Source organism: Schaalia meyeri, assembly GCF_900105015.1.
Taxonomy (GTDB): Bacteria; Actinomycetota; Actinomycetes; order Actinomycetales; family Actinomycetaceae; genus Pauljensenia; species Pauljensenia meyeri.
The window spans coordinates 230,686-459,460 of the sequence record NZ_FNLK01000005.1 but is presented as its reverse complement, the minus strand read 5'-3'; the positions used below and the strand labels follow the sequence as shown (position 1 = coordinate 459,460).

Below are 228,775 nucleotides of genomic sequence, written 5' to 3'. Positions count from 1 at the left end.
TGCGGAACGTGAATCTGACGTGTTCATCGTGGTCCTATCTAACTTAAGTTTTCTTCCTACTCGATGATAGGCGTAGTCCCCGCGCCACTTGGTCGCGGGGACGAGCTCTGCGCTGAGGGTGAAACTCAGCCCGGGCTGCTGGAGGAATCCAGGCTGACCGAGACGATGGTTCGTTCTCCCCCGACGACTGGATGGTTCCGCCGGCGCTCTGCGACGGATGCGCATGAGGACGGTCGCCAGGTAGTCCACTGTCGCTGATCCCTCCACGCTCGTGCTGAGGAGCTGAGCGCCGCCGTATTCCCGGCGAGGCTCATGGTCGCCCCCGCGACTGTCCTCTGGTAGGTGAGGGTGTACTTGAAGTTGGCGGCCACCAGTGCCGATCCATCCTGCAAGACCAGGCCCGAGATCGGGTAGTCCGACGCTGTCGCGGCAGCCGTCACGGTGCCGGCCGCGCTGACGGACGAATTAATGTCCGCCACGTTCGACAGGTACAACTTCGTGAACTCATCCGCGACGAATTGAGTGGTGTCTTGGCTGCCGGAGTTCAGCATCGTAATGTACTGCGCCAGAGCCGTGTCGGGGCTCACGGTGAAGCCGTCGGAGGTGCCGGTGACGTACGCCGATCCGGTGCCGACGGGCGGCAGCGTCAGCTGGGTGCCGCCCAGGAGGCGAGCGTAGTTGGTCAGCTGATAGTCGGAACGAGCCGAGTCCTGCACGTACACCTGCAGGACCGGCAGGGCTGTAGAGGACGATCCAGAGATGTTGAAGATCGCACGGGGCCACGATTCAGAGTTCGTGATCGCCAGCGAGGTGGGGGTGAAGTCGAGGGTCTGCGGAGTCTGCCCCGTCGCACTCGCGAGCGCGTACTGCGCGGTCCGGGTCGCCAGGGCGCCCTGCGAAACACGCCCAGACAGGTCGGAGGCGTTCAGTGAGCCGTCCGCCTTCGTCATAGCCGTACCGGCCTCACCAAGCACGGAAGAGATGCGCTCCAGGTCAAGGTTCGCCGCGCTCTGGGCGTCAGCCTCCGACTGGGCGACAATCTCGCCGAGCACGCGCTGATCCCGAGGGTAGAGGCCAAGAGCAGGGTGGCGGTTGCCGTCGCCAGTGTCCGTCGTTTCATCGCCTATCCTCTTCGCCCTCTGTGAGCCAGCCGGACATGATCGACGTCCAGCCTCCGGTCGCCGAAGCGTCATCGTCGGGGGCCGAGGTCGGTGCGGGTGTCTGCTCGGAGTTTTGGGGACGGGTCACGGGGATCAATCCAGTGTTGAATTCCTGGCCGTCCACCACGACAATGTGCTCGCCGTTATTGCGGGCTTCGCGCAGTGCGCGACGCGACGGCAGGGTGCGCCCACCCCGAATACCAGACAGATCGATGACGCCGGTGTCCGTCGTGGCGCGCTCGGGCGGATCCTGATCGATCGGCCCCTGCTCCAGGCCGTGACGACCGCGACGCTTCAGGGTGTCCGTTAACGGATCGGGGACGTAATCGTCTTGGCCGCGCTCGGCGACGTCCGGATCGATCGCGCGCTCCGGGTCGTGATGGCCGCGACGCTTCACGGTGTCCCTCAATGGATCGGGAACGTAGGCGTCCTGACCGACGGCCTCGGTGCCCGGATCGGGGGTCGCTAACCGCTCGGCCGCTTCCCTCCTGTCCTGATACGAGGCCGGGGGAACGTCGCGAATTGCCGTGTCTTCTATGGAAGGCTCCAGGGGTACCACATCCTCGGGGACGCCGCTAAGCCAGCGGCTGCCCACTCATCACTTTGTTCGGTCTTGTGCTGCGCGCCCGACGGGCCGCTCATATTTTCTCGCTCCGCTGCCCCGTCGGTATCGGGGGCGGGAGATGATCCACGGTCGGCGGCGACGCGCTCGGCGACTGCCGCGGAGTTGATCGAGGCGGTTTCAAGGGAATCGGCCTTACGGCGTTCCTCGATGCGCGCGGCACGAATCCTGCGCAAGCGCAGCAGCTGCCAACGCGTCAGGAACAGCGCGAGCGCGATCAGGGCAAACACGCAGGCGGCAAGGAAGGCGATGATCGCCAGCGGTTCGTCTGCTCAACCTTCCACGTGAGCGTGAGCGTCAGGTCGCCCGCGCCGGCCGCGGACACCGCCAGGGCGGACTTTCCGGCCGACACGTTCTCCAGGTCCAAGCTCACGGTTCCTCGCCGCTGGCCTTCTTGAACCACATGTCGGAGGAGGCCAGCTGCGACACCAGATCCGCGGACGTGGGTTCCTTCAGGGCTGGGCGCCCGACTGCACGCCGGACTGCGACGGCCCGGTCGGTGTCGTATTTCCCGACGAAACGGCCTCGTGTGACTCGGCTTTCAGCTTCTTGCGATCCGACTCCACGCCGATGACCTCGGTGTAGGCCGCGTCGCCGATCCACCCTTGACGTCCTGCGTCGTACCGATGCCCAGCGTCACGGCTGCACCCGACTTCGACGTCGCAGTGACTGTCACGTCATCCTTCACGATCGACAGCACGTTGCCGCGCGTCATGATCAGATCCGTCGCCGATTCGACCGACGAGACCTGTTGCGTCGGGGGTCGGAGTACGGTCACGCCGAGCAGCCCGACGAGGACGCATACGAGAGAGACAACGCCCATCGACGCTGCCACCACGTATCGCTTAAGAAATTCCACGGTTGCTCCTCATCTCCATGCCCACGCTGAGGGCATTATTCAGTCCCCACTCTACGTGCTAACCACAGCAACGACCGTGTTCGCACGCGAGGCAGTGATACATCACATCCATAGCTACACCGGTCGAAGCCCGCGCCGCCAGCATTCGGAGTGCCAGTGGCGGCGCCCATTCACCCCTGAGGCAGCCCGAAGGGGGTCTCCTCCGGCCATGCCACCACGTGAGCGGTACCCTTCAGGATCGGGCGCAGGCAGGCCGGACACGTGTACTCCTTGGAGGCACTGGGCAAATGGCGCACTTGGTAGTCCCCGCCGTCGGGACCGCGTTCCGTGCGCGCCGCAGAGGCGAGGCGGTCCATCTGCAGGGGGCGCGCCTCACCCCACGGTCGCTTCTTGCTGCGTTTACCTCTCACGCGACTACAGTGCCACGGCGCCACACGCGGTGCACGTTCAGCTGCGCGTCAACCTCGACGACGTCCGCCTTCTTACCGGCGGCGAGCGAACCGATCGTGTCGTCGCCCAGTATGGTGGCACCCTGGGCGGACGCCATGTAGACGGCATCCACCAGAGGGATGCCGCCGCGGGTGACGGCGACGCGCACGCAGTCCAGCAGGTGCGCAGTGCCTCCAGCGATCGCGTTGCCCTGGGCGAGGCGCGCAACGCCGTCCCTGACGACGACGTCCTGAGGCCCCAGCGTGTACTCGCCGTCGGGCATGCCCGCGGCGGCCATCGCGTCGGTAACGAACACGACGTGCTCGCGCCCCACCATCTCGTACACGTCACGCACCAGCGTCGGGTCGACGTGGATCGAATCGCAGATCAGCTCGACGACCGCGCCGCCGCGCGCCGCGTCCGACAAAAACTCGGCGACCGGACCCGTGTCACGGTGGTGCAGGGGCCGCATGCCATTGAACAGGTGCGTGATCGTTGCCCGAGGGCCACGCTTTGTCTTCACCTCCGCGAATCGCTCGCGGGAGTATTCCAGCGCCTGGCGCGCCATGACCGAATTGGAGTCCGTGTGGCCCCACGAGGGCAGCGCTCCCCCATCGATGAGCGCTTCGGCCACAGAACCCGGGCCGTACGCTCCGGGTTTTTCCGGGGCGAGCGTCATCGACAGCGCGTGTCCCTGGCAGTCCTTGAGCAGTGTCAGCGTTAGGGAAGGATCGGGGTCGATGATGTAGGTCGGATCCTGTGCTCCGCAGCGCTCGTGGGAGACGAAGGGGCCCTCAAAGTGGATGCCCGCAATCTCGGAATCGTTCGCCAGCTGGGCCAGCGTCGCGGCACGTCTGCGCAGCACGTCCGCCGAAGCGGTCACGCAGGAGGCAACCAGGGAAGTCGTCCCGTGGCGGCGATGCTCCATGACGGCCACGAGGGCGGCCTCGGCAGTCTCGGCGTTCGGGAAGGATTCACCGCCTCCGCCGTGGCAGTGAACGTCCACCAGGCCGGGCAGGAAGGTCGAATCCGATGCCTCGGGCAGCGCAGCGTCGTAGTTTGACACGGGGCAGATGCGGGTAATGGTAGAGCCGTCGATCTCAATAATTCCGTCGTCGACAACGGAATCTTCCAGCACCAGGCGGCCACGCAGCACACAATCAGTCATGTCCTCATTGTGGCACACCTGACAGTTCAGCGCCGCTTCTCAAACAACCAATCTCCCCAGCGCGCCATTTCACGCTGAGCTTCTTCCGCATAGGAGGAGCCTCCCTCGGTGAAGGTAAGGTCACCGCCGGGAGAACGCGCCGCAACGACCCGTCCGTTCGCAACGACGATGGGGCGGAACATCCCATTCGCCCCAGGACAGATGAGGGCCTCACCAGCCCGGTCGGTCAGGCACGAACGGTCACGATACCCAACATGCAGCTCGTCGAAGGAGGGCAGCGCAAACACTGCCCGGGCCTCGTCGCGGCTACGTTCGACAAGGTCATCAATATCGGCCCGCGCGACGCGCCCCTCACGCGAGATGAGCGGCCGACCGATACTCTCGCCGATCTGGGCCGAACCCGCCAGCGCACGACGCGCCTCGGTGAGCGTCAGCCCCGCCCACCGAGCAAGGTCCGCAGCATCCACGGGGCCGTGTCCCCACGCGTAGCGGGCGGCCAGGAGCGCGAGCGCCTCCTCGTGCCCGGACTCCCCCTTCGCGACGCCCGGAGCGCCCGGCAGCTGCCGGGCATCAACGATCAGGTGCTCCCCGCCCCGGAGCGGACCAGAGACGAGCACGCCGTCGAGGAAAAGCCTCTTGACCAGATGACGTTGCCGCACCCCGCCTACAGCTCCCGAGGTGACGGTTGCGATACCAGCCTCATCCCAGGCGCGGATGACCTCGCTGCGGCTCACACCCGAGGGGTTCTCTCCCAGCAGCTCGAACACCGCCGCCGCGGCGTTCTCGACGAGAGCATCGCTGAGCCCCAACCCCGTCGATTGACGAATCCACGAAGCGTATCGGTGGCGCAGCAACCGACGCAGCCAGTGATGATCGCGCGCGCTTGTCACATGCAACGTGTCGCGCATCGGCCAGGATCGGACGAGCTCACCCGAATGGAAGGACTCGGCGACCTGAGCGCGCGTGACCGCGGTGCAGCGCGCGCCGATCGCCCACGGGATCGCACGCACCATCTGGCCTTGGACAGCGAGCAGCAACTCGACGGCGGCCACGGGATCGCTGCCGCGTGTGAGCGGCACCAGCCCCTGGGCGACGATGCGCGCCAGGCTGGTATCGGCCACCGCCACCATCAGAACAGCCTGGAGGATGGATCGTCAAAACCGCGCATCGCGTCGTAGTCCAGCACCACGCAGCGAATCCCACGGTCCTCGGCCAGCGTGCGCGCCTGCTTCGTGATCTCCTGCGCCGCAAAGATCCCCGTCACGTCCCCTAAAAGCGCGTCTCGCCCCAGCAGGGACAGGTAGCGCGTCAGCTGCTCGACGCCGTCGATGCCGCCCCGACGCTTCACCTCGATCGCCACGTGCCCTCCTTGAGCATCGCGCACCATCAGGTCTACCGGTCCGACCGGCGTCGGGTACTCACGGCGCACCAGCTCCCACCCCTCGCCGAGGACCTGAGGAACCTGCTCCGCCAGCAGCTCCTGTAGGTGGCCTCCACGCCGTCCTTGATCAGCCCGGATCCACGCCCAGGTTCTCCGACACGTCAGCGATCACGTCGTGGATGCGGATCACCAGCTTGTGTCGTCGTGTCTTGTTCACGCTTGACAAGCAGGTCACAGACCGCCTGCGTGATCCGCATCCACGACGTGATCGCTGACGTGTCGGAGAACCTGGGCGTGGATCCGGGGCTGATCAAGGACGGCGTGGAGGCCCACCTACAGGAGCTGCTGGCGGAGCAGGTTCCTCAGGTCCTCGGCGAGGGGTGGGAGCTGGTGCGCCGTGAGTACCCGACGCCGGTCGGACCGGTAGACCTGATGGTGCGCGATGCTCAAGGAGGGCACGTGGCGATCGAGGTGAAGCGTCGGGGCGGCATCGACGGCGTCGAGCAGCTGACGCGCTACCTGTCCCTGCTGGGGCGAGACGCGCTTTTAGGGGACGTGACGGGGATCTTTGCGGCGCAGGAGATCACGAAGCAGGCGCGCACGCTGGCCGAGGACCGTGGGATTCGCTGCGTGGTGCTGGACTACGACGCGATGCGCGGTTTTGACGATCCATCCTCCAGGCTGTTCTGATGGTGGCGGTGGCCGATACCAGCCTGGCGCGCATCGTCGCCCAGGGGCTGGTGCCGCTCACACGCGGCAGCGATCCCGTGGCCGCCGTCGAGTTGCTGCTCGCTGTCCAAGGCCAGATGGTGCGTGCGATCCCGTGGGCGATCGGCGCGCGCTGCACCGCGGTCACGCGCGCTCAGGTCGCCGAGTCCTTCCATTCGGGTGAGCTCGTCCGATCCTGGCCGATGCGCGACACGTTGCATGTGACAAGCGCGCGCGATCATCACTGGCTGCGTCGGTTGCTGCGCCACCGATACGCTTCGTGGATTCGTCAATCGACGGGGTTGGGGCTCAGCGATGCTCTCGTCGAGAACGCCGCGGCGGCGGTGTTCGAGCTGCTGGGAGAGAACCCTCGGGTGTGAGCCGCAGCGAGGTCATCCGCGCCTGGGATGAGGCTGGTATCGCAACCGTCACCTCGGGAGCTGTAGGCGGGGTGCGGCAACGTCATCTGGTCAAGAGGCTTTTCCTCGACGGCGTGCTCGTCTCTGGTCCGCTCCGGGGCGGGGAGCACCTGATCGTTGATGCCCGGCAGCTGCCGGGCGCTCCGGGCGTCGCGAAGGGGGAGTCCGGGCACGAGGAGGCGCTCGCGCTCCTGGCCGCCCGCTACGCGTGGGGACACGGCCCCGTGGATGCTGCGGACCTTGCTCGGTGGGCGGGGCTGACGCTCACCGAGGCGCGTCGTGCGCTGGCGGGTTCGGCCCAGATCGGCGAGAGTATCGGTCGGCCGCTCATCTCGCGTGAGGGGCGCGTCGCGCGGGCCGATATTGATGACCTTGTCGAACGTAGCCGCGACGAGGCCCGGGCAGTGTTTGCGCTGCCCTCCTTCGACGAGCTGCATGTTGGGTATCGTGACCGTTCGTGCCTGACCGACCGGGCTGGTGAGGCCCTCATCTGTCCTGGGGCGAATGGGATGTTCCGCCCCATCGTCGTTGCGAACGGACGGGTCGTTGCGGCGCGTTCTCCCGGCGGTGACCTTACCTTCACCGAGGGAGGCTCCTCCTATGCGGAAGAAGCTCAGCGTGAAATGGCGCGCTGGGGAGATTGGTTGTTTGAGAAGCGGCGCTGAACTGTCAGGTGTGCCACAATGAGGACATGACTGATTGTGTGCTGCGTGGCCGCCTGGTGCTGGAAGATTCCGTTGTCGACGACGGAATTATTGAGATCGACGGCTCTACCATTACCCGCATCTGCCCCGTGTCAAACTACGACGCTGCGCTGCCCGAGGCATCGGATTCGACCTTCCTGCCCGGCCTGGTGGACGTTCACTGCCACGGCGGAGGCGGTGAATCCTTCCCGAACGCCGAGACTGCCGAGGCCGCCCTCGTGGCCGTCATGGAGCATCGCCGCCACGGGACGACTTCCCTGGTTGCCTCCTGCGTGACCGCTTCGGCGGACGTGCTGCGCAGACGTGCCGCGACGCTGGCCCAGCTGGCGAACGATTCCGAGATTGCGGGCATCCACTTTGAGGGCCCCTTCGTCTCCCACGAGCGCTGCGGAGCACAGGATCCGACCTACATCATCGACCCCGATCCTTCCCTAACGCTGACACTGCTCAAGGACTGCCAGGGACACGCGCTGTCGATGACGCTCGCCCCGGAAAAACCCGGAGCGTACGGCCCGGGTTCTGTGGCCGAAGCGCTCATCGATGGGGGAGCGCTGCCCTCGTGGGGCCACACGGACTCCAATTCGGTCATGGCGCGCCAGGCGCTGGAATACTCCCGCGAGCGATTCGCGGAGGTGAAGACAAAGCGTGGCCCTCGGGCAACGATCACGCACCTGTTCAATGGCATGCGGCCCCTGCACCACCGTGACACGGGTCCGGTCGCCGAGTTTTTGTCGGACGCGGCGCGCGGCGGCGCGGTCGTCGAGCTGATCTGCGATTCGATCCACGTCGACCCGACGCTGGTGCGTGACGTGTACGAGATGGTGGGGCGCGAGCACGTCGTGTTCGTTACCGACGCGATGGCCGCCGCGGGCATGCCCGACGGCGAGTACACGCTGGGGCCTCAGGACGTCGTCGTCAGGGACGGCGTTGCGCGCCTCGCCCAGGGCAACGCGATCGCTGGAGGCACTGCGCACCTGCTGGACTGCGTGCGCGTCGCCGTCACCCGCGGCGGCATCCCTCTGGTGGATGCCGTCTACATGGCGTCCGCCCAGGGTGCCACCATACTGGGCGACGACACGATCGGTTCGCTCGCCGCCGGTAAGAAGGCGGACGTCGTCGAGGTTGACGCGCAGCTGAACGTGCACCGCGTGTGGCGCCGTGGCACTGTAGTCGCGTGAGAGGTAAACGCAGCAAGAAGCGACCGTGGGGTGAGGCGCGCCCCCTGCAGATGGACCGCCTCGCCTCTGCGGCGCGCACGGAACGCGGTCCCGACGGCGGGGACTACCAAGTGCGCCATTTGCCCAGTGCCTCCAAGGAGTACACGTGTCCGGCCTGCCTGCGCCCGATCCTGAAGGGTACCGCTCACGTGGTGGCATGGCCGGAGGAGACCCCCTTCGGGCTGCCTCAGGGGGTGAATGGGCGCCGCCACTGGCACTCCGAATGCTGGCGGCGCGGGCTTCGACCGGTGTAGCTATGGATGTGATGTATCACTGCCTCGCGTGCGAACACGGTCGTTGCTGTGGTTAGCACGTAGAGTGGGGACTGAATAATGCCCTCAGCGTGGGCATGGAGATGAGGAGCAACCGTGGAATTTCTTAAGCGATACGTGGTGGCAGCGTCGATGGGCGTTGTCTCTCTCGTATGCGTCCTCGTCGGGCTGCTCGGCGTGACCGTACTCCGACCCCCGACGCAACAGGTCTCGTCGGTCGAATCGGCGACGGATCTGATCATGACGCGCGGCAACGTGCTGTCGATCGTGAAGGATGACGTGACAGTCACTGCGACGTCGAAGTCGGGTGCAGCCGTGACGCTGGGCATCGGTACGACGCAGGACGTCAAGGGGTGGATCGGCGACGCGGCCTACACCGAGGTCATCGGCGTGGAGTCGGATCGCAAGAAGCTGAAAGCCGAGTCACACGAGGCCGTTTCGTCGGGAAATACGACACCGACCGGGCCGTCGCAGTCCGGCGTGCAGTCGGGCGCCCAGCCCCTGAAGGAACCCACGTCCGCGGATCTGGTGTCGCAGCTGGCCTCCTCCGACATGTGGTTCAAGAAGGCCAGCGGCGAGGGAACCGTGAGCTTGGACCTGGAGAACGTGTCGGCCGGAAAGTCCGCCCTGGCGGTGTCCGCGGCCGGCGCGGGCGACCTGACGCTCACGCTCACGTGGAAGGTTGAGCAGACGAACACGCTGGCGATCATCGCCTTCCTTGCCGCCTGCGTGTTTGCCCTGATCGCGCTCGCGCTGTTCCTGACGCGTTGGCAGCTGCTGCGCTTGCGCAGGATTCGTGCCGCGCGCATCGAGGAACGCCGTAAGGCCGATTCCCTTGAAACCGCCTCGATCAACTCCGCGGCAGTCGCCGAGCGCGTCGCCGCCGACCGTGGATCATCTCCCGCCCCCGATACCGACGGGGCAGCGGAGCGAGAAAATATGAGCGGCCCGTCGGGCGCGCAGCACAAGACCGAACAAAGTGATGAGTGGGCAGCCGCTGGCTTAGCGGCGTCCCCCGAGGATGTGGTACCCCTGGAGCCTTCCATAGAAGACACGGCAATTCGCGACGTTCCCCCGGCCTCGTATCAGGACAGGAGGGAAGCGGCCGAGCGGTTAGCGACCCCCGATCCGGGCACCGAGGCCGTCGGTCAGGACGCCTACGTTCCCGATCCATTGAGGGACACCGTGAAGCGTCGCGGCCATCACGACCCGGAGCGCGCGATCGATCCGGACGTCGCCGAGCGCGGCCAAGACGATTACGTCCCCGATCCGTTAACGGACACCCTGAAGCGTCGCGGTCGTCACGGCCTGGAGCAGGGGCCGATCGATCAGGATCCGCCCGAGCGCGCCACGACGGACACCGGCGTCATCGATCTGTCTGGTATTCGGGGTGGGCGCACCCTGCCGTCGCGTCGCGCACTGCGCGAAGCCCGCAATAACGGCGAGCACATTGTCGTGGTGGACGGCCAGGAATTCAACACTGGATTGATCCCCGTGACCCGTCCCCAAAACTCCGAGCAGACACCCGCACCGACCTCGGCCCCCGACGATGACGCTTCGGCGACCGGAGGCTGGACGTCGATCATGTCCGGCTGGCTCACAGAGGGCGAAGAGGATAGGCGATGAAACGACGGACACTGGCGACGGCAACCGCCACCCTGCTCTTGGCCTCTACCCTCGGGATCAGCGCGTGCTCGGGCGAGATTGTCGCCCAGTCGGAGGCTGACGCCCAGAGCGCGGCGAACCTTGACCTGGAGCGCATCTCTTCCGTGCTTGGTGAGGCCGGTACGGCTATGACGAAGGCGGACGGCTCACTGAACGCCTCCGACCTGTCTGGGCGTGTTTCGCAGGGCGCCCTGGCGACCCGGACCGCGCAGTACGCGCTCGCGAGTGCGACGGGGCAGACTCCGCAGACCCTCGACTTCACCCCCACCTCGCTGGCGATCACGAACTCTGAATCGTGGCCCCGTGCGATCTTCAACATCTCTGGATCGTCCTCTACAGCCCTGCCGGTCCTGCAGGTGTACGTGCAGGACTCGGCTCGTTCCGACTATCAGCTGACCAACTACGCTCGCCTCCTGGGCGGCACCCAGCTGACGCTGCCGCCCGTCGGCACCGGATCGGCGTACGTCACCGGCACCTCCGACGGCTTCACCGTGAGCCCCGACACGGCTCTGGCGCAGTACATTACGATGCTGAACTCCGGCAGCCAAGACACCACTCAATTCGTCGCGGATGAGTTCACGAAGTTGTACCTGTCGAACGTGGCGGACATTAATTCGTCCGTCAGCGCGGCCGGCACCGTGACGGCTGCCGCGACAGCGTCGGACTACCCGATCTCGGGCCTGGTCTTGCAGGATGGATCGGCACTGGTGGCCGCCAACTTCAAGTACACCCTCACCTACCAGAGGACAGTCGCGGGGGCGACCATGAGCCTCGCCGGGAATACGGCGGCGCTCAGCTCCTCAGGCACGAGCGTGGAGGGATCAGCGACAGTGGACTACCTGGCGACCGTCCTCATGCGCATCCCGTCGCAGAGCGCCGGCGGAACCATCCAGGTCGTCGGGGGAGAACGAACCATCGTCTCGGTCAGCCTGGATTCCTCCAGCAGCCCGGGCTGAGTTTCACCCTCAGCGCAGAGCTCGTCCCCGCGACCAAGTGGCGCGGGGACTACGCCTATCATCGAGTAGGAAGAAAACTTAAGTTAGATAGGACCACGATGAACACGTCAGATTCACGTTCCGCAGCGCCCGAGGCGGCCCCGACTCCCGCCGATTCGCACGGAGCTATCGATCTGTCGGCGCGCGCGACCGCGCTCACCCGGGAGGACACGCCCACGGCACCTCCGGCCGGAGAGGGGTTGCACCTGCCACTCATCACATCTATAGGCGAGGCCGATTTTGAGGGAGTCCTGTCAACGTCGCAGACCGTCCCGGTCGTCCTCGTCATGTGGTCCTCCCGATCCCTGGAGTCGAAGCCGACCCTGGCCATGCTGGAGGCGATAACGCGCGAGCAGGCGGGCGCGTTCCAGCTGGTCGAGATCGACATCGACCAGGCCCCGCAGATCGCACAGGCCTTCCAAATCCAGGCCGTTCCCACGGTCGTCGCCCTGGTGGGTGGACGCCCCGTTCCGCTCTTCCAGGGGAGCGCGGCGAAGGAACAGGTGCTTCCCGTTATTGCACAGGTTCTCGAGGCCGCCGCTCAGATGGGCGTAACGGCGCGCATCGCCGTTGCCGCGGCGGATACGGTGGCCCCGATCCCTCCCGAACACGAGGCACCGCTCTCCGCCGAGGCCGAGGGACGCCTGGACGAAGCGATCGCGGGCTGGGAGAAGGTCATCGAGCTGAACCCGCGTGACGAAGCCGCCAAGGCGCACCTGTCTCGCGTGCGCCTCGCGGCGCGCAGCGCCGACGCCGACCGCTCGGATCCCGCCGCGCGCGCCGACGCCCTCTTCGCGGCGGGCGACGCCGCCGTAGCCTTCGATGCGCTGCTCAACCTGATCGGATCGGCCACCGACGACCGGGAACGCGACGCTCTGCGCCTGCGCCTGCTCGACCTCTTCCGCGTCGCCGGATCGACCCCCGAGGTGACAAAAGCGCGCACGCGCCTGGCGATGCTGCTCATGTGAGAATGCAGCCGCGAGGGGCCCCGACGCGAACTCATCGGGTCGCAAGTGCTACCATCGGAACGGTCTAACAGACCGGGGACGAGCGGATTTCTTGCAAGCCCGACGGCGTTTACCCGCGCACGACACGCGATGATCGCGAACGAGGCCGGAGCTGTTTTCCCAGCCCCGGCCTCGTCCCTGATAACGGAAGGAAGCGGTCAGCGCACCTGCGAGGCGGGCGCCAGCCATACGGCACCCAGTGGCGGGACGCGCAGCTGAGCGGACACCGGGCGGCCGTTCCACGGGGTGTCCTCGGCGATAATCGTACCGACGTTGACCACTCCCGAACCGCCGAACTCTTCGGCATCGGTGTTCATAATCTCCACCCATTCGCCGCCGAAAGGCAGGCCGACCCGGTAGCCCTCGTGCGGATTACCCGCAAAGTTGGACACGCACACCACGACCTCGCGGTTGCCGTCGGCGTCCGACCCCTTACGCAGGTAAGAGATCAGGTTGTGGTCGCCGTCGGAGGCGTCGATCCACTCGAATCCCGTGTAGTCGTCGTCCCACATGGCGGGGGAGGAGGTGTAGATCCGGTTGAGGCGCTCAACCAGGTGCGCCACCCCCGCGTGCCCCTCCTGATCCATGAGCCACCAGTCCAGGGAGTAGGATTCGTTCCACTCCTGTTCCTGGCCGATCTCCTGGCCCATGAAGATGAGCTGCTTGCCCGGGTGGCTCCACTGGTAGGCGTAGAGGGAACGCAGGCCGGCGAGACGCTGCCACTTATCGCCCGGCATCTTCGAGATGAGCGATCCCTTGCCGTGCACGACCTCGTCGTGCGACAGCGGCAGCACGTAGTTCTCGGAGAACGCGTACACCAGCGAGAAGGTCAGCTCGCCGTGATGCCACCGACGATTCACCGGATCCTCGCTCAGGTAACGCAGGGTGTCGTTCATCCACCCCATGTTCCACTTCATGCCGTAACCTAGGCCACCGCCGCTGGTCGGAGCGGTCACGCCCGGCCACGCCGTGGACTCCTCGGCGATCATCACGATGCCTGGGTGGCGGCGGTACGCGGTCGCGTTCGCCTCCTGGATGAAATCGATGGCCTCCAGGTTCTCGCGCCCGCCGTACTGGTTCGGACGCCACTGGCCGTCCTTGCGCGAGTAGTCCAGGTAGAGCATCGAGGCGACCGCGTCGACGCGCAGGCCATCAATGTGGAAGTCTTCCAGCCAGTACAGGGCGTTCGCGACCAGGAAGTTGCGCACCTCGCGGCGGCCGAAATTGAACACGTAGGTGCCCCAGTCCGGGTGCTCGCCACGCAGCGGGTCGGGGTCCTCGTACAGCGGGGTGCCGTCGAAGCGGGCCAGCGCGAAATCGTCCTTCGGGAAGTGTGCGGGCACCCAGTCGAGGATGACGCCGATGCCCTCGCGGTGGAAGGCATCAACCAGGTAACGGAAGTCGTCCGGCGTTCCGTAGCGCGACGTGGGAGCAAAATACGAGGTCACCTGGTATCCCCACGAGCCGCCGAAGGGGTGCTCGGCCAGCGGCATGAACTCTACGTGCGTGAATCCCATCTGCTTGACGTAGGGGACCAGCTCGTCGGCCAGCTCGCGATAGCCCAGTCCCTGACGCCACGAACCGGCGTGCACCTCGTAGACGGACATGGGGCCGCCGTGGACGTTGCCATCCTTCCTGGAATCCATCCATTCCTGGTCGGTCCACGTGTGGAAATAGTCGGTTACGACCGAGGCCGTGGCCGGGGGAATCTCCGTGGCGCGGGCCAAAGGATCGGCCTTTTGGAACCAGTTGCCGCCGGGACCTTGGAGCTCGAACTTGTAGCGAGCGCCCACGCCGACCTCGGGGACGAAGATCTCCCACACGCCGGAGGAACCGAGCGAACGCATGGAGGTGGCTGTGCCATCCCAGTAGTTAAACTCTCCGACGACGCGCACGGCGCGCGCGTTGGGCGCCCACACGGCAAACGCCGTGCCGGTGGTCTCGCCCAGCTCGTCGGTGTAGGTCTTCACGTGCGCGCCCAAGACCTTCCAGAGGTTCTCGTGGCGTCCCTCGGAGATCAGGTAAGTGTCCATCTCGCCCAGGGTGGGCAGATAGCGGTAGGGGTCGTCGCGGACAGTAGTGTCCTCCCCGTAGGTGACGGACACGCGGTAGGCGGGAACCTCCTTGCCGGGCAGGGCTGCAACCCACACGCCTCCGTATTCGTGGGAGGCGGCGTAGGCCCCGGTGGGCGTGATGATGTCGACGGCGTCAGCCAGGTGGGCGACCGTGCGAATCGTGACCCCCGTGTCGCCAAGGTGCGCGCCGAGCACGGAGTGCGGCGAGTAGTAGGAGCCTGAGGCAACGGCGTCGAGGATGTCGTCATTGACCGGGATCGGCGTAAGTTCGCAGCTCATGGATTTTCCTTACTCCAGGTGGTGTGAACCGCTCAGTTCACTGGTGTCTGTAGTCTAACGTCTGGCCGGCGAAATCGGGAGCCGGTCTCAGATCGATGGGCGAATAGGGCGCAGTGTACGGCGCGCCGTACACCGCGCGGGCGTCAGGCCTGCGCCCAGGGCGATGAGTGGGCGGGCTCCACCTTGAATACGTGGCCGATGCGGGTCACGGGGGACAACGACACCCAGTTAGAGGACCCCCACACGTAGGAGCGCCCATCCAGCTCATCGACGACCGTGATGTGTCCGCCGGGCGTGGCCAGGCCCATGGCCTCCAAGTCGAGCTCGACCGAGCCATCCACGCCGTTGTGCGGATCCAGGGAGATCACGCAGATGACGGTATCGGGTGTGCCGTCGTCCGTGAACTTGCCCGACACCTGACGAGAGAACGCGATCAGGCGATCCGAGGAGGTGGGGTGGATGCGGATCTGGTGGAGCTGGCGCAGCGCGGGGTGCTTGGCGCGCGCCGCATTGAGCAGGGTGAATAGGCGCGAGATGCCGATGTCGTCGGCCAGCTCCCACCGGCGGGGGCGGAACTCGTACTTTTCGTTGTCATTCGGCTCCTGGAAGGCGCCGCGCGGCTCGTTCTCGACAAACTCGTAGCCCGAATAGATTCCCCAGGTGGGCGACCCCAGCGCGGCGAGCATCGCGCGGATCGCAAAGATCGCGGTACCGCCATCCCACATCTGCGGGGTGAGAATGTCGTGCGTGGTCGGCCAGAACGCGGGTCGCATAAGGTGCGCGGTGTCCTGGGAGACCTCAAGCAGGTACTCCTCGATCTCCCGCTTGGCAGTCCGCCACGCAAAGTAGGTGTAGGACTGGTCGAAGCCGACCGCTCCGAGAGTGCGCATCATCGCGGGGCGGGTGAATGCCTCGGCCAGGAAGAGCGTGCCCGGGTGGGCACCCTTAACGTCGGCGAGCATGCGCTCCCAGAAAGGGATGGGCTTCGTGTGCGGGTTGTCCACGCGGAAAATCGTCACGCCGTGGCGGATCCACACCTCAATGACGTCTCGGATGGCGTTGTAGATGCCCTCCGGGTCGTTGTCGAAATTCAGCGGGTAGATATCCTGGTACTTCTTCGGGGGGTTCTCCGCGTACGCGATGGTGCCGTCGGCGCGCGTGGTAAACCATTCGGGGTGGTCGGTCACCCACGGGTGGTCGGGCGAACACTGGAGGGCCAGGTCCAGGGCGACCTCCAGGCCCAGGTGGCGGGCGCGCGCGACAAAGCGGTCGAAGTCGCCGAAGTCACCCAGGTCCGGGTGAATGGCGTCGTGCCCGCCCTCGGGGGAGCCGATGCCGTAGGGGGAACCGGGATCGCCGGGTGCGGCGGTCAGCGAGTTGTTCTTGCCCTTTCGATAAGTGGTACCGATCGGGTGAATCGGGGTCAGGTACACCACGTCGAAGCCCATGTCCGCGATGCGCGGGAGATCCTCGGCCGCATGCTCCAGGGTGCCGGACACCCAGGAACCGTCGGGGCGCTGGAAAGCGCCAGCGGAGCGCGGGAAAATCTCGTACCACGCTCCCGCCAGGGCCTTCGTGCGGGCGACATCCAGCCGGTAGATCCGCGAGGAACCGATGAGGTCTCGCAGCGGGTGGTCACGGAAGGTGAGGCGAACGCGAGAGGAGATGCCCGCGGAGAGGCGCTGCTGCGCGGAGTGCGTGGTGTCGCGCAACCGGCGCGCAGCATCGTTCAAGATATCAATGTCCGAGGGGGACGGGCGCTCCTGGGATGCGTTTGCGTGGGCGCTGCCCGCGGCCGCGCGTTCCATGAGGCGGGCGCCCTCTTCCAGCATGAGCTCCACGTCGACGCCCGCGCCCACCTTGACGGTTGCGCTCTGGCGCCACGTCGCGTAGGGGTCCGCCCACGAGTCCACGCGGAACGACCAGGCGCCGGGGGCGTCGGCGGCCACCCATGCCTCGTAACGGTCCAGGCCGGGCGCAATGTCGACCATGCGCGTACGGGAGTGCTCACCCCCGTCAGGACGCAACAGGACGGCCTCGGCGGCGAAAGCGTCGTGCCCTTCGCGGAAAACGGTCGCGCGAATGGGGAAAGGCTCGCCTTCGGTCGCCTTGGCGGCAAGTGTGCCGTCTTCGACGACGGGAAACACCTCAATGATCGGGATACGGGGCAGCAGGTTCTCGCTCACGCTTCTCACACTAGCCTATGGGTACGCCCAGGCGAAAGTGCTGGTTGGCCATGAAATTTCAGCCGGTTCCTCCTCGACGTGAAAGTAGGCGTGCGGCGGAGCGGGGCTGCCCACCGTCCCGCTCAAAAGGTGCGGGGTGGCACCCATATGGGTGCCACCCCGCGAGATCCTGCGGCGCTCTAGTGCACGCCGTTTTGCAGGGCGGCCCAGATTGCGGTTCCGAAAAGAACGAACAAGATGATCGTGACGACGGCACCGATGATCTGCCAGATAAACAGGGCCCGGGCAAAGTTTCTCTTGGAGGGGGAACCGCCGGAGGAGAAGGCCAACACCAGCAGGTAGATGAAACCGACCAGCGGGATGGTTGTGATGAAGAGGGTGAGCATCCACCCGCCGACGCTGTCGTCCGGATGCTCGGGGAAGTTTCCGTAAGCCATGAGGCCTCCAATCGTGTGTGAGGGATTAGTAGTTCATCCGCATGGCCGTACGAACGTCAGACAGCGTCTGATTCGCCTGCTCGTTGGCGCGGTCGTTGCCCTCATGCAGGACGGACAGCAGGTAATCTTCGTGAGCGATCAGCTCGGCGCGGCGCGCTCGCAGGGGGGCGAGCATCTCGTTAAGGGATTCGGTGACGAGGGACTTCAGCGCGCCCGCGCCGGCGTCGCCGACGCGCTCGGCGATGGCCGCCGGATCTTCGTCCGTCGCCAGGGAGGCGAGCATGAGCAGGTTGGAGACCTCGGGGCGCCCCTCGGGGTCGAAGGTGATGCGACGCTCGGCGTCCGTCTTTGCCTTCTTCAGGATCTTCGCGGTCTCGTCCGCGCTCATACGCAGCTCGATCGTGTTTCCGCGAGACTTGGACATTTTCTGTCCGTCCGTGCCCAGCAGCAGCGGCACCTTGGACAGGAGGGCCTCGGGACGGGGGAACACGGGGCGCTCGGGCGTTGCGCGACCGTAGCGCTTGTCGAAACGCTGCGCGATCAGGCGAGCCTGCTCCAGGTGGGGCAGCTGGTCCTGGCCCACGGGAACGATGTTCGCCTTGCAAAACAGGATGTCCGCCGCCTGGTGAACGGGGTAGGTCAGCATGAGGCCGGTCATCGCTCGCCCCTCGACCGCCTCCAGTTCCGCCTTCACAGTGGGATTGCGGTGCAGTTCCGACTCGGTGACGAGCGAGAGGAAGGGCAGCATCAGCTGGTTGAGCGCCGGCACCGCCGAGTGATTGAAGATCGTCGAGCGTCCCGGGTCAATCCCCGCGGCGAGGTAGTCGGCAACCAGGCCGAGAACCCGCTCGCGAATGGGGCCCATGCCGTCGCGGTCCGTGATGACCTGGTAGTCGGCGACCAACACCCAGGTCTCGACGCCGCGGTCCTGGAGGAGAACGCGGTTCCGCAGGGTGCCGAAGTAGTGGCCCAGATGCAGGTGTCCCGTGGGGCGGTCGCCCGTCAGGATACGGAAACGCGAGGGATCACGGTCGATGGCCAGGTCGATCTCGGCGCTGCGAGCTTTCGAGCGGGCCAGGGAAGCATCGGAGGTGGCTGTTTCCAGGGCATCTTCACTGCGAGTCATGCCTCGATCCTAACCAGTGAGTGGGGCGAAAGCGAAACGGTGGGGTGCGGGCGATCAGTTCTCTGGCCGGAAGGAGACATCCGAGAGCAGGATGGACACGGAGAGCGCCTCGACTGTGAGCGTGGAGCGTGGGGTGACGTGCTCAACCTCGAGTGAGAGCTCGCCCGGGTTGCGCGAGGAACCGACGCCCCCCTGCGCGGGGGAATCCCACACGGTTGAATAGGCGATCAACCAATCCAGGTCGTGGCCCGCCGGGAGTGTCACCTCCGCGTCGTCCAGGTTCGCGTTAATGATGATCAAGGCGTCGCGGTCTCCCCACTTCAGGCCCGAGCGCAGCATCTGGAACGTTCGGTGACGAGAGTCCGTCCACCCGTAGTCCGGCATTGGCGTGCCCTGGGCCGTGTACCACGAGAGGTCGGGGATCGTGTCCCCGCCGAAAGGCTGACCCGTGGCGAAACGGTCGGGTCGCAGCACCGGGTGGGCCTTGCGCAGAGCGATCAGCCAGGACACGGCGTCGATCTGTGCCTGCTGCCCCTCGGCCAGGTCCCAGTCGATCCACGAAATCGGGTCGTCCTGACAGTAGGCGTTGTTGTTGCCGTACTGGGTGCGCCCGAATTCGTCGCCACCCAGCAACATCGGCGTGCCAGAGGAGACGAACATCGTGGCCAGGATGTTGCGTTGGGAGCGGGCGCGCAGGTCGGCGATCGTCATGTCCGAGAGGATCGCATAGGGCGTGAGCGCGTTCGGGGGAGTGCCATTTGACGCCAGCGTTCCTTCGACGCCGTGGTTCCACGAGCGATTGTCGTTGGACCCGTCGCGATTGTTTTCCAGGTTCGCCGTGTTGTGCTTATGGTCGTAGGCGCTCAGATCCGCCAGCGTGAAGCCGTCGTGGGCGGTCACGAAGTTGACGGAGGCGCGCGGCCCCCGAAGACGCCCGAGCCCGTGCTCGAAAACATCCTGGGAGCCTGACAAGCGGGTCGCCAGATCGTTGGGGCCCGAAACGACGTGTCCCGAGGCCTGGGCGCGCACGTCCGCGAGCCAGAAGTTACGCAGGGCACCCCGGTAGTGGTCGTTCCACTCAGAGAAGGGCACGGGGAAATTGCCCGTCTGCCAGCCGCCGGGACCCACGTCCCACGGCTCTGCGATCAGTTTCGCATGGGCCAGCACGTCGTCGGTGGCCATGGCGATGAGGAGTGGATGCATGGGGCTGAAGCCGGTCGCGAAACGCCCCAGCGTGGCGGCCAGGTCGAAACGGAAGCCGTCCACACCCATGTCGCGGGCCCAGTAGCGCAGGGAGTCCAGCACCATCTGGATGGTCTTCGGGTGATCCACGTTCACCGTGTTGCCCGTGCCGGTCACGTCGATGGTCTGCACCGGTCGCGTGGACGTGTGGCGGTAGTACATGTCGGAGTCCAGGCCGCGCCACGACAGGGAGGGCCCCGCGTCACCGCCCTCGCAGGTGTGGTTGTAGACGACGTCCAGAATGACCTCGATGCCGGCCTGATGCAGCAGGGACACCATGCCGCGGAACTCGTCAACTATGGCCTGCGCGCCGCGGGCGCGCGAGTCGGCGGTCGCGTAGGAGGGCTCCGGGGCGAAGAAGGACAGGGTGGAGTATCCCCAGTAGTTCGTCAGGCCTCGTTCCGTGAGGAAGGGCTCATCGCACTTGGCGTGCACGGGCAGCAGCTCGACGGCCGTGATGCCCAGGTCCTTGAGGTAGGACACGGAGGCCGGGTGGGCCAGGCCGGCGTAGGTGCCGCGCAGCTGGGGGGGCACGCCGGGCATGTTCTTGGTGAAACCCTTAACGTGGATTTCGTAGATGACCGTCGTCTCCCACGGCGTGCGAGGATTGGGCGCGATGGGGAAGGACGGATCGACGACGACCGAGCGCGGCATGTGCGGGGCCGAGTCGAGGGGGGAGCGGCGCATCGGGTACTCCAAGGGGTACAGTTCCTCGTCCACGCAGTGTGCGTACACCGCGGGCCTGAGGTCCACGACCCCCTCGAGGCCTCTGCCGTACGGATCCAGCAGCAGCTTGTGGGAGTTAAAGAACAAGCCGCCGTCCGGGTCCCACGGCCCGTGCGCGCGGAATCCGTAGCGAGTACCCGGACCGAAGCCGGGGATATGCCCGTGCCACACGCCCGCGTGCGGGCCGAGCAGAGAAAAACGCGTCTCAGCCCCCGCCTGGTCGAAGATGCACATGTCCACGCCGTGGGCCTCCCGCGCGACCACGGCGACGTCAAGCCCGTCCCCCGATGGGTAGACGCCCAGGCGGGTGGGCACCGGATTGGGTGCGGTGACGCGCACGGTGGGGACGCGGGACGAGCCTGAGCGCTCGGACATAAAACGTGCCTCCTCCTGACGAACGACTGGCCGTGCCCTAGCCTGATGGGCACAGGCGCCCCCATCATACGTGACCGTTAACTGGGTGGGCGGATCGGAGGGGGCCGCGCATCCGTGACGGGCGGAACGGGCCGGTGAGGGAACCCTCATATGGGCGCGGGGCGCGGAATGTGGCACGCTAGAAGGCATGAGAATTGTCGTGTGTGTGAAGCATGTCCCGGATGTGCAGTCCGAACGCCGCTTTGAGGGCGGCCGCCTGGTGCGCGGTGAGGACGATGTTTTGAACGAGCTGGACGAGAACGCTGTCGAGGCCGCCGTCGGCTTGAAGGAAGCGGAAGAGGAAGCGGGGCGCGAGGCCGAGGTCATCGCCCTGACGATGGGGCCCGAGGACGCCGAGGATGCGCTCATGCGCGCCCTGCAGATGGGTGCCGACCGCGCCTACCTGGTCTCCGATGATTTCCTTGAGGGATCCGACGTCATCACGACGGCCTCCGTGCTTTCCGTCGCGATTGCCAAGATTGCTGACGAAGACGGGCCTATCGATCTGGTGATCACCGGCATGGCCTCGCTGGATGCGATGACCTCCATGCTGCCCGCGGCCCTCGCAGCCAAAGCCCACCTGCCGATGCTGGGGCTGGCGCGCACCCTGCGCATTCAAGACGGCACCGTCACGATCGAGCGCGCCGTGGACGGCTACACAGAGACGCTGCGCGCACCCCTGCCCGCTGTTGTCTCCGTCACCGACCAGATCAACGAGCCCCGCTATCCGGCTTTCGCCGCCATGAAGGCCGCCCGAAAGAAGCCGATGGAGCAGTGGGGGATCGACGACCTCGTGGAGGTTCCTGGCGGACAGGCGCTGACGCTGCGCCGCGCGCTGACCGCCGTCACCCACGGCGAAGAGAACACGCGCGATGGCTCCGGCACGATCATTCAGGACTCCGGCGAAGGCGGGCGCGCGCTGGCCGACTACATTCTCACGGTGGTGAAGTGACATGACACAGCAGATGACCTCCCCCATCCTGGTCCTGGCCGATCAGGCGGGTGACCGCCTGACGCCCCTGGCTCGCCAGGCGGTCACCCTGGCCGCTTCCCTGACGTCTGGCGACGTCGTCGCCCTGTCCGTCGCGGCCGCGCCCGACAAGCGCTCCCTGTCCGAGCTGGGTGCGACCCGCGTGCTGCACGCGTGCATGGGTGATGCGGCGCGTTCCTCGGTCGTCGCCTCCGACGCGATTATCGCCGCCCTGGAGACCGACTCCTTTGGCCTGGTGCTGCTGGGTTCGGATTACCGGGGCCGTGAGATCGCCGGTCGTGTCGGCGCGATCACCGAGGCCGGCGTGGTCTCCGGCGCGTCGTCCGTCTCCTTCGACGGCGGGATCCTGCAGGTCGGCAAGACCGCCCTGGGGGGTTCCTGGTCGATGCGCGTCGTCCTCGACGGGATAACCCCGATCGTGGGTGTCTCCTCGGGCGTCATCGACGAGGCCGTGGTTCCCTCGCCCGTCGCCCTGACCCCGCAGGAGCTGCCCGTCCCGCTAAGCGCGGAGGCCTCCTCGATTGAGGTCGTGTCCTGTGTGCCGGACGACGCCGATGGCGTGTCTCTTCAGGACGCGTCGACCGTCGTTTGTGGCGGGCGCGGCGTGGACGGCGACTTCGAGCTGGTCCGTTCTCTGGCCAGCGCCCTCGGCGGCGCCGTTGGGGCTACCCGCGTCGCGTGCGACGAGGGTTGGGCGCCGCGCGGCGAACAGATCGGCCAGACCGGATTGACGCTGACCCCGAACCTGTACATCGGCCTGGGCGTGTCCGGGGCCATCCACCATACGGTGGGCATGCAGTCCGCCGCCCACATCGTGGCCGTGTGCGACGACCCGGACGCACCGATCTTCGACATCGCGGACTTCGGCGTGGTCGGAGACGTCGCGAAGGTCGTGCCCGCTGCGCTGGCCGCGATCGAGGAGGCGCGCGCCCAGGCGTGAGCGTCTACCTCGATCACGCGGCCACGACCCCGTTGCGCGCGTGCGCCCTCGAGGCGTGGACTCGTGCACAGCGCGACCTGGCCGCCTCTCCCGGCAACCCCGCCGCCCTCCACTTTGGGGGGCGGCGGACCCGTCGCATGCTTGAAGACGCCCGTGAGGAAGTCGGAGACGCCCTGGGCGCCGATATTCACGAGGTCATCTTTACTTCGGGCGCCACCGAGTCGGACGCGCTGGGGATCATGGCCGGCGCCCGCGGGATGCGTTCTCGCGATGCGCGGCGCAACCTCATCGCGGTCTCCAGCGTCGAACACGACGCCGTCGCCCACCAGCGCGAGGTCGCGCAGCGCGAGTCCTTTAGCTGGATCGAGCTCGGCGTTAACCGGGAGGGGATCAGCGTCCTGCCGGACGCAACCGATCACGGCGATTATCAGCCGCTATTCGGCGGGCGCCTGGCGCTCGGTTCCATGACCCTCGTCTCCTCCGAAATCGGCACGATCCAGCCCGTTGAGGGCTTCGCCTCGCGTGTGCGCACGGCCGGCGGGCTGACGCACAGCGATGCGGCGCAGGCCGTGGCCACGATGGACGTGTCATTTGCCCGATTGGGCGTGGACCTCATGAGCGTCGGTGGCCACAAAGTCGGTGCACCCGTCGGAATCGGCGTTCTGCTGGCCAAGCGCGGCATACCGATGGTCACCGACAGGCCGGGCGGCGGCCACGAGCGTTCGATTCGGTCGGGCACCCCCGACGTGGCGGGGGCATGCGCCCTCGCGGCGGCGCTCACCGAAGTTGTCGCCGAGCGCGCAGCCTTCGCGCGACGGTCCCGCGACCTGCGGGCGCACCTGCTGAACCATTTGCCCCACGGCGTTGAGCCGACGGTGGGGGCTTTGGCCTCGTCCAGTGCAATCATCCACCTGTCCCTGCCGACCGCCCGCCCCGAGGCCGTCCTCATGGCCTTCGACATGGCCGGAATCGCGGTGTCCGCGGGATCGGCGTGTCACGCGGGCGTCACCCGGCCCTCTGCCATCATGATGGCCATGGGGCACAGCGAGGATTCTGCTCTGGGCGTCCTGCGCGTCTCGCTCGGACATGACACGACGCGCGCCGACATTGACGCCTTTCTGTCGGCCCTGCCCGCGGCGATCCGGGCGGGCGCGGCCCTGGACGGGGTCACCCGCGTGCGCAACGAGCGAAACGAGGAGGGCTAAGCATGCGCGTTCTGGCAGCGCTCTCCGGCGGCGTCGATTCCGCCGTCGCCGCCGCAAAGGCCGTCGAGGCCGGTCACGACGTAGTTGGCGTTCACATGGCCCTGTCCTCCCAGCCTCAGGAGTGTCGGATCGGGTCGCGCGGCTGCTGTTCGGTCGAGGACGCGACGGACGCGGCGCGCGCCGCGCAGATCATCGGCGTCCCCTTTTACGTGTGGGACCTGGCCGAGGAGTTCGAGCAGACCGTCATCACCGACTTTATCGCCCAGTACCGCGCCGGCCGCACCCCCAACCCATGCGTGCGCTGCAACGAGTTCGTGAAGTTTCGCGAGCTGGCGAGCCGGGCGCGGGCCCTCGGTTTCGACGCGGTGTGCACCGGGCACTACGCGGCCATCGTGGAGGGGGAGAGCGGACCCGAGCTGCACCGGGGTACCGATAACTTGAAGGACCAGTCTTACGTGCTGGCCGTCATGGGCTCGGACGAGCTCGGTCGCGTCGTCTTGCCCCTCGGGGATGCCCCCTCCAAGGCATGGGTGCGTTCCGAGGCCGAGCGCCTGGGCCTGGGCGTGTCCAACAAGCCCGACTCCTACGACATTTGCTTCATCCCCGACGGGGACACCCAGGGGTTCCTGCGCGCCCACCTGGGGTCCGCTGAGGGCGAGATTGTCACGCCCGACGGGCAGGTCCTCGGCCACCACGGCGGCTACTGGAACTACACGGTCGGCCAGCGCAAGGGCCTGCGGATCGGGGAACCCGCGCCCGACGGGCGCCCCCGATACGTGCTTCAGACCAGGCCCGAGACGAACCAGGTGGTCGTAGGCGCCTCCGAGCTGCTGTCTATCTCGCGAATACGTGCGACCGATGCAGTGTGGCTCGCCGCCGACGACGACGGTGTAAAGACGGCGGATCTGTTCGTCCAGCTGCGCGCACACGGCGCGCCCATCCCCGTTGCAGCCCTGACCCGCGACGAGGACGCCGCTACGATCAGCGTCACCCTCGAGGGCAGCGCGCGCGGCGTCGCCCGTGGGCAGTCCATGGTTGTCTATCGGGGAAGTCGCGTGCTGGGCGAGGGCACGATCGAGCGCGCCGATCGCTGAGGGGCGCTTGGCACCCCCCAGGGGGCGTCGATCCACGCCCCAGGTGCCCTGTTCACCGGGCGCGCGGTGCTCCATGTCCCGAGCGATCCGTTCACCGGAGGTACGGCGACGCGGCCGCACCCATCGGTTACACTTAGGGGCGCGCGCGAGTGGCGGAATTGGCAGACGCGCTGGATTTAGGTTCCAGTGTCTATGACGTGTGGGTTCGAGTCCCATCTCGCGCACCGGCTCCACCCCGGTCGCACCGGGTGAGGGTGCCCCGATAGACTGGCTTGCATGAGCGCTGTGCAGATCGGCCAGAAGGCCCCAGATTTCACTCTCGAAACCACGCAGGGGACGGTCACCCTGTCCCGTGAACTAGCGTCATCCTCGCGTGGCGTCATCATCTATTTCTACCCGAAGGCATCGACCCCCGGCTGCACGAAGCAGGCTTGCGACTTCCGCGACTCCCTGGCCTCCCTGCAGGCCGCTGGCTACTCGGTCATCGGCGTGTCCGCCGATTCTATGGTCGCCCTGACGCGCTTCGCTGAGAAGCGCTCCCTGACCTTCCCGCTGGCCTCCGACCCCGAGCATCGTGTTCTCGAGGCCTACGGCGCGTGGGGAGAGAAGAAAAACTACGGGTACACCTACGTCGGCATCATTCGATCGACCGTTGTCGTGGCGCCGGACGGCACGGTTGCCCTGGCCCAGTACAACGTGAAGGCGACCGGCCACGTCCAGCGCCTGCGTCGGGAGCTGGGCATCGACTAACGGTATTTCGTGGCCTCTAGACGCGGCGCCACGCAGCCTGAGCGGATCAGGGGTTGGTGTCCGTTCCCCGAGAATTCCTTATGGACGCCGAAGTTTTCCCCGTAAGATTTCAGAGGTATTTCGATCAGCGAAGGAGTATCTCGTGTCCGAATCACCGTCCGCCGCTCCCGTTGGGGACGATATCGCCCTGGCGATCCGAGGCCTCGTCAAGATCTACGGCAACCTCATCGCCGTCGCCGACCTCTCGCTCGATATCCCCACCGGCTCTTTCTACGGGATCGTCGGCCCTAACGGCGCGGGCAAGACCACGACCCTGACCATGGTCACCGGCCTGCTTACCCCCGATCGCGGCACAGCGCTCGTGCACGGGGTTGACGTGTGGAAAGACGTCAATCGGGCCCGCTCCCTTCTCGGTGTCATGCCCGACGGGATGCGCCTGCTCGACCGACTCTCCGGTCCCGACTTCCTCGTTCACGTCGCCATGCTCCGCGGCCTGGACGCGGACACGGCTCGAGTGCGCTCCCAGGAGCTGCTGGCCGCCCTGGATCTGACCGAGGCCGGGAAGAAACTCATCGCCGACTACTCGGCCGGCATGACAAAGAAGATCGCGCTGGCCGCCGCACTCATTCACTCTCCGCGCATCCTCGTCCTAGACGAACCCTTCGAGGCGGTGGACCCCGTCTCCGCCACGAATATTCGCCAGATCCTCACGGAGTACACGAAGCGCGGCGGGACCGTGATTCTGTCCTCCCACGTCATGGCCACCGTTCAGCAGCTGTGCACCCACGTCGCGATCATCGACAAGGGGCGGGTGCTTGTGGCGGGAACGACCGACGAGGTCGCGCAGGGCAAAGACTTGGGCGAACGCTTCACCTCCCTGGTTGGTGGCGTTCACGAGGAGGAGGGCCTGTCGTGGTTGGGCAGCTGATCCGCCTGAAGTTCCAGCTCATCTGGAACACGATCCGTCGCCAGACCGCCATCCTCGTCCTGTCGATCATTGGGACGCTCTATATGGCCTTCTTGGGGGTGAGCGCCTTTGCGGGTGTCGCCTTCCTGGCGCGCTCAGACGAGGCAGCGAGCATGGCTCCGCTCTTCGCCTTCGTCGGCCCTCTCGTCGCCGCCGCGTGGCTCGTGTTCCCGATTCTGTTTGCGTCGATGGATAACTCGGTGGACCCGGTGCGCCTCTCGCCCTACGTCGGACCGAGCAAACGATTGGCAGCGGCCCTGGGGGTGGCGACCGCCGTCGGCCCGGGAGGCGTCGTCTCCGCTGTCCTGCTCTTCCTGCCCACCTGGTTCGCCCTGTGGCGCGCGCAGTGGGTTGAGGCCCTCGGCTGGCTGGTCGCTTCCGTCGTGACCCTCGGCATCGCGGTCCTGTGGGCTCGCGCGGCCGGAACATGGTTCGCCGTGCGACTTAACACCTCGGGTAAGAAAGACCTGATCACGCTCATCGGCGTCACCGTCTTCATGGTGGTCCTCACGCCGATGGGCTACTGGCTCAGCGTCCTTGCCCACAACTTCTCGTTCGACACTTTCGAGGCCGGGGTGGTGATCGCCCTGTGGACCCCCTTCGGTGCCCCCTTCGGCGTCGTCGCTTCCCTCGTCGAGGGAGTCTGGGTGGAGGCAGCGATCCGCGCAGCCATTAGCGTCGTCACCGCTTACCTGGGATGGCGCGCGTGGCTGACGGTCCTGGGCCCCGTCATGACCGGGTACGCCGGTCACATCTCGGCCGACGCACAGCGAGCCATGGACGAGGGACGTCACCTGATCGATGACTCCATCGACGTTGCCCAGCGCACTCAGCGCGTCGCACAAGCCCGCTCCGCGGGGCTGCACAGCGTCGATTGGTTCACCCGGCTCGGCCTCGGCCCCCGCAGCGCGTCGCTCGCAGCACGCACCCTGCGCTACTGGATCGTGGACCCGCGCCTGAACATGAACCTCGTTCTCGCCCTTCTTTTCCCGATCATGGCGATCCTCATGGGACGAATCGACATCGGCGGACAGACCATGGTGTTCTCGGGTGTCTTCTTGTATCTGGTGCCGATCACGACTGGCCTGGCCACCGGCTCGCTCATGCAGTACGACTCAACGGGCGCCTGGATCGTCGTTTCATCGGGCATGAGCGGGTGCGAGGAACGTCGGGGCCGCCTCGTTGGTTCCCTGCCGGTCCTGCTTCCCCAGGTTGTCGGCTACCTGATCCACGACACGGTGGTACACGCGAGCGCCGCTGACTTTGTGTACCACCAGGTGATGGGTATCGTGTTCTTCTCCGGGGCGGCCGCCACGACTCTGGTCGTGAACGCGCGCTGGGTCTACCCGGTTCAGCCTCCGGGTACGTCGCCCCTGGCGACCAAGGGCACGGGGTCGTTCCTGATGACGATGTTGCTGCAGCTCATCGGTTTTGTCGGCACCGCGGTGCTGCAGCTTCCCTCTTACGTGCTGCTGGTCCTGGCGAGCTTTGGCGTCGTCCCGCAGTGGGTGGCCTTCATCGTCGCCCTCGCGTGGTCTGTCGTCGTCCTAGAAACGGCAGTGCGCATCGGCGGCCGCACATGGGACCGCTATTGCGTGGCTGCGCTTACGACGATCCGCAGCTGGCCGGGGCACTAAGCGGTGCCGGTCCGAACGGGTCAGGCCGGGTCGCTCGAGAGGGCGCCCCGGCCTGGCGTGCGAGCTGCTATTGCCCCGCTCGCGTTAGTCCCCTGGCTGGGGCGCGCGTTAACGCGCTGAGATGCGCGTGAGCGGCCCCGCCCACGCGTGGCCAAGGGGGCCAGCGTGCAACCTGGCGGGTTCGCGTGCGATTGGTGGGCTATCACAAAACGTGGGTGTGGGGCTCCCCGGGTATTGTGCGTGGTAGGGACGGGGCATCAAAGCCGCGGGGGCACCACAGTAAAAAACCGGCGACCCACGAGCCGCCGGTTATTCGCTGTGCGTCATGGGGGACTTGAACCCTCAACCCGCTGATTAAGAGTCAGCTGCTCTGCCAATTGAGCTAATGACGCGGGACTTTCGCCGGCCGTCGGGCCGGGAAAGCTGTGCGTCATGGGGGACTTGAACCCTCAACCCGCTGATTAAGAGTCAGCTGCTCTGCCAATTGAGCTAATGACGCGGGGGTTTTGCAACCAAGAGATAAATGTACATGGGTGGGGGCTTGTCTGCAAGTCACCGTCCCTGCTCGTGTCATATGTCGCAGGCGGGGGAGGGCCCGGGCCTACAATGAGACTGGAGACGGAAGGGGCTGCCATGGCGGAAGCATCGAGCGCGCATTCCGCGGTCGCCGAGGACATCTTGAAACTCGTGTGGAGCGCGGAGGAAGCCGGACGCGACGGCGTCAAACCGAAGGACATAGCCAAACACATGGGCGTTGTTCCGTCGACGGCGACGGAGAACGTGCAGCGCCTGACGCGTCGGGGCATGGTGGTTCATGAGCGCTACGGGCGCGTGCGGCTGACCGAGCAGGGGCGAACGGTTGCGCTCGGAATGGTTCGACGCCACAGGCTGCTGGAGACGTATCTCCACGAGGCGCTCGGTTTCTCGTGGGATGAAGTGCACGAGGAAGCGGAGATCCTCGAACACGCGGTCTCGCAGCGCCTGCTCGACCGTCTAGACCGGGTGCTCGGCTATCCAACGCGCGACCCGCACGGGGATCCGATTCCGCGCGCCGACGGGTCGAGCGAGAGCGTGCCCGGTGTGCCCCTGGCCTCCCTCCCCGTCGGAAGTGGCGGGGAGATTGAGCGCCTGCCGGACCGTGACCCGTGTGCGTTGCGCGCCTGGGAACGGTCGGGACTGATCCTCGGAGCGCGCGTGAGTGTCGTCGCAAGCGGCCTGGAGATCACGGTCGCCCTCAGCGACGGACAGACGGTGCGCTTGGAGCCTTCCCAGGCCTCGGAAATTATCGTGCGCGACTGACACGGTGGGCCACTGGCACGACCGACCGGAAACGAGGCTGGCCGCCCCGACCCCTGACTTCCGTGGTCGAGCTGGGAGAACCCCGGGAGGTCGCGGCGTGGCGTGATGAGGGTCAGGCGAGCGCCGCGGAGCTCATGTCGGTCGGCACGTGAGCGGTGTGCCCGGCCGCGCAAAGAGCGCCGCGCAGGGCCGTCATCGTGGAATCGAGCTCCTCATCGGATGCGGGAGCGGCCTTGGACAGGGCGAGGTCCGTCTCGTCGCGCAGAGGGATGACGTGCAGGTGCGTGTGGGGGACCTCGAAACCAGCGATGGCCAGGCCGGCGCGCGGGACGTCGAAGGCCGCTTTCTGGGCGAGGCCGATCGTGCGGGCCACCGTCATGAGGTGGGCGGCCACATCGGCGGGGGCGTCCGTCCACGCCTCGTAGGGGGTGCGGGGCACGACGAGGACATGCCCGGGTGAGGTAGGTTCGATCGTTGCGAAAGCGACGCACAGGTCGTCAGCCCACACGAAGCGTCCCGCCCAGGCGCCCGAGATGATGTTTTCAAAGACTGTGCTCATGCGACTATTGTCACCTATCCGGGTGCGCTGCGGTAGCCGTTGGCGGTATGACGTGAACGATGGCGGGCTCCACACCTATTCGCGCGCAGCGGCAGGCGGGCGCGCGAAGCGGCTCGGGCGGCGGTGAATTACCCTTGTTGGGAGCAATGTTACGTGACCCATCCAAGCAGAGGAACGCACAGATGAGCGAAAATCCGCACGGTGCCCCGGCCCAGCGCTACACCGCCGAGCTCGCCGGTCAGATCGAGACGAAGTGGCAGGACCGTTGGGAGGAGCTGGGCACGTTCCACGCGGATAATCCGACCGGCTCGCTGGCCGGACCCCTGGCGTCCCGCGACCCCTACTTCATTCTCGATATGTTCCCCTACCCGTCGGGCAAGGGACTGCACGTGGGGCACCCGCTGGGCTACATCGCGACGGACACGCTGGCGCGCTTCCGCCGCATGTTGGGCGACAACGTCCTATACACGATGGGCTACGACGCCTTCGGGTTGCCGGCCGAACAATACGCCGTGCAGACCGGCCAACACCCGGCGGTCACCACGAACCAGAACATCGCGAACATGCGCCGTCAGCTGCGCCGTATGGGTCTGTCTCATGACTCTCGCCGCTCGCTCGCGACGACCGACATCCAGTACGTGCACTGGACGCAGTGGATCTTCCTGCAGATCTTCAACTCGTGGTTCGACCCCGCCGCCACGGCCCCGGACGGGTCGATGGGCGCCGCGCGGCCCATCGCCGAACTGGAGGAGCAACTGGCCGACGGGCGCGTGAAAACACACGACGGTCGCCCGTGGGCGGAGCTGTCGAAGAAGGAGCGTGCCGCCGAGGTCGACTCACGTCGGCTGGCCTACGTGTCCGAGGCGCCCGTGAACTGGTGCCCCGGCCTGGGCACGGTCCTGGCGAACGAAGAAGTCACGGCGGACGGGCGCTCCGAACGCGGCAACTACCCCGTCTTTCAGCGCAAGTTGCGCCAGTGGATGATGCGCATCACCGCCTACGGCAAGCGCCTCGAGGATGACCTGGAGGCGATCGACTGGCCGGAAAAGGTGCGCGCGATGCAGCGCAACTGGATCAGCCGATCCGAGGGCGCCACGGTCCGCTTCGACGTGCCCGGCGTGCGCGAGGCGGGGGCCTCCCTGTCCGAGCTGGAGGTCTACACGACGCGCCCCGACACCCTCTTCGGCGCGACCTTCATGGTCGTGGCCCCCGAGCATCCGATCCTCGGCGGCGACGCGAATGACGAAGCCGCCCTCACCCTGCCCGAGGCGTGGCCCGAGGGAACGAAGGCCGCGTGGACGGGCGGTGCCGCTACCCCGAAGGCCGCGGTGAGCGCCTACCGTGCCCAGGCCTCGGCGAAATCTGAGGCCGAGCGAACCGACGACGAGCGCGCCAAGACCGGCGTATTCACTGGGCTCTTCGGCATCGACCCCGTCAACGGACGCCGGGTGCCCATCTTTGTCGCCGACTACGTCCTGTGGGGCTATGGCACCGGTGCCATCATGGCCGTGCCCGCCCACGACGACCGCGACTGGGCCTTCGCCCGAGCCTACGACCTGGACGTCGTGCGCACGATCGGACCGGCCGACGACCCGTACGGACACGACCTTGAGGTCTGCGCATACACGGGCGACGGCGTAGCCGTGGACTCGGCGAACGGCGAGATTGACCTCAACGGCCTGGGAAAGGACGAGGCCAAGGCCGCGATGATCGCCTGGCTGACCGAGAAGGGGCTGGGGTATGGCACCGTCACCTACCGCCTGCGCGACTGGCTGTTCAGCCGCCAGCGCTACTGGGGTGAACCCTTCCCGATCGTATGGGACGAGGACGGCGTGGCACACGCGCTGCCCGAAGAGATGCTGCCCGTCGAACTGCCCGAGGTCAGCGACTACAGCCCGCGCACCTTCGACGCCGACGATGCCTCCTCACAGCCCGAGGCGCCGCTGGGGCGCGCCGAGGAATGGGCGAACGTCACCCTGGATCTGGGGGATGGCCCCAAGCGTTACCGCCGCGAAACCAACACGATGCCGCAGTGGGCGGGGTCGTGCTGGTACGAGATGCGCTATACGGACCCGACGAACACCGACCGTTTCGCCGGTGAGGAGAACCTGGCGTACTGGATGGGCCCACGTGAGGGCAAGGCCAGCGGCGGCACCGACATGTACGTGGGCGGCGTGGAGCACGCGGTTTTGCACCTGCTGTACGCGCGCTTCTGGCAGAAGGTCCTCTTCGACCTGGGCCACGTGCCCGACTCCGAGCCCTATCACACGCTCTTCAACCAGGGATACGTCCAGGCCTACGCCTACACTGACGCTCGCGGCCAGTACGTGCCCGCCGATGAGGTCGAGGGGGACGAGGCAGGCGGCTTCACCTACCGCGGCGAACCCGTTGCCCGCGAGTACGGCAAGATGGGCAAATCGCTGAAGAACATCGTGACGCCCGATGAGATGTATGACGCCTACGGCGCGGACGTGTTCCGCGTTTACGAGATGAGCATGGGCCCCCTGGACCTGTCGCGCCCGTGGGAGACCCGCGCGGTGGTCGGCTCGCAGCGTTTCCTGCAGCGACTGTGGCGCAACACGGTCGACGAGCAGACAGGCGAGCCCACGGTTAGCGAGGAGGGGGCCGACGACGGGACGCGGCGCCTGGTGGCCCGCACGATCACGGAGGTCACCGAGGAATACGAGAACCTGCGCATCAACACGGCGCTATCCAAGCTCATCGTCTTGAACAATCACCTGACCGGCCTGGAGACTGTGCCGCGAGGCGCCATCGAGCCGCTGATCCTCATGCTGGCCCCGGTTGCCCCTCACATCTGCGAGGAGCTGTGGAGCAGGCTCGGCCACCCGGAATCCCTGGCCCGCGAGCCCTTCCCGGTGGTCGAGGACGCCTCGCTGCTGGTCGAGGATACGGTTACGGCTATCGTCCAGGTGAATGGCAAGGTGAAGGCGCGCGTCGAGGTATCGCCTTCGATCTCGCAGGACGATCTGACCGCTGCCGCGCTGGCCGAGGCGCCCATCGTCAAGGCGCTGGGTGGCGCCGAGCCTCTGAAGGTTATCGTGCGCGCACCGAAGCTGGTCAACGTCGTTGTGAAGAAGTGAGGATGTATGCCTGAAGGCGATGCGATTCGTCGCCTAGCCGGTACCCTCGACGAGCTCTTCGTCGGGGGCACCGTCTCGGCTTCGTCCCCGCAGGGACGCTTCGCGTCCTCCGCGGCCCACCTGGACGGCTGGGTGATGCAGAGGGTGCGCGTCCACGGCAAACACATGTTCATCGGTTTCGTCCCGCCGGTTCCCGGCCAGACGTACGAGGCCGGGGTGGCCCTCCTGGAGGGAGCCGCGGCAGGCAGCGGGGAACCCATCCTGGGGGAGGACGCGCCCTGGCCCGAGCGCTGGGTGCACATCCACCTGGGCCTGTACGGGTGGTGGCGTTTCAACGGCGACGAAACCGTGGTCGATGAGGGCCACGGCGTCGCCCGCCGCATTCCCAACGTCCCACGCGGGCAGTGGAACGGCCACTCGGAGACCCGATGGGGCGCAGGCTTCGGCGAGGCGAGGGCGGGGGAGTGGGAACCCCCGGAGCCTGTCGGAGCTGTGCGGCTGCGCCTTTTTAACGACCACGCCGTCGCGGACCTGGTGGGTCCCAACCGCTGCGAGCTGGTCACCGACGAGGAGCGCCGCGTTGCCGAGGCGAAGCTCGGGCCAGACCCCCTCGACGCGGGGGCTCGCGCCGACGCGGACGCGATGGAACGCTTCGCCCAGGTGGCGCACGCCAAGCGGCGCGCGATAGGCGAGATCGTCATGGATCAGTCCATCATCGCCGGGGTAGGGAACATATACCGTGCGGATGCGCTGTTCCTGGCGGGCATTTCGCCGCACCGGAAGGGCGCCAACGTCTCGCTTAAGCGCCTGCGTGACCTGTGGGTCCTCGTCTGCGACCTCATGAACCGAGGTCTGGCCGCGGGGCGGCTGGACACGATGGATCCCGACGAGGCGCCGAACCCGCCCATCGAGGGGGACGAGGAAGCCTCGCGGTGGTACGTGTACCACCGGACGGATCGGCCGTGCCTGCGGTGTGGGACGCCGATCCGCGAGGCCCTCATGCAGAGTCGGCGCCTTTTCTGGTGCCCGTCTTGCCAGCGCTGAGGGCGCGCGGCACCGGGAGAGGCGCGCGGGCAAGGGGCGCGCGCCCGCGCGTCCTTACGCGATCTCCTCGAATCCGAGGACCGAGTAGAGTTCGTTTGCTCCGCCGTGGTGCGGATCGAGGCGCAGCGCGAGGTTGTCGAAGCCCCAGGACGCGCAGCGGGAGGCGACCTCCGCGACGAGCGTGGTTGCGATGCCACGCCTGCGGTAGTCGGGAGCGACGATCAGGTCCACCACGAAGGGACCGTCCGGCGCGTCGTCCCAGGGAGATTCGCGTACGACGAGGATCGCGCCGACGAGCGTCCCCCCATCCCACGCGCCGATGAAGGAATCCTCCGTGGTTGCGCCGAAGGCGCCCTCGAAGGTGAGGCGGAGCTCCTCAGAAGTTTCCATGAGGGCCTCGGGCGTGACGGCGTCGCCGTAGGCCTCGAGGGTGAGCACCGCGAGCGCGGGGATGTCGAATGTTGTGAGCGTGGCGATCTCGATACCCTGGGGGCGATTCGCCGCTGACAACGCATCCAGTGGGGCATGTAGAGTTCGAGCTTCCATAAACCAACTATAGGTGAGGGTGCTCACTTTGTCACGGATCGTGAAGCTGTTTCCTGACGGCGTGCGCGGGCGGATCAGATGTAGAGCGCAGGCTCCTCGAAGAAATGGTTCGGGTCGACGATGAGGTCGCGGTCGCGCGTGTCCTTGTGCGGCTTGGGCAGCAGGCGTGCCGGAACGCCGATCGCAACGTTTCCGCAGGGCACGTCCTTCACGACGACGGCGTTTGCGCCGATCTTGACCCCGGTTCCCACGGTGATGGGCCCCAGGACCTTGGCGCCCGCGCCGATCATGACGTGGTTGCCCACGGTGGGGTGGCGCTTCCCGGGGGTCATCGCCACGCCGCCGAGCGTGACGCCGTGGAAGATAACGACGTCATCTCCCACCTCGGCGGTCTGTCCGATGACGACGCCCGTCGCGTGGTCGATAAAGACCCGCCTGCCGATCTGCGCCTCCGGGTGGATATCGACCCCGGTTACCGCCCTGGCAGCGGAGGACAGGACGCGGGCGGGCGTGTGCGCGCCTCGCCGCCACAGGGCGTTCGAGACGCGGTGGGTCCACAGGGCGTGAACGCCCGGATACGTGAGCGCGATCTCCAGGCAGGACGTGGCCGCCGGGTCACGACGGCGGGCAGTCGCAAGGTCTTCGCGAAACAGGCCGAGCGCCCTCGTGGGCAGGGCACGCCGCAGGGCGTGAGACAGGGCGCGCACGGTGAGCTTCACGGGATCCTCCTGGATGGTCGACTGGTTCGAAAACGCTGCGGTGGCCCCGAATATTCCACCCGGGGCCACCGCGGGGATTCCGTTTGATTACTCCGCGAGGTCGGCGAAGAGGGCGGTCGACAGGTAACGCTCACCCGTGTCGGGCAGGAGCGTCACGATCTTCTTGCCGGCCATCTCGGGGCGGGCCGCGACGGCGGCGACTGCGGCAAGCGCGGCACCCGAGGAGATGCCGACGAGAAGCCCCTCTTCGGCGGCGGAGCGGCGAGCGAATTCCAGCGCCCGCGCGGTCTCGACGGAGATGACCTCGTCGACGACGGAGGCGTCGTAGGTGTCGGGCACGAAGTTAGGCATGAGGCCCTGCATGCCGTGGGGGCCGGGAGTACCGCCGGTCAGCAGGGGAGACTCGGCGGGCTGGGCCGCGATGATACGAATGTTCGGGTTCTTTTCCTTGAGGACCTTGCCGACGCCCGAGATGGTGCCGCCCGTACCCACGCCGGCGACGAAGACGTCAACCTGACCGTCAGTGTCCGCCCAGATTTCCTCGCCCGTGTGTGCGACGTGCGCCGCGGGATTCGCGGGGTTGGTGAACTGAGAGGCGATGATCGCGCCGGGACGCTCGGAGGCGATGCGCTCCGCCTCCTCGACCGCGGCCAGGACTCCTCCTTTGGGGTCTGTCAGCACGAGCTCGGCGCCGAAAGCCCGCACGATTGATCGGCGCTCCATGGACATGGAGGCGGGCATGACGATGACGACCTTGTAGCCGCGCGCTGCGCCCACCATGGACAGGGCGATACCCGTGTTGCCGGACGTCGCCTCGACAATAGTGCCCCCGGGCCCCAGCGCTCCCGACGCCTCCGCGGCGTCGATGATCGAACGGGCGATGCGGTCCTTCACGGAGGACGCGGGGTTGAAGGACTCGACCTTTGCGACCACGTCGACCCCTTCACCGGTGACGTGGTGGATGCGGACGAGAGGGGTTTTGCCGATCAGGTCGGCGACGGTAGAGGCGATGCGTGCCATGAGAGCTCCTTCCATTAGCGTTAGCAACCACGATTGTTAGCCTGCGCGAGGGGCCTCGTCCAGTTCAATTCGGCGCGTTTCCACGTAGCGAAATTGTTTCTCGCCCGACGAGGCCTGGGCCAGGCACGCATCAAAGGCCTCGCGTTGCGCCGGAGCGATTGCGATTGTGAGGGTGACCGTCGACGACCACTGGGCATCCAAGATCGCGGCACCCTTCCCGCGAAGCTCGGCCTCGATGCGTCCGGCGTCGCCCGGCCGCAGCTGAGTTCGCAGAACGTCGCGGTCTGCGAGGTAGGCGATGGGGGCGGCGGCCACGGCCTGCGACACGGAGGTTGAATACGCGCGCACGAGGCCGCCTGTGCCCAGCAGGATTCCCCCGAAGTATCGCGTGACGACGGCCGTCGCATTCCACGTGTTGGAGGCGCGCAGGGCTTCAAGCATCGGTGTTCCCGCGGTGCCCGGGGGCTCACCGTCGTCCGAGGAATGCTGGAGGGGCGCGGCATCTTGGGGGGCAATGAGGTAGGCGGAGCAGTTGTGACGAGCCTGCGGGTGTTCGGCTTTCACCATATCGATCACGTCGCGCGCCTCAGTGGGTGTATCCGTCCTGGCCAGCGTCGTTATGAAACGCGAACGCTTGATCTCGATCTGGTGGGTCAGGAGAGTGCCTGTGGCCAGCGTGCGAAGAACGGACATGCGATCAGTCTAGGTGAGGCCGCCTCCAGTGGGTCTGTAACCAGAATCGCAGGACCGTGCGGGCGCGCGATGTGCCCAAAGCCGCGGTCCGTGGTAGCCTGGTCGGGTTGTCGCCGTGCGCCCGCGTGGCGCACCAGAATAGTCGTCGAGAAAGAAGAGGAGCGGTAAGACATGGCAGTTCCTAAGCGCAAGATGTCCCGTGCGAACACCCGCACACGCCGGTCTACCTGGAAGGCTGATCTTACCGAGCTGAACACCGTCAAGGTCGCCGGCCGTGAGATCCGCGTGCCCCGCCGCCTGGCCAAGGCCTACAAGAACGGCCTCCTGGACGTCGAGGACTGACCTCACTTCCACGCACGGGCCCGGGACGAGCGTCCCGGGCCTTTGTCATGCCCGCCGCCGCGGCCTTACACCCGGTTTCCAGCCATCGCGGAGGCCTGCGCCCCATCCATTCGGTTCCTCCCGCGCTCCGCGTCCCCCATCGGAGGCGCCGTTGGAAAGCGCGGGGAACCTCCGCTAGTCTTACACACGGCGCGCAAGCGCTACGCCTCCGTAGCTCAATGGATAGAGCAAGGGCCTTCTAATCCCGAGGTTGCAGGTTCGAGTCCTGTCGGGGGCGCCACGGGTAACGAGGCGGCGCGCCTGCGCCTCGTGGGCGATCTTAGCGGCATCCGCGAGACGGTCGCCGTTACACAATCTCAGAGTGTGAACATGGTGTTGCCGCCCGCGATTCCGACGAACAAACTAGTGTCATGACGACCTTCGCGAACCCCATGTGCTGCCCCGCGGGCGGCATGATGTCGCGAATGTGTATGTGATTGGCACCCCGTTTACCCCTGTCAATCACCGCCGCAGTGATATGCCCACGCTGATCCTGGGAATGCGGCCCCGAAGAATCGGATACACCCATGACCCTCGTCAACACCCCCACTGTCTTGGCCCGTGCCAGCGACGACGCCCCCACGACCTACAAGGAATTCCTCGATGTCCTCGCCGACTTAAGGCTGAGCTCCTCCCGCATCAACATCGACCTCGACCTCGGCCAGGTCACCCTGGATGGAAAGGACGCGGGCCTGTCCGCTAAGGAACACGACCTGCTGGCACACCTGGCAGCCAACGCCGACCGATCCGTCACCCGCGAGGAGCTCTTTGCCTCCGTCTGGGCCGGAAGCGAACTCGGGGCCAACTCGCGCACCGTTGACGCCCACATCCGCCGCCTCCGCAAGAAGCTCTCAGTCCTGCCCGACGTCATCTCCACCGTCCGCGGCGAAGGCTACCGTTTCAACTCCACGCCCGCGGTCCGCGTGCGCCTCACCCGACCCGTTACCCTCGCCGCCTGACGCGCCACGCGGCGCCCTCAATCACCGCGTGGCGCAGCCAACGCGCACCCAGACCACTACCCGCTCGCGTCGGACTGGTGCTGCGCCTGGCCCCTGGGAAGACTCTCGTCGGTCATATCACGAGCCGGGTGATCTCCGAATCGAGTGGCAGCTCCTCAACGTGTAGAGGCGAGGACTCCATGCGGTGACGCAACCCGTTGATGTCGTCCCGGTTGGACAGGTCGATTCCCACCAGCGCGGGACCGAGCTCGCGGTTGTTCTTCTTCGTGTATTCGAAGTGCACGATGTCGTCCGCAGGCCCCAACACGTCCTCCAGGAACATGCGTAGCATGCCCGGCTGCTGCGGGAAGGTCACCAGGAAGTAGTGGCGCAGCCCCTCGTGACGCAGCGAGCGTTCCATGACCTCCGCGTAGCGCGTTAGGTCGTTGTTGCCGCCCGACACGACGCACACGATCGCGTCGTCCGGGCGTCCCAGGAGAGAATGACGATCCGCGGGATCCGTCAAAAAGACGTGCGCCGCGGTCGAGGCGAGCGCCCCGGCTGGCTCCGCGATGACCCCATCGGACTGGTACAGCTCCAGCATCTCCGTGCACACGGCGCCCTCGGGGACAACCAGGATGGAATCGACAAACCGTGAGGCGACACGAAATGGCAGCGCCCCCGCGCGCCCCACCGCCGTGCCATCCACGAAGGGATCGACCCTGGCCAGCGTGACCGGCTCGCCGCCCTCGAAGGCCGCGCGCATCGAGGCGGCGCCCGCGGGCTCGACGCCGATGATCGTCACCTCCGGCCGGTTGGCACGCAGCCACGTCGCTATGCCCGCCACGAGGCCGCCGCCACCCGCGGGGACCAGAATCGCGGCCGTGTCGCGGGGCATCTGGGACTCCAGCTCGACGCCAATCGTGCCCTGCCCGGCGATCGTGAAAGGATCGTCGTAGGGGTGAACGTACGTGTGGTTTGCCGTGCGCGCCGCCTCCTGAGCGAGCGCATTCGCGCGATCAAACGTTCCATCCACGATGACCTGCTCGACCCAACCTCCACCGATAGTCGCGATCCGGCGGCGCTTCTGGCGGGGCGTGTTCGACGGCAGATAAATGGTGCCGCGTACGCCCAGGTGAGCGCACGCGTACGCCACGCCCTGGGCGTGGTTGCCCGCGGACGCGCACACGACGCCGCGCTCACGCTCAGACGGGGACAGCAGGAACATGCGCGAATAGGCGCCTCGTACCTTGAACGAGCGGCACTTTTGCTGGTCCTCACGCTTGAGCAAGACATCCACGCCCGCCTCGGCAGACAAGCGCTCCGAGCGCTCGAGGTTCGTATGAACGGCCACCCCCTTCCAGGGCCGCGGCCGCCTGACGAATATCCCTTGGCGACGTCACGTGAGGGCTCGCGGGCATGAAAACTCCTTCCGACGCCTCCCAGTGTAGTGTGACCACCATCTGCGCCCCATGCGACCCTATCCAGGAGCGCACTAAAATGGAGGGCGTGAAAACTCTGAAAGACCCCCTGGTCTGGATTGACTGTGAAATGACCGGCCTGGACGTCGCTCGCGACGCCCTCATCGAAGTGTCCGTCGTGGTCACCGACGGCGATCTGATGATTGTGGACCCCGGAATTGACGTGCTCATCACGCCGCCCGCGTCCGCACTGGATGGCATGAGCGACTTCGTGCGCAACATGCACACCGCCTCCGGGCTGCTCGATGAGCTGGCCACCTCCGGGGTGTCCATGGAGGAAGCGACCGATCGGGTCCTGTCCTACATCAAGCGTTTCGTGCCGCAGCAGGGGAAAGCACTCTTGGCGGGCAATTCCGTGGGCACCGACAAGATGTTCCTCGAGGCGAACATGCCCTCCGTGGTTGAACACCTGCACTATCGCTTGGTCGACGTGTCTTCCGTTAAAGAGCTGGCTAAACGGTGGTACCGTGCGGCTTTCGCCGAGTCGCCCGTCAAGAATGGGGGACACCGCGCGCTGGCGGATATCCTCGAGTCCATCCAGGAGCTGGAATACTACCGTCGCGTGCTCTTCCCGGCGCAGCCCGTCACCACCGAGAAAGCACGTGCGGTCGCCCGTGAGGTCGTCGCGCTGGGCATCGCATCGCTTGGCGAGGACACCCAGGCCTAGGCTTTTCTCTTCCACGAGGCGCCGTCCCGCCTATGCACAGGGGCATGCGTCGTGTCGTGCGTATCCACAGGGGGATAAGCGATCGTTTGAAGCCGCCGGGGCGCGCGGTGTTTGCTGGTTGCATCCGGCCCGTGCCGGCCACACCCGAGCAAAGGACGCAACGATGCAGGACATATCGACGACCCTCAAGGGGCGTATCGGATCGGATCCGCTCATGAAGCACGTCAAAGGAAACACGTGCGTGACCACGTTCCGGCTGGCGATCACCCGCTGGCGTTTCAGGAGCGAGGCCCAGCCGGGCTCTGCCTCCTACGTGGAGGACGGAGCCTACTGGTACACGATCGAAACGTGGGACACGCTCGCCGAAAACGTGTTCCGCAGCTGCCGCAAGGGCGACCCCGTCGTGGTGGTTGCCCGACCCGTGCCCAATGGGTGGATTGACGCGGGCGGACAGATCCGATCCTCTATCGTGTTTCGCGCCAGCGCGGTTGGCCACGACCTGGCCAGGGGGACCGCGCAATTCAGCAAGAATCAGGTACACGGCCTCGCCGAACAACCGGCTGCGGGCTCGCAGGGCGACCCCTTCTCGACCAGGCCGGGGAGGGGAACGCAGGACCGGGACGATACATCCGGGACGCAGGCGGGTGCCCCTTTCCCCGCGGGAGAGGACTGTGGGGAGGAAGAAAAACCACGCCCGCTCCGGGAGGCGAATCTGGCGACCCACGGCGTCGAGGGCACCGCCGAGCACGCCGAGGCGTCCGCGTGGAACCCGGAACACGGCCTGGCGTGGGATCCTCGGAAAGAACCCGACGAGTGCGGCCCGCACGAGCCGACGCAGGGGGAGAGCGGCGCGAACAGCCACGAGGTCCCAGAGGTGTGCGAGGCAGGCGAGGACGACGCCTCGGATCGCGGTCCCGAAAACGGGATGCGTTTTGACTACGCGGCGACCTCGGCGTCTCAGGTCGTCTAATCGCAGGCATCGGCGATGATGACCTGCGCGACCGCGCACGGGCCATCATGGCTGATGGACACGAGCACCCTCCAGGAGGATGCCGGGCCCAGGCACGCCTCGCACGCCCGCGCGACATCGCCGTGCAGCGCGATTGCCGGGCGATCCCACTGATCGTGGATCACCTCTATCTCGCGCCAATTCACCTCGTCCGCTCCGATGGGGGGTGCTGCGGCGAACAGGGCTGAGGACCACGCCTTGATGAAGGCTTCCTTCGCAGCCCACAGCCCGCCCGCGTGGCGGGCCACGGCCTCGTCGTGGCGGGCGGTGGGGGATTGCGCGCCGCTGGTTGCGGCGGCGCGTGCGCGGACCCGGCGGGCCTCCCGCGGCGTGAGAACGCCGTCCAGGAAGGCCGATCCGGGTGCCCCCACCTGAGCGGCAAACTCAGGGAGGAACACCAGGTCAACGCCGAGCCCGCGCATGCGGCTTACTCGCCCGTGGGCAGGTGGTAGAAACCGTCCTGGCCCAGGCGCGCCGCAGGATCCAGCAGGATTGCGGACTCGACCTCGTGCGGGTCACCCGCGAGGCCGGCCGCCGGATCATCGGGCAGGCGGCGAGCCTCCACCGACGTGAACAGCGGTGCGTGGCCCAGCATACCCATCTCGATGTGACGCTGGCCGGAGCGCAGACGTCGATCCGAAGCGGCGCGCCAGGCGTCAAGCCGATCGCGACCGGCCTCGCGCTCCACGATGGCCTCGAAGGCGGCCGGGTTGACCAGCGCCAGGAAGCCGGATACGTGGCCGAACCCAAGCGACGTGGCGAACGCCGCGCGCACCGGGCCGCGAGCCGACAGATTCAGCGGGGAACGCAGCCACACGAGCGGGCTGAACTTTTCCATCGCGTCGTCGACGCAATCGAGCGCGACGTTCGCGGGGAGCACACCGGTGCGGAACACGTCGATGATGCCTCCGACCTGGAACACGCACGCGCCGCCCTTCGCGTGACCCGTCAGGGTCTTCTGCGAGATGACGAGGAGCGGGTTGCCGGGCGTACGGCCCAGCGCCTGACCGACGCGCGCGTGCAGGTCCGACTCGTTCGGGTCGTTGGCATTCGTCGAGGTATCGTGCTTGGACACGAACGCGACGTCGTCGATACCCACACCCAGCTCAGCCAGGTTGCGGGCAATCGCCGAGTCTTCTTTGCCGCGCGCGACCGCGAGGGCGCCCAGGCCGGGCGCCGGGATCGACGTGTGTGCGCCATCGCTGAAGGTCTGCGTGTGGGCCACGACAGCCAGGACCGGCAGGCCCATGTCGAGGGCCACCGACGCGCGGGTCAGCAGCACGGTGCCGCCCCCCTGTGCCTCGACGAAGCCGCCGCGACGGCGGTCGTTGGCGCGCGAGACGAAACGTGGGGAGATACCGCGATCCAGCAGCTCCTGCGAGTTCGCCGTCGCATTCATCGCGCCGAAGCCCACGATCGACTCCACCTGAATGTCGTCGATGGCGCCGGCCACGACGAAGTCGGCTTTACCGGCCTTGATCTTGTCCACTCCCTCTTCGATGGACACCGCAGCGGTCGCGCATGCTCCCACGGGGTTGATCATCGAACCGTATCCGCCGACGTAGGACTGCATGGTGTGTGCCGCGACCACGTTGGGCAGGGTCTCCTGCAGGATGTCCTGCGGGTATTCTTCGCCCAGGAAACGGTCGACGAACAGCTTGTGCATCGAGCGCATGCCGCCGAAGCCGGTGCCCTGCGTCGAGGCGACGGCTGCCGGGTGGACGACGCGCAGCAGCTCGGCCGGGCTAAAGCCTGCCGACACGAAAGCGTCTACCGCACTGACCAGGTTCCACACGGCGATCGGGTCGATCGAGTCCAGCATCGAGGCCGGGATTCCCCAGCGTGCCGGGTCGAGGTCCGTGGGGAACAGGCCACCGATGCGGCGGTTGAGCGTCGCGCGCCGCGGAACGCGGACCTTGGCGCCCAGCTTGCGCGTGACCTGCCACTCGCCGAACGCGGTTTGCTCGATCACGGTGAACTGCGGGTCTGCCTCCGCGTAGGAGCGGGCTTCGGCCTCGTCCTCGACCGTGAAGGTGATGTCGCGGTCCAGGAACACCAGCGCGGACTCCGGCGTGTAGCCGTCATGCAGCGGTCCGTCGTCATGGAAGAAACGCACGCCGGAACGGGCCACGACCTCGTCGCGGTAGCGGTCGAAGATCTCCGACTCGGGGACCAGCTGGTCGTCCTTGTCGTACCAGCCGCCCACGGGCGTGTCCGACCAGGTGAGCAGACCGGTCATCCACGCCAGCTCCAGGACGCCCGCAGGGGTGAGCTCCACGGAGCCGTCCGTGTGGATGCCGAGCTCCGCCTGGACGCGCGTGCGGGCACTGCCCCACGGGCCGACCTCGCCGTGACCGACGACGACGACCGTGTCGGCTAGCGGCGCAGATACCTCGCCCCACTGCGCGGGATCAACGTGAGGCACGGTGACTTGCGAGGGAGAGGGGAGAGCGGAGACGGTCGTGACCGGCTCGGGCTCCACCTCTTTTGCGGCGGACGCCGCAGCCTGGGCACGCAGGGCGCGCAGGTCGATCGACGAATCGAGGCCGCCCGTCAGGTCCGCGTCCACGGGAGCACAAGCGGCCTGGGCGCGAACCTCGGCACTCGAGAGCGCCAGGAGCTGTTCGGCCATCTCTTCGGTCGACCACGTGCGAACGCCAGCGGCTTCGACGGCCGCGACCATCGGATCGTTGCCCCCCATCAGCCCGGTGCCGCGCACCCAGCCGATACGCGGGTGAGCGATCGAGACGCGCGATCCCCAGACGGGTTCGGACGCCCAGCGGGCCGTGATGGCGTCGAAGGACGCCTTCGCCTCCGCGTAGGCTCCGTCGCCGCCAAAGATGCCGCGGTTCGGGGAACCGGGCAGGACAACGTGCACGCGGTGGTCCGCGTGCGTGTCGGAACCGATCGCCGCCAGGCCCGCGATGGAACGCTCGACGCTCCACAGAAGCAGGCGCAGCTGGTTCTCCGAGGCTGGGCCCGCATCAGCGAGCGTGCCCGAGACACGGGGAGCAGCGAACGGGTAGAACAGGGTGGGAACCAGGGCTTCCTTCGTCACCGTGACGTCGGCGCCCACGGACTTGGTCTGCTCCGTGCCGATCCACTCGACCAGGGCATCAACGTCGCGGTAGGAAGCCAGGTTGGCGGGAAGCAGCCACAGCTTCGCCCCACCGGCGGCGCGCGTCCGGTACAGCTCCTTTGCGAACGCCAGGCGGGAAGCCGAGATTGACGAGGAGGTCGCAATGACGGTCGCGCCGCCGGCGAGCAGAGCGCCGACGAGCGCGCCGCCGATGGAGGCCGGAGTCATGCCGGTCACCACCGCGACGTCGTTCGCGTAGGGAAGATCAGCGCTGGAAGCGAGGGCGTCGGAAGCGATCGCGTCGAGGCGTCCCGCGCGATCAGCGTCGCCCTCGGTGCGCAGGCGATCGGCCCAGTACGAGGCCTGCTCGGCCACCGCCCGCCCGGTGCCGACGAAGGATGCCCCCTCTGCGAGGTGCCCCTCGGCGGCAAAGCGTGCTACGTCCTCGCGGGCCGACGCCCACCGGTCGTCCAGCAGCACGGCGCGCGCGGCGTCGAAGCACGGCTTCACCAGGTCGACCCAGCCGGAACCGAGTTCGGCGGAAACCGCGTCCAGGACGCGGGCGTCATCGGTGGAGTCCTCGCCCGTGGGGGCGGGTTCGTTCAAGCCCAGCTCGGACAAGATCGTGCGGGCGGCCTTGGCCAGGACACCGTCCTCACCCGTGACGGACGCGGCGTAGGCGTCCAGGGCAGCCGAGTCGATCATGCCTCCGCCGGACGCGCCGCCGGCGCTGGGCAGGGACACGGACACGCCTTCTCGCGCGGCGACCGCGGCCACGGCGGCATCGATGAGGGCGTCGACGCCGGCGGCGTTCGTGGGAGCATCGAGCGGCAGGGTAGCCAGGTCACCGTCGCGAGTCGAGGCGCCCTCGCGCGTGCCCAGGACGATCTCGGCGGTCACGTGTTGCGCCCAGCCGACCCCCAGTTGCCACGTGCCCGTCACACGGTCGGCAATGCGGTTCGCTTTGACACCGGCGGCACCAAAAAGCTTGCGCGTGCGCTCCTTGACGGCCTCGGACAACACGGGACCGAAGGGCTTGTAGCCCTTGGCTGCCTTATCGACCGTGGCGGACAAGGTGGCCACGTCGGCTTCGCCGGCGCCGTCGATTGAGTTCAGTCCCAGCTCCGAGGACATGTCCATCAGCAGCTGGTTGCGGCGCGAGGAAACGCCGTTGGTCAGTGACTCGGTCGTGTCGCTCGCCCCGACCTCGTCGATGCGGATCTTTGCGGACAACGCCAGCAACGCCTTGATCGCGGAGGACGCCGTAAAAGGCAGGTCCGTGACATCTGCGCCCGAGGGGCCGCCGGTCGGCGCCGGAGCGGGGGTGGATTCGGCCGCGGCCGGTGCGGCAGCGGGGACGGCCTCGGGAGTCGGCGTGGCCGCCTCCGCAGCCTTTGCCACCTCCTCATCCTCGTCGTCCTCGATCACGGCGACATCGGTCGCGTAGACGCGAGCCTCGTCGCGCTGGACGTTGAGGACCTCCACGCGGGTCAGCGCAAACTCCGGCGCGGCCAGCGTTCGTGCGGCCAGGTTTGCCAGGGTCGGGGAGGCTCCCAGGCCGACCTCGATGACCTCTTCGACGCCCAGGCCCGCCACGCCGGGGGCGGCCTGGCCGTCGCCGAGCAGGACGCGCTGCGTCTCGATCCAACGCACCGGGGAAGCGAACTGCCAGCACAGGAGCTCGATGAGCAGCGTGCGAGCCAGCCTGCCCGGCCGCGACGCTGCCTCGTCCCACGCTCCCGGAGTCTCAAGGAGATCGCGCACCGGCTGCGAGGGGACAACATCCAGGATGGACTGGGCGAACTCGCGGGTCAGCTCGAAGGGGCGGGCAACCAAGTTCGGGATGTAGCGGCCCACGAGCTTGGACGGATCGATGTGCTCGGGCAAGCGCTCGTCAACCTTTGTGCGGAAGTCCGCGACGCCACCGCGCAGGACGGTCGAGTGGAAGGGGACGTCAATGCCGGGCACGTACATGAACGCGCGCTTGCCTCCGCGCGCGGCGGCGCGAGCGTTCGAGTCCTCTTCGAGGGCTGCGAGGCCCGCGACCGTGCCGGCGACCGCGTACTGCTGTCCGGCCAGGTTGAAGTTCACGATCTGCAAGAACTCGCCCGAGGACTCGGCGATGGAAGCGACATAGTCAACGACGTGTGAGTCGTCAACGCCGAACTGGCTGGGGCGCAGGGCACCCATCCTGTAGTTCGAGCGCCCCCTCTCGTCGCGCGGGACCAGCGAATGCATCGTGGAGCCGCGCTGGAAGACCAGGTCGAGCACCGTCTCCAGCGGGAACACGTCCGCGTAGGCGGCCAGAGCGTCGTACTCGCCCAGGGAGTGCCCGGCGAAGGCCGCCCCCGGAACCAGCACGCCTTCTTCGCGCAGTCGGGCCGTCTGGCCGATCGCGAGGGTAGCCAGAGCAACCTGCGTGAACTGCGTGAGGTTGAGGACGCCCTCTGGGTGACGGTAGGTGACGCCGCGGGCGACGATCTCGGTCGGGTTATCGCGGACGATCGCCAGGATGGAGAAGCCCATCGCCTCGCGCGTGTGAGCGTCGGCGCGTCGCCACACCTCGTCCACGGCCTTTGATTTGGCGCGCTCATCCAGGCCCATGCCCGCGGACTGGATGCCCTGGCCGGGATAGACGTAGGCGACCTTCGGGGCAAAGGTGTAGGCCGACGCGCGCGACACAACCTGCTTGTCGATACGGCAGGTCACCTCCAGCGACAGGCCCCCGCCGACGACGCGCCCGACGCGCTCGACGGTGATCTCGACCTCGTCGTTCAGGTCGACGGTACCGTACATGTAGTAGGTCCAGCCGGCGATCTGGGCGCCGCCCTGGGAGGCGACCACGGCCTCGGCCGCGTGCTGAGCGGTCGCAGACAGCCACATCCCGTGCACCAGCGGAGCGTCCATGCCCGCGACCTTGGCGGCCGCGTAGGACGTGTGGATCGGGTTGTAGTCGCCCGACACGATCGCGAAGGGCGTCATGTCATCGGGCGCCTGGACACTCACGCGGCGCAGCACCGATCGGGGCGTGTCAACGACCTCGATGGAGGCTCCGCCGAAGGGGGCGGCCTCGGAGGGGGCGCGGTTGCCGGTGGCGCGGCCGCGAATCGCGAAACGCTCTTGCGTGGCACCCACGTGCTCGCCGTTCGCCGTCAGTTCGAGGGCGACGGTGACGATGCGGCCGGACGAGGACTCGTCAACGGCTGCAACGTGACTGGTCACGTCGATCGTGTGGATCCCGCGGGCGAGCATCTCCTCGGGCGTGCGATCCAGGGTGATCGAGTGATCCAAGTGAACGGCGTTGAGCAGACCCTCAATGACCGGATAGTCGTTGTGGATCGCCGATCCGAGGGCCGCGTAGATGGCCGGCCAAGCCGGACCAAGCAGAGCGTCGGGAGCCCAGGAGGCCAACTCGTAGTCGGCGGGCAGCGCCGCACCTGTGGCCTCCGCATGGTCGAAACCGAGCGTGGGCGCCAGGGTGAAGGAGTAGTGTGCCTCGCCGAAAACGGACTTTGTGGAGGGAGCCATGACGGGCAGCGCGTCAACGGTGTCACCGGCAGCGGACACGGAGGTCACGCCGGCGGTCGCCGCGAGCATGGCGTACATGTGCTGGGGCAGCTTGGCTTCGTCGATGACGGGAACCGCGCCGTCCTCACCGCTGAGCACCAGCGGGAAAACCAGCTCACGGACAGCATGCTTCTCGTTGCCGCGCGGATCCCCATCCCACGCGGTATCCAGGTGGATCACCATGTCCACGCCGGTCTCGGTCTCCTTCAGCGACACCCGCTCGGCATCGAGGATGGCGGCGGGGTTGGTCATAAGGTGACCGGTCCACGAGATGAACGGCACCTTACGCAGCCACTCGTCGCGCGTGGCGGCCGGCGAGCCGTTGCCCAGGCGGGCGGCCACCGGGGTGGCAACCGCTCCGGAGGCGGCCAGACGACTCGCGGCGGCGGCTTCGAAGCGGCCCAACAGGGAGGCCACTGGCTCGTCAACGCGGTCGATGCCGGCGACGGAGACCGGGCCTGGGATGATACGCACCTGGTCCGCCGTGTAACGCTCGTCCTGCGCCTGCCAGAGGCAGTCCTGGCCCCACCAGCGGATCAGGTCGTCGTCCAGGATCGGAACGAACGGCATCGGCTTGGGATAGGAACGGCACAGGGCCGGGAACCAGGCGGCGTCGATCGGGGTGACGTGGGTAGTCGCGGCGTTCGGGTACGCGGACAGCAGGCGATTGGCGGCGGCGTGTGCGTCGGCCACGTCCGCGACCTCGGGGAACAGGGTTTCGACCTCGCCGTGGTCCACGGGGGCGAGGCGGGCCTCGACGCGCTGGAGCAGGTCGTGGTAGCGGATCTGCCACGTCGGGTCCACCCACGGGTAGGACAGGTCCGCGAAGCGGCGCACCCACGCCTCGTAGGTCATGTCTTTCAGGTCGCCAAAGTAGGGCTTGGCCGTGTGCGAGAGAATCTCGATGATCTCATCTTTGCGGGCGCGCACCTGGGCCCCGTCGGAACCGATCTCCGCAATGATGCGCGCGGCCGCCGCGGCGGCGTTGGACACCTCGTGCATGTCGGCGCGCAGGTGGGACAGGCCGGACGTCATGCCGCCGCGGCTCACGCCCTCACCGACCCAGCCGTCTTGGTCGTCGTCCGCCGGAACCCCGGGGGTGGCGACCAGCAGTTCCTTGACGGCCTTGGTCGTGTGCGCCTCCTTCGTGGTCATCGCGGCGGTGCCCACGAGAACACCGTCGACCGGCATGGGTGGACGGCCATAGCGGGCCGACCAATCGCCGGTGAGGAAGTCGGCGGCGCGCTCGGGCGTGCCGATGCCGCCGCCAACGGTCAGGACGATGTTCGACTGCGCTCGCAGCTGAGCGTAGGTGGCCAGCAGCAGGTCGGACAGGTCCTCCCAGGAGTGGTGGCCACCCGAGTGGCCGTCCTCGACCTGGACGATGATCTTGGTCGGCGCAGCCTCACGGGCAATGGCAATGACCTTGCGGATCTGGTCAACCGTTCCCGGCTTGAAAACCACGTAGGGGAAGCCGTCGGCGCGCAGCTGCTCAATGAGGGCCAGCGCCTCGTCCTGCTCGGGGATACCCGCGGAAATGACGACGCCGTCGATGGGGGCGCCGGAAGCGCGCGAGCGCGATACGATGCGGGCCTGTCCGAACTGCAGGTTCCACAGGTAACGGTCCAGGAACATGGAGTTGAACTCGGCGGTGTGGCCGGGGCGCAGCTGGGCGCGCAGGCCGGCCAGGTTTTCGTTGTACACCTCTTCGGTGACCTGGCCGCCGCCGGCCATTTCAGCCCAAAAACCGGCGTTAGCAGCGGCTGCGACGATCTCGGGGTCAACGGTCGTGGGGGTCATACCGGCCAACAGGATGGGGGAGCGACCGGTCAGGCGAGAGAAAGCGGTGTCGACGACGGTCTTGCCATCGGGGAGCGTCACCAGGCCGGGACGCAGGTTTGACCAGTCGGTTCCGGGTTCCGGCACCCAGCCGGGGGTGGCGGCCTTGTCGCGGTCCGCTGCGGTGCCTGCGGAGACGACGCCCACGCCGGTACCCTCCACGAGCGCGCGCGTCATGCGCACGGTCGTCGCACCAGGGCCCACATCGACGATCCAGGTGGCACCGGTGGCCGTCGCGGTTTGAATCTGCTCCGGCCAGTCGACCGGCGTGGTCAGGACAGCGGATGCGAGCGAGTGCGCCAGGGACGCGTCAATACCGCACTGAGCGGCCCACTCGTCGACCTGCGTCAGCGCATCCGCCAGCATGGGGGAGTGGAAGGGCACGTACACCGGCAGATACTCGCACACGGGCGACAGGGGACGACCGCCGCGCTCGTGCGCGTCGTGAGCCGCCTTGTCCTTTGCGGCCGCGCGCGTGACGGCGTTAACGAGGGCCGCCAGGTCGGCGGGAGCACCGGAAACAACGTGCGTGTCCGTGTCGTTTCGCAGGGCGATCGACAACGGGTGGGACGTGGAGGGCAGGGAATCCACGATGCGGGAAAGGAGTGCGTCCCCCACGCCGCGCACGGACACCATGTAGGTTGCGTCCCCGGCGTGGGGGGCGCGTGCACGACGCGTCACGCGGGCCGCCGCAGCGCCGATCAAACGAGCGAGCGCGAACACGGACGCCGCCCGGGCCTCGTCCCCGGCGATCCACGCCCGAGCGATCTCGACGCCCAGGACGCCCTGGGAATGCCCCTCGAAGGCCCTCGGCCGGTTCGCGGCGACGTTCAAGCCGGCGCGCGTCAGGTCGATGAGGGCACCCAGCTGCGCGGCGACGATGCCAGGAACGGACAGCGCCGCCTCGTCGGGTCCGGCAACAGCGCGGGTCACGGCCGCGGATCCGGACTCAGCAGGCAGATCGAAGGGCAGGGAGGCGACCGACTGCGTGGCCAGCGAGCGACGCACAGGCGACAGCACCGCGTCCGAGGCTTCGATCACGCCTGCCACAAGAGCGGCGATCTCGGGGTCGTGGGCTATCTCGTCGAGAGCCGAACGCCACGGGGTGGCCTGACCGGCGAAAGTGAGCGCGTAGGGAATCTCGTTTAAAGAGGAGACAAAAGACATGTTCTTGCTTTCCATCGGGGACATTACTTTCACACGGTGTCGGTCACAGGGGACCGTTGTCGTGACGCTTCACGTGGGGCGCACGCTGGTCTTTGGAGGCCAGCAGGTGCAGGGAATCGATAATGGTCTGACGCGTGTCGGCCGGTCGGATAATGCCGTCGAGCTGACCCGAGGCCACGGACACCTCGGGATTGACCGTCTCCTCCTCGTAGCGAGCAACCAGAGCGGCCTTCGTCTCTTCAAAGCTCCCGTCCTCGCGGGCGGCCGCCAGTTCGCGGCGGTACATGATCGACGCCGCGCCCTCCGCGCCCATGACGGCGATCTGCGCGTCGGGCCACGCGAACGCCAGATCCGCGCCAATAGACTTTGACCCCATGACGATGTAGGCGCCGCCGTAGGCCTTCCGCAGGATCACCGTCACCATCGGAACGGTTGCATTCGCGTAGGCAACGATCACCTTTGCTCCGCGGCGAATGATGCCCGCCTGCTCCTGCTCGGTCCCCGGACGATACCCGGGAACGTCCACAAAAGTCACGATCGGCAGCCCGAAGGCGTCACAGAATCGCACGAAACGCGCCGTCTTTTCCGACGCATCCACATCAAGGGTGCCCGCGTCATTCATCGGCTGGTTGGCGACGATACCGACAGAGGCGCCGTCAACGCACGCGAAACCAATCGTCACATTGGGGGCAAACAGGTCCTGAATCTCGACGTATTCCCCGTGATCCACCAGCGCGCGCACCACGTCGCGCACGTCGTAGGGCTGTCGAGCCGACGTCGGCACCAGATCCGCAACCGCGCGGGCAGCCTCCTCGTCTTCGGGGTTGGGAAGGTACTCGTAACGCGGGGGAGCAACCTCGCACGACGACGGCAGGTAGTCCAGGAGTGAGCGCACGTAATCGATGGCTTCCTCTTCCGTGTCGGCCATGTGGTGGGCGACGCCGGATTGGAAGTTGTGGATCGTCGCGCCACCCAATTCATCGAGCGTCACCTTCTCGCCCGTCGTCGCCGCGACCACGTCGGGTCCGGTGACGAACATATGCGAGTTTTCGCGCGTCATCACAATGAAATCGGTCAGGGCCGGCTGGTAGACGGCGCCACCCGCACACGGACCCAGGATGATTGAAATCTGGGGAACCAAACCGGAGGCTTCGCACGTCTTCTTAAAGATCCGACCGTACTGGGCCAGGGCAACAACGCCCTCCTGGATACGCGCGCCGCCCGAATCCTGGATCCCGACAATCGGGATACGCATGCGAATACCCAGGTCGATCAGGTCGACGATTTTATCGCCCTCGACCTTGCCCAGGGTCCCACCCAGCACCGAGAAGTCCTGCGCGTACGCGGCGACCATTCGCCCCTGCACGCGCCCGTACCCGGCAGCCACCGCCGAGCCGACCCGCCCAGCGCGAACGGACCCGCCGATGAACTGACCGACCTCGTGCCACACTCCGTCATCGAAGAACAGGGCCAGGCGCTCGCGGGCGGTGAGCTTGTGTTTGGCGTGCTGGCGCTGTGCCGCCTTCTCTTCGGCGGCGCTTGCCAGCGCGTCTTGTGCTTGGATAAAGCCGTCGCGAGTGAGCGGGTTGGGCGTGCTCATTGTGCCTCCTCGTCGGTGATGTGGGCGATGCGGCTACCCGCGGTCACGGTATCGCCCGGGCTGACCGTCAGGGCGGTGACGGTGCCTGCTCGCGGCGCTAGTAGCGGCTTTTCCATCTTCATCGCTTCGAGGACGGCCACGAGTTGGCCCTCCTCGACTCGTTCGCCTTCTCCCACTGCCAGAGCGACGACGATGGCCTGCATGGGGGCGATAATGTCACCGGGGGCGCCCTGGTGCGGGCCCACGTGGGGCGCGGCCGCGGCGGCGCGCCTCGAGGAGGAACGCAGCGGCTGCGGCGGGCGGGGGGCGGGTGCGGTCGGCGCGTTGAACATGCCGGCGGGAAGGGTGAGGCTGACGCGCCGCCCGTCCAATTCGATGATGTAGGTCTGGCGGGGAAGGTCAGCCGTCGACGAGGCCTCGGCGGGGATCGCGAGGTCTGAGTAGTCGTGGCGGGTCATGAAGGATGTTTCGAACCAGCGCGTGGAGACGTTGAATCCGCCGACCCCGCAGAAGTCGGGGTCGTTGATGATGTCCTGATAGACGGGGACGGGTGTGGCCACGCCTTGGACGGAGAACTCGGCGAGCGCGCGGCGCGAACGGGCGAGAGCCTGCTCGCGGTCGGCGCCGGTGACGATGATCTTGGCGATCATAGAGTCGAATGCGGTCTGAACCGTGTCTCCCTGGTCGATACCGAGCTCGAGGCGGATTCCGGGACCGAGGGGCCAGTGGACCTCGTCGAGGCGTCCGGCGGTGGGGGTGAGGTCCTGGGAAGGGTCCTCCGAGGTGATGCGGAACTCGAAGGAGTGTCCGCGCGGTTCGGGAGGCGTGGTGAGGGCGAGTCCCTGGGCGATACGGATCTGCTCGCGAACCAGGTCGATGCCGGTGACCTCTTCGGAGACGGGGTGCTCAACCTGCAGGCGGGGGTTGACTTCGAGGAACCAGATGTTGCCGTCGGGTTCGAGCAGGAATTCAACGGTGCCGACGCCGATGTAGTTCACGTGCTCAAAGAGAGCGCGGGAGGAGGCGATGAGGGTCTCGTGTGCTCCGTCCGGCAGGAACGGCGCGGGGGCTTCTTCGACGAGCTTCTGGTTGCGGCGCTGGACCGAGCAGTCGCGGGTCGAGATGACGTGGAAATTACCGAGCGCGTCGCGCGCGCACTGGGTTTCGACGTGGCGGGCGACCTCCACGAAGCGCTCGACGAAGTGGGCGCCCAGATCGGCGCTGTCGGCGTGGCGGGTAAAAAAGAGGTCCAGGTCTGAGGCGCAGCGGATGACGCTGATGCCGCGTCCGCCGCCGCCGTCGGCCCGCTTGAGGACGACGGGGTATCCGGCGGTCGCGATGAAGTCTTCGACCTCGGCGCGCGAGGTGACGGGCTGGGAGACGCCGGGGACGGGGGAAACGCCGCAGGCCTCGGCAACTCGGCGTGCCTTTATCTTGTCTCCGAGGGCGTCAATGACGGCGGAGGAGGGGCCGAGCCACGCGATGCCGGCGTCCTCGACAGCGCGCGCGAAGCTGGAGTTTTCGGAGAGGAAACCGTATCCGGGGTGGATGGCGTCGGCACCGGTTTCGATTCCGATGGCCAGGATCTTTTCGCTGTCCAGATAGGTCGATGCCGCGTCGTCTCCGCCAAGTGCAAGCGCCTCGTCGGCTTCGCGCGTGTGGGGCGCGGCCATGTCCTGGTCGGCGTACACGGCGATGGTTGAGATGCCCATGTCCGTGGCGGTGCGGCACACGCGCAGGGCGATCTCGCCTCGGTTGGCGACGAGGATTCGGTTAATTGTTCGCACGCTTCTCCTTGGTGTTGTGAGCGGTTCTCACGGGGGTCGTGGTGGCCAGGACGTCGCCGGCGTGGATCTCGTGGGTACGTCCGTCGTCGCTGCGCAGCAGGAGGGCTCCGGTGGAGCTGAGAGAGAGCGCGGTTCCTTCGAGCGCGGGTGTCCCCGTCGGGTCGGTGGGTTCGGCCACGGCGATCCGGCCTCCGATGAACGCCTGGGCGGCCATGGCCTCGTCCATGAGGCCGCTCGCCGCGGCGCTTCCGTGGGCGACCAGGGAGCGGATGCGCGCCTTCAGGCCTACCAGGATGTCGGTGAGTAGGGTGTGGGTGACGCCGACGGGGTCCGTTCCGGCCAGGGCGTCGCCCTCCGCGAGGAGGGAAGTCGCCTGCGGGGTGGGCAGGTCGGTGTCGCTTTGCGCGATGTTGATGCCGTAGCCGAGTATCGCGGTGGTCGTGAAGGGGGACGAGGCCGGGCTGAGCTGGGCGAGGATTCCACAGATCTTGCGCCGTTTGTCCACGAGGACGTCGTTGGGCCACTTGAGGAAGACCTCGTGGTTGAGCGGGGCGAGACGCTTGCGCAGGGCGTCTCGCACGCTGAGCGCGCACGCGTGGACGAGCCAGCCGAGAGCTTCGGTGGGCAGGGATGCCGGTACGGACACGATGGTCGAGGCCAGGAGCGCTTGTCCGCGGGGAGCGGCCCAGGTGCGTCCGAGTCGGCCCCGTCCGGCGCTTTGGTGATCGGCGATGACCGTCGTCATGTGGGGTGTGGGGATCGCGGTATCGGCGAGGAGCGCGGTGGCCAGATCGAGGGTCGAGGGGGCACTCGGGACGCGGTACACGGGGGCCTGTGCCCCGTCGATGGCGATGCGCGTGGGCGCGTCCATGTCCGCTCCTTCCTCGTGCTTTTACTGTGTCGATGGCTGGGGTCACCCCCGGTACTTCAAAGTTTGTCCTAAAAAGCGAAGATGCGCACAGGTTTCTTAAAAGATTGCAATAGTTGTCGGCAAATCGCTACGCTTCCGTAACCAAGCGAGATGCCCGCAAGCGTGCGGAAGGCGCGAAATCCGCGAAATTTCGGCCTGAGATGAGGATCACCGGCGGTGTTAGCGCATTGGCCTGCCCGCAGCCCGGTGCGGGGTCGCTACGATGGGGGAGAACGCGCGCGAAGGCGCGCCCCGAACCACCCGAACGGAGTAACGTGGCGGAGTTTATTTATCAAATGATCAAGGCCCGCAAGGCCATCGGTGACAAGGTCATCCTCGATGATGTCACCATGAGCTTCTTTCCGGGCGCAAAGATCGGCATGGTTGGCCCCAACGGTGCCGGTAAGTCTTCGATCCTCAAGATCATGGCCGGACTCGACGAGCCCAGCAACGGCGAGGCGCGCCTGACGCCCGGCTACAGCGTCGGCATACTCATGCAGGAGCCGATCCTGGACGATGACAAAACCGTCATCGAGAACGTGCGTATGGGCGCCGCTGATATCTTCGGCAAGATTGCCCGTTTCAACGAGATTTCGGAAGAGATGGCGAATCCGGATGCTGATTTTGATGCGCTCATGGATGAGATGGGCAAGCTGCAGACCGAGATTGACGCCGCCAATGCGTGGGACATTGATTCCCAACTGGAGCAGGCGATGGACGCGCTGCGCTGCCCGCCTTCGGATCAGCCCGTCTCCGTTCTCTCGGGCGGCGAGCGTCGTCGCGTGGCGCTGTGCAAGCTGCTCATCGAGGCGCCTGACCTGCTGCTCCTGGACGAGCCGACCAACCATCTCGACGCGGAGAGCGTGCTGTGGCTCGAGAAACACCTGGCCTCCTACCCGGGTGCCGTCATCGCCGTCACCCACGACCGATACTTCCTGGACCACGTCGCCGGATGGATCGCCGAGGTCGACCGCGGCCACCTCTACCCCTACGAGGGTAACTACTCGACCTACCTGGAGACCAAGGAGAAGCGCCTTGAGGTTCAGGGGCAGAAGGACGCCAAGCTGGCCAAGCGTCTGAAGGAAGAACTCGAGTGGGTTCGCTCTAACGCCAAGGGGCGTCAGGCCAAATCCAAGGCGCGTCTGGCTCGCTACGAGGAGATGGCGGCCGAGGCGGAGCGCACGCGCAAGCTCGACTTTGAAGAGATTCAGATCCCACCGGGTCCGCGCCTGGGCAGTGTCGTCATCGAGGCGAAGGATCTGAGCAAGGGGTTCGGCGATCGTTCGCTGATCAACGGATTGTCCTTCTCCCTGCCACGCAACGGCATCGTGGGTGTCATCGGCCCCAACGGCGTCGGCAAGACGACGCTGTTCAAGACGATCGTCGGCATGGAGCCCCTGGACGGCGGTGAGCTCACCATCGGTGAGACCGTGAAGATTAGCTACGTCGACCAGAGTCGCGCGGGCATCGACCCGGACAAGACACTCTGGCAGGTCGTCTCCGACGGGCTCGACTTTATCCAGGTGGGCAACGTCGAGATGCCCTCGCGCGCCTACGTGTCCGCCTTCGGCTTTAAGGGGCCGGACCAGCAAAAGCCCGCAGGCGTCCTCTCCGGCGGTGAGCGTAACCGCCTGAACCTGGCGCTCACCCTGAAGCAGGGAGGCAACCTCCTCCTGTTGGACGAGCCGACGAATGACCTGGACGTCGAGACGCTGGGGTCGCTCGAGAACGCCCTGCTCGCGTTCCCGGGCTGCGCGGTGGTCGTCACTCACGACCGCTGGTTCCTGGATCGCGTCGCCACGCACATCCTCGCCTGGGAAGGCACGGAGGAAGAGCCCGATAACTGGTACTGGTTCGAAGGGAACTTCGAGGCGTACGAGAAGAATAAGGTGGCCCGCCTGGGCGAGGCGGCCGCGACTCCGCATCGCGTCACGCACAGGAAGCTGACGCGGGACTGACAGTTGGACGAGGGGGGAGAGCCCAGGCTCTCCCCCCTCGTCCAATTCCGACGGATGCCGGCGTAGGGGGACTGAGGGCGGGACGAAGGCGGTGGCGCGGATGAGTGCGAGGTTTGACAATGTGGCCAATAGGCTGGCCTGCCGGGTTGTGATCTGGCGTTGAGGTCCTGGTGCCCCACTTGACAGGAGTTTCACACGCGCCGAGACATACATTTGCCTTTTGCGTAGGTCACATCTACTATGTGACTCGTATCGCAAAGAACCAACGGTGCGAAAGGGGCTCCGATGGCGATCGAGCAAACGCTCATTGATGCGCTGGGTGGATATCTCAATATTGTTGAGGTTGAACCCTGCACGATGCGTATCCGTATCCAGGTGAAATCTCAGCGGGCGGTCGACGAGGCCGCGCTGCGCGTCGACGGTGTGCTGGCCGTCGTGCGCTCCGGCAACGTCGTACAGATCGTCTGCGGAGCGCCCTCGGACGACATAGCGGCGGCGATGATTGCCCGCCTCGATAGCGTGTCTCATGACACTCCCGAGGCGGTTCTGCCGCAGCGGGCGCACGCCTAGACTTAACAGTGTTCTCAGCCCACAACGTAGAAGGCTCTTCCGTGGATATCCATGCCCCCGCATCCGACAACATTGATCAACTGCGCCGTATCGCCGATGCAAACGGTGTCGCTACCGGTTTTTGGGACTGGTACGGGAACTGGGTGGGGGTTGGCGCCCCGACCCTGCTGAAGGTCCTCGGTGCGCTGGGGCTTCCCCTTGACGAGTCATCGACGGTGGGCGACGTCGAGCGGGCGATGCGCCTGACCGACGAACGGCAATGGCGTCGCACCCTGCCGCCGACGATCGTCGCGCGACAGGGGGGCGGATACTTGTTCCCCGTTCATGTTCCCGACGGCTCGTGGGTGAACGTCCAGTGGGTGCTCGAAGACGGGCGCAAGGGGAGCTGTGAGCAGATTGACCACTATGTCCCCCCCCGCATGATCGATGGCGAACTCGTGGGTCGCGCGACCTTCGACGTGCCTCACTGGCTGCCCCTCGGTTGGCATCGTCTCGTGGCTACCGTCGAGGGCGGACGTGTTGAGTCTGCCACGCTGGTCATCGTTCCGAACTCGCTGTCGCTGCCGATCCTGGAGTCTTCTCGCCGCGCGTGGGGGGTCAACGCCCAGCTGTATTCGACGCGTTCGGCGGGCTCGTGGGGGATCGGCGACGCCTCGGATCTGGCGGATCTGGCGGCCGTGTGCGCGGATAAGGGCGCGGACTTCCTCCTGGTTAATCCGGTGCACGCGTCTCAGCCGGTGTCGCCCCTCGAGAACTCGCCTTACCTGCCGGTGTCTCGCCGTTGGCTCAACCCGATCTACATCCGTCCCGAGGACATTGACGAGTACGCGGCCTTGCCGCAGGCCTCGCGCGACGCCATCGATCAACTGCGCGACGAGACCCGTCAATTCGACACCCGCGAGGACCTGGTCGATCGTGACTGCGCGTGGGAGGCAAAACGCAAGGCGCTGGAGGTCATCTTCTCCGCGCCCCGCCAATACCACCGGCAGTCGCAGTTCGAGCATTTCATTGAGCGCGGAGGATCCGAACTGTCCAACTACGCGCTGTGGTGCGCTCTTGTGGAGCGCGAGGGAACCATCGAGCTTCCCGACGACCTCGCGCGTTCGTCCGCCCCGCGCGTCGAGCTGGAGCGCCTCGAGCTGGCGGATCGCGTCGATTTCTATCAGTGGTGCCAGTGGATCGCAGCCGAACAGCTGGAGCACGCCCAGCAGGTGGCGCGCGAGGTCGGCATGGAGATCGGCATCATGGCGGACCTGGCCGTGGGCGTCCACGGCCGTGGCTCAGAAAAGTGGAGCCGACCCGAGCTCTTTGCTTCCGGTATGAGCGTGGGCGCCCCGCCGGACGTCTACTCCCAGCAGGGACAGAACTGGTCGCAGCCGCCGTGGTCCCCGCGCAGTCTCGCCGAGTCGGGGTACCTGCCCCTGCGCGATATGGTGCGGGCCGCCCTGGCTAACGCGGGTGCGATACGCATCGACCACATCCTGGGCATGTTCCGCCTGTGGTGGATTCCGGATGGGTGCAGTGCGACCGAGGGCACCTATGTGTACTACGATCACGAGGCCATGATGGGCGTGATCCTGCTGGAGGCACAGCGCGCCGGCGCGGTCGTCATCGGTGAGGATCTGGGCGTGGTCGAGCCGTGGGTGCGTGACTATCTGCGCGAGCGCGGGGTACTGGGCACCTCGGTCGTCTGGTTCGAAAAGGACGGCGGGGGATGGCCTCTGCGTCCCGAACACTACCGCGACCGCGCGCTCGCTGCGGTCAACATTCATGATCTACCGCCGACCCTCGGGTACATCCGCGGTATTCAGACGACGCTGCGCGCGGAGCTGGGCCTGCTCACCGACGATATCGAGACCGTCCGGGCAAAGGATCGACTCGAACGCGAACAGGTCGCGGCGCGACTGCACGAGTACGGCTGCATCGACGGTGCCGAGCCCAGTGAGCGTGAAATCGTCGAGGGCCTGTACCACTACGTCGCGAAGGCCCCGTCGAAGCTGGTCGTCGCCTCCCTCGTGGACGCCGTGGGGGACGTGCGTCCTCAAAACATGCCGGGCACGGGGGCCGAGCTGTACCCGAACTGGTGCGTGCCGCTGTGCGATTCGGACGGGGAGGAAGTCTTTGTCGAGGACCTGCCCGCCAACGAGCGGCTCTCCTCGCTGTTTGCGCTGCTGAGCGGGGCGGTGCGATAGCCGCTCGGGGCCACGCGCTGCGAGACTACAGCTGCTCGGCCGCGGTCACCGCGTACAGCGGCGCGAGCGCCGCGCACGCGCTTTCCCGAGCGTCCGGGGAGGGTACGACGGGTGCGTCCGGCGGGTTGACGACGATGACCGGCACGCAGGTGGGCAGCCGCGCGGCTCGGGAGGGCGCGAGATCCCAGTGGATCAGCGGATCCCCGGCGGTGACGACGTCGCCTTCGTCAACCAGCGCGGCGAAGCCCTTGCCCCGTAGGCTGACGGTGTCGATCCCGAGGTGAACGAGAATCGAGAAGCCACCGGTGGACGTCACGATGACCGCGTGCGGCTTCAGTTTGGTGACCACCCCGTTGACGGGGGAGCGGGCGGTCACGCACTGAGCATCGGATCGCGGCTCAAGGGCGATGCCGTGTCCGACGACGCCGCTGGCAAAAACGGGGTCGGGCACGTGTGCCAGGGGCAGGATGCTCGCGGCGAAGGGCGCGCGGACGACCAGAGTCACCGGCTCGCTTTCATCTGTGCGACAAGGTCCTCGGAGTCGGGTCCCATGACGACCTGGACGGCATCTCCTACGATGACGACGTCAAAGGCTCCCGCAGCACGCAGCTTCGCCTCGTCGATGAGGTCCGTGTTCGCGCAGTCGAGGCGGATACGCGTGATGCAGGCTTCGAGATTAGAGATGTTGTCCCACCCGCCCAGGGCATCGATGATGGTCGTTGCGGTGCTCATGGCGTCCTCCTTGGCTCATTTCACCGAAATCGTTGCGGTTTTCCTCACACTCATGGTATCGCGGAGCGACCATCGTCGGTGCGATTGCACGGCTGGTACGCGTCACATTGTGAGACGCCCGGGGCGGCGCTGCCCCCTCGGATGCGAGTCGCCGGCGTGAAAGCCATGGCGATACCCGCTGTGATGGCCGTCCCCGTGAAGACATACATGGCGGCCTCGACGCCCACCCACGTGGCGACGACGCCGGAGACGAATGACCCCAGCGGCATGACACCCCAGACGGCGAACCGGAATATCGCGTTCATCCGCCCGAGCATCTGCGGCGGGCAAATCTCTTGGCGCAGGCTCATCTGCGTGACGTTGTAGACGGTGAGGAAATAGGAGGAGATGACGCCCGCGCCGGCGATCACCCACGAGGCGACGTCGGGAACGTGGACGGAAGCAGGTTGGGCCATCAGGGAGGCGACACCGACGATGTTGGTGATGACAATGCAACGACCGATACCCAGGCGGGAAATCCACGCGGGGCGCGACAGCGCTCCCAGAATCCCGCCGACCGCTCCGGCACTCAGGAGCAGGCCCAGCTGCGTGGCGCTCATCCCCAGGGTTCGGAGCACGAGGATGGGCAACAGGGCCCGCACGCCCGCGCCAGCGAAGGCGGCGCAGGCGATACATGAAAAAAGAGGCAACAGCAGGGGCTGTCCTCGCACGAAGTTCAGCCCCTCGCGGATCTGGGCGAGAAGCGAGGAGTCGGAACGCTCGGGCCCCCGCTCCGGTGTCCGAATACGCCAGATCGCCCACGTGGAGAACGCGTAGGTTGACGCGGTGATCAGGTACGCCAGGGGAGGGGCGATGGCACCCAGGAGCCAGCCGCCCACGCCCGGTCCCCCCGCACGGCCCACCTGATACGAGGCTTCGAGCCGGCCGTTCGCGGCCCCGATGTAGCGCCGCGAGGCGATCGCGGGCACGTAGGACTGGTAGGCGACATCGAAGAAGACCGTCGACAGCCCCAAGAGCGCAGCGACGATCATCAGGTGAGTAAGAGTCAGCGAGAACCACGCGTAGGCCGCCGGTATCGACACGAGCGCCCCGATGCGCGCGAGGTTCGCGGCGATCATGACGCGGCGCTTCCGCCATCCGTCCACCCACGCCCCCGCCGGAAGCCCGACGAGCAAAAAGGCCAGGGTCTGCAGCCCCAAGAGTGCGCCGATCTGCGATTCGCTCGCATCCAGCACCGTGATGGCTATCGCCGAGGTGGCGAGCGTGCCGACCTGAAAGCCGACCTGCGCGGCGGTCTGTCCGGCCCACAGGTGCATAAACGCTGAGTTGCGCGTCAGCGGGTGACGCAACCACCGACGAACCGAAGCGCTCACTCCCGATCGCCGAGGCCTCGGCCCCCGTCCCAACCAGAGCCGACCAGTCCGGCGGCGGATAGCGCCCAGGAAAGCCCGTCCGACCCGACCGGCGGGGCGACGATGTCGGCGACCTCGACCAACGCCTGACACCCGCTGCCGATGCTGATGCCGATAGCGGCGGCCGCGACGGCCTCGACGTCGTTATTTGAATCCCCGATCGCGACGCTCCTCGACAGGGGGATTCCCACGTGCTCGCACACCGCGCGGATTCCCACGGCCTTCGACAGGTGCGTGGGGAGAACCTCGAAGGGGATGTACCCGCCCGCGCCAACCGACCCGACGATCGCGCGGTACCCCTCCGGCAGCGCCTCCTGCACGCCCTTCAGCGACGCGCGTGCGGGGGGAACGTAGGCGGTCACCTTCGTAAAGGAACCGGTTTCGATATCCACGATAAACGGCGTGACCGACTGGGCGTACTCCGCCCAGTCGTCGGGTTCCACGCCGGCTCCCGGCACGAAGAACTCCAGGTATCCGTCGCACGGTCCCATCTGATCGGGACCCTGCCACACGTACGCGGCATCCAGAGAGTCCCACAGCTGCGTCAGCGCTTCGATGTCGCGGCGGGGCATGCGCTGATCCAGCAGCACCTGTTCGCCGACGGCCGCGTAGCCTCCCGCGCCGCCCACCAGCCCTTCGAAGCCCAGCTCCCAAAAGCGCGGGTACACCTCCGGCACCGACCGACCGGTGCAGGCAAACAGTCGATGTCCGCGCTCGCGCACCTCGCGCAGCGCCCCCGCAGCCGAATCGGGAACACGCTGGCGGGAATCGCACACGGTCCCGTCAATGTCGACAAACACGGCGTGGGGCCAGGCGGCCCCGCTCTCACCGCACGAATAACCCGTTGTCTGGCTCATGCCAGCATCTTATCCCAGCCGATGCGTGGCCCAGGCGCGAATGGGGGTGCGTAACCGACGAATTACGCGTCCTCGCGAAAACGCTCCCACGCCCCGGTAAATGGAGGCGGCTGCCTCGCGCATCTCCTGGCACAGGAGCATTTCTCGGCCCTCTCTCCGTGGATCTTCTCCCCGTTCTCTCCGTGAGTGAAAAGCGGGAGCCCGGGGGAGACGCGCGGGTAAGCGACGCGCAGTAGACTACGGGGAGGCTATCGATAGGAGATCTCATGAGCGCGCCACTGCTGACCGTGATCGTGCCCGCATACAACTCCGAGGACTACCTCGATCGGGCGCTGACCACGCTCGTCGGATACGGTGACGAACTCGAGGCGATCATTGTCAACGATGGTTCGACGGACCGCACGGCTCAGATCGCCGACGACTGGGCCACCCGATACGACTCCGTTACCGTCATCCACCAGGAGAACAAAGGACACGGCGGCGCGGTCAACGCGGGTCTGGCGGCCGCCACGGGCACGCATGTGCGCGTCGTAGACTCCGATGACTGGCTGGACCGGCGCGCCGCCAACGCCGTCTTGGACGTGCTGCGCGAGGAACGCGAGGCCGGGCGTGACCTGGACCTGCTCGTCACCAACTACGTTTACGAAAAGCAGGGCAAGGCCCATAAGGTCGCCATCCGCTACCGCACCGTCCTGCCGCGCGGGCGTACCTTCGGGTGGGAGGAGCTCGGGCGCTGTCGCTACGACCAGTACCTCATGATGCACGCGCTGACCATGCGCACCGAGGTCGTGCGACGCTCGGGCCTAGTGATGCCCGAGCACACCTTCTACGTCGACTACCTGTACTCGTTCGTGCCCCTGCCATGCGTGCGCACGATCCGATACCTGGACGTTAACCTGTATCGCTACTTCATCGGGCGCGACGACCAATCCGTCAACGAGAAGGTCATGATCACTCGCCTGGATCAGCTGGCCAGGGTGAACCGCGCGATGACGGAGGCCCTGCCGGTGCGCGCCGAGGTGGAGGACAAGCTGTGGCGATACATGGTGCACTACCTACGCATCAATGCGGTCGTGTGCTCCGTCATGGCTCAGCTCTCGGGCACCCCCGAACACCTGGCGCTGAAGGAGGAGATCTGGGAGACGATGGACCAGATCAGCCCGGAGGCCACGCAGCGCCTGCGCAAAGATCTTCTGGCGGGCCTGGTGCGTCACGCCTCCCCCGCGGTCGTGCGCGCGGGCTATAAGGTCGCGGGAGCGGTTGTCGGATTCAACTGAGCGCGGCTACCGCTGGTCGGGCCGCAGCGCCATGCGATGGACGGAGGCGCCGGCCGCTGAGGGGCTGCTCTGCGTCTTGCTCGCGCTCCTCCTCGTGAATCCCGGTTTGTTCGCTGCCGCGCGACGGGTCGCTCCCCACGAGCTGACCCCCGCCCCCCGGGGGCGCCTCGTCCTCAACGATCCCGATCCGGGCTATCACAAGCCCCTCCCGCGCGCCGTCCCACGCCCTCGCAAGCATTCGCGTTGTTGGGCGACCGGATGCGCCGCCCGGCCTGGAAGGTAGCGGCAGCGCGTGAGCGTGCGGGGCCGGTAGGATGGGGGAAGGCAAACGGAAAGGGGAGCGGCGTGGATCTGCTCGTTGTTGGTTCGGGTTTCTTCGGCCTGACATTTGCCCGCGAGGCGGCGGAGCGTTTTGGCATGAATGTCACCGTCATCGAGCGCCGTGACCACATCGGAGGGAACGCGTACTCCTCGATCGATACGGCCACGGGGGTGGAGGTGCACCGCTATGGCACTCACCTCTTTCACACGTCGAACGAACGCGTGTGGAAGTACGTGAACCGCTTCACGGCGTTCAATGACTATCGTCATCGCGTCTACGCCAACTATCGGGGCGTCGTCTATCCGCTGCCAATCAACCTGGGCACCATCAATCAGTTCTTCGGTGCCGCCTACTCCCCGAGCGAGGCGCGCGCGTTGATCGCCGAGCAGGCCGCCGAGATCACGGGCGAACCGTCCAACCTCGAAGACAAAGGGGTCAGCCTCATCGGGCGTCCCCTCTACGACGCGTTCATCGCGGGATACACGGCGAAGCAGTGGCAGACCGATCCGTGCGACCTGGATGCCTCCATTATCACGCGACTGCCCGTGCGCTTCACCTACGAGAATCGCTACTTTCAGGACCGCTACGAGGGGCTGCCGCTTCGCGGCTACGGCGCGTGGATTGCAAACATGGTGGACCACCCGCGCATCACCGTACATACGGGCGTGGATTTCTTCGACGCCGCCTCGCCCTTCTCCAAGGCCGCGACCGTGGGCCAGGTGCCGGTCGTCTACACGGGCCCTATCGACCGCTACTTTGACTACGAGGCCGGGCAGTTGGGCTGGCGCACCCTCGATTTCGACACGGAGGTCGTGGACGTTCCCGACTACCAGGGGTGCTCGGTCATGAACTACTCCGATCGGGACGTTCCATTTACGCGCATCCACGAGTTTGCACACCTCCATCCTGAGCGGGATCGGCGCGGCGCGACCAACACGATCATTTCGCGCGAATACTCGCGATTCGCCCGCCCCGGCGACGAGCCGTACTATCCGATCTCCTCACCATCTGACCGCTCGACGCTGGCGGCCTACCGCGAGATGGCCGCCGGCGAGGACCGTGTTCTCTTCGGCGGAAGGCTCGGGTCATACCGGTACCTCGACATGCACATGGCGATCGCATCCGCACTGACGAAGGCGGACGAGGCCTGCGCGACCTGGCGCTGACGGGCCTCCTGCCGGGCGCGGCGACCCCTTGCACCGCGCAGGGGCGCTCCTCGTCGCAATCGACGCGCCGCTGCCCATCGTCTGAGGCGCCGCGCTCTTTCTCACCCCGGCCCGATGCCCCAGCCCTTCGGTGACGGCACCGCCGGGCCTCACGCGCGCTCCCCGTCCGTACCCGCCCGGATCCGGTCAAATAGAGGGCAAAAGCACGTTCTATATCGTGGACTTATGCTGACACCTGGGTGCGCGAGCCCTAGTCTGACTGGGAATTATCCCGAATAAAACGAATGCAAGGAACGTAGCCCATGTCATCCTCAGCGCCCCGGGCGCGCGACTCGTGGAGCGGCCAGACCGGCTTCCTGCTGGCGGCCATCGGCTCCGCGATCGGCCTGGGAAACATCTGGCGTTTCCCCGGCGTCGCATACTCCAACGGCGGTGGCGCCTTCCTGGTGCCCTACTTGGTTGCCCTGGTCTTCGTGGGCATCCCCATGCTCTGGCTCGACTACGCGGTCGGCCACAAGTTCCGCGGTTCACCGCCGTGGGCCCTGCGCAAGGTGATCGGAGGCGGCGAGTTCGTCGGGTGGTTCCAGACATTCGTGTGCTTCGTCATCATGGTCTACTACGGCGCGGTGCTCGCGTGGAGCGTGGAGTACACGATCTACTCCGTGAACACCGCTTGGGGTGAGGAGCCGACGTCCTTCTTTACCGATAGCTTCCTGCAGGTCGTGGACGGCACCACCTTCTCGTGGGCTCCCGCGTGGCCCGTCATGATTCCCCTGGCGCTGGTGTGGATCCTGGTGCTCCTGGTCATCGGCCGCGGCCTGTCCAAGGGGGTCGAGGCGGCCAACAAAATCTTCCTGCCGCTGCTGGTGGTGCTCTTCTTAGCCCTCGTCGTTCGTGCCCTCTTCCTGCCCGGCGCGACCGAGGGACTCAACGCGTTCTTCACCCCCAACTGGTCCTCTCTGGCCAACCCGCAGGTGTGGCTGGCCGCATTCGCCCAGATCTTCTACTCCCTGTCCGTGGGCTTCGGCATCATGCTGACCTACGCCTCCTACCTGAAGCCCAAGTCGAACCTGACGGGCACCGCGCTGGTCGCGGGATTCGCGAACTCCTCCTTCGAGATCCTCGCGGGCATCGGCGTGTTCAGCGCCGTCGGGTTCATGGCCCATCAGCGGGGCGTGGCCATGTCCGGGGTGGAGGGGCTGTCCGGCCCCATCTTGTCCTTCGTGACCTTCCCGAAGATCATCTCGATGATGCCGGGCGGCCCCATCTTCGGCGTTCTCTTCTTTTCGTCCCTGGTGCTGGCCGGCGTCACGTCGCTGCTGTCCCTGCTGCAGGTCGTGTCCGGAGGCCTCCAGGACAAGTTCGGCTGGTCGCCCCCACGGTCGGCGCTGGTCCTGGGCATTCCCGCCACGGTTATCTCGCTGGCGCTCTTTGGAACGCGCTCCGGGCTGAACAACCTGGATATCGTCGACAACTTCATCAACTCGATCGGCGTCGTTTCCTCCGCGATTCTTTTCGCCCTCTTGTGCGCGCTCGCAGGACCTGGGTTGAGCGGTCTGCGCGCCCACCTGAATTCGGTGTCCAGCGTGAAGGTTCCCAAGCTGTGGGAGCACCTCGTCGGCATCGTCATTCCCGTGGTTCTCTTCGTCATGATGACGATGTCCCTCGTCGCGCTGATCGCCGACGGTTACGGCTCGTACAGGCAGTCATTCGTGATGATTTTCGGCTGGGGTTCCGTGCTCGTCGCCATCCTCGCGGCTCTCGTCCTGACGTTCGTCCCGTGGAAGCACCGCCGGGTGAATCCGCATGCGACGGTCGCCCGGATCCTCGCGGATGAAGGCGCAGAATCCGCTCTTGGTGAAGGAGAGAACGAGTGAGTGCCCCCGCTATCGCCCTGATGGTCCTGACGATTCTGCTCGTGTGGGGCGGCCTGGTAGCATCCGTCGTGATGCTGCAGGTTCTGCCCGTCCCAACGGAAGAGGAAAATAAGGCCGCGCGCAGCACTGTCGATGACGGGCAGGCGGCGAGCCGGTAGGGTGTCATCCGTGAAGCTCGTTGCCTTTGATCTTGACGACACGCTGGCTCCATCGAAGTCGCCGTTGCCCGCCCCCATGGACGTCGCGCTGCGCTCGCTGCTGGATCACGTGGATGTGTGCATTATTTCCGGCGGACAGATGGGGCAGTTCCAAGCCCAGGTGCTGGACAACCTTCACGCCTCTCACCAGCAACTTTCGCGCCTTCACCTGATGCCGACGTGCGGTACGCGCTACTACCGTTTCGAGGGCGGCACCTGGGTGCAGCGCTACGCTTATGACCTGGAGCCCGAGGTTGCGGCACGCGCGGTCGCCTCGCTCGAACGCCACGCCCGCGAGCTCGGCCTGTGGGAGGAACGCCCGTGGGGACATATCATCGAGGACCGCGGTTCGCAGATCACGTTCTCGGCGCTGGGCCAGGAGGCCCCGCTCGACGCCAAGAGGGCGTGGGATCCGGATGGGTCGAAGAAGGCGGCGCTTCGCGATGCCGTGGCCCCCGACGTGCCCGAGCTTGACGTGCGCGGCGGCGGATCGACCTCGGTCGACATCACGACGCGCGGCATCGACAAGGCCTTTGGAATGGGGAAGCTGGTCGAGGAAACGGGCATTGGCGCCTCCCAGATGCTGTTCATCGGGGACCGCCTGGATCCGGCGGGAAACGATTATCCCGTCAAGGCCGCCGGCTACGCGACGCGCGCCGTGTCAGGCTGGCAAGAGTGCGTTGAGGTGATCGATCAGATCGTAGATTCGATGAGCTGAGGAGCTACGAAGAAGGAACGAGGCCGGGGCAAGGATGCCAGCTCCGGCACGCGCCCCGTGCGGGGAACGTGCCACTTCAGGCGCCGATGCCTCGCGTCGCCCAGAAGACGACCGCGGAGGCAGCGGCGACGTTCAGGGAGTCGACCCCGTGATCCATGGGGATCGTGACGGTGTAGTCGGAGGCCGCGATCGTGCGTTCGCCCAGCCCATCTCCTTCGGTACCCATGATCATCGCCAGGCGAGTGTCGGGGCCCCGCAGAACGGGAAGCGACACGAATTCGTCAAGGGACACGCAATCCGCGCTGAGTGCGAGTGAGGCGAGGGTGAAGCCAGCGTCGCGAAGGGTATCCATGTCGCCCGGCCATGACGTCAGCCGTGTCCACGGCACCTGGAACACGGTCCCCATCGACACTCTGACGGAACGACGGTACAGGGGATCCGCGCACGAAGGAGTCACCAGGACCGCGTCGACTCCGAGCGCCGCGGCGCTGCGGAAAGCGGCGCCCACGTTCGTGTGGTCGACCAGGTTCTCTAAGACGACGACGCGGCGTGCGGGGGCGCCCGCGCGGGCGGTCGCGAGCAGGCTAGACACGCTCGGCAGCTCGGGGCGTTGCATGGCGGCCAGGGCTCCCCGATGCAGGTGGAAGCCCGTCATCTGCTCCAGGAGGTCCTGTGGGGCGACGAAGATGGGAACGGTACCCCCGTCACTGCTCCCCGTCACGGCACCGATAAGGGGCTGCAACGAAGGCAACCAGCGGGCGGATACCAGGAAGGAACGGGGGGTGTGGCCCGCGCGAAGCGCGCGCTCAATTACGTTCGTCGACTCGGCCATGTACAGGCCACGTTCCGGCTCGATTACGGAGCGCAGCTTGACGTCTTTGAGGCGCGTGTAGTCGTCCAGGCGCGAATCCGCGCGAAGGTCCGAACTCGTCAGCTCGATGATCATGTCAACCTCAGAGGTGCTGCAGGGCGCGCGATGCCTCGCCCGGAAAGAAGATGACTGCTAAGAATGTTTCACTCCGGTCCGCTCCGGCACCGATCGTGAGCGGAACCTCGGCGCCGTCAACGGAGCGGGTGGGGTGACGGAACGCATCGAGGCGGCCGAGCGTGGGCCGCGTGAGTCCTCGTGTGGGGGCACAGCGTCCGGCCAGGGAGATGAGGCCCAGGCGGTGTGCTTTCTGAGGGGCGGATCGCGATAGGAGATGTGTGAAGGCCCAGTCATGCGCGCGTCGGATCATAGTTTCCAGGGTAGAGGATCAGTCCCACCATGCCCACAACCATCGCGCGGATGATGCGTCCCGCACCAGGAAGCGCATGTCGTCTGGAGGCGTTGCGTCTTGGTCCAGGCCGAGCACGTCGACGAGCCCGAGCCAGTGCTGGTAGCTCGGGCATGCTTCGTCGTCCAGCTGTTGACCCGTGCGGGTAAGGATTTGTGTCTCGGGCACGCACACCGTGTCGACGCTTATGCGCTCGTCCCATCGGGGAGCTCGAATCATGTAGCCTTCGAGCGTGAGCCCATCCGTTCTGGCGGCCGCACGCAGCAGATCGCAGATGCTCGGGGCGTTGTTCTGGCGGTCGCCTCGCGCGGGCGGAGGCAGCAGGCGGAGCAGGCGACGGGCGTCGCTGCCTCCAAGGTCGGCGAAGCGGGCGTAGTCGCCCAGATCCCACCCGCCACAGACGTAGGGGGCGAGGAGTGCTGTCACGTGGCGGTCGTCCAGCCAGTGCATGGGTCCGTACATCCCCTCTCGAATCGGCTCATCGGCGGCGAACGCGGTCGATGCCCCCGGGGAATCCGCGATCGCTTCCGATTCGCTTGTGCTGCCGGGCGTGTTCGCGGCCAAAGCCGTGTCGCCTCCGCCTTCGTACTCGGGGTCGTCCTCAACGTGGACGTCCGGTGTGGCGGTGAGCGTGACTGATACGTGCATGGTGTGTCCTTCCGTTTGCCGAGGCGCCGGTGCCACGACGCAACCAGCATGCAACGCATGGACAGGAAAGGACAGATATGGGCCAAGACCTGTGCGCGGCGCTCGGGCGCTCAGGTGCCCTGTGGACGCAACGAGTCGGCCCCGGCCCCCTGTGGATGGGGCCGGGGCCGACAATGCCAGCGCGGAAGCGGCTACTTGGGGAAGTCGCCGCGAGCGACCTGGGGCCGCGGGGAGCGCCAGCGGCGCGGCATGATCATGCGCGAGAAGGTGTAGTAGCCGGTGCCGCTCGGGATGTCCTCGCGGGGGTGGCGCTCCGTGAAGAGACGCTTGATCTTGCGCCAGATCAGGAACGCCTCGACCGCCGTCACGACAAAGGAACCGTACATGAGGACGGAGGACCCGTAGAGCATGTACGCCTGCCACTGCAGCGGGACCTGGTTACCCAGGACTGACAACAGCATGAGGAGGAGGATGGCAAGCATCATGACCGCCAGGATCCACTCGGAAAACGACCGGCGCGCGTCGACGTAGTCGCGCACGTAGCGGCGCGCGCGTCCCTTGTCGCGCGCGGGGAGGTATTTTTCTTCCCCGGTGATCAGCGCGCGTTGTTCGGCGTCGAATCGCGCGTTTCGTGCGGCCCGCGCGGCGCGCTTGGCCTCTTTGCGGTCAGCGGGCACCAGCGGGTGAATGCGGGCAGCTTCGGCCGCCTTGCGTTTTGGCGTGGGACGCCCCTTCTTGCCGGTCGGCGTCGTGGGGACGGCCTCGGTACGTGCCGATCCGTCCTCGCTTTTGTTCTTGCTTCGTCCAAACACGCTTCCAGGCTAGCGGAAAGCCCAGCCGCCTCGCACTCGCATGGTCTACCCTGGGCGTATGGCTGATACTTCACATGCTTTGTCGACGTCCGTTCTCAGGGAGCGCCTGGAGACCGCTTTTCCGTCTCTGCTGGATGAGCTAACGCAGCTCGTCGCGATCCCGTCCGTGTCTTCCGATCCGGCGCATGCAACCGACGTTGAGCGCAGCGCCCAGCACCTGCGCGGGCGCTTCGAGGCGCTCGGCCTGGAGGCGAAGGTGCTGCGCGAGAGAGCCGAGGACGGCACGGAGGGCAAGCCCGCCGTCGTCGCGCGAACCCCCCGGATTGAGGGCGCGCCAACCGTGCTCCTGTACGCGCATCACGACGTGCAGCCGGTGGGTGAGGTGGACCGGTGGACGATGGATCCGTACAAGGCGCAGGTGCGTGGGGACCGCATCTACGGGCGCGGAAGCTCCGACGACGGAGCGGGAGTGGTCGTGCACCTGGGATCCCTGTCGATTCTGGGTGACGACCTGCCCGTCAACGTCGTTGTCTACGTTGAGGGCGAAGAAGAGATCGGTTCCCCCTCCTTCACGGCGTTCCTGGACGCGCACAAGGAGGAGCTCGCCGCGGACGTCATCGTGGTGACGGATTCGTCGAACTGGAAGCCGGGAGAGCCGGCGGTCACCACGACCCTGCGAGGCAACGCGATTGTGACGGTCGACGTGACGGTTGCCGATCACGCGGTCCACTCGGGCGCTTTCGGTGGTCCGCTCCTGGACTCGGTCGCGATCTCGTCGATGCTGATTGCCTCCCTCTTCGATGAGCGGGGCGACGTGGCCGTTCCCGGACTGGGCGGCTCGGATCACGCGGATGTGGACTGGCCGGAGGAAGAGCTGCGGGAAGCCGCCGGGATGGTGGATGGCATGAAGCTGGCCGGTTCCGGCGATATCGCCGCTCGCATGTGGACCAAGCCCTCGATCTCGGTGATCGGTTTCGACGCGCGTCCTGTCTCCAACGCCTCGAACACGATCGCCCCGCACACGCGTTTCCGCCTGTCGATGCGCACCGTCCCCGGAGTGGATCCGAGCCAGGCACAGGACCGGCTTGTGGACTACCTGCTCTCTCACGCCCCCTTCGGCGCTCGGGTCGAAGTGACGCGGGAGGACGCTGGAGCCGGGTACCAGGCGGACATGGACTCGCCGGTCACCAGGGCCCTGCACGAGGCGCTGACCGAGGCCTGGGGGGTTCCCTCCGTCAACATCGGCGTGGGCGGATCGATCCCGTTCATCTCGGAGTTCCAGCGCATCTTTCCGGGCGCGCAGGTCGTCGTCACGGGGGTCGAGGACCCGCTGACGAACGCTCACTCGGAGGACGAGTCCCAATCCATCCCCGACCTGAAGGCAGCGATCCTCGCCGAGGCACTGCTCCTGGCGCGCGTGTCGCGCCTGTGAAGCGAGTCGTCGTCGCCGGTCACTGGGACGGGGAAGGGGACCATCCGGTCGGCCGGGCGCTGGACGCGATCCGTCGGGGGGTTCTTGCTGGCGCAAAGGGTGCCTCGGTCCTCACGCTTCCCTTCGGGGGCGGCCCCGCCTTTGACGAGGCCGTGGCCCCCTGCCGTTCGTCGGCTTCTTTCGTCAGAGTGCCGACGGAAGAAGCCTCGTCGCGGGCGTTCGGAGAGCGCGTAGCGCAGCTACTGCGCGGCGGCGGCACGGTCGTAGTCGAGGGGGGACACGGGCCATACCCGGACTGTGGCCTCGGTTTTCTCGCAGGCCTGCTGGGCGCGGACGATTCTACCGTGCAAGGTTCGTCGCTCGGAGAAGCGCTGACGCGGGCCGAGGGGCTCGTCCGGGAAACAGGCGTCGATCTCGTGTGCGCTGCCTCGACCGCGCGCCCGCTCCTGGGCCTCGACTCGGTGCTGGCGGTGGGGCCCGACCTGCAACCGATCAGGCGGCAGGAGCGGGCGCTGACGGCTCTTCTCACCCGCGCCTTTGCCCACAGGCCGCTGCACCGCCGCCCGCTCCTGGCCGGGCCGGACACTCACCCCGCGCGAGCGCGCGGCTCGGGCGCCGGCGGGGGCGTGGGTGGCGTCATCGCGGCGATTGGTGGGCGCATCGTCCCCACGGGTGAATTGCTCGCTCAGCTGACGCCCCTCGCAGATGCCCTTGACGGCGCTAACCTCGTGATCGTCGCCGAGCCCGAGCTCTCCTCGCCCCTCCTGTCGGAGTCCACGCTCGATTCCGTGACGGGCGCGGCCGCCCTGCGCGCCCTCCCCGTCGTCGGCGTCACGCCCCGCTCCTCTTTGTCCCACTTCGAGAGGGCGCAATGGGGGCTTCACGGCGTGTTCGAAACTAAGGGATCGATCACGCTTGAGGAGGCGGGGCGGCGGATCGCACGCACCTGGTTACGCTGAGCGCGCAGTCCACCCGTAGCGCTCGGTGCGGGCGGGGGAGTAGGGTGTCAAGCGCATACGTCTATTCGTGACCGTTAGGAGCGTCATGTCCGAGTCATCAACTCAGGCTCCCACCCACGAGGTTATCCTCACCGATGTCGCAGCCGCGAAGGTGAAAAGCCTGCTTCAGCAGGAGGGCCGCGACGACCTGCGCCTGCGCATCGCCGTCCAGCCGGGCGGCTGCTCCGGCCTGATTTACCAGCTGTACTTCGATGACCGCAGTCTCGATGGGGACGCCATTCGTTCCTTCGACGGCGTTGAGGTCGTCGTCGATCGCATGAGCGTGCCCTACCTGAGCGGTGCGACGATCGATTTTTCCGACACGATTGAACGCCAGGGTTTCACGATCGACAACCCGAACGCCCAGAACACCTGCGCCTGCGGCGAATCCTTCCACTGAGCCGAAAGTAACTCTCTTATGATGTCCTCCCTGCGCCGCCTCGGCGCACTTGCCGGTGTCGTCGCGCTTGCCCTCGGGTTGGCGGCTTGCTCCGACGCTTCCTCCCAGTCCTCGGGCTCCTCGTCTTCGATCGACTACTCCGCATGCTCCACCGATGATTCGGCCGAGCAGGACACGAACGTCGACCGCAGCGGCAAGGGGAGCTTCCCCGACGTGTCGGGCGACGACAAGCCCGTCATCGCGGCGGGAACGGGGACGGAACCAACATCGAAGGTTCTGGTTAAGACCCTGTCCCAGGGCGACGGCGAAGTGGTGTGCCCCGGCGCGAAGATCAAGGCAAACTACGTCGGTGCGCTGTGGAATGGGACGGTTTTCGACTCGTCCTACGAGCGTGGAGAAGCCGCCACGTTCTCTCTCACTCAGGTTGTTAAGGGCTGGACCTACGGTTTGGCTCACGCCCGCGTGGGTGACCGCGTTGAGCTGGTCATCCCCGCCTCCCTGGGATACGGAACCCAGGCCAAGGGCAGTATTCCCGCAAATTCGACCCTGGTCTTTGTCGTGGACATCGTGGGCGTGGCAAAACAGAACGTAGCGGACGAATCCATCCTCAGCAGCGGCGTTGCGACCGGCGAAGAGCTGCCTGAGGGCGTCACCGTCAACGGCGAACCCGGCGCCGAACCGACCCTGACGGTCGACGAGTCCGCGCCGGTCCCCACCGAACAAAAAATCTACACGATCTACAAGGGAGGCGGCGACGCGCTCGAGGACGGACAGAGCGTTTTATACAAGCAAGTCGTTGGTGGTTTTGGCGCCAAGGGACAAACGCAGTCCTCGTGGGGCCAAGCCCCGCTCGAGGCACCGGTCAAGTCGGTGGAGCTGAGTGGATACACGATCGGATCGCGCATCCTCGTTGTGGCACCGGTTCAGGGCAAGGGGGCGCAGTCGGGCCAGTCGGGTAACGCGGCCCAGGCGAACGTCTTCGTCGTCGACATCGTGGGCACTTCCTCGATGTAACGATGCGTCGTGCATCGCTGCTTGCGGGCGGCTCCCGGTGGGGGAGCTGCCCGCAAGCCGTTAGAATGGGGCCACCGCGTCGATTGTGCCGACATACGCAAGGAGATCTCATGAGCGACGATACCGTCAAGATCCTGGTGTTCAGCGACGACAAGGACAGGCGTCACGCCGTCATCAGCGGTATCGGGCTGCGCGCATCCAAGGATACCCCCCGCATCGAGTGGGTGGAGGCCGCCACCGCGTTCGGCGTGCGCGACACTTTCGACGGTGACGATTTCGCGGCGCTCATCCTGGATGCCGAAGCCAAGAAGGAAGGCGGCATGTCCGTCGCCCAGGATCTGCAGGAGACCCGTGACGACGTTCCCCCGATCATCTTTCTGACGGCGCGCGTCCAGGACGACTGGCTGGCCACGTGGGCCGGTGCCGCAGCAACCGTGGCGGATCCGATCGATCCGATTATCCTGCAGGAGACGCTTGCCGACGTTTTGCGCGGCGCCTAGCGAGTGGGGCGCGGCAGTGGCGATCACGCGCGTCGCCCGGTGCTGCGCCAGCGCTTGGGCTACGGGCGCTCGTATGGGCTCACGAGCCGGGTGATGAGCCGCGGCCTTTGCTGGCCTCGCCTGTTGGCGAAACGGAGGTCGGTGCCTGCGGTCGATGGGGCGGTGCCATCTCACTCAAAGCGACCAGGTCCTCCACGTCGGTTGCTCCCGCTCCCGCGAGCAGGGTAATGAAATCCAACAGGACCGTGGCCGTCGTGCGGGCGTCCCGAAGGGCGCGGTGGCGCGGCGTCGTCGCGATCCCGAAGTAGGCGGCCACCGTGGCGAGCTTATGGTTGCGCACGAGCGGATGCGGCAGCGCCAGGCGCGCGAGCGCGAGCGTATCGACGACGCGCATGGGCGGCCAGGGGCGCGAGGATACCCGCGCGGCGCGGCGCAGGAATCCCACGTCGAACGCGGCGTTGTGCGCGACAAAGACGGGCGGATTATCCCCCTCGAAACCCGCCCAGGAAATAAAGCGCTCCAGCGCAGGAGCGATCGGTTCCGCGTCTCGCACCATCTCGGGTGTAATTCCCGTCAGAGAGGTGATGAACGGGGGAATCAGGCGCGAGGGACGCACCAGCGTGTCGAACTCGTCGTCCAGCTGGCCGTCACGCACGCGGACCGCCCCGATCTCGGTGATCTCTGCGCCCGCGCCCAGCCCCGTCGTCTCCAGGTCGACGATCACCCAGCTGCCCCGCGTAGCAGGCGTCCCGACCGAGGACAGGCCGAGCTGAATCTCGGGTTTTGGCGCGCGCGATAGGGCCTTCGACACGATTTTGTGAGCGAAGGGGCGCGGTGACTCACCGGGCGACATGGTTTCCCCACAATTACGCACGGGAGTCTGTTTCGTCATAGAGTTGATACTAATTCGTCCGCGCTCGCGCGCGCCCGTCGACATTCGAGGAGTCACAGTGGCGTTCTATCAGGCTCTCAAAGCGACCGGCAGCCCCATTCTCAAGGCCGCCTACCATCCGTGGATCCGCGGCAAGGAGAACATCCCGTCTGAGGGGGCCGCCATCTTGGCTTCCAACCATAACGCCGTGTGGGACTCCGTCTTCCTGCCGATGATGATCAACCGCGAGGTTGTCTTCATGGGCAAGGCCGACTACTTCACGGGTACCGGCGTCAAGGGCTGGATGACCAAGGAATTTATGCGAGCCGTCGGAACCATCCCCGTTGATCGCACCGGCGGGCGCGCCTCCGAGGCGGCGCTCAATGCCGGGCTCAAACGCCTGCGAGACGGCGAACTCTTCGGGATTTACCCGGAAGGGACTCGAAGCCCCGACGGGCGCCTGTACCGGGGGAAGACCGGGGTCGCCCGCCTCGCGCTGCTCTCCGGTGCCCCCGTCATTCCCGTCGCCATGATCGGCACGCACGCGGCTCAACCGATCGGCCAGAAGATCCCGTCGCGTACCAATATCGGAATGGTGGTTGGCGAGCCCCTGGACTTTTCACGCTATAAGGGGCTGCACAAGGACAGGTATGTGCTTCGCGCCATCACCGACGAGATCATGTACAGCCTCATGCTTTTGTCGGGCCAGGAGTATGTCGACCTGTACGCGGCCGACGTGAAGGCTCAGCTGGCCGCCGAAGGCACGTTCGAGGGGCCCGTTCCCTCCAACGGGCGCGCGGCGCCGGGCGGTCGCACCGCTCCCGACGTGCCCGTTCCGACGGCGCCGCAGGAGCCTTCCGATGGGGAAGGCGGCGACGCAGCGGGGGAGCAGGCCGGGCAGTAGGTAACGGGGCGGGTCCGTCGACGCACCGGAGTTTGACCGGGAGGGCGTCCTTGGCGAAACGCTGTGCTGCGCGGGTAGAATGATCATGCCCTGCGCACGCGCGCGGGCCCGTACCTAACCAACCTGAGAAAGGTGACATTCATGTCGGTCCGTCGTGTTGCCCTGCTGACCGCAGGTGGCTTCGCCCCGTGCCTGTCCTCCGCCGTCGGTGGGCTCATCGAGCGCTACAACGAGATTGATCCCACCGTCGAGATTATCGCCTACCAGAACGGCTACCACGGCCTGCTCACCGGCAACTACGTGCTGGTGGATGAAAAGGCCCGCACCCGCGCCGCCGTCCTGCATCGTTTCGGTGGCTCCCCGATCGGTAACTCGCGCGTGAAGCTGACGAACAAGAAGAACCTCGTGGAGCGAGGCCTGGTCGGCGAAGACGAGGACCCGTTGCAAAAGGCTGCCGAGCAGCTGCGCACCGACGGCGTTGACGTGCTGCACACGATCGGCGGCGACGACACGAACACCACCGCTGCCGACCTGGCCGCCTACCTTGAGGAGCACGACTACCACCTGACCGTCGTGGGCCTGCCCAAGACGATCGACAATGACGTTGTACCGATCCGCCAGTCCCTGGGTGCATGGACCGCTGCCGAAGAGGTGTCGGAATACTCCCAGAACGTCATCGGCGAGCACCGCTCGAACCCGCGTATGCTCATCATTCACGAGATCATGGGCCGCCACTGCGGCTGGCTGACCGCCGCCGGCTCACAGCAGTACCACGAGTGGCTCAAGACCCAGGAATGGGTGCCTTCGGTCGGCCTGTCCAAGGAGCGCTGGGACATTCATGCCATCTTCCTGCCCGAGATGAAGATTGATCTGGAGGCCGAGGCCCGGCGCCTGAAAGCGATCATGGATGAGCAGGGCAACGTCAACATCTTCCTGTCCGAGGGGGCCGGCGTCCCCGAGATCATCGCGGAGATCGAGGCCGCTGGCGGCGAGGTTCAGCGCGATCCCTTCGGCCATGTCAAGCTGGACACGATCAACCCCGGCCAGTGGTTCGCCAAGCAGTTCGCCGAAAAGATCGACGCCGAGAAGGTCATGGTGCAAAAGTCCGGCTACTTCTCGCGTTCCTCGCGTGCCAATGCTGATGATCTGCGCCTCATTAAGTCGATGACGGACTTGGCCGTCGAGTGCGCCTTCAGGGGCGAGTCCGGCGTGATTGGTCATGACGAGGAGGACGGTGATCGCCTGAAGGCTATCCCGTTCCCACGTATCGCCGGCGGCAAACCCTTCGACATCACGGCCCCCTGGTTCGTCCAGATGATGGCCGAGATTGGCCAGAGCGTCGAGCCTGCTGGCGAGTGAGTCGCCTCGCGTGATTCCCTCTTTCACCCCCGGACGCGGCGGGGAGCCCGTGCGTAAGCCACGCTCCCGCCGCGTCCCCGAGCGTCTGTGGTCGCCGGACTCCGGGGAGCGCGCTCCGTGGGATACCTGGCGCACCCTGGACGCCGCTCAGCAGCCCGCGTACGCGGATGCGGATCGCGTGAATGAGGTGACCGCGCAGCTGCGCCGTCAGCCGCCACTCGTGTTCGCCGGGGAGGTCGATGATTTGCGCACGTGGATGGGCGCCGCCTCCCGCGGTGAGGCCTTTGTCCTCATGGGCGGTGACTGCGCCGAGACCTTCGCAGAAGCGACGGCCGATCACGTGCGCCTCAAGATTCAGACGCTGCTGCAGATGGCCGTCGTGTTGACCTATGGCGCGTCGCTGCCGGTCATCAAGGTGGGACGCATCGCGGGCCAGTATGCGAAGCCGCGATCATCCGACATGGAGACGCGCGACGGCGTGACGCTGCCCAGCTACCGTGGCGACGCTGTGAATTCCTTTGAGTTCACCCCCGATGCGCGCGAACCCGACCCGCAGCGCCTCCTGTCGCTGTACAACCGCGCGGCTTCGACGCTCAATTTGATTCGTGCCTTCACGAAGGGCGGTTACGCGGACCTGCGTCAGGTTCACCGCTGGAATCAGGGCTTCATGTCCAATCCCGCGTATGCTCGCTACGAGTCGCTGGCTAAGGACATTCACCGGGCCATCAAGTTCATGGGTGCCGCCGGAGTCGATTTCGAGACGTTGCGCGACGTCGACCTGTACTCGTCGCACGAGGCGCTGCTCCTCGAATACGAGTCGGCGATGACCCGCATCGATTCTCGAACGGGTGAACCCTACAACACCTCCGCTCATTTTCTGTGGGCGGGGGAGCGGACGCGCGAAGAGGAGGGCGCTCACATTGAGCTGTTGTCGCGCGTGCGCAATCCGATCGGGGTAAAGCTCGGTCCGTCGACCACGCCCGAGCAGATGCGCAGCCTCATTGACCGCCTTAACCCGGACGGCGAGGAAGGCCGACTGACGTTCATTACGCGCATGGGCGCCTCCCACATTCGTGAGGCGTTGCCTCCGCTGCTTGAGGCTGCGCGCGAGGACGGACGTCCGCTCACCTGGGTGACGGACCCGATGCACGGAAACACGATTACGTTGTCCACCGGCTGCAAGACGCGTCGCTTCGAGACGATCATGGACGAGGTTCGCGGGTTCTTTGAGGCTCACGAATCCTGCGGTACCGTCCCGGGAGGCCTGCACGTTGAGCTTACGGGCGATGACGTCACCGAGGTGATCGGCGGGAGTGAGCGCATCGATGAGAAATCCTTGCGCAAGCGCTACGAAACGCTGGTGGATCCCCGCCTGAACCACCAGCAGAGCCTGGAGATGGCCTTCCAAGTTGCGCAGTACCTGGAGGGTTCATCTCCCACGAAGGATGAAACTGCCTCGTGAGGATGCGCGGGTCGGTTTCACGGGGCTTGGGTGCTGGCGTGTCGAGCGGACTTTTGGTGTCGGTCTCACCCTAGACGATAGTGATCGTTACGACACTGCCTTTCTTGAGCATCGTGCCGCCGGCGGGATCGGTGGTGCGCACGGTGCCGAAAAAACCACCGAGGATCGTTTCCTCATGGACGGTGAATCCGGCTGCCTCGAGCGCGGAGCGGGCATCGTCTTTCTGGCGACCGACGACGTCGGGAACGGCAACCTTCTCGGGTCCTTTGGAGACCGTGTACGCGACCGAGTCGCCACGGTGCAAGATGGTGCCCTCCTGGGTCTGTTGGGAGATCACCTGGCCTTCGGCAACCGTGTCGGAGTAGGCGTTGGTCACGTTTGCAACCAGACCCAGGGACTCGACGGAGTTTTTCGCTGCCTCCTTGCTCATACCGGTAAGGCGAGGAACCGAGAGGGGTTTGCGTCCCTTAGAGAGGACGAGGTTGACGGCCGAATCGTGCCGCACGACTGAACCCGCCTGGGCCGCCTGAGAGATGACTTGTCCTTCGGGGACGTCTTCTGAATAATCCTCGGTGACCGCTCCGATCGTCAGGCCCGCCTCGGCCAACGCCCGAGCGGCGTCATCCCTGGTTTGTCGGGTGACGTCAGGAACGGTCTTCATGTCGACGCCCTTGGAGATGTAGACACGGACCTCGGCATTCTTGTGAACGGCCGCCCCTCCGTCCGGATCGGATCGCGTGACGGAACCGTTTGAAACATCGTCCGAGTACTCTTCATCGACCACACTGGACAAGCCGAGCGAGCGAAGATCCGCTTGAACATCCGCGAGGGGACGGCCCGTTGTGTGCGGCATTGTCAGATAGGAGCCCGGACCGTACTCCGTCCACCACCAGCGTCCCCCGATCCCGACGGCGACGAGCAGCAACGCGACGAGGCTGATCCACAGCGCGAGGTGCTTGTACGTCTTACCGGGCGCCCGGGTGGTGGGTTGTGGAATCGGCGTGGAAGTACGGACGGTGGCGACCGTCGTGGGTACGGCAGGAGGAAGCGGGCGGGTGAACTGGGGGGAAAGGACCTCGGTGTTCAGGGCGGAGGTCTTCGACGTGTCGCTTCGGTCCTCGGGGGCGATGTCGGCTCGGCGGCCCGCGATCTCCGCGGGGATAGTGGCGGCGGCGCGCGCGACCAGATCGATGGCGTCGGAGGCGGATGCGGTGCGCGATAGCGGATCGCGCGCGGTCAGTGCGGCGACCAGGTCGTCGATCTCGCGCGGAATCCAGGGCTGAGAGACCGAGGGGCTGGGGACGTCGTCGGCAACATGGTGCGAGGCGATCTGCAGCGGGGACTCCCCGGCCCATGGAACCGCGCCGGTGAGCATCTCGCAGAGCATGATGCCGACGGAATAGATGTCGGAGCGCGCGTCGGCGTCGGCGGTGATGGCGATCTCGGGCGCGATGTACGCCACCGTTCCCAGCATGTTGCCGGTGGAGGACATCGAGACTTCGGAGGCCGCGCGTGCCAGACCGAAGTCGGTGACCTTCGCGGGGCCGTCGGTGGGGACGAGTATGTTCTCGGGCTTAATGTCGCGATGAATGACTCCCATGCGGTGAGCCGCGCGCAGGGCCTCGAGAGTATCGGTGGTGTAGCGCAGCGCCTGGGGAATCGTGAATGCCCCCTGCGCCTTGAGAAGCTGACGCAGATTCGTTCCGTCAATCAACTCCATAACCAGGAAGCCCTGGCCGGTGACGACTCCCTGATCGAAGACGGAGACGACACCGGGGTGGACGATGCGCGCAGCAGAACGCGCTTCGCGCCGAAAGCGTGCGCCGAAATCCTGAGAATCAGCGAGGTGTGGGTGCATGACCTTCAGGGCGACGGGGCGGTCGAGACGCTCGTCCTGGGCGACGTACACGGTCGCCATGCCGCCCCGGGCGAGCCTGCGCGTGACCCGGTATCGCTCATCAACCAGGATCCCGATCAGCGGATCGCTTTGGTCGAATGTCTGTTCGTCGCTCACCTGGTTGATTCTATGGGAGTTTTCGCGAAAACAACGGAGGTATGCCTCACGGTGCCGCATATCCATGGGGTAACCTTACGGTCATGACCAGTGCTGATATGACCCTGTTGCCCACCGGTGAGGTATGCCGTCTTCTCGGCATCGAGGAGCGCCGCCTCAAGCAGCTGATCCGTGATCGCGTCCTTATCGACGCGCGCGGGGCGGACGGTGTGCGGGGGATCCCCGAAGAAATGGTGGTAAAGGGGGACAACGGCTGGGAGCCGCTCGCCGTGCTGCAGGGAACGCTGACTCTGCTGGCGGACGACGGATTCACGGCGGAGGAATCGCTCGACTGGCTGTATTCGGTTCAGGACGAGCTGGGCGAGCGCCCGATCGACGCGCTGGTTGACGGGCGCCACCATCGGGTAAACCGGATCGCGTCCACCTTGGCGTTCTAGCGGTTCGCGGCGCCTTGCCAGGCGCCCCAACTTATGCTCGGCGGGAGGTGAGGAGTGCGCATAGCTCGCGCAGTATTTCGCGGGCCGCTGCGTCCAATCCTGAGTTTTCGAGCGCGCTGTGTCCGTCGGCCACGAGCCGATCGATCTGGGCCTCGTGGGCGGCTCGCCCGTTGCGTTCGATGATCGCCGCGGCCGAGGAGATCTGATCCGCCGAGGCCGTGTCCGTCCCGAGGACGTCGGTGAGCGCGGCGCGCTCGCTGGGGGAGGACGCCGCCCAAGTGAGCGCCAGCAGCACGGTGCGCTTTCCCTCTCGTAAATCATCTCCGACGGGTTTGCCTGTCACCGTCGGATCTCCGAACACTCCCAGGTCGTCATCGCGCAGCTGGAAGGCCACGCCCCAGGGCGTAAGGATTCGTTCGAGGGCGGCGAGTAGGGTACGCCTGTCGCCCGGTGGGTTTGCCGCGCAGATCGCACCGAGTGCCGCAGGGTGCACGACTGAATAGTGCGCGGACTTGTGTCGGGCAACGACGAGGGCGTCGGCGGCGCTCACCGCGTCGTGTCGTTCAGGATCCAGGGGGGTTTGTTCGGCCACGATGTCGAGGTACTGCCCCAGGGCGACCTCGGCGTGCATGAGGGCGAAACGCTCGGTAAAGGAGCGTGCGCTCGCGCTGTTGAGGAGGAGCGCCTGCTCGGCAGCAGCGGCGGTTGCAGCCGAGAAGAGGAAGTCGCCCACCAGGATCGCCGCGTGGGTGCCAAAGTCTGAGGGGGTACCGATCCAACCGACGCGTCTGTGGTGATCCGCCAGGCGCCGATGCGGGGTGGGGGAGCCTCGTCGTTCGTCGGCCTTATCGATGATGTCGTCGTGAACCAGGGCGCTGGCCTGGTAGAGCTCGAGCGCCGCGCTCACGTGGGGCAGGGACACGTCCGTGAGCGGGCACGTCGCGCTCAGCGAGTAGCCGACGTGGGCCATGAGAGCCCGAAAGCGCTTTCCTCCCGACGCGGCCGCGAGCACAGAGCCCACGAATTCCTCGGAACGGCCGCTGGTGCCCGTGCGCTTCAGCAGGCGTGTCAGGCTGGCGGCCGTCGCCTCGTCAATGAGGGGACGCAGAACGGAGAAGCTATCGCTCAGACTCATGGGGCCACTCTATCCGACGCCGACGGGCGTGCGCGGGTATGGGCGGGGCAGGCTCACACCTACCGTCAGGAAAACTGCGAGGCGAGGCACTAGACTGGCGATGGCATGCCGATTTGCAATCGGCTCCGTTGTGCATGCCCATCAACGAAAGGGACCCGTGTGAGTGCATCGCGCGCCTCGGCAAAGGATTCCGCGACGACTGAGGATACCCCGGAGGTGACAACCGCCGCGAAGAAGACCGGGCGAGGCAAGAAGACTGCCTCTACGGCCGCCAAGGCTGATGCGGTCGCGTCCGTCGCGAAGGAGAAGAAATCCGACGCCAAGAAGCCCGCCGCGAAAAAAGGCCCCGCAAAGAAGGGAACCGCCAGGAAGACAACCAAGAAGGCTTCGATTTCGGATACTGAGGGCGCGGGTGAGAAAACCTCACAGAAAACCGCCGCGAAAAATGCGAAGAAAACGCGTGGCCGCAAGAAGAAGGACGTTGCGGCAGACGAGGGAACCGTAGCGGATACCGAGGCAACGGAGGATGAGGATTTCGAGCCTACTGGTGAGGACCTGAAGGACCCGGACCTCGAGACCGATGCCGAGGCCGAGGAAGAAGGCGAAGAAGAGCCCGAGGAAGAGGACCCGAAGGCCACTGAGGGGGCCGCCCTTCGCGAGCGAACGAACTCGGGCATCCACGTCAAGGGTGGCTTCGTCGTCTCAGATTCTGACGAAACCGACGAACCCGTCCAGCAAGTGACGGTCGCCGGCGCCACGGCTGACCCCGTCAAGGACTATCTCAAGCAGATCGGTAAAGTCTCGCTGCTGAACGCCGAGCAGGAGGTCGATCTGGCGCGCCGTATCGAGGCGGGCCTGTATGCCGAGTTTAAGTTGAAGAACCAGGCCGACGAGATGACCAGCCGCGAACGCCGCGAGCTGCACTTCCTCGCGCAGGACGGTCAGCAGGCGAAAAACCACCTGCTCGAGGCCAACCTGCGTCTGGTGGTATCACTGGCAAAGAGATACACCGGGCGCGGCATGCAGTTCCTCGATCTGATCCAGGAAGGCAACCTGGGACTCATTCGCGCGGTCGAGAAGTTCGACTACACGAAAGGCTATAAGTTCTCGACGTACGCCACGTGGTGGATACGTCAGGCGATCACGCGAGCGATGGCCGACCAGGCGCGCACCATTCGCATACCGGTCCACATGGTCGAGGTCATCAACAAGCTTGCACGCGTTCAGCGTCAGATGCTGCAGGACCTGGGGCGCGAACCCACGCCCGAGGAGCTGGCGAAGGAACTCGACATGACCGCCGAAAAGGTCGTCGAGGTTCAAAAGTACGGACGCGAGCCCATTTCGCTACACACGCCCCTGGGTGAGGACGGTGATTCCGAGTTCGGTGATCTGATCGAGGACTCGGAAGCAATCGTTCCCGCGGACGCCGTCTCCTTTACCCTGCTTCAAGAGCAGCTTCACCACGTGCTCGATACGCTGTCCGAGCGCGAGGCCGGGGTGGTCTCCATGCGCTTTGGGTTGGGCGATGGTCAACCCAAGACGCTTGACGAGATCGGTAAGGTGTACGGCGTGACGCGCGAGCGTATTCGGCAGATCGAATCGAAGACCATGTCGAAATTGCGTCACCCGTCGCGTTCACAGGTGCTGCGTGACTACCTTGACTGAATTGTTCGGTATCTTTGTCGATCGCGGGGACCAGAAGCAGCTGCTTTCGATCCCTCGTGGTCGTGCGGTCAGGAAGCGCCTGGGTTGCGTTGGATCCGTCGCGCTTGGTCGGGTCCTGTAGGGCGGGATGAAAGCATGCTTGAGGATTCACTGGTTCTTGTCTTGACTGTCGTCTTGGTTCTCGTTGTGGCGGGTGGCGTCGTTGTCACCTTGGCGCTTTCAAGACGGAGCGCTCGCGATTGGAAGGGCATCATCAGGCAGGAGAGCGAGGAAAAAGCTGACGAGGTGAAGAATCACTCGCTTTCGACACGCGCCAACGCCTCGGGGGATCGCCCCGTCGTTCCGCGAACGGAGTCTCTTCACTCGCTCCTGTTGAGCGCGGACTCCTCCAGCGCGTACTTCGATGCCGATCGGCTGCCGGGCGTTGAACGCCTCGAGACGGTGACCGAGCGGGTCACCGAGCGCCTCAACCGTGGGCGTCGGATGCCCGGAGCCGACAGCGGCAGCGAGCAGGGGTCGACGCCGCGCTGACGGCGCGTGGTACCACTCAGGTTTTAGCCCTGGCAGCGTCCATGGGGAATAATGGCCCCATGGACGCTTTTATTTCTTTCCTTCAGACGCCGTGGGCGGTCGTCGTCGCCCTGGCGATTGCCGTCATCATCGGTGTGGTGGTTCGCCTTGTTGTGAGCGCCCGGCGGCGCTCTACGGACGACGTGACCGTTGCGACTCAACAGCAAGAAGTCATCGCCGAGGATGCTGCCCGAGCTCTCGCGGTCGATGAAGAATCGACCGACCAGCCGCGCGCCTCCCCCGCCGCCCCGCTAGACGCCCAGCCATCAACCGACGTGGCGCCGACGACGCCAGCACCGGACTCGTCGGGCGATCGCCCCGAGCCCGCGGGCGGGCGCATGGAACGCCTGCGCGAGAGACTCGCCTCCTCGGGCGCCATCGGGCGCGCGATCCTGGGGGTACTCAGCCGCGGCAAGCTCAGCGAGGAGGACTGGGAGGAGATCGAGGAATCTTTGCTCATCGCGGACCTCGGGCTTGAGGCCACCGATTCCCTCATGGAGGCGCTGAAGCGCCGCGTGGCTGTCGAGTCGACGACCGACGAGATGCGCATCCGCCAGATCCTGCGCGAGGAACTGCTGGCCCTCGTCGGCCCAGATATGGACCGCTCCCTGGACCTGACCAGGGAACAGAGCAATGGATCGCCCAAACCCGCTGTCGTCCTCATGGTGGGGGTCAACGGTACGGGCAAGACGACCACCGTCGGGAAGCTCGCACGCATCCTGGTTGCGGATGACAAGTCCGTCCTCCTGGGCGCCGCCGACACCTTCCGCGCGGCTGCCGCCGACCAGCTGGCGACGTGGGGCCAGCGCGTCGGCGTTGACGTCGTGCGCTCCGACCGTGAAGGCGCGGATCCTGCGTCCGTCGCATTCGAGGCTGTGCGGCAGGGGATCGAACGCGACGTGGACGTCGTCCTCGTCGACACGGCAGGGCGGCTGCAGAACAAGTCGACCCTCATGGACGAGCTCGGCAAGATCAAGCGCGTGATGGCCAAGCAGGCTCCCGTCAGCGAGGTCCTCCTGGTCCTGGACGCAACCACCGGACAAAACGGCATGAAGCAGGCCGAGGTGTTCGCCAAGGCCACCGGCGTGACCGGCATCATTCTCACGAAGCTCGACGGATCCGCGAAGGGCGGCATCGTCGTGTCGGTCCAGCGCGAGCTGAGCGTCCCCGTCAAGTTCGTCGGTCTGGGTGAGGGAGCGGATGACCTCGCCCCCTTCGACCCCGACGACTTCGTCGACGCGATTGTTGGTCCCGCGCTAGGCTGACGGTCTGCCCCCTTCGCTTCCTCTTTGCCCCGGTGAGACGACTACCGGGGCAAAGGTGCGCTAACCTGTGCCTTGTATAGCCGCCGTCTTGGGAGTAAACACGTGTTTGGAAACCTGTCAGATCGCCTGACCCAATCTTTCCGCACCCTGCGCAGCCGCGGGGTCCTAACCGAGTCGGACGTCGATCATGCGATTTCCGACATTCGTCGAGCCCTCATCGACGCGGACGTGGCTCTCCCCGTTGTCCGCCAATTCACCAAGCAGGTGCGCGAAAAGGCTTACGGAGCGGCGCGGTCGAAGGCCCTGAATCCCGGCCAGCAGGTCGTGTCGATCGTTCACGGAGAACTCGTGGAGATCCTTGGCGGCGCCACGCGCGAACTGACCTTCGCGCAGTCGGGACCGACCGTTTTCATGCTGGCAGGCCTCCAGGGCGCCGGTAAGACGACGCTGGCCGGAAAGCTCGGCAAATGGCTGCACGCGGAGGGTAAGACCGTCCTGCTCGTGGCTTCGGACCTCCAGCGTCCGGGCGCCGTCCAACAGCTGCAGGTCGTCGGCGAGCGCGCCGGTGTCAAGGTGTGGGCACCCGAACCGGGCAACGGCGTTGGCAACCCGGTTGAAGTGGCGCGCTCGGGCGTGGAGTTCGCCCGTCAAAGCGGTATCGACGTCGTCGTCGTCGATACCGCCGGACGCCTCGGCGTTGACCAGGAGATGATGGATCAGGCGATCGCGATCCGCGAGGCAATCACCCCGCACGAGATCATGTTCGTGCTCGATGCGATGGTCGGTCAGGATGCGGTGTCCACGTCGGTGGCCTTCCGTGATGGCGTTGGTTTCACGGGCGTCGTCCTGTCCAAGCTGGACGGCGACGCGCGAGGTGGCGCCGCCCTGTCGGTGCGCGGCGTCACCGGTGCGCCGATTCTTTTCGCCTCCACGGGCGAAAGCCTGGACGACTTCGAGCGTTTCCACCCGGATCGCATGGCCGGGCGCATCCTCGACATGGGCGACATTCTCACGCTCATCGAGCAGGCCGAAAAGAAGATGGACGCCGAGGAATCCGAGAAGGTCGCGGCCAAGGCGATGGCCGGCGAGCTGACGCTCAGCGATTTCCTCAACCAGCTCCAGCAGATCAAGAAGCTGGGGTCGATGAAGAAGATGCTCGGGATGATCCCCGGTACCGCGCAGCTGCGCGATCAGATCGATAACTTCGACGAACGCGAGGTTGACCGCATCGAGGCCATCGTTCGTTCGATGACCCCCGCCGAACGCGAGGACGTGTCGATCCTCAACGGGTCGCGCCGCGCGCGTATCGCCCGAGGTGCGGGCACGACCGTTACCGAGGTCAACCAGCTGGTGCAGCGCTTCGAGGCCGCCCGGGAGATGATGGGCCAGATGGGTCAGATGAGCGGCGGGGTGCCCGGGATGGGCGCCCTGCCCGGTCGAGGCGGCAAGGCCAAGCAGAAGGCGAACGCCCGGAAGGCGCAGGCCCAGCGTGCGCGCATGAAGAAAAAGGCGCGCTCCGGTAACCCGGCGAAGCGCCGTCAGCAGGAACTCGAGGCAATGCTGCCCCCGTCGGAGCGCAGCGCGCCGCGGGGGGCCTCGTTCGGCGGATCGCAGGAGCAGCCCGCGCCTCGTCCGACGGTGGATGACCTGCCCGATGACGTCAAGCGCATGCTCGGGCAGCTCTAAGCTCATGCTCATCACGGGCGCCGGTCTATGGGCGGACGACGACCTCGTTCGTCCGCGGTGGGTGCGCGGAACCTGGAGCGTCGATAACGGAACAATCCGGCGCGTATCCGAGGAGCTGCGTGATCGCGCCAGGCTCGTCGGGTTCATCGTTGCGGGCATGGTCGATGCGCACTGCCACATCGGCCTCTCCGTCGATGGTCCTGTCACGGTTGCCGAGATGGCGCGCCAGGCGGCGGATACTGTCGCGAGCGGCGTCACGTTGGTCCGCGACTGCGGCGTTCCCGTTGACAACTCCGCAGTGAAGAGCCTGCACGGGCCGCGCCTGATCCGATGCGGGCGACACATCGCCTTGCCCAAGCGCTACATCCGCGGCATACCCATCAACGTCGAGGACCAACAGGCCCTGCCCGGCGTTGTCGCCGCGGAGGCAGCCCGGTCAGACGGCTGGGTGAAGCTGGTGGGTGATTGGATCGATCGGTCGCGTGGCGGGGATTCTGACCTGATGCCCCTCTGGGAGACCCCCGTTCTCGTTGACGCGGTGGCCGCCGCGCACGAGAGGGGAGTTCGCGTTGCCGTTCACGCGTTCTCCCATCGGGTTATCGATTCCCTCATTGAGGCCGGGGTGGACGATATTGAACACGGCAGCGGAATCGATTCCGACCAGGCCGCCGAGATCGCAGCCCGCGGAATAGCTGTGACGCCGACGCTTCGCCAGGTTGAGCTCTTTGCCGACTTCGCCGAGCAGGCCGGGGCGAAATACCCGGTGTATGCCGCGACGATGAACGGCATGTACGCTCGGCGCCGCGAACATTTCCAGATGCTCATGGACGCTGGTGTCCTGCTGCTCATGGGGACCGACTCGGGCGGCTATCAGGTACACGGGTCGATCACGGGCGAGCTGTCGCTGTGGTCGCAGTGGGGCGCCTCGCCCGGCTTCATCGTCGATGCTGCGACCTGGCTGTCCCGGCGGTTCCTGGGGAGCGCCGGGCTCGGCGACGGGGCAGCCGCCGACTTCCTCGTTCTGGATGAGGATCCGACGCAGGACCCGGCCTCGCTCGCACGGCCGCGCAGCGTTTATGTCGGCGGAGAATGCGTATGGCAACGCCCGTGAGCCGATCGCTCTTTGTGGTGATCGATCTTACCTTTTCGTTTGCGATGGCCCTGTGTTCTCGCTTGGGACATGAGCTCGAAGTATGGCATAATCGCTAGCTGTACCCGACGGGACGCGGACCCTCTCGCTGCGCCTCGTCGTGTCCCGGTCCGATGCGACCCCTGTGTTTCCCACCTCGGGACGCAAAGGTCCACACCAATTCTGAAATGGAGAGACCACTCAAGTGGCAGTTCGAATTCGCCTGAAGCGCGTGGGAAAAATCCACGCCGCCCAGTACCGCGTCGTCGTCGTCGATTCCCGAAAGAAGCGCGACGGTCGCGTCATTGAAGAGGTCGGCTACTACGATCCTCAGCCGAACCCGTCGATCATCCGCATCGACTCTGACCGTGCCCAGTATTGGCTCGGCGTTGGCGCCCAGCCTTCCGACCAGGTCCGCAAGCTGCTGGTCCTGACCGGTGACATCGCGAAGTTCAATGGCAAGGCCGACGCCGTCTCCCGCGTGCAGGTTTCCGAGGCCGACAAGGCCGCGCAGGCCGAGCAGGCCGTCAAGGATGCCGAGGCCGCAGCCGAGAAGTCTAAGGCCGCCGCTTCCGCAAAGAAGGCCGAGGAGAAGGCTGCTGCTGTCGAGGCTGAGAAGGCTTCCGAAGAGGCCGCCGGAGAGGATGCCTGAGCATGCTCGCCGACGCGTTGGAGCACCTGGTCAGCGGGATTGTTGACCATCCCGAGGACGTTGAGGTGACGCCTCGTTCGATGCGACGCGGGCAGCTGCTCGAGGTTCGGGTGAATCCCGAGGATCTGGGTCGCGTCATCGGACGTGGGGGGCGGACGGCTCGCGCGTTGCGCACCGTCATGGGTGCCCTGTCCGCGCGCGGCGCGATCCGCGTTGACGTCGTCGACACGGATCGCGAGTAGGACTCGCACACGTCGCGGAGGGGTCCGGCAGCGCCGGACCCCTCCGCTGTATCCTTTGGGAAGATCCCGTTCGTCAGGAGGAGAACACATGCGGCTCACAGCAGCGATCATCGGCCCGGCCCACGGCCTGCGTGGCGAGGCCATCGTGGATGTCCGTAGCGACGATCCCGCCGTCTTGGCTCCCGGATCGCGCCTGGAGGTCGCGGGGGGCGATCGTGTCCTGACGGTGCGCGGGCTTCGGGTTCACAAGGATCGTGTTCTCGCGTCATTCGAAGAATGCGCGAGCCGAGAGGAAGCTGAAGCTCTGCGGGGAGCTCGATTGCTGGTCGAGGAGCACCCGGAGGAAGATGCCTGGTACCCCCACCAGCTAAAGGGGCTTCAGGCGCGCACTCCCGGCGGCGACGTTCTTGGAACCGTGAGCGGATTGACCCCTGGTGCGGCGCAGGATCTACTGCTCGTGGCGACCCCGCGCGGCTCCGTCATGGTGCCATTCGTGACCGCCCTGGTGCCCACCGTTGACGTTGACTCCGGTTTCGTCGTCATCGATGCGCCGCCCGGACTATTCGACGACGATTCCGTCCAAGAACGCTGAGAAAGCGACCAGCGTGCGTTTCGACCTGATCTCGATCTTTCCCGACTACTTCACCCCGCTTGGCCTATCCCTCATGGGCAAGGCGACACAGGCGGGCCTCGTCAGCGTTGCTGTTCACGATCTGCGCCAATGGGCATCAGGCAGGCACCGCAGCGTCGACGATGCACCGTACGGCGGTGGGGCCGGCATGGTTATGCGGGCGGATGTGTGGGGCAAGGCCCTCGATCAGGTACTTGCCATGCCGCTTGGATCCGCAAACGCGGGGGAAATCGGTGCTGCTAAGAGGAGGATCCTCGCCATCCCGACCCCCTCGGGTACCCCGCTCACCCAGGCCCTCGTGGAGGACCTGGCCCACGCAAGCCAGATTGCCATCGCTTGTGGCCGTTACGAGGGAATTGACGCTCGCGTCGGCCAGCATTACAGCTCCCGCGATGTAGAGGTGCTCGAGTTCTCTATCGGGGACTACGTGCTCAACGGCGGCGAGGTGGCGGCCATGGTGCTGACCGAAGCGGTCGCGCGCCTGCTTGACGGTTTCATGGGCAATCCTGATTCACTCGTCGAAGAATCCCACTCTGGGGCCGGTTTGCTTGAGTATCCCGTCTACACGAGGCCTCGCGAGTTTCGATCGCTCGGAGTCCCCCAGGTACTCCTGGGTGGCAATCACGCGGCCATCGAACGGTGGCGGCGCGACCGCGCCATCGAGAAGACCGCGCGGGTTCGTCCCGACCTCGCTCTGGCCCTTCAGGCCGAGTCTCTGGATGATTCCGATCGCGCTGCCCTTGCCTCTTGCGGCATCGCTTACCCGTGCTCGGGAGCGGGTAAGCGAGTGCAGATTCGCGTGGCGAACGCTGGTGATGCGCTTGAACTGAGCGCGCTCGCCGCGCGCGCGTTCCCGGATGTGCTCTCCTTAGACCTGCCCGAAAAAGCCGCCTGTTCGCACGCCGAAACCCGGACGAGCCCCGACGAGTTCAAGGCGATGGCGGGGGACCCGTTGCGCTACCGGATCGTCGTCGCGCAGGTCCCTGAAGGTCTCGCCGGCTACGCCTTGACGCGTGTGAGCCCGGGCGCGCTCCCGGCCGACATGGTGCGCCCGGGGAGGGTGGATGCAGGCAGCGCGTACCTGTTAGAGTGCCGCGTTGATCAGTCGTGGCAGGGCAGCGGCATCGCCGACGCTCTCATCGAAAGAACATGTGCGGATGCCGCACGGTGCGGCCACCGCGCGATCGTTCTTTGTGCCAACCGGGCCAACAAGGCCGCGCAGGGCTTCTACAAGCGTCACGGTTTCCGCAAGCGCGCCACTCGCAGGTTCGATGGTGGGGGCGCCCGTAACGACGATGTCGTAATGGTGCGTGATCTCACCGATGCCTCGGGGCTTGGCGCTGGCTGAAGACGCCACACCTGTGGGAGAATACTAAAGATTGTGCGTGGTTCATCCTGCCGCAGGGGGACACCGAGGCGCACGGTCAACCGTCAACTGAGCGGGTTCACCCCGCCCAACCAGACGTCCCCGACCTGCGGCGAAGACGTCAAGGAGAAGAAATGCAGAAGCTGGACGCCGTTGATGCGGCATCGCTGCGCGATGACATTCCCTCGTTCCGAGCTGGCGACACCCTCAAGGTGCACGTCAAGGTCATCGAAGGCAACCGCTCTCGTATCCAGGTCTTCCAGGGTGTCGTGATCGCCCGTCGCGGTCACGGTGTGTCCGCCACGTTCACCATCCGCAAGATTTCCTTCGGCGTGGGCGTTGAGCGTACCTTCCCGGTCCACGCCCCCACGATCGACCACATTGAGGTCGTCACCAAGGGCGACGTGCGCCGCGCCAAGCTCTACTACCTGCGTGAGCGTCACGGTAAGGCCGCGAAGATCAAGGAACATCGTTCCGGAAAGGCTGAGTAAGGACAGCGTGCGCCTTGGCATTTTTCACGGAAGGGCCCGACACCGTGCCCCGGTGTCGGGCCTCGCCGTATCCTTGGAGGGATGAGTGATTTTAAAGGAGACCGTATGAGCCCGACTGCAGGCTCTACGCCCGGACCGGTGCATGCGCCTTCGCTGAAGGATCGCGACCGCGCGGAGGCGCGGACCCGGCGCAACCCCCTGGTGTGGTTGCGTGAAATCCTGGTGATCGTCGTCGTCGCGCTGGTCATTTCATCGCTTCTGCGCGCGTTCATCGTTCAGGTGTTTTGGATTCCATCGCCGTCGATGCGCAACACTCTGGTAGAGGACGATCGTATCGCGGTCTCTCGTGTCGATGCGCTGCGAACGAACATCCACAGGGGTGACGTCGTCGTCTTTGACGACACCCTCGGGTGGCTTGGGGCAAAGGAGAACTCTTCGCCGTCGGTGCTGCGTCGTTTGGGTCAGTTCACGGGCTTCGTGCCCGGGGGTGGAGAGCAGACCCTCGTCAAGCGCGTCATCGGCGTCGGCGGGGATCGCGTGACGTGCGCCACCGCGAACGGAAAAGTCAGCGTCAATGGTGTGGAGCTGGATGAGACCTACGTTCTCGGGGGACAGGTTCCCTGCGGCGAGCGCACGTTCGACGTTGTCGTCCCGGAGGGACACCTCTGGGTGATGGGTGATAATCGTTCGAACTCTGCGGATTCTCGCTACCACATGGGTTCTGGCCAGTCGCCCTACGTTCCCGTTTCCTCGGTCGTCGGCACGGTGCAGGCGATCATCTGGCCGCTGTCGCGTTGGTCCACGGATATTGCTCACCCGGAAGTATTCGCCTCCCTCCCGGCCTCCTCATGACTACCGCGTCGCGCGAGCTCGAGTGCTTGCTGGCGGACCGCTGGGGGATCGTCGCCGGAATGGACGAGGTCGGTCGCGGTGCTCTCGCGGGTCCCGTTGCCGTTGGCGTCGCTCTCATCGGCACCCACGCGCCGCCCGTTCCCGATGGCCTGACGGATTCCAAGGCGTTGACTCCACGGCGTCGCGAGGCACTGATCGACCCAATTCGATCGTGGGTCCTTACATCGTCCGTGGGGTACGCCTTTGCCCAGGAGATCGACCGTTGGGGAATCGTTTCTGCTCTTCGGCTGGCGGGTCGGCGTGCGCTGGCGGATGTGCGGGATGCCGGGTACGTGCCCGGCGGCGTGCTGCTGGACGGCTCCCATGACTGGTTGACGGAACCCGGTGACCTCTTCGGCTGCGCTGATGGGCCGGAGGATCCCTTTGGCGTGACGCTTCCGGTCCATATGCAGGTCAAGGCCGACGCTTCCTGCGCCGTGGTCGCGGCCGCGTCGGTGCTCGCCAAAGTCGCGCGGGATCGACTGATGCAAGAGGCGCCGGACCCGGGGTATGGTTGGGCCTCGAACAAGGGCTACGGATCCGCCTCACACGCGCGCGCAATCGCTCGGCTCGGGGTCAGCGATTTTCACCGGCGTTCGTGGAAGATGCCGGTGGCGCCCTCAAAGTAGGGCGCGCCGAGGCGGCTGGGCGCCCAGGAGGCCCTCGCCCGGCATGATTGGTTTGTGAACGAAGAGATCGAAGGCTACGAGAACAACCTGGAGCTGGAGCTTTTCAAGGAATACCGCGACGTCATAGGCCTGTTTAAGTACGTCGTGGAAACCGAGAGGCGCTTCTACCTGTGTAACCACGTTGACGTCCAGGCCCGTCCGGTGGGCGGCGATGTTTTCTTCGAGCTGACGCTTTCCGACGCGTGGGTGTGGGATATCTACCGGTCGTCGCGATTCGTGCGCTCGGTGCGCGTCATTACCTACAAGGACGTCAACGTAGAGGAGCTGTCCAAGCCGGAGCTCGATATTCCCTAGTCTGTCCCTCCCATAGCGTCCGCGCTTTCTCGGTTATCCACAGGGCGGCGCGCGTACCGTCATCCGTCCACAGGTGGCGGTTTTCGCGTTGAATGGCTGTGGTCGGGGGATCAGTGTGGTCGTGGAGGTGAGCTGACATGAACTGCTCAACACGACCCGCTCGCCGACTACTCGGTGCCGCTGGGGAATACACCGCGCGCCTGCTGATCGAAGAGGCTGGCCTGCGGATCATCGAATGCAATTGGCACGACGGTCGGCGCGGGGAAATCGATATCGTTGCGCGCGATGACACTGATCCGACTTGCCCGTGGACCGTCGTCGTTGAGGTGCGCACCAGGGTCGGGCGCCGACGCGGCAGTGCGATCGCATCAGTGGATGCGCAAAAGGTGATGCGGTTACGGGCGTTGACGGGATCGTGGTGCCGCGCTCACGGACCGCTGGGGTCCCGGGTTCGGATCGATGTCGTTGCCATTACCCTTGACGCACGGCACCTGGACCATTGGCCGAACGTGACGAGTGAGACCGTGGATCTGCGCGCTCTTGGCGCGCAAGTCCTGTGGTTGCGAGGTGTGCAATGAGCGGCCCGGGGCTCGCGCGAACCTACTCGATGAGCATCGTCGGCATCGAAGGACATCTGGTTGACGTAGAAACGTATGCGGGGTCGGGGCTCGTCGCCTTTACCCTGGTCGGGCTGCTGGATACGTCCGTGCGGGAGGCGCGCGATCGGGTCCGAGCGGCGTTCGAGTCGTGCGGACTAAACGTTTTGGATCAGCGCATCACCGTGAATCTCTCTCCCGCCGGCATCCCTAAATCCGGATCGGCTTTCGATCTGGCCATCGCGGCATCGGTCGCATTGGCGACGGGATTGGTTTCTCCTCTCGCGTTCGAGGACAGTGTGATCATCGGTGAACTTGCTCTCGACGGCAGCATTCAGCCGGTGCGCGGCGTCCTGCCAGCTGTGCTGGCGGCTCGCTCACGCGGGGTGCGTCGCGTTATCGTCCCAGCTGCTTGTGCGCAGGAGGCCACGCTGGTCAGCGGCATCGAGGTCCTGCCTTTCGCCCACTTCGCCGACCTGGTTGCGTGGGCGGGAGGAGAGGCGGTGAAGGCACCCTTCCACGGCCGTTTGGATACCAGGCAGTGCGCGGTTGACGACAGGGAGCCGACCACGCTGGACATGGTCGACGTGCGTGGACAGCCGGAGGCTGTAGCGGCCATGGAAGTCGCGGCAGCAGGCGGTCATCACGTGTTTCTCCTGGGCGAACCAGGCTCTGGAAAGACGATGCTGGCATCCCGCCTGCCGACGATCCTGCCGGATCTGGATCCGGATACCGCCCTGGTTACCACGTCGCTCCACTCGGTGGCTGGCTTGGTTCCCGCGGGTATGGCTCTGGTGACGCGGCCGCCCTTCCAGGCACCTCATCATTCGGTGACGATGCCCGCGCTGATCGGTGGCGGTTCGCGGATGCTGAGTCCCGGGGCCGCCTCGCTCGCGCACGGGGGCATCCTATTCTTGGACGAGGCCGCGGAGTTTGCGCCCTCTGTTCTCGATTCCTTGCGCGAGCCGCTCGAATCGGGAGTGATACACCTGCATCGGTCCGGAGTACGTACGATGTATCCAGCGTCATTCCAGCTAATCATGGCTTCCAATCCGTGTCCGTGTGGCGGACGACGCGGCGGACGCAGGTGTACGTGCTCCTCCGTGAGCAGGCGGCGCTATCTTGCACGCTTGTCGGGTCCTTTGCTGGATCGAATGGACATCAGGATCGACGTTCACACTCCCAGCAGGGCGGATATGGCTTCCGGACAGGTCCGCGACTCGGCGTCGATCCGCGAACGGGTGCTTGAGGCTCGTGAACGCACCCGTCGTCGACTCCGGGAGACACCGTGGACCCTCAACGCTCAGCTCCCGGGTTCCTGGATCCGCAGGCGCTCCGGGATCTCCCCCGAGCTTGTCACACAGCTTGATCGCCTCGTTGAGGCAGGCACCTCATCAATGCGTGGCATCGACCGCATGCTGCGTCTCGCGTGGACGCTGGCGGACCTTGAGGGCTGTGAGCGGGTCACCCTTGACCACATCGTTGCTGCACAGCAGCTGAGAAATGGACACGATCATGATGATTGACAGTGATACGCGAGAGGCCGCGTGGTGGTCGGCGATCGCCGAGCCGGCCGATCCTTGCGCCCGCATTGTTCGCACGACGCTGGGAGATCGGGAGGGGCGCCTCTGGCTCCAGGGGCGAGGGGGCTCGCTTCCCGCGCAATTGACCCTCCACTCCAACGTCGACTGGTTCCAGCAGTGGAATAGGTGGCGCGAGAGGGCACTGGCGGTCGATATTGACCGCGATTACGAACGCGTCGAACGGACGGGTGGCGGCTTCGTCACTGCGTCGGACCCGAGGTGGCCGACACAGCTGGGTTGCCTTGGCGACAACGAACCCCTGGGGCTGTGGTTTCTCGGGTCGCTTCCGACCCGCCCTTGCAGCGACTCTCACGTCTCGATCGTCGGGGCGCGCGCGTCGACGGGAGCGGGAGGACGATGCGCGCGGAACATGGCGTACTACCTGGCGGGCGCGGGATACTGCGTCGTATCGGGGGGCGCGATCGGCATTGACATCGAAGCGCACAGGGGAGCCATGGCAGGAGGGGGGAAGACGATTTGTGTCCTCGCTGGGGGAGTGTTAAACCCATATCCCTCCTGTCACGGGGAGGACTTTCGCGCGGTCATCCGCTCCGGCGGCGCTTTGGTTTCGGAGGTAGCGCCTACGGCCAGGCCGGCGAAGTGGCGTTTTCTTACTCGAAACAGGCTGATCGCGGCGTGGAGCGCAGCGACCATCGTCGTCGAGGCCGGGGCGCGCTCCGGCGCATTGGCGACCGCCAGGTGGGCCATGGAATGCGGGCGCCAGCTGGGGGCCGTACCCGGGTCGGTTGATGCACCGATGTCGGTGGGATGCCTCGAACTGGCACGGAACGGAGCGACGATTGTTCGCGATGGCCGCGATGCGGCGGAGCTAGCGGGGCCGATAGGGACTGATGAGAACGCACCGTTGTTTGGGATGCCCGTCGAACAAGACCACGGGGTCGACGCGTTGGAACCAGTTCAGCGCAGGGTGTGGGAAGCGCTGCCGCGTAACGCGCCAGCGGGCATCGGCTCGATCTGCGTCGCTGCGGGCCTTGGTCGCGACGAGGTGAACCGAGCGCTCATGGAATTGGCCGTCGCGGGACTGGTTGCCAGCTCAACGCGAGGATGGTCACGCAAGAGCAGGGGGGAGACCTTATGATGCTGACATGACCACATGTGCGGGCGATCGTTGGGGTGACTACCTGCGTCATAGTCGGCGGATGAGTGTCCACACCATCGAGGCGTATCTTGGTGATCTGCGTTTGCTCCTTGATTTCTTGGGGCCGGGGTGGCATGCCTCTGCCTCGCAGCTGCGAGTGTCTCTCACGCAACGAGGCATTCGGTCGTGGTTGGCGCATACGCTGGCGCGTGGCGGAGCCCGGTCAACGATCGCGCGCCATATAGCTGCGGTCCGTAACTTCACCGCGTGGGCGACACGCGAACAGATCCTTGCTGCGGACCCTGCGGCACTGCTGACGAGCCCGCGGGCAGATCAGCGGTTGCCGACGCCGCTGGACCAGTCGGATGCGCGAACGTTGCTCAACTATGCGCGCGATGAGGCACTCGACGCGGGCCCGTCCCAGGTACGCAGCTGGGCGATCCTCGAACTGACCTACGCGTGCGGTCTGAGGGTGTCCGAGGTGTGTGCGTTGGATGTGGCATCCCTCAATCGCGAGGCCCTCACCGTTCGCGTCATGGGTAAAGGGGGTAAGGAAAGGGTCGTGCCCTATGGTCCGCCAGCCGCTGACGCGCTCGATCATTGGTTGGAGTGTGCGCGGCCGCAGCTTACGGGGCCACTGAGCGGCGACGCGCTGTTCCTGGGGGACAAGGGCGGGCGCATCGACCCCCGGGTCGTTCGCTCTATGGTTCATAAGATGGCGGCGCGCGCGGGTGTACACGATATCGCTCCGCACGGGCTTCGGCACTCGACGGCGACACATCTCCTGCAAGGTGGTGCCGACTTACGGGCGGTACAGGAAATGCTCGGGCACGCCTCGCTGTCGACGACGCAGCGATACACCCACGTCGATAGTGCTCGATTGAGCGCGATCTACCAGCGGGCTCACCCGCGCGCGTGACGCAGATGCGCACGTCGCGGGCGGTAACGCGTCAGCGGGAGCCCTCCCAGGGCAGCAAGTGTGGGCGGTCGAGCGTAAGCCGCAGCGGATTGACGTACGTTTTGGGGCCGGTCTTGGCGCCCCAATGCAGCGTTGAAGAACCGTCTTCGACGACGCCGATAACCCCTCCCTTGTCGACCTGGTCGCCGACGCTGACGCTTGGGTTAATGGGGAGGTACGTGGACCAGAGCGTGCGCGCACCATCCGTGTGGCGGATCGAGACGACGCCGCGCCCAGCAATCGACCCCGCAAAGGAGACCGTGCCGGGGGCGCAGGCATAGACGGGGGAGCCCTCCGGGTAGGCGAGCGTGACGCCCCTGCGCCCGGGAAGCCAGTCCTGGGCGGGCGGAGCGAAGGAGGACACGACGGGCACGGGTGTCCCCGTTGGCCACTGCCACCGGCTTTCCCGGTCGGCGTGGCTGGTCGCAGGCGAGCAGGCAAGCATGAGGACGGACAGGAGGCAGGCGATGATCAGGCCGTGCGCGCGCAGAGCGCGAAGGGATAGCAGTCTCATAATCGTCACTGTGCGCGTCGCGATGACGACACGCGACGCGAATGGAGGGGCCTGTGGATACGGATCTATACCTGCGGAGGTCTGTGGAAAAGACCAGCCCGACGAACGCCCCGATCTACCCGGCGCGAGCACGGCCTCGGCGATTTTGCCAGCAGTCGGCAAACTCGCACCCGCCTCGTGCCTGACACGGTGACGGGTGTGAGGTAAAATGACCGGGCACTTGCCGTGCAAGTGACTTCGCGCGCCATTATCGCGTCCCGGGAGAAAACGCCGGGGATGCGAGGCGAGACAGCTTCGGTCCCTTCGGGGATGGTTGTCAGTCGTGGCGCCAGGGTGCGCTCAGCGCACAGCTAACCGATAACCTGGGGGAAACCCCACTGATCACTCGCGACTTGCGGGGGAAGGACGAACCATGGCCATCGTTACCATGCGTCAGCTCCTTGAGTCCGGTGTCCACTTCGGTCACCAGACTCGCCGTTGGAACCCGAAGATGAAGCGCTTCATCCTCACCGAGCGCAACGGCATTTACATCATCGACTTGCGCCAGACCATCGCTGACATCGACATTGCCTTCGATTTCGTCAAGCAGACGGTTGCCCACGGCGGCACCCTGCTGTTCGTCGGCACCAAGAAGCAGGCCCAGGAGGCCGTGGCCGAGCAGGCCCAGCGCGTGGGCATGCCCTATGTGAACCACCGTTGGCTCGGTGGCATGCTCACCAACTTCTCGACTGTTGCGAAGCGTCTGCAGCGCCTGAAGGAACTCGAGCAGATCGACTTCGATGACGTGGCCTCCTCCGGTCACACCAAGAAGGAACTGCTCATGATGCGTCGCGAGAAGGATAAGCTGGCCCGTACCCTGGGCGGTATCCGCGATATGACGAAGGTGCCCTCCGCGGTGTGGATCGTTGACCCCAAGAAGGAGCACCTCGCGGTTTCCGAGGCTCGCAAGCTGCGCATTCCGATCGTTGCCATCCTCGACACCAACGCCGATCCGGACGAGGTTGACTACCGCATTCCCGGCAACGATGATGCCATCCGCGCCGTCGCGCTGCTGACCCGTGTCATTGCCGATGCCGTCGCCGAGGGCCTGATCGCCCGCTCCGACGTCCGTAAGGGCAAGGGCGACGAGGCCGCCGCCGAACCGCTGGCCGAGTGGGAGCGCGAGCTCCTTGAGGGCGAGGTTAAGGCTGACGAGGCTGCCGCGGACCAGGCCACCGAAGAGTCCACCCCCAAGCAGGACTGAACGTTTAACTGAGAGGAATCATCCGATGGCGAATTTCACCGCTGCAGACGTGAAGGCGCTGCGTGAGCAGACCGGCGCCGGCATGATGGATGTGAAGAAGGCTCTGACCGAGGCAGACGGCGACGCCGAGAAGGCCTTGGAGATCATCCGCCTGAAGGGCCTGAAGTCCCTGTCGAAGCGCGAGGGGCGCCAGGCCTCCGCCGGCCTGCTGGCCGCCACCACCGACGGAACCGTCGGCGTGCTGGTCGAGGTCAACTCCGAGACGGATTTTGTGGCGAAGAACCAGAAGTTCATCGACTTCGCGAACGAGGTCCTGGCCGCGGCGGTTGCTTCCCGTGCGGCGGACCTGGATGCCCTGCTGGCCGCCCCCATGGGTGACGGTACCGTGAAGGAACGTCTGGACGCTTTCGCTGCGATCATCGGCGAGAAGCTCCAGGTCGGTCGCGTCATTCGCGTCGAGGGCGACAACGTTGACCTCTACCTGCACCAGACGAGCCCCGATCTGCCCCCGCAGGTCGGCGTCTTCGTCGTCACCGATGCGGCTGGCAAGGACGTCGCCCACGACATCGCTATGCACGTCGCCGCCTACATGCCGGCGTACCTGGATCGCGGAGCCGTCCCCGCCGATGTCCTTGACAAGGAGCGTGCCACACTCGAGAAGATCACGCTTGAGGAAGGCAAGCCGGCCAACATCGTCCCCAAGATCGTTGAGGGGCGTCTGAACGCGTTCTACAAGGACAACTGCCTGGTTGACCAGGCCTTCGCCCGCGACCCCTCGAAGTCCGTGGGGCAGGTGCTCAAGGAGGTCGGTGCCACGGTCACCAATTTCGTGCGCGTGCATGTCGGCGCCTGAGTTGGCTTGGTCGTCAGCTTGCTGACAGATGGGAGCGGCCCCGCAAAAAGGCGGGGCCGCTTTCCCGTTACCGGGTAGTATGGTTCCTGATCGTTCCGCCCGCGCAGGGCCGTCATATAAGGAGAAGCGTCATGTCGACGAACCGCCGCGTTTTGCTCAAGCTTTCCGGAGAGGCATTCGGAGGTGGGACGATCGGCTTGGATCCGTCGGTCGTGCGCAACATCGCTGAGCAGGTTGCCACGGCGGTACGCGAGGGGGTCCAGGTCGCCATCGTCGTTGGCGGTGGGAACTTCTTCCGCGGCGCGCAGCTGGCCCGCGAGGGGCTTGAGCGCTCACGCGCCGACTACATGGGGATGCTGGGCACGGTGATGAATGCCCTGGCCCTGCAGGACTTCATCGCTCAGTCTGGGGTGTCCGCGCGCGTCCAGACGGCGATCACGATGGCGCAGGTTGCCGAGCCGTACCTGCCGCTTCGCGCGATTCGCCATCTGGAAAAGGGGCGCGTTGTCGTCTTCGGCGCCGGTGCGGGCCTGCCGTACTTTTCGACGGATACCGTTTCTGCTCAGCGCGCTCTCGAGATCCACTGCGACGAGCTCCTGGTTGCCAAGAATGGCGTGGACGGCGTGTACGACGATGATCCGAATCAGAACCCCGATGCGCACCGCTTCGACACGTTGACGTATTCGGAAGCGCTACGCCGCGACCTGAAGGTCATCGATGGTTCCGCGTTGGCGCTGTGCCGCGAGAACGGTCTGACCACGCGCATCTTCGGGATGTCTGGTGAGCGCGCGGTCACCCGCGCGCTCACGGGCGATGAAATCGGTACCCTAGTCACAGCGTGATATAACCGTCAGAGACCACTTACGTTAAGGAGCACACAGTGATCGACGATATTCTCCTCGAAGCCGAGGAAAAGATGGACAAGGCCGTCGGCTCGGCCAGCAACGAGTTCGCCAACATTCGTACAGGGCGTGCGACGTCCTCGATGTTCGAGCAGCTCATGGTGGACTACTACGGCGCCCCCACCCCGATGCAGCAGCTCGCGAGCTTCCAGATCCCAGAGGCGCGTACCGTCCTGATCTCGCCGTTCGATCGAACGGCAACGCAGGAGATTATTCGGACGCTGCGCGAGTCCGACCTGGGCGTCAACCCCACGGACGACGGCAACGTCGTGCGCGTTGTTCTGCCCGCCTTGACCGAGGAACGCCGCAAGGAGTACGTGAAGCAGGCCAAGGCCAAGGCCGAAGAGGGACGTGTGTCGGTGCGCAGCGTACGCCGTAAGGCCAAGGACCAGCTGGACCGCCTGAAGAAGGATGGCGAGGCCTCGGAGGACGACGCCGCGCGCGCCGAGAAGTCCCTGGATGCGATGACCAAGGCCCACACCGAGCGGATCGATAAGATGCTCGCCGCGAAGGAAAGCGAACTGCTGACGGTCTGATGGCGTCAACGGATCGATCACTTCTGGCCCGCGTCTTTTCCCCGGGGCCCACTCTCGAAAAGCAGCCGACGAGCGGGGTGACGGGGAGAGCTGGGCGTAATCTTGCGCAGGCGATAACGACGGCGGTCGTGCTTATCGTTGCCGTTGCCGTTCCGCTTTTCACCTCGCTTCCTGCGTTCGTCGGGGTTATCGGCTTCGTTAGCCTGGTCGGCATCTGGGAACTGGCCGGTGCCTTCGCGCGCATGGGCATCACGCTGACGGTGACGCCGCTGTATGTCGGCGCAATCGGAATGGTGACCTGCGCGTGGTGGCTGGGCAGTGAGGGGATGCTTTTCGCCCTCTATATCACGGTTTTCGTGTGTGCCGCGTGGCGCCTTCTCGATTATCGAAAAGAATCACGAATGAGTGACGTCGTTTCCTCGACGTTTGTCGCCGTGTACGTGCCTTTCCTGGCGTCGTTCGTGGTGCTCATGTTGGCGGCGTGGCGCAATCCGTGGGTCTTTGCAGTTTTCGAGCTGATTGTGATCGCCAACGATACGGGTGGTTGGGCGCTCGGCGTGCTCTTCGGGAGGCATCCGATGGCACCGGCCCTGTCTCCGAAGAAATCGTGGGAGGGCTTCGTCGGGTCGGCTCTGACTGCGACGGCTGTCGGCGTCGGCGGCCTGTGGATGCTCGGCGCCTCCTGGTGGTGGGGCGTCGTTGCGGGCATTTCGATCGCCTTTGTGGGGACGATGGGGGACCTGACAGAGTCCCTTATTAAGCGCGAGGCGGGGCTGAAAGACACCTCGCAGATCCTTCCGGGTCACGGTGGTGTCCTTGACCGAGTGGACGCGCTGCTCATGAGCGCGCCGGTCGCCTACTTCATCTTCGCGTGGGCACTGCCGGGGATTTCATGGGAGTCTAGCCATTGAGCCAATCGACCAGGGGCCAAAGCCGCGGGGGTGACGCAAACAAAAAGGGGGCCGCCATGGACTCGTCGCCGCAGCGCCCGCGCCGCGAGGTGCGTCCCACGGACCAGCCCCCCGAGGGGGCGACCCATAAGAATGCCAGGCCCGTCTTGTCTTTTACGGCGAAACGGCGCGGCAAAGCGCCGTCTCATTTGGCGGATCTAGATGGCGCGGGACGTAAGCGGATCCTGAAGGATATGGGTTTTCCGCCGTTTCGAGCCGATCAACTCTCGCGCCAGTATTTCGCGCATTTTGAGGCGGATCCGGCGCGGATGAGCGATATTCCGGCCGGGATGCATGAGGCGGTGGCTCATGCGCTGCTGCCGCGGCTGGTGACGAAGGTCGTGTCGCTTGAGGCGGATGGTGGGCGCACGATCAAGGACCTGTGGCGCCTGTACGATGGAGCGCAGGTCGAGTCCGTCCTCATGCGCTATCCGCAGCGCACCACGCTCTGTGTGTCGTCTCAGGCGGGCTGCGGCATGGCGTGTCCGTTCTGCGCGACGGGTCAGATGGGGCTGACGCGTAATCTCTCGACGGCGGAGATTATCGATCAGGTCCGCGCCGCGCATGCCTCGTGCCGTGACGGCGCATTGGCGGGTGGACCGACTTCGCTGTCGAATGTTGTTTTTATGGGGATGGGGGAGCCGCTGGCCAACTACAAAACGGTGGTGGGTGCGCTGCACAGGCTGGTCGACCCCGCGCCCGAGGGCTTTGGAATGAGCGCGCGCAACATTACCGTGTCGACTGTCGGGCTCGTGCCCGCGATCAGGAAGCTCGCAGGGGAGCGCATGCCGGTTACGCTCGCGGTGTCGCTGCACGCCCCGGATGACGATCTGAGAGATGACCTCATTCCGATCAACTCGCGCTGGAAGGTCGGCGAACTTTTGGATGCCGCGCGCGGCTACTTTCTGGCCACGGGACGCCGGGTGTCGATCGAGTATGCGCTGATCAAGGACATGAACGACCAGGAGTGGCGCGCTCAGCTGCTGGCGGATGAGCTCAACAGGCGGGGGCATGGATGGGTTCACGTGAACCCGATTCCCCTGAATCCGACCCCCGGTTCGATCTGGACGGCGTCTACGCGGCGGGCGCAGGACGCTTTCGTGCGGCGGCTGCGCGAAGGCGGGATTGCGACGTCGATCCGGGATACGCGCGGATCGGATATCGATGGCGCGTGCGGCCAGCTGGCGACGGCGCACGCCGAGGGCACGCGTTGTGTGTCTTTACGGAAGGAAAAGCGTTGAGAGGGTTTCCGATCGTTGCGTGGTATCAGATCGGCTACGACAAGCGCGAGGTCGATGTGTTCATGGAGCGCGTTCGTCAGTGGCTGGACGGCGAAGAAGGCGCGCAACGTGTGAGCGTGGCCGACGTGCTGACTGTTCTTTTTTCGACCCGCTTTCGCGGATACGAGAGGGGCGCGGTGGACCGGAAGATCGATCGCCTGGTCAAGGAGGTGTACGAGCGTGAGATTGATGTCGCCTCGCGCGATGACACCGACGCGGGAGAAGCCCGTACCGAAACGGCCCTCGATCAGGTAGCCTCTGAGTTTGGGACTGCGGGCGCGGTCGATGAGATTCTTCGTGCCATGACAGAGAATAAGGAGTAGTCATGACTGAGTTTCCTACGGTGGGCATTTTTTCCAAGGGCTACGACCGCGCGCAGGTCGATGCCTTTTTTGAGGATGCGCGTCGCGCGTACGAGGGGGGTGTTCCTCCTGAGCAGTTCAGCGCGGAGCAGGTGCGCCTGGCGACCTTTGAACTCAAGAGTCGGGGATACAGCATCGAGGCCGTCGATGGCGCGATGAATCGCCTGGAGGCCGCGTTCGTGAATCGCGATCGGGCGGATTCCGTTGCCGCTGATGGCGAAGCGGCCTGGTACGACCGTGTTGCCGACCGCGCGACGACGCTGTATCCGCGCCTGCAGCGTCCACGCGGCGAGCGTTTCTCTCACCCCACGTCTGGACGGGGCTATGCGTGCGAGGAAGTCGACGATCTGCTGGATCGTATCGCCGCCTACTTTGACGAGGCCGGGGAGATGACCGCCGACGAGATTCGCAGCGTCACCTTCCGTCCAAAGCGCGGCAAGAAGGCGTATATGGAGGGGCCGGTGGACGCGTATCTGGGGCGCGCTGTCGAGATCCTGCTCGCGGTTGACTGATGAGCGTTTCAGGCGATCTTCGATCAAACCCGATTCCCGTCGTCCTCCTGGGATCGACGGGGTCGATCGGAACGCAGGCGCGCGAGGTGATCGAGGCTCACCCGGGGTGCTTCGACGTCGTGGGGGTGAGCGCTGGGGGGCACTCGGTCGGCGAGCTTGCGTCACAGATTGCCTCCCTGAAGCCGGCGTTTGTCGGCGTCGCGCGCGATGTGCGTGACGAACTGGCGGCGGCGGTGCGTGCCCTGGGGGGCGTATGCCCCGAGGTTTTCGTAGGTCCCGAGGCGTCTGTTGACGTCGTGCGCGCGTGCGTGCAGCACGCGGGGGAGTCCTCTGCCGACTCGACACCCGTCGTGCTGAACGGTATCACCGGGGGCGTGGGCCTGTCCTCCACGCTCGCGGCGCTTCAGTGCGGTGCGCGATTGGCCCTGGCCAATAAGGAGTCTCTTGTCGTTGGCGGTGCGCTCGTGAAGAAAGCGATGCGTTTCCCGGGCCAGATTGTGCCGGTTGATTCGGAGCACTCGGCGATCGCTCAGGCACTCTCTTCGGGTGTTCATGAACGCGGGCTGACGTCCCCGGTCGTGTCGGGGCGCTCGGAGGTGGCCGACCTTGTTCTGACGGCCTCGGGCGGGCCCTTTCGCGGCCGGACCCGCTCGCAGCTGCGCGGTGTCCGCGCGGAGCAGGCGCTGGCTCATCCGACGTGGCAGATGGGGCCGGTCGTCACGATCAATTCCTCGACGCTTATGAACAAGGGGCTGGAGCTGATTGAGGCGCACCTGCTGTTCGATGTTGCGCCGGAGCACATTGTTGCGACTGTTCATCCTCAGTCGATCGTGCATTCGATGGTGACGTGGTGCGATGGGGCGACGACGCTTCAGGCATCGCCTCCGGATATGCGCGTGCCGATCGCGTTGGGGTTGACGTGGCCGCAGCGCCTGGTCGGTGTTAAGAACCCGCTGACGTGGGGGAACGCCTCTCAGTGGTCCTTCGAGCCGATCGATAACGAAACGTTCCCGGCCGTTGACCTGGCGCGGTTCGCGGTGGCGGCGTCGGCGACCCACCCCGCCGTGCTGAACGCTGCGAACGAGGTTCTGGTCGACGCCTTTATCGCGGGAGAGGTGCCGTGGCTGGCAATCGTTGATACGGTGTCGGCGGTTGTACACGAGCACGAGGGCGTTAATGCTCCCTCGTTGGAAGACACTATTGCGGTACAGCGCTGGGCTAACCGGCGCGCGCGCGAACTGGTTCGCGCCAGCCGCTGGAAGGACATGTGAGCCGTGGGTTCGATCGTTGGTATCGTCGTCGTTGTCGTCGGCATTCTTGCCTCGGTGGCGCTGCACGAGGTGGGGCATATGCTCCCGGCAAAGAAATTCGGCGTTCTGGTGCCTGATTACGCGGTGGGTTTTGGACCCGCCCTGTGGAAGAAAAAGATTGGGGACACGACCTACGCGTTGCGAGCAATCCTGCTGGGTGGCTACGTCAAGATCGTCGGCATGTATGCGCCGGCGCGTCCGGGCACGCGCCTGGTGGGCCGCAGCGGGAAGCCGACCCTCGCCCAGGAGGCGCGAGAGGCGGCGATGGAGGAGATACCCGAGGGGCAGGAGTCGCGCGCCTTCTACCTGCTGAGCGCTCCGAAGAAGGTCGCTGTCATGCTCGGCGGTCCGCTCATGAACCTGCTGATCTGTTTCGTGCTTTCCGCGATCACCATGGTGGGTATCGGCGCTCCGACAGCGTCACGAATGATCGCTAGCGTGCCGACGACCGTCTCGAATGAGAGCGGCGACGTGGCTTCTCCCGCGTACGAGGCTGGGGTGCGTCCTGGGGACACTGTCGTAGCGTGGAACGGCCAGCCGGTGGCCACGTTCGCGGAGCTGCAGCGCGCGATCGCGGCGACGCCCGAGGGCGAGTCTGCAGCTTTGACCGTCGAGCGGGACGGTGCGACCGTGGATCTGACGGTGACCCCGGTGACGGGAGCGCAGGGGGCGCGCCTGATCGGAGTGACGGCCGCGTACGAGTACGTGTCGGCGTCGCTGCCGGACGTGGCGCGGGCGAATTGGCAGATGTTCACGGGCACCGTGTCCGTCATCGTTCGGCTCCCGCAGGCGGTGTGGCAGGTCGGCCGTTCGGTCTTTACCGATGAGCGCAGGGACTCTTCCGGTGTCGTGTCGGTCGTCGGTGTCGGTCGACTGGCCGGTGAGGTGACGGGGGACTCCAACGCCCTGGGGCTGCGCGATACTCGTCAGGTCGTGGCCGTGCTGCTGAGTCTGCTGGCGTCGCTGAATATGGCGCTCTTTGTCTTTAACCTCATACCGCTTCCGCCGCTTGACGGAGGCCACGTGCTGGGCGCCGTGTTTGAGGGGGCGCGTCGGCAGTTCGCGCGGTGGCGGGGCGCCCCTGATCCGGGTGCCGCGGACACGGCTCGGCTGGTTCCCCTCACGTGGGCGGTCGGCGGGTTGCTCGTCGCGATGAGTGTGATTCTGATCGTCGCAGACATTGTGAAGCCGGTTACTTTGAGTTGAGTGTGTCAGCTGTCCGCTCCTGGTGGTGCACGGTCGAAAGCGACGCGGGCCACGCGCGCACCTCCCGCGTGGGAAGGTTGGGGCACTGTGCGCGATAATGGGCCGGTGAGTGAAATCAATCTTGGTATGCCCGACGTTTTAGCCTCGCCCTTCCCGCGCAGGCAGACGCGCCAGATCATGGTCGGCGATAAGCCCGTGGGCGGCGGTGCCCCCGTTTCCGTCCAGTCCATGACGACGACGAAGACACACGACGTCGGTGCGACCCTCCAGCAGATCGCGGAGTTGACGGCGGCGGGTTGTGACATCGTTCGCGTCGCGTGTCCGACGGATAAGGACGCGGATGCGTTGCCGGTCATCGCGAAGCAGTCGCGTATCCCGGTGATTGCGGACATTCATTTCAAGCCGAAGTACGTGTTTCAGGCGATCGAGGCCGGGTGCGGCGCCGTACGCGTTAATCCGGGCAACATCCGTAAGTTCGACGATCAGGTCAAGGACATTTGTAAGGCGGCCTCGGATCACGGAACGTCCCTGCGCATTGGCGTGAACGCGGGCTCGCTGGATCCGCGCCTTTTGAAAAAGTACGGCCGCGCCACCCCCGAGGCATTGGTTGAGTCAGCGATGTGGGAGGCTTCTTTGTTCGAGGAGAATGACTTCCACGACTTCAAGATTTCCGTCAAGCATCATGATGTGCTCACGATGATCCAGGCCTATCGGATGCTGTCGGAGGCGGGGGACTGGCCGCTTCACCTCGGCGTGACCGAGGCGGGCCCGGCGTTTCAGGGCACCATCAAGTCCGTTTCCGCTTTCTCGGTCTTGCTCGCCGAGGGGATCGGTGACACAATCCGTGTTTCCCTGTCTGCTCCTCCGGTTGAGGAGATCAAGGTAGGGACGAAGATGCTTCAGTTCATGGGCCTGCGCGACAAGACGCTGGAGATCGTGTCCTGCCCCTCCTGCGGCAGGGCTCAGGTGGATGTGTGGACGCTGGCGGAGGACGTGACCGAGGGGTTGAAGGATCTGACTGTTCCTCTGCGCGTGGCCGTCATGGGATGCGTTGTGAACGGTCCCGGCGAGGCTCGCGAGGCCGACCTGGGCGTCGCCTCCGGTAATGGCAAGGGACAGATCTTCATCCGGGGCAAGGTCGTTGAGACCGTCCCCGAGGACCGGATTGTGGAAACGCTGATCCGTCGGGCGAATTTACTCGCCGAAGAGCTCGGTCTCGAGCCGGGTTCCGGCAGCGTTGAGGTCGCCCCAGTAACCGGCTCTAAGGCCAAGCTACCGGGCATCAGCCTCTGACTTTTTCGACGATAGGAGCCACATGCGTATTCGTAGTCTCGTTGGGCTGTCTCTCGTCGCTGGCGCGTGCGCGCTGGCGGCCTCGGGTTTTCCCCGGCGTATCGGTTTAACCGCGTCCCAAGCAGACGTGTCGTTGCCCGGTGACCTCGTGTTGCCCGGAGCAAATGTCGTTGTTGATCGCGGGGTCATGATCGATGCCCCCGCATCGGTGGTCTGGGATGTGTTGGGGCACGCGTTTGAACCGGATGACGAGTCCACGATCATCGAGATACGGGACGAGGACTACATTCTCATGAGAGTCGTGCCACCTGCCGCACCTAAGGGGGCCGAGGCATCGGGTACGTGCGTCATCGCGCTGGTGCCCCTGTCGCCATCTCGGACCCTGCTGCACATCCGTGAGAGGCACGAGGTTTATGGGCGCCATCGCGCGATCGTGTGGGCAGGCGTGGCTGCCGAGTCGCTATCGTCGCGTTCAATGCTGCGTGATGTGCGCGATGCGTGCATCGCCGGTGCGGTCGATGCTTGATTGATGGTTGTCTCCCTGTCGAATAGACAACGTACCCCAGCGGTGTTGTAGTATCGGGCTATACGCAACGCCAACGGGGATGTTGCGCTCGTCCAAAGGGGGATGGAATGAGTCTCGGCTCCACCACTCTACTCGCTGCCGTAGGCATCCTGGTCGCCCTCCTGTGGGCGTGGGCGTGGTTCGGCGTCGGAGCGACATCCAGGCGCGTCGCGATGCGCTTGGAGCTGAGCGGCGGGTCCGTGATGGGGGAGATGTCTCGTGTCGTGTGGCCCCTGATGCCCTTTCTGTCTCTGACGTGGTTCGTGGCGGCGGATATCGTTGGCCGCGAGGCGAGCGGCTTCGATGTCGTGGGGCCGTGCGCCCTCCTCGTTGCGCTGCTTGCGATCATGGTGTTGGTCGCGATCCGGTCTCTCTACTTGGGTGGCCTGCCCGAATGGGCCTACCCGGGATGGATGGCACGTCGTTACTACGCTGCGCACCCGACGAAGCGTGATCGCGAGCTTGGCGGGGCGCCTGTCGGGCTTGCGTGAAGGGCACTTCGAGGGGCCTCCAGTGCTGCGCCGGTGGCCCAGCGGCCGATGAGTGCCGTACTCTTGGAGCATGCTTCGAAATCTCTCGACTTTTTTTCTGCGGACCTTGCGTGAGGACCCTGCTGATGCCGAGGTTAACTCCCACAAGCTGCTGGTCCGCGCCGGTTACATCCGTCGCAGCGCCCCGGGTATTTACACGTGGCTGCCCCTGGGTTTGCGCACGCTGCGCAAGATCGAGGACATCGTCCGCCAGGAGATGGACGCGATGGGCGCGCAGGAGGTGCACTTCCCCGGCCTGATCCCCGCCGAGCCGTACAAGGCCACTAATCGCTGGGAAGAGTACGGTCCGACACTTTTTAAACTGATGGATCGTAAGGGCGGCGATTACCTGCTCGCGCCCACCCACGAGGAAATGTTTACGCTCTTGGTCAAGGACTTGTACTCCTCGTACAAGGATCTGCCGACGACCCTGTACCAGATCCAGACGAAGTACCGCGACGAGGCGCGCCCGCGTGCCGGGCTCATTCGCGGACGCGAATTCGTGATGAAGGATGCCTACTCCTTTGATATCGACGAGCCGGGACTCGACGCGTCCTATCAGGCCGAGCGGGACACCTACGAACGCATCTTCCAGCGCCTGGGCCTGCGCTACGTCATCGTCTCCGCGATGAGTGGCGCGATGGGGGGATCGCGTTCGGAAGAGTTCTTACATCCGTCTGCGATCGGCGAGGACACCTTTGTTGCCTCGCCGGGGGGCTACGCCGCAAACGCCGAGGCCGTCACCACTACCGTTCCCGATCCGCAAGACGCATCGCACGTTCCGGCGCCGACCGAGGTGCCGACTCCCGACGCGCCGACGATTGACTCGCTGGTCGACCTGCTGAACGCGAAATACCCGCGGCAGGACCGTCCCTGGTGCGCCGGCGACACGCTGAAGAACGTCGTCGTTGTGCTGACACACCCGGATGGTGAGCGCGAGCTGCTGGTCGTGGGCATCCCGGGCGATCGCGACATCGATATGAAGCGGCTCGAGGCTTCCGTTGCCCCCGCCGAGGTCGATATGGCCTCGGACGGCGACTTCGTCGGGCACCCCGAGCTGGTGCGCGGCTACATCGGGCCCCAGGTGCTGGGTCCGAATTTTGCGGGGCGCACGCCGGATGCGGAGGGAAACCGCTCCGGGGGCGTGCGCTACCTCGTGGATCCGCGCATCGTCGAGGGAACCGTGTGGGTCACGGGCGCAAACACCGACAAGCGACACGTCCTTAACCTCGTCATGGGCCGCGACTTCGCCGCTGATGGCACCATCGAGGCAGCGGAGATCCACGAGGGTGATCCCGCGCCCGACGGCTCCGGTCCCCTCCACCTCGAACGCGGTATCGAAATCGGCCACATCTTCCAGCTCGGCCGCAAATATGCTCAGGCGCTCGGTTTGACGGTGCTCGATGAGAATGGAAAGACCCAGGTCGTGACCATGGGTTCCTACGGAATCGGCGTGACCCGCGTGATGGCGGCGCTCGCAGAGGCCAATTGCGATGATAAGGGCCTGAACTGGCCCGTCGGCATCGCCCCCTTCGACGTCCATGTTCTGGCCACCGGTAAGGGCGATGAGGTCTTTGCGGCCGCCGCATCGCTGGGTGAACAGCTCGACGAAGCTGGCATGGACGTCCTGGTGGACGACCGGCGCAAGGTGAGCGCGGGCGTGAAGTTCAAGGACTTCGAGTTGGTCGGCGTTCCGTTTGGTCTCGTCGTCGGTCGGGCCCTGGCCGATGGGCGGGTGGAGATCCGTGTGCGCGCTACTGGCGAGGCCATCGTGGTGCCGGTTGAAGAAGCGGTGTCGCGTCTGCGACAGCTGCACGGCGCGGCACTGAGGGGGCAGTGACATGGCAATTCGTCCAATTCGAATCATCGGTGATCCGGTGCTGCGAACCGTGTGCGATCCGATCACGCAGATCACCCCGTCCGTGAAGTCCCTTGTTGACGACCTGCTTGAGGGCGTTGACATGGAAGGGCGTGCCGGGCTGGCCGCCAACCAGATCGGCGTGGGCCTGCGCGCCTTCTCGTGGAATATTGACGGCGAGATCGGCTATGTGCTGAACCCCCGCATCGTCGCACTGAGCGAGGACGAGTACCAGGACGGGGACGAGGGGTGCCTTTCCGTGCCCGACCTGTGGTACCCGACCGAGCGTTCGTGGTACGCCCGCTGTGAGGGGACGGATCTGGATGGCAAGAAGGTCGTCGTCGAAGGCGAGGAGCTGATGGCCCGGTGCATTCAGCATGAATGCGATCACCTCGATGGACACATCTATATCGACAGACTGGATCGGTCGACCCGCAAGAAGGCGCTGCGAGACATTCGTAAAGCCGGATTCTGAGCCGCCGATACCGTCGGGGTTACGCGAACGCGCCAGGGAGTGTCGTGCATTCCCCGGCGCGTTCGTCTATCCTGTAATCACATCGCTTGTGTTGTCGACACAGTGCTCAGCGTGACTCGTGGCAGATTAGGGCGTAGGGGAAGACGATCCTGACAAAGCCAACAGGAGGAACAATGAGAGGGACATACACCCGCGGTGTACTTTTTGTGCACTCAACACCGCCCGCTTTGTGTCCGCACATCGAGTGGGCGTTGGGCACCGCGCTCGGCCAGGAGGTTCACCTCCAGTGGTCGGATCAAGAAGCGGCGCCGGGCATGGTCCGCTGCGAGTTCTCGTGGGTCGGGCCCGTCGGCTCGGGCGCCCGTTTGGCGTCCGCTCTGCGCGGATGGGAACACTTGCGTTACGAGGTGACGGAAGAGGCCACGGGTACGAGCGATGGCGGCCGGTGGTGCCACACACCTTCGCTCGGTATCTTCCACTCGCAGATGGATACGGTGGGCAACGTCGTCGTCCCCGAGGATCGGATCCGCGCGGCCCTGGAGTCCGCGTCCTCCCACGAGGAGCTGCGCGAGGGGCTGGAGTTGGCGCTCGGGCAAGCGTGGGACGATGAGCTTGAGTCCTTCCGCTACGCCGGAGTTGGCGCGCCCGTGCGTTGGCTGAACAACAGGGTGGGTTGATGGGGTCCATCGCCGACCTGTTGGGCGATCAGTTGCGCGCAGGCTTAGCGCAAATGGTCGACCCCGCCTCCCGGGACGGTGCGTACGAGGACGCCCCGGCCTCGTTGGACCTCGCCCCCGGTGAATCGCGGAGCGCTGGGGAGCGCGCGCGAGAGATTGCCATGGAGGCCGTTCTTAACGAAAGCGGTTTGGAGCCAGCCAAGGCTCGTGGGGAGCTGACGCTGCGTGGCGATCTCGACATGGATGACGTGTCGCTCTATGCGGTGGTTGCGCGCATCGAACGCGAGGCGAAGCTGCGTATCACGGATGCTCAGATCGACTCTGCGGTGAGCCTCAAAGACCTGTTGGACGCGGTGGAAACAACCTCTCATCATGAATGACGCAAAACCTTGTTAAGGGAAGATCAACGGCTTGCCCAATGTTTGTAAAGTACCGGAAAGGCGGGCATACAGGGCCTACCATGGAGGCGCATCGCCGGGATATAACCGGCGCACAAACCAGTGGAAGGAACGACGTTGCCCCGCACCGAAGAGGATCTGCTCGGAACCCGTGAAGTACCCGATGACGCGTACTGGGGAATTCATACGCTGCGAGCGATCGAGAACTATCAGATTTCGGGTCACACAATCAACGAGGCGCCCGAGCTGATCCGCGCGTTTGCTCAGGTGAAGAAGGCTTGCGCGATGGCGAACATGCAGCTCAAAGCCATGGTGCCTTCGAAGGCCGAGGCGATTATCGCGGCATGCGACGCGATCATTGAGGACGGCAAGTGCATGGATCAGTTCCCCGTTGATCAGTTCCAGGGAGGCGCCGGTACCTCCGTGAACATGAACGCGAACGAGGTTATTGCGAACCTGGCTCTCGAGATTATGGGTGAGGAAAAAGGCCGCTACGACATCATTAACCCCAACGATCATGTGAACCACTCGCAGTCCACGAATGACGCCTATCCGACGGCTTTCCGCATCGCACTGTGGCGCAAGGTTGCTCGCCTGCGGGAGGCGATGGAAGAGTTGGCGGACGCTTTCGACGAGAAGGGCAGCGAGTTTCGCAACGTCCTGACCATGGGCCGCACGCAGCTTCAGGACGCGGTTCCCATGTCGCTGGGCGGCGAGTTCGCGGCCTTCGGCCACACCCTGCGCGAGGAGGACGAGCGCCTGGTGAACAACGCGGAGCTGCTCTTGGAGACGAACCTGGGAGCAACGGCGATCGGCACGGGACTCAACACGCCCGACGGCTACCAGGAGGTCGTGGTGCGCTGTCTGCGCCGAATCACGGGGGCGCGCGTCGTTGCGTCCCCGAACCTGCTTGAGGCGACGTCGGATACGGGCGCGTACGTGTCGATGCACGCCACGATTAAGCGCAGCGCCGTCAAGCTGTCTAAGATCTGCAACGATCTGCGTTTGCTCGCCTCCGGTCCTCGCGCCGGCCTGAACGAGATCAACCTGCCGAAGATGGCGGCCGGATCGTCGATTATGCCGGCGAAGGTAAATCCAGTGATCCCCGAGGTCGTGAACCAGGTGTGCTTCAAGGTAATCGGTAACGATCAGACGGTCACGGCGGCCGCCGAGGCGGGCCAGCTCCAGCTCAACGTGATGGAGCCGGTGATTGCCCAGGCCCTGATCGAATCGATCAACCTGCTGGTGAACGCGTGCGACACGTTGCGCGAGCGCTGCGTCAACGGCATCACGGCGAATAAGCAGGTATGCCGCGGCTACGTGGAGAACTCGATCGGCATCGTCACGTACTTCAACGACGTAATCGGCCATCACCTGGGCGACGTCGTCGGAAAGCGTGCCGCAGCGGAGGACAAGACTGTCCGCGAGGTCATTCACGACATGGAACTGCTGTCGGAGGACGAGGTCGAACGTATCCTTTCGCCCGAGAATCTGGCGCACCCAAAGTATGCCGGCGCCGAAGAGGATTGAGCGCGTCGGGTAGGTGAACGAGGCCGGGGAAGTCCTGTGGGATTCCCCGGCCTCGTCATTAGCGGTCAGGCGTCGCGTCTAGGGGGGAACGAGCCTAGTTCACTCCTCGCCTACGTGGTCGCCGTCTCGGACCGAGCAGTCGAACAGGTTGTACTTGGCGATGGCCTGTTCGACCAGCGACGGGTCGATCTGGCCCTTGTCAGCCAGCGCGGCCAGCGTGCGCACGACCATCGACTCGGCATCGATGTGGAACCAGCGGCGCGCGGCGCGGCGCGTGTCGGAGAGACCGAATCCATCCGCGCCCAGCACGTGGTAGTCGCCCGGCACCCACTGCCGGATCTGGTCGGGCAGCATGCGGTCGAAGTCGGAGGAGGCGATGAAAGGGCCTTCGCGCCCTGCGAGCTTGGCGGACACGAAGGGCGTACGGCTGGGCTGGGAGGGATGCAGGTAGTTGTACTCGTCAGCATCGAGGCCGTCGCGGCGCAGCTCGTTCCATGAGGTGACCGACCACACGGCGGCGTCCACGCCCCAGTCGCGGGCCAGCAGCTGGCGGGCCTCGCGAGCCCAGGGGACCCCCACGCCGGAGGCGAGGAGCTGGGCCTTGGGGCCGCCGAAGTTGGCGTGCTCGTCAAGGTTGTAGATGCCCTTGATGATGCCCTCGGTATCCACGTTCTTTGGCTCGGCCGGCTGGTGGATCGGTTCGTTGTACACGGTGATGTAGTACATGACGTTCGGATCGCGGTCGCCGGCGTCGCCGTACATGCGTTCCAGGCCGTCCGCCATGATGTGGCGGATTTCGTAGGCATAAGCAGGATCGTAGGAGACGAATGCGTGGTTGGTGGCCGCCAGGACCTGCGAGTGGCCGTCCATGTGCTGCAGCCCCTCGCCGGCCAGCGTCGTGCGGCCCGCGGTCGCACCGATGACGAATCCCTTGGATAGCTGGTCACCCGCCGCCCAGAACTGGTCGCCCGTGCGTTGGAAGCCGAACATCGAATAGAGGATGTAGATGGGTACCATCGGGAGGTCGTGCGTGGCGTACGCCGTGCCCACGACCTGGAAGGCTGCGGCAGAGCCGGCCTCGGTGATGCCCGTGTGCATGATTCGGCCGCGCTCGGACTCCCGGTAGGACAGCATCATATCCGCGTCCACGGGCGTGTATGACTGGCCGGTTGTGTTGAAGATCTTCGCCGACGGGAAGATCGCGTCCAGGCCAAAGGTCCGCGCCTCGTCGGGAATGATCGGCACGAAGTACTTGCCGACCTCCCTGTCTTTGATGAGGTCCTTGATCAAGCGCACGAGGGCCATCGTCGAGGCGACCTCCAGCTTGCCCGAACCCTTCGACAGCGCCTCAAAGGGGCGTGTGGGCAAGGGGGGCAGCTTGGGCTGGCGGTCGGCGCGGCGCTCGGGCACCCACCCGCCCAGCACCTCGCGGCGCTCCTTCATGTACTGCAGGGCCGGGTGGTCGGCGGGCGGCATGTAGTAGGGCGGCTGGTAGGGATCGCGCTCCAGCTCCTCGTCCGTGATCGGGATCTGGAGGCGGTCGCGCAGCTGCTTGGCGTCCTCAAGGGTCAGCTTCTTCATCTGGTGCGTCGAATTGCGGCCCGCAAAGTGGCTGCCCAGCGCGTAGCCCTTGATCGTGTGCGCCAGGATGACGGTGGGTTGCCCCGTGTGCTCCATGGCGGCCCTGTAGGCGGCGTAGACCTTGCGGTAGTCGTGGCCGCCGCGCTTGAGCCCCCAGATCTGGTCGTCGGTCCAGTTCCTCACCATCTCCTTCGTGCGCGGGTCGCGGCCAAAGAAGTGCTCGCGGACGAACCCGCCGTCGTTCGCGCGGAAGGTCTGGTAGTCGCCGTCGAGTGTCTCGTTCATCAGGTGGACCAGGGCGTCGTCCTTGTCGGCCGCGAGCAGCTGGTCCCAGCCGCGTCCCCAGATCACCTTGATGACGTTCCAGCCGGCCCCTTTGAAGAATGCCTCCAGCTCCTGAATGATCTTTCCGTTGCCGCGGACGGGTCCGTCGAGACGTTGCAGGTTGCAGTTGATGACGAAAGTCAGATTGTCCAGGCGCTGCTGGGCGGCGAGCTGCAGCATACCGCGCGACTCGGGCTCGTCCATCTCGCCGTCGCCGATGAACGCCCACGTGTGCTGCTGGGAGGTGTCCTTGATGCCGCCCAGGTGCAGGTAGCGATCGAACCACGCTTGGTAGATGGCCTCGGCGGGCCCCAGCCCCAGGGAGACCGTGGGGAACTCCCAGAAGCGATTCAGCTGGCGAGGGTGTGGGTAGGAGGGCAGGCCGTGGTGGGTGGAGGCTTGCTGGCGGAAGCCGTCCATTTCCTCTTCGGAGAGGCGTCCTTCGAGGAAGGCGCGCGCGTAGGGGCCGGGCGAGGCGTGGCCCTGGAAGAACACGTGGTCGCCGCCGCCGGGGTGGTCCTTGCCACGGAAGAAGTGGTTGAGGCCGACCTCGTAGAGGGTGGCCACGGAGGCGTAGGAGGAGATGTGTCCGCCGACCTTGACGCCGGGGCGCTGAGCGCGGGTCACCTGGACGGCTGCATTCCAACGAATCCAGCGGCGGTACTCGCGTTCCATGGCCTCGTCGCCGGGGAAGTACGGCTCCTGGTCAACGCTGATCGTGTTGACGTAGGGGGTGGTGTATTCCCGGGGGAGTTGAACGCCGTTGCGGCGCGCCTCATCGAGCATGTGCAGCAGGATGTAGCGCGCTCGGGGACCGCCCTTTTCGTTGATAAGCCCGGACAGGGACTCGACCCATTCGGCGGTCTCCTGGGGGTCGTTGTCGGGGACCTGCGGGATCAGTCCGTTGACGACGGGGTGGGGCTCGGGGAGTTGGCTCACGGTGTACCTTCTCGCTTGACTTGGTGCTGCTCGTACAGCATGTGTGGGCGATGCCCTGTGGCGACACCGCGCATATTAGGACTATTGTCCCACTAATGGAGATGGTTTGCGAGTGTTTGATTTCGTTGTGCGGTATGAGGTGCGTATCATCGCGTGGTCGAGTTGGTGGGGATATACCTGCTGGTCAGCTTAGTGTCGCGCGAGCTGTTCATCATTGTCCTGAGAACCTCTTGCATTCCACCGGGTAAAATGCCCTAGGATGAAGGCGTGAACGTTGATATGACACTGAGCAACAGCTCGACGAGGGGCGGTGCTGCGCGATGGCAGTGAGCCTGGGGTTTGCGTCCGATGCAATTGTGCAGGAGTTTTACGTCGACGACGACGTGGATCAGTCCGTGCGCGCGTCCGTGGAGGCCCAGACCGGTCAGCCATTGGTTGATGTTGACTACGGGGACGTCGTTGATGGGGCCATCGTGTGGTGGCGCTCAGACGACGCCGAGGAGGAAGACCTGGCGGACGTCCTGGTGGATGCCATGAGTAACCTGGATGACGGAGGGTTGATCTGGGTGCTGATCCCCAAGGCTGGACGTCCCAATTCCATTGACGTCGCCGATGTTGAGGAAGCGGCGAAGATCGCGGGCCTGCACGCGACGACGACGACGGCGCTGGGGGAGCGTTGGGGGGGAGTGCGGCTCACGGCGCGTCCCCGTTCGCGCCGCTGACCAATCGCCGAGGCAAGGGCGGGGCGCGCGGGCGCGCTTCTGCTCAGGTGTGAGGTGCCCGCGGGCACCTAATCTGGTAGATTGGCGCGTGCGTGGGGGCCTTTAGCTCAGTTGGCTAGAGCGTCTGGTTTACACCCAGAAGGTCATCGGTTCGAGCCCGGTAGGGCCCACGAAACGTCCGGGGCCGGAAGCGAGCGCTTCCGGCCCCTCGGCGTGTCTATGCGCGGGGGTGTGCGCCTCGCATGTCACTGCTCGGAGGAGAGTTCCTCAACGACGTGTTGGCCCGCGACGAGCTTTCCGGAGGCGCCCGCCCCCAGTTGCTCCATGGCCAGTCGGGCCACCAGCTGCTGGTTCGTGGTCGTGCGCTGGGAACGCGCGCCCGAGAGGAAACTGAAAAACCAGTTCACCAGTGTGCCCACCTGCGACTTGAAACCGACGATATAGAGCAGGTGCAGGAAGCACCACGACACCCACGCAGAAAAGCCCGTTAGGTGCACGTTTCCCATCTTGACGACGGCCCTAAAGCGGGCGATCGTCGCCATCGATCCCTTGTCGAAGTAGGTGAACTCGGTGGCCCTGGGCGGGCGACCCGCCAGGCGCGCCTTGATCGTATCTGCGGCGAAGCGCGCTGACTGGATTGCTCCCTGAGCGACGCCGGGCACGCCTGGGAAGGCCATCATGTCGCCCAGGACGAAGATCTCCGGATGATCCGGCAGGGTCAAATCCGCCTTGACGCTCACGCGTCCCGCACGATCCACCTCGGCACCCGTGGCCTCGCCCAGCAGGCGACCCAGCGGACTCGCGGACACGCCCGCCGCCCACACCTTGCACACGGCATTGATCGTCTCGACCTCGCCGGAGGCGTATTTCAGGGTGACACCCTCCGCGTCAACGTCGGTGACGAAGGCGTCCATCTTCATCTCGACGCCCATCTTCTCCAGCGCACGCTGAGTCTTGAGTCCGAGCTTTTCGCCGAAGGGGGGAAGCGGGTGGGATGCTCCGTCGACCAGGATGACGCGTGCCTTCGTCGGGTCGATGCGACGGAACTCGCCCCGAAGAGTCTTGGATGCGAGTTCGCGGATCTGTCCGGCCATCTCTACGCCGGTGGGGCCGGCACCCACGACGACAAAGGTCAGCAGGCGCTCGACATCAGCCTGGTCGGTGGCGATCTCGGCCTGCTCGAACGCTCCGAAGATGCGCGCGCGCAGTTCGAGTGCGTCGTCGATCGTCTTCATGCCGGGAGCGAAAACAGCGAAGTGGTCGTTGCCGAAGTAGGATTGTCCCGCACCGGCGGCGACGATGAGCGTGTCGTAGGGCGTCTGGGCGTATTCATTGTGGTTGCGCCACTTCACGATGCGCGCGTCGATGTCGATGTCCTCGACGAGGGCCTGCAGTACGGTTGCGTTCTTCTGTCCGCGCAGAATCTCACGCGTGGTGGGGGCGATGTCGCCCTCGGAGAGGATGCCCGTGGCCACCTGGTAGAGCAGGGGCTGGAAGAGGTGGTGGGAGGTGCGAGCCAGGATGGTGATGTCGGCGTCGGCCTTCCTCAGGCGACGGGCGGCCGCAAGCCCTGCGAAACCGGAACCGATGATGACAATGCGATGGCGGGACATAAGACTCTCCTTCAATTTAGCAAGGTTAATCTTACTAATTTATGACGCAAGAGCATTGTGAGGTAAGGCACGCCTAAGTATATTTGTTTCAATGCGACCACGAGCTGGCCGCCGCGAGCGGATCGAAGAATTGTCTTCGAATCCCGCCACAAGACCTCGTGCGTCAGCTTCACGGCGCGAGGGGTAGTGGCGCAGCGCGACGCGAATAACGCGGACGCGCCACGCCGGTTAGGGCGAGGCGATCGGGGCCGGGGTGCTTCGCCAACACCGACGCTGGCGCGGGCGAATAGTCGGGATTACGACGCGGATTGTGCCCTGGTTGCCGCCAATGCCGAACGCCGCTCCGAACGCTGCCTGAGGCGTTCCAGAACAGAACCCGCTTCCTGCAGGGTCGAACCCGAGTCCGCGATGTGGCGCAGCTGGCTCGGAATCTCAAACCTGCGGGCACGCATGCCCTTGGCCCACAGCAGTCCGGCGCGATACGACGAGCGCACCAGCGGTCCGGCCATCACACCGGCAAAGCCCCTCTCCTCGGCCTCGGCGGCCATCTCCAAAAACTCCTCGGGGTGAAGCCAACGATCGATCGGGTGATGCAGAGGAGAGGGACGCAGGTACTGCGTGAGTGTCAGCAGGTCGCAACCCGCGTCGTGCAGGTCACCCATGGCCGCGCTGATCTCCTCGCGCGTCTCGCCCAATCCCAGGATCAGGTTCGACTTCGTCACCATGCCCCCGTCATGGGCGCGCCGAATCATCGCCAGCGACCGCTCATAATCAAAGGCGGGGCGGATCTGCTTGAAGATGCGCGGAACAGTCTCCAGGTTATGAGCAAACACCTGCGGGGCGGCCTCGATCACCATGTCGATCGATTCGCTTCGTCCTCGGAAGTCGTCGACCAGGAGCTCGACGCCCGTCCCCGGGTTCAGCTCGTGGATGAGACGGCATGTTTGCGCGTAGAGCCTAGCCGCCCCGTCCGGCAGGTCGTCTCGAGCCACGCCCGTGATTGTCACGTAGCGCAGTTCCAGGTCCCGCACCGACTCGGCGATACGGCATGGCTCGTCCTCGTCATACTTGCTTGGGCGTCCCGTCGCGATGTCACAGAAGTCGCAGCGCCTAGTACACAGGGCGCCGCCAAGCAGGAACGTCGCTTCGCGATCCTGCCAGCATTCGTAGATATTGGGACAACCCGCCTCCGCGCACACCGTATGCAGGCCCTTCGCGTGCGACAGTGAGCGCATATCCCGGTAGTTCGCGCCAGTATTCGCGGTCGTGCGAATCCACTCGGGTTTCTTCTCGATGGGCGTAAGAGAGTTACGCGCCTCGATGCGCAAGAGCTTACGCCCCTCGGGATCGGGCAGCGTACTCATAGCGGTGACCTCGATGCGTGGGTGATGGAAGAAGGGGTCGCGGCCAGGCACGGGGAAATGCGGGCCACCATGCGTGGAATAAGCTCATTCGCGGCGTCGGCGACGCTCGTTAAAACCCCCTCCCATGACAGCGACGTCACATCCGCGTCGGTAAGTCCGCAGGGAATGATCCCCTCGAAAGCGCTTGCCCGGTCAATGTTGACGTTCAGCGCCACGCCGTGCAGGGTCGCACCCCGCGCGACCCTGAGACCGATCGCGCAAATCTTGCGGTCGCGGCGCCCCTCCTCGGTCAGCCATGCGCCCGCGCGCCCCTCCACCCGGCGAGCCGGCAGATCCCATGCGTGCCGAATCGTGTCGATAACCGAGGCTTCAACCGCGCGAATCCACGCCACTAGGTCGGTGGGCTCGGCCAGACGCACGACGGGGTAGACAACGAGCTGGCCGGGACCGTGCCAGGTCGCGGACCCGGCGCGATCCGTGTGGATAACGGGGACCGTCGTGGACGGGATATCCTGCGGCTTCGTGTGACGCCCGGCCGTCCACGTGGGGGTGAACTCAGAAACGATAATCGTGTCCTCGCCACCCGCGAGGACCTCCTCGTGCACGGATCGTTGCAGTGCGTCGACCTGCGTATAGTCCACCAGGCCGTGATCGAGTAGGTTCATAATCTGCACGGTGTGATCATAGTCGCGGGCAAGGTCCCTTGCTTGTCGGTGCTCCGGTATGCTTGTCGCATGCAGTCTTCCACTCACCTCCCCCTTGCTGCCACAGACGTCGACTCCGCGTCAAATTCGTGGACAGTCGGCGATGTCATGGCCCTGATGGAGTCGTGGTATCCGGCGGAAACCGCTCAGTCTTGGGACCGCGTTGGCCTCATCGTCGGGGACCCGGGCGCGCCCGCGAAATCGATCCTGCTCGCGCTCGACCCGACTGCAATGGTCGCCGCCCAGGCAGTGGCCGGACCCGACGGTGGCGGCGACTGCTTCGACATGGTCATCACCCACCACCCGCTCCTGCTTCGTGGTGCCTCCTTCCTTCCCGTCTCAGACCCGAAGGGTGCCGTCGTGACCACGCTGATCCGCTCGGGCATCGCACTCTTCAACGCCCACACGAATGCCGATGTCGCCTGCGACGGCGTCGCGACGGCCCTGGCGGATCTGATCGGTCTGCGCGAGGCCACCCCCCTGGAGCCCAGCGGCATTGACGCCGACGGCCACGACATCGGCCTGGGGCGGGTGGGTAACGTGGATGAAACGACCCTCGGCGCCCTCGCCGACCACGTTGCCGCGGTGCTTCCGGCGGGCCCAACTGGCCTGTTGGTCGGAGGGGACGAGGCAATGCGGGTGCGTCGCGTGGCGGTTCTTGGCGGGGCGGGGGACAGCGCTCTCGAGGCCGCTCGCGAAGCAGGCGCCGACGTATACCTGACGGCGGATCTGCGTCACCATCCCGCCTCAGAGCACCTCGAAGGCGGTTCTCCCGCACTTTTGTGCGGCTCGCACTGGGCGACGGAATCCCCGTGGCTTCCTGTCCTGGCGCGGCGCCTGAGAGCAGCGGCGGCGAATGCCGGCGTGGAAGTTTGTGTCGAAGTCTCTACGATTGTCACCGAGCCGTGGACCAGCCACCGAGTTACCCAGGGAGAACTAGCGTGAAAGCGACGCACACCGACCAGCTTGACCTTCTCGAACTGCAAAAGCTTGACCAGAAAGAGTCGGCGCTGCGGCACAAGCGCGACTCGCATCCCGCGCACGCGATCGTCCGCGAGTTCGCGGGGCGCGTCGCGGACCTACAGCGAGCTGCGGTCAGCCAGAACGCCGTCATCTCAGACACCGGACGCGAGGTGACGCGCATCGAGGACGAGATAGCCAAGGTGAGCGAGCGCCGTCAGCGTCAGCGGGGACGCATTGATGCTAATCAGGTACCCCTGCGCGATATCTCGGCGATGGAGCATGAGATCGCGCAGATGGACCGTCGATTGGCCAAGCTTGAGGACGATCAAATCGACGCCGAAGAACGCGTGGAGGCGGCGCGCACCGCGCAGGAGAAAATGAAAGCAGAGGCGCGGGCGATCACCGATGATATCGAGCGCCTCAAGGCACAATTCCAGGCCGACGTCGCCGAGACCGACGAGGAACTGCGTCACGTTATCGCTTCACGCCGTGAGCTCGTGGACCGCCTGCCGGGGGCTCTTCTCGAGGAATACGAGGAGGCGCGCCGCCTCAACGGTGCGCTGGCGGTCATCGAGGTGCGCGACGGTTACGGTATCGGCGTCGCTGCGGACCTGAGCCCAATGGAACTAGAAAGTATCCGCCTCACGCCCGCCGACGAACTGTACCTGACTGAAGAAACGGCACAGATTGTCGTGCGGACGGCGGCGGACACCCCGCGCTGAAGGCTACGCCTCGATCGCGTAGACGTCCGCGAGGTAGAAACCCTGCCGGTCTCTCGTGACCTTCACACGGATCTCGGTGGCGGTAACGGGGGAGGGCAGTGTGACGATCCTGCGATAGCCCACCGAGCGGACGCGCGCAATTTCCTGTTCGCCACCCGTCTCGTCGCACGCAGTCACCACGGCCTCGTCGATGCGCTGCCCGCGGGCGATGTCCTCTTCGAGGACTACGGCGCTGACCCGGCGGTCGGCCTCGAAGCGCAGCGTTACGCCATCGTCGATATCCTCGCGTAAGGCCCTGATCCTGCGCGAGCGGAAGTGAGCGATCTTCTCTCCCAGCTGGGCGAGCACATTTACGTCGGATTGAGCCAGGAGCCCGTGCCGGTTGGGTGGGACGTTGAGCAGGAACGTCGCATTGCCTCCGACCGAACCCAGCCAAATGGAAAACAGCTCGTCGACGCTGCGCACCTGTGTGTCTTCGGCATCGTGGTGGAACCAACCCCTGCGCGTGGAGGTGTTGACTTCGGCGGGATACCACGCGAGCGGGCCGCGGTACTTCGTCAGCGCATCGCGTGATCCCAGGTCCTCGTCTGCGCTGGCTACTCGGCGCGAAAACTCGCCGTCGTCGATCTTCTGGGAGTTTTTGGCGGTGCGCTCGGCCTCGCGCAAAGACGCGGGAACGACAGACCACTCGTTCGTGCGCACGCTGCCCGCCTCGTTCCCACACCAGCGGACGTCCGGACCGCACACGGAGATCACGGCTTCGGGCGCCAGTGCGCGCACGGTGTCGTAAATGCGCTCCCAGTCGTAAACCTGGGTCTTTCCGTTGGGGCCTTCGCCACACGCGCCGTCGAGCCACACCGAAAAAACCGGACCGTAGTGGGTGAGCAGCTCAATCAGCTGGTTGATGTAGAAATCGTTGTAGGCCCGGCCCTGCCCGTACGTTTCCTCGGTCATGTCCCACGGAGACAGGTAGATGCCGAACTTCAGACCGTGGCGGGCCGCCGCTTCCGACACCTCGCGCACGAGGTCGCCGCGCCCGCCGCGCCAGGGCGACGAAGCGACCGTGTGCGCCGTGTAGGCAGACGGCCACAGGCAAAAGCCGTCGTGGTGTTTGCAGGTTAAAATCACGCCGGTCATGCCGGCGCTGACGAGGGCTCGCATCCACTGATCAACGTCAACGCTATCCGGGTTGAAGAGGGCCGGATCCTCGTGGCCCTCGCCCCACTCGCGGTCGGTCATCGTGTTCATGCCGAAATGGATGAACGCGTACATCTCCATCTTTTGCCACTCAAGCTGGCGATGGGTGGGTCGAATGTTGGCCAGATAGTCTTCGTTGATCATGCCTCAGGTTTCCGCTTCGTGGCCGATTTCTCGGCCCGGCCTGCACCCTGCAGGTTCCGGAAAAAGAATAGCGTACCTATCAGTTCGTGACCAATGTAACTGTGCGAGTTGATCCGCCGCGCTTCGTCGGCTTCTCGTTGCCACAATTATTTCAACCGTTCGACGCACAGCTCGCACGCGCGTGCCCAGGGAACCTTGCAGGCAGCAGGTACGGCTCTGAACGTGCATCGACGGTGATCTGATGGCAGGCTTCGGCGCACATAACTCGATGGCTGCAAGAAGGACCGGTGAACAGCCGGGGTGCGAGCGCGTTCCCGGGGCAACCAGACCAGCGTGCACACACCCCTATCGCGCCACCGACTGCGGGCGCTAGAATTGTGGAGGATCGGTCGGCCGGGCGGCCGCGCGCGGAAACGCTCGAGGAACGTCCGGGCTCCGCAGGGCAGGGTGATGGCTAACAGCCACCCGGGGTAACCCGCGGGACAGTGCCACAGAAAAGAAACCACCTCCACGGACAGTGGCGGTAAGGGTGAAAAGGTGAGGTAAGAGCTCACCAGCGGCGTGGGTGACCGCGTCGGCTAGGTAAACCCCACCCGGAGCAAGACCGAGCAGCAGGCAGGGCGGCCCGTCCGATGCCTGCGGGTAGGTTGCTGGAGGCCGTCGGCAACGGCGGTCCTAGATAGATGGTCGCCACCCTAGTGCCGGTAACGGCCTGGGGGACAGAACCCGGCGTACAGGTCGACAGATCCGAGAAGGACCCCGATGTGAGTCGGGGTCCTTCTGCTTTCTAGCGCCAGTTCACGCGCGCCCGTGCGCCGCATAGTAGGCGGCGCCGACGATGCCCGCTGTATTGAGCAGCTTCGCCGGGATCATGGGGGTCTTCAGCGACAGGAGAGGCATGAATTTCTCGTGGTTTTCCGAGACGCCACCGCCGACGACGAACAGGTCGGGATTGAGCAAGAATTCGACGTGGCTGTAGTAGCGTTGGAGGCGCTGTGCCCACTGGTCCCAGTTCAGGCCCTGCACAGTCTTTTGCCCGGAGGAGGCCATCTTCTCGGCGTCGTGCCCATCGATTTCGAGGTGACCCAGTTCGGTGTTGGTCAGCAGGGTACCGTTGACGATAATCGCGGAACCGATGCCCGTGCCCTGCGTGGTGAAGACGATGACGCCATCGTGGCCCTTGGCCGCGCCGTAGGCGACCTCGGCCATACCCGCGGCATCCGCATCGTTGAGGGGGACGACCGGGCGACCCAGGTGGCGTTCCATGAGGGCGCGCACATCCACGTCAACCCACGACTGGTCAAGGTTGGCCATGTAGGGGATAACGCCGTCAAAAACCGGAGCCGGAAAGGTCACGCCGATCGGCACTTCGGGCTTCACGTCGAGCTGGTCGATGACGGCACGACACACGTCCGCCACGGCTTCGGGGGTTGCCGGGTCAGGAGTGGGAATGCGAATCTGATCCCCGATGTACTGGCCGGATTCCAGATCGACCAGCGCACCTTTGACGCCCGATCCTCCGATATCGATGCCGCAAGCGACCTGAGCCATGACCCCTCCTTGGGTGATGTATGTGCTGTTGTATGCGGGCCCCTGATGCCCGACTTACCTGAAGTATAGGGGATGCCACCGACTGTGGCGCAACCCGCTTCGGGCTGTGAGAGTCGGAAGCGGGTTGCGTGCGACGCGATCAGGCGAGGGTGAGGATCTCTGCCCCTTCTTCGGTGACGACGATTGTGTGTTCGAACTGAGCGGTGCGCGAACGGTCGGCGGTGACAACGGTCCAATCGTCGTCCCATTGTTCCCAATTCGCTGTGCCCAGGGTCAGCATGGGTTCAATCGTAAAGACCATGCCCGGTTCCAACACCGTGTCGTAGTTCGGGGCCGCGTCGTAATGGGGAATGATCAGGCCCGAGTGGAAGGCTTCGCCGACGCCGTGCCCGGTGTAGTCGCGCACGACCCCGTAGTCGAAACGCTTCGCGTACGCCTCAATGACGCGCCCGATGACGTTGATTTCGCGTCCCGGGCGCACGGCCTTGATTCCGCGCATCATCGCGTTCTTGGTACGTTCGATGAGCAGGCGCGACTCCGCATCGACGCTTCCGACCTCGAACATGGCGCAGGTATCGCCGTGGACGCCGTCTTTGTACGCGGTGATGTCGATGTTGATAATGTCGCCATCTTCCAGGGGGCGGTCGTCGGGGATGCCGTGGCAGATGACCTCGTTGACGGAGGAACAGATAGCTTTGGGGAATCCCATGTAGCCGAGGCACGAAGGATAGGCGTCGTGAGCGATGATGTACTCGTGGCCGATGCGGTCGAGTTCGTCCGTCGTTACTCCGGGAGCGATGGCTGCGGCCACGGCATTAATCGCTCCGGCGGCGATACGTCCGGATTCGCGTATTTTCGCAATTGTTTCAGGGGACTTGACATCCGATGCGCTCACGCGCTCCGGGCCGTCGTGGAACATGTACTCCGGGCGTTCGATATGCTCGGGAACGGCGCGCATGGGGGAGACGCGTCCGGGGGTGAGGGTTCCCAGCGGTGCGCGGCGCGCGAGCGGCGATGCTTCCATCGGTTTATTGTCCTGCCTAGTCGTTCTTGTAGTTGTCGGGGCCCGGGAAACTGCGGGTGCGCACGGCGGCAACGTAGTCGCTGGCAGCCTCTTTAAGGGCGGGGCCGAGCTGGCCGAACTTGTGGACGAATGAGGGGACCCAGTCGGAGTATCCGGCCATGTCGGACCAGACCAGTACCTGACCGTCTGTGTGGGGGCCAGCACCGATACCGATGGTGGGGATCCGCGCCGCGCTCGTAATTTCCTTCGCGAGGGTTGCCGGCACCATTTCGAGGACCACAGCGAAGGCTCCGGCGGCTTCGATGGCCTCGGCATCGCGTCGCAGCGTGTCGGCTCCATCGCCTCTGCCTTGCATGCGCGGCCCGCCGAGGCTGTTCTCCGACTGGGGGGTGTATCCGAGGTGAGCGCACACGGGGATACCGGCTGCGGTCAGCGCCTCAATGATGTGTGCTCGTTTCGTTCCTCCCTCTAGCTTGACGGCGTGCGCCCCGGCCTTCATCAGACGCGCTGCGGAGGCGAAAGCGTGCTCGGCTGAGTCTTCGTAGGTGCCGAACGGCAGGTCGGCGACAATCATCACTCGTGAGGTGGAGCGTGCGACGGATGCAGTTGCGCGCTCCATGTCCTCGAGAGTGACGGGCAGGGTGGAGCTGTGCCCAAGCATGACGTTGCCGAGAGAATCACCGATCAACAGCATGTCGACGCCTGCGGCCTCGAGAATCGGCGCGGTGAGCGAATCGTACGCGGTGAGCATCGTGAGGGGGATGCCCTCGGCTTTCGCGCGCGCGATGTGCTGGACGCGTACGCGCTTGGCGGACAGGGGGGAGGGCAGCGGGGACGAGGCCGTGGCCCCGTCTTCGGGTTGTGTGACGTGAGACATGGGGTTCCTTTGGTGAGATGGCGGTTGGCGCAGCAGCGTATTCACGCCTTACAGGGTAGCGCGGCTGCAGACCCGGTGAGCTGTGAGGAAGCACGAACGGGTAGGATGGGGGCGGTGCGCGTGATTTCTGCGCGGACAACCCAGTTGGACAGAAGAAGGAAGCAGGACATGGCTGGCAGTGCCCCTGACCTTGATCCTCTTGACCAGGCCGCAGTTGACGCCGTTCGCAGTCGGGGCCTGGTTGATATTGAAGCAGCTGACTCGTTGGAAGCCCTCCGGGCTGTTCGAGCCTCGCTTTTTGGAGATCAAGCCCCACTAGTGAGCGCGAACCGTAGGATCGGGGCGCTAGAGCCGGCCAAGCGCGGTATCGCGGGCAAGAGCCTCGGGCAGGCTCGCAAGGTGCTGACTGAAGCTCTCGAACAGCGCAAGGAGGTCCTCGCCGCGGCCCATGAGGCTCGCATGCTGGTCGAGGAATCAGTCGACGTGACGCTTCCGACACGCCGACGCCCGCTGGGTGCGCGACACCCCCTCGAGACGCTGATGGAAGAAGTCGCGGACTTTTTCGTCGGCATGGGATGGGATATCGCCGAAGGCCCGGAGATCGAGCACGAGTGGTTCAACTTTGATTCGCTGAACTTCGACATCGATCACCCGGCGCGTCAGATGCAGGACACCCTGTACATCGATGGGCGCAGCGTCGGGGCCGACCGAGAGGACGGGGCGCACCTCGTGATGCGTACGCACACCTCTCCCGTCCAGTCTCACGCGATGCTCTCCCGCGGGGTGCCGCTTTACGTTGCGTGCCCTGGAAAGGTGTTTCGCTCCGACGCTCTGGACGCCACCCACACGCCCGTCTTCCATCAGGTTGAGGGGCTTGCGGTGGATGAAGGGCTGACGATGGCTCACCTGAAGGGAGTGCTGGATCATTTCGCCAGGGCTATGTTCGGCCCCGAGGCAAAAACGCGCCTGCGTCCGTCCTACTTCCCTTTCACCGAACCCAGCGCGGAGATGGATCTGTGGTTCCCCCAGAAGAAAGGCGGTCCGGGTTGGATCGAGTGGGGCGGCTGCGGCATGGTGAATCCGAACGTCCTGCGTGCCAACGGCATCGATTCTGAGGTTTATTCGGGCTTCGCTTTCGGGATGGGGATCGAGCGCACGCTGATGCTTCGCCACGGCATTTCAGACATGCACGACATCGTCGAGGGGGACGTGCGTTTCTCTCAGCAGTTCGGACGCAATGGAAGGGGTAACTGACATGCCTATGGTCCCGCTGAGCTGGCTGGCCGACCACGTGGATATCGCCGAGGGGACGGATGCTCGTGCCCTGGCCGCGGCACTGGTCAAGGTCGGCCTGGAAGAAGAAAAGATCCACCCCGCCCGGGTGACCGGCCCACTCGTGGTTGGCCGCGTCTTGACACGCACGGAGGAAACAGCCTCCAACGGCAAGGTCGTCAACTACTGTCGCGTCGATGTTGGTGACCATAACGACGCGCCCGGAACCGGCAAGGAACCGTCGGCTCTGCCCAGCCGCGGAATCATCTGCGGCGCCCACAACTTTGACGTTGATGACCTGGTCGTCGTCTCGCTGCCCGGCGCCGTTTTGCCGGGGGATTTCCAGATCGCCGCTCGAAAGACGTATGGGCATGTCTCGGACGGGATGATTTGCTCCGCGCGTGAGCTCGGTCTGGGTGAGGACCACTCGGGAATCATTGTCCTGCCGCGGTTTTTCCCTGACCGAGAGATTCCGCCCGTCGGCACGGATATCGTCTCCTGGCTCGGTCTGGGCGAGGAAATCCTGGAGATCAACGTGACTCCCGACCGCGGCTACTGCTTCTCGATGCGCGGTATTGCCAGGGAGTACTCGCACTCGACGGGAGCTTCCTTCCGGGATCCGGGTGACGCGGGTGTCATAGCGCAGTGTCCACCGAGTGCTAACGGCGATGGCTTCCCGGTCGTGTTCGCTGACGACGCGCCTATTCGCGGCCACCTCGGCGTCGACCGTTTTGTTACCCGCGTCGTTAGCGGGACGAACCCGGGGGCGCCCACCCCGCGGTGGATGGTTGAGCGTCTCGAGGCCGCCGGAATGCGTTCGGTGTCCCTGCCCGTTGACATCACGAACTACGTGATGCTGGATCTCGGTCAGCCGATGCACGCCTATGACTTAGGTGCGCTGTCCGCCCCGATCGTCGTTCGTCGCGCTCGCGTCGGCGAGACCCTGGTGACCCTGGATGAGGAGCCGCGCGAGCTGGACGTTCAGGACTTGCTGATCACGGACTCTCCCAGCGGCGATGCCTCGCGCGTCATCGGCATCGCCGGTGTCATGGGCGGGGCGTACTCCGAGGTGGGGGAGAGCACCACCGACGTTTTGTTTGAGGCCGCCCACTTTGATGCGGTCTCCGTCGCGCGCAGCGCGCGACGGCATAAGCTGCATTCCGAGGCATCGAAGCGCTTCGAGCGCGGTACCGATCCGGCGCTGCCCGCCATCGCCGCGCAGCGCGCCGTGGAGCTGCTCGTCCAATACGGGGGTGGCACCGTCCATCCGGGCGTGACGGACGAGGATCAGCGCGGATGCGTGGCCCAGATTACGCTGCCGGTCACTGAGGCCGAGCGTCTGACCGGAGCCGAGTACACCCCCGAACGTGTCGCGGAGCTTCTGCGCGCCGTTGGCTGCACCGTCGAGGAACCCGTTGACGGTGTGTTCGCCGTGACTCCGCCGTCGTGGCGGCCTGATTTGACGCTGGCAGCTGACCTGGTCGAAGAGGTCGCTCGGCTCGACGGTTACGACAACATTCCGGTCGTCTTGCCGACCGCCCCTGCCGGTCGCGGGCTCACGCTCGCCCAGAAGGCGCGTCGCCTCGCGGCGACGGCCCTGGCCGATGGTGGCCTCGTTGAGGTGAAGTCTTACCCCTTCGTGTCCGACACCTGGGACCGCCAGGGAATTCCGGCGGATGATTCGCGGCGGCAGGCCCTGCGCCTGCGCAACCCAATGGCAGACGATACGCCGTGGCTTCGCACCTCGGTGCTCGACACCCTGTTGGACGTCGCGGGGCGCAACGTGTCCCGCTCGAACGCGGACGTGGCCATCTTCGAGATCGCGAAGGTCGCCAAGCCCTGCGGGACGGTTCCTGCTGATCTGCCCGGCGCCGAGCACCGTCCCGGGGACGCTGTTCTCGCCGCGCTTGAGGCGGGGATCCCTGCTCAGCCGTGGCATGTTGGCGGCGTTCTGACCGGCCGGGCGGTTGCGGCTGGTGTTTTGTCTCAGGCGCGCGCATTCGATTGGGCCGACGCGCTCGACTACGTTCGCGAGGTCGCGTCCGGCCTGGGTGTGCGTGTCGAGGTGACGCGAGCCTGGGTGGATACCGTTGCGTCACACAAGGGCGCTCCGATGCCGACTCCCGCCACGGATCCGGCTCGTGTTGCGCCCTTCCACCCCGGACGTGTCGCGCGCGTGTTCGTGCGCGCGGGTCGAGAGCTGATTGACGTCGCCCTCGCGGGCGAGCTCTCGCCGGTCGCCTGTCGGGAGTTTGGGCTCCCGGCGCGCTCGTGTGCGTTCGAGATCGACATGGATGCGCTGATTTCCCAGATGTCTGCCCAGCCGATCCAGGTTAAGAGGGTATCCACCTTCCCGCTCGCCAAGGAGGACATTGCGCTCGTCGTGCCCTGTGACATTCCGGCGTCCCGCGTTGAACAGATCGTGCGTCAGGGCGCCGGAGCGTTGACGGAGTCCGTGACCCTTTTTGATATCTACGAGGGAGATCAGGTGCCCGAAGGCTATCGATCGCTTGCCTTTGCGCTGCGTCTGCGCGCAGCGGACCACACTCTCACCGCGAAGGAGGCTGCTAAGGTCCGCACACAGGTAGTGGACAAGGCCGCCAAGGTTCTCGGGGCATCGTTGCGCGCTTGACAGGCCGTGCGCGTATGGGCGGTCGAATCTCACGTGTGGCACCCCACTCATTGGGGTGTTGCGTGCGTGGTTTCGACCGGCCTTCGCTCTACCATGGGGTTATGCACATCCTTGTAACTGCAGCATCAAAGCACGGGGCGACGAATGAGGTTGCCGATGCCATCGCACGGCGCTTCGAAGGGGCCGTCTTTACGGTTGACCGCATAGCGCCCAATGACGTGGACACAGTTGAACCCTATGACGCGGTGATCGTCGGCTCGGCTGTGTACATTCTTCAGTGGATGCCGGAAGCCCACGATTTCATGGAGCGTTTCAAGGATGAGCTGCAGGCCAAGCAGGTGTGGGCCTTCTCTGTCGGCATGGACGGGGTTCCTAAGCACGCGCCGCAGGATCCCACCCGTGTCGGCCCGCTCCTGACGCACGTTAATTGCCGCGATCTGCACAGGTTTCCGGGGCGGTATAAGCCGTCATTGCTGTCTCTTCGTGAGCGATCGGTGGCGCGCCTTGCCGGCGTGGTTGAGGGCGACTTCCGCGATTGGGATGCAGTCGACCAGTGGACCGATGGGATTATTGCGGAGCTTCGGGGCTAACGATTTTCTCGAGGGCAGGCGGGTGAGGTGCATGCCTCACCCGCCTGCTTGCTGATGCACGACCGCTTGCTGATATGCATCTGTATGTATAATCATGCATATGAGTGCGACAGCAGCGTTCCCGAGCACGAAGAGTGCCAGGCATGAAATGATCCGCGATCTCCTGGCCTCCGAGTCCATCGGCAGCCAGGAAGGGCTGCGGAGTCGCCTCGCCCAACGCGGGATTGAAGTGACACAGACCACGCTGTCGCGCGACCTTATGGATCTGCGGGCCACAAAGATACGCGACACCTCCGGCGCGCTCATCTACACCGTTCCCGACCACGACGGCGGTGCGACGCACGACGCCGAGGCCGCCAATGTGCGCCTCGCCCGCTGGTGCCAACTCTTGCTCGTGACGTCGGTCAAGGTCGGTCATCAGCTGGTATTGCGTACCCAGGTCGGCGCTGCAAACCTTCTCGCTTCCTCGATCGACGCGGTCCGGCGTGAAGAGATCGCTGGGACGATCGCCGGGGATGACACCATCCTGGTGATTTGTCGCAGCGAAACGGAGGCAGCTGAGGTCGAACGATTGCTCCTTGCCCTCGCAGAACCCGGCGCCCTGCCCGAAAACTAGCCGCCGCCTCGTCGGACGAGCCGAAGAGGATACTATGAACCCGCAACTGGAAGGAACCCACATGTCGAGCAAAGACCGTGTCGTCCTGGCGTATTCAGGCGGCCTGGATACCTCTGTCGCGATTGGATGGATCGGCGAGCGGACCGGCCGCGAGGTCGTAGCCGTCGCGGTCGACGTCGGCCAGGGAGGCGAGGATCTCGAGGTTATCCGCCAGCGTGCCCTTGACTGTGGCGCGGTCGAAGCGTACGTCGCCGATGCGCGCGATGAGTTTGCGTCCGAGTACTGCATGCCCGCCCTGAAAGCGAATGCGATGTATGAGGGAAAATACCCTCTCGTGTCGGCGTTGTCCCGTCCCGTCATCGTCAAACACCTCGTGAAGGCAGCACGCGAGTTTGGTGCGACGACCGTCGCCCACGGCTGCACGGGCAAGGGCAATGATCAGGTTCGTTTCGAGGTGTCGATCACCTCAATGGCGCCCGACATGGACTGCCTCTCTCCGGTTCGCGATCTCGCCCTGACCCGGGACGTCGCGATTGACTACGCGGACAGGCACAATCTTCCTATCGAAACCACGAAGCACAACCCGTTCTCGATCGACCAGAACGTGTGGGGCCGCGCCATCGAAACCGGTTTCCTTGAGGATTTGTGGAATGCCCCCACCAAGGACGTCTACGTCTACACCGATGACCCGACGTACCCGCCGGTACCCGACGAAGTGGTCATTACGTTCGACAAGGGCATTCCCGTGGCGATCGACGGTCGATCGGTCACCCCTTTGGAGGCAATCCAGGAGATGAATCGCCGTGCAGGCGCGCAGGGCGTTGGGCGCATCGACATGGTGGAGGATCGTCTGGTTGGTATCAAGTCCCGTGAGATTTACGAGGCCCCGGGCGCCGTTGCGCTCATTGAGGCGCATCAGGCGCTTGAGTCGGTCACGCTGGAGCGGATGCAGCACCGCTACAAGCGCCAGCTTGAGCAGAGCTGGGGTGAGCTCGTCTACGAGGCCCAGTGGTACTCGCCGCTGAAAAAGTCGATGGACGCCTTCATCGAGCACACGCAGGAATACGTTAGCGGCGACATTCGCATGGTGCTCCACGGCGGGCGCGCCACTGTCAATGGGCGTCGTTCTCCCTCCTCCCTGTATGACTTCAACTTGGCGACGTACGAAACGGGTGACACCTTCGATCAGTCTTCGTCGCGGGGCTTCATCGACATCTACGGTATGCAGTCGAAGCTCGCCGCTGCCCGCGATGTGCGTTTCGGCGCGAACACGGGCTACTGACAACGTGGTTGAGGGAGTTCTCACAGGGAATGTTTCAGTTGGGTTTCAAGAGGTGTGAGCGTCGGGAATGGTACACCCACCTCGCATAATGTTTCGTGTATGACCTATGAAGCGAGCGCTGCGATTGATGCTGCCGCGGGCATCGATCGGGACGATACCCTGCGCGAGCGCATGATGCGCTATACGGTCGCGGGGATGTTCTTCGTCGGCTTTGCCGGAAAGGGCGTCCGTGGGATCTTTGGAGAGATCGGTTCCCTGGTTCCGATGCTCATCCTGCTCGTTTCTTTCGTCGTACTCTTTCGCATCTCGGGTCGTTCCCTCATGCTGCGTCGTTTTCCAACGACGACGTGCCTATTCGTCGTCTGGTGCGCCCTGTCGTGTGTCTGGTCGGTATCGCCGCTTCTCAGCGCGCAATACTCGATCGTCCAGGCGGCGCTAACGCTCGTCTCGATAGCTATCGCCGTAGCCCTGCCGCTCATCACGTTGGTCGAATCACTAATCCTGGCTCTGCAGTGGATCATTGGCTCCTCCTTCGTTCTCGAGGCCGTGGTTGCTCTCACGGGTCAAGGGCCGTTGGCGCCTCCCACATACTGGGGGAGGGGAACGCTGCCCGCCTCCTACTACTGGATCGAGGGACGCTTGTTGAGCTGCGGTCCGATCCAAGGATTCCCCGGTAATCGCAATCCACTGGCCTTTGTTGCCCTGCTTCTCGCGGTGTGCCTGATCCTGCGCTACATGCAGACGCGGACTTCCCGATTGGCGACGTTCGGCTGGCTCGCGGCTTGCGCGGCAGTCCTGTTGTTGACGCAGTCGGCAACGGTCGCGCTCTCCGCCGTCGGATGCCTGCTTGTTATCGTGGGACTCGTCGTTCAGCGTCGCGTCCCCGAACGCCTGAGGGGCCGCCTCGTCGGTGTCTTCACGGGGATGGGGATAGCGGCCGCGATTGGCGCGTTCTTTGCACGGCATACGATCGCCGACGCGTTCGGCCGCAGCCCGGATATGAGTGGCCGTTCCGTGATCTGGCACCGGGTGGCGGACCTTATCGCGGAGCATCCGGTCGGGGGCTGGGGTTGGTTCATCGGATGGCCGACCTCGCTGGAACCTTTTGCCTCCCTCGTAATACGTTCGGACGGTACGGCGACGAACCAGGCGCACAATGTGTACGTGGAGGCGGCGCTGACGACGGGTTTCGTGGGCGCGTTCATCATTACCGGAGCGATCGCCTGGACTCTGTATCGCGTCGTGAAAGTTGCTGTCGCTCACATTGATGACAACCTGTGGGACGTTATCCCCGCGGTCCTGATGATCGCGATGTTTATCCAGTCCTTTACCGAATCGCGCCTGCTCTTCGAAGGCAATTGGATGCTGTTTGTCGTGATTGCGACGTGGGTGAAAGTGCGCGGCGAGGTTCCCGTTGTGTGGCCGTCGGTGGCGCGTCAGCATCTCGAATACTCTTAAAGCCATGCGCCGGTGTTTCTGTTCGCCTCAGGAGGAACAATGTCGAAGTTCGAAACGCACGTGTCTTTGTGGGGTGGCCGTTTTTCGGGCGGTCCGTCTCAGGCGCTGGCAGCGCTGAGCGTATCGACCCACTTCGATTTCCGGTTGGCTCACGTTGACATCGCGGGCTCGCATGCGCACGCGGATGAGCTTCACCGCGTCGGCTTGCTGAACGATCGGGAGTGCGCGGATATGCACGCCGCGTTGTCGAGGCTCGACGCTGATGTCACGTCTGGAGTTTTCGTTCCCAGCGTGGACGATGAGGACGTGCACACGGCGCTTGAGCGCGGCCTCATTGAGCGAGCCGGAGCCGCGTTGGGGGGAAAGCTGCGTGCAGGTCGCTCGCGCAACGACCAGATCGCGACGCTCATTCGCGCCTACTTGCGCGAGGAGTCTCGCCACCTCGCCGATCGTGTTCTCCAGATCGCTCAGGCGCTCATCGATCAGGCGGTGCGCGTCGGGGACGCCGTTATGCCGGGACGTACGCACATGCAGCACGCCCAGCCCGTCCTGGTCGCTCATCACCTTCTTGCACACGTGTGGCCGCTTCTGCGCAACGTTGAGCGCCTGCGGGACTGGGATAAGCGTGCCGCGATTTCGCCGTACGGATCCGGCGCGTTGGCCGGTAACACGCTGGGCATGGATCCTCGGCGCATTGCTGCCGCCCTCGGGTTCTCCAGCTCCGTTCCAAACTCGATTGATGGAACGGCGTCGCGCGACGTCGTGGCTGAGTTTTCGTTCGTCTGTGCGCAGATCGGCATCGATATCTCGCGCCTGTCCGAAGAGATCGTTATCTGGAATACGAGGGAGTTTGGCTACGTTACCCTCGATGACTCCTACGCGACGGGATCCTCGATCATGCCTCAGAAAAAGAATCCCGATGTCGCGGAGCTCGCGCGCGGCAAGGCGGGGCGCCTCATCGGAGATCTCACGGGTATCCTCACGGTGCTCAAGGGGATTCCACTTGCCTACGATCGTGACCTTCAAGAAGATAAAGAACCCGTTTTCGACCAGATCGATACCCTGGATGTCCTGTGCCCAGCGGTCGCCGGCATGATCGACACGATGACGATTCATCTCGACCGGCTGGCCGAGCTGGCTCCCCAGGGCTTCTCGCTGGCCACCGACATTGCCGAATGGCTCGTCACGCGCGGGGTTCCGTTCCGCGAGGCCCACGAGATATCCGGTGCGTGCGTGCGTCTCGCCGAGGCAAGGGGGGTAGAACTCGCCGACCTGAGCGATGAGGAGCTTGCCTCAGCCTCGCCGGATCTTGGCCCCGAGGTGCGCTCGGTTCTCACGGTTGAGGGATCAGTGGGCGCACGCCTGGGGCGTGGTGGTACCGCACCCGCGCGGGTCGCCGAGCAGATTGGGGAGGCAAAGAGCGCCCTGGCTGACGCTCGGCAGTGGGCGGCTGCCGGCCTGGGGTAACGCCGCCTGCCCCCAGCCGATACACTGTCACCGCACCAATTAGTCGGATCCGCGAGGAAGGACAACTTTCGTGACAGATATTCTGGATGACCTCCAATGGCGTGGGCTGCTCGCGCAGCACACCGATCTTGAGGCGCTTCGTGCCCACCTTGCCGCCGGGCCTGTCACCTTCTATTGCGGTTACGATCCGACGGCACCATCCCTCCATCACGGGCACCTGGTGCAGCTGATCGTCATGCGTCACCTCCAGCTCGCCGGGCACCGTCCACTCGCCTTGGTTGGGGGAGCGACCGGGCAGATCGGCGATCCACGCCAGAGCGGCGAGCGCCAGCTGCAACCCACGGAGGTCGTCCAGGGGTGGGCGGACCGTCTGCGCGCCCAGATTTCGTGTTTCCTCGATTTCGAGGGGCCGGCCGCCGCGCGGATGGTGAACAACCTCGACTGGACGCAGGAGATGAGCGCGATCGATCTTTTGCGCACGATCGGCAAGTACTTCCGCGTGGGTACGATGCTGGGCAAGGACATCGTTGCGCGCCGTATCGCGTCCGACGAAGGCATCTCGTACACCGAGTTCTCTTACCAGGTGCTTCAGGCAAACGATTTCCTAGAACTGTACCGACGCGAGGGGTGCACCTTGGAGACGGGAGGCAATGATCAATGGGGCAACATGGTCGGGGGCGTCGATCTTATCCGTAAGGTCGAGGGCGCCGACACCCACGTCATGACCACGCCGATCATCACAAAGGCCGACGGCACAAAGTTCGGCAAGTCGGAGGGTGGCGCGATTTGGCTCGACCCGGAGATGATGACGCCCTATGCCTTCTACCAGTTCTGGCTGCAGGTGGCTGACCAGGACGTGGTCCGGTTCCTGAAGATCTTCACCTTCAAGCCGCGCGAAGAAATCGAGGCACTGGCCGTGGAGGTTGCCGAGCGTCCACACCAGCGCACGGCCCAGAAGGCGCTGGCGGCGGCGGTTACCGAACTCGTGCACGGTCCTGATCAGCTTCGGCGCGTTCTCGGCGCCACAAAAGCCCTGTGGGGAGGAGGAGACATCCGCGACCTGGATGAGGCGACGCTCGCCGCTGCGACTGCGGACCTGCCGCGCGCCACGGTGTCTGTCGGTGCGTCCGCGGTCTGGGAGGCGCTCGTCGCCCTTGGCTTTGAAAAGGGCAAGACTGCGGCCCGCAGAACAATCGCATCCGGAGGAGCCTCCATCAATAACGTTAAGGTTGAGGATCCCGACGCAATTCTGGGCCAGAGCGATGTTCTCGCAGGCGGTTTGGCTCTCCTTCGCAAGGGGCGCAAAAACTTGGCGGTCTTGGAACTGCGTTGAGTGCGCGAGAGAGGGGGCGCGCGGCTACGGTCGCGCGCCCCCTCTCTTGTTGTGTGTGGTGGGGGTGTGGTGGAGGTTACGGTGGTTTGGTTTGACTTTGGGTGTGTGGGGTGGGTATTGTTTTCTCCGTTGCGCCGAATGGTGGTGCTGGGCTGTGGGTCTGGTTTCTGGTGTTTGGTGTGGTCTTGCCTTTTGGGGATGCGTGCTTGTGGTGCGTGTTTTTGATTGTGTGGGTGTTGTTTGTGAACTCGATAGTGTGTTTGTTTGTTTTTATGCCTGTTTTTTGTTTTTGAGTGTTTTTGGTTGGGATTGCCTGCCCTTTTTGTGTGGTGGGTTTTTCTGGGCTTTGACGTTTTGTTTTTGTTCGGAGAGTTTGATCCTGGCTCAGGACGAACGCTGGCGGCGTGCTTAACACATGCAAGTCGAACGCTGAAGCCTAGCTTGCTGGGTGGATGAGTGGCGAACGGGTGAGTAACACGTGAGTAACCTGCCCTCTTCTTTGGGATAACGCCCGGAAATGGGTGCTAATACTGGATATTCACTGGTCTTCGCATGGGGGTTGGTGGAAAGGGTTTTTCTGGTGGGGGATGGGCTCGCGGCCTATCAGCTTGTTGGTGGGGTGATGGCCTACCAAGGCTTTGACGGGTAGCCGGCCTGAGAGGGTGACCGGTCACATTGGGACTGAGATACGGCCCAGACTCCTACGGGAGGCAGCAGTGGGGAATATTGCACAATGGGCGCAAGCCTGATGCAGCGACGCCGCGTGAGGGATGGAGGCCTTCGGGTTGTGAACCTCTTTCGCTCATGGTCAAGCCGCAACTGTGGGTTGTGGTGAGGGTAGTGGGTAAAGAAGCGCCGGCTAACTACGTGCCAGCAGCCGCGGTAATACGTAGGGCGCGAGCGTTGTCCGGAATTATTGGGCGTAAAGGGCTTGTAGGCGGTTGGTCGCGTCTGTCGTGAAATCCTCTGGCTTAACTGGGGGCGTGCGGTGGGTACGGGCTGGCTTGAGTGCGGTAGGGGAGACTGGAACTCCTGGTGTAGCGGTGGAATGCGCAGATATCAGGAAGAACACCGGTGGCGAAGGCGGGTCTCTGGGCCGTTACTGACGCTGAGGAGCGAAAGCGTGGGGAGCGAACAGGATTAGATACCCTGGTAGTCCACGCTGTAAACGTTGGGCACTAGGTGTGGGGGCCACCCGTGGTTTCTGCGCCGTAGCTAACGCTTTAAGTGCCCCGCCTGGGGAGTACGGCCGCAAGGCTAAAACTCAAAGGAATTGACGGGGGCCCGCACAAGCGGCGGAGCATGCGGATTAATTCGATGCAACGCGAAGAACCTTACCAAGGCTTGACATGCGCCCTGGGCGTGCGGAGACGTGCGTGCATTTGGTTGGGGGTGTGCAGGTGGTGCATGGTTGTCGTCAGCTCGTGTCGTGAGATGTTGGGTTAAGTCCCGCAACGAGCGCAACCCTTGCCCTATGTTGCCAGCACGTTGTGGTGGGGACTCGTGGGGGACTGCCGGGGTTAACTCGGAGGAAGGTGGGGATGACGTCAAATCATCATGCCCCTTATGTCTTGGGCTTCACGCATGCTACAATGGTTGGTACAGAGGGTTGCGATATCGTGAGGTGGAGCGAATCCCTTAAAGCCAGTCTCAGTTCGGATTGGGGTCTGCAACTCGACCCCATGAAGGTGGAGTCGCTAGTAATCGCAGATCAGCAACGCTGCGGTGAATACGTTCTCGGGCCTTGTACACACCGCCCGTCACGTCACGAAAGTTGGTAACACCCGAAGCCCATGGCCTAACCGGTTTTTGCTGGGGGGAGTGGTCGAAGGTGGGATTGGCGATTGGGACGAAGTCGTAACAAGGTAGCCGTACCGGAAGGTGCGGCTGGATCACCTCCTTTCTAGGGAGCCCTGATTTTTGTGGGAGGCAATTTTTTTCTTGTATTGCTGTCTGCTGCTGCTGTTGTGGTGGTGGGTGGTGGTGGAGGGGTTGTTTTCTTGTGTTCGCATGTGTTTGCTGCCCGTTGTGGGTGGTGGGTGTGGGCGCGTTTTTGGGGTTGGGTATAGTTGATGAGCAGACACGCTGTCGGGTTCACGTTCAACACCGTGTTGGCGTCCGCCGTTAGTGTGCGTGTGTGGGGGCATTGTTTGTGTGTTCTGCGTGCGTGCGTGTGTGGTGGGTTGGCCTGCGCGCCCGTGCTGGCTGGTTGTGTTGGTTGGTGTGGGTGTGTGTGGTGGGTTGTTTGTGATTTGTATAGTGGTTGCGAGCATGTTTTTGTTTGTACTGTTTTTTGTGTTTTGTTTAGTTTTGTTGGGCATTCGGTGGATGCCTTGGTATCAAGAGCTGATGAAGGACGTTGCGGCCTGCGATATGCCTCGGGGAGTTGGCGAGCGAGCGTTATTATCCGAGGGTGTCCGAATGGGGGAACCTAACCTGGGTTGTGCTGGGTTACCATCATCTGAACGTGTATAGGGTGGTGGGGGGAACGCGGGGAAGTGAAACATCTTAGTACCCGTAGGAGAAGATATTCCGTGAGTAGTGGCGAGCGAAAGCGGAGGAGGCTAAACCAGATGCGTGTGATAGGCGGCGGCTGTTGCGTGTTTGGTGTTGTGGGGCCATGTTGGATCCTTCTGCCGGGGGGTCGCGTTGCATTGTGTTGGGAGTTGAACAGTCTGGGATGGCTGACCGGAGAGCGTGATAGTCGTGTAGATGGACTGGTGTGGTGTGGCGTGGATGTGGTGCCCGAGTAGTGCGGGACTCGTGGAATCTCGTGTGAATCTGCCAAGACCACTTGGTAAGCCTAAATACTACTTGATGACCGATAGTGCATAGTACCGTGAGGGAATGGTGAAAAGTACCCCGGGAGGGGAGTGAAATAGTACCTGAAACCGTGTGCCTGTAAGCCGTCAGAGCCTTGTGGGGTGATGGCGTGCCTTTTGAAGAATGAGCCTGCGAGTTAGTGATGCGTGGCGTGCTTAACCCGTGTGGGGTATGCGTAGCGAAAGCGAGTCTGAAATATTGGCGTTTGTCGCGTGTTCTAGACCCGAAGCGGGGTGATCTACCCATGGTCAGGTTGAAGCAGAGGTAAGACTGTGTGGAGGACCGAACCCACCAGGGTTGAAAACCTGGGGGATGAACTGTGGGTAGGGGTGAAAGGCCAATCAAACTCCGTGATAGCTGGTTCTCCCCGAAATGCATTTAGGTGCAGCGTCGTGTGGTTCCTGGTGGAGGTAGAGCTACTGGATGGCTGATGGGCCCTGTGGGTTACTGACGTCAGCTAAACTCCGAATGCCATTAGGTGTAGCGCGGCAGTGAGACTGCGGGGGATAAGCTTCGTAGTCGAGAGGGAAACAGCCCAGATCATCAGCTAAGGCCCCTAAGTGTACGCTCAGTGGGAAAGGATGTGGAGTCGCGGTGACAACCAGGAGGTTGGCTTAGAAGCAGCCATCCTTGAAAGAGTGCGTAATAGCTCACTGGTCAAGTGGTTTCGCGCCGACAATGTAGCGGGGCTTAAGCGTATCGCCGAAGCTGTGGCAGCAACACGTGATGCTGGCGCCGCCTTGGATGTGGTGTTGGTGTGTTGTTGGGTAGGGGAGCGTCCTGCATGAGGTGAAGCCTGGAGGTGACTTCTGGTGGATTGTGTGGGAGTGAGAATGCAGGCATGAGTAACGAATTCTGCGGTGGGAATCCGCAGCGCCGATTGACTAAGGGTTCCAGGGCTAGGTTTATCCGCCCTGGGTTAGTCGGGTCCTAAGGCGAGGCCGACAGGCGTAGTCGATGGATAACCAGTTGATATTCTGGTACCGCGTTGTGACCGCCCGTGTTGAAGTCATTGTGCTAACCGGTCCTGCTTCCTTGTGTGTTTGCTGCGCTTTTGTGGTGTGGTGAGCGCGCGGGTGTGGGTCGGGGTCCCGGTGATGGTAGGCAAGCGTGTTAACAGGGGTGACGCAGGAAGGTAGCTGCAGTGCGCCGATGGTTGTGCGTATTTAAGGTTGTGGCCCGTTCTCTTAGGTAAATCCGAGGGGGCTTGTGGGTGAGAACTGATGAGGGACACACGCGTGTGTGGACTTGTGGTGATCCTATGCTGCCAAGAAAAGCCTCGACGTGAGGGCATAACGCGCCCGTACCCGAAACCGACTCAGGTGGTCAGGTAGAGTATACCGAGGCGTTCGAGTGAATCATGGTTAAGGAACTCGGCAAAATTCCTCCGTAACTTCGGGATAAGGAGGACCCCGTGGTTTCTCCCTGCCGTGCGTGGGGTGGGGGCTGTGGGGTCGCAGAGAATAGGGAGAAGCGACTGTTTATCAAAAACACAGGTGCGTGCGAAGCCGTAAGGCGATGTATACGCACTGACGCCTGCCCGGTGCTGGAAGGTTAAGAGGAACTGTTAACACCCCCCGCGGGGTGTGAAGCGGTGAATTTAAGCCCCAGTAAACGGCGGTGGTAACTATAACCATCCTAAGGTAGCGAAATTCCTTGTCGGGTAAGTTCCGACCTGCACGAATGGCGTAACGACTTCTCCGCTGTCTCGACCGTGAACTCGGTGAAATTGCAGTACGAGTAAAGATGCTCGTTTCGCGCAGAAGGACGGAAAGACCCCGGGACCTTTACTATAGCTTGGTATTGGTGTTCGCTTGGGCTTGTGTAGGATAGGTGGGAGACTGTGAAACCATGGCGCCAGCCGTGGTGGAGTCGTCGTTGAAATACCATTCTGGTTCAAGCGGTCACCTTAACCTTGGCCCGTGATCCGGGTTGGGGACAGTGCCTGGTGGGTAGTTTAACTGGGGCGGTTGCCTCCTAAAAAGTAACGGAGGCGCTCAAAGGTTCCCTCAGCCTGGTTGGTCATCAGGTGGCGAGTGCAAGTGTACAAGGGAGCTTGACTGTGAGACCGACGGGTCGAGCAGGTGCGAAAGCAGGAACTAGTGATCCGGCCATGGCACGTGGGTGCGTGGTCGCTCAACGGATAAAAGGTACCCCGGGGATAACAGGCTGATCTTGCCCAAGAGTCCATATCGACGGCATGGTTTGGCACCTCGATGTCGGCTCGTCGCATCCTGGGGCTGGAGTTGGTCCCAAGGGTTGGGCTGTTCGCCCATTAAAGCGGTACGCGAGCTGGGTTCAGAACGTCGTGAGACAGTTCGGTCCCTATCCTCTGCGCGCGCAGGAAACTTGATGGAGGGCCGTCCCTAGTACGAGAGGACCGGGATGGACGAACCTCTGGTGTGCCAGTTGTACCGCCAGGTGCATGGCTGGTTAGCTACGTTCGGAAGGGATAACCGCTGAAAGCATCTAAGCGGGAAGCCTGCTCTAAGATGAGGTTTCCACGCCCCCCCTGGGGGGTGAGAGGCCCCCGCCAGACTAGCGGGTTGATAGGCCAGAGGTGGAAGCACCGCGAGGTGCTCGCGAGCCGACTGGTACTAATTACGGCCGACACTAAACAAAACCCCACACACCCACCCCCACCTGGAACACCAGAAAAAAAAGGGGGGGGCGGGAGCGCGTGTGGGACACACATACGCGAACTGTTCGCAACCACTATGCAAACCACGATCAACCCACCCCCCCCACGCACACCCACGCACGCGCGCGAGCGTTGGTGGCGTGCGGGATCGGTAAGGTTGGACACAAAGTTTGTGGTGGTCATAGCACCGGGGAAACGCCCAGCAACATTCCGAACCTGGAAGCTAAGCCCGGTAACGCCAATGGTACTGCGATCGACAGGTCGTGGGAGAGTAGGACACCGCCACAACACAACCACACAAAAACAACACGCCCCCCACCCCCCCTCCCAGCCAGGAGACCAGGGTGGGGGGCACCCGCATACCCACACACACCAACACGCGCACCCAGAGCGCACACAACACAACACAGCGAACCCAGAGCACACACAACACAACACCAGCGGGCGCACAACCACACCACGCGCACACCCAGAGCACGAGCGCGCGGGGTCGTGGATCCTCCACTACGATAGATTCACTGAAACACACAACAAACACCACCCCCACCCTCTCTCTTCTTTTCTGACTCCTCACACCAACCAACGAGGAACCCCCCAAAACAAAGAAAAGAAACACCAAAACAACACAAAAACCAAAAACAGGGGGACAGGGACACACAAGAACAAAGGAACAACACACCATGGCACAACAAACACAGGGACCCAACAACCCCAACCGTGGTGAACACCAACAACACAACCACAAAAACGGTGGGCGCCGCGGTTTTGGTAATCGTGATGACCGGCGCGGTGGGTTCCGTGAGGATCGCCGTGATGGTGATCGGCGCGGTTTTGGTGATCGTGACGACCGGCGCGGTGGTTATCAGCGTCGTGACGACCGACGTGGTGGTGGTCGTTTCGAACGCGACGGCCGAGGGGCTCATTTCGATCGTGATGACCGGCGCGGTGGGTTCCGTGAGGATCGCCGTGATGGTGATCGGCGCGGTTTTGGTGATCGTGATGACCGGCGCGGTGGTTATCAGCGTCGTGACGACCGACGTGGTGGTGGTCGTTTCGAACGCGACGGCCGAGGGGCTCATTTCGATCGTGATGACCGGCGCGGTGGGTTCCGTGAGGATCGCCGTGATGGTGATCGGCGCGGTTTTGGTGATCGTGATGACCGGCGCGGTGGTTATCAGCGTCGTGACGACCGACGTGGTGGTGGTCGTTTCGAACGCGACGGCCGTGGGCCTCGTCAGTCTGGCGGCTCCAAGGACGCGAAATACCAGAACTATTCTTCAACGGATGAGTACGTCTCTCCTAACGGCGAAGAACCGATGATTCCGGCAGGCGTGAGCGCTGATGAACTCGATGCCGAGGCCTTGCGCGCCCTGACGACCCTGTCTGGCCCCAACAGGGACATCGTTGCACGCCACCTTGTCATGGCCGGTCAGCTGATCGACCTGGATCCCGAGGCTGCCTACCAGCACGCCCAGGCCGCGGTTGCTCGCGCTGGCCGCGTTGACGTGGTCCGTGAGGCCGCTGCGCTGACGGCGTACGCCTCGGGCCGCTTCGAGGAAGCGCTTCGTGAGGTCCGGGCCGTCCGTCGCATGCGTGGCGACTCGTCGCTGCGTGCGGTTGAGGCGGATTCTGAACGCGGACTCGGTCATCCCGAGAAGGCAGTAGACGTCATCGAAGCGACCGATGCATCCGGCCTGGAGCTGTCCGAGCAAGTTGAACTTGTCCTCGTCTCTTCCGGCGCTCGTGCCGATCTGGGGCAGTCTGACGTGGGCCTGGTTATCGTCGATGACGCTCTGGCTGCCCTGCCGGCAGCCGCTGACGATGGGCTGCGCCGTCGACTCATGGAAGTCAAAGCGGACCGTCTCACCGAACTCGGCCGCGGCGAGGAAGCAGAAGAGGTACTCGAGGCGATGCCCGCGCCGGTCGAGGACACCGACATTATTGACGTCGCCCTCTACCAGGATGCGGATGTCGATCGCAAGCGCTCCCCGCTGCGTGGCTCGGATGCTGCGCTGGCCGAGGAATACGATTGCGCTCTGCTCGATCTGGACGGAACCGCATGGTCCGGCGACGAGCGCATCGAACATGCAGCTGCTTCCGTCGTTGAGGCACGTCAGATGGGGATGGCCTCCGCCTTTGTCACAAACAACGCGATGCGTACCCCCGCGCAGGTGGCGGACAAACTCAATGGCATGGACTTCGCGGCCAGCGCCGACATGATCATGACATCCGCGATGGATATCGCCGCGATCATGGCCGACGAACTCGAAGAAGGATCGAAGGTCTTCGTTATCGGCGGCGCCGGACTGCGCCTTGCCCTCGAAGAACGCGGCTTCGTGCTGGTCGATAGCGCCGACGATGAGCCTGCCGCCGTCGTGCAGGGCCTCGACAAGCAGGTCGACTGGGCGCTGCTGTCGGAGGGTGCGTTCGCAATCGAACGGGGTGCCGCCTTCTTTGCGTCGAACCTCGATGCAACGCTTCCCGTTGAGCGCGGACAGGCGCTCGGGAATGGTTCTCTGGTCCGGGCGATCACGCACGCAACCCGCAAGCGTCCGACCGCGGGTGGCAAGCCCGAACCCGGCATCTATCGCCGCGCGGGCGAACTCGTTGGTGCCACCAACCCGCTGGCCGTGGGTGACCGCCTGGAGACGGACATCATGGGTGCTGTCGCGGCGGGCGTTCCCGCGATGCACGTCCTCACGGGCGTTCACCAGGCGCGTGACGTCATCCGAGCGCCGCGAGGCCAGCGTCCCAGCTACCTGGCCATCGACATGCGTGGATTGCTTGAGGCACACCCCGCTCCGAAGCACCATCGCGATGGAACCTGGACGTGCGGCGTCTCGCAGGTCGCTAAGGCCACTCGTTCGGGTGCGCTGACTCTGGACGACGTGGAGCTTACCGAGCCGGTGACCGTCTCCATCGATTCCTACCGCGCGTTGGCTGCTGCCGCGTGGGAGTACGCAGATGGCGCCGGTACGCCGGTCCCTTGCCCCGACATAACGGTCGTAGGTAACGACGACCCGACGGGAATCGTCACTGCACCCGAGGCCGTCGTGGACGCTTCGTCGGAGGAGAGCGACTTCTTCGGTGTGGCCGCAAATGCTGACGATTTGCCCGAACCTGGCGCAGAAACGCCCGCCTTTTTGCCGGGCGAAGAAGAACTGGAGGAGCTGCTCGAGAGCACCGCAGATCTGGACGATCAGGACTGATGAGCCTGCGTGAACAGACGGAAGCGCGCTTGGTCGGCTTCGATGAGCTCGGCGCACAGACGCAGGTCGCGACGCTCCGGGCCATTGAGGCTGACCTGCGTCGGGCGCTGCCCGCTGGCGCCCATCCTGGCACAGAGATTTTGTCAGGAGCAGCCGAGCCTTCGGCCCGTGGGAGGGATGAGTCGTGAAGCTGCGACGAATCGACTCTGAAATGGTGCGTCGAGGCATCGCGAAGTCTCGTTCCGCGGCGGCACACATGATCGAAGAAGGACGGGTCAAGCTTGACGGACAGGTCGTGATGAAACCGGCACGCCAGATGGATCCGGCGCAGGCGATCGTCGTCGCTCAGTCGGATGATCCCGAGTACGTTTCCCGTGGGGCACATAAGCTCGCCGGCGCCTTGGACGCCCTCGGAGAGAAGGCGCCACGTATCGAGGGCCGCCGAGTACTTGATGCGGGTGCCTCCACCGGCGGTTTTACGGACGTTTTGCTGCGACGCGGCGCAGCGTCCGTCGTTGCCGTTGACGTCGGCTACGGGCAGCTCGCGTGGAAACTGCAGAGCGACCCCCGCGTCGAGGTGCATGATCGGACGAACGTACGAACGCTTAACCCCGCGTCCATCGCCCCTCCTCCCGAGCTGATCGTGGGGGATATGTCGTTCATCTCCCTGACGCTCGTGCTGCCGGCCCTGGTCGCGGCAGCCGCGCCGGACGCCGATTTTCTGCTCATGGTCAAACCGCAGTTTGAGATCGGTAAGGAGCGGCTGGGGCATGGGGGAGTCGTGCGCAACCCCGAGCATCACGTTGAGACCGTCGAGAAAGTCGCCCGCTGCGCGATAGGCCTCGGACTCGACATCGCCGCCGTTTTAGCTTCACCATTGCCGGGACCTAGCGGAAACATCGAATATTTCATTCATATGCGTCGCTCCCACCCGACGCCAATTGATCCGTTGGACCTGACCGGCTATATTCGTCGGGTGGTCGCCGCTGGGCCCGCTGGAGGTACGTTATGACTCGAATCCTGATGGTGCGCCACCGTCACCGTCCTAACGCGATCACCAGCGCCGCCACACTGTCGAAGGCGCTCGGACAGCGCGGGATCGAGATCGTCGACGACATCTCAGCGGGTGGCATCAACATGGTGCTTTCGATCGGTGGCGACGGCACGTTCTTGTCCGCCGCATCGAGCGCGCGAGCGCTGGGGGTGCCACTCCTCGGCGTCAATGCCGGGCACATGGGATTCCTGACGGAACTGGGCGAGAGGGGTACGGGCGACCTCGCGCGAAAGATCGCGGAGGGTGACTTTACGGTCGAGCAGCGCATGACGTTGGACGTGACCATGGAACGTCCCGACGGGTCCTCGGCTGACGACTGGGCTCTCAACGAGGCGGTGATCATGCACACGGACGTCGCACACCCCGTTCATTTTGCGCTGGTGGTCGACGGCCAGGAAGTGTCCACCTACGGCGCAGACGGCATGATTCTGTCGACGCCAACAGGGTCGACGGCATACTCATTCTCGGCTGGAGGGCCTGTTGTGTGGCCGGACACGGAAGCGATCGTGGTCGCGCCGCTCGCTGCCCACGGTTTGTTTACGCGCCCCCTCGTCGTCGGACCATCCGCCTGCGTGGAGATCGTCGTTCTGGACGACATGTGGACCTCTCCGGAGATGTGGTGTGACGGCTTACGCCGGATGACTGTTCCGGCGGGCGCGGTTGTTCGCGCACGTGTCGGATCCTCTCCGGTGCGTCTGGTCCGGGTGGACGACACGCCATTTTCTGCCCGCCTGGTGCGCAAGTTCAACCTGCCGGTGCGCGGATGGAGGGATGGCCCGCGGTGATTGAATCCCTCGACATTGCAAATCTTGGCGTGATTGCGTCCGCGCACGTCGAATTCGGGCGTGGATTAGTCGTCGTGACGGGAGAGACGGGCGCTGGCAAGACGATGGTTCTGTCCAGCCTACAGTTGCTGCTGGGCGCACGTGCCGACACGGCCTTGGTGCGCAACGGCGAGGATCGTCTCTCCGTTGACGGGATCTTCGCTGTACCCCCGCACGTTGAATCGCGTGTGGAGGAATCTGGCGGCGTTGTCGAGGGCGGTGAACTGATTGTCGGACGTTCTGTTCGCGCTGTCGGTCGCTCACGGGCACACATGGGGTCTCGTCCGGTTCCCGCCTCCGTCCTATCCGACATCGTCGGTTCGATGGTGACGATTCACGGTCAGTCTGATCAGATCCGCCTCACCGGGGAGGCAGCGCAACGAAACGCGCTCGATGAGTTCGGTGGCTCCGCGCACGGCGAGTTGCTGGACGAATACCGCAGGGCATTCCGCGCAGCGGTCGAAGCCAAGCAGCGGCTTGATTCGTTGCGAACGCACGCTCATGAGCGTGCGGAGGAGATGGAGGACCTGCGAACCGCGCTCGCCCAGATCGAGGAGCTTGACCCGCAACCGGGCGAAGACGAGGAGCTCGCCCGTGAGGCTGCTCGCCTAACTAACGTTGAGGACCTGCGCGCGCTGATGGGTGCGGCCGTCGGATATCTTGCTGGGGACGAACGGGAAGGTTACACGGGTGCGGTTGAGGCCGCCCGCAGCGCCCACGTGCAGCTAGATGAGGCTGCGCGATTTGACGAGGCCGCGGCCGAGCTGGTTGATCGTGCCCGCAGTCAAGTGCTTGAGATGGAAGCCCTCGTAGACGACGTCTCGTCCTACCTGTCGCGTCTCGATGCGGATCCGCAGCGCCTGGCGCAGATTCACGAACGCCGCGCGGCGATCAAGAATGCCCTGCGAGGCCGCGCGGCCGATGTTGAATCTCTGCTTCGGTGGGCGGATGAGGCGAGAGAGCGCCTGGCACGGCTGTCTTCGCCGCACTCGGATCCACAGGCTGTCGAACGCGAGCTCGCCGCTGCTCAGGAGCGTGTGCTTGCGTGCGGTCGACTCGTGACGCAATCTCGCAGCCGCCTGGCGGAGGAGCTTGCGTGCGGCGTCAACGAGGAACTGCATGCCCTGGCGATGCCGGATGCAACCCTCCGTATTGATATGGAAGCAACGAAGCCGACTTCGCACGGCTGCGAGACGGTGACATTTAGGCTTCAACCCCACCCGCATGCGCCCGCCCGGCCGCTCGGCCAGGGAGCCTCCGGCGGTGAACTGTCACGCGTAATGCTTGCGCTTGAGCTGATGCTCGGGCGTACCGAGGCTTCGTCCACGTTCATTTTTGACGAGGTCGACGCTGGAATCGGAGGGCAGACCGCCACCGAGGTAGGTGCCCGCCTCAAGCGCCTCGCCGCGTCCCGCCAGGTCATCGTCGTGACCCATCTCGCCCAGGTGGCTGCATTTGGTGACCAGCACCTGGTGATCGAAAAACGTGACGGGACGACGAGTGTGCGCGAAGTGCGCGGCGGGGACCGCGAGGCGGAATTGACCCGCATGATGGGTGGGGATCCGCACTCGAAGACGGCGCGCCGTCACGCTTCGCACGTCTTAGCCTCTGCCGTGTCACAATCACAGGGATGAGTGAGACACTTTCGAAGGAATCAACCGTGCGGTCGGGGCGGGTGCGCATCGATGATCGCCCCAAGCACTTGGCCACGCGCCTAGAGGACGGCGACATCGCCGTCATCAATGTCGCGGATCTGGATCGTGAGAGTGCCGAGGCCCTGGTGGCAGCTGCTCCCGCCGCAGTACTCAACGCGCAACCATCGTTAACGGGACGCGTTCGTGCGATGGGTCCGAGGCTCATCCTTGACGCCGGCATCGCTTTGGTGGATGACCTGGGGCAGGACATCATGACGCTGCGCGAGGGACAGCGCGTGACGGTGAGAGGAGGAAAGGTCCTCATCGACGGTACGCTCATCGCGACCGGAGCCGCCGTCACGTACCGGGACCTGGATGTCGAGATCGCTGATTCGGCCGCTCTTTTCGCGGGCTTCGAGGGATCGATCGAAGACTATCTGGCAAAGGATGGAGCCACCGTTCTACGCGGCGTGGATGTGCCCGAGCTGCCCAGCGTTGGCAAGAGGCCGATCCTGCTGGTAACGGGTTCCTCCGAGGCCGCTGGAGAGCTACGCGCACTGGCACGCTGGCGGTTCGAGGCGGCTCCTTTTGTCGTCGCCGTGGATGCGGGCGCCGACATCGCCCTGAAGGCTCATCTCCCTCTTGATGTCGTGGTCGGTGACGCGGACCTGATGAGCGAGAAGGCTATTCGATGCGCGCGCTCGTTTATCGTGCGCGTCGGCGGCGACGGCCTGGCGCCGGGAGCTGAGCGCCTGAACCGCATGGGTATCGTGTACGAACGGATTGCCATGGCCGGCACATCGCTCGATGCCGCAATCGTTGCGGCGGCGCATTCGAGCGCGACTGCGGTCGTTACCGCCGGGGTGTCCTACGGCGAGGCGGAGCTCGTTGACGCCGGTCGCTCTTTGGTGGCCCCGGCTTTCTTTTCGCGTATGGCGCTCGGATCGCGTCTGATTGGCGCGCAGGCGGTTGCGGCCACGTTCCGTCCGCGACCGCGCGGCTGGACACTGGTACTCCTGGCATTGGTCGCGATCGCCCTGATGGGTGTCGCCCTGTGGACCACCCCCTGGGGCAATGACCTGCTGCGCCCCATCACTTCTTTGTTCTCGTCGCTCACGCACGTTGCTGGAGGAACCCAATGATTAACTTCCGTTACCATGTCGTTTCAATCATCGGAATATTTGTCGCGCTGGCCGTTGGCGTTGTGCTCGGCGCTGGTCCTCTGCAGAGTCGGATTCACCAGGGCGTTGGTTCCACTGGAACGAGCGCGGCCGCCGATCCCACGCTGAGCGCGCAGGCTGACGCGGAGGCCGCGGGTCTGAAGGCACTGGCCTCGTCGAAACTGACAGGCTCCCTTGCCGGTTCGCAAGTTTCCCTCCTGGTTCTTCCCGGTGCATCTGACGATGACGTGGCCTCCATTCGCTCGACCCTGACAGATGCGGGAGCAAGCGTTGTCGGTCGTGTTACTCTGACCGACAACTGGGAGTCGACCTCGATGAACCAGTACCGCACCACGCTGTCAACGACCCTGGCGTCGCACCTTGCCTCAAGCGCAACGAAGACCGCCAGCGCGGACGGGATCGTCGGCTACTCCATCGCACAGGTTCTTTCCGCCTCGGGAGCTGAGACCGATCTGCTGCGGCAGATTCTCACGGATGAGTCCACCCCGATCATGAGGATTGATGAGGAGCCAGCTGGCAGCGCGACGAAGCTCGTTGCGATCGGACCGCGCGCGCAGACGACGCTTTCCTCCGCCTCTCCTGCTGCGGTGACGAAGAGTTCAGACGCGTGGGTTGGTCTGGCTCAGGCTATCGGCTCAACGTCGGGCGTGGTCGTCGGCGATGCTTCTTCTCGCGACGCGATGGTGACGCAGCTTCGCGGCTCCGGCACGTCGGTCACGACGGTCGACTCGGTCGGCACGACGCTGGCGGCTGTCGCCACAGCCCTTGCCCTGTCTCAAAACGGATCGGGAGCACGCGCGTTCGGCGTGGGTAACGGCGCACAGTCCGTCATCCCCAACGTCAAGTAGTTCACTCGGCGGAGCGGTCCGCCCCGGGCCCGGTGACCTCATCTGGATCAATGCGCGCCGCACCAACGTTGCAGCACCCAGCGAATACGGGCATCGTCGAAGGCCTGTGATCCGGCGGCTTCGGGTATTCCGGCCCTGGGTGGCTTCGTCGGCATCGTCAAGCCTACCCATGCGAGCGGGGCCTATACTATGCTGCGGCTCGGGTCGCTTTGTTTTCAACGAGGCCGTTTTGATTCGCGAGCCCCGCGCGGGCGGCACGTGAGCCGATACTTATCCCCCACCAACGGAAAGGAATGACAGTGAGTATGCGTTTCCTGTCCAGTGCCCAGGCCTTAGAAATCGCCGACGAGCGAACCGCCCGCTCGGTTGCCTCCAGCGAGACCGTGTGGAGCGGCCGCATCGTTGACGTGGTGGAGGACCGCGTCGCGGTCGTTGACGGTGAAGGGCCCGTCGTGCGTCAGTACACCCGTCACCCGGGTGCGGTCGCCGTTGTTGCGTTGCGTGGAGAGGCGGGGCGCGAGGAGATCCTCCTTTTGCGCCAGTACCGTCATCCCGTGAATGCGTTGCTCTGGGAGATTCCCGCCGGACTCCTTGACATTCCCGGCGAGGATCCCCTGGTAGCCGCCGAGCGTGAACTCGCCGAGGAAACCGACCTGAAGGCCAGGCAATGGGGCGTACTCGTCGACTTCTTCACCTCGCCTGGAGGAACGACGGAACCCCTGCGCGTCTTTCTCGCACGACGCCTGGAACCCGCCGGGACCAGCTTCGCGCGTACGGACGAGGAATCCATGATGGAATACGCGTGGGTCAGCCTCTCTGAGGCGCTCGAGATGGTGATGGCTGGACGACTGCACAGCCCTTCCGCAGTCATCGGTATCTTGGCCGCGAGCGCGGCGCGAGGTCGTTGCTGGGAAGGGCTGCGGCACGCGGACGCTCCCTGGTTTCGGTGATGACTATCCGCTAGGTCCTTAGTCCTGAAACTTGTGGGGCGAGTAACACCTTGACATGCTTTTCGCAACGCCTATCTATCGAAATTAGCGTAGACTCTTTTTCAGAGAGAAGCACACAAAGGCGCGCGAAATGCACGCCGGAGCGGAGGAGACGTGGCAGAAGAAGCGGACGCCACAACTCGGCAGCAAGTGCTCGATCTCATCGTCGAAAAGGGACCTGTGACGGCCTCGGCAATCGCTAAAGTGCTGGGCCTGACAACGGCAGCCGTTCGACGCCACATCACCCTTTTGTTGGAATCCAAGGAGATCGCTGAGCGCGAGCCCAGCGCCCCCTCAAAACGCGGACGAGGCCGACCCGCGCGCCACTATGTCGCCACGGAACGCGCACACGTCCACCTGGCGGAAGGCTACTCCGACCTCGCCTCGAAAGCGCTTGGCTACCTCGGGCAGCTCGGGGGAGAGGAAGCCGTCGAATCGTTCGCGGCCGCACGCTCACGCGAAATCGAACGACGCTACGCGCCCATCGTGCGCGACGCAGGATCGGATCCTCGCGTTCGTGCTCAGGCGCTCGCCGACGCGCTCACGCAGGACGGATACGCGGCCACGGTGCGCGACATCGGGGGAGGAACCCTCGCCGTCCAGCTGTGCCAGGGCCATTGCCCCATTCAGAACGTGGCGGGGGACTTCCCGCAGCTGTGCGACGCCGAGACCATTGCCTTTGGCAAGCTCCTCGACGTACACGTCCAGAGACTTTCCACGCTCGCGGGCGGAGGACACGTGTGCACCACCCACATCCCGGTGGGGATGCCACTCATCCGCCCGGGCGCGCGGAACGTGCGACGCAAGTAGCACACAGATAAAACGAGAGGTTGATACAACAATGACGCAGGCACCCGCCGCGGGCGCTGATGACCGTCGTATGACCGACGACGAGATCATCGGTTCGATCGGCAAATACGAATACGGCTGGCACGACTCCGACGAATATTCGAAGGATGTTCCCACCGGCATAAATGAAAAAATTGTCCGGTTCATCTCCGAGGTGAAGGAAGAGCCACAATGGATGCGGGAGCGGCGCCTGAAGGCGCTGGAACTTTTCGAGCGCAAACCCATGCCAACGTGGGGTCCCGACCTGTCCCACGTTGATTTTGACGCGTTCAAATACTACGTGCGCCCGACGGATCATCAGGTGAACGATTGGGAGGACCTGCCCGAAGAGATTCGTGACACCTACGACCGACTTGGTATCCCCGAGGCGGAAAAGGCTCGCCTGGTGTCCGGCGTCGCTGCTCAGTACGAGTCTGAGGTTGTCTACCAGCAGATTCAGGAGGATTTGGAGCGACAGGGTGTTATCTTCACCGACACGGATACCGGCCTGCGCGAACACCCCGAGATTTTCGAAGAATACTTCGGCAAGTGCGTCCCCGCTGGCGACAACAAGTTCTCGGCGCTGAACACGGCGGCGTGGTCAGGCGGCTCTTTCGTCTATGTTCCCAAGGGCGTTCACGTCACGATCCCGCTTCAGGCCTACTTCCGTATTAACACGCAGGCAATGGGCCAGTTTGAACGTACGCTCATCATCGCCGACGAGGGCTCCTACGTCCACTACGTCGAGGGATGCACGGCACCCATTTATGACGCGAATTCGCTGCACTCCGGCGTCATCGAGATCTTCGTGAAGAAGGACGCGCGAGTGCGCTACACGACGATTCAGAACTGGTCGACGAACGTGCTGAACCTCGTGACCCAACGCTCGGTCGTCGAAGAGGGCGGAACCATGGAGTGGGTGGACGGCAACATGGGTGCCGCGATCACCATGAAGTACCCCGCGTGCTTCTTGATGGGCGAAAATGCCCGCGGTGAGACCCTGTCCATCGGCTTCGCAGGCCCCGGGCAGCAGCAGGATACGGGCGCGAAGATGGTGCACATGGCGCCCCGTACCTCGTCTTCTATTGTTTCGAAGTCAGTGTCGCGCGGCGGCGGCCGCACCTCCTACCGCGGTCTGGTCCAGGTCAACGCTCGCGCGCGCCACTCCAAGTCGAACGTTCTGTGCGACGCGCTGCTGGTGGATAAGGTTTCGCGTACCGATACCTACCCCTACGTTGACGTGCGCACGGACGACGTCGAGATGGGACATGAGGCCACCGTTTCTAAGGTGAGCGCCGACCAGCTCTTTTACCTCATGAGCCGAGGCCTGTCCGAGAACGAGGCGATGGCGACGATCGTGCGCGGCTTTGTCGAGCCGATCGCGAAGGAACTGCCCATGGAGTACGCTCTCGAGCTCAACCGCCTCATTGAACTGCAGATGGAAGGATCCGTCGGCTGATGACAACCCCCAACACTATCGTCGAAACCATGAACAAGGCCCACTCGCACGGGGGCCCACAGACCGCGGCGCATTCCTCACGCGGTGATCGGCCAACCTCCTTCAACCTGGATGACATCGCCGTTCCGAGGGGCCGTGAGGAAGACTGGCGTTTCACCCCGATGCGTCGCATTGAGCGCCTGTTCGATCCCGCGAACTACGATACCGGCGATGCCCCCGTTATCGTCGACGCGCCCAATGCGGTCAGCGTCGAAACCGTCGCGCGCGACGACAAGCGCCTCGGAACAGTCTTGGCCCCCGGAGACCGCACCGCGGTCGTCGCGTGGAGCGGCTTCGAGCGGGCCACCGTTATCGAAATCCCGGCCGAGACCGTCGTTGATGCTCCGATCCACATCAACGTGACCGACCTTGACGGGACGCGCAACCAGCACATCGTGGTTCGCGCGGCGGCTTTCTCAAAAGCCACCGTCATCTTGTCGCATACTGGCTCTGCGGGTGCAGCCCTGAACCAGACCGTCGAGGTAGAGACCAGTGAGAGCGCCGATCTGACCGTCATATCGCTGCAGGAGTGGGACGATGACATCCTGCACGCATCGAACCAGCGCCTGGCCGTGGGGGGCAACTCGAAGCTGACCCACATCGTCGTCAGCTTTGGCGGCGACCTCGTACGCGTTAGCGCCGACACAGACTTTCGCGCCCCCGGAGGCGAACTCAACATGCTGGGCATCTACTTTGTCGACGCAGGCCAACACCTCGAGCACCGCGTGTTCGTTGACCACTCCCAACCGAATTGCTACTCTCGCGTCACCTACAAGGGCGCCCTACAGGGGAAGGACGCGCACTCCGTCTGGATCGGTGACTGCCTCATCCGTGAGGCAGCCGATGGTACGGATACGTATGAATTGAACCGCAACCTGGTGCTGACCGAGGGCGCGAAGGCCGACTCGGTGCCCAACCTAGAGATCGAGAACGGCGAGATCAAGGGCGCGGGCCACGCGTCCGCGACCGGCCGTTTCGACGACGAGCAGCTCTTCTACCTGATGAGCCGCGGCGTCCCGGAACAAGAGGCACGCCGACTCGTCGTGCGCGGCTTCTTCGCCGAGCTGATTAACCAGATCGGCGTCCCCGAGGTGGTCGACCGCCTCATGGCAACCGTTGAGGCCGAGATGGCCAAGTCCCGCAACAACTGAGCTTTAAGGAATACACATGTCGACTCTGCGCATTCAGGACCTGCACGTCTCCGTCGAGACGGCCGAGGGCTCCAAAGAGATTCTCAAGGGCGTCAACCTGACGATTAACTCCGGTGAGATTCACGCGATCATGGGGCCCAACGGCTCAGGAAAATCCACGCTGGCTTACGCGTTGGCTGGCCACCCAGACTACGAGATCACGTCGGGCGAGGCGTGGCTGGACGACCAGCTCATCACCGAGATGAGCGTCGACGAGCGCGCCAAGGCCGGGTTGTTCCTGGCGATGCAGTACCCGGTGGAGGTCGCCGGCGTGTCCGTGTCGAACTTCCTGCGAACCGCCAAGACCGCGATCGACGGTCGGGCACCCGCGCTGCGCACGTGGGTCGCGGACATGACGGCCGCCATGGAAAAGCTGCGCATGAATCCCGACTTTGCCGAACGCGACGTCAACGTGGGTTTTTCCGGCGGTGAGAAAAAACGCCTCGAGATCCTCCAGATGGAGCTGCTCAAGCCTTCCTTCGCGGTGCTCGACGAGACCGACTCCGGTCTGGACGTCGATGCTCTTCGTATCGTCTCCAAGGGCGTCAACCGCGTCCACGGCGAAACCGGCTGCGGCGTCATGCTCATTACCCACTACACGCGCATCCTGCGCTACATCAAACCCGGCCACGTCCACGTCTTCGTTGATGGCCGCATTGCGGCCCAGGGGGGCCCCGAGCTGGCCGATGAGCTCGAAGAGAACGGCTACGACAAATACCTGGGTCTGTGATCACCGTGTCATCGGACTTTACTGCCGCCGAGCTTACTGCGATCCGATCGGACTTTCCGATCCTGGGCCGCATCGGGCGCGGCGGCGCCCCCATCGTTTATCTCGATGCGTCTGCCACGTCCCAGAAGCCCTCCTGCGTCGTCGATGCCGAGGCTGATTTCTACCGACTCCACAACGGTGCCGTGCACCGCGGGACCCACCTGTTGGGTGACGAAGCGACCGACGCTTTTGAGAGAGCTCGGGGCGCGTTGGCCTCGTTTGTGGGGGCTTCACCCACCGAGATCGTCTGGACGAAGAACGCAACCGAGGCCATTAACCTGGTTGCGCTCGCGATGGGCCATGCCTCCCAGGGCATGGGCGGGGCCGATGCGGCACCGCTGCGCGTTGGACCGGGGGATCGGATCGTGTGCACGCGGGCCGAACACCATGCGAACATCGTCCCGTGGCAGCAACTGTGTCAACGCACGGGCGCGGAGCTCGCGTGGCTCGACCTGGCACCGGACGGGCGCATCGACTTGGAGACGCTGTCGGTCATCACCCCAAGCACGCGCCTTGTGACCTTCACCCACGTATCTAACGTGACGGGCGCTGTATCTCCCGTCGCCGCGATCACTGCGGCCGCACGAGAGGCTGGCGCCCTGGTGCTGTTGGATACGTGTCAATCGAGCGCCCACATGCCCCTCGACCTGTCCACGCTGGATGTTGACTTCGCCGTGTTTTCCTCCCACAAGATGCTGGGGCCGACGGGCGCCGGTGCACTGTGGGGCAGGGGACACCTGTTGGCCTCCATGCCGCCGGTTCTCACCGGAGGCTCGATGATCGAGTGGGTGACCATGGAGTCGTCGACGTTTATGGCCCCACCGGAGCGCTTCGAGGCCGGTTCGCAGCCCGTGGCGCAGATTGTCGGCTGGGCCGAGGCGCTGCGCTACCTGTCGAAGCTCGGCATGGACCGCATCGCTGCCCACGAGCATACGCTCACGGCAATGATGCTCGACGGTATTTCATCCGTCGATGGCCTGACGATGCTCGGCCCCGACTCGGACGTTGACCGTATCGGGGTCGTGGCTTTCGGGGTCGATGGTGTGCACCCTCATGATGTCGGCCAGTTCATGGACTCGGTGGACGTGGCCGTCAGGGTGGGACACCACTGCGCGATCCCGTTGCACACCTTCTTTGGCATGCGTTCCTCGGCGCGCGCGTCGATCGCGCCAACGTCGACGCGCAGCGAGATCGAGCGCCTGGTGGATGGCTTGTCACAGGTACGTGCCTTCTTCGGTCGCTAGAATCGTCGTAGGGTATCGAAAACGCGAGGAAAGGCAGTAATGGGCAGTCTCGAGCAGCTGTATCAGCAGGTGATCCTGGATCACGCACGCGAAAAGCACGGTGAGGGCGACCCCTCCGGCTTGGACGCTTCGTCCCACCAGGTGAACCCGACGTGTGGCGACGAAGTCACGTTGGGTGTGACTGTGGATGGGGATCGTTTGGCCTCCGTGAAGTGGGACGGCGACGGCTGCTCTATCTCGCGCGCCTCGCTGTCCATGATGACCGACCTGACCCAGGGTAAGTCGGCCGACGAGATTGGTCGTCTCTACAGGGACATGGAGATCATGATGCACTCACGCAACCTGGGCGTCGCCGACGAGATCCTTGACGAGCTGGGAGACGCGGCCGCCCTGGAATCAACGTCGCAGTTCGCGAACCGCGTCAAGTGCGCGCTGCTGGGCTGGTATGCGCTGCGCGACGCGATGGCCCAGTCCGGTATCGATATTTCGAGCGCGGCACAGGCTGCCGAGCAGTAAAGGAACAGATATGAATAATCCAATGGCGCAATCCGAGCCTGTCGAGCAGCGTTTCGGCGCCCCCACCGCCAGCGAAGCCACGGACAGCCCCGCTCCCACCCGTCGCATCGACGGCACGGATGTCGTGGAGGAGGGGACGCTGGCTGCCGAGAACGTGCTGGAGGCCCTCAAGGACGTTATCGACCCCGAGCTGGGCATCAACATCGTTGACCTGGGGTTGGTGTATGGCATCGTTGTCGGCCCACAGAACCAGGTGCGTCTCGACATGACACTGACCTCGGCGGCCTGCCCGCTGACCGACGTGATCGAGCGTCAGGCACAGACGATCCTATCGACCGTGACCGACGAGGTTCAGATCAACTGGGTGTGGATGCCGCCGTGGGGACCCGATCGCATCACTTCTGACGGCCGTGAGCAGCTGCGCGCGATCGGCTTCAACGTCTGAGAACCTTGTTTGTGCGCCCCCGGCCCACCGCATTAGGTGTCCGTGCATCCCGACGCGCAGGATTACTGTAAGAAAAAACTGTGCCCCTGTCGCAGGTGTACATCTGGCGGTCGGCGGCGAGTTCTGATCACCGGGCGTAGCTTTGACGGTGCCAGTTAACATCCCAGTTTCTCGCGCACGAGCTGTGCGACCTTGCGGCGCAGTATCTTGCCCATCTGGTTGCGGGGAAGCTCGGCGATGAAGACGAGCTGGCGGGGAAGCGCGTAGTGGGCGATAGACTTTTCGGCCCACGCACGCACCTCTTCCAGCGTCAGAGGCGACGCGCCCTTCTCCATGATGATTGCGGCCGTGACCTCCTCGGCGGCGTCCGAAACAGGAACACCGACGACGGCGACGTCTTCTACGCCCGGGAGCGTGCGGATCGCGTTTTCGACCTGCGACGGGTAAACGTTGAAGCCTCCGGACAGGATCAGCTCCTTCTTGCGGTCGGCCATGGAAATATAGCCGTCGCTGTTGACACCGATATCGCCTGTCTTTAACCACCCCTCGGCGGTAAAGACACGAGCGTTCTCCTCGGGGGCGTCCAGGTAACCGTCGAAGACCTGGGGGCCCTTGACGATGATCTCTCCGGGCTCCCCGTCCTCGACGTCCACTGTGTCATCCTCGAGGGAGACCAGACGAAGCTGGGTCGACGGGAACGGAACTCCCAGGACGCCATGCCTGCGCTTGTCAGACAGAGGAGCACCCGTCAGAACCGGAGCGGTCTCGGACAGGCCGTACCCCTCAACGATCATGCCGCCGGTCGCCTGTTCCCAGGCGGAGGCGAGGGCTTTCGACAGGGGCATCGCTCCGGCCACTGAGTAGTGGATCGATGTGATGTCAGTGTTCGTTTCCTTGGCGTGCTTGAGGATTCTGTCAAACATGGGAGGGACGCCGACGAAGAAGGTAATGGGTCTGCGCCTGTGCGCGTCCAGGGCCATTGGAGCATCAAACTTTGGCAGCAGCACCTGGGTCGCTGCCTTGCGCACCGCCGCGCACAGGAAAAACGTCAGCCCGAATGCATGGAAGTAGGGCAGCAGTGAGAAAAATGTTTCGGCACCCTCGTGCAGCTTCCACACCCAGAACATGCACTGGTTGACGTTCACACCAATATTGCGATGGGTGAGCGGCGCAGACTTCGGGATTCCGTTCGTTCCCGACGTGTGCAAGATGACCGCACGCTCGTCCACGGAGGGCAGCGGATGATCAGCAGCAATGGGAGTGGCCGAGGCCACTGCGCGATCCCACGACACCGTTCCTTCGGGGACCGCTCCTCGCAGCTGCGCACGCGTCTGCCGGGCGCGAGCTACGGGTAGCTTCAGCAAGAAACGTTGCGACGCGGGCATGGCGTGGGAAATATCGACGGTAAACACGGCATTCAGCGTGCGCGGAGGATAAGCACTTGCGCACTTTTCCCACACGATTGCGACCGTGCCGCGGTGACGCTCCAGCTGCCCGGCAACCTCCGAGGCAGGTGCTAAAGGGTTGTGCTGCGCGGCAACCGCGCCGATGCGCATGCAGGCGTAGAACGCGACGAAGGCCTGCGGACAGTTGGGCAGCGCGATAGCCACAGTATCCCCGTGACGCACCCCGGCCTTAAGAAGGACCTGTGATGCTCGAAGCACCTGATCGCGCACCTGCGAATATGTGGTGGTCGCGCCAAAATAGTCGAGTGCCACGCGATCGGGGTACAGGCGGGCAGCGGTATCGAGCAGGTCGAACAGGGAGGACTCAGGTTCGGGCACCTCGTAGGGGACCGCGTCGTACATGGTGTGCGCCTGCTCGACGATGCTGCGTGTCATGTATCCTCCTGAAAGTCGGCACCAACGATTGTAGCGAGTGGCGCGAATCGCGCTCACACGCGAGCCGCACTCCAGGTGTCGCACGTTGCGATATCACCCGTATCGAGGCCGCGCTGGAGCCACGCTGCGCGCTGATTTGCGCTCCCGTGCGTCCAGGTTTCTGGATTGGATGAGCCCTGGTACTTGGCCTGCAAGCGATCATCGCCGATAGCCCGTGCGGTCTCGAGCGCTCCCAGTACCTGATCGGCTGTCGGTGTTACGAGGTAGGGGATGCCCGTCGAGGGATCAGCGGTCGTCGATGCCCAGTGCATCCAGACTCCCGCGTAGCAATCCGCCTGGAGCTCGCTGCGCACGCCCGCACCTTGATCACCAAACTCGCGCGTGTCGTGCGCGCGGAAGACGCCCTGAAGATTCTGGATGTGATGCCCCCACTCGTGCGCAACGACGTACTCCTGGGCGAGCAGGGAATCCGCTGCCCCGTACCGTGAGACCATGTCATCGAAGAAACCGAGGTCCAGGTAGACCGTTGAATCTCCGGGGCAGTAAAAGGGGCCGACCGCGCTGGTCGCGCTCCCGCACGCCGTGGACACCGAGTTCGTGAAGATCTGGAAGTCGGGAAGCTCGTACCTCACGCCCGTGTTCTGGTCCGCCAGCTGTTCTTTCCACACCTGATCCAGCGACTGCGCGGTTGCGACCATCCGGCATTCCACGCGGTCGTTCGCATCCGCTCCTGTGCGACACGTCGAAACGTCGACCGCTGAGGACGAGGAGGCGGAGGGCGTCGGCGACGAAGAGATGAGGGGTGTCAGATCGATACCGGTGACGTGTGAGAAGACAAGAATCAGCAGCAGTCCCAGGATCGAACCGCCGCCCACGCCCATCGCCTTGCGCCTCGCACCAAAGGAGCGCACGCGGGAAGGATCCAGGTGGACATTGTCGTTGAAACTCATCTGTGTTCCTGACTCTCAGTGGCGGCGCCCGGCCAGATAGCGGCCGAGCATATCAGAACGGAACTCGTCGAAACACCCATCCTCGATGGAGGCGCGAATCCCGTCAACCAGGCGCAGCGTGAACCATTCGTTGTGGATCGTCGCCAGGGTGGCTGACAGGATTTCCTTCGCCTTGAACAGGTGATGCATGTACGCGCGCGTGTAGTGCGTGCACGTGTAGCAGCCGCAGCCGTCAACGAGGGGGGTGAAGTCGCGTTTAAAGCGGGCGTTCGTGATGTTGAAACGGCCGTCGGGCGTGTAGATGGCCGCATTCCTGGCCACCCGCGACGGATTCACGCAGTCGAAGGTGTCCGCGCCGGCGGCGACCCCTTCGAAAAGGTCCTCGGGCTCGGAGATGCCCAGCAGGTGGCGCGGCCGGTCCTCTCCCAGTTCCTCGCATACCCAGGAGACGATCGTTCCGAGGTTCTCTTTCTCGAGCGCACCGCCGACGCCGAAGCCGTCGAAGCGCTGACCGTCCACCTCCATGCGAGCCATGGTTCGTGCAGCCTGTCGGCGCAGGTCTTCCCACCGGGCTCCCTGAATGACCCCCCACAGCTGCTGGTAGGGTTTACCCGCGCGTTGCTCGGTGAGCCGCTTGTGCTCGGCGAGGCAGCGCGCGGCCCAGGCGTGTGTGCGCTCCAGCGATTCGACCTGGTAGGAACGCGGGTGCAGCAGGCTGGTCAGTTCGTCGAAGGCGAACATGATGTCGCTGCCCAGCTGGTGCTGGATTCCCATCGACACCTCGGGATTAAAACGGTGCTTCGAGCCATCGATGTGGCTGGAGAACACGACGCCGTCGTCATCGACGACCGCGTTGGATGCCTTGATCGCCTGTGCGTTGAGTGCCGGATCGTTGGGATCAGCTTGCCCGGAAAACTCCTGCGAGAGCACCTTCTTGAATCCGGCGCCCAGGGACAGGACCTGAAAACCGCCCGAGTCGGTGTAGGTCGGTCCCGCCCAATTCATGAATGCCGCGAAGCCGCCCGCCTCGTCGATGATGTCGGATCCCGGCTGCAGGTAGAGGTGATAGGCGTTTGCCAGGACCGCCTGTGCGCCAAGCGAGCGCACCATCTCGGGGGTGAGTGCCTTCACGTTCGCCTTGGTTCCAACGGGAATGAAGGCGGGCGTGCGGATATCGCCGTGCGCCGTGCGGATGATGCCGGTGCGTCCCAAGCCTCCGTTGGTGTGCAGTCGCGCGTTGATCTCAAAGCCCCGGTCCGGGGAGTGCGCGCCGGACGCGGCTGTGGCGTCGAAAGCTGCGACTGCGTCGGGGGAAGGGGCTTGCAGCCAGTTCGCGTTCACTGGGCGAACACCTCGTCGCGTTCAAGGCTCTCGACCTTGCGGATCGATGCGATCACCGGATATGTCAGCGGCAGGAGAACCACCTCAAGCAGAACCTTGTAAAAGTAGCCTGTCACCGTGTAGTTAACGAAGTTGCCCAGCGTCATGTCACCGTAGAAGAGGATTGTACAAAAAAGAATCGTGTCGGCCGCTTCGCCGACGATTGTTGACCCGATGAGCCGAGCCCACAGGTGCTTGGCCCCCCACTTTTTCCTGATCCATACGAGCACGTAGGAGTTCAGAAGCTGACCCGCCAGGTACCCGACCAGGGACGCTACGACCGCACGCCACACGACGCCCAGGACTGCCGAAAACGCTTCCTGATTGTCATAGTCCGGGGCTGGGGGCAAGTACTGAACGATGAAGAAGGTCAGGGAGGCCAGGAACGAGGCCACAAAACCCATGATGATGACGCGCCGTGCGCGGGCGAACCCGTACACTTCCGACAGGACATCTCCGATGATGTAGGTCAGGGGAAAGAGGATGGCACCCCCATCAAAAATGAGGTAGTGGGTGGTGGAGCCCACCATGAACGCCTTCGTGGCGGCGATATTTGAAATGAGTAGGAGCGCAACGAAGGCAACGGAGACGATGTCGAGGGCGCGCGATGGGCGCGCCGATCCAGATGGGATCGGGCTTTCTGTCATGGGAAAATCCTTGAAATGACGGTGGGAAACTTACATACGACACCCATTGTGCCCGTATTTCGCACCACATGGGGTCAGGAGCACCCGCGGTGGCGGGTTGATTCGCCCACATGGGTCCCGGCCTCTACTCTTGGAGAGTGATTAACGTTCAGGACTTTTCTCTGAGGATCGGTGCTCGCCACCTTGTGCGCCACGCGAACTTTTGCGTCGATAAAGGAATGCGTATCGGCCTCGTGGGACGCAACGGAGCGGGGAAAACTACGACGATGCGTTTGCTTGCGGGAGAAGGAGACCGAGGGGGAGCAGCGGAGCATACGGGAACCATCACGTCGAAAGGTACGGTCGGGTACCTCGCTCAGGACACTCACGTCGGCGACCCGCAGATGAAGGCCAGGGACCGCATCATCTCCGTGCGCGGTATCGACTCTATCATCGCTCGGATCCGTCAAGCGGAACACGAGATGTCCACGACTGAGGGGGCGCGCCAGCAGAGGGCGATGGAGCGCTACGTGAAGCTCGACCAGCAGTTTACTCACCAGGGAGGGTGGGCGGCCGCGTCCGAGGCGGCCCAGATCGCTCACTCCCTCGGGCTCAATGATCGCGTGCTGGACCAGAAACTGGATACCCTGTCCGGAGGCCAACGTCGCCGGGTCGAGCTGGCGCGCGTGCTCTTCTCCAACGCTGACGTTCTGCTCCTCGACGAACCGACGAACCACCTTGACCACGATTCGATCTTCTGGCTGCGCGACTGGATCAAGACCTTCCCGGGCGGCGTCATGATCATCTCCCACGACGTTAAGCTTCTGGAAGACACCGTCAACCAGGTGTTCTACCTCGATGCCAACCGCGCGCATGTCGACATGTACCACCTGGGGTGGTCCGCGTACCTGAAACAACGCGAGGAAGACGAGCGGCGCCGCCGCAAGGAACGCGCAAACGCCTTGAAAAAGGCTGAACACCTCAAGGCACAGGGTGAGAAGATGCGCGCCAAAGCCACGAAGGCCGTTGCAGCGCAGCAGATGCTCAGGCGCGCCGAGGAGCTCTTCGCCCAGGCCGGGCAGGACATCGTCCAGGAGAAGGTGGCGCGGCTGCGCTTTCCTTCCCCCGCGCCCTCCGGGCGAGTACCCCTCACGGCAGAGGGACTGTCCAAGTCTTACGGTTCACTCGAAGTATTTACCGGCGTGGATCTTGCGATCGATAGGGGCTCCAAAGTCGTGGTGCTCGGCCTGAACGGCGCCGGAAAGACCACGCTTCTTCGCCTCCTGTCGAGCATCGAGCAGCCCGACTCGGGCAGCGTCATTGCGGGCCACGGGCTGAAACTCGGCTACTACGCCCAGGAGCACGAAACGCTTGATGAGCACCGTACTGTTCGCGAGAATATGGCCGAGGCCGCCCCCACCCTTGACGACACGCACGTGCGTAACATCCTCGGTCAGTTCCTGTTCCAAGGCGAGGACGTCGACAAGCCCGTCTGCGTTCTTTCCGGCGGAGAAAAGACCCGACTGGCACTGGCCACTCTGGTCGTCTCCGGCGCGAACGTTCTGCTCCTCGACGAACCCACCAACAACCTTGATCCCGCCTCGCGCGAAGAGATCCTGTCAGCCCTGCGTGACTACGAGGGTGCCGTCGTTCTCGTCACCCACGACCCGGGGGCCGTCACGGCGCTGAACCCGCAGCGCGTTCTCCTCCTGCCCGATGCGGACGAGGACCTGTGGGACGACAGCTACCTGGATCTCGTCACGCTCACCTGAGCGTGATACGCCCGTCCTTAAGGCGGAAAGGCGACGGGCACGCCCGCCTCACCGGCCCGGTGTGCGAAACGGGCTGGAACGGGCCAAAAGGATGGCCCCGGTCAGAGGACCTTCGAAAAGAACTCCCTCGTGCGTTCCGACTGCGGGTGATCGATCACCTCGGTGGGGGAACCCGCCTCAACGATGACGCCGCCGTCCATGAACACAACACTGTCAGCGACCTCGCGAGCGAAGCCGATCTCGTGCGTCACGACAGCCATCGTCATACCCGACGCCGCCAGGTCCTGCATGACCTGGAGCACCTCGCCGACGAGCTCGGGGTCCAGGGCCGAGGTGGGCTCGTCGAAAAGCATGATCTCCGGGTCCATTGCCAACGCGCGAGCGATAGCCACTCGTTGCTGCTGTCCACCCGAAAGCTCGGCGGGGTAGTGGTCCGCGCGGTCGGCCAGACCCACACGATCGAGAAGCTCCAGCGCCTGGCGGCGAGCCTCCCTCTTCGGCCGCTTCAGCACCTGGACCGGCGCCTCCATGACGTTGCCCAGGGCAGTCTTGTGCGGGAAAAGATTGAAGCGCTGGAACACCATGCCGATGCGAGAACGCTGCGCGGCGATCTCCTTATCGTGCCGTTCGTGCAGAACTCCCTTGTCATCCTCGCGATAACCCAGGAGCTGTCCGTCCACGAAGACTCGACCCGCGCTGATGTCCTCCAGCATGTTGAGACACCTCAAGAGGGTGGACTTGCCGGAACCGGACGGACCAAGAATCACGCAGACCTCGCCGGAGGCAATATCCAGATCGATACCCTGCAGGACATGGAGGTTGCCGAAAAATTTGTGGACCCCGCGAACGGAGACCATGGGTGTTTCAATCGTCATGGTGTCACATCCAAAAACTTCAGTGCCGTGGCGTTCTTTTCGTCCATAGAGTCGGCGCTGCCAGCCGTGTGGGCGGATCCCGCGGCGGCCGCGTTATCGCGCCGCTCGAATCCCTTGCCGAAGTACTTTTCGATAAACGACTGGATCCACATGAGAAGGCTCGTGATCACCAGGTACCAGATTGCTGCCGCGATCAGCAGCGGAACCGGCGCAAACGCCGCTTGGCCGCGCTGACGTGCGATGAACGTCAGCTCCAGGGTGAAAGGAATCGCAGACACGAGCGAGGTCGTCTTCAGCATCGAGATCGTTTCGTTTCCGATCGGGGGAACGATGACGCGCATCGCCTGGGGTAGGATGATCCGGCGGAAGATGGTTGTACGCGGCATGCCGAGAGCGGTCGCGGCCTCCCACTGTCCCTTCGACACGCTGAGCAAGCCGGCGCGCATGATCTCCGCCAGGTACGCGCCCTCATTCAGCCCCAGGCCGATGAAAGCCATCCAGAACGGTGTGAAATAGGTGGCAGTGTCGAACGTGATCTCCCAGCCCCACAGGGAGCCGAGGAAGGGGACACCGAACGAAAGAGTCGGGTACAGGGTCGGAAGCAGCGACCAGAAGATCAGCTGCGTGTAGATCGGTGTGCCACGGAAGAACCAGATGTAGGCCATCGCAACCCAACGGAGCACCGGGTTCACCGACTGGCGCATGATCGCCATGGTGATGGCAAGTGTCGTGCCGATGAGCATCGCGAGAACCGTCAGGATGATCGTAAAGAGAACACCCTGCATGATCGACACAGAGAACAGCCACTGGGCCACGACCTGCCACTGGAAGTTTTTGTTTGTGACGAGGGCGTGGATGGCCATTGCGGCAAGGATCGCGACGACGATTGCGCTTACCCACCGCCCCGGGCGTGGAACAGGCTTCGCATCGATCAACTCGACGCCGTCTTTGATGATTGCCATGAGATCCTCAGTTGTTCGTCGCCGGGTTGAGTTGTGCCGTCGTCAAGGCGGCATCGTGGGCGCCGTAGGTGGCCAGGATGTCCTTCAGGTAGCCGTTATCCATCAGGTACTGCATGGCCTTCTGGACGGCTGCGGTCAGTTTCTCGTCATCTTTGTTGATCGCCACACCCTGCGGAGCAGACTCGATGACGTCGCCGATCTGTTCGAGCTGTCCGCTCGAGAGCGAAGCCGTATAACCGATGACGGTGGAGTCGGCGAAAGTCGCGTCATATTGTCCACCGATGACCTTCGTGGCGATATCGGTCTGTAGGTCGTGCGGCATGACGGTGATTTTCTCTTTGCCGGCCGCCATGCACCGATCGGAGAGCTCATTCGCATAGTCCTCTTGGGCGGTGCCGGTCTGCAGGCCGATCGTCTTGCCGCAAGGATCGGTTGGATCGAAATTCTTAGGGTTACCCTTTGCGACACCGAAGGCGGATCCGACCTCAACGTAGGAGATGAGATTCGCCTGTTCCTCGCGCTCAGATGTGATCGTGAAGGAGGAGAGACCCACGTCAAACTTCGTTCCGAGGGCGGGGATGATCGCCGGAAATTCGGCGTGGTGTGTGGTTCCTTCCTTAAGGCCCATGACCTTGGCAAGCGCCTTGGTGATGTCAACGTCGTAGCCCTGAGCGGTCTGCGAGTCCTCCCCCAGGAACTCGGCCGGCGCGTAGTCGGCGGACGCGCCGTTTCGCAGCGTCCCGCGCTGCTTGACCTCGTCGGGAACCAGGGCTGCGATCTCGTCAACCGTGGGAATCGAGGACACGTCGTAGGTGGGAGCGGCGCCCGTGCTCGTTGTGGTCGAATCCCCGGAAGCCGTGGTCGTCGGGTCCGCACAGGCAGCAAGGGACAGCGTGAGTGCTGCCGTACATGCGATGAGCACGCGTGCCTTAGTGATGGTCATGGTCTGCCTTCCGATGGGGTGAGGCCCGGGTGCCTCACTGTTGCCACCATTATGCACTATTATGCATCAATAAGCATATTATGCGCTAAGGTTCATGTCACCGCGTGACGGGCGGATCGATCTTTGCGCCTGCTGGCGCATCAATTTTGGGGCGTAGATGCCTAGAATATCGTTGAAAACCGGATGATGTCGCATGTCTTTTCCCGGTCCATGTTCTTGCGGACGGTCAGCAAGAAATATGCAAACAGGTGCGTAGTGCGTATGTTGGGGGCCGACTCACCGGCTCAGTTCCCGCGCAGCGCGCGGCGCGAAGGTTTCATTCGCAGCGGGTCAATGCCCTTCGGGATCGGAGGCTCGCCCGAGCGGAGCGCGTTAATTCGTGCGGACACCTGGGGAACTTCCTCGGAGGTGAGCGTGTTCTTCAGCTTGCGCAGCTTTCGTTGAAGGTCTCGGAGCGCAATCTGTCCCTGATCTCGCCCAACCTGGATCTGGTGCACAGGGACGTTGCGCATGACCTTGTTGACGCGCTTCGCTTCGGCCTGCATCAGACCACGGACGCGGGAGGAGGGGCCCTCGGAGATGAGAACGACTCCGGGGCGGCCCACGATCCGCCAGACGAGATCCTGCTCGCGCGTGTATGCGACGGGCTGTTCGGGAATGATCCAACCTCGCTGGATCTGTGAGAGCGCCACCTTGACGGCCCCGGTCGTTTCCTCAACCTGCGCAAAAAGCGCGCGGCGCGCGAGGAAGTTCAAGATGGCGAGCATGGCGGTGAACGATCCCATGACGCCGACGACCAGCCAGCCTATCCACGGGGTCTTGGTCAGCCAAGCCGCGAGAAGGGAAACGGCGATAACAAGCGCGGCGGTGCCCAAAAGGATCCACGGAATCGCCGGATAGGTGCGTGCGGTCAGTCGATATGCGTCGAGGAGATTTCGGTAGAAGCGCCTCTTAGCGGGGGGATTCGATTCATTCATAACGCCATTATTCTACGTGCATTTCACCCCCGAAAGTCCACGCGTCCGACCGGGCACTATGTGAAATGAGTTGCATCACATTGCGTGAATTTGGACAATGAACGTATGAATATCGGCGGATACGAGATTGGCCAAGTTTTCCATATCGGCACCAGGGGACCCCTGTGGAGGACGCGTACGGCGGCGGGCGACGCTTTGCTGGCATTGCGCTCGGCCGCCGACGGTGACCGTTTCCTTCCGCGATGGAAGGCCTGGGCGTCGGTGACATCGCGGCACGTCGTCCGATTGCGAGACGTCGTGCGTTCAGACGACGGTCGGTGGGCGCTCGTCCAAGACTATGTCGCCGGACGAAGCCTGGACACTGAACTGGGATCGCCCGATTTTCGCCCAATTGCCACTCGGCGTCAGATATTCGAGGGGATAGCAGCGGGCGTGAGTGCGCTGCACGCAGCAGGAATCGCGCACGGCGACCTGACACCCGCGAACATCATGATCACGCCGGAGGGGCGTGCTGTGATCGTTGACCTCATTGATGAACTGGGGGAGCGCGAGGGCACGCCGGGATGGAGCCTTGAAGCATCCGGAATGGACGGAGACCGTGCGTGCCTCCGGCAGATCGCTCATCTTCTAGGAATGGACGAGGCGCTGGCCGAGTTCGGCCTGGACACCCCCGGGGCCATCGGTCGGGGGACGACTCCGGTCGTGAACGACCCACCAGAACACGTTATCAGCCGCGAACCCGTCGATCCCGAGCAGGTGATAGCCGATCTGCGAGCCGCGGCTTTGCGCGAAGACACCGTGACCGAAGACGAAGCAGTGCCACGACGGAAGAAGAAAGACAGTGCGGCCGCGGTGGGGCGACCGCGAGCATGGCAACGGGGGCGCAAGAGGCGCATCGGACTGCTGGTGCTCGGCATCGTCGCGATTCTCGCGGGGCTATTGATCATTGGATACGGGGTGTGGGGCGCCACGAATCGACAAGAGGGCGCGGACGCGAGTGCAGATAGCGAAGCGTCGGGTGACACCGCCCAGTCACAAGACGGTCTGTGTGACCCTGACGCGCTGGGGGACGTTATCAACCACGCCATTCGGGTTCGCGACCAGGCCGTGGTTGATGGCGACCCCGCGTCCCTTGAATCCGTGCTCGGGGGCGAGCTGCTCGCGCAGGACACCCAGCGCATCGAAACCATGCTGGCTAACGGCGTGCGCGTCAAGGCCCTGTCGTCCACAGTCGACAACATCACCGTTCGCTCCTGCGAATCCGATGCCATAGAAGCTCAAGCGACACTGACGGTGCTGACCTCGGAAACGTGTCGGGCGGACACGTGTGAACAAGGCAGCGTCCCCGACTCAACGGATCTCCTCGTGCGCGTCGATCCAGCGTCACGCAAGGTCGTTTCCGCCGCACCCGATCATGCCTAGGGCGCGCCACGCGCGCCCGCTGCGGGTGCGTACCGAAAAGTGACACAGACGCGATGGGGTGGGCCCGTTTGAGGCCCACCCCATCGCGTCGCGTCAAAGGATCAGAGCCCGAGGTCGGGCTCGAAGGCTCCCTCCTCAAGACGCTTCTTCACATCCATGAGGAAGCGTGACGCGTCAGCGCCATCCACCAAACGGTGATCGTAGGAAAGCGACAGGTACACCATTGACCGGATCGCGATCGTATCAGAGCCATCCGTCGCCTTCACGACAACAGGGCGCTTGACGATCGCACCAACGCCCATGATCGCGGTCTCGGGCATGTTGAGGACAGGCGTATCGAAGAGGGCGCCACCGGAACCGGTGTTCGTCACCGTGAAGGTCGAACCAGACAGCTCATCGGGGCCGATCTTTGAGCCGCGTGTGCGAGCGGCCAGGTCATTGATCGATGCCGCGATACCCGCGATATCCCTGTCGCCCGCATTCTTCACGACCGGAACCAGCAGGCCGCGGGGTGTGTCGACGGCGATCCCTACGTGTTCGTAGTCAAAATAGGTGACCTCGTTATCGTTGATGGTCGCATTGATCTTCGGGTGGTATGCCAGCGCCTCCGTCGCGGCTTTCACGAAGAAGGGCAGGAAGGTCAGTTTCGTGCCGTGCGCGGCGGCAAAGGCGTCCTTCGAGCGAGCACGCAGGGCCGCGACCTTGGTGACGTCCACCTCGATGACGGTGGTGAGCTGAGCAGCCGTTTTGAGCGACTCGACCATACGCCGGGCGATCGTCTGACGCAGACGGCTCATGCTTTCGGTGGTGCCGCGCAGCGGTGAAGGTTCGCGAACAGCGTCAGTCTTTAGGGCAGTTGAGGCAGCCGGAGCAGCGGCAGAGGCCTCGGCGACGGCCGTTGCGCGCGCAGCGGCGGCCTCAACGTCCTCGCGCCGCACGCGACCGCCAACACCCGTACCGGACACGCTGGCCAGGTCGACCCCGAGTTCGCGAGCGAGCTTACGCACGATGGGGGTGACGTACGCGGTGCTCGTCGCCACTATGGGGGTCTTCACCACTGGTGCCGCCGAAGCGGTTGACGCGAGCGTGGAGGCATTCGGGAACGGATCAACGGGATTCGTTGGAGGAGCGGCGGGTGCTGCGGGCGCAAGCGGAGCCGCCTGCTGCTGAACGTGCTGAGAGGGCGCAGTGGCGGAGATGATCGCAAGAACAGTTCCGACCTCGACGGTTTCGTCCTCGACCACGCGGATCTCAGAGAGGAAACCTGCGACCGGCGAGGGGACCTCGGAGTCGACCTTATCGGTGGACACCTCAAGCAGAGGCTCGTCGGCGTCAACGGCGTCCCCTACAGCCTTCAGCCACGTCGTGACCGTCCCTTCGGTGACGGATTCGCCCAGCGCGGGCATGCGCACCTCGGTGCCTTGGGCAGCCGCGGATACAACGGGGGCCGCTGATAGATTAACGGGGGCGGCGGGAGCCGTCGGAGTTGCCGCGCTGGGGGCGGCGGGAGCCGGAGTCGAGGCGGCCTCGGACGCGTCGCCGATGCGCGCGATCTCGGCACCGACCTCGACGGTCTCGTCTTCGGGAACCAGGATCTCGAGCAGAATACCCGCAACGGGGGAGGGGACCTCGGAGTCGACCTTATCGGTGGACACCTCAACGATGGGCTCGTCAAGCTCGACGGCGTCGCCGACCTGCTTGAGCCACGTCGTGACGGTGCCCTCGGTGACGGACTCGCCCAACGCGGGCATGGTCACTGAAGTTGCCATGTGTGTTCTCCTAATAAAAACTGTGGTCAGTTGTGGACGTGGAGGGGCTTACCGGCCAGCGCCATAGCCGCCTCGCCGAGTGACTCGTTCTGGCTGGGGTGTGCGTGAATCAGGGCTGCGACATCCGAGGGGAAGGCCTCCCAGTTCACCATGAGCTCTCCTTCACCGATCTGCTCGCCGATGCGCGCACCGATTCCGTGGAAGCCCACGATCGGACCGTCCTCAACCGAGACCAGCTTGATGAGGCCCGACGTGGCCAGGATAGACGACTTTCCGTTTCCTGCGAGGCTGTATTCGACCGTGCGTACCCGGTCGCCGTACTTTTCGCGCGCCTGCTTCTCCGTCATACCGACAGAAGCAATCTCGGGCTCGCAGAAGGTCACTCGCGGGATGTTGACCTCCGCCTGCACGGTCGGGTTCAACCCGGCGATTTCCTCGGCGACGAAAACGCCCTGCATGAAGCCGCGGTGAGCGAGCTGCAAGCCGGGGACAATGTCTCCGACTGCGTAGATGTTTCCGACGCCGGTGTGCAGACGTTCGTTGGTGATAACGAATCCGCGGTCGAGAGTGACGCCCGCCTGTTCGTAGCCCAGCCCCTCAGTGACGGGACCGCGACCAACGGCTACCAGGAGAACATCGGCATCGAATTCCCTGCCGTCTTCGGTGGTCACGTGGACGCCGCCGCCGTCCTGCGTGGCCGAGGCGAAGCGCGTATTCGTGTGGAATCTGATGCCCCGCCTGCGGTACGCGCGTTCCAGCTGCTTCGAGATGGCCTCATCCTCGTTGTTGGCGAGGTGGGGTAGCGCCTCGATGATGGTGACCTCGGCACCGAAGCTGCGCCACACGGATGCGAATTCAAGACCGATAACGCCGCCGCCGAGGATCACAGCAGAGGAAGGGACCCAATCCATTTGCAACGCCTGATCGGAGGAGATGATTCGTCCACCGATATCCAGACCGGGGATTGAGCGGGAGTAGGAGCCGGTTGCCAGCACGATGGCGCGGCCGGTGATGGGCTGTCCGTTGACCTCGACGGTGCTGGCATCCACGAGGCGCGCCCAACCGGAGATGATCTCTACGTTGCGGGATTTCAGCAGGCCCTGCAGGCCCTTGTATAGGCCGGAGACGACCGAATCGCGGTACGCGCCAACCTGCGCCATATCGATGCCGTTAAACGTGGAGGAAACGCCAAACTTTGCGGACTCACGCACGGCCTCAGCCGTCTCTGCGGCATGCAGGTATGCCTTGGTGGGGATGCACCCGCGGTGAAGGCAAGTCCCGCCCACCTTATCTCCGTCAATGAGTGCAACCGTCATACCCAGCTGCGCTGCCCGCAGGGCGGTCGCATAGCCACCGGAACCCGCACCCAGGATGACGATGTCGTAGGTCGATTCGCTCAAGGTATAAAACTCCTCGTTGATGAGCCTGACGCTCAGATGGTTGATTTCATGACGGACCTCACGGTCCTTATAGGCCCATTGTCCCACGTTTGCGTAGTGCTGTCCTGGAGCTGGGCGATCCAGTGCGATGTATCGGGCCACATAACCGTTGGGGGAAGTCTTGTCCCTCAGGTGAATGCGATGCGAGAGATCGGGCGTGTCTGTAGGATCGATGACGTGCACGGACATGGAAAAACTGACGACGGCGTCGGCGTGCGCGACCAGCGCCCGCCATCGCTTGGGCTCGGCCGCATTATCATTGCGCTGTTCTGGCTCCTGGGAGCATGGATCTTCATGATGGCCGTTGTCGATCTCTTTCACGCGCAGGATCAGCCGTGGGGTCCTCGCCTCGTTGCTCTCCTGGCGGGTGTGGACTACCTCGTGGCCGCGATTGCTCTCACCCATAACGGACGACGCATGCGCATCGTCGGTTGGGTAGCCATCGCCCTGTCGATTGCCGTGCCGCTCGTCCTTTGGGTCGCGTCCCTGGGGCTCGAAGAACTCAATTCCGCGCGCTCCGCGTGGACCGGATTCGGGGCGGATTTCTACTATCTGCCCCTTGTTGTCTCGTTCATTGGGACCATTTGGATGTGGTGCTCCAACCCGCGCAGAATCGTCTCGCTCGCCGAGCAGGTCGAACGCCCGAACTCCCCGTGGAGGAGCTAGAGCTCGGCCTCGTCCGGGGCGCCGAGCCTATCGCCCGCCTGGGAAACCGAGCTGGCGCCACGCCTCGTAGAGCACGATCGACGCGGAATTTGCCAAATTAAGCGAACGTACTCCCTCAACCATGTGGATGCGGAGGCGATCTTCCACGCGCGGGTGATGCATGGCTTCTTTCGAGAGTCCGACGGATTCGCGCCCAAAAAGCAGGCCGTCGCCGTCTGCGTACGACACGTCAGAATACATGGTGCTCGCGTGGCCGGTGAGCGCCCAGACGCGCCCGGGGATTCGGTCGAGAGCCTCATCCAGGCAGTCGTGCACCGTGACGTGTGCCAGGTCGTGATAATCCAGGCCCGCGCGGCGAAGCTTTGTGTCATCCATGTCAAAGCCCAAGGGTCTGACGAGGTGAAGCATCGAACCGGTGCACGCGGACAAGCGGATCGCCGCGCCGGTGTTGCCCGGAATTTCGGGTTCCCAGAAAACGACGTGCAGCATAATCCTCAGGCCTGGTAGGTCACGGTCAGGGACGCGCGTGCGATCGTGTGGTCGAGCGCCGCGAACGAGGCCAGTGCTGGGGTTGCATCATCGTCGAGTCCCAGGGTGTCCACGTCGAGCGCGTGGACGGTGAAAACGTAGCGGTGGGGACGGTCACCGACGGGTGGGGCCGCCCCGAAGTATGAAGCGTCACCCGCATCCCCTCGGAGGTGAAACGCGGGGCCCGCCAGCGTGAGGTCGGAAGCTCCCGCACCTGCATCCAAGTGGGTCATAGATGCGGGAACGTCCAGTACCGCCCAGTGCCACCAGCCCGATGGCGTGGGAGCATCCGGGTCGAAGCAAGTCACCATGAAGCTCGCTGTTTCCAAGGGGAATCCGTCCCACGTGAGGTCGGGGGAGAGGGAGCCTCCCTCAGCGGTCGCAGAGGCGGGCATTCGCGTGCCGTCGGTCAGGGTGTGCGACGATAGCACGAAAGTGGGCACGTCCAAGCCGTCGTAGGGGGTCGGCGCGAGGGGGCGAGAATCGATGTGCATGCTTGCTCCTATCCTGATCTGTTTCCATTGTGGCGCATCCGCCCGTAATCGACGATCGGGACGCAGATGTGTGAGCAGGGTTCTACGCTATACCTTATAGAACAGGTGTTCTACATGTAGGGGAGGGGTGTGTCCAACTCGAGCATACGGCTGCTCAAGGCCCGCGAGGCTTTGCGTATCGACGAAAGCTTAGTCGGCCTGCAAACGCGGGTCGAGGCTGAGCAGATCCGCGCGAGGACGCTGGCTCCCGTGCTCCTCGGCCCCGCAGAGAGACCGACCCTGATCCGCCTGCTCATCGATACGTGCCCTCCCGGAGGATGGATCGGTCTGTGCGGGGTGAGTGACATCGGCTGGGAATGGGCTGCACAGCAGGGGATGGATCTGGGCCGCGTGCTGGTCCTCAACACCGGGCAGGCGGCACATGCCGGCGAGTTGTGCGCCCTGCTGATGGATGCGTGCGACGTCGTATGCCTGGATCTGCCTGAGCTCAGGCGGGATGAATGTCGCGTTTTTGCCGCTCGCGCACGCTCTTTGGGGCACACCATCGTGACGCTGCAGATGTGGCCGGGTATCTCACGCTGCGTGAACGGCAGCAACGAGATTCGGTTGGCGGTGTAAATGCGCTACATGGTGCTGTGTGTGCCTGATTGGCCCGTGAACTGCCTGGTGGGTGACCTGCCGCCCAGCGGGTGTGGGGCCGTTGTACACGGTGAACGGATCGACGTCGCCAGCGCGGCGGCCAGGCGCGCTGGCGTCCGGGCCGGTATGAGCGCGAGGGAAGCAACGTATCTGTGCCCAGATCTCGCATGCCTGGCGCGTGACCAGGACCGGGAAGCCAGGGCCTTTAGCGCCGTCATCGACGCATTCGACACGATTGCCGCCGGGGTCGAATGCCTGCGTCCCGGAGCGGCCAGATGTCGTGCTCAGGGCCCCGCCCGGTGGGCGGGCGGTGAAGAACGCGTGGTATCAATGCTGGTGGATGCGGTTGAGGAGGCTGTGGGCGTCGATGGGGGCGGTGATCGTATTGACACGATGAGTGTCCCTATCGTTCGGGGAGCCACGGACCTGTCCCATCGGCTGTTTGAGTCTGGATTGGTGTCGCAGACGCTGCGCATTGACGTGGAGGATACCGGGGGAGGCCAGCGCAGCCGCACGTGGAGTGGGTGCGATCTGTCGGTTCACGCCGATGTCGTGCTCCGGGTGAGGTGGACTCTGGCCGGATGGATGACGGGCGTTGAGGGGCCTGGGGCAAGGTGCATTCGATCTGCCTGACTGCGTGCGCTCCCGAGTCCGGCAATCGCGCAGCCTCGTTGTGGGGAAGGGGAAACCGAGAACGGGATGTGTCGCGCAGCGCCATGCGCATACAGGCAATGCGGGGCCGGATGCTCTCCTGGTTCCCTACGTGCAGGGAGGGTGCGATCCGCGCAGCCGTATCGTGATGGCCCGGTGGGCAAAGGATCTCCCCGCGCCTACATGCGTGCCGCACTCGAGGACGGCAGGAGCGTTCTGCTCCTGTGGAATGGGGGCGAGTGGGCGCCAGAGGGAATTGACGGCTGACGCGGCGATGCGCAAGAAGGCCGTGCCGTAGACTGAAAGGATGATATTTTCATCGCTGCGCGAAACTCTCGCTTCGATGTCTGACGACGACTTGATGGCGCTTGTCGGTCCGGCGACGTGGGCGAACGGCCTGCGTTTGGTGCGCGGGGGAGCGGTGCGAGAGCTCGCGTGGGACGAAGCCGGTGCGCGGGTGGAGGCGCGAGTAAAGGAGGCCGGGCTCGCCTATCGCGTGCGCATCACCCTGGGGGCGCTTCGCCCGACGGCGGCGTGTGCGTGCGCCTTGCGTTCGGATTGCCCTCATGTAGTCGCAACGCTGATCGCCGCGCGCGAAGAGGCACGTGAGTGCCAGCTCAGTGTGCCCGAGTGGAGCCGCGTCCTGGAAAGGGTGCTCGGATCCGCTCGCGAGCGGCGCGGCGAACCGCTCGCCCTCGTGGTTGACGCACACGACCCGAGCGCGGAAGCTACTTTGACGCCGTTGCGCAGAGGGACCGGGGCCAGCTGGACGGCAAAGCGGGCCTCGTGGCTCGACCTGACGGCCACGCAGTGGGCGTCGGTTACGGACGGTTTGGATCCGACCCACGTATCGTTGTTGCGCGAGGGATACCGTCTGTCGCGCGAGTCTCGTTCGTGGCATTCCAGGACGGAGGTGACTCTGACATCGTTGGGCGAGCAGGCGTACGCGTGGCTGAATCGACTCGTGCGCGCGGGGGTGGAGCTGTTCTCGTCGACGGCGGACGAGGACCCCTTCGTGGTGTCGCATGCGACCTGGGATGCGGATATCGACGTGGTGTCGGACGAAGCGGGGCTGGGGGTACGGGTGGTGGCTCGCAATGGGGAACGAGTCGTGCAGCTTCCCCGCATCGATCGGGATACGGGTTTGCTGTTCCTCGAAGGCGGCACGCGCGTGGCGCGCATCGAGGGCCTCGCCTCGCTCGACGGCTTCCCCCTGGAGCGTCCGCTGAGAATTCCTTCAGCCGACATCGCGGAGTTTCGTGGAACCTGGCTGCCCGAGTTGCGCAGGCGTTTTGCGATCAGTTCCTCCGATGGGAGCTTCGATCCTCGCACAGCCCCCCAGGTTGTCATCGTGGGGACGGTGCGCCGCGATGGCGATTCGGTCGCTGTGCGCTGGTGGGCGGAGTACACGATGGGTGAGTCGCGTTCGCGCACACCCATTGTCCACTGTCTGAGAGACGAGGTCGTGTCCGCCCTGGTGCGTCGCATCGACCGGTGGGGGCGGTCGCGGGGCGGCGCGGCGTGGCCGGGCCTCGCGGGAACGGTGCGCATCTCTCCGTGGCAGGTACCGGACTTTCTGACGGCTGTCGTGGACCGTAAGGCGCCAGATGGCCTCGTGTGGGACATCGAACAGGACGTGCGCGAGATCGAGGTATGTGACGATGCCATGGGCGTCGACGTGCAGATTGAGGCGAATGGGACGGACTGGTTCGATCTGAACGTCCGGCTACGCCTGGGGGAGCACTCGATCAGCGTACGCGAGGCGCTGAAAGCCCTTGGACGAGGGGAGAGATACGTTCCAGTCGACGGCGTGTGGGTGCGTCTGGATGGAGATCGCATTCGCTTGCTTGAGGGGCTACTGGAGGAGGCGCGCGCGTTGGTGGGCTGGGAGGGCGAAGGGGTGCGCCTGTCGGCTCTACAGGTCGGTATTTTCGACATGCTGGCGAGCGAGGCCGACAGCGTTCATGCGTCGAAGGAGTGGCGCACGCGCGTCGCTGCGCTCAAAAACCGTGGCGACGAAGGACTGCCGCCGCTACCCGCTCTCGCTCGCATCCTGCGTCCGTATCAGCTGGATGGTCACGCGTGGCTAACCGCTCGCTTGGTCAAAGGATTCGGAGGGATCCTTGCTGACGACATGGGCCTGGGCAAGACCGTGCAGATCCTCTCTGCCATTGCGGCAATGCATGCGCGGGGCGCGGGGCTCGGCGGAGCTCCTGTTTTGGTGGTCGCCCCGACCTCTGTAGTGAGGGTGTGGAGCGAGCAAGCCACGAAGTTTATGCCGTCACTGCGCGTGCGCGCGGTGACGGAAACATCCGCCCGGAGAGGGACTGGCCTCGAGCAGGAAATCGATGGGGCGGACGTGGTGGTCACCTCCTACACGTTGCTTCGCCTGGAGTCGGACCAGTGGAAGCATATCCGCGTGGGCGGCGTCGTCATCGACGAGGCGCAAACCGTCAAGAATCCCCGTACCGCCACGTATCGGGCGCTTCGCGAGTTGGACGCGCCGTGGAGGCTGGCGGTCAGCGGCACCCCGATGGAAAACTCGCTCAGCGACCTGTGGGCGCTCCTCTCGTTGGCCTGCCCCGGCCTGCTGCCGCCGTGGGACGTCTTTCGCCACAAGCTTTGCAGACCGATCGAACACGGCGCAGATCTCGTGAAGCTCGCTCGCCTGACATCCTACGTCGCACCGTTCATCTTGCGTCGCACGAAGGAACAGGTGGCCAAGGATCTGCCCGACAAGGTCGTTGACGTCGTGCGCGTCGACTTGGGTCAGGAGCATCGCCGAATTTACGACCAGCATCTCGCGCGTGAGCGCGCCCGCATCCTGGATCTGCTCTCTGATATGGATGCGAATCGAATGAGCGTGCTCTCCTCGATAACGAGGTTGCGCCAGTTGGCGCTGGACCCCGCGCTCGTTGGTGAGTCGTACGCCCACGTGGGGTCCGCGAAGATTGAGTACCTGGCCGATCGCCTGGACGAGATTGTTCCACTGGGGCATCGTGCCTTGGTGTTTAGCCAGTTCACATCCTTCTTGGCGCGCATTCGTCACGTCTTGGAACGCCGGGGAGTGTTAGTCGCGCAGCTAGATGGGTCCACGCGGGACCGCGATAGCGTGATCGAGAGCTTCCGCTCGGGGCGGGCACAGGTGTTTTTGATTTCGCTCAAAGCGGGCGGGTCTGGCTTGACCCTGACAGAAGCGGACTACGTGTACGTGATGGATCCCTGGTGGAATCCCGCTGCCGAGGAACAGGCGATCGACCGCGCGCACCGCATCGGCCAGACGAAGAAGGTGAACGTGTACCGCTTGGTCGCCGCTGACACGATCGAGGCGAAGGTCGTGGAGCTGCAGGATCGCAAGCGGCAGCTGATTTCGTCCGTGATGAGTGGGACAGGCACGGGGGCGCGCTTGAGTGCTGCTGATTTCAGGGGGCTCCTCGACTAGCACATGAGCGGGAAGGATCGGGGTACACGGCAACTTTTAGTCCTGCACGTGTGCGCACGGCTTCGAGGGCTGGGATAACGTCTCGCAGGGGGAACTCGTGCGTGATGAGACGGGATAGGTCGATCCTTCCATTCGATAGAGCATCAACGGCCGCAGCGTAATCGCTCAGTGTCGCGTTGGCGCTGCCCGAGAGGGTGAGTTCGCGGTAATGGATGAGGTTCGGGTCTATTTCGGCGAGCGTCGTTTGCGGGAAACCGGCAAAGCACGAGACGTGTCCACCGACAGCCGCGCACTGGGCGGCGATGGATACCAGGCGTGGATCACCCACGGCGATGATGACGACATCGGCGCCGAGGTTTTTCGTCCATTCGCGCACATCCCGGACGAGGTCGGTGCCCTGGGAAGACGTCGTGGCCCGGGCCCCGAGGCCAAGGGCCGGGGCGAGACGGGCGGGACGACCGCACGCCATCACCTCTGCGCCCAAGGAAGAGGCCAGCGCGCAGTGGATGAGGCCGATGGGGCCCGTCCCAATGATAAGGATGCGCGAACCGGGCCCGATGGGCAGGCGGCTCGCGGCCCGCAGACAGCACGAAAGGGGCTCGGCCAAGGCGAGGAGAGAGGGAGCGATCTCGCGTTCAGTTGGGGTGATGCATGCCAGTGCGTGCCTCGGCACGTGGACGAAGTCTGCGAGCCCGCCGTCAACCCCGGTTCCAAATAGCCGCATATTCGTACAGACGTTGGAGCGTCCGACGCTGCAGGGACCGCATCGCCCGCAGGCAATTTCTGGGGCCAGCCCCACCTGTGTGCCGGGTGCCGGCACGTCGCGTCCGGGAGTCAGGTCGCTTCCGATTCGCCAGACGCGTGCGGCAATCTCGTGCCCCAGAACCACGCCGGGAGTAACGCCGTTCGTCTTTTGCCCCGTCATGATACGCAGGTCTGTCCCGCACAGAGTCGTGGCCTCGATGGCGAGGAGGACGTCGCGTGGCCCCACAGGCGGCAGCGGACGCGTCTGCAGGGTCAGTGAGCCGGGTGATTCGAGTGACGCCGCGTACATGAAGTCCATGCCACCAGGATATGTCATGCGGCACACACCCCCATTCTATCGAACATTTGTTCGATAGAATGGGGGTGTGGTCAATGAACGACGGTACGCGGAACTGCACGCTCACAGCGCATTTAGCTTCCTGATAGGGGATACGCGAATCTGGTGGGGCGATGAGTGAGCGGGCTTTGACGGCGAAGGGGAATCGTGCCCCGCGCTACAGCCTCAACGACGTGAGTGGGGCTGGGAGAGACCTGATCGTGCTGACCGGGGGGCGCGCGCCCCCCGTCCGCCCGGTGGCGAGCACCCACCGCTACGGGGTGGGCTCATCGCGCGTTGCGCGAAGGCGAGGAAGCACTCCTTGGGCTGCATACATTGCCCGAGGACGATCCGCGCGTGTACGACCTGCTGTGTGCCGCAGATACCGTGGGTGTTTTCCAGGTGGAGTCGCGCGCAGATGAACACGTTGCCTCGGTTGAAGCCGCGTTGTTTCTACAACATCGTCGTAGAGGTGGCCCTGGTGCGGCCGGGCCCCATGCAGGGAAGGGCGGTCAATCCTTATCTGCGTCGTCGTGCTGGCCGTGAAGAGGTGACCTACCTGCATCCGCTCCTTCAGCCCGCGCTGCGTCAGACCTTGGGAGTGCCACTGTTCCAGGAACAGCTGATGCACATTGCATCGGATGCGGCGGGCCTGTCCGGTGCCCGGGCGGACCAGCTGCGTCGCGCCATGGGCGCCAAGCGAAGCACCGAACGCATGGAGGCCCTCAAGGGGAACCTCATGGCGGGGAGGAAAGTGCGCGGGATCGACCTACCCACCCGCGAGCGCATATACGAACAGCTCAGGTGCTTTGCACACTTCGGTTTCCCGGAGTCTCATTCTTTTTCGTTCGCGCACATCGTGTACGCATCCGCATGGCTGAAGGTGCATGCGCCCGAACACTTTTATGCGACGATCCTGGCCTGTCAGCCGATGGGTTTCTATTCGCCGGCGACTCTGGTGCAGGACGCGCGTCGGCACGGGGTGAGGATCCTGGGGCCTTCTGTCAACGATTCGCTCCTGGAAGCCGGAGTAGGGCGGGTGGGAGAAGGCTCGTTTGGAAACATCTACCGAGCCGGGCGCGCGGATCCGCTTCCCTCTCGCCAGATTGTCCCCCTGGATGCGGATCCCACGCTGGCGGTACCTATCGGCCTGTCCCAGGTGCGAGGCCTGGGACGGGCAGCCGAGAGAATCATTGAGGCCAGGGAGGGAGGAATCTTCGAAAGCCAGGCCGATTTGGCGCGGATGGCCCATTTGAGCGCGGGGGACATGGAGAAGCTGGCGCTTTCGGGCGCGCTCGAATGCCTGGGCGTGGGGCGCCGCGAGGGAGTGTGGGCGGCAGGAGCGTTGGCGATCTGTGAGACTCACTCAGGGCAGTGGCAACCATTCTTACCGGAAAGTGAGATTGGGACGCGGGCCCCCAATCTGTCCCCGCTGTCCCACACAGAATCCATGTGCTCCGACATTCGCGCGATGGGACTGACGCCCGGCGAGCACCCTTTCTGCTGCGTGAGGAGCACCCTGCCCCCGGGAACACTGAGGGCATCCGATCTGGGGCGACACCTGGATGGCAGAATTGTCGATGTGGCCGGAATGGTTACTCACCGCCAGCAACCTCACACGGGTAGGGGCGTCACGTTCTTATCTGTGGAAGATGAAACCGGGTTCGTAAACGTTTCCGTCCCCGTTGGAGCATGGGAAAAGTTTCGCCGCGTGAGCCTCGAATCAGCGGCGCTGCTCGTTCGGGGGAGACTCGAATGGGACGGCGCGATCAGCATTCGAGCCTTCCGCCTGACGTCCGTCAATCTCCCGGTCGAGGAGCGCTCCCGAGCCTTCCGCTAGGAGACGTCAGTCGAATGGTTTCCTCGCGGCCCCTGCGAGCAGGAAGGTGCGAAGGTCCTCAACCGTCTGACACACAGCGTCCGCGTCATCCAGGCCATCTTCGGTCGCATACCCCCATCCCACTCCGACGACGGGGATACCGGCCTCGTGTGCTCCGCGCACGTCCCACACGGAGTCTCCGACGATCAGTGGATGCGACACATCCGTGCCCAGCTCAGCCAGCCGTGCCAACGCCTCGTGAATGACGGTCGCCTTCGTCGAAGAAGGGTCGGGAGTCGCGCCCGCAATCACACTGAACGCTCCGGAAAGCCCCAGGTGTTTCATTTGCGCCAACGCCATTGGCGCCTGCTTCGATGTCGCAGTCGCAAGTGGTATCCCCTCCCTGCTGAGATCCCACAGCAAGGAGGGGATACCCGCGAAGGGCTGGGGATCCAGATAATGATCCATATACCTGCGGCGGTAACCGGCCACGAGGTCGGCAAGGAGCGTGCCCGAGTAGCCCAGGTCGGCAAAAGAATGCCACAGGGGAGGGCCGACGTAGGTGCGCAGGCGCCGGTCGTCGGGGATGGGAAGATCGAAGTCTGACAATGTGCGACGAAAAGCGTGCATCACGGCAGGAGCGGAATCGACGATCGTTCCATCGACATCAAAAAGGACAACGGAAATGCTCAAAGACACTGAAATCCCCCACGTTGTTGGTGCTTTCTTAGTCACTATGCCCTATTATCCCGAGAAGAGCATCCGAAACGACCAGAAGGAGGGGATATGGAATTACGAGCGCGGCTCACGCCGATTGATCAGGCCAATAATGCGCGTGCAGCCGCGTGGCGGGTCTTCTTCGAGGCGTCCGGTCGCCTGCAGGGGATCCTAGAGACGCGCCTGAAGCGCACGTACGGGGTGTCCATGCCCGACTACAACATCCTCCTCGCCCTGTGGGAGGCCCCGGGGCATCGTTTGCGCATGGGCGAGCTCGCAGATCAGGTTGTCTATTCGCCCTCGCGCGTTACGTACCTGGTTTCAAACCTGTCCCGCGATGGCTGGGTGGAGCGCATCCCCTCTCAGACGGATCGCCGAGGATATGATGCGTGCCTGACGACACAGGGGGTCGAGACTGTGCTTGCTGCCACAGAGCTGCATCAGCAAACGGTCAGCGAATACCTTTTGGACGGCATGACCGACGAAGATATCGACTCGATTGCACAGGTATTTTCGACCCTCGATTCTCGCCTGCGCGGTGATCGGAAGGACACCTAGCTTTCGATTGGCGTATGGTGACCAGGTCGTGCTAGGCTTCTATCCGCTTGCGGATCACAACGGTTCGCGTCGCTGACCTGCGCGGGTGGCGGAATAGGCAGACGCGCTAGCTTGAGGTGCTAGTCCTCATTTTACGAGGGTGGGGGTTCAAGTCCCCCTCCGCGCACGAGACACCCCGGGGCCCCAAGGCCCCGGGGTTTTCCGTGCATGACTAGGAGGCGCCGTGCGTATAGACATGTGGCTCGACACCTGCGATCCGTGGAGCTACCTGGGTCTGCGTCACCTGCGCGCAGCCCTCGAGCGTTTCGATCACGGCGATGCGACCGAGGTCTACCTGCACGCATTCCTGCTCGACCCGGATCTCGATGCCGCCATTGAGGAGCCGCGCGTGGTGGCCCTCGTAGAATCCGGCGCGGCCACCCTCGAAGAGGTTCGTGCGGCCGACAAACGCATGTGCGCGCTGGGTGCGAGCGAGGGCATTCGCTTTGACTTCGATTCGTTGATCATTGCTCCCACGTCCCGCGCGCACCGGGTTATTGCGGCCGCACACGACGCCGACATCAACGCGGATACCGTTGGAGGCCCGTCCTCGTTGCAGCTCAAGGTGGCCGAGGCGATCATGCGCGCGCACTTGACGATGGGACTCGACATCTCCGACCCCGACGTGCTGATCGGATGCGCGCAGGATGTCGGCATGTCCGGGCATCTTGCCGCACAGGCCGTCAGCGACGAGGAATGGGCCTCGCGCGTCTACTCCGATTTCCAGCTGGCCATGCACGCGGGCGTCAACACCGTCCCCACCTACATCCTCGATGGGCAGTTCCTCGTTGAGGGGCACCACACAATCACCGCATTTTCTACCATCCTGGCGACGGCCTGGGATAACGCGAGAAAGGATCGCCCATGAGCGACAAATCAATCACATCATCGCCCGCTTTTTCGAGGTCAGTGAGCCCCATGGAACTGGTCATGCAGTTCCATCGAACCTATGACGTTCCGATTCGCCCCTGCGACGACCCGACCCTGTCCTACGACCGAATGGGCATGCGCGTCGGCCTCATCGCCGAAGAGTTCGCGGAATTGATCGGCGCCATCTACGGTAAGCGGGCGCGTGCGATTATCGAGGCCGCGACCGCCCAGGCGGTGGCCGCAGACGATGGGGAACGCGATCTCGTTGAGGCTGCGGATGCCATGGCGGATCTGGTGTACGTCATCTACGGCATGGCGATTGAGTCCGGAATTGACTTGGACGCGGTTCTCGCCCAGGTGCAGGCCTCCAACCTATCCAAACTGATGCCCGACGGCTCCGTTAAGCTCCGCGAGGACGGAAAAGTACTCAAGGGCCCCAACTTTTTTCCGCCGAACATCGCTCGCGGGCTGGGGCTTGAGGACCCTGTGGCCACCTCGAGCACGGACTAATGTCCCCAGCACGCGCGTTCGCGCCCATCAGATGCCACAATAGACGCGGCTGACTCATAAGGAGGAAAGACATGGCACGGGTCGCAGTCATCGGGGGAGGATATGGAGGCGTCACGGTCGCCAAGGGACTTGACCCCCTGGCGGACGTCATCCTCATCGAACAGAAGGATCAGTTCGTCCACCACGCGGCAGCTCTGCGCGCCGCGGTCGACACCGTGTGGGAGCAAGCCATCTTCATGCCCTACACCAACCTTCTGAGCCGTGGGGAGGTCGTTCACGGCACCGTTTCGCGCGTTGACGGCACGACCGTCCACGTGTTCGGCCGCGATCCGATCGAGGCCGATTACGTTGTCTTTGCGACGGGCTCGACTTACCCATTCCCGGCCAAGTACTCTTCCTTCCGTTCCTCCGTGGCCAAGGCGCGCCTTGAGCAGCTGCACGAGAATCTCGCTCGTGCGCGCTCCGTCATGATCGTCGGCGGCGGAACCGTCGGCATCGAGCTGACGGGTGAGCTCGCGAACGCGTTCCCCGGACTGGACATCACGATCGTCGAGGCCACGGATCGGATCCTGGGCACTCCCGGCTACACCGATGTGCTTCGCGACGAGATTGGCGAGCAGCTGGCGGCTCTCGGCGTGCGCGTCGTCACCGGTTCCGAGCTCGCCTACCTGCCTCCGCAGAACGTCGGAGATCTGGCTCACTTTATGGTCACAACCAAGAACGGCGATGTTATCGAGGCGGATCTGTGGTTCCAGTGCTATGGTGCTCGCGCGAACACCGGTTTCCTCATCGGTAGCGAGTACGAGTCCGCCATGCACCCAGACGGAACGATTCGCGTGGAGGGGACCATGCAGGTCATCAACCACTCCAACGTCTACGCAGTCGGCGATCTCACGGATGTGCGTGAATCCAAGCGTGCTGACGCGGCGCGCCAACAGGCACGCGTCGTTATTGCGAATATTTCGGCTCAGATCGAGGGGGAAACTCCCGTCGTCACCTACGAGCCGACCAAGGAATGGGTCATCCTGCCGCTGGGGCCCAACATGGGCGCCTCACAGCTGCTTGACGCGGACGGCCAGACCCGTATTTTGGGTGCGGATCAGACCGCGGAAATCAAAGGAACCGACCTGATGGTGTCCGTCATTCGTTCACAGCTCAACCTGCCCTGATAAAGTGCGTGTTCTCACGGTAGAATGGGCGGCATGACTGGAGATGCCCGCCGCGCGCTGACGCGCCTGCTGAACGCGTTCGAGAATCATTTTGACATCGCCCGCGATGGAGACGAGGCCGACGATGCCGCGCTCGAGGCGGCTGAACTGGCGCTGCGCGACGCCTTCTTTACCTACGACGACATTCTCTTTACCCAGCTGGGTGTTGAACTGCCCTTCGACATTCTCGATGACTCCGACGAGGACGGCGAGGACTACGACCAGGAAGACGCAGACGACGATGACGATTTCGTCGAAGTGGATGACTGAATCCCACGCGGATCTTTTCGCGTACCGCTGAGGGCCCGAACCAGCCGGTTCGGGCCCTCAGCGTTCTTCGATACGCGGTCGAATTCGCCCAGGTTGCGGAAGCTACGGCAAAAACTACTGCGCGACCTCGCTGAGCACCTGACGAATCGGCGCCGGCAACGGGTCGGAGCAGTCAAGCAAAGCATCAAGCTGACGAACCGTGCGCGGGCCAACGAGCGCGGTCGACACTCCGGGGTAATCGCGCACCCATGCCAAAGCGACGTCGCCCGTCGAACGCTCCAAGCCAGCCCCCGCGCGCGAAGCAGCCTCAATGACCGCGCGTGCGGGGCCTGCCAAGTAGGGTTCCACCGTGTGACGCAGATGGGGTGAGGCCGCCCGTGAGTCGGCGGGCGTCGTATGACGATACTTACCCGTCAGCGCTCCGCCAGCCAACGCTGAGGCTGCCACCACTCCGATGCCGCGAGCAGAAAGCTCCGACACGGTCCTCGCGCATGCCGCATTCGCCAGCGAGAAGGGGAATTCCACGAGCGTAATCGGGGCACAAGCCCCCAATTCGCCGCGCGTCACTGCCTCAGCCAACTGCCAGTGCGATGCCCGCGACACTCCGACGTAACGGGCTCGACCACTCCGATAGGCCAGCGAGGCGGCCTCCAATGTTTCTGCCAGGGGAACATCTACGCGAGGCTCCACCATCCAGGCGTCCACGTAGTCGGTATCCAGACGCGCCAATGCGTCGTCCAAGCTTCGCAGGAGATCACCCCGGCCCGCAGCGCCCACCCAGTTTCCATCCGCCGCGCGGCGCACGCCACCGCGCCACGCGACAACCACACGGTGGCGGCCCACGGAGGTCATCGCCTCGGATAGGACGTCAACAGCCATGCCGTCGCCGTGGGAGGCCGAACACTCAACGAAGTTACCTCCCGCGTCGACGAAATGCGTGAGCATCTCGAGGGCCTCGGGACCATCTGTGTCACGCCCCCACGTGAGCGTGCCCAGGCCGATCGCCGAGAGGTAGAAGCCGCTACGACCGCATTGGTTTAGATCCATGCCTCTAGCCTAGCCGAGTCCGCGCGAGCCACCGGGCGTGCTGCGTCGGCATCGGGGGAGTGGTGCCGCCAAACACGGGGCACAGCGAACGTACTCCGCACCAGTTACACAGGGGATTTTTGCGGGGCTCGAAGGAATCGTTCGCGATATTGTGCTCGATACGGCTCCAGAGCTGGTCGATGTGATGCTCGAACTGTCGGATATCCTCGGGGGCAGGATCCAGCGTGAGGACCTGGCCCGCACGCAGGTAGACGAGCTGCATGCGCGAGGGCAGGACCTGCGTGCGCGCCAACAGCAGGGCATAAAAGCGCATCTGGTATAGCGCCTCGTCCACATATCGGGGAGAGGGAGCCTTTCCCGTCTTGTAATCGACGACCCGCAGACGTCCATCGGGCGCGCGATCGATGCGGTCGATGAATCCGAGCAGCCGCACCCCTCCCTCGGTGGTCGTCGTCACGCGCTGCTCGCGGGCGGCAGGCGCGATCCACTGGGGTTGCTCGATCGCGAAATACCCGTCAATGACGCCGCGTGCGTCCTCCAGCCAGGCTTCCCGGTCCGTGTCATCGACGAAAAGCTGCCTGACGCCGGGGTTCTTCTCCGCCAACGCCTCGAACTGGGGGGCCACCTGTGAGCGCGCGGCAGATGGCGTGCGCTGCTTCGGCGGCAGCGCGAAGAGGTTCTCAAGGACCGCATGCACGACGGTTCCCAGTGCCTTTGCGCGGCTCTCCGGCTCCCGGTAGCCGTCCAGCACGTGCAGGCGATACTGCAGCGGACAACGCTCGTACTCCTTCGCCCGCGAGGCCGATAAAGCGGGATCCCACGTGCGCGTATCGGGGGAGGGGGCGATCAGGTCTGTCATGAATACCACGCTAACCCCTCTCGTGTGCATCTGTGTCCTGCCGTGGGCTCAGCTGTGCCCAGGCGCTATCCTTTACGTAATGAGCATTCAGCGTAATCAGTCGGATAGCGTCAACGCATGTGGCCAACCCACCCGTCGGGGCCCTCTCACCGAGGGAGATCGCGTCCAGGTACGCGACCCCAAGGGGCGTTTCCACCAGGTGATTCTGGTGCGTGGCGGCAGGTTCCAGTCCAACCGCGGCGGTTTTAACCACGACGACGTGATCGGAGCCCCCGACGGTCAGGTGATCGTCACCGACGAGGGGCGTCAGTTTCAGATCCTGCGTCCCCTCCAGGTGGATTACGTGATGTCGATGCCCCGCGGAGCGGCTGTCGTCTATCCGAAGGATGCCGGCGTCATCACGCACATGGGAGACATCTTTCCCGGGGCGACGGTTGTTGAGGCCGGGGCGGGCTCGGGCGCGCTGTCGATGGCGCTCCTGGACGCCGTGGGGCCGGGCGGCACTCTGATCTCAGTCGAGCGGCGTCAGGATTTCGCGGACATCGCCGCGGCGAACGTCGACCTGTGGTTCGGGCGCCGACACCCCGCCTGGGATCTGCGAGTTGGCGACGTAGGTGATGTGCTCGCAGCCGTCGATCCGGGCAGCGTCGATCGCGTCGTGCTCGACATGCTGGCCCCCTGGGAAAACATCGAGGCGATCACCCGCGCCCTGATCCCCGGTGGAGTGCTTGTCTGCTACGTGGCCACGGTGACGCAGATGTCGCGGCTGGTGGAGGAACTGCGCGCGTCGAAGCGCTTCACGGACCCGATCGCGTGGGAAGACATGCGCCGTCAGTGGCATCTCGACGGCCTAGCCGTGCGTCCCGAACACCGCATGGTGGCGCACACGGGCTTCCTCGTCGTTAGCCGCTTGCTGGCCTCGGGCGTTTCCCCCCAACAGCGTTCGACCCGGCCCGCGAAGGCAGCCGAGGGCCTGGGGGGCGCGTGGGATGAGGAAACGGACTGGACGCTTGAAAAGGTTGGCCAACGGGTAAACTCCGTGAAGAAGGTCCGCAAGGTGCGTCGCGACGTGGTTGCACAGGCTGATACGTGGGCGCGCGCGGGGCGAGAGGGCGGCGACGATGAATGACGAAGCGGAGCACGAGGCGCTGGAGCGGCGCCTTATCTCGCTCCAGGAAAAAAACCGGCGGCTCACGAGCGCCCTGACCGCGGCGCGCACCGAGCTCATCCGTTTGCAGGGCGAACTTGCGGATATTTCGCGCCCGCCGCAGACCCTCGCGACGTTTGTTCGAGCCTACCCCTCGTCGCGTCAGATTGAGGTGGTGACGGGTGGGAAGCGGATGCGTGTCGCCGTCTCATCGAAGCTTGACGTGGCGGATCTGTCCTACGGTCAGTGGGTGCGCCTTGACGACACGATGGTTGCTGTCGCCGCCGACGGCTTCGCTCGGTCTGGTCAGGTCGTATCCGTCTTGGAAATGGTGGGCGACGACCGCGTGCTCGTTGCGACCGAGGGCGGCGCGGAAACGCTCCTTGAACTGGCCGGGCCGTTGCGTCACGGCAACCTGCGTCCAGGTGATTCGCTTGTCGCCAACCCGCGCGCTGGGATCGCACTGGAACGCGTCGTGCGCGAAGACGTGGAGCAGCTCCTGACCCCCGAGATCCCCGACGTCACGTACGCGGATATCGGGGGCCTCGACGAACAGATCGCTCAGGTGCGCGACTCGATCGAGATGCCGTTTAACCACCCGGATCTGTATCGGCGTTTTGGTTTGCGGCCTCCCAAGGGAATTTTGCTCTACGGTCCCCCCGGATCGGGCAAGACCCTGATCGCTAAAGCAGTGGCGAACTCATTGTCGAAGCGTGGCGGAGCGTCGACGTTCTTCCTGTCGATTAAGGGACCCGAGCTGCTGAACAAGTTCGTGGGTGAGACAGAGCGCCAGATTCGCGCCATCTTTGCGCGTGCGCGCACACTGGCCGCCACAGACACCCCCGTGGTTGTTTTCTTCGACGAGATGGAGGCGCTGTTCCGAACGCGCGGTACCGGGGTCTCCTCGGACGTAGAAACCATGATCGTTCCCCAGCTGCTCGCCGAAATGGACGGCGTCGAATCCCTCGATAACGTCGTCATCATCGGAGCGTCAAACCGAGCTGACATGATCGATCCGGCGGTTTTGCGTCCGGGACGTCTGGACGTGCGTATCAGGGTCGATCGACCCGACCGGGCGGGTGCCCTCGACATCTTCTCGAAGTACCTCACCCCCGCGGTGCCGATTAGCGCGGTCGAGATTGAACGCTTCGGTGGGGTCGCTGAGGCTGCGGCGGGCATGAGTAGGCACGCAGTTGACGCGCTGTATGCCCGTAACGAGACGACCGCCCTGTTCCTTGCCACCCTCGTTAGCGGCGACCACAAGCGGATCTACCTCTCCGACCTGGTATCGGGGGCACTGATTGCAGGCATCGTGGAACGCGCGAAAAAGTACGCCATCAAGGATGCCCTGTCCGGCGCCTCAAACGGGTTGAGCATGGAACACCTGCTGCACGGCGTGCACGAGGAAATGGCCGAGTCCCTGGAGCTGGCTGCAACCTCGTCGCCGGAGGACTGGGCTCGCACGAGCGGGCTTGCGCCCGAGATTGTCAGCGTCAAGCCGATTGGGACAATCAAATGAGCAGCGAACGCATTATCGGAACGGAGACCGAATACGGGGTCTACCGGCCGGGCGACGCGTGGGCGAATCCTATCGCCCTGTCCACGAGGGTGGTTTCCGCCTACGGCGAGATCAGCCGAGTTGGGACCGTCTCCGAGGCGCGGGGGGTCGTGCGCTGGGACTACGCAGGTGAGGATCCGCTCAATGACCTGCGGGGAATGCGCATGTCACGCGCTACTGTGGACCCTTCCCTGCTAACTGACGACCCCTATCATCTCGCTCCTTCCGGTGGCAGCGAACGCGTCCCCAGGCCGACGGCTGAGGAGATGGCCCTGCCCGCCGCGACGGCGGCGGTGCTAACCAACGGGGCGCGTCTGTATGTCGACCACGCCCACCCCGAGTACTCGGCGCCCGAGACGCTCGGCGCCCGAGACGCCCTGCTGTGGGACCGTGCGGGCGAGGTCGTTGCACGTCGCGTCATGGAGCGGCTTGAGCAACAGGGGGAGGCCCCCATCGTGCTGGTGAAAAACAACACCGATGGCAAGGGGGCCGCGTATGGGACTCACGAGAACTATCAGATGCCTCGCGCCACCGACCTTGATGCGATCGTCCGCGGTTTGACGCCCTTCATGGTCACTCGGCCCGTCATCTGCGGTGCCGGCCGCGTCGGCAGAGGCCAAAAGAGCGAGGTTCCGGGCTTCCAGATGTCTCAGCGCGCAGACTTCGTCGAGAATGAGGTCGGCCTCGAGACGACGTTTAACCGACCGATTATCAACACGCGCGACGAACCGCACGCGGATCCCGCTCAGTTCCGTCGGCTGCACGTTATCGGCGGCGACGGCAACATGTTCGACGTGTCGGCGTTCCTGCGTTTCGGCACGACGTCGCTCGTTTTGTGGGCGATCGAGCAGGGTATGGACATGCGCTGGGACAGCGTGGCCATGGACGATCCGGTCCAAGAGACCTGGAACGTCTCTCACCACCCCGATCTCGATTACACGGTGAGCACCGCGGGCGGGTCCTACACCGCCGCCGAAATCCAGCAGATCTATCTCGACCTGGTGCTCGATACCTTCGCAGGCACCGGCGCACAACCCACGGACGCAGACCGGGAGATCCTGACGCTCTGGCAGTCCGTCCTGGATCGGATGCGCGCAGATCTGTTCTCGGTTGCCTCCGATGTCGAATGGGTCGCCAAGTACCAGCTCGTCAAACGCCAGAAGGAACGCGCTGGCCTCAACTGGAAGGATCCGCGTCTGGCAGCCATCGATCTTCAGTGGGCGGACCTGCGACCCAGCCGCGGTTTGGCCTACCGGCTGGCGAAAGCTGGGATGGTGACGCGTCTGGTCACCGACGAGGAGGTCGAGCACGCTGCGGACTGTGCGCCGACGAATACGCGTGCACGGGTGCGTGGCTGGGCGGTCGCGAACCGTCCCGATTTGGTCAAGGCTTCGTGGACTTCGCTCGTCTTCGATCCCGGTTCGGGCGACCTGGTCCGTTTCCCGATCGCTAACGCGCGCGACACGTCCACCCGCTAAAACGAACGAAAGAAGAGAGCAACATGTCGAACCAGATTTTTGCCGGAGCCCCCAACCCCGACGACGAGGTGCAGGACAGCGCGGGGCGCGTCCAGGCACGTACCTCCTCGATAGACTCGCTGCTGGACGAAATCGACTCGGTCCTGGAGACCAACGCGGAGGCATTCGTTCAGGGATTCGTTCAGAAGGGCGGCCAGTGAGGTGAGGCGTCGAGTTTTCGGCATCGAAACGGAGTACGGGCTCACGTCCGCTTCTCCAACCGGTGGCGCCCCGATGGACGCTGAGCACGCCGCTCGCCAGCTTTTCGAGCCACTGACCCACCAGGGTCGCTCGTCGAACCTATTCCTGCGCAACGGCGGACGCCTCTACCTGGACGTTGGAGCACACCCCGAGTACGCGACTGCCGAATGCGATCGGCTGGAGGATCTGCTTGAGCAGGACCGCGCCGGCTCGTCGATGCTTGCCGGCCTGGCCTCGCAAGCGGATCGGGCTCTCTTGGAGCTGGGCACCGACCTGCAGATCCATCTATTCCGGAACAATCTGGATTCGCAGGGCAATTCCTATGGCTGTCACGAGAACTATTTGCTTCACCGTCGGCGCGACTTCCGTCAGGTCGCTGACGCGCTTGTCGCGTTCTTTGTGACGCGCCAGATCCTGGTGGGCAACGGCTGGATCAACACCGCCACCGCGTCCCCTTGCCTCCAGTTCTCCCAGCGCGCCGACCAGATGTGGGATTCGGTGTCCTCGGCGACCACGCGCTCTCGTCCCATCATCAATACGCGTGACGAGGCACTGGCCGACTCCGGCGCGTTTCGACGTATGCACGTGATCGTCGGCGATACGAACGTTGCGGAACCCACCACCGCCCTGAAGGTGGGGATGACCGAGCTGCTGATCGGCGCGATCGAGGATGGGTTACGCATGGAGGATCTCGCCCTCGCGGACCCAATGCGCTCAATTCGCGAGATTAATGCTGATCTGACGGGCGGCGCCCCCATTGAACTGGCCAGCGGCAGGCTCACAAGTGCCGTTGCGTTGCAGCAAGAGATCCGCGAGCGGGTGCTCTCACGCATCGCGCCCGCCGAGCTGGATCCCATGCGGGCCTACGTGGTCGACCTGTGGGGGAGGGGTCTGGACGCTATCGCGAGCGGGGATTGGAGCGGCATTGAAACCGAGCTTGATATCGCGATCAAGCGCAAGCTGCTGTCGTCCTACTGCGCCCGCGCCGGAGTCGATCTGTCGGATCCGCGCGTGGCGCGCCTCGAGCTGTCCTATTGTGACATCACGGCGCAGGGATTGCGCGAACGGATGGAGCGTGGCGGCCTCATGCGCCGCCTGACGACAGCGGAGGCGGTTGCGCGTGCCGAAACGACTCCTCCCGCCACAACGCGCGCTGCGCTGCGTGGACGCATCATCGCTGCGGCCGAGGATGCGCGGGCGGACCTGAGCGTCGACTGGGTACACGTGCGTCTGGACGGTTCCGGCACTATTCCGCTGTCCCTCCAGGATCCGTTGGCCACGGTCGACCCGCGCGTCGATGGACTCATCGCGCAGATTAATGCACAGTCTCCTACGATTCCCGCATGAGCCACACATCGTCCACCCCAGATCCGAAGAGCGCTGCCCGCTCGGAAGGCTCCTCCCAGCGGGCGGCCGCGAGGGCCGCGCGCCAGCGTGGCCCATCGCGCGCATCGGTCCTTTCTCGCTTCCTCTTCGCCATCATCCTGATCGGGGGCGGGGTGGGAATCGTGTGGTGGGCATTATGGCCGACGACACCGCGGGAGCCGACTCTGGCTCCGGAGGCAGTCACTCAGTCGACCCTGCTTCCCCTGTTTGAACGTGTCAGTGTTTCCGGACGCGTCGGGGCGACACCCACGATCAACATCAAGGCTCCCCTTGAGGTAGACAGTTTCAAAGCTCGTGTCATCGAGGAAGGTAGCGGTCGCGAGATAACGGAGGGGTCGCCGGTTCTCGTTGCCATCACTGCGTTCGATGGCTCCAGCGGACGCATGCTCTCAGAGTCGGGCCGCCCGCAAATGAGCCTGGGCATCGTCGGTTCCGACCAGATCAACGCGGAGCTGGCGCGCATGGTGATCGGCAAACATGAGGGGTCGCGACTGCTCGCTTTTCGCACGATCGCACCAGCCGAAGGCTCGGATAGTTCCGAGAACAAGGTCGAAGTAGATGTCGTCGACATCCTGCCCTCCATCGCCACGGGCACGGCGGTCGACGCAAGCGTGGGTCCGCTCAGCGTCGAAATAAGTCCCGAAGGTCCCCTTATCAGCCACGGCAGCACTCTCCCGGGCGGAGTGACGACACAGACCCTCATCAAGGGCGAAGGCGTCCAGGTCCATGACGGTGATCGCGTCGTCGCACAGTTCACGGTCGTGGGGTGGAGTGACGGCGGCGTGCGGGTGTCCACGTGGGAGACGGGGGTCCCCGAAGTGGTCAATCTAAATACCGCGATGCGCGGACTCGTGTCCGCGCTGGTCGATCAGAAGGTCGGTTCGCGCCTCGCTATCACTATTCCCCCGAACTTGGCCGCCGGCGACGACACTTTGTGCATCGTCATCGACATTTTGGGCACCGAACCCGGGGGCGGGCAATCCGCGGGTAATTCCGCTCAATCGCAGTAGTTCACCCCGTGAGAGCCACCGGGCGGGAGGCGAGAGCGTTGTGGGACACTGGGGGACATGCTGAGATGGATGACCGCCGGAGAGTCGCATGGGCCCGCGTTGATCGCAACCATCGAGGGGTTGCCCTCGGGCTTGCGGATCACGACCGAGGACGTGCGCCTGGGACTCGCCCATCGCCGCCTGGGCTACGGACGCGGTGCACGCCAGAAGTTTGAAGCGGACGAGGCGACGATCCTCGCCGGGGTGCGGCACGGCCTGACGACGGGTGCGCCCGTCGCGATACGGATCGCGAACTCTGAATGGCCCGCGTGGGAGACGGTCATGAGCGCCGACCCCGTGGATCCGCGGGCCCTGCTCATCAACGCAGGCTCGGGCGACGAACGCGAGATCGCCCGCAACCGCCCCCTGACCAGGCCCCGCCCCGGACACGCGGATTTGCCCGGCATGCTCTCCTACGACCTCCCCGAGGCCAGGCCGGTGCTTGAGCGCGCCAGCGCCCGCGAGACGGCGGCTCGCGTCGCGCTCGGCGCGTTGGCGAAAGCCCTGTTGGCGCAGGTTGCCGATGCCCACCTGGTCTCGCGCGTCCTCGCGGTCGGCGGCCAGCGCGCCCGGGCCTCGCTCGTTCCCACTCCCGCCGACGAGGAAGTGCTATGCGCGGCCTCGATGCGAACGCTCGACCCCTCGGATAACGCGCGCTTTGAGGCGGCCGTCGACGAGGCACGGCGCTCGGGTGACACGATCGGCGGTGTCGCCGAGGTCATCGCGTACGGCGTGCCGGTTGGACTCGGATCGCACGTGACTGCGCGGGAACGATTGGATGCACGAATCGCCGGCGCTCTCATGTCCATCCAGTCAGTCAAAGGAGTCGAGATCGGCGATGGATTTGCCCAGGCCGCGCTGCCGGGTTCCGCGGCGCACGACGAGATTGTTAGCGGTGATGGCGGACATTTGACGCGCGCGTCAAACCACGCGGGTGGCATCGAGGGGGGAACGTCGAACGGAGCCCCCATTGTGGCTCGCGCAGCATTCAAGCCCATTTCGACTGTCCCGTGCGCGCTGCGCAGCGTCGATATGGCGACCGGAGAAGAAACCGTCGGGTTCCATCAGCGCTCGGATACGTGCCAGGTCGTTCCCGGGGCTATCATCTGCGAGGCCGAGGTTGCCCTCGTTCTCGCCGACGCCCTCTCAGATCACGCCGGCGGTCGCTCGATCGGGGAGATGCGCCGGAACCTGAGGTCCTACATGGCTCGCGTGGAAGAGCGCGCATGAGTGTCGCCCTGCCCATCGTCCTCGTCGGGCTTCCCGGTGCGGGTAAGTCGACGGTTGGGCGAGTGCTCGCGCACCGCCTTAGCACCGCTCACATTGACACGGATGACCTCATCGTTCAGCGAGAGGGGCGATCGATCGCCGAGATCTTCACCGACGGCGAGGCGGCATTTCGAGCCCTCGAGGTGCATGCTGTCGCAGATGCGCTGCGGGAGGAGGCGGTGGTTTCCCTGGGCGGGGGAGCCGCCGCAAGCGAAGCAGTCCGCGAGCTTTTATTGGGACACACCGTCGTCTACATTGACGCGCCGCACGACGAGCTGGTGCGGCGCACCGCGTCGAAGACGCACAGACCGCTGCTCGCGGATGGCCCCTCCGAGGCTCTTTTTCGTCTGCGGCGCCAACGCGAGCACCACTACCGCGCCGTCGCGACGTTCGTCGTCCCTACGGGTCCTGGCCCCGCCACCGACGTGGTCGCCACCATCATCGAGAACCTGGAACAGCTATGAGCACCATTATTACCGTCACTGGTACGCAACCCTCAACGATCACCGTTGGTCGCGACCTGGGTTTCACTCCCATCGTTGCTGCGCTCGATGAAGCGGCCACCAAGGTTCTCATCGTCCATGCGAGCCCACTCGCCCAGCGAGCAGCGATGCTGGCCGACCACCTGAGGTCGCTCGGTTACCGGGTGGACACCGCCGACCACCCGGATGCCGAAGCAGGAAAAACGATCGAGGTCGTGGCATCCCTGTGGGACAGGTGCGGGCAGCTCCAACTCGGGCGGAAGGATGCGATCATCGCGATGGGCGGCGGAGCTACGACAGACATGGCTGGCTTTCTCGCGGCCACGTGGCTGCGTGGTGTCACCCTCATCAATGTTCCGTCAACTCTGCTGGCGATGGTGGACGCTGCGGTCGGCGGTAAGACAGGCATCAACACCTGTGCCGGCAAGAACATGGTCGGCTCGTTCTACCCCGCTGCGGCCGTCATTGCGGACATGGACCTGCTGGCTACGCTGCCGTGCCGCGACCTGGCCGCAGGCGCCGCAGAAATCATCAAATGCGGGTTCATCGCCGACCCTGAGATCCTCACGGTCGTTGAGCAGACCGATGCTGAAACGCTGCTCGACGCACACAGCTCGCAGCTGCGAGATATCACGACTCGGGCAGTCGCTGTCAAGGCGCGCGTGGTCTCCGCAGACCTCACCGAGGGCGGGCTACGGGAGATTCTCAACTACGGGCACACCCTCGCACACGCGATCGAGAGGGCGAACAACTACACGTGGCGGCACGGTGACGCGGTGGCCGTGGGGTGCTGCTTTGCGGCCCGTTTGGCCGCAGGGCGAGGACTTGTGAGCGCAGCAGAGGTTACGCGCCACGACGCTCTCTTCTCCCGCGTTGGCCTGCCCATCCGATACGAGGACACTAACCTTGACGAATTGACGCAGATCATGGCATCCGACAAGAAGGTGCGCCGCGGTGTGCCGCGCTTCGTCCTCTTGGACGGCGTCGCAAACCCGCGCATCGAAGCCGTTTCTTTCTCGGAGCTGGTCGAGGCGGCCCGAGCTATCGGCATTGCCGCATGAGTCTGATCGTCCTCATCGGGGTTACGGGCTCCGGAAAGACGACCGTCGGCAGGGTGCTGGCCGAGTTGCATCACCTCTCGCTGCACGAGGTCGATTGCGCGGTCGAAGAACGTCTTCGAGCGAACATGCGTTCCCTCGTCGTGGGACGAGATAGCCGACTGGCGGATGTTGCCCGAGAAGAGGCCGAACGCGCCCTGGAGCGCAAGGAGGGCGTTGTCACCCTCGGCGCCTCGCAGCCGCTTGACCCCGCCACGGCCTCGGCCATCCAAAACGCGCGTCACCGCGGTGCGATTGTCGTCGAGCTGAAAGCCGACCTTTCAGCGGTATCTCACCGACAAGGTCTTGGCGCTCCGCGTTCGGTTGGGTTGGGTGCCCCCCGAGCGATGCTGGCCCAGCTGATGGCGCAGGCCCGTGACGCGTACCAGTCCGTGGCCGATGCAACAGTGGATACGAGTGCCCTGACCCCGCGAGAAGTCGCGGATTGTGTGGCTCGCGCGTGTAGACTGACCCCTGATTACTGATTCCTTTACGAGTGAGGTACCCCTGTGGCAACGACAAATGATCTGAAGAACGGCCTGGTTATGGTGATCGACGGTCAGCTCTGGCAGGTTGTCGAGTTCCAGCACGTCAAGCCCGGTAAGGGCCCGGCCTTCGTGCGCACCAAGATCAAAAACATTTTGTCGGGAAAGACCGTCGATAAGACTTTCAACGCCGGTCTAAAGATCGAAACCGCGACCGTCGATCGTCGCGACATGACCTACCTGTACCAGGATGGCACGGATTACGTGTTCATGGACCAGTCCACCTACGAGCAGATCAACGTTCCTGCCGAGATCGTGGGCGATGCCCGAAACTTCATGGTGGACAACCAGGACGTCATCGTCTCCCAGCACGACGGCACCGTCCTCTTCATCGAGCTGCCCGCCACCGTTGTTCTCACTATCACGCACACAGAACCCGGACTGCAGGGCGATCGCTCCTCCGCTGGAACGAAGCCCGCAACGCTTGAGACCGGCTACGAGATCCAGGTTCCCCTCTTCATGGAGGAAGGTACCCGAGTGAAGGTCGACACCCGCGATGGCTCGTACTCGGGTCGCGTGAACGAGTAATGTCGAAGCAGCACCGCTTCACCTCGCGTACGAAGGCGCGTAAGCGTGCGGCCGACGTCGTTTACGAGGCCGATCAGCGCGGCATGGGATCCAATCCCGACGTGCTGCGCGATCTTTTGCGCGAGCGTCGCGTCGTTACCGCTGCCCAGACTCCGCTGCCGGAGTTTTCCATCCAGATCATAGGGGGAGTGGCGGATAATCTGCGTCGCGTTGACTCGCTGATCTCGGCCCACGCGCGCGTGCCCGGCCTGGACCGAATCGCCGCCGTCGATCTTGCGGTGATGCGCGTGGCGGTTTGGGAGATGCTGGAAAACGAAGAAGTTTCGCCGATCATCGTTATCGACGAGGCCATTTCGATCGTACGTTCCATCTCGACCGACACGTCGCCTTCCTTCGTCAACGCGGTCCTGGACGCCATCCGCAAGGATCTCGCTTGCCCGGCGTGGTCGCGCAGGGACGCCTCAGATGGCGCGACCTCATCCGATGGTGATTGCCGAGGCGAAGAAGGTGCGGTTGAACCTGCGCGCACCGATCCTCGACCCGTTCAGGAGGCACCTGCTCGATCGTTACCCGCGGGCGCCACGCCGCTCAATGGAGTAAGCGTTGAGGACGAGTTAGACGAGCTGCTTCAAGAATACTAGGACCGCGTAGCCTAACGCGCAGTAGTGGCCGCCACGCAAATGCGTGGCGGCCACTACTGCGCGTTTTTCGTGCCCGTGCTGGGACCAAGTGAGGCTCACCTAGTTTTCGCCCCAGTACCGTGGCCCATCCGTAGCTGGCCCGTGCCTCACGAATGCGGTGGGAAATCCGTCGCATCGATCATCGGCTCGTAATCCGTATCGATAGCAGCATACCCCGTATGGGTATATGTATATACCCATACGGGGTATCAATGGCTGGCGCAGCTTCTGGCGACTCACGCCGTCCTCGCCGTTGTCTACGGCGGCTTCTATCTGCCTCGCACAAACTTCAAGTCCGCCCAGCCGTTCCCCGTCGATCAGGTAGGGCTGACGACGACCCAGCTCGGAGCCATCTGATTCGCCTTCTCGCTCACGTACGGATTCAGAGGACTCGTTCTCGGTTTCTTCATCGATGGCAAGAACACAAAGACGATCGTCTTGGCTCTGCTGCTCGCCTCCGGTGTCGCCTTGATTCTCATTGGGCTTTGTGCTCACGTGGTAATAGCCCCTGACGGGGGTGACGATCCTGAGAGGGCACTTGCGCGGATGATCCTCGGCCGTTACGGAGCTCTTCGCCTTAGCGAACGTGGGTCTAGCCTGCCTGGTTCTTCTGGCGGTTCTCTTTAAAGAACGCAGCCTGCGCGCTGACCGCGAATTTAGTGCAACGAAGGATGAAGCATGAGCAACTATGACGACCGCGTGCAGCTTCTTTTTGCCGCCATGAGCGCGAGTAAAGAAGGAATGGCGATCGCACGAACCCTCACCTTGCGCTGGACACGCAGATGAAGTCACATCGAAACGACCTCGTCACGTCCGTTGATCGCGCCATTGAAGAGAAGATAGCCACGCGCCTGGACGGCACGCCACTGGACGTTCGCTATCAGGGTTCCATCCTGCTGGGCACGCCCAACGTGCACGCTTCCCCGGTGGCGCGCCTGATGGCCGCGGTCCGCTAACAGGTAGCGCGTATCATGGAGGAAATACGATCCTTTAATAACCGTCCCGTGAGGCGGGGAAGGAGTAGGCAGTGGCACTACTGCACACTGATCGCGCTCAGCGCGGCAAAGAAGTACTGGGAGTCGGCGACATAACACGCTCCCTCACGCGGATCGCCCACGAGATCGTTGAACGCAATGGAGGCAGCGAGGACCTCGTCATCGCAGGCATTCCCACTCGTGGCGCAACGCTGGCTCGCAGGCTCGTCAACAGAATCCGGGAAGCGTCCGGCACCTACGCGGAGCTGGCCATCATCGACACCACACTGTTTCGCGATGACCTGGCCAGCCAGCCGCTGCGCACTCCGAAAGAGACGTTGATTCCGGCAACCGGCATCAATGCAAAGACCGTCGTCCTCGTTGATGACGTCCTCTACACGGGACGCACCATCAAAGCAGCGCTGGACGCGCTGACCCGGATTGGTCGCCCCGCAGCCGTCCAGTTAGCGGTCTTGGTGGACCGCGGTCATCGGGAGCTTCCGATTCGAGCGGACTACGTTGGAAAGAACCTGCCGACTTCGCGCGATGAGATCGTCACCATCTTGCTCGACGAAACAGATGGGCGCGACGGCGTGCTTTTGGGGAAAGGCTGGTAGATGAGAAGCCGGCTCTATGCCCGGGACCCGGGCGCTTACGCCCGCTTTCTCGCGTGCACAACAGGCGGGTGGGGAGTGTTCTTCCTGGCACTGAGCCCCAGCCCTTGCAGGGCCTTGCGTTCAACGCGCTCGCTGCTCGGATGACACAAGCTGCGCTGCCAGAGTCTCGTCCCAATTGGCGGAATTCAACGCCCGATGTGAGGAATACCATCTTTAATTTGCGAGGGGCGTCGTTGATGCGACGGCCGGCAACGTGGTCGGACAACTAGGTGTCAATCTTTTGGCCCGCGAAGGTGCCGTTTTGGCTCCAAGAGTGGGCACGTGGGGAGTGGGTACGGCGCAGGTCAGGCAGGTTTTTGCGGCAGCGAAGGGTACCGTGTGAGGCTCATCGCCTTGGGCATTCGTGCACTCCGACCCGCACGCAGCGCCCTTGCATGCGGCCTACCGTGCGGTGGTCGATTCGCTGCAATAGTCTGTATACGTGAAGGAGGAATGAGCTGTTTGGCCTGGCAATCATGCTCTGATTGGTGACATAGTTAATTCACTGAAGATTCCAACGGAGGGGATGATCAGAATGGCACTACCTGATCTCACGCCGGAACAGAGGGCCCAGGCCCTCGAGAAGGCGACTCAGGCGCGTCGGCGTCGCGCCGAAGTCAAGAATGCGCTCAAGGCGCGTTCGATGAATCTGTCCGAGGTTTTGGAACTCGCCGATTCCGACGAGGCCGTGGCAAAGATGAAAGTCGTCTCTTTGCTTGAGTCGCTGCCGCGCGTCGGCACGAACACGGCCGCAGTCTTGATGGACGAGTACAAGATCGCCCAGAGTAGGCGCGTGCGAGGCCTCGGCCCCGTTCAACGCAAGGCGCTCGTCGAACGTTTCGGCTGAGCGTCCCGAGCGTGGCGTACCGTCGTGTCCAAGGCTCAACTGACCGTCCTTGTCGGCCCAACAGCCGTCGGAAAGGGAACCGTCGTCGCGGCGCTGACCCAGCGCTATCCGAATCTCAAGGTCTCGGTGTCGGCGACGACTCGTGATCCTCGGCCCGGTGAACTGAACGGCGTCCACTACTTCTTTGTTTCCCCGCGAGAATTCGAATCGATGGTTCAGCGGGGTGACATGTTGGAGTGGGCGCTTGTTCATGGGCGCAACAGGTACGGCACCCCTCGCGGCCCCGTCGACGAATCCCTTGAGGCTGGCGTGCCGGTGCTACTGGAGATCGACCTGGCGGGAGCCCGGCAGGTGCGTGAGAACAGGCCGGAGTCTCAGTTCATTTTTCTCGCTCCGCCCTCCTGGGAGGAACTGGAGCGGCGGCTTGTTGGTCGCGGGACGGAGGGCCCCGAGGAGAGAGAGCGCCGCCTCGCCACCGCTCGCGTCGAGCTGGGCGCCGCCTCCGAGTTCGATCACGTTGTGATCAACGACGACATTGACCGCACGGTGGATGAGCTGGCTCGGCTCATTGGTCTGGAGTAGTATCAACCTGAATCTGCCACTGAGAGGAAGACACGCATGTCCGGAATTGTTGCCCAGCCCGTGGGTATCACGTCCCCGCCCATTGATGATCTGCTGGAGCACGTCGATTCCAAGTACGCGCTGGTAATTTTCGCGGCGAAGCGCGCCCGCCAGATCAATTCGTACAACCTGCAGCTTCAGCAGAACATGATCCAGTACGTGGGGCCCGTCGTGGACGTACAGCCTGACGAGAAGCCCCTGGCCGTGTCTTTGCGTGAGATCGACGAGGGCATGCTCTCTCTCGAAGCTAACCCCGAGGCCTGACGTGGCGACGGTGGTCGTCGGTGTGACCGGCGGCGTCGCAGCCTTCAAAGCGCCGATCGTGGTCCGCGAGTTCCAACGCGCGGGCCACGACGTGTATGTGGCTGCAACGCGGGCATCGCTGAACTTCGTGGGACGCTCCACCTGGGAGGGAATAACCTCCCGCCCCGTAGCCGTCGATATCGCGGGGGAGGGGCGTGCCGAGCACGTGGAGCTCGCGCGTATCGCCGACCTCATTATCGTGGTGCCGGCGACCGCCAACACGCTCGCGCGTCTGGCCGGCGGATTCGCCGACGATATGGTGTCGCTGACGGTTCTGGCCTGTGCCGCGCCCGTTGTTGTTGCTCCCGCGATGCACTCAAACATGTGGCTCGCCCCCGCCACACAGGAAAACGTCCGGCTGCTTCGCGAGCGCGGCGTCCACATCATCGAGCCCGACGCCGGTGCGCTCGGATCCGGTGACAGCGGGGTTGGTCGGCTACCGGACCCCGTCCTCATCGCACGACGAGCGCTGGCGGTGCTGCAGCAGCATCGCGACGCCCAAACCCCTTTGCCCCTCGCAGGCAGGACCGTCGTCGTGACGGCCGGTGGAACGCGCGAACCGATCGATCCGGTCCGCTTCCTGGGGAACAGGTCATCGGGTCGCCAGGGCCTCGCCATTGCGGCCGCGGCTGCGCGTGCCGGGGCGCGAGTCCGCGCCATCACGGCCAACGTCGACGATTCAGTCGCGAATACGCTTCCAGATGGCGTTGAGGTGACGCGGGTGGGCACCGCCCTCCAGATGCGCGACGCGACGATGGAGCAGGTGCGTGGAGCCGACGCGCTCATCATGGCGGCAGCCGTCGCGGATTTTCGACCCGAACAGGCCCAGACCTCGAAAATGAAGAAGGATCCGACGACGCAGGACGCTCCGACCCTGCGGCTGGTCCGCAACCCCGACATACTCGCGCAGGTCGGGCACAGCTCAATCCGTCCGCCCCTGGTGATCGGCTTCGCGGCCGAGACCGGGACGGACGAAGAAATTATCGCTTTCGGCGCGGATAAGGCAACCCGAAAAGGCGCGGACTACATCGCCGTGAACCGGGTGGGGGACCGCGTCGGATTCGGCAATGTTCACAACGATATTCGCCTCCTCGACGCCAGCGGAGCGCTCGTGGACCGTTACGCGGGCTCAAAGGATGACATTGCCGCAGGTCTGATCGCTCAGTTGGCCACTTTCCTTGCTAACCTGAAGCGGTGAGTCAGCAGCTTTTCTCTTCCGAATCCGTCACCGAGGGACACCCCGATAAGGTGTGCGACCGCATTTCCGATGCGATCCTTGACGCTCTGCTTGAGGTGGATCCTCGTTCACGCGTCGCCGTCGAAACGATGGCCGCAACGGGCCTCATTCACGTCGCCGGCGAGGTGACCACCGAGGCATACGTCGAGATCCCCGACATTGTTCGCCGCGAAATCCTGTCGATCGGATACGACTCATCGCGCGTTGGTTTCGACGGGGCCTCGTGCGGGGTGTCCGTGTCGCTTGACGGGCAGAGCCCCGACATCGCCGGCGGCGTTAACGAGGCGCTGGAAGTGCGCGGCACGCAGTCCGCAGATCCGCGCGACCGCTTGGGTGCTGGCGATCAGGGAATCATGTTCGGCTACGCTTCTTCAGACACGCCGGATCTCATGCCAGCCCCCATCTGGCTCGCCCACCGACTGGCCAAGCGGCTGGCGTACGTGCGCAAGCAGGGGATCGTTGAAGGTCTGCGCCCCGACGGAAAGACCCAGGTCACCCTCGCCTACGAGAATGATCGCCCCGTCGGCATCGACACGATTGTCGTGTCGACTCAGCACGACGAGTCCCTCACGCAGTCCGCCATCGCCGATGCGGTGCGCGCGCACGTGATCGATCCGGTCATTGACGAATCCGACCTTGCGCTTGCGCGGGGGGCCATGAAAACGCTGATCAACCCGTCGGGCCGTTTCGTTCTGGGCGGTCCGGCGGCGGACGCGGGTCTCACCGGACGCAAGATTATCGTCGACACCTATGGCGGTATGGCGCGTCACGGTGGCGGGGCATTCTCCGGAAAAGACCCCTCCAAGGTGGACCGCTCCGCCACCTACGCGGCACGTTGGGTCGCAAAGAACGTTGTTGCAGCAGGCGTTGCGCGTCGCTGCGAGATCCAGCTTGCCTACGCGATTGGCCGTGCCCACCCGATCGGGCTGTACGTCGACACGTTCGGGACGTCGACCATCCCCGACGGACGCATCGCGGATGGAATTCGCGAGGTGTTCGACCTGCGCCCGCTTGGCATGATCGAGGATCTGGATCTTTTGCGCCCGATTTACCGTGATACCGCCGCATACGGGCACTTCGGTCGTAAGCAGTTCCCCTGGGAAGAAACGAATCGCGCCATGCAGCTCAAGGCCGCGATCGCATGACGAAATTACCGGAATCGGCACAGTACGTGCCCTCATACGACACCGAGTCCGCGCGTCGATCGTGGCGCTCTCGCACGAGCCTCGAAATGATCGTCTCGGGTGTCATCGGCCTCGTCACCTCCTTCGTTCTGTCGATCGAAGCCTGGCAGCTTGCCGCTGATTCGTCGGCCCGTTTCGGGTGCGACATCTCTTCGGTGCTGTCGTGTTCGGCAGTCGCTCAGACGTGGCAGGCACGTATCCTTGGTTTCCCCAACGCATTCCTCGGCATCTTCTTCGAAACCGTGGTGCTGGCGATCTCGGTTGCTGTTTTTGCCGGGGTGACGTTCCCCCGCTGGTACCTGCTGAGCGCGAACCTGCTGTACACGGTGGCGCTCTTCTTCGCGTTCTGGCTGTTTGGTCAGTCCTACTTCGTCATTCAGGTCCTGTGCCCGTGGTGCCTGGTCATCACTCTCACGACGACTCTGGTATTCGCTGGCCTGACACGGATTAACATTCGCGAGCGGATCCTTGTCGCCCCCGAATGGATGCGCAGGGCTGTCGCCCAGGGACTGGACTGGGCCCTGTGGGGACTCATCATCTTCGCAGTCCTCGCGATGGTCGTGGCCAAGTACGGCCTGAAGCTGCTCGGCTGAGCGCGGGACGTACATGAGCGCGGACTCTGATTCACTAGGCTCATGACCTCCCTCCAGGGTATGCTCGAAGGCTTTGATCCGCCGACCACTCACCGTGCGGACATCGCACGCGTGCTCGTCGACGTCGACCTTTCGCACATGGATCGGCCTTTGGACTATGTCATTCCCGAGAAGCTGGCCGATGCTGCCGCCGTGGGGGCCTTGGTCCGCGTTCGCTTTTCCGGTGCGCGCGTCGACGGGTGGATTGTCGAACGATCCCGGCGCGAGGTGGGAGCCGGAACAGCCCGCATCGAATCGGTTACCTCGTCACTGCCCGTGCTCGCCCCCGCGATCTATGAGACCGCGCGCCGTATCGCGTCGCGTTTCCTCGCCACGACCTCCCAGGTACTGTCCCTCGCTATTCCTGTGAGGCACGCGCGCGCCGAGAAGGAGGCGCGTGAGGCTTTAGCGCCCGCCTGGCCCAGCGTTGAATGCGACGAGGATGGCCGGGGCTGGCAGGCATATCACGCCGGGGGCGCGCTGGTGTCTCGTCTCAGGGCGGGGGAGTCCCCACGTGCAGTTGTCACGACGCTTCGCCCCCGCCTTCGCGAATGCCTCTTCGAGGCCGTCGCGGCTACCGTCTCGTCTGGCCGCAGCGTTATCGTGGTGACGGCGACGAGCGAGCAGGCGGCGCGCCGGGCTCGCGAGCTGCAAGAGGACACCGGGGTGCCGGTCGCTCTCACGGGCGGGGAGGTTTCGCCGCAGGAGCGCTATCGCGTGCACGCTGCGGCATCCCTCGGGCACGTCCCAATCGTCGTGGGTACGCGTTCTGCCGTGTGGGTCCCGTGTTCGTCGCTGGGATTGATCGTGATTATCGACGATGGTGACGACCGCCTTCGGGAGCGCCGTTTTCCCCGGTGCGACGCCCTTGACGTGGCGGTTCAGCGGTGCGCCGTCGAGGGCACCGGTCTGATCGTTGCCTCCTGCGCGCGATCGGTCAAGTCACAGGCACTCGTACGCTCCGGGTGGGCGGCGAACTTGGAACCGACCCCTCAGGCGCTACGCGAAGCCACGCCCCGGGTCCACCTGCACGGGAGCACACAAGCCGATTGCGAGGGCGCGAGCGGTCGCATGCGTATCCCGCAGGCGGCCTTGCGCATGATCCGTCAGGGTCTGCGCGAGGGGCCGGTGCTTATCCAGGTCGCGTCCGCCGGCTACTGGCCGACCATCGTGTGCCGTCGGTGCGATGAGCGTGCCCGGTGCCGACACTGCTCGGGGCCCATATCCATGGACGGCGGGGGCAACACCGCGTGCGCGTGGTGCGGGCGGCAGCAGCAATCCTGGCGATGCCCGCACTGCTCGGGAACCGAGTTGCGCGGCGCCCGCGTCGGTTCCGCCCGTACCGCCGAAGAGATCGCTACAACTCTCCGCGACGTTTCGGTGCTCGAATCCTCAGCTGCCCACCGTGTTACCCGTGAATTGCCGTCGCGACGAACCGTTGTCGTCGCAACCGCAGGTGCCGAACCACCGGTCGAGGGCGATTATGCGGGCGCGGTCATTCTGGACGCACCCGCGCTCGCCGGACGCCCGGAGTTGTGGGCGCCCGAGGAGGCGGCCAGACGATGGCTCAACGCGCTTTCTCTCGTGCGCCCGGGACACCCCTGCCTCGTCGTCGGTACCATTCCGGCCTCACTCGGTCAGATGCTGGTCCGGTGGTCTCCCGCCGACTATGCCGAACGCCTGCTTGACGAACGGGAAGCGCTCGGTTTCTTTCCGGCCTCGACGATGGTCGCGCTCGACGGCCCCTCCGCGCAGGTACGTCAAGTAGTTGACCAGGTTGTCCGCGAGGGGGGCACCGAGCTGGTGGGCACGGTCGTGCGTCCCGCGACGCGCGAAGGAGAGGAGAACGAGGTGCGCACTCTCGTCCGGACGCCTCTGCCTCACTCCAGCGAGATGCTCTCAGTTTTAACCGACATCCGGCGCTCCCGTAGCGCCAGGAAGTTACCCGCCGTCAAAATGAGCGTGAACCCACCCGAGCTCTTCTGAGTACGGGGCGTTCCGTGCCGTAAACTGTCAGGCGTGCGCATAATATTCGCTGGAACTCCCGAGGCAGCAGTCCCCACGCTGCGATGCCTGCTCCATTCGTCCCACGAGGTGGTTTTGGTCCTCACCCGCCCGCCCGCCCGCCGCGGGCGAGGCAAGACCCTTTCCCCCTCTCCGGTCGCCCAGATTGCTTCGGAGGCTGGCGTCGATCTGCTCGAGACGACGGCGCTCAAGGCTCCTGAGACCCGCGAACGCATCGCTGCTGCTCGCGCCGACCTGGGTGTGGTCGTCGCTTATGGAGGACTCGTGCCTCCCGCCGTCCTGGCGATGCCGACGCACGGATGGATCAACCTGCACTTCTCCGACCTGCCCCGATGGAGGGGCGCCGCACCCGTCCAGTGGGGGATCCGAGAAGGGGATCTCTCCACGGCATCGTGCGTTTTCGCACTCGAGGAAGGACTCGATACGGGTGCCATCTATTCGCGCGCGAAGGTGCCGATCGGCCGAGAGAGTGCGGGTGAGCTACTGGCTTCAATGGCTCAGGCGGGGGCTCAGCAAGTGCTCGACGTCGTGGATTCGCTGCAGGCGGGAACCGCGCAGGCACAAGCACAGAGCGAGGACGGCGCCACGCACGCACGTCGACTGACTCACGCCGACGGCTACGTGTCGTTCACGCACGGCGCGGCCCACGAGGACCGCGTTATCCGTTCCGTCACCCCCAACCCCGGTGCGTTCACCTTCTTGCCCGGGGGGTACGCATGAAGCTGGACACGGCAACGCCTGTCGACAGGGACGACCTGGCGCCGGGCCAGCTTGAGGTGACGAAAAAACAAGTGAGCGTCGGCTGTTCGCAAGGTGCCTTGATTCTGGGAAAGGTCGCCCCAGCCGGTAAGTCCTGGATGGATGCCGCAGCGTGGGCCAGGGGAGCGCGCCCCTCCGATGACCTGCGCCTCGGGGGCGAGGCAAAGGACCTCCAATGAGCGAGAAACGCTACGCCGACGGCTATAGGAAGCTGCGCCGGGCGGATGAGCCTCGTCGCATCGCATACGACGTGTTGCACGAGGTCGAGGCGCAGGGAGCGTTCGCGAACCTCATTTTGCCGAAGGCTCTGCGCCAAGCGCGTCGAGAAGGGCACTTTTCGGATCGCGATGCAGCCTTTACTTCCGAGCTCGTGCACGGAACCCTTCGCACAATCGGACGCCTCGACTGGGTGATTGCTCGGCACGTGGATCGTCCGCTGGCCCGCCTCGATCTCCGGGTATTGGTGCTGGCGCGCATGGGCGCCCACCAGCTGCTCAACATGCGTGTGCCCGACCATGCTGCGGTATCCGCGACCGTTGATGTGGCACGCGAACACCTGACCGACGGCCCCGTACGCTTTATCAATGCTGTCCTGCGTTCCATCACCCGTGAAGACCCGGCGGACCGCGAGAAGGCGATGGCCGCGATCGAGGACCAGGACGAAGCCCTGGGGGTGCGTCACTCGCATCCGGCGTGGATGGTTCGCGCGTTCCGTGAGGCACTCGCTGCTCACGGGTATCCGACCGAGGAACTCGTTGACGTGCTGGCCGCTGACAACGAGGTTCCGACGGTGACCCTGGTCGCCCGTCCCACGCTGATGGAAGCGGTAGAACTTGCCGACGAGGCGGAGGATATCCTGAACACTCGCGTCGCGTTTGGCACTATCTCGTCCCATGCGGTCATGCTCGAATCGGGTGATCCCTCTCGTCTGCCTTCCATCCGCGACGGTCGTGCGGGCGCCCAGGACGAGGGCTCCCAGCTGGCCGCGCTCATCGCGGCCCAGGCGCCCCTGGACGGGGGAGAGGACGGGCGCTGGCTTGACCTGTGCGCGGGACCGGGCGGCAAGGCGGCGATGCTCGCTGGGCTGGCCACCCGCGTCGGGGCGCGCGTCACTGCCAACGAGATTCACCCGCACCGAGCGCGCCTCGTTGAGCGCACGACACGGCTCTTCGATTCGATCGACGTGGTGAGCGGTGACGGCCGGAGCTTCGGTGGTGGGAGCAGCGCTTGGCCGCTCGCGTCCTTTGACCGGGTCGTCGTTGACGCCCCCTGCTCCGGCATGGGGTCGATGCGCCGGCGTCCCGAGTCGCGCTGGAACCGCACCGAGGCAGACCTTGAAGCCCTGACGCTCCTCCAGCGTGAGCTCCTCGACCGTGCCGTCGCGCTCACCCGCCCCGGCGGCGTCCTGACCTACATCACGTGTTCCCCGCACGTGGCAGAGACGCGAGACCAGGTTGTGCGCCTGCTCACTGGCGGAAAGGTCGAGCTGCTCGACACGATCGAGATTGCCGACGACTGCGCGCTCCGCGCGCTCGAACTCCCGGATACGGTGGGGCGTATCGGCGGTCACGGCGGGCGTACACTCCAGCTATGGGACCATCGCTTGGGTACCGATCTCATGTTTGTTGCGTGCCTGCGCAGGCGCTAGCATGTACGTTATGAACGCCACAATTAGCCCTTCGATTCTGAACTGCGACATCGCCGATCTGCGCGGCGAACTCAACAAGATCGCCGGAGCGGACGTCGCCCATGTCGATGTCATGGACAACCACTTTGTCCCCAACCTGTCGTGGGGTCTGCCCGTTGCGGAGGCGGTCGTTAAGTCCGGGATTCTCCCGGTCGACGCGCACCTGATGATCGACGAACCGGATCGGTGGGCACCGCAGTACGCCGAGGTCGGCTGCCACTCCGTGACCTTCCACGCCGAGGCGGTGACAGCGCCGTTGCGGCTGGCCCGGGAACTGCACCGCCTGGGTGCCCGCGCGGGCCTGGCGCTTAAGCCAGCGACGGACATCGCTCCCTTCGTCGACATACTCAACGAGTTCGACATGATCCTCATCATGACGGTCGAACCGGGATTCGGCGGACAGAGCTTTATCGAACAGATGATTCCGAAGATTGAGCGCACCCGCGCGGCGATCAACGCCGCCGGCCTCGACGTGTCCATCCAGGTCGATGGAGGTATCTCTCGGGCGACGATCGAGCGAGCCGCGCAGGCGGGCGCTGATAACTTTGTCGCCGGTTCCGCCGTCTTCCGGGCGGAGGACGCTCATCGCGAGGTGGAGGCACTGCGCGAGCTGGCGGGTGCCCACACCCACTGACCCCGTTTTCTCCTGCAATCGGCGAAAACCAGTACGTGTCGCGTCGAATGCCGAGGGGTGGCACAATGGTCGGGAGTACTCCGGGGTCGGTGAAAGTCCGAACCGGCGGTGATAGTCCGCGACCCACCCTCCAGAACAGGGTGGCTGAGCCGGTGAAATTCCGGCGCCGACGGTTAAAGTCCGGATGGGAGGAGTGCATGAGGCGCGTTTGTGCGTCTGCTGTGCTGCGCGTACCCCCGGTGTCGGAAAGTAAGTCGTGGTATCTCGGAACAAGCCTCGCGGCGCTCTCACCGTCGCGGCACCGATCGTCTTCCTCGCACTCGCCCTGGCGGGCTGGTGGCTGACGACCGCGCTGACCGGCATCGAAGCCTGGCGCCTGCCGGATCCGCTATCCGTTATCGCAAGGGGGGCGACCCTGTTGAAGCGCCCCACGACGTGGCATCAGATTGGTGTGACTGGCGGCGAAGCAATCGCGGGCTGTGCGCTCGGAACGGTTGTCGCGCTGCCTTTAGCCTATGCGATCTACCGATCGCGCCTCCTCGCTGCGGCGGTAGAACCCTTCCTCGGGGCAACCCAAGCATTGCCAGCCATTGCAATCGCCCCCGTGTTAGTCCTGTGGGTCGGGTACGGCATGACCTCTGTCATCGCGCTCTGCGCGCTCATTGTCTTCTTCCCGATTCTGGTCTCCACCGTCGTCGGTTTGCGGCACATCAACCGCGAGTTCCTCGAAGCGGCGGCCCTCGACGGGGCAACCGGATGGACTATGGCCACGCAGATGGAGATTCCGTTGGCAGCACACGCCATTCTCGGTGGGCTGCGCAACGGTTTCGCGCTGTCAGTGACGGGCGCCGTCGTGGGCGAGATGGTGATGGGCGGGGCCGGACTCGGGCAGGTACTCACTCAAATGAGAAGCAACGTGGACACCGCCGGAATGTTCGTCGTTATCGCAATTTTGTGCGTGATGGCGACGATGCTCTACATCATCGTGTACAGGATCGAGCGGTCGAGACGTTACGACATCACGCAGTGAAGGAGAATCCCCTTGAATGTTTCCGCAGTTCTTCGCACAGTTGCGCTCGGCGCGTGCGCGTCGCTGATCCTGGCGGGGTGCACGCCCGGCGCCCCATCGGAGCACAGAGGATCGACACCAGACGGCGCCGCAGACGTCACGATCGGCTTAACCTACATCCCCAATATCCAGTTCGCTCCCGTGTACGTTGCTGAGGCGCAGGGAACCTACGGCGCTGCCGGGATTCACCCGACGATCCGCCATCACGGCTCTGACGAGGGCTTGTTCACGGCGTTGCTTGCCGGGCAGGAAGACGTGGTGATCGCCTCGGGCGACGAGGCAGCGGTAGCCGCCTCGCAGGGGCTCGATCTGGTGTCTATCGGCCGCTACTACGACGCCTATCCGGGCACGGTCATCGTCCCCGCGGATTCTTCGATCAAAGGCCTGGCAGACCTCGCGGGCAAGACCATCGGCATTCCGGGTGAATACGGTTCGAACTACTACGCCGCGCTTGCCGCCATGAGGGACGGCGGCCTGCAGGCATCGGATGTAACGATATCGTCGATTGGATACACCCAACGGGCGGCTCTTGCATCCGGGCAGGTCGATGCGGTCGTTGGTTTCACCAACAACGACGCGGTGCAAATGCGCCTGGCGGGCATCGACATTCGAGAGATTCCGCTGGGAGGGGCCGCGACACCCCTAGTTGGTGCTTCGATCATTACGACTCACGAGTGGGCGGACACGCACCCCGACCAGGCGAAAGCCATCGTTCAGGCAACGACAGAGGCGATGGACGCGATCGCAGCGGATCCCAAGGTCGCTGTCGAGGCCACATCGAAGTGGGACACGACGCTGACCGATGAGACGGCCCTATCCGGCGCACATGCTGTCTTGACTGCAACGATTCCCCTGTGGAGTGGACAGAGCGGTCAGGCGGATGGAGTCCAGGATCTCAAACGATGGGCGTCGATGCTGAGCTTCCTTTCGTCGATCGGAGTGCTGGAGGGTTCCGTTGATACCGATTCGATCGTGACGAATCAATTTGTTTCCACCGACGAGGAACGCTCGTCTCAGTCCTGACGGTGCGCCGCGTCCGTGGGAGGCCCGCGTTGGACGTAGGGTATGTGGGTGAGTATCGCCCCCAGCGCCAACGTGCGCGTCCTGGAGCTCTTCGTCGAGCTCCTTGGCGCGCGTCCGGGTCGCACCAAAGCGCAGCTTCGCTCACTTCCTGGATACCGGGAGCTGGCCGAGGCAGCCTTCGAGACGCAGTTTCAGCGCGACAAGGACGCGCTGCGCGAGGCGGGTGCGCACCTGACGATTCACTCCGGCGAGCGCTACAGCATCAGCAGGGACTCCCTCGCGCCCAATATTGAGATCTCCAGCGCCGATCGCGCGCTGATTTCGCTCGCCGCCCGCGCGTGGGACACGGACGAGCTGATCGCAGATTCGGTTGACGCCAAGGCCGCTGCGGCATCATCGGATGACTCTTCGGCACCGCTCATTACCCTCGGCCTGTCGGGATTGGGGGCCGCCACGCAGTGTGCGCGCGCCATACGCGAGCGTCGCGTGGTGACGTTCGCGTACCCGGGGTCGGGCGGGTTGACGGAACGCTCTATCGAACCGTGGGCTCTTTCGGCGCAGGGGCGCGCCCTCTATCTGTGGGGCTGGGACCTCGATCGACTCGCCGAACGAACGTTTCGTCTCTCGCGGGTATGCTCGCCAGTTTCCTTCATCGGGGAGCCCGGGGACGCGTCGGTCGCGCCACCGGGACGTACGCCCCCGCGCGTGTCCTCGTTGGTCTCGCCTCTCGTGAGTGTGCGCGTTTCTTCGCCCGCTCGTACGATTCTCCTGGGGTACGAGGCCGGGGGTACCGCCTGCGGGGAGAACACACTGAGCGAGAACGGTTGGGAACGGGTTCTCCTCGAAGACGGGGAGTTGGGCACGTGGATCGCCCGTCTGCTGCCGCTCGCGGCCGACGCCATCGTCCTTTCTCCGCCTCAGTTGCGCGACGCGATGATCGATCGCCTCTCCAGGGCGGCCGCGTGGGGAGGAAGCGATGCCTGAAACCGTGCAACTCGCCGTCGTTCGCCTGGCTTCAATGGTCGCGTGGATCGGCGAGCATCCGGGAGTGGGCGTGGACGAGCTGGGCGCGCACTTTCATCGCACTCGCCGCCAGGTTCGACGTGATATCGAGTATTTGGCGTCGGTCGGCGATTCTCTGCCCGGCGCGTCCTTCGAGATCGACTGGGAACTTTTTGAGACCGAGCAGCGCATCTCGCTGCGCTCGACCATGGGAGCGTCGGCTCCATTGCGTTTCTCTGAGCCGGAGGCGCAGGCCCTGCTCATCGGGTTGTCTGCAATCGCGCCGCTTGTGGGACCGGAGCTGATCGGTCACCTTCCTCACGCGGCTCTTGTCATATCGTCTTTGGGGGGTTTGGGGGAGACCGCGAGCGGGGAGAGCGTGGAAGCATCACGCGCCAGGGCCTCGTCCGACGTCATCGTGCAGCTACGCGACGCACTGACCCGTGAACAGCGCGTGGAGTTCGATTACGTGTCCACCGGGGGCAAATCATCGCATCGCGTCGTTGATCCCTGGTTCCTCGAAGCGACCGCGACCGGCTGGCTCCTGCGGGGCTGGTGCGCGGATGCAGGGGCACCGCGCAGCTTCGCCGCATCCTCGATGGGCAACATTCGCGCGGTTGGCAGACGTGTCCAGGTTCCGCGCAAGATGCGCGAGGAATCATCGACGTGGACGCTTGACGTCGATCGGGATGCCCGATGGATCGCGGACGAGTACGGAGGATCGATCAACGCTGAATTGGACGACGGGGGAGCGCGCATTGTGCTCCCGGTATGGAATGAGCAGTGGGGGCTCAGTCTCCTTATCGACATTGCGCACCACCTGCGCGCGGCTTACCCCGATATGCGCGTCGAGGCGGCGCAGCGGGCGCGCCGCATTCTGTCCGTCTGGATGCGGGAGGAGCCGTCGTGAGCCCGCAACGACGCAGGCACCGCGCCCGCGAGACTGACCGGGCGGAGCACGAGGAGCGTATCGGCGTGGGAGAGGGAAGCGCCGCACAGCGTTACGCCGCTTACAAGGCGCAGCTTCGCGCCGCCTCCTCGCTGCGCGCCCGGTGGGTGGCCGGACTCAGCTTCACTCCCGATCCCTTCCAGATTAAGGCACTCGACGCCCTCGAGACTGGAAGCTCCGTTCTCGTCGCCGCTCCTACGGGTGCCGGAAAGACAATCGTGGGCCAATTCGGTGCTTTTGTCGCGCTTGAGCGAGGCATGCGCGCCTTTTATACGACACCGATTAAGGCTCTCTCGAATCAGAAGTACCTGGAGTTGCGCGAACTCTACGGGGACGACAACGTCGGATTGGCAACGGGAGACACGTCCGTCAATCCCGGTGCTCCCATTGTGGTCATGACGACCGAGGTCGCCCGCAACATGATCTACGCGGGCGCTCCCCTCAACGATCTCGGCGTTGTCGTCCTCGACGAGGTCCACTACCTCGCGGATCGCACGCGCGGTCCCGTGTGGGAGGAAGTGATCATTCACCTCCCCGCCCACGTGGCGATCATCGCGTTGTCTGCGACGGTGTCTAACGCGGAAGAGTTCGGTGCATGGATCCGAGAAGTCCGCTCCACCTGCGAAATCATCGTGTCCGAAGACAGACCTGTTCCTCTCTACCAGCACATGATCGTCGGTGAGAAGATCTTCGACCTATACGCGCCAAGCGGGAAGCACAAGCTCAACCCGCGGCTGGTTGCAGCGACAAACGACTCAGGCATGAGGGGCGGGCGTGGATCGCGTTCGTGGAACCGCAGCGGCATCGGGGGCCGAGAGTCGCGCCCATCAACGCTCGTTTCTCTTGATCGTGCGCACCTGTTACCGGCGATCACTTTCATCTTCTCGCGAGCCGGTTGCGAAGACGCCGTACGTCAGGTTCTCGCGACGCGCATCACCCTGACAACCCGATCCGAGGCAGCCACGATCGAGCGCTACGTTGACGAGGCCATCACGGCGATTGCCCCGGAGGACGCCACCGTGCTCGGGGTCGATTCCTGGAAACGGGGGCTCATGCGCGGGATCGCGGCCCACCATGCGGGAATGCTCCCTCTCATGAAAGAGACCGTCGAGTATCTCTTCTCAGCGGGCCTGGTCAAGATGGTCTATGCGACGGAGACCCTGGCCCTTGGTATCAATATGCCCGCGCGAACCGTCGTCATCGAATCGCTCACAAAGTGGAACGGATCAGCACACGTGTCACTGTCCGCGGGCGAGTTCACGCAGCTGTCTGGCCGTGCCGGGCGTCGGGGAATCGACACGGAGGGGCATGCGATCGTGTCGCATCGCGGGGGAGTGGCGCCCGAAGAGGTGGCGGCGCTGGCCTCAAAGCGTACCTATCCGCTGATTTCGGCGTTCACGCCGACCTACAACATGGTCGTCAACCTCCTGGCCAGGTCGACGCGTTCCCTCACTCGCAGGGTTCTGGAGTCCTCTTTCGCTCAGTTCCAGGCTGACGCTGCCGTCGTACAACTCGCGTCGCGGCTGACGGAGCTTGAAGCGCAGCGCGACGACGCCGCCCAGGACCTGTCGTGTTCACGCGGTGACGTGCGCGCGTACCTGACGCTGCGTGATCGAATCAGCCAGGCAGAAAAGTCGGGTGCGCGCGCACGCAAGCGCGAGCGGCGCGAGGAATCACGACGCGTGCTCGAGAGCGTACGCACCGGAGACGTTCTCGCGCTCACTCGCGGGCACAAGCACCGCCTGTGCGTTGTCGGCGCGCAGGCGACCACGGCCTCGGGCCGAGTCGAGGTCTGTATCATCGGAGAGGACGGCACGTGGCGCTCCCTCGCACCGGAGGACATCCGCGGCGGTATCGCCGTCGTCGGACACCTGTCGATTCCGGGTGGGTCAGCATTGCGCCGCACGAAGGAACGCACCCGTATCGCGGGGGAGCTCCGATCGGGCCGCGCCAAGGGACGTTTCGCTCTCGCCCACGACAGCTCCCCGGACCGCGATCCGATCTCGGATCTGCGTGCAGCCATGCGTTCTCATCCGGTCCACCGATGCCCTCACCGAGAGGAACACGCCAGGGCGGGTGCTCGATGGGCGCACGTGAGTCGTGAGATCGACCGTCTAAGAACGCAGATTGACGCACAGACCGGTTCGGTTGCCGTGCACTTTGACCGAGTTTGCGCGGTCCTTGAGCGGCTTGGTTTCCTCGATGGCGACCGCGTGACCGAGTCGGGCGAGCGGCTCCGCCGTGTTTTTGGCGAGCGCGACCTCGTGATCGCTATGTCGATCGACGAAGGCGCGTGGGAAGGCCTGAACGAAGCGGAACTGGCGGCGTTGGTATCCGCCCTCGTCTACGATTCGCACAGCGATGACGACGCATGCGAGCTCACCCCCTCGGGCGTAAGCATCCGGCTGCGCACGGCTTGGGACGAGTGCATGGGCACACTCGAACGAGTGCATCGCGTGGAGAAGCACTGCGGTTTGGATCCGACGCCGGGTATGGACGCTGGTCTGATGGCCGCAACGCTGGCGTGGGCTCACGGCTCGACGCTCGCTACCGCAATCGACGGCACACAGATACAGGCCGGCGACTTCGTCCGGTGGATGCGACAAGTCATGGATTGCCTGGGGCAGATCGCCTCCGCTGTGCCTTCCTCCGATCTTGCTCGCACAGCTCAGGCAGCGAAGAACCGCATCGGACGCGGTATCGTTTCCTGGACCACCATCTAAGAGCCTGGAGGTTTCAGTGGGGCATCGAGAAATTTTGAAACGCGCGTCCCTCGCTCATGTGTGCGGGGATACATTGGTTGCGGCCGTCGCTGGCCTGGCACTGTACGCGTCGTTTCCCCCGCTGGGCTGGTGGTGGCTGTCGGTGCCCGCGCTGACACTCTATATCTCCCGCATCGACGAGGCCCGTTCTCTTCACGCCCTGACGGTTACCTTCATATTCGGGATGAGCATGTGGCTTCCCCTTATTGATTGGGTTTTTCTCGCCGTGGGATCGCGGCCGGCGTGGTTTGTGCTGGCCTTTGTCCAGACCCTTTTTCTGCTCCTATGGGTGGTCTTCGTGCGGTGGACGCAACTGTGGCCCTGGGCTCGCGGGCCACTCGTGCAGGCGCTCGTGTACGCCGTCTCCTGGGCGGGTGTTGATGCGGTGCGCTTGCGCTGGCCATGGTCGGGTTTCCCATGGGGGTCGGTTGCCCTCCCTCAGGTTGATTCGCCGCTTGGCCACCTGGCCCCCTACGGAGGAACGTCGGTGATTACCACTGTCGTGGTGTTCTGCGCGGTACTTCTCCGCCGCATGTTTGCTCGCCGCGACGCCTCCAGTCACGCCGAGCGCTGGTTCTCGCGTCCCTTCCTGGCCGTAGTCCTGGCCGTTTGTTACGTGGCTCCAGCGGCAATCCCGCTGTCGAATCGGGCAGAAGAAGGCCTGCTCCGCGTGGGGATCGTGCAGGGTGATATCGCGCTGCCGGGAGCGCAGGCCTATAAACGACGGGGGGAGGTCACGGGCAACAACATGCGCGCAACGCTGCAGCTGGCGAAGGACCCAGCAACGACAGGCAATCCTATCGATCTGGCAATCTGGGGCGAAGGATCCGTCGACCGCGACCCGGCAGCCTTTCCCGATGTGGCAAAGAGCATCGAAACTGCGTCTCGTGCCGTCGATGCGCCGATCCTCATGGGCTACACGAATATCAATGAGCGCAATCGCGTGAAAAACTGGCTTGCCCTGTGGGAGGTCGGCACCGGCATGGACGAGGCATTGCGTTATTCCAAGCACGTGCCCGTGCCCTTTGGTGAATTCATCCCGTTCCGGGGCTACATTTCCTCCTTTGCCACGGAAGTGGCTCAGTCCAGCAGGGACATGGAAGCGGGGGAGGAGCCTCCCCGCATGGACGTGGTCGCGCGCGATGGTCGTACAGTTCCGCTCGCTGTCGGAATCTGTTTTGAAGCAGGGTATCCAACGGTCATCGCAGCGGGTGTTGGCCTGGGCGGACAGGCCATCGTCACCCCGTCGAACAACTACCATTTCCGCTCATCGGGAGAGTCCGCTCAGCAGGGGCAGCTGCTGCGCATGCGCGCAATGGAGTATTCGCGCAGCGCCATCCAGGCGTCAACGACCGGACACTCGTACGTGATTCGCCCCGACGGTTCGGTGCTCGCTTCGACGGCTACTCAACAGGTTGCCACTGTGGTGGCAGACATACCGCTGCGCTCGTCATTGACTGTCACAGCTCGCGCTGGCGAGCATATTCCGATCGCCTTGATGGCGCTCACTGTGCTGCTTGTCGCGGTATCCCTGGCAGGACTCGCGCGCGGGCGGGTATCGGCTTTCCCGAACAGCGCGTGCGAGTGATCCTCAAAACATGCAAAATGTGGCTCATGACTGATTCCGCGCATCCCGCTCCCTCGCCAATTGGCGATCACACGCTGATCGTGATCCCCACTTATAACGAAATGTCGACGCTACCAGCCGTTCTGAAGGAAGTGTGGATGCAGGTCCCGAACGCTCACGTACTCATCGTCGATGACTCGTCCCCGGATGGCACGGGGGAGTGGGTTGACGAACGATGCGCGGGGGAGGCTCGACTTCACGTTCTCCACCGTCCGGCGAAATCAGGCCTGGCAACCGCCTACGTCGACGGCATGGGGTGGGGCATGGAGCACGCCTACCCGTTCCTGCTGCAGATGGATGCGGACGGTTCGCATCGTCCGGTCGACTTGCCCAAATTGTTGACACGAATGTCCGGCCCCGATCATCCTGACTTGGTGATTGGTTCCCGGTGGGTACGCGGCGGGAGGGTCAATGGCTGGTCGGCTAAACGCGTCGCTCTCTCGAAGGCGGGCAATTATTATGTCCGATTTTGCCTCGGAACGCCCGTTCGTGACGCGACTGCGGGCCTGCGCGTTCATCGTGCTTCCTTCCTGGTCGCACACGGCGTCCTGGGGCGCGTCTCGACTACGGGATTCGGTTTCCAGGTCGAGATGACCGAGCTCGAACGGTCCTTGGGCGCGGTAATTCGCGAGGTGCCTATCACTTTCGACGAACGCATCGCCGGCGAATCGAAGCTCGATTCATCGATTTTTGTCGAGGAACTGGCAATGGTGACAAAGGGCGGCCTGAGCCGTCTAGCCCAGGCCGCACGCGCGCCGTTCCGTTCGTGTTAGCCCTTGCGGTAGTGGCCTTCGGGGCGCAGTCGCCCCTCGCGATACACGGTCAGCTGCTCGCTCAAAACGACCTCAAGCTCCTCGATCGAGCGGCGCTCAAGCAGCATGTCCCAGTGGGTGCGCTGCGGCTTCACGGGCTTGCATTCCTCGTCTTCCTCAGTTTCGCCGATAAGCTCGGCGGACTGGCCGCACTTGCATTCCCAGTTTGCGGGCGCGGTCGCCTCGCTGGAGAGCGTTACCTCGAACTCGTGTCCGTTCGGGCACAGGTAACGGACGACGAAACGATCTGCGAAGACGACGCCGTCCTCGGACTCGAGGGACTTGGCGCCGATCTGCATGCCACGCAATGCGCGGTCAGCCATAACTGCCTCCTGGACGTAGTGAAGAAACGGATTCATTCTATCCGACACGTCAAGCGGAACCCCGCCACCGCCTCGTCCAACTCCCACCCCACGATCCGATAATGTACATTATGTCCGATTTTTTCCGTTAACGCTCCCTTCACCCACACGGCTACAGTTACACCCATGACGTCGGACAAGCCCCTATCCTCACGCAGGCCACACGCCATTCGCGAAGTCGTCGGACTCACCTTCGCATGCATGGCCTACTCGGTTTTGTCGTTTCTTGCACCCGCCACCAAGGAGGTCGCGGTCGCACACGCCCACACGATCGCCCGCCTCGAGGAATACGTTGGCCTGTTCGTTGAGGCGGACGCCAACGCCTGGCTGGCAGCGCATCCCACCGTTGCTTCGCTGGCTTCGATGCAGTACGCGGTCTCGTTCTTTCTCGCCACGGGGCTGGCGATGCTGGCCCTGTGGATCAAGGCGCCCACCCTCTACTCACGGGCTCGTTGGACGCTCGTGGTCATGACGATCGGCGCGCTGGTAACGTATTGGACCTATCCCCTGGCTCCTCCGCGCCTCGTCAACGAATTTGGAATCGTCGACGCCGTCGCCCAACACACGTCCTCCTACTCCCAGCTGTTCGGCACGCTCGCCAACCCATACGGCGCGATGCCCTCCATGCACACAGGCTGGTCGATGTGGGTCGCGTTCATGCTCGGCACCTACGTGTGGCGTTCGTGGTGGGCCAGGCTCCTGCTCGCCGCGCACCCGACACTGACAATCGTGACAATCGTCGCAACGGGCAACCATTACATTGTGGATGCCATCGCAGGATTTGCGTACTTCCTGTTCGCTTGGCTTTTTGTCACCCTCGCCCACAGGGCATGTGATCGCGGAAAGTGGGAACGTCCCGTAAGACGGTCCTAGGCCCCGCCGCGAATGCGCGCTAGGGTGGGTTCCATGAGACTCGGAGTTGATTTTGGCACCACGACCACAGCGATCGCTATCGTCGATCGGGGGAACTATCCGATCGTCTCTTTTATTAACAATCAGGACGATACCATCGATTTCATTCCGTCTGTACTCGCCCTTGATGGCGACCGACTGGTGTACGGCTTCGACGCCGAAGACGCCGCGCGCGACGGAGCCCTCCACCTTCGCTCCTTCAAGCGACTGCTGTCGGATGCGTCCGTCACTGACGCCTCGACGTTTCGGCTGGGAAATCACAGCATCTCCATCCTGGACGCGCTGACGGGCTTCCTTAGCTACGTGGCCCATCAGCTGCGCACCAACTCCTCCGTCTCCCTATTGCCCGCATCCGAGCCCCTGGAGGCGCTGGTCGGCGTTCCCGCCCACGCGTGGTCTGCCCAGCGTTTCCTCACTCTCGAGGCCTTCCGGCGTGCGGGCTGGGACGTGCTCGCCATGGTTAACGAACCGTCAGCGGCCGGCTTCGAGTACACGCACCGCCACGCCGGCACGCTCAATTCAAAGCGAACCGCAATCCTCGTCTACGACCTCGGCGGCGGCACATTCGATGCCTCCATCGTCTCGGCAACCGGAACGCTGCACGAGGTCATGGGTTCGCGCGGTCTGAACATGATCGGCGGGGATGACTTTGACACGGTGCTCGCCAACTGCCTGGCCGCAGCCGCCAAAACCGATTCGGGAAAGCTGGGGGACGCCGCGTGGCAGCGGCTGCTGGAAGATGCCCGCACCGCAAAGGAAACGCTCTCCCCTTCCACGAAGTTCATCACGGTACCCGTTAATGGAGAGCCCGTCACAATCACGGTCGCCAGCTTCTATGACGCCTGCACTCCCCTGGTCGAGGCAACGGTGAAAGCGATGGAACCCCTCCTCGTGCCCGACGCGTCGGGCACGAGCAAGCTTGGCGGCGATATCGCGGGGCTCTACGTGGTAGGTGGCGGTTCTCAGCTGCCTCTCGTTGCCAGGGTCTTGCGTTCCCGTTTCGGACGCCGGGTTCATCGTTCGCCCCACACGGCTGCGTCTACCGCGATCGGACTGGCCATCGGAGCCGATCCCGAAGCGGCGTACACGGTGCGCGAGCAGCTTTCTCGAGGCCTCGGAGTCTTCCGTGAGCGTGAGGCCGGTAACCTCATTTCGTTCGACACACTCCTTGAGCCCAACACGGAACTGGCTCCCGGTCAGGCCCTGACGATCAAGCGCCGATATCGTGCAGCTCACAACATTGGACACTTCCGCTTCGTTGAGTACTCATCCTTCGACGAGGCCGGGGTGCCACGCGGGGATCTGCAGCCGTACGGGGAAGTCATCTTCCCCTTCGACCCCAACCTGCACCGCAGCGACATTGACATCGCATCGATTCCCGTGGTTCGCACGGA

Annotated in this window: 198 protein-coding genes, 6 tRNA genes, 3 rRNA genes, 1 other RNA gene, 7 pseudogenes and 1 riboswitch (1 of these 216 cut by a window edge); of the genes and pseudogenes, 154 read left to right on the top strand and 61 right to left on the bottom strand. The window is 64.5% G+C overall.

Annotated elements, in window-relative coordinates; all coding sequences use genetic code 11:
* Positions 1-125 precede the first annotated feature (125 nt).
* The 6 genes and pseudogenes from BLT68_RS02865 to BLT68_RS02840 form a co-directional block, all read right to left on the bottom strand.
* On the bottom strand, positions 126-1,052 hold the full coding sequence (locus BLT68_RS02865) for a hypothetical protein (RefSeq protein ID WP_242649297.1): 927 nt from the start codon (positions 1,050-1,052) through the stop codon (positions 126-128).
* A 64-nt stretch (positions 1,053-1,116) separates the two neighbouring features.
* Positions 1,117-2,605: pseudogene (locus BLT68_RS02860) on the bottom strand (hypothetical protein).
* A gap of 150 nt (positions 2,606-2,755) precedes the next feature.
* Positions 2,756-2,997 (bottom strand): annotated as a pseudogene (locus BLT68_RS02855) (hypothetical protein).
* Between the two features lie 50 nt (positions 2,998-3,047).
* Positions 3,048-4,238 carry an N-acetylglucosamine-6-phosphate deacetylase gene (locus tag BLT68_RS02850; RefSeq protein WP_074632688.1) on the bottom strand — a complete coding sequence of 397 codons (1,191 nt, stop codon included), beginning with the start codon at positions 4,236-4,238 and terminating at the stop codon, positions 3,048-3,050.
* Between the two features lie 26 nt (positions 4,239-4,264).
* Positions 4,265-5,368 (bottom strand): DNA glycosylase AlkZ-like family protein, encoded by a 1,104-nt coding sequence (locus tag BLT68_RS02845; RefSeq protein ID WP_074632691.1) that lies wholly within the window; start codon positions 5,366-5,368, stop codon positions 4,265-4,267.
* A pseudogene (locus tag BLT68_RS02840) lies at positions 5,368-5,815 on the bottom strand (endonuclease NucS domain-containing protein); the annotation flags it as partial. The gene BLT68_RS02845 and the pseudogene BLT68_RS02840, both read right to left, overlap by 1 nt.
* 50 nt (positions 5,816-5,865) lie before the next feature.
* On the opposite strand from BLT68_RS02840, the pseudogene BLT68_RS02835 reads away from it, so the two are divergent.
* From BLT68_RS02835 to BLT68_RS02805, 8 genes and pseudogenes are all read left to right on the top strand, one after another.
* Positions 5,866-6,309 (top strand): annotated as a pseudogene (locus BLT68_RS02835) (endonuclease NucS domain-containing protein); the annotation flags it as partial.
* Positions 6,310-6,317: 8 nt separating this feature from the next.
* Complete coding sequence (locus BLT68_RS09480) at positions 6,318-6,707, top strand: DNA glycosylase AlkZ-like family protein (RefSeq protein ID WP_278246122.1); 390 nt, start codon at positions 6,318-6,320, stop codon at positions 6,705-6,707.
* A complete protein-coding gene (locus tag BLT68_RS02830; protein WP_278246121.1) occupies positions 6,704-7,411 on the top strand; it encodes a DNA glycosylase AlkZ-like family protein in 708 nt (235 codons plus the stop codon). Before BLT68_RS09480 ends, BLT68_RS02830 begins: the two co-directional genes overlap by 4 nt.
* Positions 7,412-7,437: 26 nt before the next feature.
* On the top strand, positions 7,438-8,628 hold the full coding sequence (locus tag BLT68_RS02825) for an N-acetylglucosamine-6-phosphate deacetylase (protein WP_074632688.1): 1,191 nt from the start codon (positions 7,438-7,440) through the stop codon (positions 8,626-8,628).
* Positions 8,629-8,678: 50 nt separating this feature from the next.
* Entirely contained in the window at positions 8,679-8,921 is a 243-nt protein-coding gene (locus BLT68_RS02820; RefSeq protein ID WP_074632720.1) for a hypothetical protein, read from the top strand.
* Between the two features lie 150 nt (positions 8,922-9,071).
* Positions 9,072-10,565 (top strand): hypothetical protein, encoded by a 1,494-nt coding sequence (locus BLT68_RS02815; RefSeq protein WP_074632718.1) that lies wholly within the window; start codon positions 9,072-9,074, stop codon positions 10,563-10,565.
* Positions 10,562-11,560, top strand: a complete 999-nt coding sequence (locus tag BLT68_RS02810) for a hypothetical protein (protein ID WP_074632686.1) — start codon at positions 10,562-10,564, stop codon at positions 11,558-11,560. The genes BLT68_RS02815 and BLT68_RS02810 overlap by 4 nt, the downstream gene beginning before the upstream one ends.
* Positions 11,561-11,658: 98 nt before the next feature.
* The gene (locus BLT68_RS02805) at positions 11,659-12,567 is read left to right on the top strand and encodes a tetratricopeptide repeat protein (protein WP_074632685.1); all 909 of its coding nucleotides are present in this window, start codon (positions 11,659-11,661) and stop codon (positions 12,565-12,567) included.
* A gap of 197 nt (positions 12,568-12,764) precedes the next feature.
* Here the strand turns inward: BLT68_RS02805 and glgB are convergent, their stop codons facing one another.
* The 5 genes from glgB to glgX form a co-directional block, all read right to left on the bottom strand.
* On the bottom strand, positions 12,765-14,960 hold the full coding sequence (glgB, locus tag BLT68_RS02800; RefSeq protein WP_074632683.1) for a 1,4-alpha-glucan branching protein GlgB: 2,196 nt from the start codon (positions 14,958-14,960) through the stop codon (positions 12,765-12,767).
* Between the two features lie 143 nt (positions 14,961-15,103).
* Positions 15,104-17,146 carry a maltotransferase domain-containing protein gene (locus tag BLT68_RS02795; RefSeq protein ID WP_070778189.1) on the bottom strand — a complete coding sequence of 681 codons (2,043 nt, stop codon included), beginning with the start codon at positions 17,144-17,146 and terminating at the stop codon, positions 15,104-15,106.
* Positions 17,147-17,325: 179 nt separating this feature from the next.
* The gene (locus tag BLT68_RS02790; RefSeq protein WP_070778190.1) at positions 17,326-17,583 is read right to left on the bottom strand and encodes a hypothetical protein; all 258 of its coding nucleotides are present in this window, start codon (positions 17,581-17,583) and stop codon (positions 17,326-17,328) included.
* Positions 17,584-17,608: 25 nt separating this feature from the next.
* Positions 17,609-18,709: a tryptophan--tRNA ligase gene (gene trpS, locus BLT68_RS02785; RefSeq protein ID WP_074632682.1), complete on the bottom strand. Its 1,101-nt coding sequence runs from the start codon at positions 18,707-18,709 to the stop codon at positions 17,609-17,611.
* A gap of 54 nt (positions 18,710-18,763) precedes the next feature.
* Positions 18,764-21,052 carry a glycogen debranching protein GlgX gene (gene glgX, locus BLT68_RS02780; RefSeq protein WP_074632680.1) on the bottom strand — a complete coding sequence of 763 codons (2,289 nt, stop codon included), beginning with the start codon at positions 21,050-21,052 and terminating at the stop codon, positions 18,764-18,766.
* A gap of 187 nt (positions 21,053-21,239) precedes the next feature.
* Between glgX and BLT68_RS02775 the strand changes: the two genes are divergently transcribed.
* From BLT68_RS02775 to BLT68_RS02740, 8 genes are all read left to right on the top strand, one after another.
* A complete protein-coding gene (locus tag BLT68_RS02775; RefSeq protein WP_070778193.1) occupies positions 21,240-22,043 on the top strand; it encodes an electron transfer flavoprotein subunit beta/FixA family protein in 804 nt (267 codons plus the stop codon).
* Position 22,044: 1 nt separating this feature from the next.
* Positions 22,045-23,022 carry an electron transfer flavoprotein subunit alpha/FixB family protein gene (locus BLT68_RS02770; RefSeq protein ID WP_074632679.1) on the top strand — a complete coding sequence of 326 codons (978 nt, stop codon included), beginning with the start codon at positions 22,045-22,047 and terminating at the stop codon, positions 23,020-23,022.
* The gene (locus tag BLT68_RS02765; RefSeq protein ID WP_074632677.1) at positions 23,019-24,227 is read left to right on the top strand and encodes a cysteine desulfurase family protein; all 1,209 of its coding nucleotides are present in this window, start codon (positions 23,019-23,021) and stop codon (positions 24,225-24,227) included. The genes BLT68_RS02770 and BLT68_RS02765 overlap by 4 nt, the downstream gene beginning before the upstream one ends.
* 2 nt (positions 24,228-24,229) lie before the next feature.
* Positions 24,230-25,321 (top strand): tRNA 2-thiouridine(34) synthase MnmA, encoded by a 1,092-nt coding sequence (gene mnmA, locus BLT68_RS02760; RefSeq protein WP_074632675.1) that lies wholly within the window; start codon positions 24,230-24,232, stop codon positions 25,319-25,321.
* A 143-nt stretch (positions 25,322-25,464) separates the two neighbouring features.
* A tRNA-Leu gene (locus tag BLT68_RS02755) sits at positions 25,465-25,545 on the top strand.
* A 52-nt stretch (positions 25,546-25,597) separates the two neighbouring features.
* A complete protein-coding gene (locus tag BLT68_RS02750; protein WP_050694900.1) occupies positions 25,598-26,071 on the top strand; it encodes a peroxiredoxin in 474 nt (157 codons plus the stop codon).
* A gap of 142 nt (positions 26,072-26,213) precedes the next feature.
* Complete coding sequence (locus BLT68_RS02745) at positions 26,214-26,999, top strand: ABC transporter ATP-binding protein (RefSeq protein ID WP_074632674.1); 786 nt, start codon at positions 26,214-26,216, stop codon at positions 26,997-26,999.
* Complete coding sequence (locus BLT68_RS02740; RefSeq protein WP_074632672.1) at positions 26,984-28,675, top strand: hypothetical protein; 1,692 nt, start codon at positions 26,984-26,986, stop codon at positions 28,673-28,675. The genes BLT68_RS02745 and BLT68_RS02740 overlap by 16 nt, the downstream gene beginning before the upstream one ends.
* A gap of 319 nt (positions 28,676-28,994) precedes the next feature.
* On the opposite strand, the gene BLT68_RS02735 is transcribed toward BLT68_RS02740, so the two are convergent.
* Positions 28,995-29,067: transfer RNA gene (locus tag BLT68_RS02735), tRNA-Lys, on the bottom strand.
* A 34-nt stretch (positions 29,068-29,101) separates the two neighbouring features.
* Positions 29,102-29,174, bottom strand: a tRNA-Lys gene (locus tag BLT68_RS02730).
* Positions 29,175-29,308: 134 nt separating this feature from the next.
* On the opposite strand from BLT68_RS02730, the gene BLT68_RS02725 reads away from it, so the two are divergent.
* A complete protein-coding gene (locus tag BLT68_RS02725) occupies positions 29,309-29,974 on the top strand; it encodes a metal-dependent transcriptional regulator (RefSeq protein WP_070778200.1) in 666 nt (221 codons plus the stop codon).
* A gap of 112 nt (positions 29,975-30,086) precedes the next feature.
* On the opposite strand, the gene BLT68_RS02720 is transcribed toward BLT68_RS02725, so the two are convergent.
* Positions 30,087-30,533, bottom strand: coding sequence for an HIT family protein (locus BLT68_RS02720; RefSeq protein ID WP_050694896.1), 447 nt, complete (start codon positions 30,531-30,533; stop codon positions 30,087-30,089).
* 182 nt (positions 30,534-30,715) lie between these two features.
* Here BLT68_RS02720 and BLT68_RS02715 point away from each other — a divergent pair, with 182 nt between their 5' ends.
* Both BLT68_RS02715 and BLT68_RS02710 read left to right on the top strand, forming a co-directional pair.
* Positions 30,716-33,634 (top strand): leucine--tRNA ligase, encoded by a 2,919-nt coding sequence (locus BLT68_RS02715; protein ID WP_074632670.1) that lies wholly within the window; start codon positions 30,716-30,718, stop codon positions 33,632-33,634.
* A gap of 6 nt (positions 33,635-33,640) precedes the next feature.
* Entirely contained in the window at positions 33,641-34,678 is a 1,038-nt protein-coding gene (locus BLT68_RS02710) for an Fpg/Nei family DNA glycosylase (RefSeq protein WP_074632668.1), read from the top strand.
* A 54-nt stretch (positions 34,679-34,732) separates the two neighbouring features.
* Here BLT68_RS02710 and BLT68_RS02705 read toward each other — a convergent pair whose 3' ends face one another.
* The 4 genes from BLT68_RS02705 to BLT68_RS02690 form a co-directional block, all read right to left on the bottom strand.
* A complete protein-coding gene (locus BLT68_RS02705; protein WP_050694893.1) occupies positions 34,733-35,224 on the bottom strand; it encodes a GNAT family N-acetyltransferase in 492 nt (163 codons plus the stop codon).
* Positions 35,225-35,298: 74 nt separating this feature from the next.
* On the bottom strand, positions 35,299-35,943 hold the full coding sequence (cysE, locus tag BLT68_RS02700; protein WP_050695783.1) for a serine O-acetyltransferase: 645 nt from the start codon (positions 35,941-35,943) through the stop codon (positions 35,299-35,301).
* Between the two features lie 87 nt (positions 35,944-36,030).
* A complete protein-coding gene (gene cysK / locus BLT68_RS02695) occupies positions 36,031-36,963 on the bottom strand; it encodes a cysteine synthase A (protein ID WP_050694892.1) in 933 nt (310 codons plus the stop codon).
* A gap of 36 nt (positions 36,964-36,999) precedes the next feature.
* Complete coding sequence (locus BLT68_RS02690) at positions 37,000-37,656, bottom strand: YigZ family protein (RefSeq protein WP_070778203.1); 657 nt, start codon at positions 37,654-37,656, stop codon at positions 37,000-37,002.
* 171 nt (positions 37,657-37,827) lie between these two features.
* On the opposite strand from BLT68_RS02690, the gene rpmF reads away from it, so the two are divergent.
* From rpmF to BLT68_RS02670, 3 genes are all read left to right on the top strand, one after another.
* Positions 37,828-37,998 carry a 50S ribosomal protein L32 gene (rpmF, locus tag BLT68_RS02685; protein WP_050694891.1) on the top strand — a complete coding sequence of 57 codons (171 nt, stop codon included), beginning with the start codon at positions 37,828-37,830 and terminating at the stop codon, positions 37,996-37,998.
* 204 nt (positions 37,999-38,202) lie between these two features.
* A tRNA-Arg gene (locus tag BLT68_RS02680) sits at positions 38,203-38,278 on the top strand.
* Between the two features lie 286 nt (positions 38,279-38,564).
* Positions 38,565-38,996 carry a winged helix-turn-helix domain-containing protein gene (locus tag BLT68_RS02670; protein WP_050694890.1) on the top strand — a complete coding sequence of 144 codons (432 nt, stop codon included), beginning with the start codon at positions 38,565-38,567 and terminating at the stop codon, positions 38,994-38,996.
* Positions 38,997-39,108: 112 nt separating this feature from the next.
* On the opposite strand, the pseudogene ilvA reads toward BLT68_RS02670, so the two are convergent.
* Positions 39,109-40,396: pseudogene (gene ilvA, locus BLT68_RS02665) on the bottom strand (threonine ammonia-lyase IlvA).
* 79 nt (positions 40,397-40,475) lie between these two features.
* Between ilvA and orn the strand changes: the two are divergent.
* On the top strand, positions 40,476-41,123 hold the full coding sequence (orn, locus tag BLT68_RS02660; protein ID WP_074632665.1) for an oligoribonuclease: 648 nt from the start codon (positions 40,476-40,478) through the stop codon (positions 41,121-41,123).
* 163 nt (positions 41,124-41,286) lie between these two features.
* Positions 41,287-42,093, top strand: a complete 807-nt coding sequence (locus BLT68_RS02655; protein ID WP_074632661.1) for a single-stranded DNA-binding protein — start codon at positions 41,287-41,289, stop codon at positions 42,091-42,093.
* Here the strand turns inward: BLT68_RS02655 and BLT68_RS02650 are convergent.
* From BLT68_RS02650 to BLT68_RS02630, 5 genes are read right to left on the bottom strand one after another with little or no spacing between them, the layout of a single operon-like run.
* A complete protein-coding gene (locus BLT68_RS02650; protein ID WP_070778205.1) occupies positions 42,090-42,554 on the bottom strand; it encodes a holo-ACP synthase in 465 nt (154 codons plus the stop codon). The genes BLT68_RS02655 and BLT68_RS02650 overlap by 4 nt on opposite strands.
* A gap of 5 nt (positions 42,555-42,559) precedes the next feature.
* Positions 42,560-51,784, bottom strand: a complete 9,225-nt coding sequence (locus tag BLT68_RS02645; protein ID WP_074632717.1) for a type I polyketide synthase — start codon at positions 51,782-51,784, stop codon at positions 42,560-42,562.
* 43 nt (positions 51,785-51,827) lie between these two features.
* Entirely contained in the window at positions 51,828-53,384 is a 1,557-nt protein-coding gene (locus BLT68_RS02640; RefSeq protein WP_074632659.1) for an acyl-CoA carboxylase subunit beta, read from the bottom strand.
* Complete coding sequence (locus BLT68_RS02635) at positions 53,381-55,171, bottom strand: ATP-binding protein (protein ID WP_074632657.1); 1,791 nt, start codon at positions 55,169-55,171, stop codon at positions 53,381-53,383. Before BLT68_RS02635 ends, BLT68_RS02640 begins: the two co-directional genes overlap by 4 nt.
* Positions 55,158-56,042, bottom strand: coding sequence for a biotin--[acetyl-CoA-carboxylase] ligase (locus BLT68_RS02630; protein WP_070778209.1), 885 nt, complete (start codon positions 56,040-56,042; stop codon positions 55,158-55,160). Before BLT68_RS02630 ends, BLT68_RS02635 begins: the two co-directional genes overlap by 14 nt.
* 314 nt (positions 56,043-56,356) lie before the next feature.
* On the opposite strand from BLT68_RS02630, the gene ettA reads away from it, so the two are divergent.
* The 3 genes from ettA (at position 56,357) to malQ (ending at position 60,801) form a co-directional block, all read left to right on the top strand.
* Positions 56,357-58,039, top strand: a complete 1,683-nt coding sequence (ettA, locus tag BLT68_RS02625; protein ID WP_074632656.1) for an energy-dependent translational throttle protein EttA — start codon at positions 56,357-56,359, stop codon at positions 58,037-58,039.
* Between the two features lie 285 nt (positions 58,040-58,324).
* A complete protein-coding gene (locus BLT68_RS02620; protein ID WP_050694884.1) occupies positions 58,325-58,609 on the top strand; it encodes a PTS sugar transporter subunit IIB in 285 nt (94 codons plus the stop codon).
* Between the two features lie 41 nt (positions 58,610-58,650).
* Complete coding sequence (gene malQ / locus BLT68_RS02615) at positions 58,651-60,801, top strand: 4-alpha-glucanotransferase (protein ID WP_074632651.1); 2,151 nt, start codon at positions 58,651-58,653, stop codon at positions 60,799-60,801.
* Between the two features lie 25 nt (positions 60,802-60,826).
* Here the strand turns inward: malQ and BLT68_RS02610 are convergent, their stop codons facing one another.
* From BLT68_RS02610 to BLT68_RS02595, 4 genes are read right to left on the bottom strand one after another with little or no spacing between them, the layout of a single operon-like run.
* Entirely contained in the window at positions 60,827-61,306 is a 480-nt protein-coding gene (locus BLT68_RS02610) for a PTS sugar transporter subunit IIA (RefSeq protein WP_050694882.1), read from the bottom strand.
* On the bottom strand, positions 61,303-61,533 hold the full coding sequence (locus BLT68_RS02605; RefSeq protein WP_050694881.1) for a PTS sugar transporter subunit IIB: 231 nt from the start codon (positions 61,531-61,533) through the stop codon (positions 61,303-61,305). Before BLT68_RS02605 ends, BLT68_RS02610 begins: the two co-directional genes overlap by 4 nt.
* Positions 61,534-61,583: 50 nt before the next feature.
* A complete protein-coding gene (locus BLT68_RS02600; RefSeq protein ID WP_278246119.1) occupies positions 61,584-62,906 on the bottom strand; it encodes an MFS transporter in 1,323 nt (440 codons plus the stop codon).
* The gene (locus BLT68_RS02595; RefSeq protein ID WP_070778210.1) at positions 62,903-63,802 is read right to left on the bottom strand and encodes an HAD hydrolase family protein; all 900 of its coding nucleotides are present in this window, start codon (positions 63,800-63,802) and stop codon (positions 62,903-62,905) included. Before BLT68_RS02595 ends, BLT68_RS02600 begins: the two co-directional genes overlap by 4 nt.
* 266 nt (positions 63,803-64,068) lie before the next feature.
* On the opposite strand from BLT68_RS02595, the gene BLT68_RS02590 reads away from it, so the two are divergent.
* From BLT68_RS02590 to BLT68_RS02565, 5 genes are all read left to right on the top strand, one after another.
* Positions 64,069-65,079 carry a glycosyltransferase gene (locus BLT68_RS02590; RefSeq protein ID WP_050694879.1) on the top strand — a complete coding sequence of 337 codons (1,011 nt, stop codon included), beginning with the start codon at positions 64,069-64,071 and terminating at the stop codon, positions 65,077-65,079.
* Between the two features lie 345 nt (positions 65,080-65,424).
* Entirely contained in the window at positions 65,425-66,567 is a 1,143-nt protein-coding gene (gene glf / locus BLT68_RS02580; RefSeq protein ID WP_070778212.1) for a UDP-galactopyranose mutase, read from the top strand.
* A gap of 302 nt (positions 66,568-66,869) precedes the next feature.
* The gene (locus BLT68_RS02575; RefSeq protein ID WP_074632648.1) at positions 66,870-68,444 is read left to right on the top strand and encodes a sodium-dependent transporter; all 1,575 of its coding nucleotides are present in this window, start codon (positions 66,870-66,872) and stop codon (positions 68,442-68,444) included.
* Positions 68,441-68,602 carry a methionine/alanine import family NSS transporter small subunit gene (locus BLT68_RS09070; RefSeq protein WP_074632647.1) on the top strand — a complete coding sequence of 54 codons (162 nt, stop codon included), beginning with the start codon at positions 68,441-68,443 and terminating at the stop codon, positions 68,600-68,602. The genes BLT68_RS02575 and BLT68_RS09070 overlap by 4 nt, the downstream gene beginning before the upstream one ends.
* Positions 68,603-68,612: 10 nt before the next feature.
* Positions 68,613-69,359 carry an HAD-IIB family hydrolase gene (locus BLT68_RS02565; protein WP_050695779.1) on the top strand — a complete coding sequence of 249 codons (747 nt, stop codon included), beginning with the start codon at positions 68,613-68,615 and terminating at the stop codon, positions 69,357-69,359.
* Between the two features lie 76 nt (positions 69,360-69,435).
* On the opposite strand, the gene BLT68_RS02560 is transcribed toward BLT68_RS02565, so the two are convergent.
* The 4 genes from BLT68_RS02560 to BLT68_RS02545 form a co-directional block, all read right to left on the bottom strand.
* Positions 69,436-70,305, bottom strand: coding sequence for a TrmH family RNA methyltransferase (locus BLT68_RS02560; protein WP_074632645.1), 870 nt, complete (start codon positions 70,303-70,305; stop codon positions 69,436-69,438).
* A 7-nt stretch (positions 70,306-70,312) separates the two neighbouring features.
* On the bottom strand, positions 70,313-70,597 hold the full coding sequence (locus BLT68_RS02555) for a hypothetical protein (protein WP_050694875.1): 285 nt from the start codon (positions 70,595-70,597) through the stop codon (positions 70,313-70,315).
* A gap of 18 nt (positions 70,598-70,615) precedes the next feature.
* A complete protein-coding gene (locus BLT68_RS02550; RefSeq protein ID WP_232618776.1) occupies positions 70,616-71,284 on the bottom strand; it encodes a hypothetical protein in 669 nt (222 codons plus the stop codon).
* A 191-nt stretch (positions 71,285-71,475) separates the two neighbouring features.
* Positions 71,476-72,096, bottom strand: a complete 621-nt coding sequence (locus tag BLT68_RS02545) for a DUF3043 domain-containing protein (RefSeq protein WP_050694874.1) — start codon at positions 72,094-72,096, stop codon at positions 71,476-71,478.
* Between the two features lie 58 nt (positions 72,097-72,154).
* Here BLT68_RS02545 and BLT68_RS02540 point away from each other — a divergent pair, with 58 nt between their 5' ends.
* The 5 genes from BLT68_RS02540 to BLT68_RS02520 all read left to right on the top strand — a co-directional run bounded on the left by BLT68_RS02540 (position 72,155) and on the right by BLT68_RS02520 (position 76,440).
* Entirely contained in the window at positions 72,155-73,528 is a 1,374-nt protein-coding gene (locus BLT68_RS02540) for a M20/M25/M40 family metallo-hydrolase (protein ID WP_074632643.1), read from the top strand.
* Complete coding sequence (locus tag BLT68_RS02535; RefSeq protein ID WP_074632642.1) at positions 73,525-74,487, top strand: glycerate kinase; 963 nt, start codon at positions 73,525-73,527, stop codon at positions 74,485-74,487. The genes BLT68_RS02540 and BLT68_RS02535 overlap by 4 nt, the downstream gene beginning before the upstream one ends.
* Before the next feature lie 85 nt (positions 74,488-74,572).
* Positions 74,573-74,926 (top strand): iron-sulfur cluster insertion protein ErpA, encoded by a 354-nt coding sequence (gene erpA / locus BLT68_RS02530; protein ID WP_050694872.1) that lies wholly within the window; start codon positions 74,573-74,575, stop codon positions 74,924-74,926.
* Between the two features lie 18 nt (positions 74,927-74,944).
* Positions 74,945-75,940 carry an FKBP-type peptidyl-prolyl cis-trans isomerase gene (locus BLT68_RS02525; protein ID WP_070778217.1) on the top strand — a complete coding sequence of 332 codons (996 nt, stop codon included), beginning with the start codon at positions 74,945-74,947 and terminating at the stop codon, positions 75,938-75,940.
* A 110-nt stretch (positions 75,941-76,050) separates the two neighbouring features.
* The gene (locus BLT68_RS02520; RefSeq protein ID WP_050694870.1) at positions 76,051-76,440 is read left to right on the top strand and encodes a response regulator transcription factor; all 390 of its coding nucleotides are present in this window, start codon (positions 76,051-76,053) and stop codon (positions 76,438-76,440) included.
* Positions 76,441-76,519: 79 nt separating this feature from the next.
* On the opposite strand, the gene BLT68_RS02515 is transcribed toward BLT68_RS02520, so the two are convergent.
* Complete coding sequence (locus tag BLT68_RS02515; RefSeq protein WP_082175988.1) at positions 76,520-77,332, bottom strand: 3'-5' exonuclease; 813 nt, start codon at positions 77,330-77,332, stop codon at positions 76,520-76,522.
* A 58-nt stretch (positions 77,333-77,390) separates the two neighbouring features.
* Here BLT68_RS02515 and BLT68_RS02510 point away from each other — a divergent pair, with 58 nt between their 5' ends.
* The 3 genes from BLT68_RS02510 (at position 77,391) to BLT68_RS02500 (ending at position 81,036) form a co-directional block, all read left to right on the top strand.
* Complete coding sequence (locus tag BLT68_RS02510; RefSeq protein WP_050694869.1) at positions 77,391-78,215, top strand: lysophospholipid acyltransferase family protein; 825 nt, start codon at positions 77,391-77,393, stop codon at positions 78,213-78,215.
* Between the two features lie 141 nt (positions 78,216-78,356).
* Complete coding sequence (locus BLT68_RS02505) at positions 78,357-79,574, top strand: pyrophosphate--fructose-6-phosphate 1-phosphotransferase (protein WP_050694868.1); 1,218 nt, start codon at positions 78,357-78,359, stop codon at positions 79,572-79,574.
* A gap of 10 nt (positions 79,575-79,584) precedes the next feature.
* Positions 79,585-81,036, top strand: a complete 1,452-nt coding sequence (locus BLT68_RS02500) for a class II 3-deoxy-7-phosphoheptulonate synthase (protein ID WP_070778219.1) — start codon at positions 79,585-79,587, stop codon at positions 81,034-81,036.
* Between the two features lie 70 nt (positions 81,037-81,106).
* On the opposite strand, the gene pknB is transcribed toward BLT68_RS02500, so the two are convergent.
* Positions 81,107-83,050 carry a Stk1 family PASTA domain-containing Ser/Thr kinase gene (gene pknB / locus BLT68_RS02495; RefSeq protein ID WP_050695776.1) on the bottom strand — a complete coding sequence of 648 codons (1,944 nt, stop codon included), beginning with the start codon at positions 83,048-83,050 and terminating at the stop codon, positions 81,107-81,109.
* 83 nt (positions 83,051-83,133) lie between these two features.
* On the opposite strand from pknB, the gene BLT68_RS02490 reads away from it, so the two are divergent.
* Entirely contained in the window at positions 83,134-83,487 is a 354-nt protein-coding gene (locus BLT68_RS02490) for an Rv2175c family DNA-binding protein (RefSeq protein WP_050694866.1), read from the top strand.
* A 31-nt stretch (positions 83,488-83,518) separates the two neighbouring features.
* On the opposite strand, the gene BLT68_RS02485 is transcribed toward BLT68_RS02490, so the two are convergent.
* Complete coding sequence (locus BLT68_RS02485) at positions 83,519-84,622, bottom strand: polyprenyl synthetase family protein (protein WP_050694865.1); 1,104 nt, start codon at positions 84,620-84,622, stop codon at positions 83,519-83,521.
* Positions 84,623-84,781: 159 nt separating this feature from the next.
* Here BLT68_RS02485 and BLT68_RS02480 point away from each other — a divergent pair, with 159 nt between their 5' ends.
* From BLT68_RS02480 to BLT68_RS02400, 17 genes are all read left to right on the top strand, one after another.
* Positions 84,782-86,287: an RNA polymerase sigma factor gene (locus BLT68_RS02480; protein ID WP_408641288.1), complete on the top strand. Its 1,506-nt coding sequence runs from the start codon at positions 84,782-84,784 to the stop codon at positions 86,285-86,287.
* Between the two features lie 135 nt (positions 86,288-86,422).
* Positions 86,423-86,818, top strand: a complete 396-nt coding sequence (locus BLT68_RS02475; RefSeq protein WP_050694863.1) for a hypothetical protein — start codon at positions 86,423-86,425, stop codon at positions 86,816-86,818.
* Between the two features lie 59 nt (positions 86,819-86,877).
* Positions 86,878-88,122, top strand: coding sequence for a signal recognition particle-docking protein FtsY (gene ftsY, locus BLT68_RS02470; protein ID WP_050694862.1), 1,245 nt, complete (start codon positions 86,878-86,880; stop codon positions 88,120-88,122).
* A 102-nt stretch (positions 88,123-88,224) separates the two neighbouring features.
* The gene (gene ffh, locus BLT68_RS02465; RefSeq protein ID WP_050694861.1) at positions 88,225-89,808 is read left to right on the top strand and encodes a signal recognition particle protein; all 1,584 of its coding nucleotides are present in this window, start codon (positions 88,225-88,227) and stop codon (positions 89,806-89,808) included.
* A 4-nt stretch (positions 89,809-89,812) separates the two neighbouring features.
* Positions 89,813-90,919: an amidohydrolase family protein gene (locus tag BLT68_RS02460; RefSeq protein ID WP_050694860.1), complete on the top strand. Its 1,107-nt coding sequence runs from the start codon at positions 89,813-89,815 to the stop codon at positions 90,917-90,919.
* A gap of 223 nt (positions 90,920-91,142) precedes the next feature.
* Complete coding sequence (gene rpsP / locus BLT68_RS02455) at positions 91,143-91,589, top strand: 30S ribosomal protein S16 (RefSeq protein ID WP_050694859.1); 447 nt, start codon at positions 91,143-91,145, stop codon at positions 91,587-91,589.
* A 2-nt stretch (positions 91,590-91,591) separates the two neighbouring features.
* A complete protein-coding gene (locus BLT68_RS02450; RefSeq protein WP_050694858.1) occupies positions 91,592-91,831 on the top strand; it encodes an RNA-binding protein in 240 nt (79 codons plus the stop codon).
* Positions 91,832-91,919: 88 nt separating this feature from the next.
* Positions 91,920-92,423: a ribosome maturation factor RimM gene (rimM, locus tag BLT68_RS02445; RefSeq protein ID WP_050694857.1), complete on the top strand. Its 504-nt coding sequence runs from the start codon at positions 91,920-91,922 to the stop codon at positions 92,421-92,423.
* Between the two features lie 13 nt (positions 92,424-92,436).
* On the top strand, positions 92,437-93,810 hold the full coding sequence (gene trmD, locus BLT68_RS02440) for a tRNA (guanosine(37)-N1)-methyltransferase TrmD (RefSeq protein ID WP_074632714.1): 1,374 nt from the start codon (positions 92,437-92,439) through the stop codon (positions 93,808-93,810).
* Between the two features lie 152 nt (positions 93,811-93,962).
* Positions 93,963-94,319, top strand: coding sequence for a 50S ribosomal protein L19 (rplS, locus tag BLT68_RS02435; RefSeq protein WP_050694856.1), 357 nt, complete (start codon positions 93,963-93,965; stop codon positions 94,317-94,319).
* A 105-nt stretch (positions 94,320-94,424) separates the two neighbouring features.
* Positions 94,425-95,171, top strand: a complete 747-nt coding sequence (gene lepB, locus BLT68_RS02430; RefSeq protein WP_050694855.1) for a signal peptidase I — start codon at positions 94,425-94,427, stop codon at positions 95,169-95,171.
* Positions 95,168-95,839, top strand: coding sequence for a ribonuclease HII (locus BLT68_RS02425; protein ID WP_050694854.1), 672 nt, complete (start codon positions 95,168-95,170; stop codon positions 95,837-95,839). Before lepB ends, BLT68_RS02425 begins: the two co-directional genes overlap by 4 nt.
* A 54-nt stretch (positions 95,840-95,893) precedes the next feature.
* Positions 95,894-96,193: a DUF2469 domain-containing protein gene (locus BLT68_RS02420; protein WP_050694853.1), complete on the top strand. Its 300-nt coding sequence runs from the start codon at positions 95,894-95,896 to the stop codon at positions 96,191-96,193.
* Between the two features lie 137 nt (positions 96,194-96,330).
* Positions 96,331-96,771 (top strand): YraN family protein, encoded by a 441-nt coding sequence (locus BLT68_RS02415; RefSeq protein ID WP_050694852.1) that lies wholly within the window; start codon positions 96,331-96,333, stop codon positions 96,769-96,771.
* The gene (locus tag BLT68_RS02410; protein ID WP_173546193.1) at positions 96,768-98,315 is read left to right on the top strand and encodes a YifB family Mg chelatase-like AAA ATPase; all 1,548 of its coding nucleotides are present in this window, start codon (positions 96,768-96,770) and stop codon (positions 98,313-98,315) included. The genes BLT68_RS02415 and BLT68_RS02410 overlap by 4 nt, the downstream gene beginning before the upstream one ends.
* Positions 98,308-99,471 (top strand): DNA-processing protein DprA, encoded by a 1,164-nt coding sequence (gene dprA / locus BLT68_RS02405; RefSeq protein WP_050695774.1) that lies wholly within the window; start codon positions 98,308-98,310, stop codon positions 99,469-99,471. Before BLT68_RS02410 ends, dprA begins: the two co-directional genes overlap by 8 nt.
* A 7-nt stretch (positions 99,472-99,478) precedes the next feature.
* Entirely contained in the window at positions 99,479-100,390 is a 912-nt protein-coding gene (locus BLT68_RS02400) for a tyrosine recombinase XerC (protein ID WP_070778228.1), read from the top strand.
* Between the two features lie 31 nt (positions 100,391-100,421).
* Here BLT68_RS02400 and BLT68_RS02395 read toward each other — a convergent pair whose 3' ends face one another.
* Complete coding sequence (locus tag BLT68_RS02395; protein WP_082175846.1) at positions 100,422-100,943, bottom strand: murein hydrolase activator EnvC family protein; 522 nt, start codon at positions 100,941-100,943, stop codon at positions 100,422-100,424.
* 412 nt (positions 100,944-101,355) lie between these two features.
* Here BLT68_RS02395 and rpsB point away from each other — a divergent pair, with 412 nt between their 5' ends.
* The 18 genes from rpsB to aspA all read left to right on the top strand — a co-directional run bounded on the left by rpsB (position 101,356) and on the right by aspA (position 117,423).
* Entirely contained in the window at positions 101,356-102,186 is an 831-nt protein-coding gene (gene rpsB, locus BLT68_RS02390) for a 30S ribosomal protein S2 (RefSeq protein ID WP_050694849.1), read from the top strand.
* Between the two features lie 25 nt (positions 102,187-102,211).
* Entirely contained in the window at positions 102,212-103,039 is an 828-nt protein-coding gene (gene tsf / locus BLT68_RS02385) for a translation elongation factor Ts (RefSeq protein WP_050694848.1), read from the top strand.
* A 131-nt stretch (positions 103,040-103,170) separates the two neighbouring features.
* Entirely contained in the window at positions 103,171-103,881 is a 711-nt protein-coding gene (pyrH, locus tag BLT68_RS02380) for a UMP kinase (protein WP_050694847.1), read from the top strand.
* Positions 103,882-103,919: 38 nt separating this feature from the next.
* Complete coding sequence (frr, locus tag BLT68_RS02375; protein ID WP_050694846.1) at positions 103,920-104,477, top strand: ribosome recycling factor; 558 nt, start codon at positions 103,920-103,922, stop codon at positions 104,475-104,477.
* Entirely contained in the window at positions 104,477-105,388 is a 912-nt protein-coding gene (locus BLT68_RS02370) for a phosphatidate cytidylyltransferase (RefSeq protein ID WP_074632640.1), read from the top strand. Before frr ends, BLT68_RS02370 begins: the two co-directional genes overlap by 1 nt.
* Positions 105,389-105,444: 56 nt before the next feature.
* Complete coding sequence (gene rlmN, locus BLT68_RS02365; RefSeq protein WP_050694844.1) at positions 105,445-106,668, top strand: dual-specificity RNA methyltransferase RlmN; 1,224 nt, start codon at positions 105,445-105,447, stop codon at positions 106,666-106,668.
* Positions 106,665-107,030 (top strand): hypothetical protein, encoded by a 366-nt coding sequence (locus tag BLT68_RS02360; protein WP_050694843.1) that lies wholly within the window; start codon positions 106,665-106,667, stop codon positions 107,028-107,030. Before rlmN ends, BLT68_RS02360 begins: the two co-directional genes overlap by 4 nt.
* 2 nt (positions 107,031-107,032) lie before the next feature.
* Positions 107,033-107,581, top strand: a complete 549-nt coding sequence (locus tag BLT68_RS02355) for a DivIVA domain-containing protein (protein WP_070778232.1) — start codon at positions 107,033-107,035, stop codon at positions 107,579-107,581.
* Positions 107,581-108,852 carry a 1-deoxy-D-xylulose-5-phosphate reductoisomerase gene (dxr, locus tag BLT68_RS02350; RefSeq protein WP_050694841.1) on the top strand — a complete coding sequence of 424 codons (1,272 nt, stop codon included), beginning with the start codon at positions 107,581-107,583 and terminating at the stop codon, positions 108,850-108,852. The genes BLT68_RS02355 and dxr overlap by 1 nt, the downstream gene beginning before the upstream one ends.
* Positions 108,853-108,855: 3 nt before the next feature.
* Positions 108,856-110,097: a M50 family metallopeptidase gene (locus BLT68_RS02345; protein WP_070778270.1), complete on the top strand. Its 1,242-nt coding sequence runs from the start codon at positions 108,856-108,858 to the stop codon at positions 110,095-110,097.
* Between the two features lie 126 nt (positions 110,098-110,223).
* On the top strand, positions 110,224-111,390 hold the full coding sequence (gene ispG / locus BLT68_RS02340) for a flavodoxin-dependent (E)-4-hydroxy-3-methylbut-2-enyl-diphosphate synthase (RefSeq protein ID WP_074632639.1): 1,167 nt from the start codon (positions 110,224-110,226) through the stop codon (positions 111,388-111,390).
* A gap of 22 nt (positions 111,391-111,412) precedes the next feature.
* Positions 111,413-111,916: a hypothetical protein gene (locus tag BLT68_RS02335; RefSeq protein ID WP_074632637.1), complete on the top strand. Its 504-nt coding sequence runs from the start codon at positions 111,413-111,415 to the stop codon at positions 111,914-111,916.
* A gap of 107 nt (positions 111,917-112,023) precedes the next feature.
* Complete coding sequence (locus tag BLT68_RS02330) at positions 112,024-112,446, top strand: hypothetical protein (RefSeq protein ID WP_074632635.1); 423 nt, start codon at positions 112,024-112,026, stop codon at positions 112,444-112,446.
* A gap of 70 nt (positions 112,447-112,516) precedes the next feature.
* Positions 112,517-114,325 (top strand): proline--tRNA ligase, encoded by a 1,809-nt coding sequence (locus tag BLT68_RS02325; protein ID WP_050694836.1) that lies wholly within the window; start codon positions 112,517-112,519, stop codon positions 114,323-114,325.
* Between the two features lies 1 nt (position 114,326).
* Complete coding sequence (gene def / locus BLT68_RS02320; RefSeq protein WP_074632634.1) at positions 114,327-114,818, top strand: peptide deformylase; 492 nt, start codon at positions 114,327-114,329, stop codon at positions 114,816-114,818.
* A gap of 173 nt (positions 114,819-114,991) precedes the next feature.
* Positions 114,992-115,495, top strand: coding sequence for a DUF3145 domain-containing protein (locus tag BLT68_RS02315; protein ID WP_050694834.1), 504 nt, complete (start codon positions 114,992-114,994; stop codon positions 115,493-115,495).
* Entirely contained in the window at positions 115,495-115,875 is a 381-nt protein-coding gene (locus BLT68_RS02310) for an acyl carrier protein (RefSeq protein ID WP_074632632.1), read from the top strand. Before BLT68_RS02315 ends, BLT68_RS02310 begins: the two co-directional genes overlap by 1 nt.
* A gap of 135 nt (positions 115,876-116,010) precedes the next feature.
* Positions 116,011-117,423, top strand: coding sequence for an aspartate ammonia-lyase (gene aspA / locus BLT68_RS02305; protein WP_050694832.1), 1,413 nt, complete (start codon positions 116,011-116,013; stop codon positions 117,421-117,423).
* 99 nt (positions 117,424-117,522) lie between these two features.
* Here the strand turns inward: aspA and aceE are convergent, their stop codons facing one another.
* On the bottom strand, positions 117,523-120,267 hold the full coding sequence (gene aceE / locus BLT68_RS02300) for a pyruvate dehydrogenase (acetyl-transferring), homodimeric type (RefSeq protein ID WP_074632631.1): 2,745 nt from the start codon (positions 120,265-120,267) through the stop codon (positions 117,523-117,525).
* A gap of 320 nt (positions 120,268-120,587) precedes the next feature.
* On the opposite strand from aceE, the gene BLT68_RS02295 reads away from it, so the two are divergent.
* Together BLT68_RS02295 and BLT68_RS02290 are read left to right on the top strand one after the other, a co-directional pair.
* On the top strand, positions 120,588-120,989 hold the full coding sequence (locus BLT68_RS02295) for a DUF3052 domain-containing protein (RefSeq protein ID WP_050694830.1): 402 nt from the start codon (positions 120,588-120,590) through the stop codon (positions 120,987-120,989).
* 96 nt (positions 120,990-121,085) lie between these two features.
* A tRNA-Val gene (locus BLT68_RS02290) sits at positions 121,086-121,159 on the top strand.
* Positions 121,160-121,234: 75 nt separating this feature from the next.
* Here BLT68_RS02290 and BLT68_RS02285 read toward each other — a convergent pair.
* The 3 genes from BLT68_RS02285 to lipB form a co-directional block, all read right to left on the bottom strand.
* Positions 121,235-122,602, bottom strand: coding sequence for an NAD(P)/FAD-dependent oxidoreductase (locus tag BLT68_RS02285; protein ID WP_050694829.1), 1,368 nt, complete (start codon positions 122,600-122,602; stop codon positions 121,235-121,237).
* A gap of 296 nt (positions 122,603-122,898) precedes the next feature.
* Complete coding sequence (gene lipA, locus BLT68_RS02280; RefSeq protein WP_050694828.1) at positions 122,899-123,966, bottom strand: lipoyl synthase; 1,068 nt, start codon at positions 123,964-123,966, stop codon at positions 122,899-122,901.
* Positions 123,963-124,640: a lipoyl(octanoyl) transferase LipB gene (gene lipB, locus BLT68_RS02275; RefSeq protein WP_050694827.1), complete on the bottom strand. Its 678-nt coding sequence runs from the start codon at positions 124,638-124,640 to the stop codon at positions 123,963-123,965. The genes lipA and lipB overlap by 4 nt, the downstream gene beginning before the upstream one ends.
* A 60-nt stretch (positions 124,641-124,700) precedes the next feature.
* Here lipB and BLT68_RS02270 point away from each other — a divergent pair, with 60 nt between their 5' ends.
* Positions 124,701-125,615: a Nif3-like dinuclear metal center hexameric protein gene (locus BLT68_RS02270; protein ID WP_082175844.1), complete on the top strand. Its 915-nt coding sequence runs from the start codon at positions 124,701-124,703 to the stop codon at positions 125,613-125,615.
* Positions 125,612-126,355 carry a zinc ribbon domain-containing protein gene (locus BLT68_RS02265; RefSeq protein ID WP_074632629.1) on the top strand — a complete coding sequence of 248 codons (744 nt, stop codon included), beginning with the start codon at positions 125,612-125,614 and terminating at the stop codon, positions 126,353-126,355. The genes BLT68_RS02270 and BLT68_RS02265 overlap by 4 nt, the downstream gene beginning before the upstream one ends.
* A gap of 3 nt (positions 126,356-126,358) precedes the next feature.
* Here the strand turns inward: BLT68_RS02265 and BLT68_RS02260 are convergent, their stop codons facing one another.
* Positions 126,359-127,696: an alpha-L-fucosidase gene (locus tag BLT68_RS02260; protein ID WP_074632627.1), complete on the bottom strand. Its 1,338-nt coding sequence runs from the start codon at positions 127,694-127,696 to the stop codon at positions 126,359-126,361.
* A gap of 385 nt (positions 127,697-128,081) precedes the next feature.
* Here BLT68_RS02260 and rnpB point away from each other — a divergent pair.
* Positions 128,082-128,446: RNase P RNA component class A (gene rnpB, locus BLT68_RS02255), an RNA gene on the top strand.
* 48 nt (positions 128,447-128,494) lie between these two features.
* Here rnpB and ppgK read toward each other — a convergent pair.
* From ppgK to panB, 3 genes are all read right to left on the bottom strand, one after another.
* Complete coding sequence (ppgK, locus tag BLT68_RS02250) at positions 128,495-129,247, bottom strand: polyphosphate--glucose phosphotransferase (protein WP_050694824.1); 753 nt, start codon at positions 129,245-129,247, stop codon at positions 128,495-128,497.
* Between the two features lie 139 nt (positions 129,248-129,386).
* Complete coding sequence (gene map, locus BLT68_RS02245) at positions 129,387-130,271, bottom strand: type I methionyl aminopeptidase (protein WP_173546192.1); 885 nt, start codon at positions 130,269-130,271, stop codon at positions 129,387-129,389.
* A 16-nt stretch (positions 130,272-130,287) separates the two neighbouring features.
* Positions 130,288-131,148: a 3-methyl-2-oxobutanoate hydroxymethyltransferase gene (panB, locus tag BLT68_RS02240; RefSeq protein ID WP_050694823.1), complete on the bottom strand. Its 861-nt coding sequence runs from the start codon at positions 131,146-131,148 to the stop codon at positions 130,288-130,290.
* 168 nt (positions 131,149-131,316) lie between these two features.
* Between panB and pheS the strand changes: the two genes are divergently transcribed.
* The 27 genes from pheS to BLT68_RS02105 all read left to right on the top strand — a co-directional run bounded on the left by pheS (position 131,317) and on the right by BLT68_RS02105 (position 163,491).
* Complete coding sequence (gene pheS, locus BLT68_RS02235) at positions 131,317-132,402, top strand: phenylalanine--tRNA ligase subunit alpha (RefSeq protein WP_070778237.1); 1,086 nt, start codon at positions 131,317-131,319, stop codon at positions 132,400-132,402.
* 1 nt (position 132,403) lies between these two features.
* Positions 132,404-135,052 (top strand): phenylalanine--tRNA ligase subunit beta, encoded by a 2,649-nt coding sequence (pheT, locus tag BLT68_RS02230; protein WP_074632626.1) that lies wholly within the window; start codon positions 132,404-132,406, stop codon positions 135,050-135,052.
* Positions 135,053-135,153: 101 nt separating this feature from the next.
* Positions 135,154-135,642: a flavodoxin domain-containing protein gene (locus BLT68_RS02225; protein ID WP_070778239.1), complete on the top strand. Its 489-nt coding sequence runs from the start codon at positions 135,154-135,156 to the stop codon at positions 135,640-135,642.
* A 94-nt stretch (positions 135,643-135,736) separates the two neighbouring features.
* Positions 135,737-136,258 (top strand): arginine repressor, encoded by a 522-nt coding sequence (gene argR, locus BLT68_RS02220; RefSeq protein WP_050694819.1) that lies wholly within the window; start codon positions 135,737-135,739, stop codon positions 136,256-136,258.
* A gap of 61 nt (positions 136,259-136,319) precedes the next feature.
* Positions 136,320-137,540 carry an argininosuccinate synthase gene (locus tag BLT68_RS02215; RefSeq protein WP_070778240.1) on the top strand — a complete coding sequence of 407 codons (1,221 nt, stop codon included), beginning with the start codon at positions 136,320-136,322 and terminating at the stop codon, positions 137,538-137,540.
* Between the two features lie 99 nt (positions 137,541-137,639).
* Positions 137,640-138,998 (top strand): O-antigen ligase family protein, encoded by a 1,359-nt coding sequence (locus BLT68_RS02210; protein WP_050694817.1) that lies wholly within the window; start codon positions 137,640-137,642, stop codon positions 138,996-138,998.
* 39 nt (positions 138,999-139,037) lie between these two features.
* A complete protein-coding gene (gene argH / locus BLT68_RS02205) occupies positions 139,038-140,465 on the top strand; it encodes an argininosuccinate lyase (RefSeq protein WP_050694816.1) in 1,428 nt (475 codons plus the stop codon).
* Between the two features lie 70 nt (positions 140,466-140,535).
* Positions 140,536-141,798 (top strand): tyrosine--tRNA ligase, encoded by a 1,263-nt coding sequence (gene tyrS, locus BLT68_RS02200; RefSeq protein WP_050694815.1) that lies wholly within the window; start codon positions 140,536-140,538, stop codon positions 141,796-141,798.
* Positions 141,799-142,159: 361 nt separating this feature from the next.
* Positions 142,160-143,701: ribosomal RNA gene (locus BLT68_RS02195) — 16S ribosomal RNA — on the top strand.
* 398 nt (positions 143,702-144,099) lie between these two features.
* A 23S ribosomal RNA gene (locus BLT68_RS02190) occupies positions 144,100-147,243 on the top strand.
* Positions 147,244-147,433: 190 nt separating this feature from the next.
* A 5S ribosomal RNA gene (gene rrf, locus BLT68_RS02185) occupies positions 147,434-147,550 on the top strand.
* The 16S, 23S and 5S rRNA genes sit together here, the layout of an rRNA operon.
* 429 nt (positions 147,551-147,979) lie before the next feature.
* Positions 147,980-148,582, top strand: coding sequence for a hypothetical protein (locus tag BLT68_RS02180; protein WP_074632624.1), 603 nt, complete (start codon positions 147,980-147,982; stop codon positions 148,580-148,582).
* Positions 148,583-148,593: 11 nt separating this feature from the next.
* On the top strand, positions 148,594-150,471 hold the full coding sequence (locus tag BLT68_RS02175; protein ID WP_232618777.1) for an HAD-IIA family hydrolase: 1,878 nt from the start codon (positions 148,594-148,596) through the stop codon (positions 150,469-150,471).
* Positions 150,471-150,659 (top strand): dUTP diphosphatase, encoded by a 189-nt coding sequence (locus BLT68_RS02170; RefSeq protein WP_074632622.1) that lies wholly within the window; start codon positions 150,471-150,473, stop codon positions 150,657-150,659. The genes BLT68_RS02175 and BLT68_RS02170 overlap by 1 nt, the downstream gene beginning before the upstream one ends.
* A complete protein-coding gene (locus BLT68_RS02165) occupies positions 150,656-151,483 on the top strand; it encodes a TlyA family RNA methyltransferase (protein ID WP_074632621.1) in 828 nt (275 codons plus the stop codon). The genes BLT68_RS02170 and BLT68_RS02165 overlap by 4 nt, the downstream gene beginning before the upstream one ends.
* Positions 151,480-152,310 carry an NAD kinase gene (locus tag BLT68_RS02160; protein ID WP_050694811.1) on the top strand — a complete coding sequence of 277 codons (831 nt, stop codon included), beginning with the start codon at positions 151,480-151,482 and terminating at the stop codon, positions 152,308-152,310. Before BLT68_RS02165 ends, BLT68_RS02160 begins: the two co-directional genes overlap by 4 nt.
* Entirely contained in the window at positions 152,307-153,983 is a 1,677-nt protein-coding gene (gene recN / locus BLT68_RS02155; RefSeq protein WP_074632619.1) for a DNA repair protein RecN, read from the top strand. The genes BLT68_RS02160 and recN overlap by 4 nt, the downstream gene beginning before the upstream one ends.
* Entirely contained in the window at positions 153,980-155,125 is a 1,146-nt protein-coding gene (gene steA, locus BLT68_RS02150) for a putative cytokinetic ring protein SteA (RefSeq protein ID WP_070779056.1), read from the top strand. The genes recN and steA overlap by 4 nt, the downstream gene beginning before the upstream one ends.
* Entirely contained in the window at positions 155,122-156,012 is an 891-nt protein-coding gene (locus tag BLT68_RS02145) for a copper transporter (RefSeq protein WP_050694808.1), read from the top strand. Before steA ends, BLT68_RS02145 begins: the two co-directional genes overlap by 4 nt.
* 305 nt (positions 156,013-156,317) lie before the next feature.
* Complete coding sequence (locus tag BLT68_RS02140; protein WP_074632617.1) at positions 156,318-156,962, top strand: NUDIX domain-containing protein; 645 nt, start codon at positions 156,318-156,320, stop codon at positions 156,960-156,962.
* Between the two features lie 153 nt (positions 156,963-157,115).
* Positions 157,116-157,811 (top strand): helix-turn-helix transcriptional regulator, encoded by a 696-nt coding sequence (locus BLT68_RS02135; RefSeq protein ID WP_050694806.1) that lies wholly within the window; start codon positions 157,116-157,118, stop codon positions 157,809-157,811.
* A gap of 31 nt (positions 157,812-157,842) precedes the next feature.
* Complete coding sequence (gene sufB / locus BLT68_RS02130) at positions 157,843-159,288, top strand: Fe-S cluster assembly protein SufB (protein WP_070779054.1); 1,446 nt, start codon at positions 157,843-157,845, stop codon at positions 159,286-159,288.
* Complete coding sequence (sufD, locus tag BLT68_RS02125) at positions 159,288-160,478, top strand: Fe-S cluster assembly protein SufD (RefSeq protein ID WP_050694804.1); 1,191 nt, start codon at positions 159,288-159,290, stop codon at positions 160,476-160,478. The genes sufB and sufD overlap by 1 nt, the downstream gene beginning before the upstream one ends.
* Before the next feature lie 16 nt (positions 160,479-160,494).
* Positions 160,495-161,247, top strand: a complete 753-nt coding sequence (gene sufC / locus BLT68_RS02120; protein WP_050694803.1) for a Fe-S cluster assembly ATPase SufC — start codon at positions 160,495-160,497, stop codon at positions 161,245-161,247.
* Positions 161,248-161,252: 5 nt separating this feature from the next.
* On the top strand, positions 161,253-162,530 hold the full coding sequence (locus tag BLT68_RS02115) for a SufS family cysteine desulfurase (protein ID WP_050695769.1): 1,278 nt from the start codon (positions 161,253-161,255) through the stop codon (positions 162,528-162,530).
* A gap of 39 nt (positions 162,531-162,569) precedes the next feature.
* Complete coding sequence (gene sufU, locus BLT68_RS02110; protein WP_050694802.1) at positions 162,570-163,046, top strand: Fe-S cluster assembly sulfur transfer protein SufU; 477 nt, start codon at positions 162,570-162,572, stop codon at positions 163,044-163,046.
* A 10-nt stretch (positions 163,047-163,056) separates the two neighbouring features.
* On the top strand, positions 163,057-163,491 hold the full coding sequence (locus tag BLT68_RS02105; RefSeq protein ID WP_050694801.1) for a metal-sulfur cluster assembly factor: 435 nt from the start codon (positions 163,057-163,059) through the stop codon (positions 163,489-163,491).
* Positions 163,492-163,646: 155 nt separating this feature from the next.
* Here BLT68_RS02105 and BLT68_RS02100 read toward each other — a convergent pair whose 3' ends face one another.
* From BLT68_RS02100 to BLT68_RS02085, 4 genes are read right to left on the bottom strand one after another with little or no spacing between them, the layout of a single operon-like run.
* A complete protein-coding gene (locus BLT68_RS02100; RefSeq protein WP_070779053.1) occupies positions 163,647-165,332 on the bottom strand; it encodes an AMP-binding protein in 1,686 nt (561 codons plus the stop codon).
* Positions 165,333-165,385: 53 nt separating this feature from the next.
* Positions 165,386-166,282, bottom strand: coding sequence for a KPN_02809 family neutral zinc metallopeptidase (ypfJ, locus tag BLT68_RS02095; RefSeq protein WP_050694799.1), 897 nt, complete (start codon positions 166,280-166,282; stop codon positions 165,386-165,388).
* Between the two features lie 15 nt (positions 166,283-166,297).
* Positions 166,298-167,623, bottom strand: coding sequence for a tRNA guanosine(34) transglycosylase Tgt (gene tgt / locus BLT68_RS02090; RefSeq protein ID WP_070779052.1), 1,326 nt, complete (start codon positions 167,621-167,623; stop codon positions 166,298-166,300).
* Positions 167,620-168,309, bottom strand: coding sequence for a queuosine precursor transporter (locus BLT68_RS02085; protein ID WP_050694797.1), 690 nt, complete (start codon positions 168,307-168,309; stop codon positions 167,620-167,622). Before BLT68_RS02085 ends, tgt begins: the two co-directional genes overlap by 4 nt.
* A 137-nt stretch (positions 168,310-168,446) precedes the next feature.
* Between BLT68_RS02085 and BLT68_RS02080 the strand changes: the two genes are divergently transcribed.
* Positions 168,447-170,060, top strand: coding sequence for an ABC-F family ATP-binding cassette domain-containing protein (locus BLT68_RS02080; RefSeq protein WP_050694796.1), 1,614 nt, complete (start codon positions 168,447-168,449; stop codon positions 170,058-170,060).
* 101 nt (positions 170,061-170,161) lie between these two features.
* On the opposite strand, the gene BLT68_RS02075 is transcribed toward BLT68_RS02080, so the two are convergent.
* The 4 genes from BLT68_RS02075 to BLT68_RS02060 all read right to left on the bottom strand — a co-directional run bounded on the left by BLT68_RS02075 (position 170,162) and on the right by BLT68_RS02060 (position 173,817).
* Positions 170,162-170,935, bottom strand: a complete 774-nt coding sequence (locus BLT68_RS02075; RefSeq protein ID WP_070779051.1) for an amino acid ABC transporter ATP-binding protein — start codon at positions 170,933-170,935, stop codon at positions 170,162-170,164.
* A complete protein-coding gene (locus BLT68_RS02070; protein WP_074632615.1) occupies positions 170,932-171,897 on the bottom strand; it encodes an amino acid ABC transporter permease in 966 nt (321 codons plus the stop codon). The genes BLT68_RS02075 and BLT68_RS02070 overlap by 4 nt, the downstream gene beginning before the upstream one ends.
* A 7-nt stretch (positions 171,898-171,904) precedes the next feature.
* Entirely contained in the window at positions 171,905-172,840 is a 936-nt protein-coding gene (locus BLT68_RS02065; protein WP_074632614.1) for an ABC transporter substrate-binding protein, read from the bottom strand.
* Positions 172,841-173,124: 284 nt separating this feature from the next.
* Positions 173,125-173,817, bottom strand: coding sequence for a DUF4191 domain-containing protein (locus BLT68_RS02060; RefSeq protein ID WP_050694792.1), 693 nt, complete (start codon positions 173,815-173,817; stop codon positions 173,125-173,127).
* A gap of 105 nt (positions 173,818-173,922) precedes the next feature.
* Here BLT68_RS02060 and BLT68_RS02055 point away from each other — a divergent pair, with 105 nt between their 5' ends.
* Positions 173,923-175,239: a protein kinase domain-containing protein gene (locus tag BLT68_RS02055; RefSeq protein WP_050694791.1), complete on the top strand. Its 1,317-nt coding sequence runs from the start codon at positions 173,923-173,925 to the stop codon at positions 175,237-175,239.
* A gap of 101 nt (positions 175,240-175,340) precedes the next feature.
* On the opposite strand, the gene sucB is transcribed toward BLT68_RS02055, so the two are convergent.
* Both sucB and lpdA read right to left on the bottom strand, forming a co-directional pair.
* Positions 175,341-177,008 carry a 2-oxoglutarate dehydrogenase, E2 component, dihydrolipoamide succinyltransferase gene (gene sucB / locus BLT68_RS02050; protein ID WP_074632612.1) on the bottom strand — a complete coding sequence of 556 codons (1,668 nt, stop codon included), beginning with the start codon at positions 177,006-177,008 and terminating at the stop codon, positions 175,341-175,343.
* Between the two features lie 26 nt (positions 177,009-177,034).
* Entirely contained in the window at positions 177,035-178,408 is a 1,374-nt protein-coding gene (gene lpdA, locus BLT68_RS02045) for a dihydrolipoyl dehydrogenase (protein ID WP_074632712.1), read from the bottom strand.
* A gap of 180 nt (positions 178,409-178,588) precedes the next feature.
* Between lpdA and BLT68_RS02040 the strand changes: the two genes are divergently transcribed.
* Complete coding sequence (locus tag BLT68_RS02040; protein WP_050694789.1) at positions 178,589-179,113, top strand: DUF3611 family protein; 525 nt, start codon at positions 178,589-178,591, stop codon at positions 179,111-179,113.
* Between the two features lie 27 nt (positions 179,114-179,140).
* Here the strand turns inward: BLT68_RS02040 and BLT68_RS02035 are convergent, their stop codons facing one another.
* Positions 179,141-179,602 (bottom strand): tRNA (cytidine(34)-2'-O)-methyltransferase, encoded by a 462-nt coding sequence (locus BLT68_RS02035; RefSeq protein ID WP_050694788.1) that lies wholly within the window; start codon positions 179,600-179,602, stop codon positions 179,141-179,143.
* 5 nt (positions 179,603-179,607) lie between these two features.
* On the bottom strand, positions 179,608-180,135 hold the full coding sequence (locus BLT68_RS02030; RefSeq protein ID WP_050694787.1) for a YbhB/YbcL family Raf kinase inhibitor-like protein: 528 nt from the start codon (positions 180,133-180,135) through the stop codon (positions 179,608-179,610).
* 129 nt (positions 180,136-180,264) lie between these two features.
* Here BLT68_RS02030 and BLT68_RS02025 point away from each other — a divergent pair, with 129 nt between their 5' ends.
* From BLT68_RS02025 to BLT68_RS02015, 3 genes are all read left to right on the top strand, one after another.
* Positions 180,265-180,753, top strand: coding sequence for a hypothetical protein (locus tag BLT68_RS02025; RefSeq protein ID WP_074632611.1), 489 nt, complete (start codon positions 180,265-180,267; stop codon positions 180,751-180,753).
* Between the two features lie 21 nt (positions 180,754-180,774).
* The gene (locus BLT68_RS02020) at positions 180,775-181,407 is read left to right on the top strand and encodes a Y-family DNA polymerase (RefSeq protein ID WP_232618778.1); all 633 of its coding nucleotides are present in this window, start codon (positions 180,775-180,777) and stop codon (positions 181,405-181,407) included.
* Between the two features lie 325 nt (positions 181,408-181,732).
* Positions 181,733-184,867, top strand: coding sequence for a DEAD/DEAH box helicase (locus BLT68_RS02015; RefSeq protein WP_074632609.1), 3,135 nt, complete (start codon positions 181,733-181,735; stop codon positions 184,865-184,867).
* Here BLT68_RS02015 and BLT68_RS02010 read toward each other — a convergent pair.
* On the bottom strand, positions 184,848-185,921 hold the full coding sequence (locus BLT68_RS02010; protein WP_050695767.1) for a zinc-binding dehydrogenase: 1,074 nt from the start codon (positions 185,919-185,921) through the stop codon (positions 184,848-184,850). The genes BLT68_RS02015 and BLT68_RS02010 overlap by 20 nt on opposite strands.
* Positions 185,922-186,269: 348 nt before the next feature.
* Here BLT68_RS02010 and BLT68_RS02005 point away from each other — a divergent pair.
* Positions 186,270-187,788: pseudogene (locus BLT68_RS02005) on the top strand (helix-hairpin-helix domain-containing protein); the annotation flags it as partial.
* A gap of 6 nt (positions 187,789-187,794) precedes the next feature.
* Here BLT68_RS02005 and BLT68_RS02000 read toward each other — a convergent pair.
* Entirely contained in the window at positions 187,795-188,466 is a 672-nt protein-coding gene (locus BLT68_RS02000) for an HAD family hydrolase (protein ID WP_082175842.1), read from the bottom strand.
* A gap of 87 nt (positions 188,467-188,553) precedes the next feature.
* Here BLT68_RS02000 and BLT68_RS01995 point away from each other — a divergent pair, with 87 nt between their 5' ends.
* The 6 genes from BLT68_RS01995 (at position 188,554) to BLT68_RS01970 (ending at position 191,939) form a co-directional block, all read left to right on the top strand.
* Entirely contained in the window at positions 188,554-189,042 is a 489-nt protein-coding gene (locus BLT68_RS01995) for a MarR family winged helix-turn-helix transcriptional regulator (RefSeq protein ID WP_050694783.1), read from the top strand.
* Positions 189,043-189,121: 79 nt separating this feature from the next.
* Positions 189,122-189,208: transfer RNA gene (locus tag BLT68_RS01990), tRNA-Leu, on the top strand.
* Positions 189,209-189,265: 57 nt separating this feature from the next.
* Positions 189,266-189,949, top strand: coding sequence for a DsbA family oxidoreductase (locus BLT68_RS01985; protein ID WP_232618780.1), 684 nt, complete (start codon positions 189,266-189,268; stop codon positions 189,947-189,949).
* Positions 189,946-190,461: a pyrophosphohydrolase domain-containing protein gene (locus BLT68_RS01980; RefSeq protein ID WP_050694781.1), complete on the top strand. Its 516-nt coding sequence runs from the start codon at positions 189,946-189,948 to the stop codon at positions 190,459-190,461. The genes BLT68_RS01985 and BLT68_RS01980 overlap by 4 nt, the downstream gene beginning before the upstream one ends.
* A gap of 71 nt (positions 190,462-190,532) precedes the next feature.
* The gene (locus BLT68_RS01975) at positions 190,533-191,630 is read left to right on the top strand and encodes an NAD(P)/FAD-dependent oxidoreductase (RefSeq protein WP_050694780.1); all 1,098 of its coding nucleotides are present in this window, start codon (positions 190,533-190,535) and stop codon (positions 191,628-191,630) included.
* Between the two features lie 33 nt (positions 191,631-191,663).
* Entirely contained in the window at positions 191,664-191,939 is a 276-nt protein-coding gene (locus BLT68_RS01970) for a hypothetical protein (protein ID WP_050694779.1), read from the top strand.
* 114 nt (positions 191,940-192,053) lie between these two features.
* Here the strand turns inward: BLT68_RS01970 and BLT68_RS01965 are convergent, their stop codons facing one another.
* The gene (locus BLT68_RS01965) at positions 192,054-192,986 is read right to left on the bottom strand and encodes an aldo/keto reductase (RefSeq protein ID WP_050694778.1); all 933 of its coding nucleotides are present in this window, start codon (positions 192,984-192,986) and stop codon (positions 192,054-192,056) included.
* A 4-nt stretch (positions 192,987-192,990) separates the two neighbouring features.
* Positions 192,991-193,845: a RecB family exonuclease gene (locus tag BLT68_RS01960; protein WP_050695765.1), complete on the bottom strand. Its 855-nt coding sequence runs from the start codon at positions 193,843-193,845 to the stop codon at positions 192,991-192,993.
* 79 nt (positions 193,846-193,924) lie between these two features.
* On the opposite strand from BLT68_RS01960, the gene BLT68_RS01955 reads away from it, so the two are divergent.
* The 31 genes and pseudogenes from BLT68_RS01955 (at position 193,925) to BLT68_RS01805 (ending at position 226,068) form a co-directional block, all read left to right on the top strand.
* Positions 193,925-194,974, top strand: coding sequence for a tRNA (adenine-N1)-methyltransferase (locus BLT68_RS01955; RefSeq protein WP_050694777.1), 1,050 nt, complete (start codon positions 193,925-193,927; stop codon positions 194,972-194,974).
* Positions 194,967-196,511 (top strand): proteasome ATPase, encoded by a 1,545-nt coding sequence (gene arc, locus BLT68_RS01950; RefSeq protein WP_074632608.1) that lies wholly within the window; start codon positions 194,967-194,969, stop codon positions 196,509-196,511. Before BLT68_RS01955 ends, arc begins: the two co-directional genes overlap by 8 nt.
* On the top strand, positions 196,508-198,028 hold the full coding sequence (gene dop / locus BLT68_RS01945; RefSeq protein WP_070779041.1) for a depupylase/deamidase Dop: 1,521 nt from the start codon (positions 196,508-196,510) through the stop codon (positions 198,026-198,028). The genes arc and dop overlap by 4 nt, the downstream gene beginning before the upstream one ends.
* A 23-nt stretch (positions 198,029-198,051) precedes the next feature.
* Positions 198,052-198,228, top strand: coding sequence for a ubiquitin-like protein Pup (locus BLT68_RS01940; RefSeq protein WP_050694774.1), 177 nt, complete (start codon positions 198,052-198,054; stop codon positions 198,226-198,228).
* 1 nt (position 198,229) lies between these two features.
* Positions 198,230-199,615, top strand: coding sequence for a Pup--protein ligase (gene pafA, locus BLT68_RS01935; RefSeq protein ID WP_050694773.1), 1,386 nt, complete (start codon positions 198,230-198,232; stop codon positions 199,613-199,615).
* Entirely contained in the window at positions 199,612-200,664 is a 1,053-nt protein-coding gene (locus BLT68_RS01930) for an FKBP-type peptidyl-prolyl cis-trans isomerase (protein ID WP_050694772.1), read from the top strand. The genes pafA and BLT68_RS01930 overlap by 4 nt, the downstream gene beginning before the upstream one ends.
* Positions 200,665-200,721: 57 nt before the next feature.
* The gene (aroC, locus tag BLT68_RS01925) at positions 200,722-201,933 is read left to right on the top strand and encodes a chorismate synthase (protein ID WP_074632606.1); all 1,212 of its coding nucleotides are present in this window, start codon (positions 200,722-200,724) and stop codon (positions 201,931-201,933) included.
* Positions 201,930-202,436, top strand: a complete 507-nt coding sequence (locus BLT68_RS01920) for a shikimate kinase (RefSeq protein WP_050694770.1) — start codon at positions 201,930-201,932, stop codon at positions 202,434-202,436. The genes aroC and BLT68_RS01920 overlap by 4 nt, the downstream gene beginning before the upstream one ends.
* Positions 202,433-203,515, top strand: coding sequence for a 3-dehydroquinate synthase (gene aroB, locus BLT68_RS01915; protein ID WP_074632604.1), 1,083 nt, complete (start codon positions 202,433-202,435; stop codon positions 203,513-203,515). The genes BLT68_RS01920 and aroB overlap by 4 nt, the downstream gene beginning before the upstream one ends.
* Positions 203,512-204,036: a shikimate kinase gene (locus tag BLT68_RS01910; protein WP_050694768.1), complete on the top strand. Its 525-nt coding sequence runs from the start codon at positions 203,512-203,514 to the stop codon at positions 204,034-204,036. Before aroB ends, BLT68_RS01910 begins: the two co-directional genes overlap by 4 nt.
* Before the next feature lie 24 nt (positions 204,037-204,060).
* Positions 204,061-204,624: an elongation factor P gene (efp, locus tag BLT68_RS01905; protein ID WP_050694767.1), complete on the top strand. Its 564-nt coding sequence runs from the start codon at positions 204,061-204,063 to the stop codon at positions 204,622-204,624.
* Entirely contained in the window at positions 204,624-205,265 is a 642-nt protein-coding gene (gene nusB, locus BLT68_RS01900; protein ID WP_050694766.1) for a transcription antitermination factor NusB, read from the top strand. Before efp ends, nusB begins: the two co-directional genes overlap by 1 nt.
* 821 nt (positions 205,266-206,086) lie before the next feature.
* Positions 206,087-206,260, top strand: a complete 174-nt coding sequence (locus tag BLT68_RS09065) for a hypothetical protein (protein ID WP_232618781.1) — start codon at positions 206,087-206,089, stop codon at positions 206,258-206,260.
* A gap of 71 nt (positions 206,261-206,331) precedes the next feature.
* The gene (pyrR, locus tag BLT68_RS01890) at positions 206,332-206,895 is read left to right on the top strand and encodes a bifunctional pyr operon transcriptional regulator/uracil phosphoribosyltransferase PyrR (RefSeq protein ID WP_050694765.1); all 564 of its coding nucleotides are present in this window, start codon (positions 206,332-206,334) and stop codon (positions 206,893-206,895) included.
* Between the two features lie 574 nt (positions 206,896-207,469).
* Complete coding sequence (mihF, locus tag BLT68_RS01885; RefSeq protein ID WP_007589281.1) at positions 207,470-207,781, top strand: integration host factor, actinobacterial type; 312 nt, start codon at positions 207,470-207,472, stop codon at positions 207,779-207,781.
* A gap of 24 nt (positions 207,782-207,805) precedes the next feature.
* Entirely contained in the window at positions 207,806-208,363 is a 558-nt protein-coding gene (gmk, locus tag BLT68_RS01880) for a guanylate kinase (RefSeq protein ID WP_050694764.1), read from the top strand.
* A gap of 36 nt (positions 208,364-208,399) precedes the next feature.
* Entirely contained in the window at positions 208,400-208,666 is a 267-nt protein-coding gene (rpoZ, locus tag BLT68_RS01875) for a DNA-directed RNA polymerase subunit omega (RefSeq protein ID WP_050694763.1), read from the top strand.
* Position 208,667: 1 nt separating this feature from the next.
* A complete protein-coding gene (gene coaBC / locus BLT68_RS01870; RefSeq protein WP_050694762.1) occupies positions 208,668-209,903 on the top strand; it encodes a bifunctional phosphopantothenoylcysteine decarboxylase/phosphopantothenate--cysteine ligase CoaBC in 1,236 nt (411 codons plus the stop codon).
* Positions 209,900-211,087, top strand: a complete 1,188-nt coding sequence (metK, locus tag BLT68_RS01865; protein ID WP_050694761.1) for a methionine adenosyltransferase — start codon at positions 209,900-209,902, stop codon at positions 211,085-211,087. The genes coaBC and metK overlap by 4 nt, the downstream gene beginning before the upstream one ends.
* Positions 211,084-211,719, top strand: coding sequence for a vitamin K epoxide reductase family protein (locus tag BLT68_RS01860; protein WP_050694760.1), 636 nt, complete (start codon positions 211,084-211,086; stop codon positions 211,717-211,719). Before metK ends, BLT68_RS01860 begins: the two co-directional genes overlap by 4 nt.
* Positions 211,720-211,761: 42 nt before the next feature.
* Positions 211,762-213,744: a primosomal protein N' family DNA-binding protein gene (locus BLT68_RS01855; RefSeq protein ID WP_074632602.1), complete on the top strand. Its 1,983-nt coding sequence runs from the start codon at positions 211,762-211,764 to the stop codon at positions 213,742-213,744.
* A 33-nt stretch (positions 213,745-213,777) separates the two neighbouring features.
* Positions 213,778-214,721, top strand: a pseudogene (locus BLT68_RS01850) (methionyl-tRNA formyltransferase).
* The gene (locus BLT68_RS01845; RefSeq protein ID WP_074632601.1) at positions 214,718-216,190 is read left to right on the top strand and encodes a transcription antitermination factor NusB; all 1,473 of its coding nucleotides are present in this window, start codon (positions 214,718-214,720) and stop codon (positions 216,188-216,190) included. The pseudogene BLT68_RS01850 and the gene BLT68_RS01845 overlap by 4 nt, the downstream one beginning before the upstream one ends.
* 10 nt (positions 216,191-216,200) lie before the next feature.
* A complete protein-coding gene (gene rpe, locus BLT68_RS01840; RefSeq protein WP_074632709.1) occupies positions 216,201-216,863 on the top strand; it encodes a ribulose-phosphate 3-epimerase in 663 nt (220 codons plus the stop codon).
* 72 nt (positions 216,864-216,935) lie between these two features.
* A riboswitch (FMN riboswitch) is annotated at positions 216,936-217,063 on the top strand.
* Positions 217,064-217,119: 56 nt separating this feature from the next.
* A complete protein-coding gene (locus BLT68_RS01835; RefSeq protein WP_050694756.1) occupies positions 217,120-217,893 on the top strand; it encodes an ABC transporter permease in 774 nt (257 codons plus the stop codon).
* A 12-nt stretch (positions 217,894-217,905) separates the two neighbouring features.
* A complete protein-coding gene (locus BLT68_RS01830; RefSeq protein WP_074632599.1) occupies positions 217,906-218,955 on the top strand; it encodes an ABC transporter substrate-binding protein in 1,050 nt (349 codons plus the stop codon).
* A gap of 48 nt (positions 218,956-219,003) precedes the next feature.
* Positions 219,004-219,939 (top strand): helix-turn-helix transcriptional regulator, encoded by a 936-nt coding sequence (locus BLT68_RS01825; RefSeq protein ID WP_074632707.1) that lies wholly within the window; start codon positions 219,004-219,006, stop codon positions 219,937-219,939.
* Positions 219,932-220,867 carry a helix-turn-helix transcriptional regulator gene (locus BLT68_RS01820; protein WP_074632598.1) on the top strand — a complete coding sequence of 312 codons (936 nt, stop codon included), beginning with the start codon at positions 219,932-219,934 and terminating at the stop codon, positions 220,865-220,867. The genes BLT68_RS01825 and BLT68_RS01820 overlap by 8 nt, the downstream gene beginning before the upstream one ends.
* A complete protein-coding gene (locus BLT68_RS01815) occupies positions 220,864-223,629 on the top strand; it encodes a DEAD/DEAH box helicase (protein ID WP_074632596.1) in 2,766 nt (921 codons plus the stop codon). The genes BLT68_RS01820 and BLT68_RS01815 overlap by 4 nt, the downstream gene beginning before the upstream one ends.
* Positions 223,630-223,645: 16 nt before the next feature.
* The gene (gene lnt, locus BLT68_RS01810; protein WP_074632592.1) at positions 223,646-225,256 is read left to right on the top strand and encodes an apolipoprotein N-acyltransferase; all 1,611 of its coding nucleotides are present in this window, start codon (positions 223,646-223,648) and stop codon (positions 225,254-225,256) included.
* A 26-nt stretch (positions 225,257-225,282) separates the two neighbouring features.
* Positions 225,283-226,068, top strand: a complete 786-nt coding sequence (locus BLT68_RS01805) for a polyprenol monophosphomannose synthase (protein WP_074632591.1) — start codon at positions 225,283-225,285, stop codon at positions 226,066-226,068.
* Here the strand turns inward: BLT68_RS01805 and BLT68_RS01800 are convergent.
* Complete coding sequence (locus BLT68_RS01800) at positions 226,065-226,430, bottom strand: RNA polymerase-binding protein RbpA (protein ID WP_050694750.1); 366 nt, start codon at positions 226,428-226,430, stop codon at positions 226,065-226,067. The two genes, BLT68_RS01805 and BLT68_RS01800, sit on opposite strands and share 4 nt — an antisense overlap.
* Positions 226,431-226,595: 165 nt before the next feature.
* Here BLT68_RS01800 and BLT68_RS01795 point away from each other — a divergent pair, with 165 nt between their 5' ends.
* Together BLT68_RS01795 and BLT68_RS01790 are read left to right on the top strand one after the other, a co-directional pair.
* Positions 226,596-227,342 carry a phosphatase PAP2 family protein gene (locus BLT68_RS01795; RefSeq protein WP_074632589.1) on the top strand — a complete coding sequence of 249 codons (747 nt, stop codon included), beginning with the start codon at positions 226,596-226,598 and terminating at the stop codon, positions 227,340-227,342.
* A gap of 33 nt (positions 227,343-227,375) precedes the next feature.
* Positions 227,376-228,775, top strand: partial view of an Hsp70 family protein gene (locus BLT68_RS01790; protein ID WP_074632587.1) — the 5' portion only. Its footprint extends 115 nt past the window's final position; 1,400 of the gene's 1,515 nt are visible here — the first part of the coding sequence; it begins with the start codon at positions 227,376-227,378; its stop codon lies off the right edge, out of view.

Coding starts and splice junctions, on each gene's coding strand:
- BLT68_RS02850 (WP_074632688.1), bottom strand. CDS start 4,238: ATGACTGATTGTGTGCTGCGTGGCCGCCTGGTGCTGGAAGATTCCGTT.
- BLT68_RS02845 (WP_074632691.1), bottom strand. CDS start 5,368: ATGGTGGCGGTGGCCGATACCAGCCTGGCGCGCATCGTCGCCCAGGGG.
- BLT68_RS02825 (WP_074632688.1), top strand. CDS start 7,438: ATGACTGATTGTGTGCTGCGTGGCCGCCTGGTGCTGGAAGATTCCGTT.
- BLT68_RS02820 (WP_074632720.1), top strand. CDS start 8,679: ATGGACCGCCTCGCCTCTGCGGCGCGCACGGAACGCGGTCCCGACGGC.
- BLT68_RS02815 (WP_074632718.1), top strand. CDS start 9,072: ATGGGCGTTGTCTCTCTCGTATGCGTCCTCGTCGGGCTGCTCGGCGTG.
- BLT68_RS02810 (WP_074632686.1), top strand. CDS start 10,562: ATGAAACGACGGACACTGGCGACGGCAACCGCCACCCTGCTCTTGGCC.
- BLT68_RS02805 (WP_074632685.1), top strand. CDS start 11,659: ATGAACACGTCAGATTCACGTTCCGCAGCGCCCGAGGCGGCCCCGACT.
- glgB (WP_074632683.1), bottom strand. CDS start 14,960: ATGAGCTGCGAACTTACGCCGATCCCGGTCAATGACGACATCCTCGAC.
- BLT68_RS02790 (WP_070778190.1), bottom strand. CDS start 17,583: ATGGCTTACGGAAACTTCCCCGAGCATCCGGACGACAGCGTCGGCGGG.
- trpS (WP_074632682.1), bottom strand. CDS start 18,709: ATGACTCGCAGTGAAGATGCCCTGGAAACAGCCACCTCCGATGCTTCC.
- glgX (WP_074632680.1), bottom strand. CDS start 21,052: ATGTCCGAGCGCTCAGGCTCGTCCCGCGTCCCCACCGTGCGCGTCACC.
- BLT68_RS02775 (WP_070778193.1), top strand. CDS start 21,240: ATGAGAATTGTCGTGTGTGTGAAGCATGTCCCGGATGTGCAGTCCGAA.
- BLT68_RS02770 (WP_074632679.1), top strand. CDS start 22,045: ATGACACAGCAGATGACCTCCCCCATCCTGGTCCTGGCCGATCAGGCG.
- mnmA (WP_074632675.1), top strand. CDS start 24,230: ATGCGCGTTCTGGCAGCGCTCTCCGGCGGCGTCGATTCCGCCGTCGCC.
- BLT68_RS02750 (WP_050694900.1), top strand. CDS start 25,598: ATGAGCGCTGTGCAGATCGGCCAGAAGGCCCCAGATTTCACTCTCGAA.
- BLT68_RS02725 (WP_070778200.1), top strand. CDS start 29,309: ATGGCGGAAGCATCGAGCGCGCATTCCGCGGTCGCCGAGGACATCTTG.
- BLT68_RS02720 (WP_050694896.1), bottom strand. CDS start 30,533: ATGAGCACAGTCTTTGAAAACATCATCTCGGGCGCCTGGGCGGGACGC.
- BLT68_RS02715 (WP_074632670.1), top strand. CDS start 30,716: ATGAGCGAAAATCCGCACGGTGCCCCGGCCCAGCGCTACACCGCCGAG.
- BLT68_RS02710 (WP_074632668.1), top strand. CDS start 33,641: ATGCCTGAAGGCGATGCGATTCGTCGCCTAGCCGGTACCCTCGACGAG.
- BLT68_RS02705 (WP_050694893.1), bottom strand. CDS start 35,224: ATGGAAGCTCGAACTCTACATGCCCCACTGGATGCGTTGTCAGCGGCG.
- cysK (WP_050694892.1), bottom strand. CDS start 36,963: ATGGCACGCATCGCCTCTACCGTCGCCGACCTGATCGGCAAAACCCCT.
- BLT68_RS02690 (WP_070778203.1), bottom strand. CDS start 37,656: ATGTCCGTTCTTCGCACGCTGGCCACAGGCACTCTCCTGACCCACCAG.
- rpmF (WP_050694891.1), top strand. CDS start 37,828: ATGGCAGTTCCTAAGCGCAAGATGTCCCGTGCGAACACCCGCACACGC.
- BLT68_RS02670 (WP_050694890.1), top strand. CDS start 38,565: ATGACCCTCGTCAACACCCCCACTGTCTTGGCCCGTGCCAGCGACGAC.
- orn (WP_074632665.1), top strand. CDS start 40,476: ATGGAGGGCGTGAAAACTCTGAAAGACCCCCTGGTCTGGATTGACTGT.
- BLT68_RS02655 (WP_074632661.1), top strand. CDS start 41,287: ATGCAGGACATATCGACGACCCTCAAGGGGCGTATCGGATCGGATCCG.
- BLT68_RS02650 (WP_070778205.1), bottom strand. CDS start 42,554: ATGCGCGGGCTCGGCGTTGACCTGGTGTTCCTCCCTGAGTTTGCCGCT.
- BLT68_RS02645 (WP_074632717.1), bottom strand. CDS start 51,784: ATGTCTTTTGTCTCCTCTTTAAACGAGATTCCCTACGCGCTCACTTTC.
- BLT68_RS02640 (WP_074632659.1), bottom strand. CDS start 53,384: ATGAGCACGCCCAACCCGCTCACTCGCGACGGCTTTATCCAAGCACAA.
- BLT68_RS02630 (WP_070778209.1), bottom strand. CDS start 56,042: ATGGACGCGCCCACGCGCATCGCCATCGACGGGGCACAGGCCCCCGTG.
- BLT68_RS02620 (WP_050694884.1), top strand. CDS start 58,325: ATGGCGATCGAGCAAACGCTCATTGATGCGCTGGGTGGATATCTCAAT.
- BLT68_RS02605 (WP_050694881.1), bottom strand. CDS start 61,533: ATGAGCACCGCAACGACCATCATCGATGCCCTGGGCGGGTGGGACAAC.
- BLT68_RS02595 (WP_070778210.1), bottom strand. CDS start 63,802: ATGAGCCAGACAACGGGTTATTCGTGCGGTGAGAGCGGGGCCGCCTGG.
- BLT68_RS02590 (WP_050694879.1), top strand. CDS start 64,069: ATGAGCGCGCCACTGCTGACCGTGATCGTGCCCGCATACAACTCCGAG.
- BLT68_RS02575 (WP_074632648.1), top strand. CDS start 66,870: ATGTCATCCTCAGCGCCCCGGGCGCGCGACTCGTGGAGCGGCCAGACC.
- BLT68_RS02560 (WP_074632645.1), bottom strand. CDS start 70,305: ATGATCATCGAGCTGACGAGTTCGGACCTTCGCGCGGATTCGCGCCTG.
- BLT68_RS02555 (WP_050694875.1), bottom strand. CDS start 70,597: ATGATCCGACGCGCGCATGACTGGGCCTTCACACATCTCCTATCGCGA.
- BLT68_RS02550 (WP_232618776.1), bottom strand. CDS start 71,284: ATGCACGTATCAGTCACGCTCACCGCCACACCGGACGTCCACGTTGAG.
- BLT68_RS02540 (WP_074632643.1), top strand. CDS start 72,155: ATGGCTGATACTTCACATGCTTTGTCGACGTCCGTTCTCAGGGAGCGC.
- erpA (WP_050694872.1), top strand. CDS start 74,573: ATGTCCGAGTCATCAACTCAGGCTCCCACCCACGAGGTTATCCTCACC.
- BLT68_RS02525 (WP_070778217.1), top strand. CDS start 74,945: ATGATGTCCTCCCTGCGCCGCCTCGGCGCACTTGCCGGTGTCGTCGCG.
- BLT68_RS02520 (WP_050694870.1), top strand. CDS start 76,051: ATGAGCGACGATACCGTCAAGATCCTGGTGTTCAGCGACGACAAGGAC.
- BLT68_RS02515 (WP_082175988.1), bottom strand. CDS start 77,332: ATGACGAAACAGACTCCCGTGCGTAATTGTGGGGAAACCATGTCGCCC.
- BLT68_RS02505 (WP_050694868.1), top strand. CDS start 78,357: ATGTCGGTCCGTCGTGTTGCCCTGCTGACCGCAGGTGGCTTCGCCCCG.
- BLT68_RS02490 (WP_050694866.1), top strand. CDS start 83,134: ATGACCAGTGCTGATATGACCCTGTTGCCCACCGGTGAGGTATGCCGT.
- BLT68_RS02485 (WP_050694865.1), bottom strand. CDS start 84,622: ATGAGTCTGAGCGATAGCTTCTCCGTTCTGCGTCCCCTCATTGACGAG.
- BLT68_RS02475 (WP_050694863.1), top strand. CDS start 86,423: ATGCTTGAGGATTCACTGGTTCTTGTCTTGACTGTCGTCTTGGTTCTC.
- ftsY (WP_050694862.1), top strand. CDS start 86,878: ATGGACGCTTTTATTTCTTTCCTTCAGACGCCGTGGGCGGTCGTCGTC.
- BLT68_RS02460 (WP_050694860.1), top strand. CDS start 89,813: ATGCTCATCACGGGCGCCGGTCTATGGGCGGACGACGACCTCGTTCGT.
- BLT68_RS02450 (WP_050694858.1), top strand. CDS start 91,592: ATGCTCGCCGACGCGTTGGAGCACCTGGTCAGCGGGATTGTTGACCAT.
- rimM (WP_050694857.1), top strand. CDS start 91,920: ATGCGGCTCACAGCAGCGATCATCGGCCCGGCCCACGGCCTGCGTGGC.
- rplS (WP_050694856.1), top strand. CDS start 93,963: ATGCAGAAGCTGGACGCCGTTGATGCGGCATCGCTGCGCGATGACATT.
- lepB (WP_050694855.1), top strand. CDS start 94,425: ATGAGCCCGACTGCAGGCTCTACGCCCGGACCGGTGCATGCGCCTTCG.
- BLT68_RS02425 (WP_050694854.1), top strand. CDS start 95,168: ATGACTACCGCGTCGCGCGAGCTCGAGTGCTTGCTGGCGGACCGCTGG.
- BLT68_RS02415 (WP_050694852.1), top strand. CDS start 96,331: ATGAACTGCTCAACACGACCCGCTCGCCGACTACTCGGTGCCGCTGGG.
- BLT68_RS02410 (WP_173546193.1), top strand. CDS start 96,768: ATGAGCGGCCCGGGGCTCGCGCGAACCTACTCGATGAGCATCGTCGGC.
- dprA (WP_050695774.1), top strand. CDS start 98,308: ATGATTGACAGTGATACGCGAGAGGCCGCGTGGTGGTCGGCGATCGCC.
- BLT68_RS02400 (WP_070778228.1), top strand. CDS start 99,479: ATGACCACATGTGCGGGCGATCGTTGGGGTGACTACCTGCGTCATAGT.
- BLT68_RS02395 (WP_082175846.1), bottom strand. CDS start 100,943: ATGAGACTGCTATCCCTTCGCGCTCTGCGCGCGCACGGCCTGATCATC.
- rpsB (WP_050694849.1), top strand. CDS start 101,356: ATGGCCATCGTTACCATGCGTCAGCTCCTTGAGTCCGGTGTCCACTTC.
- tsf (WP_050694848.1), top strand. CDS start 102,212: ATGGCGAATTTCACCGCTGCAGACGTGAAGGCGCTGCGTGAGCAGACC.
- pyrH (WP_050694847.1), top strand. CDS start 103,171: ATGTCGACGAACCGCCGCGTTTTGCTCAAGCTTTCCGGAGAGGCATTC.
- BLT68_RS02370 (WP_074632640.1), top strand. CDS start 104,477: ATGGCGTCAACGGATCGATCACTTCTGGCCCGCGTCTTTTCCCCGGGG.
- rlmN (WP_050694844.1), top strand. CDS start 105,445: ATGGACTCGTCGCCGCAGCGCCCGCGCCGCGAGGTGCGTCCCACGGAC.
- BLT68_RS02355 (WP_070778232.1), top strand. CDS start 107,033: ATGACTGAGTTTCCTACGGTGGGCATTTTTTCCAAGGGCTACGACCGC.
- dxr (WP_050694841.1), top strand. CDS start 107,581: ATGAGCGTTTCAGGCGATCTTCGATCAAACCCGATTCCCGTCGTCCTC.
- ispG (WP_074632639.1), top strand. CDS start 110,224: ATGCCCGACGTTTTAGCCTCGCCCTTCCCGCGCAGGCAGACGCGCCAG.
- BLT68_RS02335 (WP_074632637.1), top strand. CDS start 111,413: ATGCGTATTCGTAGTCTCGTTGGGCTGTCTCTCGTCGCTGGCGCGTGC.
- BLT68_RS02330 (WP_074632635.1), top strand. CDS start 112,024: ATGAGTCTCGGCTCCACCACTCTACTCGCTGCCGTAGGCATCCTGGTC.
- BLT68_RS02325 (WP_050694836.1), top strand. CDS start 112,517: ATGCTTCGAAATCTCTCGACTTTTTTTCTGCGGACCTTGCGTGAGGAC.
- def (WP_074632634.1), top strand. CDS start 114,327: ATGGCAATTCGTCCAATTCGAATCATCGGTGATCCGGTGCTGCGAACC.
- BLT68_RS02315 (WP_050694834.1), top strand. CDS start 114,992: ATGAGAGGGACATACACCCGCGGTGTACTTTTTGTGCACTCAACACCG.
- BLT68_RS02310 (WP_074632632.1), top strand. CDS start 115,495: ATGGGGTCCATCGCCGACCTGTTGGGCGATCAGTTGCGCGCAGGCTTA.
- BLT68_RS02295 (WP_050694830.1), top strand. CDS start 120,588: ATGGCAGTGAGCCTGGGGTTTGCGTCCGATGCAATTGTGCAGGAGTTT.
- BLT68_RS02285 (WP_050694829.1), bottom strand. CDS start 122,602: ATGTCCCGCCATCGCATTGTCATCATCGGTTCCGGTTTCGCAGGGCTT.
- lipA (WP_050694828.1), bottom strand. CDS start 123,966: ATGAGTACGCTGCCCGATCCCGAGGGGCGTAAGCTCTTGCGCATCGAG.
- BLT68_RS02270 (WP_082175844.1), top strand. CDS start 124,701: ATGCAGTCTTCCACTCACCTCCCCCTTGCTGCCACAGACGTCGACTCC.
- BLT68_RS02260 (WP_074632627.1), bottom strand. CDS start 127,696: ATGATCAACGAAGACTATCTGGCCAACATTCGACCCACCCATCGCCAG.
- ppgK (WP_050694824.1), bottom strand. CDS start 129,247: ATGGCTCAGGTCGCTTGCGGCATCGATATCGGAGGATCGGGCGTCAAA.
- map (WP_173546192.1), bottom strand. CDS start 130,271: ATGGAAGCATCGCCGCTCGCGCGCCGCGCACCGCTGGGAACCCTCACC.
- panB (WP_050694823.1), bottom strand. CDS start 131,148: ATGTCTCACGTCACACAACCCGAAGACGGGGCCACGGCCTCGTCCCCG.
- pheS (WP_070778237.1), top strand. CDS start 131,317: ATGGCTGGCAGTGCCCCTGACCTTGATCCTCTTGACCAGGCCGCAGTT.
- pheT (WP_074632626.1), top strand. CDS start 132,404: ATGCCTATGGTCCCGCTGAGCTGGCTGGCCGACCACGTGGATATCGCC.
- BLT68_RS02225 (WP_070778239.1), top strand. CDS start 135,154: ATGCACATCCTTGTAACTGCAGCATCAAAGCACGGGGCGACGAATGAG.
- argR (WP_050694819.1), top strand. CDS start 135,737: ATGCATATGAGTGCGACAGCAGCGTTCCCGAGCACGAAGAGTGCCAGG.
- BLT68_RS02215 (WP_070778240.1), top strand. CDS start 136,320: ATGTCGAGCAAAGACCGTGTCGTCCTGGCGTATTCAGGCGGCCTGGAT.
- BLT68_RS02210 (WP_050694817.1), top strand. CDS start 137,640: ATGACCTATGAAGCGAGCGCTGCGATTGATGCTGCCGCGGGCATCGAT.
- argH (WP_050694816.1), top strand. CDS start 139,038: ATGTCGAAGTTCGAAACGCACGTGTCTTTGTGGGGTGGCCGTTTTTCG.
- BLT68_RS02170 (WP_074632622.1), top strand. CDS start 150,471: ATGAGCCTGCGTGAACAGACGGAAGCGCGCTTGGTCGGCTTCGATGAG.
- BLT68_RS02160 (WP_050694811.1), top strand. CDS start 151,480: ATGACTCGAATCCTGATGGTGCGCCACCGTCACCGTCCTAACGCGATC.
- steA (WP_070779056.1), top strand. CDS start 153,980: ATGAGTGAGACACTTTCGAAGGAATCAACCGTGCGGTCGGGGCGGGTG.
- BLT68_RS02145 (WP_050694808.1), top strand. CDS start 155,122: ATGATTAACTTCCGTTACCATGTCGTTTCAATCATCGGAATATTTGTC.
- BLT68_RS02140 (WP_074632617.1), top strand. CDS start 156,318: ATGCGTTTCCTGTCCAGTGCCCAGGCCTTAGAAATCGCCGACGAGCGA.
- sufB (WP_070779054.1), top strand. CDS start 157,843: ATGACGCAGGCACCCGCCGCGGGCGCTGATGACCGTCGTATGACCGAC.
- sufD (WP_050694804.1), top strand. CDS start 159,288: ATGACAACCCCCAACACTATCGTCGAAACCATGAACAAGGCCCACTCG.
- sufC (WP_050694803.1), top strand. CDS start 160,495: ATGTCGACTCTGCGCATTCAGGACCTGCACGTCTCCGTCGAGACGGCC.
- sufU (WP_050694802.1), top strand. CDS start 162,570: ATGGGCAGTCTCGAGCAGCTGTATCAGCAGGTGATCCTGGATCACGCA.
- BLT68_RS02105 (WP_050694801.1), top strand. CDS start 163,057: ATGAATAATCCAATGGCGCAATCCGAGCCTGTCGAGCAGCGTTTCGGC.
- BLT68_RS02100 (WP_070779053.1), bottom strand. CDS start 165,332: ATGACACGCAGCATCGTCGAGCAGGCGCACACCATGTACGACGCGGTC.
- ypfJ (WP_050694799.1), bottom strand. CDS start 166,282: ATGAGTTTCAACGACAATGTCCACCTGGATCCTTCCCGCGTGCGCTCC.
- BLT68_RS02085 (WP_050694797.1), bottom strand. CDS start 168,309: ATGACAGAAAGCCCGATCCCATCTGGATCGGCGCGCCCATCGCGCGCC.
- BLT68_RS02075 (WP_070779051.1), bottom strand. CDS start 170,935: ATGACGATTGAAACACCCATGGTCTCCGTTCGCGGGGTCCACAAATTT.
- BLT68_RS02070 (WP_074632615.1), bottom strand. CDS start 171,897: ATGGCAATCATCAAAGACGGCGTCGAGTTGATCGATGCGAAGCCTGTT.
- BLT68_RS02065 (WP_074632614.1), bottom strand. CDS start 172,840: ATGACCATCACTAAGGCACGCGTGCTCATCGCATGTACGGCAGCACTC.
- BLT68_RS02060 (WP_050694792.1), bottom strand. CDS start 173,817: ATGAATGAATCGAATCCCCCCGCTAAGAGGCGCTTCTACCGAAATCTC.
- BLT68_RS02055 (WP_050694791.1), top strand. CDS start 173,923: ATGAATATCGGCGGATACGAGATTGGCCAAGTTTTCCATATCGGCACC.
- sucB (WP_074632612.1), bottom strand. CDS start 177,008: ATGGCAACTTCAGTGACCATGCCCGCGTTGGGCGAGTCCGTCACCGAG.
- BLT68_RS02040 (WP_050694789.1), top strand. CDS start 178,589: ATGCGAGAGATCGGGCGTGTCTGTAGGATCGATGACGTGCACGGACAT.
- BLT68_RS02035 (WP_050694788.1), bottom strand. CDS start 179,602: ATGCTGCACGTCGTTTTCTGGGAACCCGAAATTCCGGGCAACACCGGC.
- BLT68_RS02030 (WP_050694787.1), bottom strand. CDS start 180,135: ATGCACATCGATTCTCGCCCCCTCGCGCCGACCCCCTACGACGGCTTG.
- BLT68_RS02015 (WP_074632609.1), top strand. CDS start 181,733: ATGATATTTTCATCGCTGCGCGAAACTCTCGCTTCGATGTCTGACGAC.
- BLT68_RS02010 (WP_050695767.1), bottom strand. CDS start 185,921: ATGTACGCGGCGTCACTCGAATCACCCGGCTCACTGACCCTGCAGACG.
- BLT68_RS01995 (WP_050694783.1), top strand. CDS start 188,554: ATGGAATTACGAGCGCGGCTCACGCCGATTGATCAGGCCAATAATGCG.
- BLT68_RS01980 (WP_050694781.1), top strand. CDS start 189,946: ATGAGCGACAAATCAATCACATCATCGCCCGCTTTTTCGAGGTCAGTG.
- BLT68_RS01975 (WP_050694780.1), top strand. CDS start 190,533: ATGGCACGGGTCGCAGTCATCGGGGGAGGATATGGAGGCGTCACGGTC.
- BLT68_RS01970 (WP_050694779.1), top strand. CDS start 191,664: ATGACTGGAGATGCCCGCCGCGCGCTGACGCGCCTGCTGAACGCGTTC.
- BLT68_RS01965 (WP_050694778.1), bottom strand. CDS start 192,986: ATGGATCTAAACCAATGCGGTCGTAGCGGCTTCTACCTCTCGGCGATC.
- BLT68_RS01960 (WP_050695765.1), bottom strand. CDS start 193,845: ATGACAGACCTGATCGCCCCCTCCCCCGATACGCGCACGTGGGATCCC.
- BLT68_RS01955 (WP_050694777.1), top strand. CDS start 193,925: ATGAGCATTCAGCGTAATCAGTCGGATAGCGTCAACGCATGTGGCCAA.
- arc (WP_074632608.1), top strand. CDS start 194,967: ATGAATGACGAAGCGGAGCACGAGGCGCTGGAGCGGCGCCTTATCTCG.
- dop (WP_070779041.1), top strand. CDS start 196,508: ATGAGCAGCGAACGCATTATCGGAACGGAGACCGAATACGGGGTCTAC.
- BLT68_RS01940 (WP_050694774.1), top strand. CDS start 198,052: ATGTCGAACCAGATTTTTGCCGGAGCCCCCAACCCCGACGACGAGGTG.
- BLT68_RS01930 (WP_050694772.1), top strand. CDS start 199,612: ATGAGCCACACATCGTCCACCCCAGATCCGAAGAGCGCTGCCCGCTCG.
- aroC (WP_074632606.1), top strand. CDS start 200,722: ATGCTGAGATGGATGACCGCCGGAGAGTCGCATGGGCCCGCGTTGATC.
- BLT68_RS01920 (WP_050694770.1), top strand. CDS start 201,930: ATGAGTGTCGCCCTGCCCATCGTCCTCGTCGGGCTTCCCGGTGCGGGT.
- aroB (WP_074632604.1), top strand. CDS start 202,433: ATGAGCACCATTATTACCGTCACTGGTACGCAACCCTCAACGATCACC.
- BLT68_RS01910 (WP_050694768.1), top strand. CDS start 203,512: ATGAGTCTGATCGTCCTCATCGGGGTTACGGGCTCCGGAAAGACGACC.
- nusB (WP_050694766.1), top strand. CDS start 204,624: ATGTCGAAGCAGCACCGCTTCACCTCGCGTACGAAGGCGCGTAAGCGT.
- BLT68_RS09065 (WP_232618781.1), top strand. CDS start 206,087: ATGAAGTCACATCGAAACGACCTCGTCACGTCCGTTGATCGCGCCATT.
- mihF (WP_007589281.1), top strand. CDS start 207,470: ATGGCACTACCTGATCTCACGCCGGAACAGAGGGCCCAGGCCCTCGAG.
- rpoZ (WP_050694763.1), top strand. CDS start 208,400: ATGTCCGGAATTGTTGCCCAGCCCGTGGGTATCACGTCCCCGCCCATT.
- BLT68_RS01860 (WP_050694760.1), top strand. CDS start 211,084: ATGACGAAATTACCGGAATCGGCACAGTACGTGCCCTCATACGACACC.
- BLT68_RS01855 (WP_074632602.1), top strand. CDS start 211,762: ATGACCTCCCTCCAGGGTATGCTCGAAGGCTTTGATCCGCCGACCACT.
- BLT68_RS01845 (WP_074632601.1), top strand. CDS start 214,718: ATGAGCGAGAAACGCTACGCCGACGGCTATAGGAAGCTGCGCCGGGCG.
- rpe (WP_074632709.1), top strand. CDS start 216,201: ATGAACGCCACAATTAGCCCTTCGATTCTGAACTGCGACATCGCCGAT.
- BLT68_RS01820 (WP_074632598.1), top strand. CDS start 219,932: ATGCCTGAAACCGTGCAACTCGCCGTCGTTCGCCTGGCTTCAATGGTC.
- BLT68_RS01805 (WP_074632591.1), top strand. CDS start 225,283: ATGACTGATTCCGCGCATCCCGCTCCCTCGCCAATTGGCGATCACACG.
- BLT68_RS01800 (WP_050694750.1), bottom strand. CDS start 226,430: ATGGCTGACCGCGCATTGCGTGGCATGCAGATCGGCGCCAAGTCCCTC.
- BLT68_RS01795 (WP_074632589.1), top strand. CDS start 226,596: ATGACGTCGGACAAGCCCCTATCCTCACGCAGGCCACACGCCATTCGC.